155 protein-coding genes, 4 tRNA genes and 1 pseudogene (1 of these 160 cut by a window edge) are annotated in these 176,028 nt (G+C 35.1%); 96 read left to right on the top strand and 64 right to left on the bottom strand.

Going from position 1 to position 176,028, the window contains the following annotated elements:
- Positions 1-399: 399 nt before the first annotated feature.
- Both EOD40_RS08000 and EOD40_RS07995 read right to left on the bottom strand, forming a co-directional pair.
- Positions 400-2,958, bottom strand: a complete 2,559-nt coding sequence (locus EOD40_RS08000; protein WP_128194359.1) for a TonB-dependent receptor — start codon at positions 2,956-2,958, stop codon at positions 400-402.
- Positions 2,959-3,204: 246 nt separating this feature from the next.
- Entirely contained in the window at positions 3,205-3,618 is a 414-nt protein-coding gene (locus EOD40_RS07995; RefSeq protein WP_128194358.1) for an RrF2 family transcriptional regulator, read from the bottom strand.
- Positions 3,619-3,889: 271 nt separating this feature from the next.
- Between EOD40_RS07995 and EOD40_RS07990 the strand changes: the two genes are divergently transcribed.
- Entirely contained in the window at positions 3,890-6,670 is a 2,781-nt protein-coding gene (locus EOD40_RS07990; RefSeq protein WP_128194357.1) for an outer membrane beta-barrel protein, read from the top strand.
- Between the two features lie 53 nt (positions 6,671-6,723).
- Here EOD40_RS07990 and EOD40_RS07985 read toward each other — a convergent pair whose 3' ends face one another.
- The 6 genes from EOD40_RS07985 to EOD40_RS07960 all read right to left on the bottom strand — a co-directional run bounded on the left by EOD40_RS07985 (position 6,724) and on the right by EOD40_RS07960 (position 11,184).
- Entirely contained in the window at positions 6,724-7,500 is a 777-nt protein-coding gene (locus EOD40_RS07985) for a tetratricopeptide repeat protein (protein ID WP_128194356.1), read from the bottom strand.
- A 285-nt stretch (positions 7,501-7,785) separates the two neighbouring features.
- Positions 7,786-8,622, bottom strand: coding sequence for a TPM domain-containing protein (locus EOD40_RS07980; protein WP_128194355.1), 837 nt, complete (start codon positions 8,620-8,622; stop codon positions 7,786-7,788).
- Between the two features lie 3 nt (positions 8,623-8,625).
- On the bottom strand, positions 8,626-9,063 hold the full coding sequence (locus EOD40_RS07975) for a TPM domain-containing protein (RefSeq protein ID WP_128194354.1): 438 nt from the start codon (positions 9,061-9,063) through the stop codon (positions 8,626-8,628).
- Between the two features lie 57 nt (positions 9,064-9,120).
- Entirely contained in the window at positions 9,121-9,714 is a 594-nt protein-coding gene (locus EOD40_RS07970; RefSeq protein WP_128194353.1) for a LemA family protein, read from the bottom strand.
- A gap of 86 nt (positions 9,715-9,800) precedes the next feature.
- Positions 9,801-10,133, bottom strand: a complete 333-nt coding sequence (locus tag EOD40_RS07965) for a MerR family transcriptional regulator (RefSeq protein WP_026713247.1) — start codon at positions 10,131-10,133, stop codon at positions 9,801-9,803.
- Positions 10,134-10,206: 73 nt separating this feature from the next.
- A complete protein-coding gene (locus EOD40_RS07960) occupies positions 10,207-11,184 on the bottom strand; it encodes a M23 family metallopeptidase (protein ID WP_128194352.1) in 978 nt (325 codons plus the stop codon).
- A 217-nt stretch (positions 11,185-11,401) separates the two neighbouring features.
- Between EOD40_RS07960 and alaS the strand changes: the two genes are divergently transcribed.
- Positions 11,402-14,038: an alanine--tRNA ligase gene (gene alaS / locus EOD40_RS07955; protein WP_128194351.1), complete on the top strand. Its 2,637-nt coding sequence runs from the start codon at positions 11,402-11,404 to the stop codon at positions 14,036-14,038.
- 91 nt (positions 14,039-14,129) lie between these two features.
- Here the strand turns inward: alaS and EOD40_RS07950 are convergent, their stop codons facing one another.
- Complete coding sequence (locus EOD40_RS07950; RefSeq protein WP_128194350.1) at positions 14,130-14,516, bottom strand: hypothetical protein; 387 nt, start codon at positions 14,514-14,516, stop codon at positions 14,130-14,132.
- A 426-nt stretch (positions 14,517-14,942) separates the two neighbouring features.
- On the opposite strand from EOD40_RS07950, the gene EOD40_RS07945 reads away from it, so the two are divergent.
- From EOD40_RS07945 to EOD40_RS07930, 4 genes are all read left to right on the top strand, one after another.
- Positions 14,943-15,260 (top strand): cupin domain-containing protein, encoded by a 318-nt coding sequence (locus EOD40_RS07945; RefSeq protein WP_128194349.1) that lies wholly within the window; start codon positions 14,943-14,945, stop codon positions 15,258-15,260.
- 177 nt (positions 15,261-15,437) lie between these two features.
- Positions 15,438-16,208 carry a hypothetical protein gene (locus EOD40_RS07940; protein WP_128194348.1) on the top strand — a complete coding sequence of 257 codons (771 nt, stop codon included), beginning with the start codon at positions 15,438-15,440 and terminating at the stop codon, positions 16,206-16,208.
- 263 nt (positions 16,209-16,471) lie between these two features.
- Positions 16,472-17,437: a GSCFA domain-containing protein gene (locus tag EOD40_RS07935; protein WP_128194347.1), complete on the top strand. Its 966-nt coding sequence runs from the start codon at positions 16,472-16,474 to the stop codon at positions 17,435-17,437.
- A 2-nt stretch (positions 17,438-17,439) separates the two neighbouring features.
- The gene (locus EOD40_RS07930) at positions 17,440-18,060 is read left to right on the top strand and encodes a DUF4230 domain-containing protein (protein ID WP_128194346.1); all 621 of its coding nucleotides are present in this window, start codon (positions 17,440-17,442) and stop codon (positions 18,058-18,060) included.
- Between the two features lie 4 nt (positions 18,061-18,064).
- Here EOD40_RS07930 and EOD40_RS07925 read toward each other — a convergent pair whose 3' ends face one another.
- The 4 genes from EOD40_RS07925 to EOD40_RS07910 all read right to left on the bottom strand — a co-directional run bounded on the left by EOD40_RS07925 (position 18,065) and on the right by EOD40_RS07910 (position 20,756).
- Complete coding sequence (locus EOD40_RS07925) at positions 18,065-18,463, bottom strand: group III truncated hemoglobin (RefSeq protein ID WP_128194345.1); 399 nt, start codon at positions 18,461-18,463, stop codon at positions 18,065-18,067.
- A gap of 48 nt (positions 18,464-18,511) precedes the next feature.
- The gene (ilvA, locus tag EOD40_RS07920) at positions 18,512-19,756 is read right to left on the bottom strand and encodes a threonine ammonia-lyase IlvA (protein WP_128194344.1); all 1,245 of its coding nucleotides are present in this window, start codon (positions 19,754-19,756) and stop codon (positions 18,512-18,514) included.
- Between the two features lie 189 nt (positions 19,757-19,945).
- On the bottom strand, positions 19,946-20,485 hold the full coding sequence (locus EOD40_RS07915; protein ID WP_128194343.1) for a DUF4136 domain-containing protein: 540 nt from the start codon (positions 20,483-20,485) through the stop codon (positions 19,946-19,948).
- 91 nt (positions 20,486-20,576) lie between these two features.
- Positions 20,577-20,756, bottom strand: a complete 180-nt coding sequence (locus tag EOD40_RS07910) for a DUF5522 domain-containing protein (RefSeq protein WP_128194342.1) — start codon at positions 20,754-20,756, stop codon at positions 20,577-20,579.
- A gap of 76 nt (positions 20,757-20,832) precedes the next feature.
- Between EOD40_RS07910 and EOD40_RS07905 the strand changes: the two genes are divergently transcribed.
- From EOD40_RS07905 to hemL, 4 genes are all read left to right on the top strand, one after another.
- The gene (locus EOD40_RS07905; protein WP_128194341.1) at positions 20,833-21,171 is read left to right on the top strand and encodes a hypothetical protein; all 339 of its coding nucleotides are present in this window, start codon (positions 20,833-20,835) and stop codon (positions 21,169-21,171) included.
- 149 nt (positions 21,172-21,320) lie between these two features.
- Positions 21,321-22,217, top strand: a complete 897-nt coding sequence (locus EOD40_RS07900; protein WP_128194340.1) for a 1-aminocyclopropane-1-carboxylate deaminase/D-cysteine desulfhydrase — start codon at positions 21,321-21,323, stop codon at positions 22,215-22,217.
- Positions 22,210-23,040 (top strand): glucosaminidase domain-containing protein, encoded by an 831-nt coding sequence (locus EOD40_RS07895; protein ID WP_128194339.1) that lies wholly within the window; start codon positions 22,210-22,212, stop codon positions 23,038-23,040. Before EOD40_RS07900 ends, EOD40_RS07895 begins: the two co-directional genes overlap by 8 nt.
- 93 nt (positions 23,041-23,133) lie before the next feature.
- On the top strand, positions 23,134-24,420 hold the full coding sequence (gene hemL, locus EOD40_RS07890; RefSeq protein ID WP_128194338.1) for a glutamate-1-semialdehyde 2,1-aminomutase: 1,287 nt from the start codon (positions 23,134-23,136) through the stop codon (positions 24,418-24,420).
- Between the two features lie 47 nt (positions 24,421-24,467).
- Here the strand turns inward: hemL and EOD40_RS07885 are convergent, their stop codons facing one another.
- The 9 genes from EOD40_RS07885 to ric all read right to left on the bottom strand — a co-directional run bounded on the left by EOD40_RS07885 (position 24,468) and on the right by ric (position 33,112).
- Positions 24,468-24,917, bottom strand: a complete 450-nt coding sequence (locus EOD40_RS07885; RefSeq protein WP_128194337.1) for a hypothetical protein — start codon at positions 24,915-24,917, stop codon at positions 24,468-24,470.
- A gap of 139 nt (positions 24,918-25,056) precedes the next feature.
- Entirely contained in the window at positions 25,057-26,607 is a 1,551-nt protein-coding gene (gene nadB / locus EOD40_RS07880) for an L-aspartate oxidase (RefSeq protein WP_128194336.1), read from the bottom strand.
- Positions 26,608-27,552, bottom strand: coding sequence for a quinolinate synthase NadA (gene nadA / locus EOD40_RS07875; protein WP_128194335.1), 945 nt, complete (start codon positions 27,550-27,552; stop codon positions 26,608-26,610).
- 82 nt (positions 27,553-27,634) lie between these two features.
- The gene (locus EOD40_RS07870; protein ID WP_128194334.1) at positions 27,635-28,069 is read right to left on the bottom strand and encodes an RrF2 family transcriptional regulator; all 435 of its coding nucleotides are present in this window, start codon (positions 28,067-28,069) and stop codon (positions 27,635-27,637) included.
- Between the two features lie 53 nt (positions 28,070-28,122).
- Positions 28,123-29,340, bottom strand: coding sequence for a hypothetical protein (locus EOD40_RS07865; RefSeq protein ID WP_128194333.1), 1,218 nt, complete (start codon positions 29,338-29,340; stop codon positions 28,123-28,125).
- Between the two features lie 2 nt (positions 29,341-29,342).
- On the bottom strand, positions 29,343-30,032 hold the full coding sequence (locus EOD40_RS07860; protein WP_128194332.1) for an anaerobic ribonucleoside-triphosphate reductase activating protein: 690 nt from the start codon (positions 30,030-30,032) through the stop codon (positions 29,343-29,345).
- Positions 30,016-30,180 carry an anaerobic ribonucleoside-triphosphate reductase gene (nrdD, locus tag EOD40_RS07855; protein WP_128194331.1) on the bottom strand — a complete coding sequence of 55 codons (165 nt, stop codon included), beginning with the start codon at positions 30,178-30,180 and terminating at the stop codon, positions 30,016-30,018. Before nrdD ends, EOD40_RS07860 begins: the two co-directional genes overlap by 17 nt.
- Positions 30,181-30,255: 75 nt before the next feature.
- Entirely contained in the window at positions 30,256-32,346 is a 2,091-nt protein-coding gene (locus EOD40_RS07850) for a ribonucleoside triphosphate reductase (RefSeq protein ID WP_128194330.1), read from the bottom strand.
- Between the two features lie 37 nt (positions 32,347-32,383).
- Positions 32,384-33,112: an iron-sulfur cluster repair di-iron protein gene (gene ric / locus EOD40_RS07845; protein WP_128194329.1), complete on the bottom strand. Its 729-nt coding sequence runs from the start codon at positions 33,110-33,112 to the stop codon at positions 32,384-32,386.
- Between the two features lie 293 nt (positions 33,113-33,405).
- Between ric and EOD40_RS07840 the strand changes: the two genes are divergently transcribed.
- The 19 genes from EOD40_RS07840 to EOD40_RS07750 all read left to right on the top strand — a co-directional run bounded on the left by EOD40_RS07840 (position 33,406) and on the right by EOD40_RS07750 (position 52,912).
- Positions 33,406-33,840 (top strand): c-type cytochrome, encoded by a 435-nt coding sequence (locus EOD40_RS07840; RefSeq protein WP_128194328.1) that lies wholly within the window; start codon positions 33,406-33,408, stop codon positions 33,838-33,840.
- A gap of 13 nt (positions 33,841-33,853) precedes the next feature.
- Positions 33,854-35,188 (top strand): cbb3-type cytochrome c oxidase subunit I, encoded by a 1,335-nt coding sequence (locus EOD40_RS07835; RefSeq protein ID WP_128194327.1) that lies wholly within the window; start codon positions 33,854-33,856, stop codon positions 35,186-35,188.
- A 110-nt stretch (positions 35,189-35,298) separates the two neighbouring features.
- Positions 35,299-36,090, top strand: a complete 792-nt coding sequence (locus EOD40_RS07830; RefSeq protein WP_128194326.1) for a CbbQ/NirQ/NorQ/GpvN family protein — start codon at positions 35,299-35,301, stop codon at positions 36,088-36,090.
- Positions 36,091-36,204: 114 nt separating this feature from the next.
- Positions 36,205-37,980, top strand: a complete 1,776-nt coding sequence (locus EOD40_RS07825; protein WP_128194325.1) for a nitric oxide reductase activation protein NorD — start codon at positions 36,205-36,207, stop codon at positions 37,978-37,980.
- A 7-nt stretch (positions 37,981-37,987) separates the two neighbouring features.
- Complete coding sequence (locus tag EOD40_RS07820) at positions 37,988-38,953, top strand: DUF438 domain-containing protein (protein WP_128194324.1); 966 nt, start codon at positions 37,988-37,990, stop codon at positions 38,951-38,953.
- A gap of 21 nt (positions 38,954-38,974) precedes the next feature.
- Entirely contained in the window at positions 38,975-39,556 is a 582-nt protein-coding gene (locus EOD40_RS07815; RefSeq protein ID WP_128194323.1) for a cytochrome c oxidase subunit 3, read from the top strand.
- Between the two features lie 3 nt (positions 39,557-39,559).
- Positions 39,560-39,802: a cytochrome C oxidase subunit IV family protein gene (locus tag EOD40_RS07810; protein ID WP_128194322.1), complete on the top strand. Its 243-nt coding sequence runs from the start codon at positions 39,560-39,562 to the stop codon at positions 39,800-39,802.
- A gap of 101 nt (positions 39,803-39,903) precedes the next feature.
- Positions 39,904-41,391, top strand: a complete 1,488-nt coding sequence (gene nirK / locus EOD40_RS07805; RefSeq protein WP_128194321.1) for a copper-containing nitrite reductase — start codon at positions 39,904-39,906, stop codon at positions 41,389-41,391.
- A 43-nt stretch (positions 41,392-41,434) separates the two neighbouring features.
- On the top strand, positions 41,435-41,812 hold the full coding sequence (locus tag EOD40_RS07800) for a c-type cytochrome (protein ID WP_128194320.1): 378 nt from the start codon (positions 41,435-41,437) through the stop codon (positions 41,810-41,812).
- Between the two features lie 29 nt (positions 41,813-41,841).
- The gene (locus tag EOD40_RS07795) at positions 41,842-42,645 is read left to right on the top strand and encodes a formylglycine-generating enzyme family protein (RefSeq protein ID WP_128194319.1); all 804 of its coding nucleotides are present in this window, start codon (positions 41,842-41,844) and stop codon (positions 42,643-42,645) included.
- The gene (locus EOD40_RS07790) at positions 42,645-43,286 is read left to right on the top strand and encodes an SCO family protein (RefSeq protein ID WP_394343666.1); all 642 of its coding nucleotides are present in this window, start codon (positions 42,645-42,647) and stop codon (positions 43,284-43,286) included. Before EOD40_RS07795 ends, EOD40_RS07790 begins: the two co-directional genes overlap by 1 nt.
- Before the next feature lie 2 nt (positions 43,287-43,288).
- Entirely contained in the window at positions 43,289-44,551 is a 1,263-nt protein-coding gene (locus tag EOD40_RS07785) for an alginate export family protein (protein WP_128194318.1), read from the top strand.
- Between the two features lie 197 nt (positions 44,552-44,748).
- A complete protein-coding gene (locus EOD40_RS07780) occupies positions 44,749-46,224 on the top strand; it encodes an MFS transporter (protein WP_128194317.1) in 1,476 nt (491 codons plus the stop codon).
- Between the two features lie 28 nt (positions 46,225-46,252).
- Entirely contained in the window at positions 46,253-47,914 is a 1,662-nt protein-coding gene (locus tag EOD40_RS07775; protein ID WP_231129595.1) for a magnesium transporter MgtE N-terminal domain-containing protein, read from the top strand.
- A 316-nt stretch (positions 47,915-48,230) separates the two neighbouring features.
- Positions 48,231-49,280, top strand: coding sequence for an MFS transporter (locus EOD40_RS07770; protein ID WP_128194316.1), 1,050 nt, complete (start codon positions 48,231-48,233; stop codon positions 49,278-49,280).
- A 23-nt stretch (positions 49,281-49,303) separates the two neighbouring features.
- The gene (locus EOD40_RS07765; protein WP_128194315.1) at positions 49,304-51,520 is read left to right on the top strand and encodes a molybdopterin oxidoreductase family protein; all 2,217 of its coding nucleotides are present in this window, start codon (positions 49,304-49,306) and stop codon (positions 51,518-51,520) included.
- A gap of 21 nt (positions 51,521-51,541) precedes the next feature.
- On the top strand, positions 51,542-52,111 hold the full coding sequence (locus EOD40_RS07760) for a 4Fe-4S dicluster domain-containing protein (protein ID WP_128194314.1): 570 nt from the start codon (positions 51,542-51,544) through the stop codon (positions 52,109-52,111).
- A gap of 11 nt (positions 52,112-52,122) precedes the next feature.
- A complete protein-coding gene (locus EOD40_RS07755) occupies positions 52,123-52,638 on the top strand; it encodes a Rieske (2Fe-2S) protein (protein WP_128194313.1) in 516 nt (171 codons plus the stop codon).
- 19 nt (positions 52,639-52,657) lie between these two features.
- On the top strand, positions 52,658-52,912 hold the full coding sequence (locus tag EOD40_RS07750) for a DUF6755 family protein (protein ID WP_128194312.1): 255 nt from the start codon (positions 52,658-52,660) through the stop codon (positions 52,910-52,912).
- Between the two features lie 74 nt (positions 52,913-52,986).
- On the opposite strand, the gene EOD40_RS07745 is transcribed toward EOD40_RS07750, so the two are convergent.
- The 3 genes from EOD40_RS07745 to lysS all read right to left on the bottom strand — a co-directional run bounded on the left by EOD40_RS07745 (position 52,987) and on the right by lysS (position 58,155).
- The gene (locus EOD40_RS07745) at positions 52,987-53,484 is read right to left on the bottom strand and encodes a hypothetical protein (protein WP_128194311.1); all 498 of its coding nucleotides are present in this window, start codon (positions 53,482-53,484) and stop codon (positions 52,987-52,989) included.
- Positions 53,485-53,613: 129 nt separating this feature from the next.
- On the bottom strand, positions 53,614-56,082 hold the full coding sequence (locus EOD40_RS07740) for a TonB-dependent receptor (RefSeq protein WP_128194310.1): 2,469 nt from the start codon (positions 56,080-56,082) through the stop codon (positions 53,614-53,616).
- Between the two features lie 372 nt (positions 56,083-56,454).
- Complete coding sequence (gene lysS, locus EOD40_RS07735; RefSeq protein ID WP_128194309.1) at positions 56,455-58,155, bottom strand: lysine--tRNA ligase; 1,701 nt, start codon at positions 58,153-58,155, stop codon at positions 56,455-56,457.
- Positions 58,156-58,429: 274 nt separating this feature from the next.
- Between lysS and EOD40_RS07730 the strand changes: the two genes are divergently transcribed.
- Positions 58,430-59,188: a hypothetical protein gene (locus tag EOD40_RS07730; RefSeq protein WP_128194308.1), complete on the top strand. Its 759-nt coding sequence runs from the start codon at positions 58,430-58,432 to the stop codon at positions 59,186-59,188.
- Positions 59,189-59,297: 109 nt separating this feature from the next.
- On the top strand, positions 59,298-59,999 hold the full coding sequence (lipB, locus tag EOD40_RS07725) for a lipoyl(octanoyl) transferase LipB (protein ID WP_128194307.1): 702 nt from the start codon (positions 59,298-59,300) through the stop codon (positions 59,997-59,999).
- A 113-nt stretch (positions 60,000-60,112) separates the two neighbouring features.
- On the opposite strand, the gene EOD40_RS07720 is transcribed toward lipB, so the two are convergent.
- Positions 60,113-60,772 (bottom strand): ribonuclease HII, encoded by a 660-nt coding sequence (locus tag EOD40_RS07720; RefSeq protein ID WP_128194306.1) that lies wholly within the window; start codon positions 60,770-60,772, stop codon positions 60,113-60,115.
- 174 nt (positions 60,773-60,946) lie between these two features.
- Here EOD40_RS07720 and EOD40_RS07715 point away from each other — a divergent pair, with 174 nt between their 5' ends.
- The 3 genes from EOD40_RS07715 (at position 60,947) to EOD40_RS07705 (ending at position 64,741) form a co-directional block, all read left to right on the top strand.
- Positions 60,947-62,899: a putative porin gene (locus EOD40_RS07715; RefSeq protein WP_128194305.1), complete on the top strand. Its 1,953-nt coding sequence runs from the start codon at positions 60,947-60,949 to the stop codon at positions 62,897-62,899.
- 10 nt (positions 62,900-62,909) lie between these two features.
- Positions 62,910-63,392, top strand: a complete 483-nt coding sequence (locus EOD40_RS07710; protein WP_128194304.1) for a 3'-5' exonuclease — start codon at positions 62,910-62,912, stop codon at positions 63,390-63,392.
- Between the two features lie 74 nt (positions 63,393-63,466).
- Positions 63,467-64,741, top strand: coding sequence for a DUF2851 family protein (locus EOD40_RS07705; protein ID WP_128194303.1), 1,275 nt, complete (start codon positions 63,467-63,469; stop codon positions 64,739-64,741).
- A gap of 84 nt (positions 64,742-64,825) precedes the next feature.
- Here the strand turns inward: EOD40_RS07705 and EOD40_RS07700 are convergent, their stop codons facing one another.
- Complete coding sequence (locus tag EOD40_RS07700; protein ID WP_128194302.1) at positions 64,826-66,730, bottom strand: SPFH domain-containing protein; 1,905 nt, start codon at positions 66,728-66,730, stop codon at positions 64,826-64,828.
- 133 nt (positions 66,731-66,863) lie between these two features.
- Here EOD40_RS07700 and EOD40_RS07695 point away from each other — a divergent pair, with 133 nt between their 5' ends.
- Positions 66,864-67,091: a PspC domain-containing protein gene (locus tag EOD40_RS07695; protein ID WP_128194301.1), complete on the top strand. Its 228-nt coding sequence runs from the start codon at positions 66,864-66,866 to the stop codon at positions 67,089-67,091.
- A 57-nt stretch (positions 67,092-67,148) separates the two neighbouring features.
- Here EOD40_RS07695 and EOD40_RS07690 read toward each other — a convergent pair whose 3' ends face one another.
- Positions 67,149-68,630, bottom strand: a complete 1,482-nt coding sequence (locus tag EOD40_RS07690) for an amino acid permease (RefSeq protein WP_128194300.1) — start codon at positions 68,628-68,630, stop codon at positions 67,149-67,151.
- A 186-nt stretch (positions 68,631-68,816) separates the two neighbouring features.
- Between EOD40_RS07690 and EOD40_RS07685 the strand changes: the two genes are divergently transcribed.
- The 20 genes from EOD40_RS07685 to EOD40_RS07590 all read left to right on the top strand — a co-directional run bounded on the left by EOD40_RS07685 (position 68,817) and on the right by EOD40_RS07590 (position 86,928).
- A complete protein-coding gene (locus EOD40_RS07685; protein ID WP_128194299.1) occupies positions 68,817-69,707 on the top strand; it encodes a ComEA family DNA-binding protein in 891 nt (296 codons plus the stop codon).
- 15 nt (positions 69,708-69,722) lie between these two features.
- A complete protein-coding gene (locus EOD40_RS07680; RefSeq protein ID WP_128194375.1) occupies positions 69,723-70,865 on the top strand; it encodes an acyl-CoA dehydrogenase family protein in 1,143 nt (380 codons plus the stop codon).
- Between the two features lie 187 nt (positions 70,866-71,052).
- Positions 71,053-71,247, top strand: coding sequence for a 30S ribosomal protein S21 (gene rpsU, locus EOD40_RS07675; RefSeq protein WP_035659878.1), 195 nt, complete (start codon positions 71,053-71,055; stop codon positions 71,245-71,247).
- A 74-nt stretch (positions 71,248-71,321) separates the two neighbouring features.
- Positions 71,322-72,230: a tyrosine-type recombinase/integrase gene (locus EOD40_RS07670; protein WP_128194298.1), complete on the top strand. Its 909-nt coding sequence runs from the start codon at positions 71,322-71,324 to the stop codon at positions 72,228-72,230.
- A 19-nt stretch (positions 72,231-72,249) separates the two neighbouring features.
- Positions 72,250-72,552 carry a ribosome hibernation-promoting factor, HPF/YfiA family gene (gene hpf / locus EOD40_RS07665; protein ID WP_128194297.1) on the top strand — a complete coding sequence of 101 codons (303 nt, stop codon included), beginning with the start codon at positions 72,250-72,252 and terminating at the stop codon, positions 72,550-72,552.
- A gap of 91 nt (positions 72,553-72,643) precedes the next feature.
- Positions 72,644-72,717: transfer RNA gene (locus tag EOD40_RS07660), tRNA-Thr, on the top strand.
- Positions 72,718-72,777: 60 nt separating this feature from the next.
- Positions 72,778-72,858, top strand: a tRNA-Tyr gene (locus tag EOD40_RS07655).
- Between the two features lie 89 nt (positions 72,859-72,947).
- Positions 72,948-73,019: transfer RNA gene (locus EOD40_RS07650), tRNA-Thr, on the top strand.
- A 54-nt stretch (positions 73,020-73,073) separates the two neighbouring features.
- A complete protein-coding gene (gene tuf, locus EOD40_RS07645; protein ID WP_128194296.1) occupies positions 73,074-74,261 on the top strand; it encodes an elongation factor Tu in 1,188 nt (395 codons plus the stop codon).
- Positions 74,262-74,312: 51 nt separating this feature from the next.
- A tRNA-Trp gene (locus tag EOD40_RS07640) sits at positions 74,313-74,383 on the top strand.
- Between the two features lie 19 nt (positions 74,384-74,402).
- Positions 74,403-74,600, top strand: a complete 198-nt coding sequence (secE, locus tag EOD40_RS07635) for a preprotein translocase subunit SecE (protein ID WP_128194295.1) — start codon at positions 74,403-74,405, stop codon at positions 74,598-74,600.
- An 8-nt stretch (positions 74,601-74,608) separates the two neighbouring features.
- On the top strand, positions 74,609-75,160 hold the full coding sequence (gene nusG, locus EOD40_RS07630) for a transcription termination/antitermination protein NusG (protein WP_128194294.1): 552 nt from the start codon (positions 74,609-74,611) through the stop codon (positions 75,158-75,160).
- A 66-nt stretch (positions 75,161-75,226) separates the two neighbouring features.
- The gene (rplK, locus tag EOD40_RS07625) at positions 75,227-75,664 is read left to right on the top strand and encodes a 50S ribosomal protein L11 (RefSeq protein ID WP_066324992.1); all 438 of its coding nucleotides are present in this window, start codon (positions 75,227-75,229) and stop codon (positions 75,662-75,664) included.
- Positions 75,665-75,677: 13 nt separating this feature from the next.
- Positions 75,678-76,367, top strand: coding sequence for a 50S ribosomal protein L1 (rplA, locus tag EOD40_RS07620; RefSeq protein ID WP_035659888.1), 690 nt, complete (start codon positions 75,678-75,680; stop codon positions 76,365-76,367).
- A 22-nt stretch (positions 76,368-76,389) separates the two neighbouring features.
- Positions 76,390-76,887 (top strand): 50S ribosomal protein L10, encoded by a 498-nt coding sequence (gene rplJ / locus EOD40_RS07615; RefSeq protein ID WP_128194293.1) that lies wholly within the window; start codon positions 76,390-76,392, stop codon positions 76,885-76,887.
- Between the two features lie 87 nt (positions 76,888-76,974).
- Positions 76,975-77,346: a 50S ribosomal protein L7/L12 gene (gene rplL, locus EOD40_RS07610; RefSeq protein WP_128194292.1), complete on the top strand. Its 372-nt coding sequence runs from the start codon at positions 76,975-76,977 to the stop codon at positions 77,344-77,346.
- A gap of 267 nt (positions 77,347-77,613) precedes the next feature.
- On the top strand, positions 77,614-81,426 hold the full coding sequence (gene rpoB / locus EOD40_RS07605; protein ID WP_128194291.1) for a DNA-directed RNA polymerase subunit beta: 3,813 nt from the start codon (positions 77,614-77,616) through the stop codon (positions 81,424-81,426).
- Between the two features lie 237 nt (positions 81,427-81,663).
- Positions 81,664-85,971 carry a DNA-directed RNA polymerase subunit beta' gene (gene rpoC / locus EOD40_RS07600; protein WP_128194290.1) on the top strand — a complete coding sequence of 1,436 codons (4,308 nt, stop codon included), beginning with the start codon at positions 81,664-81,666 and terminating at the stop codon, positions 85,969-85,971.
- Positions 85,972-86,067: 96 nt separating this feature from the next.
- Entirely contained in the window at positions 86,068-86,370 is a 303-nt protein-coding gene (locus EOD40_RS07595; protein WP_128194289.1) for a DUF3467 domain-containing protein, read from the top strand.
- 204 nt (positions 86,371-86,574) lie between these two features.
- Positions 86,575-86,928, top strand: a complete 354-nt coding sequence (locus tag EOD40_RS07590; protein ID WP_128194288.1) for a hypothetical protein — start codon at positions 86,575-86,577, stop codon at positions 86,926-86,928.
- Positions 86,929-87,000: 72 nt separating this feature from the next.
- Here EOD40_RS07590 and EOD40_RS07585 read toward each other — a convergent pair whose 3' ends face one another.
- Positions 87,001-88,590 carry a peptide chain release factor 3 gene (locus EOD40_RS07585; RefSeq protein WP_128194287.1) on the bottom strand — a complete coding sequence of 530 codons (1,590 nt, stop codon included), beginning with the start codon at positions 88,588-88,590 and terminating at the stop codon, positions 87,001-87,003.
- 330 nt (positions 88,591-88,920) lie between these two features.
- Between EOD40_RS07585 and EOD40_RS07580 the strand changes: the two genes are divergently transcribed.
- The 5 genes from EOD40_RS07580 to EOD40_RS07560 all read left to right on the top strand — a co-directional run bounded on the left by EOD40_RS07580 (position 88,921) and on the right by EOD40_RS07560 (position 98,530).
- A complete protein-coding gene (locus EOD40_RS07580; protein ID WP_128194286.1) occupies positions 88,921-90,351 on the top strand; it encodes a peptidylprolyl isomerase in 1,431 nt (476 codons plus the stop codon).
- Positions 90,352-90,429: 78 nt separating this feature from the next.
- A complete protein-coding gene (locus EOD40_RS07575) occupies positions 90,430-91,383 on the top strand; it encodes an AAA family ATPase (protein ID WP_128194285.1) in 954 nt (317 codons plus the stop codon).
- A gap of 311 nt (positions 91,384-91,694) precedes the next feature.
- A complete protein-coding gene (locus EOD40_RS07570; protein WP_128194284.1) occupies positions 91,695-94,466 on the top strand; it encodes a bifunctional aconitate hydratase 2/2-methylisocitrate dehydratase in 2,772 nt (923 codons plus the stop codon).
- A 119-nt stretch (positions 94,467-94,585) separates the two neighbouring features.
- A complete protein-coding gene (locus EOD40_RS07565; protein WP_128194283.1) occupies positions 94,586-96,847 on the top strand; it encodes an aconitate hydratase in 2,262 nt (753 codons plus the stop codon).
- A 222-nt stretch (positions 96,848-97,069) separates the two neighbouring features.
- Positions 97,070-98,530 (top strand): peptidoglycan endopeptidase, encoded by a 1,461-nt coding sequence (locus EOD40_RS07560; RefSeq protein ID WP_128194282.1) that lies wholly within the window; start codon positions 97,070-97,072, stop codon positions 98,528-98,530.
- 64 nt (positions 98,531-98,594) lie between these two features.
- Here EOD40_RS07560 and EOD40_RS07555 read toward each other — a convergent pair whose 3' ends face one another.
- The gene (locus EOD40_RS07555) at positions 98,595-99,713 is read right to left on the bottom strand and encodes a lactonase family protein (protein ID WP_128194281.1); all 1,119 of its coding nucleotides are present in this window, start codon (positions 99,711-99,713) and stop codon (positions 98,595-98,597) included.
- Positions 99,714-99,824: 111 nt separating this feature from the next.
- The gene (locus EOD40_RS07550) at positions 99,825-101,225 is read right to left on the bottom strand and encodes a trypsin-like peptidase domain-containing protein (RefSeq protein ID WP_128194280.1); all 1,401 of its coding nucleotides are present in this window, start codon (positions 101,223-101,225) and stop codon (positions 99,825-99,827) included.
- Positions 101,226-101,360: 135 nt separating this feature from the next.
- On the opposite strand from EOD40_RS07550, the gene dapF reads away from it, so the two are divergent.
- The 5 genes from dapF (at position 101,361) to EOD40_RS07525 (ending at position 105,408) form a co-directional block, all read left to right on the top strand.
- The gene (gene dapF, locus EOD40_RS07545) at positions 101,361-102,143 is read left to right on the top strand and encodes a diaminopimelate epimerase (RefSeq protein ID WP_128194279.1); all 783 of its coding nucleotides are present in this window, start codon (positions 101,361-101,363) and stop codon (positions 102,141-102,143) included.
- A gap of 24 nt (positions 102,144-102,167) precedes the next feature.
- Positions 102,168-102,701, top strand: coding sequence for a GNAT family N-acetyltransferase (locus EOD40_RS07540; protein WP_128194278.1), 534 nt, complete (start codon positions 102,168-102,170; stop codon positions 102,699-102,701).
- Between the two features lie 10 nt (positions 102,702-102,711).
- On the top strand, positions 102,712-103,752 hold the full coding sequence (gene mltG / locus EOD40_RS07535; protein WP_128194277.1) for an endolytic transglycosylase MltG: 1,041 nt from the start codon (positions 102,712-102,714) through the stop codon (positions 103,750-103,752).
- A 44-nt stretch (positions 103,753-103,796) separates the two neighbouring features.
- The gene (locus EOD40_RS07530) at positions 103,797-104,669 is read left to right on the top strand and encodes a DUF2279 domain-containing protein (RefSeq protein WP_128194276.1); all 873 of its coding nucleotides are present in this window, start codon (positions 103,797-103,799) and stop codon (positions 104,667-104,669) included.
- 97 nt (positions 104,670-104,766) lie between these two features.
- On the top strand, positions 104,767-105,408 hold the full coding sequence (locus EOD40_RS07525; protein ID WP_128194275.1) for a peptidoglycan-binding protein LysM: 642 nt from the start codon (positions 104,767-104,769) through the stop codon (positions 105,406-105,408).
- Between the two features lie 65 nt (positions 105,409-105,473).
- Here EOD40_RS07525 and EOD40_RS07520 read toward each other — a convergent pair whose 3' ends face one another.
- The 11 genes from EOD40_RS07520 to dnaA all read right to left on the bottom strand — a co-directional run bounded on the left by EOD40_RS07520 (position 105,474) and on the right by dnaA (position 118,086).
- A complete protein-coding gene (locus EOD40_RS07520; protein WP_128194274.1) occupies positions 105,474-105,992 on the bottom strand; it encodes a hypothetical protein in 519 nt (172 codons plus the stop codon).
- Between the two features lie 412 nt (positions 105,993-106,404).
- Positions 106,405-108,570: a methylmalonyl-CoA mutase gene (gene scpA, locus EOD40_RS07515; RefSeq protein WP_128194273.1), complete on the bottom strand. Its 2,166-nt coding sequence runs from the start codon at positions 108,568-108,570 to the stop codon at positions 106,405-106,407.
- Positions 108,571-108,609: 39 nt separating this feature from the next.
- The gene (locus EOD40_RS07510) at positions 108,610-109,974 is read right to left on the bottom strand and encodes a methylmalonyl-CoA mutase subunit beta (RefSeq protein WP_128194272.1); all 1,365 of its coding nucleotides are present in this window, start codon (positions 109,972-109,974) and stop codon (positions 108,610-108,612) included.
- Positions 109,975-110,002: 28 nt separating this feature from the next.
- Positions 110,003-110,329, bottom strand: a complete 327-nt coding sequence (locus EOD40_RS07505; protein WP_128194271.1) for an FtsB family cell division protein — start codon at positions 110,327-110,329, stop codon at positions 110,003-110,005.
- Between the two features lie 94 nt (positions 110,330-110,423).
- Positions 110,424-111,032: a uridine kinase gene (gene udk, locus EOD40_RS07500; protein WP_071185169.1), complete on the bottom strand. Its 609-nt coding sequence runs from the start codon at positions 111,030-111,032 to the stop codon at positions 110,424-110,426.
- Between the two features lie 299 nt (positions 111,033-111,331).
- Positions 111,332-112,519: an SMI1/KNR4 family protein gene (locus EOD40_RS07495; protein WP_128194270.1), complete on the bottom strand. Its 1,188-nt coding sequence runs from the start codon at positions 112,517-112,519 to the stop codon at positions 111,332-111,334.
- A gap of 346 nt (positions 112,520-112,865) precedes the next feature.
- Positions 112,866-113,747, bottom strand: a complete 882-nt coding sequence (locus tag EOD40_RS07490) for an SDR family oxidoreductase (RefSeq protein WP_164905460.1) — start codon at positions 113,745-113,747, stop codon at positions 112,866-112,868.
- Between the two features lie 371 nt (positions 113,748-114,118).
- Positions 114,119-115,246: a methionine aminotransferase gene (locus EOD40_RS07485; RefSeq protein WP_128194269.1), complete on the bottom strand. Its 1,128-nt coding sequence runs from the start codon at positions 115,244-115,246 to the stop codon at positions 114,119-114,121.
- A 196-nt stretch (positions 115,247-115,442) separates the two neighbouring features.
- Positions 115,443-116,165, bottom strand: a complete 723-nt coding sequence (locus tag EOD40_RS07480) for an SAM-dependent methyltransferase (protein ID WP_128194268.1) — start codon at positions 116,163-116,165, stop codon at positions 115,443-115,445.
- Positions 116,166-116,183: 18 nt separating this feature from the next.
- Positions 116,184-116,651, bottom strand: coding sequence for a low molecular weight protein-tyrosine-phosphatase (locus EOD40_RS07475; RefSeq protein ID WP_128194267.1), 468 nt, complete (start codon positions 116,649-116,651; stop codon positions 116,184-116,186).
- Positions 116,652-116,658: 7 nt separating this feature from the next.
- Entirely contained in the window at positions 116,659-118,086 is a 1,428-nt protein-coding gene (gene dnaA, locus EOD40_RS07470) for a chromosomal replication initiator protein DnaA (RefSeq protein ID WP_128194266.1), read from the bottom strand.
- A 198-nt stretch (positions 118,087-118,284) separates the two neighbouring features.
- Here dnaA and EOD40_RS07465 point away from each other — a divergent pair, with 198 nt between their 5' ends.
- Positions 118,285-118,686 (top strand): acyl-CoA thioesterase, encoded by a 402-nt coding sequence (locus EOD40_RS07465; RefSeq protein ID WP_128194265.1) that lies wholly within the window; start codon positions 118,285-118,287, stop codon positions 118,684-118,686.
- Positions 118,687-118,804: 118 nt separating this feature from the next.
- On the opposite strand, the gene EOD40_RS07460 is transcribed toward EOD40_RS07465, so the two are convergent.
- The 3 genes from EOD40_RS07460 to ribD all read right to left on the bottom strand — a co-directional run bounded on the left by EOD40_RS07460 (position 118,805) and on the right by ribD (position 121,103).
- Positions 118,805-119,410, bottom strand: a complete 606-nt coding sequence (locus tag EOD40_RS07460; RefSeq protein WP_128194264.1) for an IMPACT family protein — start codon at positions 119,408-119,410, stop codon at positions 118,805-118,807.
- 108 nt (positions 119,411-119,518) lie between these two features.
- Entirely contained in the window at positions 119,519-120,121 is a 603-nt protein-coding gene (locus EOD40_RS07455; RefSeq protein ID WP_128194263.1) for an HAD family hydrolase, read from the bottom strand.
- Complete coding sequence (gene ribD, locus EOD40_RS07450) at positions 120,114-121,103, bottom strand: bifunctional diaminohydroxyphosphoribosylaminopyrimidine deaminase/5-amino-6-(5-phosphoribosylamino)uracil reductase RibD (RefSeq protein ID WP_231129596.1); 990 nt, start codon at positions 121,101-121,103, stop codon at positions 120,114-120,116. Before ribD ends, EOD40_RS07455 begins: the two co-directional genes overlap by 8 nt.
- A gap of 161 nt (positions 121,104-121,264) precedes the next feature.
- Here ribD and EOD40_RS07445 point away from each other — a divergent pair, with 161 nt between their 5' ends.
- Both EOD40_RS07445 and prmC read left to right on the top strand, forming a co-directional pair.
- Positions 121,265-121,753, top strand: coding sequence for a GNAT family N-acetyltransferase (locus EOD40_RS07445; protein ID WP_128194261.1), 489 nt, complete (start codon positions 121,265-121,267; stop codon positions 121,751-121,753).
- 38 nt (positions 121,754-121,791) lie between these two features.
- Positions 121,792-122,697: a peptide chain release factor N(5)-glutamine methyltransferase gene (gene prmC, locus EOD40_RS07440; protein WP_128194260.1), complete on the top strand. Its 906-nt coding sequence runs from the start codon at positions 121,792-121,794 to the stop codon at positions 122,695-122,697.
- A gap of 58 nt (positions 122,698-122,755) precedes the next feature.
- On the opposite strand, the gene EOD40_RS07435 is transcribed toward prmC, so the two are convergent.
- On the bottom strand, positions 122,756-123,997 hold the full coding sequence (locus EOD40_RS07435) for an ABC transporter permease (protein ID WP_196781424.1): 1,242 nt from the start codon (positions 123,995-123,997) through the stop codon (positions 122,756-122,758).
- Between the two features lie 192 nt (positions 123,998-124,189).
- On the opposite strand from EOD40_RS07435, the gene hisS reads away from it, so the two are divergent.
- From hisS to EOD40_RS07390, 9 genes are all read left to right on the top strand, one after another.
- On the top strand, positions 124,190-125,560 hold the full coding sequence (gene hisS / locus EOD40_RS07430) for a histidine--tRNA ligase (RefSeq protein ID WP_128194258.1): 1,371 nt from the start codon (positions 124,190-124,192) through the stop codon (positions 125,558-125,560).
- A gap of 368 nt (positions 125,561-125,928) precedes the next feature.
- Positions 125,929-126,471: a nucleotide exchange factor GrpE gene (locus EOD40_RS07425; protein WP_196781423.1), complete on the top strand. Its 543-nt coding sequence runs from the start codon at positions 125,929-125,931 to the stop codon at positions 126,469-126,471.
- 46 nt (positions 126,472-126,517) lie between these two features.
- A complete protein-coding gene (gene dnaJ / locus EOD40_RS07420) occupies positions 126,518-127,630 on the top strand; it encodes a molecular chaperone DnaJ (RefSeq protein ID WP_128194256.1) in 1,113 nt (370 codons plus the stop codon).
- Between the two features lie 161 nt (positions 127,631-127,791).
- Positions 127,792-128,718: an ABC transporter ATP-binding protein gene (locus tag EOD40_RS07415; protein WP_128194255.1), complete on the top strand. Its 927-nt coding sequence runs from the start codon at positions 127,792-127,794 to the stop codon at positions 128,716-128,718.
- Between the two features lie 78 nt (positions 128,719-128,796).
- Positions 128,797-130,113, top strand: coding sequence for an ABC transporter permease (locus EOD40_RS07410; protein ID WP_128194254.1), 1,317 nt, complete (start codon positions 128,797-128,799; stop codon positions 130,111-130,113).
- Positions 130,114-130,212: 99 nt separating this feature from the next.
- Positions 130,213-131,376, top strand: a complete 1,164-nt coding sequence (locus EOD40_RS07405; protein ID WP_128194253.1) for a sigma-54-dependent transcriptional regulator — start codon at positions 130,213-130,215, stop codon at positions 131,374-131,376.
- A gap of 72 nt (positions 131,377-131,448) precedes the next feature.
- Positions 131,449-132,135: a DEAD/DEAH box helicase gene (locus EOD40_RS07400; protein ID WP_128194252.1), complete on the top strand. Its 687-nt coding sequence runs from the start codon at positions 131,449-131,451 to the stop codon at positions 132,133-132,135.
- Between the two features lie 21 nt (positions 132,136-132,156).
- Positions 132,157-132,375, top strand: coding sequence for a putative signal transducing protein (locus tag EOD40_RS07395; RefSeq protein ID WP_128194251.1), 219 nt, complete (start codon positions 132,157-132,159; stop codon positions 132,373-132,375).
- 53 nt (positions 132,376-132,428) lie between these two features.
- Entirely contained in the window at positions 132,429-133,226 is a 798-nt protein-coding gene (locus EOD40_RS07390; protein ID WP_128194250.1) for a Cof-type HAD-IIB family hydrolase, read from the top strand.
- Positions 133,227-133,400: 174 nt separating this feature from the next.
- On the opposite strand, the gene EOD40_RS17935 is transcribed toward EOD40_RS07390, so the two are convergent.
- Positions 133,401-134,327, bottom strand: a complete 927-nt coding sequence (locus EOD40_RS17935; RefSeq protein WP_164905455.1) for a hypothetical protein — start codon at positions 134,325-134,327, stop codon at positions 133,401-133,403.
- Between the two features lie 350 nt (positions 134,328-134,677).
- Here EOD40_RS17935 and mtaB point away from each other — a divergent pair, with 350 nt between their 5' ends.
- Positions 134,678-136,006 carry a tRNA (N(6)-L-threonylcarbamoyladenosine(37)-C(2))-methylthiotransferase MtaB gene (mtaB, locus tag EOD40_RS07380; protein WP_128194248.1) on the top strand — a complete coding sequence of 443 codons (1,329 nt, stop codon included), beginning with the start codon at positions 134,678-134,680 and terminating at the stop codon, positions 136,004-136,006.
- A gap of 157 nt (positions 136,007-136,163) precedes the next feature.
- Here the strand turns inward: mtaB and EOD40_RS07375 are convergent, their stop codons facing one another.
- The 6 genes from EOD40_RS07375 to EOD40_RS07350 all read right to left on the bottom strand — a co-directional run bounded on the left by EOD40_RS07375 (position 136,164) and on the right by EOD40_RS07350 (position 142,207).
- Positions 136,164-138,098 carry a vWA domain-containing protein gene (locus EOD40_RS07375; protein ID WP_128194247.1) on the bottom strand — a complete coding sequence of 645 codons (1,935 nt, stop codon included), beginning with the start codon at positions 138,096-138,098 and terminating at the stop codon, positions 136,164-136,166.
- Positions 138,099-138,137: 39 nt separating this feature from the next.
- Positions 138,138-139,301, bottom strand: coding sequence for a carboxypeptidase-like regulatory domain-containing protein (locus tag EOD40_RS07370; RefSeq protein WP_128194246.1), 1,164 nt, complete (start codon positions 139,299-139,301; stop codon positions 138,138-138,140).
- Between the two features lie 2 nt (positions 139,302-139,303).
- Positions 139,304-139,804, bottom strand: a complete 501-nt coding sequence (locus EOD40_RS07365) for an RNA polymerase sigma factor (protein WP_128194245.1) — start codon at positions 139,802-139,804, stop codon at positions 139,304-139,306.
- 259 nt (positions 139,805-140,063) lie between these two features.
- Positions 140,064-140,579: a hypothetical protein gene (locus tag EOD40_RS07360; protein WP_128194244.1), complete on the bottom strand. Its 516-nt coding sequence runs from the start codon at positions 140,577-140,579 to the stop codon at positions 140,064-140,066.
- A gap of 72 nt (positions 140,580-140,651) precedes the next feature.
- Positions 140,652-141,368, bottom strand: coding sequence for a 3-ketoacyl-ACP reductase (locus tag EOD40_RS07355; protein WP_128194243.1), 717 nt, complete (start codon positions 141,366-141,368; stop codon positions 140,652-140,654).
- 2 nt (positions 141,369-141,370) lie between these two features.
- Complete coding sequence (locus EOD40_RS07350; protein WP_128194242.1) at positions 141,371-142,207, bottom strand: DUF6929 family protein; 837 nt, start codon at positions 142,205-142,207, stop codon at positions 141,371-141,373.
- Between the two features lie 323 nt (positions 142,208-142,530).
- On the opposite strand from EOD40_RS07350, the gene EOD40_RS07345 reads away from it, so the two are divergent.
- On the top strand, positions 142,531-143,412 hold the full coding sequence (locus EOD40_RS07345; RefSeq protein ID WP_128194241.1) for a PPK2 family polyphosphate kinase: 882 nt from the start codon (positions 142,531-142,533) through the stop codon (positions 143,410-143,412).
- 68 nt (positions 143,413-143,480) lie between these two features.
- Here EOD40_RS07345 and EOD40_RS07340 read toward each other — a convergent pair whose 3' ends face one another.
- Positions 143,481-144,023, bottom strand: a complete 543-nt coding sequence (locus EOD40_RS07340) for a hypothetical protein (RefSeq protein ID WP_128194240.1) — start codon at positions 144,021-144,023, stop codon at positions 143,481-143,483.
- A 362-nt stretch (positions 144,024-144,385) separates the two neighbouring features.
- On the opposite strand from EOD40_RS07340, the gene EOD40_RS07335 reads away from it, so the two are divergent.
- The 5 genes from EOD40_RS07335 to EOD40_RS07315 all read left to right on the top strand — a co-directional run bounded on the left by EOD40_RS07335 (position 144,386) and on the right by EOD40_RS07315 (position 150,471).
- Positions 144,386-145,822 carry a PhoX family protein gene (locus EOD40_RS07335; protein ID WP_128194239.1) on the top strand — a complete coding sequence of 479 codons (1,437 nt, stop codon included), beginning with the start codon at positions 144,386-144,388 and terminating at the stop codon, positions 145,820-145,822.
- An 84-nt stretch (positions 145,823-145,906) separates the two neighbouring features.
- The gene (locus EOD40_RS07330; RefSeq protein ID WP_128194238.1) at positions 145,907-147,667 is read left to right on the top strand and encodes a cytochrome c peroxidase; all 1,761 of its coding nucleotides are present in this window, start codon (positions 145,907-145,909) and stop codon (positions 147,665-147,667) included.
- 211 nt (positions 147,668-147,878) lie between these two features.
- On the top strand, positions 147,879-149,255 hold the full coding sequence (locus EOD40_RS07325; protein WP_128194237.1) for an MATE family efflux transporter: 1,377 nt from the start codon (positions 147,879-147,881) through the stop codon (positions 149,253-149,255).
- Between the two features lie 73 nt (positions 149,256-149,328).
- Entirely contained in the window at positions 149,329-149,559 is a 231-nt protein-coding gene (locus EOD40_RS07320) for a hypothetical protein (RefSeq protein WP_128194236.1), read from the top strand.
- Positions 149,560-149,715: 156 nt separating this feature from the next.
- Positions 149,716-150,471 carry a hypothetical protein gene (locus EOD40_RS07315; protein ID WP_128194235.1) on the top strand — a complete coding sequence of 252 codons (756 nt, stop codon included), beginning with the start codon at positions 149,716-149,718 and terminating at the stop codon, positions 150,469-150,471.
- 26 nt (positions 150,472-150,497) lie between these two features.
- On the opposite strand, the gene meaB is transcribed toward EOD40_RS07315, so the two are convergent.
- Positions 150,498-151,577 (bottom strand): methylmalonyl Co-A mutase-associated GTPase MeaB, encoded by a 1,080-nt coding sequence (gene meaB / locus EOD40_RS07310; protein WP_231129594.1) that lies wholly within the window; start codon positions 151,575-151,577, stop codon positions 150,498-150,500.
- A 103-nt stretch (positions 151,578-151,680) separates the two neighbouring features.
- Between meaB and EOD40_RS07305 the strand changes: the two genes are divergently transcribed.
- The 3 genes from EOD40_RS07305 to EOD40_RS07295 all read left to right on the top strand — a co-directional run bounded on the left by EOD40_RS07305 (position 151,681) and on the right by EOD40_RS07295 (position 154,530).
- Positions 151,681-152,592 (top strand): AEC family transporter, encoded by a 912-nt coding sequence (locus tag EOD40_RS07305; RefSeq protein WP_128194234.1) that lies wholly within the window; start codon positions 151,681-151,683, stop codon positions 152,590-152,592.
- Between the two features lie 295 nt (positions 152,593-152,887).
- Positions 152,888-153,748, top strand: a complete 861-nt coding sequence (locus EOD40_RS07300; protein ID WP_128194233.1) for a hypothetical protein — start codon at positions 152,888-152,890, stop codon at positions 153,746-153,748.
- A 143-nt stretch (positions 153,749-153,891) separates the two neighbouring features.
- Positions 153,892-154,530, top strand: a complete 639-nt coding sequence (locus EOD40_RS07295; RefSeq protein WP_128194232.1) for a peroxiredoxin — start codon at positions 153,892-153,894, stop codon at positions 154,528-154,530.
- Between the two features lie 75 nt (positions 154,531-154,605).
- Here EOD40_RS07295 and EOD40_RS18175 read toward each other — a convergent pair.
- The 8 genes and pseudogenes from EOD40_RS18175 to EOD40_RS07255 form a co-directional block, all read right to left on the bottom strand.
- Positions 154,606-154,749, bottom strand: a pseudogene (locus tag EOD40_RS18175) (Txe/YoeB family addiction module toxin); the annotation flags it as partial.
- Positions 154,737-154,967, bottom strand: a complete 231-nt coding sequence (locus tag EOD40_RS18170; RefSeq protein WP_128194231.1) for a type II toxin-antitoxin system Phd/YefM family antitoxin — start codon at positions 154,965-154,967, stop codon at positions 154,737-154,739. The pseudogene EOD40_RS18175 and the gene EOD40_RS18170, both read right to left, overlap by 13 nt.
- 24 nt (positions 154,968-154,991) lie before the next feature.
- A complete protein-coding gene (gene nudK / locus EOD40_RS07280; RefSeq protein WP_071185216.1) occupies positions 154,992-155,573 on the bottom strand; it encodes a GDP-mannose pyrophosphatase NudK in 582 nt (193 codons plus the stop codon).
- 54 nt (positions 155,574-155,627) lie between these two features.
- Positions 155,628-156,899, bottom strand: a complete 1,272-nt coding sequence (locus EOD40_RS07275; protein ID WP_128194230.1) for an adenylosuccinate synthase — start codon at positions 156,897-156,899, stop codon at positions 155,628-155,630.
- A 64-nt stretch (positions 156,900-156,963) separates the two neighbouring features.
- The gene (locus EOD40_RS07270; protein WP_128194229.1) at positions 156,964-157,461 is read right to left on the bottom strand and encodes a Fur family transcriptional regulator; all 498 of its coding nucleotides are present in this window, start codon (positions 157,459-157,461) and stop codon (positions 156,964-156,966) included.
- A 170-nt stretch (positions 157,462-157,631) separates the two neighbouring features.
- The gene (locus tag EOD40_RS07265; RefSeq protein WP_128194228.1) at positions 157,632-159,851 is read right to left on the bottom strand and encodes a RelA/SpoT family protein; all 2,220 of its coding nucleotides are present in this window, start codon (positions 159,849-159,851) and stop codon (positions 157,632-157,634) included.
- Between the two features lie 143 nt (positions 159,852-159,994).
- Positions 159,995-160,780, bottom strand: a complete 786-nt coding sequence (locus tag EOD40_RS07260) for a TrmH family RNA methyltransferase (protein WP_128194227.1) — start codon at positions 160,778-160,780, stop codon at positions 159,995-159,997.
- Between the two features lie 29 nt (positions 160,781-160,809).
- Complete coding sequence (locus EOD40_RS07255; RefSeq protein WP_128194226.1) at positions 160,810-161,493, bottom strand: cell division ATP-binding protein FtsE; 684 nt, start codon at positions 161,491-161,493, stop codon at positions 160,810-160,812.
- A 167-nt stretch (positions 161,494-161,660) separates the two neighbouring features.
- Here EOD40_RS07255 and EOD40_RS07250 point away from each other — a divergent pair, with 167 nt between their 5' ends.
- Together EOD40_RS07250 and EOD40_RS07245 are read left to right on the top strand one after the other, a co-directional pair.
- Positions 161,661-164,672: a tetratricopeptide repeat protein gene (locus EOD40_RS07250; RefSeq protein WP_128194225.1), complete on the top strand. Its 3,012-nt coding sequence runs from the start codon at positions 161,661-161,663 to the stop codon at positions 164,670-164,672.
- A gap of 52 nt (positions 164,673-164,724) precedes the next feature.
- Complete coding sequence (locus EOD40_RS07245; protein WP_128194224.1) at positions 164,725-166,488, top strand: TonB-dependent receptor; 1,764 nt, start codon at positions 164,725-164,727, stop codon at positions 166,486-166,488.
- A gap of 169 nt (positions 166,489-166,657) precedes the next feature.
- Here the strand turns inward: EOD40_RS07245 and EOD40_RS07240 are convergent, their stop codons facing one another.
- Positions 166,658-167,203 carry a DUF2911 domain-containing protein gene (locus tag EOD40_RS07240; protein WP_128194223.1) on the bottom strand — a complete coding sequence of 182 codons (546 nt, stop codon included), beginning with the start codon at positions 167,201-167,203 and terminating at the stop codon, positions 166,658-166,660.
- A gap of 172 nt (positions 167,204-167,375) precedes the next feature.
- Between EOD40_RS07240 and EOD40_RS07235 the strand changes: the two genes are divergently transcribed.
- The 7 genes from EOD40_RS07235 to mdh form a co-directional block, all read left to right on the top strand.
- The gene (locus EOD40_RS07235; protein ID WP_128194222.1) at positions 167,376-167,825 is read left to right on the top strand and encodes a hypothetical protein; all 450 of its coding nucleotides are present in this window, start codon (positions 167,376-167,378) and stop codon (positions 167,823-167,825) included.
- Positions 167,826-167,880: 55 nt separating this feature from the next.
- Complete coding sequence (locus EOD40_RS07230; protein WP_128194221.1) at positions 167,881-168,111, top strand: hypothetical protein; 231 nt, start codon at positions 167,881-167,883, stop codon at positions 168,109-168,111.
- A gap of 237 nt (positions 168,112-168,348) precedes the next feature.
- Positions 168,349-168,618 carry an Asp-tRNA(Asn)/Glu-tRNA(Gln) amidotransferase subunit GatC gene (locus EOD40_RS07225; RefSeq protein ID WP_196781422.1) on the top strand — a complete coding sequence of 90 codons (270 nt, stop codon included), beginning with the start codon at positions 168,349-168,351 and terminating at the stop codon, positions 168,616-168,618.
- 1 nt (position 168,619) lies between these two features.
- On the top strand, positions 168,620-170,017 hold the full coding sequence (locus EOD40_RS07220; RefSeq protein WP_128194220.1) for an amidase: 1,398 nt from the start codon (positions 168,620-168,622) through the stop codon (positions 170,015-170,017).
- Positions 170,017-173,346 carry a bifunctional amidotransferase subunit GatB/aspartate--tRNA ligase AspS gene (gatB/aspS, locus tag EOD40_RS07215; protein WP_128194219.1) on the top strand — a complete coding sequence of 1,110 codons (3,330 nt, stop codon included), beginning with the start codon at positions 170,017-170,019 and terminating at the stop codon, positions 173,344-173,346. Before EOD40_RS07220 ends, gatB/aspS begins: the two co-directional genes overlap by 1 nt.
- Before the next feature lie 275 nt (positions 173,347-173,621).
- The gene (gene gyrB / locus EOD40_RS07210) at positions 173,622-175,562 is read left to right on the top strand and encodes a DNA topoisomerase (ATP-hydrolyzing) subunit B (protein ID WP_128194218.1); all 1,941 of its coding nucleotides are present in this window, start codon (positions 173,622-173,624) and stop codon (positions 175,560-175,562) included.
- Between the two features lie 90 nt (positions 175,563-175,652).
- On the top strand, positions 175,653-176,028 hold the start of the coding sequence (gene mdh / locus EOD40_RS07205) for a malate dehydrogenase (protein WP_128194217.1). It continues 560 nt past the right edge of the window; 376 of the gene's 936 nt are visible here — the first part of the coding sequence; it begins with the start codon at positions 175,653-175,655; its stop codon lies beyond the right edge, outside the window.

The raw sequence follows: 176,028 nt of genomic DNA, 5'->3' as shown, positions 1-176,028 counted from the left end.
TCTAGCGAAAGCATAAGCAAAAGTTTAGTATTTGTTTGAAATTAAGCACTTTAAATATACTAACTTTTGCTTTTTTGTACAATTATTTTTACGTATTTATTACGTGATTATATCGAACTCACGTTAATTATATCGAACAGTTGATTTTCAAGTTCTATGGTATGAAAAACTTACTATATGTGGTTATATGTATTCGTAAGTAATCTAAAGAACATTGATGGGGAGTTTTATTTTGTTAAGATGGTAACTCCTTTAGAATTTAAAGCAAAAAATAAGTTTATAAGTGAGATTTTTCTAACGTAAATTTCGGTAATTTAGTTAAAAAAGCCTATGAGTTTTTCAGAAATTCATCTTTAAACTATAGGCTTTTAATGTTCTAATGAATATTTTCTTTTAATATTATAATGAATATTTCAAAGTAATACCATATGTTCTTTGGTCTCCCAATACTCCGGCATAGTGTCCGGCATTTCCACCAGCAGGTAATAATTGTTCGTAATAATCTTTATTTAAAAGGTTACGTCCCCATACTGAAACAGATAATCCTTCTGCTGCACGGAATCCAAGACGACCATTAAAGATAGCATACCCCTGAACTATTAAGTATTTAGAAGCTGATGGGCTTGAAGAAAATTCAGAACGAGCGTATGAATCAAGTGCTACGAAGAATTTACCTAAGTTACCAAAGAATTTAGCTTCTGTAGTGTATTCACCACCTAAACTTCCAGCCCATTTAGAAACTCCAGGTAAGCTACTTCCTGAAACATCTTTGTAAGCTACCTGAACTCCATTTTCAGTTTTTCCTGTTTCTTCTAATGGAAGTGGTGCGTTAGTAAATTTAATGTATTTTCCATCACTATAAGTTGCAGCTCCATTTACAGTGAAGTGACTGTTGATAACAAAGCTAGCGTCAAGTTCAGCACCTCTTACACGTACTTTATCAGCATTGGCTAAATAACCACGATTTACACCTAATTCAGCAGCCTGAACGTTAGTTTGGTAGTCTTTAATATCAGTATTAAACAAAGTTAAGTTCAATATAGCATTGTTAAAAGGAGATGTTTTTGCACCCACTTCAAAATGGTTTACTTTTTCAGGTTTGATTACCGCAAGATCAAGAGCTGGTTGTCCATTAACGGTAGGAAGTCCTGCTACGTTAACCCCTACAGGTTTGTAACTTTTCGCATAAGTAGCGTAAGCATTGATTTTGTCAGATGCTTTATAAGATACCGTTAAGTTTCCTGAAAAGTCAGTAGCATCAGTATTTTTTGCAAAGCTTTGATCAGTATATACTAATTTTTTTAGAGCGATAAGTTCCGGATCGTTTGTTTGTAATCCTCCGTATGTTGTACGTGCATAATCAGCATCCTTTTTGTCGAAATTGTATCGTACACCAGGTAATATATGTAAACCTTCTGTAATTTCCCAGTCTAATTGACCAAATACAGCAGCACTAACTGAATGGATATTAGCATTAGTTTTTATTCCGTATCCTTCAAAAAGACCTGGAGTTGCCCATTTTGAGCTAGTGGTACTTTGAGAGAAACGCCATTGTGCACTTCCTGATTCTTCTGTACCTTTTGTTTTAACTTCTTGATCAATGAAGAATATTCCTCCAACCCCAGTCAATTTAGAACTGATTTCACCTGCATAACGCACTTCTTGAGTGAATTGTGTATGTCTATTTGGATTTTGTGATTTAGCCAATACTTGTAAACCTGTAAAGTCTCTGTCATTAGAAGGATCCCAAGTTGAAAAACGCCAAGCAGTTGTTGAGGTAAGTGTTCCTTGTCCAATTTTTGTGTCAACATTAAGCGAAACACCTCCTATGTCTTGTCCAGAACGCCATGGTGTGTCATGGTCAATTTTACGGTCAAAGGCATTGGTGCTTGGTAATTGGTATCCTAAATCAGCAATAATAGCATTAAATTGACGGTAAGCAGCTCTTTGAGTAGGAGCTACACCAGCAAGAACCTGAGCATATCCATCCGGACGTTGTGTTGTGATATCAGCTGAAAACAATACGTTAGTGTTTTCTGATGGAGTATAAAGTAATTGTCCTCTAATCCCTTGATTGTTTAAGGTGTTTGTTGCTTTTCCTGTTGCAACATTGTCTATTAGTCCGTCACGTTGTGTACCAGAGAATGAAAGACGACCTGCAACTTTTTTGCCTAATGCTCCTGTAATCGAGGCTTTGGCTTGTAAAAACGAGTAATTTCCGTAACTTACTTCAAAGTCAGCACTTGGAGTAAAACTTGGTCTTCTGGTCGTAATGTTAAAAGCTCCGGAAGTAGTGTTTTTTCCAAATAATGTTCCTTGTGGTCCACGTAAAACCTCTATTTGGCTTACATCAATAAAATCTAAAGTAGTAATCGCAGGACGAGCATAATATACTCCATCAATATAGAAACCAACACCCGGATCGATACCGTCATTAGTAAGTCCAAAAGGAGAACCAAGGCTACGAATGTTAATCCCTGTGTTTCTTGGATTAGATGAATATAGTTGTACAGATGGAATCAATTCTTTGATTCTGTTAACGTTGAAAGCGCCAGCTTGTTCTGCTTGTTTACCGCTCACTACAGAAATTGGAATAGGCACGTTTTGTGCTTTTTCAATTCTACGTCTGGAAGAAATTACTACTTCTGCCAGTTTGTTGTCTTCGATAAGAATAATGTTTAGTGGAGTTGAAGGAAAGGCAGCAACTTGTACGCGTTCTGTTTTGTGTCCTGAGTATTGTACTAGTAACGTTAATGGAAATTTTCCTTGTGAATCGATATCAAAATCTCCGTTCTTGTCGGTTGTAGTATTTATTTTTGTACCGCTTATAATAACATTAGCTGATTCTAATGAAATGTTATCAGTGTTGTTTACGTGTCCTTTAACGATTTGAGCAAATGTGCTTGAAACGCTTAATAATAAGATTGTTGAGAATATGTTTTTTATAGTTGTTTTCATTGTTTATTTATCATGTATGTTATATGTAATTAGTAGAATTTAAAATAAAATTTTTTTACCAACACATACACATCATAGAATAACTATAATCTTTTATAGATTCTAAATTCGTTTCCTGATTCTGTCCTTTTTTGACGAACTTCGTTTGAACTGTTTTCATTTCTTAATAATTAAATTTGTAATCGTAATTCGATTGCAAATATATAATTAATTCTATAAAATTAGTAGGCTTTAGGAAATATTTTTTTATTTTTTTACTAATGAGGCGATAGTAATACCTTGCATAGCTTTTAACGTTTCGTCTCTAATAGCTGTTAAACCGTGTCGCAGCAAGCATTCATCTTCATCTTTGCAATCCGAACAACGCTCATAAAAATTTAATGAAGCACAAGGTAATAGTGCAATAGCACCATCAAATAAGCGGTGAATATCGGCTAATGTGATATCATTTCCTGATTTTAAAAGGTAATAACCACCAAATTTTCCTTGCTTACTACCCACTAAATGACCACGTTTTAAGTCTAATAGAATTTGTTCCAAAAACTTTTTAGGAATATTAGCTTCTTCGGCAATGTCCGTGGTTTTAGAAATATGATTTGCATCTTGTTGCGCTAAATAGAGTAAGGCTTTAAGTGCGTATTTGGTTTTTTGTGATAGCATATTGTATTGTTATCTTATGTGGTTCAGATAAATTTAGGATAAAGATAAATAATTTTAGAGATGAGTCAAGCAATTTTAATATAGATTTCTAATTTCAGCTGTCATGTGTTAAAATAATAAGGAATTTGAATTTTAATTATTCTAATAAATATAAGGCTTCTCAATTTATTAAGAAAAATAATATGTTAAAATTAGTGTAGGAAATAACTTTGATTAGTTAAAAAAACTTAGATTGCGCATTTATTTTTATAATTAACGTAGTCTTTTATTTATGGTAAAATTATACTCGGTATTTTTTTTATTATTTTTTAGTGTTTCATTATTGGCACAAAACAATGTTAGTGTCAAAGGAAAATTGTTAGATAAAAAGTCTCAAGTTCCCATTGAGGCAGCTACTGTTTATCTTTCATTTGCAAATGATTCATCGGTAATTGATTATACAATTACTGATAAAAATGGTTTTTTTAAGTTGGACACTAAAAAAATCATAAAACCTTTTTTCTTGAAAACTTCTTATTTGGGTTATAAATCTTTGAAAAGAGAAATGAACGAGCTTACCGAAAGTAAAGATTTTGGTGTTTTAGATTTGATAGAGAACGAAAATGTTTTGAGTGAGGTAGTAATTAAAGCAGAGGCGCCACCTATTAGAATTAAAAAAGATACTTTAGAATTTAATGCTTCTTCCTTTAAAGTAAGACCGGATGCTAATGTAGAAACCTTATTAAAACAATTGCCTGGAGTTGTTGTTGATGGCGAAGGGAAAATTACCGTTAATGGAAAAGAAGTAAACAAGATTTTAGTGAACGGAAAACCTTTTTTTGATAAAGACGGAAAAATTGCCTTGCAAAGTTTACCAGCTGATATTATTAATAAAGTTCAGGTGAGTGATACTAAAACCAAACAACAGGAATTGAATAAACAAGCAGCTACTTCTAATAATGCAAGTATTAATTTGACTATAGATAAAGATAAAAACAAAGGACTATTTGGTAAAGTCATGGCCGGAATAGGAACGGATAATAGATATGAAAGCAATGGATTGCTCAATTATTTTAAAAATAAAAGAAAGGTAAGTATTTTAACCTCTTCCAATAATATTAATTCTCCTGGGTTTTCGATGAATGAAATTTTTGACAATATGGCGGGAGGCAGAAGTAGGAGTGGGATTTCCTATGGAGGGAATTCTTTTTCGACAAATGGAGTTCGATTTGGTGGAGGAAATGGAATTACGAGATCAAATATGCTGGGTTTAAATTATACAGATGAAATAATTAAAAAAATGGATGCCAGTGGTAGTTATTTCTTTACCAATTCGAATACTGAAAATAGAAGTTCAAATAAGGCAACTACTTTTTTACCAACAGGGAATCTGTATTCCGAATCCAATGGGAATTCCAATAACGAAACTAATGGGCACAATCTAAATCTTGAATTTGAATATAAAATAGATTCTATGACAACAGTTGTAGTTTCTCCAAAGTTTAATAATACAAAAACTAACAATTGGAGTGAATCTTCTGGTAAATCGTTTAATACCAATGGAGATTTAGTGAATGAAAGTGCAAATACTTATTCGAATGATTCGAATAATAATAAGTTTTCGAATTCTGTTTTTTTGAATAAACGATTCAAAGGGAATAAGCAATTTTTAGCAATCCGTTTTGAAAATGAAAACAATAAAGAAGAGTCTTATGGAGTAATAACTGATACCATTTTATTTAAGACTGCTACTGATGATGATGTAAAAAGAAATCAAAATGTGATTAGTAAAAATAAAACGGATAATTACCATGCCAGTTTTGAGTTTTCTAATAAAATAACCGATTCATTAAATATTAATGTTGGATTTGATTTTAGGGCTGATTCTAATTTGACCCAAAGAAAAAATTATGATTTTAATACTACTACAGGAGAATATAGTAATCTTAATGCAACGCAATCCAATTATTTTACTTCCGATAATATCTTTTTGAGACCTCAATCGGGGATTAAAATTCAGAAGAAGAATTTTAATTTCAATTTAGATGCAGGGCCATCTATTATGAGACAAAATGCATATTCCAGCTATCTGGGGCAGGATACTAATTTGAAAAAAAATTATGTAGTTCCTTTTGTTAATTTTAATTTCAGATACACCTTGTCTAAATCAAAATCAATAGGAATGTACTACGATTACAGAGTCGATTTGCCTTCAGCTAATCAAATTTTACCGGTAAAAGATGTTTCAAGGCCATTAAGTACTTTTATAGGGAATGAAGATTTAAATCCCAATAAATCACATTCGCTAAGTATTAATTTTAATAATTATGATTATGCAAATCGTTCCGGTTTTTATTTGTATTTGTCGGGTAATTATTATGATAATCAATCCGTTTATTCGATGATTTATGATAAAATAAATCTTAAAACTTCTAGTACCTATGAAAATGTTTCGGGAAATTATTCAATTAATGGGGGAGCCAGTTGGGATAAAACCATAAAAAAGGAGAGCAATATTTATAAATTTAGTGTAGGTAGTTATGGTGGTTTCAGATTCAATAAAGGATTTGTTGATGGTGAAATCTTTGAATCTAATACGGTGTCATTGTATCCCAGAGCTAGTTTTACTTATGAAATAGATAAGGTTTTTACGCTTACAACTAATTATAATCCTACCTTCAATGTTTCTAAATATACTAATTATACTATTAGTTCAACTTCTAATGCAGTGCATAAAGTAGAATTGCAGACCACAAATTATTGGGGTAAAAATTGGGTTTTTGCAAATGATTTCTCTTATACCTACAACTCTAATATAGCTGATGGTTATAAAAAAGATTTTTATCTATGGAATACCAGTTTGGCTTATAGTTTCTATAAAAATCAATTGACCGCAAAAATAAAGGTGTATGATATTTTAAATCAAAATCAAAGTGCTGTAAGATATATTTCGCCTAATGGTATTTATGATTATGAAAATACGGTTCTAAAGCGTTATATGATGTTTTCATTAGCTTATAAGATTAGTAAGTTTGGCGGAAAAGAAAAGAAATACAAAGAACAACGATTTTAGATAAATAAAGAAAACCACTTCGTAATTGAAGTGGTTTTGTCGGTTGATTTTGTTTATTTTTTACAATACTTAGCCAATAATTCAATCGAAGGGTCGAAGTGAAGGCTAACCGCTTTTTTTAAATCGGAGCAATAATCTCCCTTGATTTTAAAATTAATAAAATAAATGGCCCGATTGTAATAGGCCTCAGGGTCTTCGGGGCTTAAACCTACTACTTGGTCAAAATCGCTTTTGGCGTTTATATTAACCAGAGCTTTCGAAATGGCTCGATTTTGATAAGCTTCAACGAATTTAGGGTTAATTTCGATTACTTTGTCAAAATCCTGAATGGCTTCTTTGTGCAGGTTTAATTTTTGTTTTATAATACCCCTGTTTTGATAGGCCTGCAGGTATTTGGGATTGATTGAAATGCTTTTGGAATAGTCATCTATTGCACCTTTAGCATCGTTAATCATTGTTTTTGAATAAGCTCTGTTGAAGTAGACTTTTTGTAAATTATTGTTTAAGGCGATACATTTTGTATAGCAATCTATCGCTTGTTTGTACTCTTTTAATTTAATGTTTGTATTGCCTTTGCTGTAATAAAATTTATAGTTATTCGGGTTTAACGATATGGCCTTGTCATAATCGGCAATGGCTTTTGGATAATTTTTGATCTGATAATAATAATAGCCTCTTAGGTAGTAGTTATCGCCATTTGGTTCCTTAAGGATTGCGGCATTTATGTTTTCAATTTCTTGCGGAATTTCTTTTAAGTCAATATCATTGAAGTCTTGTGAATATGCCGAAAAGTAAGAACAAAAGAGAAATAGGAAAATATAGGTTTTCATAAATGGATAATTTTGAATTTATTTTTTGGTTTCAAATTTAGCTTAAAATCATTCTTTTTAGCGTATTTATCTTTCATATTTTGAGAAATAATATATGAAATTCCTTATTTTTTAAAAATTATTGGGGGTTGATTTATTTCGTCAGTTTAATATTGTTTGTTTGTGTAAAATGTGGTCAATAGTAAAAAAAAATCCGCGCTAATCTGTGTTATCCGTGAGCCAATTTCAAAGATTCCCAAAAAAAAAGAGAGTTCGACAAGAACTCTCTTTTATAATCTATAGTTTTTACCAGCTTCCGCTTGAGCCACCGCCGGAGAAACCTCCGCCGCCGAAGCCACCACCGAAGCCGCCTCCTCCAAATCCACCGCCAGAAGAACCGCCACCAAAGCTGCCTCCTCCAAAACCGCCACTGTTGCGACCCAAATTACTCAGGATAATGACATCTAATAAACTTGGTCCACCGCCGCCACGATTTCCGGAGTTTCCTCCACCGCCTTTGTTTCTGGATACTAAAATTAAAATAAAAACAATGATGATAATAAAAGGAAAGACTGGAAAATCCTGTTGCTGTTTGCTTTGTTTTCGGGTTCCTTTGTATTTGCCTTTAAAGACGTCAAATAAAGCATCAGTACCTTTGTTGATTCCGTTGTAATAACTACCGGCTTTAAATTCAGGAATGATAATGTTTCTGATAATTTCACCGCCAATTCCAGCTGTTAATCTATCTTCTAAACCATAACCTGGATTAATAGCAATTTTTCGATCGTTTTTAGATACCAGTATGATTACCCCGTTGTCGTCTTTGGCTGTTCCGCCAACTCCCCAGGTTTGTCCCCATTTGGTTGCCAGCAAACTTACGTCTTCGCCTTTTAAACTTTCTATTGTGATAACTACAATTTGTGTTGTAGTGGTGTCAGCATAATGAATGAGTTTTTCTTCTAATTGCGTTTTTTCATTGGCACTAAAAAGATTGGCATAATCATAAACCGAAGTTTGTAAACTGGGTTTTTCAGGAATTGTAAATTGTGAAAAGATGCAATTGCTGGAAAAAAGGACAATCAGTAAGAATGCAAATTGAAAAATTCCTTTGGAATTTGAGTTTTTCTGTGTTGGAATTTTCATTATTTATCCTTTTGATATTTCGTTAGATAATTCGTTGCTGTCGCCTTCCTGCCAAGGAAAATATTTTTTGAGTTGTTCGCCCGCTCTTAAAATTCCGTCAACAAGTCCTTGCTTGAAATTGTTTTGTTTGAATTGAGCAACCATGGCATCTCGAGTACAGTTCCAAAAATCGGTTCCAACAACATCGTTGATTCCTTTGTCTCCGCAAATAACAAAGGTTTTGTCTTTGACAGCTAAATAGATTAAAACACCATTTTGCAATTGGGTTTCGTCCATTTTTAATTCATGGAAAATTTCCATGGCACGATCATAGGCGTCCAGAGAAGTAGTTTTTTCTATATGAACTCTAATCTCGCCAGAAGTGTTTTTTTCGGCTATTCGGATAGCTTCAACAATTTCTTGTTCCTCCTCTTTGGTTAAAAAATCTTCTACTTTTGACATTTGTTTTGTTTTTTAAATACCTATTAAAAAGCCCCTCCTTGGAGGGGTTGGGGAGGATTAGAATTTTACTTCAGGAGCTTTATCTGATCCTGCTACCGCTTCAAAATAAGGTTTTTCTTTAAGTCCATACATTCCCGCTAAAATATTTCTTGGAAAAGTGTTGATATTGTTGTTATATGGTTTTACAGCTTCGTTAAAACGGGTTCTGGCTGTCAAAATTTGATTTTCAGTACTGGCTAACTCATCCTGTAATTTCATAAAACTTGCATCAGCTTTTAGATTTGGATATTGTTCAACGCTTACTAGCAATTTAGATAAAGATGAAGATACTCCAGATTGAGCCGAATTAAATGCAGCCAATTGTTCTGGAGTTACTTTGGTTGGGTCAATAGTAACAGCAGTTGCTTTAGCTCTTGCTTCGATTACTGCTGTTAATGTGCTTTTTTCATGTTCTGCATACCCTTTTACAGTACTAACAATATTTGGTATAAGATCATTTCTTCTTTGGTAGGCTGTATTAACATTTCCCCAACTTTCTTTTACGTTTTGTTCAAGTGTCACAGCGTTATTGTAAATTCCTGATGCCCAGCTGTAACCGCCAATTAGGATAACCGCTAAAATAATCCAAGGTAAAAATCTTTTAAAATCCATGTTTCTATTTAATTTAAAGTTTATTATTTATTGTTTTAATTTATTTCAAAATTGATATTGCTATTGAATTTTGCAATTGATATTATTTAAAGTTCGTTTTTAATATTTGTCAATTGCACTTTGATGGCTTCCAGTTTGCTGATGATTTCAAATTTGTCTAAGGTTTTCTTTTGTCCTTCTTTCAAATGGGTTTTGGCACCTTCAAGCGTAAATCCTCTTTCTTTTACCAAATGATAAATGAGTTGGAGGTTTTTAATGTCTTCAGGAGTAAACATTCTGTTTCCTTTGGCATTCTTTTTAGGTTTGAGAATATCAAATTCACTGTCCCAAAAACGAATCAGAGAAGCATTGACATCAAAGGCTTTCGCTACTTCGCCTATGCTGTAATATCTTTTGCCTGGTTGTAATTCTATGTGCATTTTTATTTCTTTTTAATTATGCTGCTTTTTTTAGTCTAAATTCTGTAATTTCTCATCTAAGATATAAAAATCATTAATCCAATGATTGATTTTCCTGGTTTGCCAATTTTGAAATGGCAACGTATTCCACCGCCGAAATATCGCCATAATAAAAATTAAGCGGATTGACGACTTTACCGTCTTTGTGAACTTCATAATGTAAATGTGGTGCTTCTGATCGTCCTGTACTTCCTACGTACCCAATGACGTCCCCGCGTTTCACTCTTTGGCCAGCCCTGCAATTGTATTTGCTCAAATGACCATATAAAGTTTCGTATCCATAACCATGTCTTATTACAATATGATTTCCGTATCCCGAAGCCGTATTGTCAGCCTTTGCAATTACGCCGTCTCCGGTCGCAAAAATAGGCGTTCCTTTTTTAGCAGTAAAATCCATTCCTTTGTGCATTTTTCTTGCTTTGGTAAATGGATCTGTCCGATAACCAAAACCTGATGCCATGTGTTTTAAGTTTTCGTTTCTAACAGGTTGGATGGCAGGAATGGCAGCCAGAAATTTGTTTTTCTCCTTAGCCAGTTTTACAATATAATCTAAGGATTTCGACTGAATAGCCAGTTCTTTTGTTAATACATCCACTCTTTTGGTAGTTTGTAAAACCAGTTTGCTATTGTCATAACCTTCTAATGCTTTGTAGCGATTGATGTCTGTAAAACCTGCTTTTCTTTCTTCTTCGGGAATAGGAGCGGTGTTAAAATAGGTGCGGTACAAGTTGTTGTCGCGTTCTTCAATGGTTTCAATTACATTGTCCACTTGATCCATTTTTTTATTTAAAACGGCATAATTCAGTTTTAAATTTTCCATTTCCCGAATCAAGAGACGGTCTTTGGGAGTATCAAAATAAGGGGTGTTTAATAAAACCACAAAACAGATAAAACCAAATAAAGCAGAAGCCAGTATAAACAAGGCAGCAAAACCAAATTTCTTTCTTTTTTTGACTTTGATTTTGCGATATGCCAGATTTTCAGAATCGTAATAATATTTTACTTTCGCCATATTTTAAAATACCCTATTTTTGCACCTGCTAAAAAAGCGCATTGCAACAAATTTAATAAATGTTTTAGTTGTTCAGCCCTTTTTTTAGTATTAAATATAATATAAAATTGATTAGAAGATTTAAAAATTCAATGATTTAAAAAATGTTGAATTTAGAAGTTTTACAAAAAAATAAAAACTTTGTTTCTTAGCGCCTTAGTGGCAAAAAAATATAAAAATGAAATCACAAGACATTCGCAAAGCGTATTTACAATTCTTTGAAAGTAAAGGACATTTAATTGTTCCTTCGGCACCTATAGTTCTAAAAGACGACCCAACCCTGATGTTCAACAACTCAGGAATGGCGCAGTTTAAAGAGTATTTCTTAGGAAACGCCACGCCTAAAAGCAATCGTATTACCGATACGCAAAAATGCCTTCGTGTTTCAGGAAAACACAACGACTTGGAAGATGTAGGTTTTGATACTTACCACCACACCATGTTTGAAATGCTTGGAAACTGGTCTTTTGGAGATTATTTCAAAAAAGAGGCTATTCCGTGGGCTTGGGAATTTTTGACCGAAGTGTTGAAATTGGACAAAGACCGTTTGTATGTTTCTGTTTTTGAAGGAAACGAAGCAGAGAATGTGCCTTTTGATCAGGATGCTTTCGATATTTGGAAGCAATTCGTATCCGAAGATCGTATTATCCTTGGAAACAAAAAAGACAATTTCTGGGAAATGGGTGACCAGGGACCTTGTGGACCATGTTCAGAAATTCATATCGATTTGCGCACCGATGCTGAAAGAGCTGAAGTTTCAGGTTTTAGTTTAGTAAATGCCGATCATCCGCAGGTAGTAGAGATTTGGAACAATGTATTTATGGAATTCAACCGTAAAGCCGATGGTTCATTGGAGAAATTACCCGCACAACACGTAGATACCGGAATGGGGTTTGAGCGTTTGTGTATGGCGATGCAAAATGTAACTTCAAACTATGATACCGATGTGTTTACACCGCTTATTGAAAAAGTGGAGCAAATTACAGGATTGAAATACACTTCAAACGAAGTGAAAAACATATCTGAAGAACAGAATAAAATCAATATTGCGATTCGTGTAGTTGTGGATCACGTTCGTGCCGTAGCCTTTGCTATTGCCGACGGACAGTTGCCATCTAACACAGGAGCAGGTTATGTAATTCGTCGTATTTTGCGTCGTGCTATCCGTTACGGTTTTACTTTCTTAGGAACAAAAGAACCTTTTATCAATCAATTGGTGGCTGTTTTAGCAGATCAAATGGGCGAATTTTTTCCTGAAGTCAAAAAGCAACAGACTTTGGTTACCAATGTAATCCGTGAGGAAGAAGCTTCTTTCTTAAGAACTTTAGACCAAGGATTACAATTGTTAGATAACGTAATTGCTACTACCGAAGGAAAAGAAGTGGCAGGAACAAAAGCATTCGAATTGTATGATACTTTTGGTTTTCCAATTGATTTAACCGCTTTGATTCTTAGAGAAAGAGGATTCAGTCTGGACGAAGCAGGTTTTGACAAAGCGATGCAGGAACAAAAATCACGTTCTCGTGCGGCTTCTGAAGTTTCTACGGATGACTGGAAAATCCTGGTTGATGGAAATACAGAATCTTTTGTAGGTTATGACCAGACAGAAAACGAAGTGAAAATCACGCGTATCCGTAAAGTTGATTCTAAAAAAGATGGTATTTTGTACCAAATTGTTTTAGATGCTACGCCATTTTATCCGGAAGGAGGAGGACAGGTAGGAGACAAAGGGACTTTGATTTCGGCTAATGAAACCATTGAGATTATAGATACTAAGAAAGAGAATAATCTAATCCTGCATTTTGCTAAAAAATTGCCGGAAAATGTAAACGCTTCTTTTGTTGCTAAAGTAAATACTGATTTAAGAGCAGCGACTTCTAAAAATCACTCGGCGACACACTTAATGCACCAAGCGTTGAGAAGTATTTTAGGAACGCATGTGGAACAAAAAGGATCTTTGGTAAATCCAAAAAATTTACGTTTTGATTTTTCGCATTTTTCTAAAGTAACTGATGAAGAATTGCAGCAAGTAGAGGATTTTGTAAATGCCAGAATCCAGGAGCAATTGCCATTAATCGAAAGAAGAAGCATCCCTATCCAGCAAGCTTTGGACGAAGGAGCGATGGCTTTATTCGGTGAGAAATATGGGGATAATGTGCGTGCAATTAAATTTGGCGACAGTATGGAATTGTGTGGAGGAATTCATGTGAACAATTCGGCTGATATTTGGTCTTTCAAAATCGTTTCGGAAGGTGCGGTTGCAGCAGGTATTCGTCGTATTGAAGCGATTACCGGGGATGGGGTAAGACAGTTTTTTGCTTCGCAGGAAGAATTGCTGAGCGAAATTAAAACGACATTGAAGAATCCACAGGATACGGTTAAAGCTGTGATTTCTTTACAAGACGAAAATGCTAAGTTGAAAAAACAAGTAGAAGCTTTGTTGAAAGAGAAAGCGAAAAATATGAAATCCGAATTGGCTAGTGAACTTCAGGAAGTAAACGGAGTTCAATTCTTAGCCAAGCAAGTCGATTTGAATCCGGAAGGAGCAAAAGACCTGGCTTATGAATTAGGGAATTTAGGCGATAATCTGTTTTTAGTATTGGCTACAGCCGAAGAAGGAAAACCAATGTTAAGCTGCTATATTTCTAAAGAATTAGTGGCTGAGAAAAGCTTAAATGCTGGTCAGGTAGTTCGTGAGTTAGGGAAGTTTATCCAAGGTGGAGGTGGAGGACAGTCGTTCTTTGCTACTGCAGGAGGTAAGAATGTTGCCGGAATTCCGGAAGCTTTATCCAAAGCAATTGACTTTGTGAAGTAAATTTTAGCTTTTAAAATAAGAAACCCTTTTAATTTGTGCCTCAACAAACTAAAAGGGTTTCTCTCTTTAAATAAACATGAAAAAGTTATTTTTAAGAATGGCTTATCTCAATTCCGTTTTCTTCGAGAATATCTAAGAGATAGTTGTTTTGTATGGGATCGTATTTTTCAATTCCGCTTTGATACCATTTCACCAAAACGCTTATTTGAAAGTGGGTATAACCTTCGGTGTCAATGTTAATGCCCAGTAAGCCGGCCATTAGGAATTCTTCCAGAATCTTTTCGGTTATAATTCTTTTCGGAATTCCGTTAAGAATGTTACCATTTATACTTTCGTAATCAAGTCTACCTGCATTAAATCCGTCATTAAAAGCCGTATTATTAGATGTGTTGTTTTTTACTTTTGAATACGGATTTTGACCATTAGAATATCCTTTTAGATAATCTTGTCTGTAAATTGGGTTGAATATGTTTTTCATAATAATTGTAATGGTATCCTTATCAAAAGTAGATGCAAAAAATTAGTTTACCATTTAAAATCGTTGAAAGGGAAAAATACTCTTTAAACCGCTAGCTGTTGGTTTTTTATCGGTAAAAAGTATAAGTTTAAAGATTACACTAATTAGAGATTTATCAAGAATAGCAGTGTTTAATTATTGTTTTTTAAAGTATTTGTAATAAAAATTTCATTATCCTTTAATTGTATGTTGGATTTGTAGTATGAGGTTAAGTTGTTGTATTGTAGTGTTTTATGGGAATAATTGAATGAAATCGTAATTTTGTTATTATGTTGGTATCTAGTATGTTGTTTAATTTTTAATATCGGAAATTATGAGAAAGAGTTTACTGTTAGTAGTTGAAGGAATTTTATTTTTTTGCTATGTCCATTAAATCTTGAGGCTCAGATGATGAATAATGAAGGTCAGGTTGCGCGTGATTTGGCTAATTCTAAATTGATTCATGCATCAGAAGTTACACTTAAATCAGGGAAAAAAACTAATATGCACACATATCCTGCGCATTTTTATTACGCACTGACCGATGTGAATATAAAAGTACACTATCAAGACGGAAAAGAGGAGGTGTATAAAATGAAAGCAGCTGAATCTGGAGTGAGTGAACCCGAACGCCCACATACAAACCAAAACATAGGTAACAAAACAGCCGAATTTTTGATTGTTGAATTAAAAGAACATCCTTATAAAGCACCAAAAGCAAAATAACACTAAGAGATAAAATGTGATTAAAATAAAAATGAGTCTTTTATAGATTCATTTTTATTTGATAAAAGAGCCATTTAAACGAGTTTTTAGGTAGTTAGACCCGTATAATTGGTTGAGCTCTATTTAATATATAGTTTTGAGAACCCAAATATTAAGTTCAATATAACCTATAATATCATGAAAAAATTAATTAGAATATTTTTTTTCATTTTAATAGTTTCTCTTTTTTTAACGTCTTGTTCAAATGATAAAGACGAGAAGGGCAAGAATTTTATTAAAATAGTTGAATCTACTGAGAATGGTATTTCTGAAAATACAGTTTTTACTTATCATGAAAATCAAATAATAAGCTCTGATAACTCTAAGGAGAAAATTGATTATACTTATGATAATGAACTAATCACAAAAATAGTCAAGTACAATAAACAAACTCAGCTTAGCACTACATTAGAATATACTTATCTTGATGAAAAATTAGTGAAAGCAAAGTCGGTAAATAACTATGTGATTTATTATACTTATAATGTTGATGCTACTGTTTCTTATGAGAAATACAAGATAGATTCCCAAAATCAGGAACGAAAAGTAAGTCATGGAACTTTGTTTTTTAGAAGTAAAAATTTAATTAAAGACGAGCGTTTTTTTGATAATGTCAGCGAAGGCGTAATATCCGGTTCTAAAACAACTTTTGAATACGATACTTACAATAATCCTTATCTTAGTATTTCAGGTTTTGATAAATTATTAGATCGTGCTGCGTTAGTTTCTAAAAACAATGCCCTTATAACCATTGTGGAAACCACAGTTGTAAATGGCGACGAAACGATTACCTCTGCTAATATATACAGAAACACTTTTAAATACGATGCTGATGATTATCCTACTGAACAGGTTTCGGAAGCTAGTATAGGAAATCCAAATTATTCCAAAATCCAATATTTGTATTAATATTATTGGGTTTGCAGGAACTTGTAAACCATATAAGTCATATAAGTTTTGTTGTTTGGTGTATCGATACTTATATGGTCTTAATATATTATAAAACTGCAACTCAAAGTTTATGTAAGTGAGACATAAGATAAGCTAAAACTTATATGGCTTATATGGTTTAAAAAAAAGCTACATTATTTGTGTTTAATTGTTTGCAAAAAAGTTTATATAAGATGCGTTATAATAAATATTATAATACTTATTTTTGAAAAAAAACCAGCATGCAATTTCGTACGCCAATACCCATTCTGGAAAGTATTTTTCCTATTGATTATAATTCTAAAATTATGTCTGTGGGTTCCTGTTTTGCAGTAAACATGGCAGAAAAATGGGATAATTTTAAATTTCAAAATAGCTGCAATCCATTTGGTATTATTTTCAATCCTGTTTCAATTGAAAAATTAGTTGAAAGAATTGTAAATAAAAGAATGTTTACGGAAAGTGATATTTTCTTTCACAACGATTTATGGCATTGTTTTGAGATACATTCGGAACTTTCAAATCCTGATAAAGAAGCTTTTCTACATTCCTTAAATCAGTTAATCCATTCAACAAATCAGCAAATCACTGAGGCAACACATTTTCTATTTACCTATGGAACTGCCTGGGTGTATCGAAATATTGAAAGTAAGCAAATTGTAGCCAATTGCCATAAAGTGCCTCAAAAACAATTTACCAAAGAATTAGTTTCTATTGAAAGAATTCAAACCGCAATTCAAAATACGATTCGTCTAATACAATCTATAAATCCAGCAGCAAAATTTATTTTCACCGTTTCACCAGTGCGACATATCAAAGATGGTTTTGTAGAAAACACCTTGAGTAAGTCGCATTTAATCTCGGCAATTCATTCAACTCATCCCGATAGCTATCGGGACTCACAACTTATAACTTATAACTACTTTCCGAGTTACGAAATCATGATGGACGAACTACGTGATTATCGATTTTATGCCGAAGATATGTTACATCCTAGTCAGGTAGCAATAGACTATATCTGGCAACGATTTAAAGAAACTTCAATTTCAAAAACAGCTTTTGCAATAATGGATGAAGTCGAAGGAATTCAGAAAGGTTTGTCTCATCGTCCTTTTAACCAGCAGTCGGAAAGTCATCAAAAGTTTATCGCTAAACTTCAAATAAGAATTACGAAATTGCATTCGGAATATCCATTTATGAAATTTTAATTATGATAAAAAAGATAGTTATAGGGGCAGCAGCTTTAGTTATTGTTATTTTGCTTTTTAAATTTTGTGAATTTAAAAAAAGTGATGATAGTGCATTAGATTACAATACGAATTTGATTCAACAACAAATAGTAAATGTTGGTAAATTAGTCGTTACCGAAGGACATTTTGCAGAGGTGATTACTTATAAAAACCAACAAAAATATTTGATGAATATGCTTTCATTCGAAAAGAAAGCACTTTTGGTCGTTAATGCCGATGTGACGGTGGCTTATGATTTGCATCAAATGAAATACGATATTGATGAAAAAAACAAAACCATCACGATTATAAGTATTCCAAAAGAAGAAATAAAAATCAGTCCCGACATAAAATTCTATGATGTAGAGCAAAGTAAATTAAATCCGTTTACAGGCGACGATTATAATAAAATCAACAAGCAGGTAAGAGCTAATTTGGCTAAGAAAATTGCTAATTCTTCTTTGAAAAAAAATGCCCAAAACCGATTAATAAGCGAATTGTCGAAGCTTTTTATTCTAACCAATAATTTAGGCTGGACTTTAAAATACGAAGGTAAAGCTATTGAAAATGAAAACGATTTGACTCAAAAAATCAAATTGTAAGTGTTTAACTTTCAAAAAAATTCCGTCCTCCATTTCTGAAATACTCAATTTTATAAAAGAACATTTCGGCCATATTTTGGGCGCGGAGTTTTGCTTCTTCGGCTAGAGCGCCTTTGAATAAATTATTAATAGTTTCGGTAAAAATTTCCATCCAGCGATTGAAATGTTCTTTGGCTACAGGCAAATGTTTGTGTGGAGGAAACGGACTGCCTGAATACGTATGTTCTTCTAATAAAATAGTTTGCCAAAAACGGTACATTCTTTCCAAATGTGACGGCCATTGATTGCCAATTTTTTCATTAAAAACAGGGCCAATCAATTCGTCTTCCCGTACTTTAGTATAAAAAGTATCTACCAGTAATTTTATGTCGTCAAGATTTTTTATGTCGGCTAATTGTGTCATGTTTTTTTGTAAAATAAACGGTGATAAAGGTATAGGATTAGAATAAATTTACCCTATCAATTGGTTGAATAAATCTTGTTTTTCGTTCAGGTATTTGTACTCAAATCCTTTGTTTTCCATTTTTTCTTTTATCGCAATGATGTCGTTTTTGTTTTTGAGTTCCAGACCTACAACGGCCGGCCCCACTTCGCGGCTGTTTTTTTTGGTAAACTGAAAATAGGTAATATCGTCATCAGGGCCTAAAATATCATTTACAAATTCTTTTAAAGCACCGGGACGTTGTGGAAATTGTATCATAAAGTAATGCATCAGTCCTTCATAGAGTAAAGAGCGTTCTTTTATTTCGGCGGTGCGCTCAATATCATTATTACTTCCGCTAACGATGCAAACAACAGTTTTTCCTTTTATTTTTTCTTTATATAAATCTAATGCCGAAATGGTTAATGCACCTGCAGGTTCCACCACCATGGCTTCTTCATTGTACAGACGCAAAATGGTCGTGCACACTTTCCCTTCAGGAACAAGAATAATATCGCTGAGGTTCTTTTTGCAAATGTCAAAAGTTATTTTGCCTACTTGTTTTACGGCAGCTCCGTCTACAAATTTGTCTATGTTTTCTAAAATGGTAACTTTTCCATTGTCAATAGATGTTTTCATAGAAGGTGCACCTTCCGGTTCCACTCCGATGATTTTGGTATTAGGACTTAAATGTTTGAAAACTTCCGAAAGTCCTGAAGCCAGTCCACCGCCACCGATGGGAACAAATACATAATCGATAGGTTTTTTATAGCTTTCCAGAATTTCGAGACCTACGGTTCCCTGACCGGCAATAACTTTTAAATCATCAAAAGGATGGATAAAAGCCATTTTGTTTTTGGTTGCATCATCCATTGCAGCTGCATAGGCATCGTCAAAAGTATCTCCTGTAAGTACAATTTCGACAAAGGAACCGCCAAAGAGATTGACTTGTTTTATCTTTTGTTTCGGAGTGGTTTTTGGCATGTATATTTTGCCTTTTATTTGAAGTAATTTACAGGAATAAGCCACGCCCTGGGCATGATTTCCGGCGCTGGCACATATTACACCCTGTTCTTGTTCTTCTACACTAAGCGTACTGATTTTATTATATGCACCTCTGATTTTATAGGAGCGTACAGTTTGTAAATCTTCTCTTTTTAACAGAATTCGGGCAGCAAATTCATTAGATAAATTTAAATTTTTAGACAAAGGCGTAGCCATAACCACATCTTGTAATTGTTTTTGGGCTTCTTGTATTTGGCTTAGTAGATTCATATTTTACAGCTATAAAAAAACCTCCCGTTGTGGGAGGTTTGATAAATGGTATCTTGATTACTTATTTACATAACTCTCCGTCATTATTATTGAATAATAATGTTAATTGCGATACGTATGTTAATAGTGTTGTTCATCTTTTATGATTGTATTACAAATATACAGATTCTTTAGTTATGGATAAAAGATTTATTTTTTTGTTTCAGTAGGAGGGAATTGTGCTAAAATTTTAGCCACAAACTCATTGATTTGTTTTTCTTTCTCTCTTCTGTTTTCAGTTAGAATTCCCATTCCTTCTCCTTCCCAAATTAACTCTTTTTTCTTAGCGTCGATTAAATCGATATAAAGTGTTCCTTGTGTTGATGAGGTAACATAGGTATTGCCGCCCCAGAAATAAGGATTCCATCCCCATCCCCAACCGTATCCCCAACCCACATTGAATTGGTTTACGTCAATTTGTTCTCTTTCTTTGGTGAAGATATTTACAAGTAAATCAGGATTTTCACTTTTACTCATTCCTTTTTTAGTCAATTCATCATCTATGGCATGTAATATTCTTCTTTTGTCTAATTCAGATACCTGAACCTTGTCAATGCCTTTTTTATGAAAAGCATAGGTTTTGTATTGACTAAAATCAACACGACTATCATAATCAGAGTTAACTCTTATCGAACTACAGGCACTTAATAGAAAAAGAACTAATAGCGGTACTATTTTGATTGTTTTCATGGTTCAATTGTTTGATTGTTAAATATATAAATAAAAATGGGTTCTGTTTTTATATACGATAAACGAAAGAAAAAGATTTAAATCGAATTGTTTATATTTTTTTATTTGTTCCTGTTTTTTTATCATATCCGTAAGGACAATGACGGCAACCACTCTTACAACAATAGCCCCTTTTTAAATGATACTTTTCGGTAAAACATTTGTATCCTTCAGGAGTATAATAGAAATCTTCGCCTTCAATTAATTTATTTTCATTACTTTGTTCAATCATATATAGATTTTATTTTTTGCCTTTGTAATCTTTAAAACAATAGCTAATTCATACAAATTTATAAATTAAAGAGCCAATGTTTTTTGTTGTTAACAAGTATTTAATACCAAAGGGTTTCCGCGGAATGGCGGCTTATCCCTTTGTGTTTCTAAAATATCGTATTGATAAAGAAAATGCTGTTTTTATCAATCACGAACGCATTCATTTACGACAACAATTAGAACTATTGATACTTCCTTTTTTTATTTGGTATTATCTGGAATATCTGGTTCTCTTATTAAAATACAGCAACAAAAATCATGCCTATAGAAACATTTCGTTTGAAAGAGAGGCTTATACGAATGAATCTAATTTGGATTATCTTAAAAAGAGACGTTTTTTTAGTTTTTGTAAGTATTTATCTCAGTCAAAATAAATAGAAAAATAGCTTTATTTTTTTTAACCGCAGAGCGCGCAAAGTTTTTCGCAAAGATTTTAAAGTTCAAAGATTTTAAAAAATCAGTTTCGTCTAGTTCCATTATTTTTATTACTATAAGTTTTACCTTTGTCAAAAAAATAATTGCTTTGAATCAAAAATTGCTAATATCATTTCCGAATTCTATTTCTGTTACCATCAAAAGGGAAGATTTAATTCATACGGTGGTTTCGGGAAATAAGTTTCGAAAGCTAAAGTACAATTTGTTTCAGGCGAAAGCTGAAAATAAAAAGACGCTGCTTACTTTTGGAGGCGCTTTTTCAAATCATATTGCGGCAGTTGCTTTTGCAGCAAAAGAAAATGGTTTTCAGTCTATCGGGATTATTCGTGGCGATGAATTGAAAGATAAAATTGCAGCAAATCCCACCTTGCAATTTGCCCAGGAATGCGGAATGCAATTTGAATTTGTTTCCCGTGAAGCCTATCGTTTGAAAAATGAAGCAGCTTTTTTAGATGAATTAAAATTGAAGTTTGGTGATTTTTTTCTGATTCCTGAAGGCGGAACAAATGCCCTGGCCATAAAAGGCTGTGAAGAGATTTTAACAGAGGAAGACCGCGGCTTTGATTATATTTGTTGTGCGGTAGGAACGGGTGGAACCATTTCGGGAATTATTAACAGCGCATTACCGCATCAAAAAGTTTTAGGATTTCCAGCTTTAAAAGGCGATTTTTTACAAGATGAAATCCGTATTTTTGTGCAAAATGAAAATTGGGAGTTAATAACTGATTATCATTTTGGAGGATATGGCAAGGTAAAGGAAGATTTGATAGGTTTTATAAATCAGTTTTATGCTGATAATCAAATTCCGTTAGATCCTATTTATACCGGGAAAATGGTTTTTGGCGTTATGGATTTGATACAAAAGAATTATTTTCCGGCTCATTCTAATATTTTACTCATTCATACTGGAGGACTTCAGGGAATTCGGGGGATGAATGTTAAATTGAAAAATAAACAATTACCAACAATAGCTATCAATGTTTAAGAAAAGTCTACTTTTATTTATTGCCTTAACTCTTATTAGTTGTCATGCTACAAAATCTCCAATTGTAACAACTAAAAAAGGGGGTGCGAAAAATACCTATTCCCAGAAAAACAAGAAAACCAAAAGTCGAAATGAAGTGATACAATCGACTTCGAGAACGTCGGTTACAAATGATATAGTTAACAATTATGTGTCGCAATACAAAGACATTGCAATGAGTAATATGAAGACGTATGGAATTCCTGCCAGTATTATTTTGGCTCAGGGAATTTTAGAATCGGGAGCAGGAAGGGGAGATTTAGCTGTTAGTGCCAATAATCATTTTGGTATAAAATGCCATTCTGATTGGACTGGAGATACTGTAAACCATGATGACGATAGCAGTCAGGAATGTTTTAGGAAATATAATAAAGTATCCGAATCATATAGAGATCACGCTTTGTTTTTAACGGGAAAGGGCAGATATGCCAGCCTGTTTGAATTGGATAAAGACGATTATAGGGCGTGGGCAAAAGGCTTGAGAAATGCAGGTTATGCTACCGATTCCCAATATCCGGATAAATTGATTTCCTATATCGAACGTTATAATTTGGGGCAATATGATGCCCAGGTTTTAGGGAGGAATTATGTGCCTGTTGAGAATCAAAACAGAAGAATTGTTGCCAGAGATTCCAGAAACGATACTTTTTATGAAGTTCAAAAAGGAGATACTTTGTATTCTATTTCGAAGAAATACAATGTATTAGTAGACGATTTAAAACAAAAGAATAAATTATCAGATAGCAGCACCCTTTTTGTGGGGCAAAAACTGAAAATAAATTAGTCTTATCAATATTAAGTTTCAAAAATATTTTAATGAGTTTATAAGAAATCAAGGTGCAAACTGAATTCTAAACTCGAAATTCTAAAATTAAAAATGTTATACCAAAGAAGTAGTCAGCTATTTGCTGAAGCAGAAAAAGTAATTCCGGGAGGAGTAAATTCGCCAGTTAGAGCATTCAAATCAGTAGGAGGAACGCCTATTTTTGTAAAACAAGCCAAAGGTGCTTATTTGTATGATGAAGATGGAAACCGATTGATTGATTATATTAATTCCTGGGGACCAATGATTCTGGGACATGCTTATGAGCCAGTAGTTCAAGCGGTAACTGAGAAAGCCAAGCTTGGAACTTCTTTTGGAATGCCAACGGAATTAGAAACTAAAATAGCTGCTTTAGCTGTTTCGATGGTTCCTAATATCGATAAAATCCGTTTTGTAAATTCAGGTACAGAAGCTTGTATGAGTGCAGTAAGATTAGCTCGTGGATTTACTAAAAGAGATAAAATTATAAAATTTGCAGGTTGTTATCACGGGCATTCTGATTCTTTCCTGATTCAGGCTGGAAGTGGTGCAATGACTTTTGGAACCCCAAACAGTCCGGGTGTTACAGCGGGAACTGCTAAGGATACTTTGTTAGCTAAATACAATGATTTAGAAAATGTACAAAGTTTAATTGAAGCCAATCCTAACGAAATTGCAGCTATTATAGTAGAACCGGTTGCTGGGAATATGGGGTGTGTGCCACCAACTAAAGGTTTCTTGGAAGGCTTACGCCAATTGTGTTCTGAAAACGGAATCTTACTGATTTTTGATGAGGTAATGACTGGTTTCCGATTAGCCAAAGGTGGTGCTCAGGAATTATTGAACATCAATGCTGATATTGTTTGTTTCGGAAAAGTAATTGGTGGTGGATTGCCGGTAGGGGCATTTGCTGCCCGTGAAGAAATCATGAATTATCTGGCTCCACTTGGTCCTGTTTATCAGGCGGGAACTTTATCAGGAAATCCACTGGCGATGGCTGCTGGATTGTCAATGCTGGAGTCATTAAATAATGATGCGGCTATTTTTCAAAGATTAGAAGAAAAAACCGCTTATTTAGAAGCAGGAATCCATAGGGTATTAAAAGCCAATAACGTTGTTTATACTATCAATAGAGTAGGTTCTATGATTTCGGTACATTTTGATGCCAATCCCGTTGTTGATTTTCAAACTGCTGCTAAGGGAGATAATGAAACTTTCAAGAAATTCTTCCATGGATTATTGCAGGAAGGAATTTACATTGCACCTTCAGCTTATGAAACCTGGTTCATCACCGATGCTTTGAGTTACGAAGATTTGGACTTTACAATCAATGCAATTGATAAAGTTTCCAAAACATTATAATTTTTAAAGAGCAAAAAAAAGCTTCGAGAACTACTCGAAGCTTTTTTTTAGTTTTCCATATTACCGCCACCACCTTGTGGTCTGTCATCTCCCATTCCTCCACCTTGTCTTTCACTCATTCTTTGTTGCATTCTTTGTTGCATTTTTTCTTGATTGCTTTTCCATTTTGCCAATTGCTCAGGAGTTAAGATAGCGGCCATTTTTCCTTCCATGGCTTTTCTTTGTTCAGCCATCATTTCTCTACCTTGACCTTTTTTGTCTTTCATTTCAGCCATTTTAGCTTCTCTGTTTTTAGCTTCGTCAGCGTAAAGTTGTTTTACTTGTTCTTGTTGTTTCGCATCCAGGTTTAGATCTTTAGTCATCCTTGCAACACGTTGTTCTGTACGCTGCTCAGGAGTCATATTTCCCATGTTAGCTCTTTGTGGTCGGTCAGCGTTGTCTTGAGCAAAACTAGATACTCCAACAACTAATAATGCGGCAATAATTAATTTTTTCATTTTTTCTTGATTTATGTTAAAAGTTATGGTTATAAGACAATAAACAGAATAAAAGGTTTAATTATTAACAGAAAAAATATCATTTATTTTTTTAATCCAAATAATTTGAATTTACTAATTTATAAATAAAATAATCAAGTTAGGATTTTTTTTTAGCAAATGAAGGAGCTTTAAATTTTACAAAACCACCACGATTTTCTTGTCTTTCGATTGATTGTGATACAATTAAAGTTCCAATAGTGATCATATTTAATAACTCATAATAAGAAGAACTAATTTGGTGTGTGTTACCAATTTTTTCTATTTCTTCTTTCCATTTCAAAAGCTGTTCTTTGGCATTGAGTAAATCCGTATCATATCTGACGATTCCCGCATTCTGTCTCATTAAATGCTGCAGTTTTGCTTTTAATACATCAAGATAGTTGGAATCAATTTCTGTTTTTTTTGCGGTGTCGCTTTCCAGAATTTCCTTCTTTACTATTTTTATTTTTAAGTTAGGATTGGCTAAATATTCATAAATTCTACTCGAATAGACTAGAGCTTCTAATAATGAATTGGACGCTAATCGGTTAGCTCCATGCAAACCGGTTTGTGTGCATTCGCCACAGGCAAATAAATTAGTAACAGAGGTTTTTCCATTGGTGTCAACCACAATTCCCCCACAAAGATAATGTTGGGCAGGTACTACCGGAATCCAGTCTTTTGAAATATCAATTCCTGATTTTAGACAATGATTGTAAATCATTGGGAAGTGCTTTTTAAAGGCTTCCAAATCAAGGTGAGTACAGTCTAAATACACGCAGTCATCACCTGATTTCTTTAGTTCCAAATCAATACTTTGGGATACAATATCTCTTGAAGCTAATTCTTCCCGAGAATCATAATCAATCATGAAACGATGTCCTTTTTTAGTGCGTAAATAAGCACCAAAACCACGAACCGCTTCTGAAATCAAAAATTTCGAACCTGTAGATGCTTCATAAAAAGCAGTAGGATGGAATTGTATGAATTCCATTTCTTTAATATCGGCATGAGCACGATAGGCCATGGCAATTCCGTCCCCGGTTGCTATTACAGGATTTGTAGTATGTCCGTAAAGATGTCCAATTCCGCCAGTTGCCAGTAGTGTAATATCAGACAGATAAGTACTTATTTGTTTTGTCTTTTCATCCAAAACAATAGCTCCTAAACAGCAGTTTTCAGCTGTGATTAAATCGGTAGCAAAATGATGATCCAGAACAGTAATGTTTTCTTTTTGATAAACTTGCATCAAAATAGCGCGTTCTATTTCATGACCCGTTTGGTCTTTATGATGCACCACACGATTTTCAGAATGCCCTCCTTCTTTACCTAAATTTAAATTACCATCAGAATTTTTATCAAATTTCGCTCCCCATTCGATCAATTCTTTTAATCGCTTTGGACCTTCGGTAACTACCATTTTTACTACTGCTTCATCACACAATCCATCTCCACAAATAAGAGTATCTTCGATGTGTTTTTGGTACGAGTCTTCGTTTTTATCAGTAACAATGGCTATACCGCCCTGGGCGTATTTAGTATTTGATTCGTCAGCATTGGCTTTGGTTACGATGGTTACTTTTTTGTTCGGAAATTGCTCTGCTATTCGAAGAGCAAATGTCAAACCGGCAACACCAGAACCTATAATCAAGTAATTGGTATTTGTCATTTATTTTGATAATTCAAGCATTCTCTCAATTGGAATTAATGCTTTTTGGATAATATCTTCTGCTACGTGAACCTCAGGACTTTCATTTACTAAGCAGTCGTATACTTTTTGTAGGGTATTCATTTTCATGTAACCACATTCGCTGCAAGCACAAGTATTGTCTTCTTTTGCCGGAGCTGGAATTAATATTTTATTAGGTACTTCTTGTTGCATTTTGTGCAAAATACCAAATTCAGTAGCCACAATAAATTTATTGTTAGGATTATTTTTTACATAATCAATCATCCCTGAAGTCGAACCAATATAGCTGGCTGTGGCTAAAATATGGGTTTCAGATTCCGGGTGTGCAATAATTTTTGCGTCAGGATGCTGTTTGTGTAATTCAATTAATTTATCCAATGAAAAGGCTTCGTGAACTACGCAAGAACCATCCCAAAGTAACATATCACGACCTGTTTTGCTCATCACATATTTTCCTAAATTTTTATCAGGAGCAAAGATAATTGGCTTGTCTTTTGGAATTGATTCTACAATTTTTACCGCATTAGCCGAAGTAACTACAATGTCAGTTAAGGCTTTAACCTCAGCAGAGCAATTCACATAAGTAATAACGGTATGGTCAGGATGCTGGTCAATGAATTTTTTAAATAAATCCGGAGGACAAGATTCTGCCAATGAACATCCTGCATTCAAATCAGGAAGGATTACTTTTTTGTTTGGATTTAAAATTTTGGCTGTTTCTGCCATAAAATGGACTCCTGCAAAAAGAATAATATTGGCATCCACTTTCATTGCTTCTTGTGATAATCCCAAGCTGTCCCCTACATAATCAGCGATATCCTGAATGTCATTTTCCTGATAATAGTGCGCTAAAAGAACAGCATTTTTTTCTTTTTTTAATTTTAATATTTGTTCTTTTAGATCTTTTATTTTGTTTGTATCCATTTTAATATTGATAACAAGTGTTTAATTGTAATATGTTGTTGTTTGTTGTTTTGTTTTTGTAAAGCTAATTTAGTTTAAAAAGTTAATACCTTAAAAAAGTATCCCCTGATTTAATTCCCATTGCCAATTCCTCCAAATTAGTGTTTTCTAACATAAAAGCCAATTCATTTCGGATTGATTTGAATTTTTCGTGTACCGGACAAGGGTGTGTTTCAGAGCAATGGCTTAATCCCAAACCACATCCTGTAAAAACAGAATCACCTTCTAATGCGGTTACAATTTGAGACAATTTTAATTGACTCATTTTTTCTTTTGGAATTTCAAATCCACCACCCACACCTTTGATAGAATTGATAATATTGTTTTTAGATAAAATCTGCAAAATTTTGGCAGTAAAAGCCTCTGGAGAATCTATCTTTTTGGCAATATCTTTTAGTCCGACTCTATTGTTTTGATAAGATTCGGATGCAATGAAAATAGTCGCTCGAATCCCATATTCGCAGGTTTTAGAGAACATAATTAGTTTTTTACAAATTTATAGAAAATAAGCGTTATTATTCGACTCAAATTTCAGTATTTATGTGATTTAATTATGCCTTTAAAAAGGCTGAAAATAATCATTAAAATGGCTATTGGTAGGAAAATACTAGTTATAAAAAGATTTTGGTAGTACATGGGAAGTTGTTCTTTGGCTAAAACGAAATAAATACCCTGAAAAAAGAGAGTCAATTCGGTGAGGATAAAACTCATTATAAACAATTTCATTCCATATTTAACCCAGTTGTTTTCTTTGTTTAAGAAAGAATTTTTTAATAGGAAAGCAAACAAAAAACCGGTGATAATTCCCAACATCGTCAAATGGATATAGCCAATGACAAGGTTTCTAATCTGATGTGAGATTTGGGCAAATTCGGGAATTAAAACCACTAATTGAATGATAACTTTTAAGAATAATGATGTCAACGCAAAGCCATAAACCAGTTTTTCAATAGGTCTTAATGTGGAGAAAAAAGTTTGAAAATGAGGCCGGATTATTTGAATACAGATTATAAAAGAAAGCAATTGCAATAGAACTCCGATGCTGTTAATCCAATGAAAAACAGGATTAGGAAGATACCAACTAACAGGCAAAGCCAGGGTTAAAATTGTGGCTGCGACCAATAAATTATAGAACAATCGGAATTGTTTTTCATCAATATTGACTTTTAATTGATGAAAAAATAAGGCTAAAACTGTAAAAAGAAACCAACCGTTGAATTGGAAATGCAGGAAAAATTGAATGGCAATTTGGTAAAAAGCACTCGCTTTACCCAGTAAGCCAACTGCAGGTCCCAAACACCAAACACCAAAAGTCGATAAAATCATGAAAAATAATGCGGTTCGCAATAATAGCTTTTCCGGAAGCGAATCGGTATGGGCGTCTTTCCATACTAATCGGCAGAAATAGTAACTGCAAAAAATATGTAGGGTTGAAAAGACAATCGAAAACAAAGCATATCCTTCAACAGGAAAACGGAACATCATACCGATAACGGCTATTTCGGTTACCCAAAATAATCGGTTGTAAACAGGTTTTTGTTGTTTTTCTTTTGGAATAAAAAAATGAACCATCAGGCTGTAAAGCATCAGGTAAACCCAGCCTAGCATGGCCACATGGGAATGGCCATGCAATAAAAACTGATAATTTACAATTTCAATAGGGAAAACATACAGCAATCGGAGCAGTAATCCCATCAGTGCTGCGATGAAAAAATTGATGAAGCAGGCGATAAGCCAGGATTTTTGCATAATTATCCTCTAAAATGGACGTTGATTTTTGTTGTCGAAAGCATTTGCTGTTCTATCATTCTGTTCGAATATTCCATTTTTCCCAAGGTCTGAACTCCATTTACAAAATGTTGGATGTAATAATTACCAGAATATTTTTTGTTTTCTAAATACGCAATCATTAGCTGAATGTCTTTTTCTCTGATTAATTCAGAATGAACAGTGGTACGAACTTCGAACGGAAGCTGGCTTTCCAGCAATAAATGTAAGGATTTTTCAAAAGGAGAAAAAAGTGTGGATTGGGTTATTTTCTCAAAATACCCGGGCAGAGCCTTAAAATCCAAAGCTACATAATCAATTAATTGGTTTTCAATCAGCGTTTTTAATACTTTGGGTTGGGAACCGTTAGTATCAATTTTGATTAAAAATCCCATTTTTTTGACTTCAACAATTAATTCTATGATGTTTTTATGTAACAAACATTCTCCACCGCTGAAAACCACTCCGTCTAATACTTTTTTTCGGGAGTGAAGAAAGCTAAGTGTTTTTTCGAAAGAAATGCTTCCTTTTCCCAATACAATTTCAGGATTGTAACAGTAGAGACAACGCATATTACAGCCTGCAAACCAAAGGATACAGGCTGATTGATGCGCATAATCTAATAACGTAAAAGGGGTTATGCTATAAATAGGGGTACTAACATTTTTCTTCATTGAAATGGGTGCGTTGTTTGTGCTCGCCTTTTTTACCAATGTTGAAACTCTCTACAGGTCGGTGGTAGCCCATGACGCGGGTGTACACTAAGCATTTGGTTCTCAAATGTTGTTTTTCTTCTAAAATGGGATTAGTGGCTGTTTTCATATTTTGTGGAGTTATGTGTTAAAAGTTATGACTAAAAGAGTTGGTTACTAATTTTCGATAGCTGACGCTTAACTCTTAATTTTTTTCTATTAATAAAAGATCATCACATTTTGGACAATATTCGTGTTCGCCATTCAAATAGCCATGTACCGGACACACACTAAACACGGGCGTTACGGTGATGTAAGGCAATTTGAAATTGCTAATCACTTTCTTGACAAATTTTTTACAGGCTTCCGGAGAGCTGATTCTTTCGCTCATGTACAAGTGCAATACCGTTCCTCCGGTGTATTTGCATTGCAATTCGTCCTGAAGAAACAAGGCTTCAAAAGGATCTTCGGTGTGATTCACCGGAATTTGGGAACTGTTGGTATAATAGATGTTATTTTCCTGTCCTGCCTGATAAATATCGGCAAAGCGTTTCCGGTCTTCCTTGGCAAAACGATAGGTAGTCCCCTCGGCAGGAGTTGCTTCCAGATTGTATAAATTTCCTGTTTGTTCCTGAAATTCTCTCATTCGGTTGCGAATGTGGTCTAATATTTCAGAAGCAAATGCAATTCCGGATGCGGTCGTGATATCGTTTTGGTTTTCGGTAAAATTGATAATCATCTCGTTCATTCCGTTTACTCCAATGGTAGAAAAGTGATTTCTGAAATGGGGCAAATAACGTTTGGTGTACGGGTACAAACCACGGTTATACATTTCCTGAATAAAGATTCTTTTTTTCTCCAGAGTCGATTTGGAAATAGATAATAATCGGTCTAATTGTTTGAACAATTCGGTTTTGTTTCCTTTGTATAAATACCCCAAACGCGCCATGTTGATGGTTACCACTCCAATACTTCCGGTCATTTCGGCACTTCCAAAAAGACCGTTGCCGCGTTTTAAGAGTTCGCGCAAATCCAGTTGCAAACGGCAGCACATAGAACGTACGGCATTGGGTTTATACGCATTTGGATTTTCTTCTTTATTGCCATTTTCATCTAAAACATATTGACTCCCAATGAAATTCTGGAAATAGGAAGATCCAATCTTGGCTGTATTTTCAAAAAGCAATTCGGTATTTTCTCCGTTCCAGTCAAATTCTTCGGTGATATTCACCGTTGGAATCGGGAACGTAAATGGCTGTCCATTCGCATCACCTTCGGTCATTACGGTGTAATAAGCCTTGTTGATGAGGTTCATTTCGGGTTGAAAATGTTCGTAACGCAAATCGGTCAGTTTGTTGACTCCTCTTTCTTTGGCTCTTATTAATAAATCATATTCAAAATTAGCTTCAAAAAAGTGTAGGTCATTTTTCGTCGGAATCTGTGTTTTCAAATCTTCGGGCACGACCCAGTCCAAAGTGATATTGGTAAAAGGCGATTGTCCCCAACGGGCCGGAACATTCAGGTTGTAAACAAAACTGCGAACCGCTTTCAGCACATCATCAAACGATAAATTATCTTTGAAAACATAAGGCGCCAGATAGGTGTCAAACGAACTGAAGGCCTGTGCTCCGGCCCATTCGCTCTGCAAAATTCCAAGAAAATTAGCCATTTGTCCCAAGGCTTCCCTGAAATGAGAAGGGGCTTTGCTTTCTACACGTCCGCGAACGCCATTGAAACCTTCGTTGAGCAATACGCGCAAACTCCAGCCGGCGCAATAGCCCGTCAAGCAGTCTAAGTCGTGAATATGGATGTCGCCATTGCGGTGCGCATAGCCTTCTTCTTTGGTATAAACTTTATCCAGCCAGTAATTGGCAATGATTTTTCCTGCCACATTGTTGACCAAACCGGCATTAGAGTAGGAGGTATTCGCATTGGCATTGATGCGCCAATCGGTTTGTTCTATGTATTCTTCGATAGTTTGGGTGCTGTCGACATAAGTGGTGTCCTCATTTAAACCATCAATATGTTCGCGTTGCAGTTTACGGGTATGTCGAAACAACATAAACGAACGCATGACTTCAAAATATTGTTTCTCGAAAAGCGTTTTCTCAATCAAATCCTGAATTTCCTCTACCGCCCAGGTTTCTTTGCCTTCCAAGCCTTGCAAAATGGTTTTGAAAATATTTTCATCAAATGCTACACTGACACTGTTGAAACTTTTTTTAATGGCATCCTTTATTTTGAAACTCTCAAAGGGTTTGTATTCGCCGTTTCTTTTGATAACATATTTTTCCATAGCATTTGATGATTTTAGTTTTGATGAGTTGATTTTATTATTGTTCTGAGAATTTTTTCTCCAATGCGACTGCTTTGGGAAACAAAATGTTGTTTTCCAGATGGATGTGTTTGTGTAAATCCTGCTCGAATTCCTGAAGCATGGCAAAGGTTACTTTGTATGTGTTACAAGCATCTGCCGGTGGTGTATAATTATTGGTCAATCCGTCAATTTTGCGGAAACGCTCTCCTTCGGCATCGTGCTCGTGCATCATCATGGCAATCGGGTTTTCTACCGTCCCAAAATGCGGTTGCTGAATCAGTTCATCGCTAAGACTGGCTTTGACCAATTTTTTGATGAAAGGAAACAAAATCAGTTCTTCTTTTTTCATGTGTTGCGCCAGTTCTCCCGCACAGCCTATGAAAAGTTCGTTGATTTCGAAAAGTTCGGGATGACTTGCTCCGTGTACCCTGCACAATTTGTCCAGGAAAGGAAGTAAGATTTGGGTTTTGTCTTCCACATAACGGTGATGGGTTTTCTCAATATAGTCCACCAATAAATCCAAAGGCCAGGATTGGAAGTCGATGGTATTGTCGTTTTTTGTGGCCAAAACAGCGTTAATTTCTTCTTGTATTTCATTCGCATCAATGAATTTTTTTTCACAGGCTTGTTCGATAGTTCGGTTGCCTTTGCAACAAAAATCAATTCCGTATTTTGAAAAAATAGCGGCTGTTCTAAAATCTTTTGCTACATATTCTCCAATTGTTTTTTTTTCTAATGTTTCCATAATTGTTGTTTTTTAAGTTTAAAAATTAAATAATCTCTTTTAGAAAAGGACAAAATTATCCTAAATTAATTTTCGTAAATTTTTGTTTTTTAAATAATTTGTAATCAGTGAAATGAGCTTCGATTAGTTGCTCTTATTTGTGAATGTAATTTTAGGGATAATAAAAAATATAGAATATGATTTAAATCATATTCTATATTTCATATCAATCTTTTCTTTGCAGTATTAAATAAAGGATGTTTTTATCTTTTATTTAAAAAATCTCATTTATTAACTAAAAAAACTAATTAAGTATGCTTTCAAAATCACAGGCAAGAGCATTTTTTTTGGGTGGGACATTGGTCACTTTTTTAATCTTTATAGGATTGACCGTTTATTCCTTTATGCCCAGAAACGATCAAACAAACTACACTAAGATTGACAAAAAGGTAGTACGGGGAAAAGAACTTTGGGAAACTAACAACTGTATGGGATGTCATTCGATCATGGGAGAAGGAGGTTATTATGCTCCCGAATTGACAAAAGTAATCGACCGAAGAGGGGAAGGTTATGTCAAAGCAGCTTTAATGTCGCCGGTACCCTGGGCACCAAATGGTCGAAAAATGGTAGCTTACCACATGAACGAAAAAGATGCCGATGCATTGGTTGCCTACTTTAAATGGGTTGGAAAAATAGATTTAAATGGTTTTGACCGTATCGTTTCACCTTTAGCCAAAGAAAATAATTAAAAATTATCCAGATATGAAATATAAATCACAAAAAGTTGCCTATTGGTTTTTTGCATTATGTATGCTTTTGTTCTCATTGCAAATTATCTATGGTTTTATCATGGGCTTCGACCGTATAGGAATACAAGGATTACATGACATTATTCCTTTTAATACGGCTCGTGCCGTACATACCAATTTGTTGGTGGTTTGGTTATTGACCGGTTTTATGGGATCCGCCTATTATATTATTCCCGAAGAGGCCCAACGAGAATTAATCAGCGTCAAATGGGCGTACATTCAGCTCATATCCTTAGCGGTGGTAGGAGTTGTAGCCATTGTTGGCTTTCACTTCAACCATTGGGAAGGTCGAAAATTTTTGGAGATTCCCAGAGAATTAGACTTTCTGGTAGTGATTAATGTATTGCTGTTTCTGGGATTAATTCTGGGAACGTTATTCAAAGGAAAACGCCAGACAACCACAGCCTTGGTTTTATCCATGGGATTGTTGTTTGCCGCCTTGTTGTACCTGCCGGGAATGATTTGGTTCGACAGCCAGGTAATGGATTCATTTTTCCGTTGGTGGGTAGTACACCTTTGGGTTGAAGGAGTTTGGGAATTAATCATGGGAGGTATTCTTTCGTTCCTGTTAATCAAATTAACGGGTGTTGACAGAGAAGTAATCGAGAAATGGTTGTACGTGATTGTTGGTCTGACTTTCCTATCCGGAGTGTTGGGAACAGGACATCACTACTATTTTATCGGGGTGAATAAAATTTGGCTCATAGTAGGTGGAATTTTCTCTGCCTTAGAACCTTTGGCTTTCTTGGCGATGGCATTGTTTGCCGTAAACATGTACCGTAAAGGCGAAAAAAGCCATCCTAACAAAATTGCCTTATTCTGGACTATCGGTTCGTCTATCGTTTCTTTTGTTGGAGCCGGATTATTGGGGTTTGCACACACTTTGCCACAAACCAATTTGTACACACACGGAACTTTGGTTACCGCCATGCACGGCCATTACGCCTTTTGGGGTGCCTATGCGATGATTGTTTTGGCGATGATCAGCTATGCACTGCCAAATGTTACCGGACGTAAACGTTTCGAAAGTACACAGGGGATGATGGCTTTCTGGTTGTCCAATATCGGAATGCTTGGAATGACTGTAGCCTTTGGGGTTGCAGGTGTGGCCCAGGTTTATTTGGAACGCAAAATGAAAATGGAATTTATGGCCGTTCAAAACGAAATCAGTATCCATTTTGTAGTACTGCTTATTTGCGCTACGATGTTTACTCTCGGAATAAGCCTCTTTATTTATGATTTCTTCAAATACGGCTGTCCTTCGGATGAAGCCATAGAACTAAAATAACTAACCAAATCCCTTTTTTTTGACCGGAACGATAACGAGCGTTTTTTAGAACTGCATTTCCAGAAAGACAATGGTTTGACGTTCCGGTTTTTTTCTAAAATTTTAAAAATATGTTAGTAGAAACTTTAATAAATACGCCCTATTATCATGCTGTTGGCAAAGAGATAGATGTTTTTAACCAAGCATATAAAAACAAAATTCCTTTTTTATTAAAAGGGCCAACCGGAACCGGGAAATCCCGATTTGTGGAATTTATGGCGCATCAATTGGACAAGAAAATCATCACTATCAGCTGTCATGAAGAAACCTCTTCTACGGATTTAATAGGTAGGTTTATCATCAAAGGAGCCGAAACCGTCTGGTTGGACGGTCCGTTGACCACTGCCGTAAAAGAAGGAGCAATTATCTATCTGGATGAGATAGCCGAAGCTCGTCCCGATGTGATTGTCACTATTCACTCCCTGACCGATCATAGACGCGAATTGTTTATTGATAAACTGGGAGAAACCATAAAAGCACACGAGGATTTCATGCTGGTGGCTTCTTTCAATCCGGGTTATCAAAGAGGTTTTAAAGAACTGAAACCTTCCACACGTCAACGTTTTATTGCGATGTCGTTTGATTATCCCGAACCCAAAATTGAAACCGAGATTTTGGTTAATGAAACCGATATCGATCAGGATACGGCTAAAAAACTGGTGGCCATTGGAAATAAAATCCGAAACCTGACCGAATTGGGATTGACCGAAACCGTTTCTACACGACTGCTGGTAGATACCGCGAAAATCATCCACAGCGGATTACCGAAACGTTTGTCTGTTCATGTGGCAATTGTAGAACCTCTGACGGATGACTTGCAAACGTTGGAAGCACTCAAAGATTTGTGCAATTTGATGATATAGAAAACAGTGGTCAGATTTTTAGTGTTCAGTTTTTGTTGGGATTAAAATTGACCTATTCACTGCACACTAAAAATTACTGCATACTGATTACTAAAAACTGAACACTAGAAAAATATGGGTTTCGAAATAGATGAATATTTAGTTGGGAAATTCTTTAAACACTTAAAAAAAAGTAGAAAAGTACATCCCGAAATTCTGGTGAGAACTGTTAGGCTTAGTGAAATAAAACCGCGACTGACTATTTTGGCCAGGGCTTTAACAGGCAATCCTATCGAAATTTTTCCAGCCGAACGCGAAGGAGGCTATAAAAACAATAATTTTTTCCTTCCGATTTCCTTTGCCGAATTAGCTACCAAAGAAGAAAATCATACTTTTTATCTTTTTCGGATATTGTTTTTAAGCGTGCAACAACGCTTGAATCTCAATTGGACTTCTGAAGAAAAAGAACCGTCATTGGAGCTTTCACAGCAAAAAGCATTAGAAACTTCTAATGCGATTTTGAAAATTGTATTCGAAGATTATGCTCTTGACGAAAACTTTCATGCCCAGGCCAGAGAACATTTTATTCAGCAAGCGACTGAAAAAAAAGCTCCTGATTTTTCCTGGCTTTACGGTAAATGGATGCAAAATGAGGTAGAACAAAATCCCGAAACGGTGCTCGAAAATTTCTCGGATAAGACCAAAAAAGGAATCGAAAACCAGCCTGTAACTACTTTAAAAGCAACTGCTGTTGAAGAAGTTAAAACGGTGGAATTGGATAAAAAACAGCAGGAGGATTATGTCTTGCTGCATAATTTTGAAAAAGTGGAAACGGCTGAGGAGTTCAACGGAACCTGGCGTGATTTTGATGGTTCAGACGAATTGGAAGACCATCAGGAAGCCTTGGAAGAGCTGAATATGAAATTCACCGTTCGCGTGGATGATACGGCTCATTCGGTTTATCAGGCTGATTTTATCGAGAACACTTCTATCTCCGAAAGTGCCGAAGTGGATGCCAAAGGTTTTCATTTGACCTATAGCGAATGGGATTGCAGCAAAGGGATTTACAAAGAGAATTTTTGTAAAGTCTATCCCAAATCACAGCAAAAAACCGATTCGGATTACTATAAAAAGACAATCACAAAAAATTCTTCGACTTTGATGGGCTTGCGCAAAATGTTGACCAATGTCAATAACAAAATGCAACAGCAAAAACGCCAGACCCAAGGCGACGAATTTGATATTGATGCCATTACCGATTTGTATGTCGATGTGCATTCCCGAAGAACGCCTTCGGACAAAATTTATATTTCGAACCGTAAAAAAGAAAAAGATTTATCTATTCTGATTCTGTTGGATATCAGCCTTTCCAGCGATGGATATGCCGCAGGAAACCGGGTGATTGATGTGGAGAAAGAGGTTTCAATTCTTTTTGGGGAAATCCTGAACGAGTTCAATATCGATTTTTCGATTGACAGTTTTTATTCGAAAACCCGAAATTATTCGACCTATTTGACCATTAAGGATTTTGATGAAAATTGGAATATTGGCAAACATAAAATCGGAGCTGTTGAGCCTAGCGGTTATACCCGAATCGGGGCAGCTCTGCGCCATGCCGGTGCCCGACTTGACAAAAGAAATACCAAAAATAAATGGGTAATCCTGATTTCTGACGGAAAGCCGAATGATTACGACAAATACGAAGGCAACTACGGTATTAACGATGTGAAACAGGCACTTCGCGAACTTAATTCAAAGAATATCAATTCCTATGCGTTGGCCATTGAGGCCGAAGCGAAATATTATTTGCCGCAAATGTTTGGGCAGAATCACTATCAGATTTTAACCACCCCTGTTGAATTATTGCAATCGTTAGTGCGATTGTATGAAAAAATTAAACATCAAAAATAATAGTACAATGAACACTGATTCCAATACCACAAGACTTCCCGAAGGGCACCCTATCAGGGTATATTTTCAGGAAAATGATTTGATTCATTCTCTTTTAGAAGAATTATCAAACACAAATCCTGAAGAAGATTTTCAAAAATACACGAATGTATTTAATGAATTGTACATGATTGAAAAACGGTTTGCCCGAAAAGAAAACCAGCTTTTTCCGTTTTTGGAAAAGAAAAACTGGGTGGGACCATCACAGGGCATGTGGTCTTTTCATGATAATTTGAGAGAACAATTTCGTTTGATTCGCTATTATCTTAAAACTCAAAATCCCGAAAAAATAAGTACAAACACTCCATTTTTGGTTGATGGGATTTATCGCTTGATGCATGTGGAAGAAACGGTTTTGTTTCCCAATGCTTTGGATTTACTTTCCGAAGAAGACTGGATAAAAATGCGTGTCGGTGAGGAAGAAATTGGCTGGATGTTGCCCAATACTCCGGCTCCGTTTCCGGCTATTGAATACGTTCATCCGGCTGAAGATGTTACTCCGAGAGAACTGACCTTTTCTTTGGAAAACACTTCCCATTATGATGAAGGCTATATGACGGTGGAGCAGGTGAATTTGCTTTTTAAAACCATTCCGCTGGATTTGACTTATGTGGATGAAAACGACAGAGTTATTTTTTATAATCGTGGAGAAGAACGCGTTTTTCCCAGAAGTGCCGGAATCATTGGGCGTGAAGTTAAATTTTGTCATCCGCCCAAAAGCGTTGGAACCGTTCTCAGAATCCTGGACGAATTTAGAAAAGGGACTAAAAACGAATCCTCCTTTTGGATTAACTACAAGGAAAGGCTGATTTACATTCGCTATTTCGCTGTTCGTGATGCCAACAAAAACTACAAAGGCGTAATCGAAATGTCACAGGATATTACCGATATCAAGAAAATTGAAGGCGAAAAACGATTACTGGATTGGGAATAGATTATTTAAGACTTATTAAAAATGGAGACACTTAAAATCAATTACAAAAACATCTATTATCCACCGGGAGGTATTTTGATGTGGATTATTATTTTTCTGGAACTCATAACGTTCGGGATGGCGATTGTGGCTTTTGTATATTATGGAAGTGAGCAAGCAGAATTATTTCATCAATCCCGATTGCGATTGAATACCACTTTTGGAGCCATAAACACGGTTTTTTTGTTGACGAGTGGTTTTTGTATGGCCAATGCGGTACAGGAATTTAAAGGAAATAATACAGCAAAATCTTCTTTATATTTTAAATTGACAATGCTGGGCGGATTATTGTTTTTAATCTTAAAAAGCCTGGAATATTATCATAAAATCGAGTCCGGGATTTCATTGGAAACCAATATTTTTTTCACTTTTTATTGGTTGCTAACCGGATTTCATCTGATTCATGTTCTTATTGGTTTGGTCATTTTGGCTTGGACCAATTATGGAATGACAAAAAAGAATTCGGATACTCAAATTGAAGATGTAGAAGCCTGTGCTGCATTCTGGCACATGTGCGATTTGATTTGGCTGCTTTTGTTTCCGGTTTTATACTTAATTTTTTAAAAGATGAAAAAATCACTATTGTTTACTTATGGATTATTGATTGCGCTGACTTTGTTTACGGCATTAATTTCAAAATCTGATTTTCTTTCAAACAGTGTAATCCTTTTAATTATGTTTTTTTCGGCCATTAAATTCCTCTTAGTTGCTTTTCAATTTATGGAATTAAAGAAGGCAAATCCTTTTTGGAGACTTAGTTTAAGCTTTGTTTTAGGCTTATTGGTTTTAGTAATTGTTTTGATAAAATAAATTAGAATAAAAAGCATAAACATGACAAATATCATAATAAAGGATGTTTTTGTCTTTTATTTTTGTAATACAAATCAAGATGAATTTAACACCAAATAATTATGAAACCTAAACTAAATTTAAAGAAACAAAGCTTGAGAATTGCTGTGGCAATTGCTGTGGCTTTTGGCTTGTTTTCTTGTGCCAAAAAGGAAGATAAAGATGCTCAATATTATCAGAGCATTAAAACAGAAGGACAAAAAGAAGCGGAACTTACCGCGCCACCATTGGTTCCCAAACCTGTTGGAGATCGTGCCGCGATGAAATTGGTAGTCAACATGGAAATTAAGGAACAGGAAGGAGAAATGGCTGATGGGGTAAAATATACCTATTGGACTTTTGGAGGTTCTGTTCCGGGTAGTTTTATCAGAACCAGAGTGGGTGATGAAGTCGAATTTCACTTAAGAAACCATCCGGATAACAAAATGCCGCACAACATCGATTTGCATTCAGTGACTGGGCCGGGAGGAGGGGCGACCTCTTCATTGGTGGCACCGGGACATGAAAAAGTATTTAATTTCAAAACATTAAATCCGGGTCTGTATGTTTATCACTGTGCCACAGCACCTGTGGGGATGCATATTGCCAACGGAATGTATGGTTTGATTTTGGTGGAACCCGAAGGAGGATTGCCGCCAGTAGATAAAGAATACTATGTGATGCAAGGGGATTTTTATACCAAGGGAAGTTATGGAGAACAGGGTAACCAACCTTTTGATATGAACAAAGCAATTAAAGAAAATCCGGACTATGTGGTATTCAACGGAAAGGTTGGCTCTATTGCGGGAGATAAAGCAATCACTGCCAAAGTGGGGGAAACCGTGCGTATTTTTATGGGTAATGGCGGGCCAAATCTGGTTTCTTCATTCCATGTTATCGGGGAAATTTTTGATAAAGTACACATAGAAGGTGGAGACATGATTAACAAAAATGTCCAAACTACTTTGATTCCTGCTGGAGGTTCAGCCATAGTCGAGTTCAAAGTGGATGTTCCGGGAACTTTTATTCTGGTGGATCACTCTATTTTCAGGGCGTTCAACAAAGGAGCCTTAGGGATGTTAAAAGTAGAAGGGGATGAGACTAAAAAAGTGTACTCAGGAACAACACAAGAAGGGATTTATTTGCCTGAAGGCGGAACCATACAAAACATGCCTAAAGAAAATGGTGCTGCAAAAAGTACCGTGGCGAAAACAGTTCCGGAGCAAATTAAATCAGGTAAAGAATTATACGGAAGAACCTGTTTTGCCTGTCACCAACCAAGTGGACAGGGAATTCCGAATGCTTTCCCTCCATTGGTGAAATCTGATTTCATGAATGCTAATCCTGACCGTGCTATTAATGCGGTACTGCACGGATTAAGCGGAGAAATTACGGTAAACGGTAAGAAATTCAATAACGTAATGACGAGTCAAAATCTGACCGACGACGAAGTAGCCGATGTGTTGACTTATGTGTATAACAGTTGGGGCAATAATAAAACAGTGGTGAGTCCAGCTAAAGTAAAAGCAATCAGGGCAAAACCGGCTCCAAAAGCTGTGGCAGCTCATTAATTGGAAATAGAATTTAAAAGTTTAAAATTTAAAAATAATAGTAATGAAAAAGTATGTTTTTGCAATAGCAATGATGGGATTTGGTTTATATGGCTTCGGCCAAAATGCAGCCAAAGGAAAAGGAGTTTATGATAAGGTTTGTATCACTTGTCATCAGGCTACAGGTCTTGGAATTCCGGGGGCTTTTCCTCCTTTGGCCAAATCAGATTTCTTGAATAAAGATGTAAATCGGGCTATAAAAGGAGTGGTGAAAGGATTATCCGGTCCCATTACCGTGAACGGTAAAAAATTCAGCGGAGCGATGCCAGCACAGTCCTTGAGCGATCAGCAACTGGCGGATACTTTTACTTATGTGTACAGCAGTTGGGGTAACAATAAAACGGTGGTTACTCCGGCAATGGTGAAAGCCCAAAGAAAATAATAATATATTCATTTTAAAAGCAGTGAGCCATGTTACAAAGAAAAGTAGTCCTATTCTCATTTCTGTTGGGAATTGGAACATCACTGTGGGCGCAACAGACTCCGATGGTTTCTATAAAAAGGGGGACTTATGTTCCCCTTTATGGAACCACAGACAGGAAGCCGGTTGCGATTGCTGTTTTTGAAATGGATGTTTATCCGGTTACCAATGCCCAATATCTGGCATTTTTGAAAAAATACCCCGAATACAGTCGTTCGAAAATGAAAGGCATTTTTGCCGATAAAAGTTATTTGTCCCATTGGGAAAGTGATTTTAATTACGGAAAAAATAATTTAGATAATGCACCGGTTACCAATGTTTCCTGGTTTGCTGCCAAAAAATATTGTGAATGTCAGGGGAAACGTTTGCCTACGATGGATGAATGGGAATATGTGGCGATGGCCGATGAAAAACGAATCGATGCCAGAACCAAAGAAGCCTTCAATAGATACATTATGTCCTGGTACGAAAAACCGAAAACCTTTGCCAATCCGATAGGGCAAACCTTCAAAAATTATTGGGGTGTTTATGACATGCATGGACTGGTTTGGGAATGGACGGCTGATTTCAACAGTATTTTTCTTTCCGGTGAATCCAGAAAAGACAAGGATACCGATAAGAATCTGTTTTGCGGCAGCGGTTCAGTTAATGCCACTGATTTGATGAATTATGCCGCCTTTATGCGCTATGCGTTTAGAGGTAGTTTAAAAGCAAAATACACTACGAGAAATCTTGGATTTCGCTGTGCTAAAGATAAAGTTGCTCTAGTGAAACCCATTCAAAATTTAAGATGATGAAATCAAAAATAGAATGCCGGAAAATAAAAAAAGGAATCGTTAGCCTGCTTTTTTTAGGTGTGTTTGTGGTGGCAATGGCATTGGCATTGCAATCCTGTAACCAAAAAGCAAAAGCAGCGGTAAAAGACAAGCCAATTTCAGATTTGTCGATTTATAATCTTCCTTCCAAATGGACGAATCAAAACGGACAAAGTATCGAAATGAAAGACCTGAAAGGAAAAGTCCTGGTCATGGTGATGATTTACACTTCCTGTAAAGCAGCCTGCCCTAGATTAGTGGCCGATATGCGCAATATCGAACAGCGTTTGCCCGAAAATATCAAAGATGATGTGCAACTGGTTTTAGTAAGTATTGCCCCGGAGGTAGACACACCAAAACGATTGAAAACTTTTGCTGTCGAAAATAAAATGGATAGTAATCAATGGTTTTTTCTGCGTTCTACTGAAGAAAATACCAGAGAGTTTGCAGCGGTTTTGGCGGTGAATTATAAAAAAATAGCTCCTTTAGAATTCTCCCATTCCAATATCATCAGTGTGTTCAATGCCGATGGGGAGTTGGTTTACCAACAAGAAGGTTTAGGAGTGAATTCAGATCCAACCATAGCTAAAATTACCGAGGAAGCTCAAAAATTAAATTAAAGATGAAAACACTACAAACAATTGGTTTATCATTGATAGCAATGATAAGTCTGGGAACTTATGCACAGGAATTGGATGCAAATTTACAATTCAGACCTCGTTTCGAATACCGAAACGGTTTTAAAAGTCCGATGGTAAATGGAGAAAATCCCACCTCTTTTGTCTCCCAACGTTCCCGACTGAATGTCAATTTCAGGCAGGAAAAATTGAAAGCCAAACTAACATTACAGAATATCCGAACTTGGGGAGATGTGGCTACTACAGCCACTGTCGATAAAAATGGTATCGCTTTATTTGAGGCTTGGGCTCAATACGAATTCAGTTCCAATTGGAGTGCACGTCTGGGACGTCAGGTGATTTCCTATGACAATCAGCGTATTTTGGGCGAAATCGATTGGTTACAACAAGGACAAAGCCATGATGCTGCTCTGTTTTCTTTTCATCCGAAAAACCATCAGCTGGATTTAGGATTTGCGTTAAATGCCAATGCGGAAAATTTGGTTGCTCCTAAAACGCCTTATACCACTAATTATAAATCGTTGCAATATGCCTGGTACCATACCCAATTTAGTAAAATAAATGCGAGTGTGTTATTGTTGAATACAGCTTATGAATTCGAAAAATCGCTAGGCAATTTAGAAGTCGATTACAAGCAAACTTTTGGAAGCTATCTTACTTTCAAGAATAAAAAATGGGATGGCAATTTAGGTTTGTACGGACAAACAGGAAAAAGTGCTGATGAAAATGTCAGTGCCTGGTATGCGGGAGCTTTTGCAGGCTATGCTTTTTCAGATGGATTTAAAGTCGGTGTGGGCTATGAATTTCTTTCGGGAAAAGATCAAAATGATAGCAGTTTAGCTATTAAATCTTTCAGTCCGATTTTTGGAACCAATCATGCTTTTAATGGTTTTATGGATTATTTCTACGTGGGAAACCATCAAAACAGTGTGGGATTACAAGATGCCTATTTGAAATTAAATTATACGTCCCACAAATGGCAATTTATCTTGATGCCACATATTTTCAATGCGCCCAATACGGTTGTGGATGCAGCCAATAAAAAAATGAATAGTTATTTGGGCACAGAAATCGATTTTACGGCTACTTATACCATTCAAAAAGATATTGTAGCTACAGCGGGATATTCACAGATGTTCGCTTCTGGAACTTTAGAAAGACTCAAAAATGTGACCGATGCTGCTGCTACCAATAATTGGACTTGGATTATGGTTTCTATTAATCCAAAAATCTTTTCATTAAAATAAATTGTATTAATTCTGTTTTAGTAAACCTCTATTTAAAAGCTATCGTAGTTTTTAAATAGAGGTTTTTTGCACTATTAATAAAGCTTACTTAAATGCTTTTTTGAAAGTAATAAGAATATAAGGCTTGCTGATATTTATCATGTTTATAGATAAAGGACTATTTTATCTTTGTTTAAGGAAATTATAATAGTTGCTTTATGGGTAATTTATCACAGTCTCATCGTATTTTATTTTTAAATACACTGGCATTCACAATCAGTTTTGCCTGTTGGACTTTAAACGGTGTTTTGGTTACTTTTTTGGTAGATCGCGGAATCTTCAATTGGTCAGTTGTTGAGGTAGGATGGTTGTTAGGACTTCCTATTTTATCGGGAGCTATTTTTCGTTTGCCAATTGGGATTTTAACTGATAAATATGGCGGGAAAAAAGTATTCTCAGCTTTATTATTACTTTGTTCTATTCCTCTTTTTATATTGCCACTTGCCAGTTCGTTTTGGGAATTTGCTGTATTGAGTTTTTTGTTTGGATTGGTAGGAACCAGTTTTGCTGTTGGAGTAGGATATACTTCGGTTTGGTATCCTAAAGAATGGCAGGGAAGAGCCTTAGGGATTTTCGGAATGGGGAATGCCGGTGCTGCCGTAACCACTTTTTTTGCACCAACCTTATTAAACGTTTTGTCAAAAACAGATACTGAAAACGGCTGGAAAATGCTTCCTGTAATTTATGGAGTTGTACTGGTCTTAATTGGATTGTTGTTTGTGTTTTTTACCAAAAATAAAAAAGCAGAAACAGTAGCCAGATCAACATCCGAATTATTAGCTCCTTTGAAAAATGTACGTGTTTGGCGATTTGGAGCTTATTATTTCTTAGTCTTTGGATGTTTTGTGGCTTACTCACAGTGGTTGTTGCCCAATTTTATGAATGTGTATCACACCACTCTAGTTATGGGAGGGATATTTGCAACTATGTTTAGTTTACCATCAGGAATCATCAGGGCTTTTGGAGGTTATTTGTCGGATAAATTCGGAGCCAGAACGATAATGTATTGGGTTTTGGGTTCTTCAATTGCAATTAGTTTTTTATTGATATTTCCTAAAATGGAAGTTTTTACAACTGGCCCGGGAGTTTTAGCAACTAATAATGGTTTGGTTACTAAAGTTTCAGCTTCTGAAATTAAAGTTGGTGAAAAAACATATACTGTTAACCCAAAATCAGCAATTGCTTCATCAGATGCAGACATTTTACCTGTTCGAAATTCATGGCAGGAAATTGTAGTAAAACAAAATCAGGAAGTCAAAAAGAAAGAACTTTTGGCCGAAGGGATTACCCGGATAAAATTTAATGCCAATATGTGGATTTATCTTGTACTGGTAGTTTTAATCGGGATTTCTTGGGGAATTGGTAAGGCAGCCGTTTTCAAACACATCCCGGAATATTTCCCTAATGAAGTGGGGGTTGTAGGAGGGATGGTTGGTTTGATAGGTGGTTTAGGCGGATTTATAGGCCCAATATTATTTGGCTATTTATTGAATTCAACGGGTTTATGGACGAGTTCCTGGATATTCATTTTCCTGATTTCTGTGGGCTGTTTATTATGGATGCACCGTACAATTATCAATATAATGCGAGAAAAGATGCCTCAGTTTACAAAAGGAATCGAACGCAATCAATAAAGTATTTTTTAATTTAAAGAATAACACTATGGATACTTACTTAGAAAAATTAGGATCAGAGCGTGAAAATGTATCTAACGGGACACAAAATACGCCGGCAAAAACATGGTTGAACGAATGGGAGCCTGAAAATGAAAAATTCTGGAAAGAAACAGGAAGCAAAATAGCCTGGAAAACCTTAATAATTACAACACTTACACTGGTTTTGTCTTTTGCATCATGGTTTATCATGAGTGTTGTAGTAGTAAAATTACCTGGTTTAGGTTTTACGTTTTCTAAAGATCAACTTTTTTGGTTGGCGGCAATTCCGGGATTAGCAGCGGGGATTTTACGTATTATACATACTTTTATATTACCCATATTTGGAACCCGAGATGTAGTAAGCTTTGCTACTTTTATCAAATTGATTCCAGTGTTAGGTATTGGAATAGCGGTTATGAATACCGAAACACCATTTTGGGTTTTTATGATATTGGCATTTACAACAGGTTTTGGAGGAGGAGATTTCTCTTCTTATATGCCAAGTACGAGTTTGTTTTTCCCAAAAAGATTAAAAGGAACAGCTTTGGGAATTCAGGCAGGAATAGGGAATTTTGGAGTTTCTTTAGCGCAGTTTGTAACGCCTGTGGTGTTGAGTGTAGCAATTTATGGAGCTCCCTCAGTTTTTACAAAAATTGATTTCAATGGAACCCAAGCTGTTTTAGAGCAAACCAGCATCGAAAAACAAGGCGTTGTTTTCGCTTCATTAGAAGACAGTAAACAAACTGCCATTTTAGCTACTGTGAAGAAAAATGTTATGGATTCAGTTACGGCTGCAGTTCATTCTACCGATAAAAAAGTTGTTTTTACTTCACTTCCTTTAAAAGTTAGAGCTAAAATAATTGCGGATGCTAATCCTAAATTGGTAGAAAAATTTTTGAATCAATTAGACAAAAAAAATAAAGCAGTAATCAATAAACCGATGTATATTCAATCTGCTGCTTTATGGTACATTCCGTTTTTATTGATTATGACTTTGGTAAGCTGGTTTTATTTAAGAAGTATTCCTATTCAGGCTTCTATTAAAGAGCAATTGGATATTTTTAGTAATAAACACACCTGGTATTGCACCATAACTTATATGATGACTTTTGGGACCTTTGCCGGTTTGGCAGCTGCTTTTCCGTTGATGATAAAATTTTTATATGGTGATTTCCCAAATGCTCCCGATCCTTTAGCGTATGCTTTTTACGGGCCATTAATTGGCTCATCAAGCCGAATTTTATTTGGTTTTATTGCAGATAAAGTAGGAGGCGCAGTATTAACCACTATTACAGGATTAGGAATTTTAGCAGGAGCTGTAATTTTAGTAACTCAAGGCTTGGTAGTACCTACAAGTATGGAGCAGTTTCCGTTATTTGTTGGAGTAATTTTGACTATGTTCTTTTTTACAGGTATTGGTAATGCGGGAACATTTAGGCAGTTTCCTATTATCTTTTCAGAAAATCAAAGACAAGCCGCCGGTGTTATTGGTTGGACAGCAGCTATTGCAGCCTTTGGTCCTTTTCTTTTTTCTATATTAATTGGTAGCGATATTTCTTCTAATGGAGGGGCAAATTATTTTTTTATAGGATTGATTCTTTTTACAGTATTGGCTACAGTAATTAATTGGTGGTTTTACAATCGAAAAGGATGTGAAAGACCAAGCTAAATGAATGCTACTTATATTTATAAATTTTAAGTATATCTAAGTAAATAATTCAATTAAGTAATTCATATATCGATAAAAGGATATTAAAATTAAATGATTTAATCATCCTAAATGACTTTTATTATTGTAAATTAGTGATTTGGATGAAATATTATAACATATTTAAGTGTTTTTGTGTTTGAGAAAAATACTTAAGTAGTTTCACTTAGTTTTTCTTTTGTTTAATTTTACTCCCGAAGAAAAGCCTCTGGATTTTTAATTAAAATGGATTAAAAAATAGATTTATAATTGCAAGCGTGTATTAATATAAACTAAGATGAAAAACAGAACATATAATATAAAAGCATTACTCATCGCTACATTACTTTCGGTAATAATGATTGTGTTAGTGTTTTATGGTTCAAGAGAATTACAAAATTTTGATGCAGCTCTAATTACCTACTTGTTTGGAACTGTATTTGCTTTTTTTGGGATTATTTATCGTTATACGGTATGGTTGCAAAGACCGCCTACTTGGATTTATTTTAAAAGAGGAATCTGTTTCTTGTTTACAGGAAAAGTGTTTTCTCATTTTTGGTTTGCTTCTAAAGAAACTATAGAAAATATTGCTTTTCAAAAATTCATTTATCCAAGGGGAAAATACCGTTGGGTAGCGCATTTTATGATTGCAGTGGGCTGTACCTCTGCTTTTTTAATTACAATTCCATTGACTTTTGGTTGGATTCATTTTACGATGGCTCCTAATTCGATTTCGGTTTATGAAGCCCATTTTTTCGGATTTAAAGTGATGGATTTTGAGCTGGATTCTATCATGGCATTCCTGACTTTTCACGCACTAAACTGGTCATCTTATCTGGTTATTTTTGGTTCAGTGTATTATTTAAGAAGACGATTGACTAATCCGGGATTGATTGCTACACAATCTTTTGAAGGTGATTTGTTACCGCTTATTTTGTTAATCGCTATTTCGGTTACAGGATTGGGGTTGACTTATTCTTACCAATTTATGAAAGGTTTTGCTTTCGACTTTTTAGCGGTATTGCATGCCGTTACGGTAATCATGTTTTTGATTTGGATTCCGTTTGGGAAGTTTTTTCACATTATTCAGCGTCCGGCACAAATTGGTGCACATATATATAATAAGGAAGGAAGAAGAAAAGGAATGGCTGTTTGTCCACACACCGGAGAAGAATTTGCAACCAAATTACATATTGACGATCTTAAGTTAGTGACTAAACAATTAGGCTTTGATTTTTCGATGGAAGATGGAGGTTCGCATCTGGATTTAAGTCCTGAAGGAAAAAGATCCCGATTGGCACAAGCACACCTGAGAGCAAGACAGGCTGGCGGAAATTTATTTGGATAATTTAAAGATAAAAGTATATAAACATGGCAAAATTACCTGTTTCAGAAGAGCATATTGTTGCACAATTTGGACCACATAAGAATTATAGTCCAAAGGAAGGCTATGAGGGAAGAGATGAACCAGATGAGTTGGTCAAAACTCATTGTTGTTTTTGTGGAATGCAATGTGGAATTCAATTATCTGTAAAAGAAAATAAAGTAGTAGGATTTGAGCCTTGGATGGAATTTCCTTTCAATGAAGGAAGATTGTGTCCAAAAGGAGTGCAACGCTATTTACAAAACAATCATCCCGACCGATTGATGTCGCCTTTGAAAAGTGTTCCGGGGCAGGGATTTGTACCTACTTCTTGGGATGAGGCATTGACAAAAACTGTTTCGGAAATCAAAAGAATTCAAGAGAAATACGGTAATGATGCCTTTTCGATGTTGTCAGGTGTTTCATTGACCAATGAAAAAAGTTATTTGGTGGGAAAATTTGCCCGTGTTGCTTTAAAAACAAAAAACCTGGATTATAACGGTCGTTTGTGCATGGTAAGTGCCGGTGCCGGAAATAAAAAAGCATTTGGATTAGACAGAGGTTCGAATAACTATTCTGATTTAGAATATGCCGAAGTAATTATTGTAGCAGGAGCCAATATAAGTGAAACTTTTCCAACATTAACACATTGGATTTGGAAAGCTCGTGATCGTGGTGCCAAAATTATAGTGATTGATCCAAGGATGATTCCATTGGCACGAACAGCTGATATTCATTTGGATGTACGTCCAGGAACCGATTCTGCTTTGTACGGTGCAATACTGAAATACTTGGTAGATCATGATATGTTAGATCACGATTTTATTGATAATCATACTTCTGGTTTTCAGGAAACTATAGATGCTGTAAAAGATTATACGCTAGAATGGGCGGAAGAAGTTACAGGAATTAAGAAAGAAAAAATTCAGCAAACAGCCGAATTATGGGGTAAGGCCAAGACGAGTTTTCTGCTTCATGCCCGCGGAATCGAACACCATTCGAAAGGGGTAGATAACGTTTTAGGCTGTATCAATTTAGTTTTGGCAACAGGAAGAATTGGTAAGCCTTATTGCGGTTATGCAACTATTACGGGACAAGGAAATGGACAAGGAGGTAGAGAGCACGGTCATAAATGTGATCAATTACCAGGAAACAGAGATATAGAAAATCCGGAACATCGTAAGTATATTTCGGAAGTTTGGGGAATCGATGAGAAAGATTTGCCTGGAAAAGGTTTGTCTGCTTATGAAATCATCGAAGCCATTCATCGAGGAGAAATCAAAGGTTTGTTGTCTATTTGTTTCAATCCGTTAGTTTCTTTACCAAATAGTAATTATGTTAGAGAAGCTTTGGAAAAGTTAGAATACTATGTGTGTATTGACTTTTTCCTGAACGAAACAGCGCGTCATGCTGATATTGTTTTAGCAGGTTCTTTGCAGGAAGAAGAAGAAGGAACAACTACTTCTGCGGAAGGACGTGTAATCCGTATTCGTCAGGCGGTTACACCTCCAGGAAATGCTCATACTGATACTGCTATATTGTTAGAATTAGCAAGACGTTTGGGTGTGAAAGATAAATTTACCTATGAGAATAGCGAAGCCATTTTCAACGAATTACGTGTGGCTTCCAAAGGAGGAACTGCCGATTATTATGGGATTACCTACCAAAGAATTGAAGACGAAATGGGCGTTTTCTGGCCATGTCCAACAATAGGACATCCAGGAACTCCAAGATTATGGGAAGACAGAAAGTTTAAAACACCTGATGGAAAAGCACATTTTAATCCAGCGCCTTACAAACTTCCGGGTGAAGTAACCTGTGTTGATTATCCTGTGATTTTAACTACTGGGCGTGTGGTTTCTCAGTATTTGAGCGGAACGCAAACCCGTAGAATCGGGAAATTAGTAGATCAGTTTCCAGAGCCTTTATTGGAAATTCATCCTAAATTGGCACAACAATATGGTATTAAACAAAGAGAATTAATTCGGGTTTCAACTCGAAGAGGAGAAGGAATTTTTCCGGCTAATATTGTGGAAACCATTCGGGAAGATACTGTTTTTATTCCGTACCACTGGTCCGGAAAAAAATCAGCAAACCAATTGACACCGGGGACATTAGATCCAATTTCTAAAATACCTGAATTTAAAGTTTGTGCCTGTCATTTGGAACCGCTTAAGGAAATAGCTCCACCTTCAAGTGAATCAACGGCTTACGCTAGTATTTAATCTATAAAGAATTGATATAAAATGAACTATACCAGTTTCAATAAAAATGAAGAGTTTTTTGTAGATATGCAACGTTGCATTGGCTGCAAAGCCTGCGAATTAGCTTGTGCAGAATGCGAGACAAACGGTCAGGAATCGATGATACATGTTAATTATGTAGATCGTGCTGCTACTGTACAAACAACCGTTCAGGTGTGCATGCACTGTGATGATCCTGTTTGTGCTAATGTTTGTCCTGCCGATGCGATTTCAAAAGACGAATTCGGAATTGTTCACACCGCTAATACCGAAAGATGTATTGGATGTTCTAACTGTGTGATGGCTTGTCCTTTTGGTGTGCCAAAGAAAGAAGAAAATTACGATTTGATGATGAAGTGTACCATGTGTTACGACAGAACCAGCGTGGGCAAAAAGCCAATGTGTGCTACTGTTTGTCCAAGTGGTGCTTTGTTTTATGGTACCAGAGATGAAATTCAAGAAATGCGTCCTAACAGTACTCCTGTAAATAGTTTCATATTTGGAAAAGAAGTAGTGAATACAAAGGTCAATATTATGATGCCTAAGGGAAGCACAGAATTGGTAATATATTAAAGAATACGCTCATGTCTAAAGAAGATAATTTAAATAAAAATTGGAAAAAAGATTTTCCAATTGAAAAACAACAGGCTACTAATGTAAGTCGTCGTGACTTTGCCAAATTCCTTACGCTGGTTTCAGGAGGATTGATGGTAGGAAGTGGTTTAGTTGCTGCCAAGGCTTATATGTATCCAAAAGAAGAAGTCCAAGGCGAACATTTTGTATGTAATAAAGAAGAAGTTCCAATAGGAGGAACCCGTGCTTTTGTAATCGAAGGAAGCACGATTCCATATATATTAATTCATTTGGAAACTGGCGAGTTTAAAGCCTATGAACAGAAATGTACCCACCTTTCTTGTTCTGTTTTTTACAAGCCAGGTACCGGAATTATTCATTGTCCATGTCATGAAGGTTCATTTGATGCCAAAACGGGAGACGTTTTAGGAGGGCCGCCGCCAAGAGCTTTGCCTAAATTGGATGTTTTCTTTAAAGACAATGCTGTTTATGTAAGAGCAGCAACTGATGAAGAGCAATTAGGATAAATCATTAAAATAAATCAGTATGAGTAATTTTAGAAGAAGTCAGAATCAAGCCAATCCTAATAAATTGAATGCTATTCTTTCGACCTTAATTTTTATATTAATTCTTAATGTAAGTATTCAAATATGGTTATTGTATGCTTCGTTAAACAATGCTTTGGATAATAACAAAGAGATACTTATACCAGCATTTGTAGCTTCTTTAATCTTGTTTTTGATAGGTTTTAGCTGGCTTTATTATTTGCCAACAGGAAATAATGGCCATGCTAAAAAATAAACAAGTTTATATAATACATAAAAAAGGGATTAACTTAAATTAGAAGTTAATCCCTTTTTGTTTTTTAGAAATAGTTACTTTTTTACGTTAGTACTATCTTTGTGCATCATACCTTTTTTCATTCCACGATGGTCATGTGGTTTCATTCCCTCATGGTGATTTTTTCTCATGCCTTCACGATGGTGTTGTTTTATTTCATCCCATTTTTTAAATTGTTCAGGAGAAAGGATTTTTTTCATTTTACCATTCATCGCAATTTGTTCATCAAGCATTTTGCTTTTCATTTCAAAAATTTCGTCTGAAGTTGGTTTTGTTGTTTTAGCCTTTTTGTCTTTCAAATGAGCTTCTCTTTTTGCGCTTTGCTCAGCAATTATTTTGCCCACTTCTTTTTGTTGGGAAGCGTTCAAATCAAGGTCTAATGTCATTTTTTTCAACATTAGTTGACTGCGTTGTTCCGGAGTGAATTTCTCCATCGGATTTCCTTCGGGTCTTCTTTTTCTTTCTTTTCTTTCTTGTGCATAAGATGATACGCCCATAACAGCTATCAATGCAATAGTGATTATTTTTTTCATAATAAATTGGTTTTATTTTTAAATAAGACTTGAAACAATGTATAAAGTTTAATCATTAAGAAGAAATTATGACTTTTTGTTTGTTTGAATAATTGATTATGAGGGTAATTTATGGTTGATAATAAGCATTTACGGTTGATTTAAAATAGGTTTATTTTTTATTTGATAACTGCTTTTTACAACTATAGGAATCCCATTATTTGTTATTCCTTCTAAATTGATATTTATAGTTGTATCTACTTCATTGTTATAATATGAAATTGTTGCATTTCCTTTTTCATCAGGCTGAATGTAAGGATTCCAATATAAGGTGTTTCGAATATCGGCTTTGTCCTTTTCTAATGGATTTGGCTTGCTGTAATCGGGAGAATAGAAAAATCGGGTATTTTGATATCCATTGACAGGCATGGCTATAGAGTGGAACACTTTTCTGCCAGTGGTACTTCCTTTTCCTAGTTTGGTATAGATAAGTATGGCTCCATTTGCACCTTGTGAACCAAAAACAGCAGCTCCAGGTCCTTTTATAGCTTCAATTTTAGCGATATCATCGGTAGAAATAAAAGACAAAAGATCCATATCGGTTTCTATTCCATCAACTAAAATAATCGGTGGTCCACTATAACGGTTAAAACGAACTGAATTAGCAGAAGCTGTTACATTAGGAATGGCAATTTGGAGAAGCATAAAAATATTAGAAAAGCGAGGTCCTTTTTCTTCAGGAATATAAGTAAAGTCGGCAAAACCATATCGGCTTTGCGTTATGTCTTCTTTTTTCTTTTTAGCAGTAATAATTACATCTTTCAATTGGTTTTCTTCGGGGATGTTAAAGAGAATGTTTTTATTACGAATGTATGTTTTGATTTGAGTTATTTTATTTTCTTCATAATTTAAAGGATTATAGCCCTTGAAATCGACTGCTATGGGTGGATTGTATATTGAGTCCAGCACAAATTCGCCACTATTTTTTCCTTTTTGATTTTTTGTATTGAGTAGCATAGTAGCGGTGCCTTTGAAAACAATATTATTAAATTCAAATTTTCCATTCACATCAGTAGTATCATTTAGCATTGCGGTAGCTTTGTTATTTAAAAGTAGCATTTGTACCTGATTATTTTCTTTGGCAGTAGTACCAATTAAATTTTCTACTTTTCCAGTAATTGAAATTCCTTTTTCTACTTTAAAGTTTTTATTTACGTTGAGGTTTGGGAATTTTTTCCATACAAAATCACGCCATCCCTGGGTTAGTAAAAGTAGATCTAAATGATTTAATCTTGCAGGATTCGAATTGTTGAAATAGTAATTTGGGTTGTGTACTTTTCCTTTAATGTCCGAAGCCATCAGGAAATAGGAACAAATATTTACTGTGTCATCAAAATTTTCGTTTATGCCATTTGTATCCGTTGCTGCTATCGAAAAGTTGGCTATCAAAGGATTCCCTTGTTTGTCTTTTGCCGAAAAGTTAAGGTTTACTTTTTCTTTTGGGATATATTGTTTTTTGTCAGTTGTTAAAGATACAGTAATGTCATTATTTTTTTCAATATAGATTAATCGTTCACTTTGAGGTCGAGAGAGTTTATCATAAAGTGTGATTTGTGCAATACCTTCCGGGAAATTTTCCTCGGGTAATATAAAAGAAAGTTTAGTGTCTTTTAAAGTTTGAGTTCCTTCAAAATAAGTAATGCCTCTTGTGGAGCAAATAAGTGTTAAATCACTATCTGGATTTTGATTTAAAGTGGCTGCGTTGGTTTTAATAGTGACTACTTTTTTCTCATCAACCTTATTGATGCTAAGTGTGTAGCCTGTTTTTTGGGTTTCTGGAAGAGTTATTTTTACCTCTTCATTGTTGGGAGTAATCACTTTGGCATAATACTTTTGATTTTTTTCGGGTTGTAATATGAATTTCCCCATGCCGTCATGACTGCTTTTGAATAAATTGATTTGTTTGTCATTAGTATCAAAAATCGTCCCTTTTATTTCAATTGGATTCCCGTAGGAATCCGTCGCTTTGAAAGCTACATTGCTAATAACATCTTCCACTAGGGAACCGCCTTCGGGGAAAAAATCGACTAGTACTGTTGCTGTATTTTCAAGTTTTGGATTGTCTTTTTTATTTTTTGAAACTGTTTTTGTATCATCTTTTGCTTGGATTGTGTTTTCTTTATTGGGAGTTATAATTTGAATTTCTTTTTTGAAAACAAAATCATCTCCATAATTCCGCATCCAATTTGTGTAAGCTCTCAATTGGTAGGTTCCGGGTTTGATACCAAGGGAGTCAGCCAATACAAAATCGCCATGCCCAAGACCTCCCTCAAGGTTGGTTATATTGCGACTGATTATTTTAGATTCTGGCGAAATGAGTTCTACATAGAGTATTTTACTATGATCAAAAAGTTGATTGGTATAAGCATAGACGGAATAGGCTTTGTACCATAATGATTCTTCAACCGTGTAATAATTATTGTCAGTATGGAGGTATACTTTTTCAATCTCTGGTGGAGTAGTTTTTGTTTTTGCAACGGAATCGGTTGACTGTTGAGCAAAATTGATTGCGGGTATGCTGAAAAAAAATACAAGTAGGTAAATTATTTTTTTTGTCATAATGGTTATTCTTTGGTTCGGTTGTAATAGGGTATGCTTTTGGGTTTTAAAAATATAAATGTAATCTATTTATTATATAGATGTGTTTTTTTATAATTGGTTTAATATGCTGCTCAAGATTTATTTACTAATTTGAAAACACTTTAAAATCAAAGGAATTCTTTAAAAATAGCTCATGAAAAATCCCGTTTTACCATTGAAACCAAAAGTTTTTTTAACCCAAGTCTACGACAAAGCTTTCTTTGAAAAGATAATATAGAATCATTTCTGACTCAAAACGATATCGATAATAAGGTAGCGTTGTTGGTTTAAAATAAAAAACCCGACAGCTTTTTAAAAGCTGTCGGGTTTGAATATTATTCGAATAAAAAATTATCCCACTAATTCCACCACTTTACTTTCGCCTTCTACAGCTACTTTAGTCAAACCGTGTTTAGATAAGTTTTTCATAGACGCATCCCATTTTTTACCGCTTAAATTCGCAGAAATTTTTAATTGCGTTAGATCCATTTTATTTTCACTTTTTTTCAACAAATCTACTATGAATTTTTCTTCATCAGATAATTCAATAGTTTGTTTTTTCTCCGGTCTCATTTGTGGGAACAACAATACTTCCTGAATAGAAGCATTATTGGTCAAGAACATCATCAAACGATCCATTCCAATTCCTAAACCAGATGTTGGAGGCATACCGTATTCTAAAGCTCTTAAGAAATCTTCATCGATAATTCCGTTTGCTTCATCATCACCTTTGGCAGCCAGACGCATTTGGTCTTCAAAACGCTCTCTTTGGTCAATTGGGTCATTTAGTTCAGAGTAGGCATTTGCTACTTCTTTACCGCAAACCATTAATTCAAAACGTTCCGTCAATTCAGGATTGTCACGGTGTTCTTTACACAATGGCGACATTTCTTTTGGATAATCAGTAATGAACGTTGGCTGAATATAATTTCCTTCACATTTTGCTCCAAAAATCTCATCAATCAATTTTCCTTTACCCATGGTTTCGTCAACCTCAATTCCCATGCCTTTAGCAGCTTCATATAATTCAGCTTCGCTTTTACCGGAAATATCAAAACCAGTAAAATGTTTGATAGAATCGGTCATCGTTACACGGGCATAAGGTGCTTTGAAGCTAATTTGGTGTTCGCCAAAAGTAGCTTCGCTGGTACCATTCACTCCAATTGCACAATGCTCTAACAGTTTCTCAGTAAATTCCATCATCCAGTTGTAGTCTTTGTAGGCTACATATATTTCCATGGCAGTAAATTCAGGGTTGTGGGTTCTGTCCATTCCTTCGTTACGGAAGTTTTTCGAAAACTCATATACACCATCAAATCCACCAACAATCAATCTTTTTAAATACAATTCATTCGCAATACGCATGTACAACGGAATGTCAAGCGAGTTATGATGCGTAATAAACGGACGCGCTGCAGCACCACCCGGAATCGCTTGCAAAACAGGAGTTTCTACTTCAAGATAGCCAGCATCGTTAAAGAAACCACGCATGGCGTTGAACAATTTAGTACGTTTGATAAAAGTATCTTTTACGTTTTGGTTCACCGTTAAATCCACATAACGCATACGGTAACGCAATTCGGCATCGTTAAAAGCATCGTGAACTTTTCCATCTTCATCTACTTTTGGCAAAGGAAGCGGACGCAAAGTTTTACTCAGGAAAGTAAATCCGCTCACACGAATACATTTCGCACCAACTTGCGTAGTAAACAATTCGCCTTCAATACCAATAAAATCGCCTAAATCGGTCAGTTTTTTGAATACCTGGTTGTATAAAGTTTTATCATCACCTTCACACAAAACATCGCGATTCACGTACAATTGAATACGTCCTTCGCTATCCTGTAATTCGGCAAAACAAGCTTTTCCCTGATCTCTCACACTCATCAAACGCCCGGCAACAATCACTTTCTTTCCTTCTTCAAATGATTCCTTAATCTGCTTCGAAGTATGATTTACAGGAAAAAGATTAGCAGGATAAGGGTTGATTCCCAAGTTGCGTAAAGATTGAAGTTTTTCTCTTCGGATGATTTCTTGTTCTGATAATGCCATTATAGTCTGATTTTTAAGACCGCAAAGATAGCAAATTGATTGCAGATTTTAGATTGCCAATTTCAGAATTTTTAGGAGCTGAAAATCTGCGTTTTCTATGAGGATTTCTCCCGCTATCCGCTATATCTTTTTATTTTGTTACCTTCGACAAGCTCAGGTAACAAAATAAAAAGGATGCCGCTACTATCGGGGCTATACTGGAAATTTTTCTTTCAAAATTACGAATGAAAGAATTGAAACAGTCTTTGTATCTTTGGAAAAAATAAAAAGCACGATGAAATCAAAATTTTTACTACTTCTTACTTTCTTATTGGTATTAACGAGCTGTAATTTCACCGAAAACATTGAAGTTCATCCTGATGGAACAGGAACTTTTGCATTAGAAATGGATGGTGCTGGTTTGATGGCGATGGCTGGGGATAAAATAGGAAGCGAATTGGCAACAAAAAAAGATACCAAGGTTATTGATTCTACGTTTTCGTTCAAACAGATTTTTGAAGCTAAAAAAGACAGTATTACTAAATTGTCAGCAGAGCAGCAAGCGGCTCTGAAAAAGTTGGAAAACTTTGTAATGAAAATAAAAATGAATCCCGAAGCAAAACAATTGCTGTTTTCTATGAACACTCCGTTTAAAAGTGTAAATGAATTAGATGGTTTGATGGAAAATATGAGTGCTTTAAAAGATTTGAAGGGGAAATCGAATCAAAAAGACAATCCTGCAGCCATGATGAGTGGTCTGGGGGACAATAATTCTAAATTAAGTTTTAGTTATAACGGCAAAAATTTTACCCGAAAAGCTGTAGTTTTAAAAGACCAAATAAAAAAAATAGCGGCTGATTCACTTGGGATGGCTAAAATGATTTTTGCTTCGTCTAAATATACTTTGAAATACCATTTTCCTAAAGCCATAAAATCAGTTTCTAATCCCGATGCTTTATTTAGTGCTGATAGAAAAACAATTACCGTAGAATATCCTTTTACAGATTACTCGGAAAATCCGGAAAAATTAAATTTGAATGTAATCTTTGAATAAAATAACAAAGTTGGCGACTTTGTGACTCTTAGGTAAAAGAAAATAATTAATTGTATTTTTGCATTTCACCAATAAGGAATGATAGAAACTTCTTTCCTTGCCATGACAGATGAATAAAAAAATCCAACTTCAAGATTTAGGTACGAAAGATTACAAATCGACTTGGGAATATCAGGAAGAATTGTTCAAGGGTATTGTTGACTTGAAAATCCAAAACCGTAGAGAAGAAACTAATCTGCCAACGCCGAATTATTTACTTTTTGTAGAGCATCCTCATGTGTACACCTTAGGGAAAAGTGGTGATTTTGAAAATTTACTGTTGTCTGAAAAGCAATTGGAAGCCAAAGGAGCTACTTTCTACAAAATCAATCGTGGAGGTGATATTACCTATCATGGTCCGGGACAAATTGTAGGATATCCTATTCTGGACTTAGAAAATTTCTTTACTGATATTCATAAATACCTGCGTTTTCTGGAAGAAGCCATTATTCTGACTTTAGCTGAATACGGAATCGAATCTGGACGAAGCGATGGAGAAACTGGGGTTTGGCTGGGTGTAGGAACGCCGTTTGCCCGCAAGATTTGCGCAATGGGTGTACGCGCTTCACGCTGGGTAACCATGCACGGATTTGCCTTAAACGTCAATGCCGATTTGGGTTATTTTGATAATATTATTCCTTGTGGCATTCGCGGAAAAGCAGTGACTACTTTGAACGTAGAACTCGGTGTTGAAAAAGTAGATGAAGCTGAAGTGAAAGCAAAAATCCTGAAACATTTTACCAATTTATTTGAGGTGGAGTTTCAAGTTTAACCGCAAAGTAAACACTAAGTTCACAAAACTTAAATGAACTTTTAAGATATGTTTTCCGTAAAACAGAAAGTTTATAGGCTTTAAAAAACTTATATGACTTATATGGTAAAATATTACAAATCTAAGGTCAACTGCTCTGGTAACAATCTAAAACTCATTCTGTGGTATTTTGTTGTTCCATGTTTTTTAATGGCTTCGCGATGTTCTGTTGTTGGATAACCTTTGTTTTTTTTCCAGTTGTACATCGGGAATTCTTCGTGGATTTTATCCATGTATTCGTCGCGATAAGTTTTTGCCAAAATAGAAGCCGCAGCGATACTTAAATATTTCGAATCTCCTTTTACAATACTTTGATTCGGAATCGATTTTAATAATTCTATTTCTGAGGTTGTGAATTGTTTTCCTGTGGTGTTTTTTAGACCTAATTTGGCATTCAAACTTCTGTTGCCATCCACAATAATAAATTCGGGTACAACATTTAATTTTAAAACCGATTCCTGCATGCCTTTCATCGAAGCATTCAGAATGTTGATTTCGTCAATTTCATTTGGAAACAAATGGGTAACGGCAAAAGTAACGGCTTGTTCCTCGATAATAGGTTTTAATTTTTCGCGTACTTTCTCAGAAAGTTGCTTACTGTCATTCAGGATAGTATTTGCAAAATCCAAAGGAAGGATAACGGCAGCAGCAGTAACGGGCCCGGCAAGGCAACCACGACCCGCTTCATCGGTTCCTGCTTCAAGAATTAGTTGAGAAAAAGTAGTGGCAAGCATATTGAAAAGTTTTTGGAATAGCAAAGATTATAAAATTTTTAAGATAATTGTTCGTTATTCTAACGTTTCCTTAGAAAGAAGGCTGAATTAAGTTGTTTTTTTATATGTTTTTATCGTTTACCTTTGCTTCGTTATTAGTTTTGAAATAAAAGCCCAATCATATATCTGTTTCGAATGAGAATTCTCTTTTTTTTATATTTTTTAGCATTGCCTACATTGTTGTTTTCTCAAGTAAAATCAAGAGAAGAAGCACCTAAAAGAAGCTTTTCGGAAAGGTTGAAAGGAACAAATGAAAAAGGAAAAGATACTGCCAAAGTTGCTACTATGGATATGTATCGTTTTATTACTTTAGAAAGAGATACGACCTATTTAGATACTGCGCTGACTATTCAAAGAGAATATTCGATGAATTATCTTCGAAGAGATATTTTTGGACTATTGCCTTTTCCGAACGAAGGTCAACCGTACAATACACTTCAGTACAGTTTGATTGATTATACTCCTTATCCGGAAATGGGTTTTAAGGCAAAACATTTTAATTTTTTAGAGGCAAACCAAATTAGGTATAGTTCTGTTGCAACTCCTGTAACCGAGTTGTTTTTTAAATCGACTTTGACAAAAGGGCAATCGGTAGATTCATTTTTTGCCGTGAATCTTTTACCAAATTTTAATTTATCTATTGCTTACAAAGGATTGCGTTCAGAAGGGAAATACATCAACCAATTGGCTACTACGGGTAGTTTTAGATTTACTGCCAGTTATAATACAGCCAGTAAGCGTTATTTTTTGAACGCTCATTTTACGGGTCAGGATGCCTTGAATGAGGAAAATGGAGGAATCACAACTGTAGGAGATTTTGAAAGTGAAGATTCAAAATACACTAATAGACAACGTTTACAGGTGTATCTAACCGATGCAGAATCTTTTTTGAAGGCGAAACGTATTTTTGCGGACCATAGTTTTAGAATTAATCCCACTCACGGAGCTAATAATTTGTATGTGACGCATCAGTTGAATTACGAAAATAAATTCTTTGAATATTTTCAGCCTACCATACTTTCAGCGATAGGAACACGATCGGTGTCTAGATTTGGCGATGCTATTGTGACTTCTAATCTTAAAGATCAGACTCATTATAATAAAATGTACAACAAAGCGGCTGTGATGTATGAGAATACTACGCTTGGGAAGTTTCAGTTTTTTATAGATGATTTCCGCAGTAATTTTTATTACAATCGAATATTAATTCAGGATAATGGTGTGATTCCATCTACTTTATCACGAAATGTGAATAGTGTAGGAGGTCAATATGAATATCAAAAAAACAAATGGCACGGAAAATTTTTGCTTTCTAAATCAGTTACAAAGCAGACCTTGTCTAATTTAGATGCAAAACTGAATTATGATTTAAATGACGATTTCCAATTTGTTTTTGGGTACCAAAATTTAAATAAATTGCCTAACGATAATTATAATTTGTACCAAAGTAATTATGTAGGTTATAATTGGTCGAATAATTTTAAAAACGAAAAAGTTAATATTCTTAGCGGAAGTGCCACAACACCTTGGTTTGAAGCTTCGTTACAGTTGTCTACTCTTACTGATCATTTGTATTTTGAAAACACAGCAACTGATGAATCACAGCAAATAGCAACACCAAATCAATATGGCGGAACTATTAAGTATGTTTCTCTTAAATTAAATAAGGAGATTACTTTTGGGAAATTTGCGTTGAATAATACAATATTGTATCAAAAAGTAGATCAGAATGATGCTATTTTAAATGTGCCTGATTTAGTTACACGTAATACCATTTATTATTCTAATTATTTCTTTAGTAGAGCATTATTTCTTCAAACAGGAATCACTCTAAATTATTTTACAAACTACTTTGCAAACGAGTATAACCCGGTTATTGGAGAATTTTTTATTCAAAATAAAAAAGAAATTGGAAACTACCCTAACCTTGATTTCTTTATCAATGCTAAAATTCAGCGAACAAGAGTTTATTTAAAAACCGAACATTTTAATGCGGCTTACACAGGGAATAATTATTATTCGTCACCTAGTAATCCGTATCGAGATATGACGATTCGTTTTGGTTTAATATGGAATTTCTTTAATTAGTTTTTTAATAATGACCTTCACCGCTATAGATTTTGAAACCGCAACTGCTTTTCATCCCTGTTCTGTTGGGATTGTTACTGTAGAAAATGGAATTGTTGTAGATGAGTTTGTGACTTTGATACAGCCGCCTAATAATTTGTACAATCCTTATACTATACAAGTTCATGGTATTTATCCGAGAGATACAGCCAGGGCTAAAAATTTCCTTCAAGTATTCCCTGAAATTCAAAAACGTATTCAAAACAGAGTGGTTGTAGCGCATAACGAGAGTTTTGACCGTAATGTTCTGGCCAAATCAATGGTGTATTACGGCCTAGATTATGCCGATTTGAATATTGCTTCAAAATGGGAATGTACCGTGAAAATTTATAAAGCAAAAGGCTTGAAACCTACCAAACTTAGTGATTGCTGTAGAGCAATGAATATTAAATTACAACATCACGAAGCATTGTCTGATGCCAGGGCTTGTGCTCAATTATTTCTTAAACAATAAATATATTTTCTTTCGAAAGTTATCTGTGTAGGTTTTTTCATTAAATTAGTGTGTTAACTTTTTAAGTAATCAAGATGAAAGAAGATTTTTTACACTACCTCTGGAGATTCAAGAAATTTGATACACTACATTTAAAAACTTCTAACGGACAAGAAATTACCATCATCAATGTTGGTCAATATTTAGAACAAGCCGGGCCTGATTTTTTTAATGCTCAAATTATTATAGAAAATCAAAAATGGGCGGGTAATGTCGAAATTCATCTCAAATCTTCCGATTGGTATGTGCATCACCATGAAAAAGATGCAGCTTACGAAAATGTGATTCTTCATGTGGTTTGGGAACACGATACCGAAGTTTTTAGGAAAAACAATTCTGAGATCCCTGTTTTAGAACTTAAAGGCTATGTGGATAAGGAAGTTTTAACTAATTATCAAAGATTAGTGACTCCAAAATCATGGGTTTTTTGCGAAAAACAATTGGGCGATTTAGATGATTTTGTTTTGAAAAATTGGCAGGAACGCTTGTTTTTTGAACGCTTGGAACGAAAGTCTAAAGCTATTTATGAGTTGTTAGAACAAACAAATAGGGATTGGGAAGCGGTGTTGTTTTGCATGCTGGCTAAAAACTTTGGATTGAATACAAACGGTGAAACTTTTTTGAAAATTGCAAAAGCAATTCCTTTTTCAATCATAAGAAAAGAAAGTTTTGAAGTAGAGAATTTAGAGGCGCTTTTGTTTGGTAAATCAGCCTTATTGGATTTAGAGAAAGAAGATGCTTATTTCAAAGATTTAAAATTCAGGTATTTTTATTTGTTGCATAAATACCAATTAGAGCCGGATAATGAAGGACAGCTTCAGTTTTTTAAGCATCGTCCTGATAATTTCCCGACAATCCGTCTTTCGCAATTGGCACATTTGTATCATTTGCATCAAAATTTATTTTCGAAAATCAATAGTATTTCTTCGATAACAGCCATTTATCAATTGTTTCAAGTAAGTACTTCGGCTTATTGGGAAACACATTATCAATTTGACAAAGTGAGTCCGAAGAAGTCGAAGAAATTATCGAAGTCTTTTGTGGATTTGTTGTTGATTAATACGATTATCCCCATTCAGTTTGCCTATGCCAAAAGTCTGGGAAAGGAAGTAGCTGAGGATTTGATGGCAATGTTAGTGGAGGTGGCTCCCGAGAAAAATGCAATTATTGATAAGTTTGATTCCTTTGGTATAAAATCTGGAAATTCGTTTGAAACCCAATCTTTGTTACAGTTAAAGAATGAATATTGTGCAGGAGGAAGATGTTTAGATTGTGCCATTGGAATAGAATTGTTGAAGAAGAGTAATTAAGTGTTTTTGAATCTTTTTAACTCAGCTATAATTAAAAAAAAATCCGCCGTGAAGCGGATTTTTAATACGTCAATTCAATAAAAATTAATTTTTGTTAGGTTCATCTTTTTTCGTGTCCATCATTTCCATTAATTTCATACCTAGAAGACCACTAATTCCACCATCAGAACCTGAATTTCCAGAAATTAATACATCAGGAATGACTTTAATTTGTCCTTTACCTATTTCTTCGGTGATTTTATATTTGGTAAAGTTGTCACCTCCCATAGCAGAAACCTGTAATTGGTAGGCTTCTGCAGTAGATTTTCCTATTGCCATAATCTTTTCGGCTTCTGCTAAACCGGTTTTAGAAATTCTTTCAGCCTCAGCACTTGCTGTCAGTTTTGTAGCTTCTGCTTGTGCTCCGGCTCTTGCTTTTGTAGCTTCCGCTTCGGCATTGGCACGCATTTTTGTAGCTTCCGCTTCGGCATTTACATTCAGTTTTAAACTGGTGGCATCTCCTTCGGCTTTTTTAACGGTGGCATCGGCAGTTCTTTGGGCAATTTCAACACTTTGAGATGCTTTTACAATTTCCTTTTGCATATCGGCAATGGCGGTTTCTTTTTCGACACCCTGGCGTTGTTCTTGCGCCATTTTTTGAGTCTGATAAGTTTTTTGCTCTTCCTCGGCAATTTTTCTGTCAGTCAGGGTTTTCATCAATGATTCCGGTGGAACGATATCTCCTATTAAGGTATCAACGGCATTGACATTGTATTCGTCCAAAACTACTTTAATATGATTTTTAGCCGATTCCTGACGTTCTTTTCGGGTAGAAAGAAACGAAATCACATCACTTTCCTGAGCCGAGTTTCTAAAATAATTTCCAATGGTTGGTTCCAAAACCTGCGAAACAAGATTGTTCATGCTTCCAAATCGGGCAATTACTTTTGGCGCTTCGTTAGCGGGAACGTGGATAATCTGGGAAACATCCAGATTGAAAGGAAAACCATCTTTGGAACGAACGGTTATGGTAGAAAGGTTTTGGTCTAAGTTATGAGATTCGCTTCTGGCATCAGCCCAGTTCAGTACTAAGTTGGTTGTAGGGACAGGTTCCAACTTTGTAGTGTATTTATTAAGTGCATATTTTCCCGGTCCAAAAGGCTCCATCCAAACCCCGCGTTGTCCTTTAGAAACTATATTTCCGTGTTTGAAAGTATCTCCCGTTACATCCTGTCCATCCTCACCAATATAAGAAATGACAACCCCAACATATCCTATTGGCACATCGGTCATAGGAGTTTGCTCTATTTGAATTGCCCAGGAATTGATGTAATAAGAACCGGCAAGCATTACTTGTGGCTGTAATCCACGGTTTCCACCATTTTTTAAAAATTGGTCAAAATCCTGAAAGTTATTGTGGTTGTCTACAAATTTACCGGCAATCTGTCCAATTGGAATGGGTTCTCCGTCCATTGCGGTTACGATTCCAACCATGTTTTCCGAAATGACTATTTGTGGAGAGACCACAACTTCAAACAAAAAAGTATTGATACGGTAAGATCCCGTTGTTATAAATGCCGATTGACGTCCTTTTTGTCCGCCGTTGTCCAAAAATAAAGTTGCATCTTGAAAATTGTCGGAACTTACTTTTTGGGCAAGAATTCGACCCGTTGGTATTTCGGCACCATCTTTACTCAACAGCAATCCGATGTTTCCTTCCGGGATAATGGTAAACGGAGTCATGTTTACGGTATATTGCCAAGGCCACATTCCCCAATACAATCCCGGGGCTAGGGTTTTGGCTTGAAAACCGGCTTCTCCTTTTGTGGCTATAATTCTGCCATCGGGTAATGATTTTTGAGCTCCAAAGAGAACGAATTTTTTAGTCACCAAACCAATTTTGTCTTCCGGGACGATTACCATTCCGAAGAAAACCCTTAGTACGAATTTGTAAAGAAAAATGCATAGAAATAGTAATAATAGCCACCAGTAATCTGTAATTGTAGTCATATTTTTTTGAAAGTTAGTTATTTCAAAAATAGATTATTTTTCTCACTTTTAGAATTAAAAGCAGATTATTTATTACTTAATAATTTTGATGGTATAATTTTGTAATTTTACCCAATACCAAAACGAATACAAAATGTCTGCAATAATAAAACTTAAATTTTTTCTCGAAAAACATGGGTTTCATGTTTCCTCTCGTCTGGCAGATAAGTTGGGGATGCGAGCCAACAGCGTACGATTGTTTTTTATTTACATTTCGTTTGTGACCGTAGGACTTGGTTTTGGAATCTATTTAATTCTGGCTTTTTGGATTCGATTGAAGGATTTGATTAGAGCCAAACGGACATCTGTTTTTGATTTATAAAAAAAAAGCCCTCTGAAATTAAAATTTTCAGAGGGCTTTTTTAAGAAGATTTATGGATTATTTTGTTTCTTCAGGATTGTTTAAAACGCTGTTTTTTCGGCTAAATGAAAAATAAACAACTATTCCTATTGCCATCCAGATAAAAAGTCGCATCCAGTTTATCCATCCCAGTCCGTACATCATTGCTAAACAGACAAAAGCGCCTAATATTGGTACAAATGGTACAAATGGAGTTTTGAATTCGCGAACCATATCCGGTTCTTTTTTTCTTAGAATAATTACCGAGATACAAACTAAAACAAATGCAAATAAAGTTCCTATACTGGTCATATCTCCTACAATATCTCCAGGAATGAATGCTGCAAATCCGCCAACAATTACAAGAATTGCAAGATTAGCTTTGTATGGAGTTTTAAATTTTGGATGTACATCGCTAAACATTTTAGGTAATAATCCATCTCTACCCATGGCATAAAAGACTCTTGATTGTCCTAAAAGCAATACCAGAATCACGGAAGAGAATCCTGCAAGAATAGCTATAGTAACAAATTCTCCAAGCCATTCATATCCTATCATGTATTTGTTTATTGCAAATGCTACTGAAGCCTCTTTTCCTCCTGTTCTAAAATCTTCTACTGTAGCAACGCCCGTAAGAACATGCGCAAAAAGAATGTATAGTACAGTACAAATTGCTAATGAACCTAAAATTCCAATAGGCATTGCTGTTTTTGGATTTTTTGTTTCCTGGGCTGCAGTACTTACCGCATCAAAACCAATGAAAGCGAAGAAAACGGTTCCGGCTGCTCCCAGAATTCCCATTATTCCTCCATAAGAATGATCAATTCCGTGTTCATCGGTAAAAATAGAACTTTGTGGTATATAAGGGGTGTGATTAACAGGATTGATGAATTTCCATCCTATATATATAATAAGGATTACAATGGTTGTCTTTAGAATAACAATTAAACCGTTAACAAAAGCCGATTCCTGAATCCCTTTAATCAATAATAAGCTAATAATTGTAACTATAAATAAAGCCGGTAAATTAATGATTCCGTGGACACCTTCCGGAGAAGTTTGGAATGGAGAGTGTGAGAATTCAAATGGAATTGGGCTGGTATGTATGACATTCACTAATAAATCATTCAGATATTCACTCCAGGCAATCCCTACTGTGGCTCCTCCTACGGCATATTCTAAAATTAAATCCCAGCCAATTATCCAGGCAAGAAATTCACCCATAGTTGCATAGGTATATGTGTAGGCACTTCCCGAAATAGGTATTGAAGAAGATAATTCGGCGTAGCAAAGTCCTGCCAAAGCACAACCTATGGCTGCCACAATGAAGGCTAAAGTTACTGATGGTCCGGCACTTTGTGCTGCTGCTGTAGCGGTTCTTACAAATAATCCGGCGCCAATAATTGCTCCAATTCCTAAAGCAATTAAAGACCAGGCTGTAAGAGTCCGTTTTAATCCTTTTTCAGAATCTTCTGCTTCGGCTAAGAGTTTAATTAGTGGTTTCTTGTTCCAAATAGACATGGTTTTGAGGTTTGTTATTGTTAAGTGTCAAAAGTATTATTTTTTATGAAAAAAACAATGACTTTGGGTTTAAGTTGTAGTATTAATGTTAAACTGGTTTTTGGCTTGGGTTTTCTTTATAATTTGTTAGGTTTATGTATTTATTTTCTATATTTAGTTAGAAAAAAACTCATTTAGTAGCTACCGATGAAATTTAAAGCAATTAGGAATTATTTTAATTTTTCAAAAGACCAGCAAAAGGGAATCCTTTCGTTGTTTTTTGTAATTATTGCGTTGCAATTGGTTTATTATTTTGTGGATTTTACTTCGCCTTCAAAAGTAAATCCGGAAAAACAAAAATGGCTTTCACTGGAATCTCAAATAGATTCGATGGAAAACAGCTCAGGGAAAGAAGTTCCTAAAATTTATCCTTTTAATCCCAATTTCATAACAGATTACAAAGGCTATAAATTAGGGATGTCGGTAGTGGAGTTGGATAGATTACATGCTTTTAGAAAAGAAAATAAGTATGTGAATTCGGCGAAAGAGTTTCAGGTGGTAACCGGAGTTTCTGATTCTTTTTTAAAAGTGATCTCGCCTTATTTTAAATTTCCTGATTGGGTAAAGAATAAACCAATGTTTAAATTGGTTGCGTTTTCAAATACGAATACTGAGGTCTTTTCGAAAAAAGAGAAAATAGTTGTTAAGGATATCAATCAGGCTACTCAGGAAGATTTGATTAAAATTAATGGGATAGGAGAGGCAATTTCAATGCGAATTTTAAAATTTAAAGAAAGCTTGGGAGGATTTGTTTCGATGGAACAGATGAAAGATGTTTGGGGTTTGTCGCCTGAAGTGGTTCAGTGTTTGAATGCTGGTTTTAAGGTTGGAAGTCTTTCGAATATCAAAAAAATAGATATTAATAATGCTTCTGTAAAGGAATTAGCGCAGTTTCCGTATTTCAAATACAATTTGGCAAGAGAGATTGTAATCTATAGAAGTATGAACGGAGATATTAAAAATGCTGCTGATTTAACAAAAATTAAAGGGATGTCTGTTGAAAATGCAAATATTATAGCCTTATATTTGGACTTTTAAAAATAAGCCATAATGATGCATTTTGATTACAGCGAGACGCAAAACATGATTGCCCAATCTATAAGGGATTTTGCGGAAAAAAACATAAAACCTTATATAATGGAGTGGGATGAGGCGCAAATTTTTCCAGTTCCTTTATTTAAACAATTAGGAGAAATGGGCTTTATGGGGATTTTAGTCCCTGAAGCATTAGGCGGTTCTGGATTAGGTTACCATGAATACATTACTATTATTGAAGAAATTTCTAAAGTAGATCCATCTATAGGATTGTCAGTTGCGGCACATAATTCTTTGTGTACTAACCATATTTTGACCTTTGGTAACGAAGAGCAAAAAAAGAAATGGATTCCTAAATTAGCATCGGGAGAACATATTGGAGCCTGGGGATTGACAGAACACAATACGGGTTCGGATGCTGCGGGTATGAATACTACGGCTAAAAAAGACGGAGATTATTGGATTGTTAATGGAGCTAAGAATTTTATCACCCATGCAATATCGGGCGATATTTCGGTAGTAATTGTTAGAACTGGAAAAAAAGGAGATTCCAGAGGAATGACTGCTTTTGTTTTTGAAAAAGGAATGGAAGGGTTTTCTTCGGGGAAAAAAGAAAATAAATTAGGAATGCGCGCTAGTGAAACCGCTGAATTAATTTTTGATAATTGTCGAATTCCGGACGCCAATAGATTAGGTGAAGTAGGAGAAGGTTTTATTCAAGCGATGAAAATATTGGATGGTGGAAGAATTTCTATTGGAGCACTGTCATTAGGAATTGCAAAAGGAGCTTATGAAGCGGCTTTGAAATATTCGAAAGAAAGACAGCAGTTTGGGAAAGCTATTTCGGAATTTCAAGGAGTTTCATTTAAATTAGTAGATATGGCTACTGAAATTGAAGCTTCGGAGTTGTTATTGCATAAGGCGGCTTTCTTGAAACAACAACATCGTCCTGTGACTACTGCAGGTGCAATGGCTAAGATGTATGCATCAGAAGTCTGTGTGAAGGTAGCAAATGAAGCGGTACAGATTCACGGAGGTTATGGTTATACAAAGGATTATCCTGTAGAGAAATTTTATAGAGATGCTAAGTTGTGTACTATTGGTGAAGGAACTACCGAGATTCAAAAGGTTGTTATTTCGAGAAATTTGTTGAAAGGATAACTGGATTAAGAGGTCAGAAAGCAGAATTTGGAAGGCAGAATTTAGAAGTTTACAGAATTTAAATTCTGCTTTCTGTTTTCTAAAATCTAAAGCTGGAAGTCTTTTTGAAAATAATATTGTAATTTATAATTGTATTTCAGAATTAATTTTTACTTTTGCAGCCTTAACGAGAGGAGGTGTCAAAATTATGTTAATTATACCAATTAAAGACGGAGAAAATATCGATAGAGCATTAAAGCGCTATAAAAGAAAATTTGATAAAACTGGAACAGTTCGTCAATTAAGAGCTCGTACAGCTTTCATTAAGCCGTCAGTTAAAAATAGAATGAAATTCCAAAAAGCAGCTTACATCCAAGGTTTGAAAGATAGCTTAGAGAGTTAGTAGTTTCTTTTTGAAACAAAATAATACCGTTAGTGGTCAGATTTTTTATAAATTTGAAGTTAACGGTTTTTTTTATGGCTACAAATTTAGAAGCATTTGCGGATTATCTTCAAAAGGAGAAAAAGTATTCTCCTCACACGGTGTGTGCTTATGTAAAAGATGTGTCTGATTTTCAAGGATATAATTTGGTTAATTTTGAGCAGGAAAATGTTGATTGTGTTGAGTATGCTCAAATCCGGTCCTGGATTGTGTTTTTGGTTGAAGCTGATCTTTCTGCTATTTCAGTAAATAGAAAAATAGCTTCCCTGAAAGCGTTTTATAAATTCCTTTTAAAAATAAAGCAAATTAAAGTTAGTCCTCTGTTGAAACACAGGTCGTTGAAAGTGTCTAAAAAAGTTCAGATTCCTTTTTCGGAAAAAGAGTTGATAGGTGTTTTGGAGAATATTGAATCGGAAGAAGGTTTTGAGGCGGTTAGAGATCGGTTGTTGGTGGAATTATTGTATTCTACTGGTATAAGAAGGTCTGAATTGATTCATCTTAAGGTAGGTGCGGTTGATTTTTCTAATTCGACTATTAAGGTTTTGGGAAAAAGAAATAAAGAGCGGTTGATTCCGGTATTGGCTGTGGTGTTAAAACAGATGCGATTGTATCTTAAGGAGAGGGGTGATTTGGAGCTTGTTAAGGATGCGGAGTTTTTTTTTCTAACAAAAAAAGGGTTAAAATTAAGTGAATCGTTTGTGTATCGCTTAATAAATTCATACTTTAGTAAAGTCTCTGAAAAAGTAAAAAGAAGTCCGCATATGTTGAGACATACGTTTGCTACTCATTTATTGAATAACGGGGCTGATTTGAATTCTGTTAAAGAATTATTAGGCCATTCTAGTTTAGCTTCGACACAGGTTTATACTCATAATAGTTTATTAGAGTTGAAAAAAGTCTATGCGGTAGCTCATCCTAGAGGTGGTGATGATTCTAAAGTTTAACCATAAAAAAATATTGATTATGAAGGTAAATGTTCATGCCGTTAACTTTAATGTTGATGGGAAACTAGTAGATTTTGTTCAAGAGAGAATGAATAAATTGGAAAAATACTATGACAGGGTGGTTTCTTCAGATGTCTATTTGAAAGTAGAGAAGACAAGTGAGAAAGAAAATAAAATTGTTGAGGTAAAAATTAATGTGCCTGGGGATGATTTCTTGGTAAAAAAACAATGTAAAACTTTTGAAGAAGCAGTAGAGTTGTCAGCGGAATCATTAGAACGTTTGCTGGTAAAAAGGAAAGAAAAAATAAGAACTCACATATAATTGAAATTTTTTTTAAAAAATGTTTTGATTGAGAGATAAAATCTATACATTTGCAGTCCGTTAGAAATAGCGGACTTTTTTTATTGAAAATGCCGATGTAGCTCAGCTGGCTAGAGCAGCTGATTTGTAATCAGCAGGTCGTGGGTTCGAGTCCCTCTATCGGCTCAAAATATTCCAAATGCGATTTGGAATTGATTCTTTAAAATATTGGAATTTTAAAATTTAGGGGAGATACTCAAGCGGCCAACGAGGGCAGACTGTAAATCTGCTGTGTGAACTTCGCAGGTTCGAATCCTGCTCTCCCCACAAAAAAAGAAGTTAAGATTTCGGATTTTAGATTTCAGATTTATAAAAATCTGAAATTTGAATTCAAAAGTCTAAAATCAGAACTCTCTGCCGGTGTAGCTCAGGGGTAGAGTGCTTCCTTGGTAAGGAAGAGGTCTCGGGTTCAAATCCCGACATTGGCTCAAGTAAGTAGGAAATTGAAATTAATATATAACTAAGATTAAAAATTAAGTAAAATGGCAAAAGAAAGTTTTAATCGTTCGAAACCACACTTAAATATTGGTACTATCGGACACGTAGATCACGGAAAGACTACTTTGACTGCTGCAATCACTAAAGTATTATCTGATGCAGGATACTGTCAAGCTAAGTCTTTTGATCAAATTGACAACGCTCCGGAAGAGAAAGAAAGAGGTATTACTATTAATACATCTCACGTAGAGTATGAAACAGCTAACCGTCACTACGCTCACGTAGACTGTCCAGGTCACGCGGATTACGTTAAGAACATGGTTACTGGAGCTGCTCAAATGGATGGTGCTATCTTGGTAGTTGCTGCAACTGATGGTCCAATGCCACAAACTCGTGAGCACATCCTTTTAGGACGTCAGGTAGGTATTCCTCGTATCGTTGTTTTCATGAACAAAGTGGATATGGTTGATGATGCTGAGTTGTTAGAGCTTGTTGAAATGGAAATCAGAGATTTATTATCTTTCTACGAGTATGATGGAGATAACTGTCCAGTAATTCAAGGTTCTGCTTTAGGAGGATTGAATAATGATGCTGCTTGGGTTCCTAAAATTCTTGAATTGATGGATGCTGTTGATAACTGGATCGAAGAGCCAGTACGTGACGTAGCAAAACCATTCTTGATGCCAGTTGAGGACGTATTTACAATTACAGGTCGTGGAACTGTTGCTACAGGTCGTATCGAAACTGGAGTTGCTAACACTGGAGATCCTGTTGAAATCATTGGTATGGGAGCTGAAAAATTAACTTCTACTATTACAGGAGTTGAGATGTTCCGTAAAATCCTTGATAGAGGTGAAGCTGGAGATAACGTAGGTTTATTGTTAAGAGGTATTGATAAAGCTGATATCAAAAGAGGTATGGTTATTATTAAGCCAGGTTCAGTAAAACCACACGCTACTTTCAAAGCTGAGGTGTATATCTTGAAAAAAGAAGAAGGTGGACGTCACACTCCATTCCACAATAACTACCGTCCACAGTTCTACGTACGTACAACTGACGTAACAGGAGTTATTACTTTACCAGAAGGTGTAGAGATGGTTATGCCAGGGGATAACTTGACAATCAACGTTTCTTTATTGAGTCCAATTGCTATGAACGTAGGTTTACGTTTTGCTATCCGTGAAGGTGGTAGAACTGTAGGTGCTGGTCAGGTAACTGAAATCGTAGAGTAATCTATATTAAATAAATTTTATCAGTGCCGTTTTTAAACGGCACTGATTTATACGGGCGTAGTTCAAGGGTAGAATAGCGGTCTCCAAAACCGTTGATGGGGGTTCGAATCCCTCCGCCCGTGCAATAAAAAATATATCATAATGGCAAAAATTGTTAATTACATATCAGAAGCATTTGAGGAATTGAAGTCAAATGTAACTTGGCCAGAGTGGGCTGAGGTACAAAAACTAACAATTGTTGTAGCTATTTTTTCGGTACTATTTGCTTTGGCTACTTGGGGAGTTGATGAGTTTTTTGCAAAAACATTAGAAGGTTTTTTTAACTGGTTAAAAGCTTAGTTTTTATTATGGCAGATAATAATGTTAAAAAATGGTATGTTGTTCGAGCAGTAAGTGGGCAAGAGAATAAAGTAAAGGCATACATAGAAACAGAAATTTCTAGATTAGGAATGGCTGATTATGTCTCTCAAGTACTTGTTCCTACTGAGAAAGTAGTATCTGTAAAGGATGGAAAGAAATTAGTTAAGGAAAAAGTATATTTTCCTGGCTATGTTATGATAGAGGCAAATTTAGTTGGGGAGATTCCTCATATTATTAAATCAATAACCAGTGTTATTGGTTTTTTAGGTGAAACTAAAGGAGGGGAACCAGTTCCGCTTAGGCTTTCAGAAGTAAACAGAATGCTTGGTAAGGTTGATGAGTTAGCTGTTAATACAGATACAAAATCAATTCCATTCAACTTGGGCGAAACAGTTAAGGTTATTGATGGACCTTTTAATGGTTTCAATGGTTCAGTTGAAAAAATCAATGAAGAAAAGCGTAAACTTGAAGTTATGGTTAAGATTTTCGGTAGAAAAACACCATTGGAGTTAAGTTTTATGCAAGTAGAAAAAGTATAATTTTCGTTACACTATAATAATCACTTCAATTGCTTCCGTAAATTGTTGTGTTAAATTTTTTAAAAAATGGCTAAAGAAATTAGTAAGGTAGTTAAACTACAAGTTAAGGGAGGTGCTGCGAATCCGTCGCCACCGGTTGGACCTGCTTTAGGAGCTGCTGGGGTTAATATCATGGAGTTCTGTAAGCAATTTAATGCTAGAACACAAGATAAACCTGGCAAAATATGCCCAGTACAAATTACTGTGTATAAAGACAAATCATTCGATTTTGTTGTTAAGACTCCTCCTGCAGCAGTTCAGTTATTGGAAGCTGCAAAGCTAAAATCTGGTTCAGGTGAGCCTAATCGTAAAAAAGTAGCTAGTGTTACTTGGGAACAAATTAGAGCTATTGCTGAAGACAAAATGCCGGACTTAAACGCTTTCACAATTGAGAAAGCTATGAGTATGGTTGCTGGAACAGCTAGATCTATGGGTATAACTGTATCAGGAGACGCTCCTTTTTAATTAAGAGAAAGACATGGCAAAATTGACAAAAAAGCAAAAAGAGGCTGCTTCAAAAATTGAAAAGAACAAATTATACTCTTTAAAAGATGCAGCTGCATTAATTAAAGTTGTTGCTTCTGCAAAATTTGATGAGTCTGTTGATATCGCAGTACGTTTGGGTGTTGATCCAAGAAAAGCGAATCAAATGGTGAGAGGTGTGGTTACATTACCTCATGGAACTGGTAAAGATGTAAAAGTATTAGCATTAGTTACTCCAGATAAGGAAGCTGAAGCTAAAGAAGCTGGAGCTGATTATGTAGGTCTTGATGACTATTTACAAAAAATTAAAGACGGTTGGACAGATGTTGATGTAATCATCACTGTACCTGCTGTTATGGGTAAATTAGGTCCATTAGGTCGTATTTTAGGACCTAGAGGTTTAATGCCTAACCCTAAAACAGGAACAGTAACTATGGATGTTGCTAAAGCTGTTGCAGAGGTAAAAGCTGGTAAAATTGACTTTAAAGTTGACAAAACTGGTATCGTACATGCAGGAATTGGTAAAGTTTCTTTTGGAGCTGAGCAAATTTATGACAATGCACACGAAATTATTCAAACATTAATCAAACTTAAGCCAACTGCTGCTAAAGGTACCTATATTAAAGGTATTCACCTTACAAGCACAATGAGTCCTGCGATTGCATTAGACCCAAAAGCAGTATAATTGGTAGTTAAAAATTTTTAGTATGACTAGAGAAGAAAAATCAATCGCGATTGAAGATTTAACTGCACAGTTAGCTGGTACAAATATTATTTATGTATCTGATATTTCTGGACTTGATGCAGAAGCGACTTCAAACTTAAGAAGAGCTTGTTTTAAAGCAGGGATTAAATTAGAAGTTGTTAAAAATACATTGCTTGCAAAAGCTATGGAAGCTTCTGATAATGATTATGGTGATTTACCTTCGGTATTGACTGGTAACAGTGCTATCTTCATTTCAGATGTTGCAAATGCACCTGGAAAAGTAATTAAAGATTTCAGAAAAAAAGCTGCTAAGCCTCTTTTGAAAGGAGCTTACATCAACTCTGAAATTTATATTGGTGATGATCAATTAGATGCATTAGCTACTATTAAATCTAAAGAAGAGCTTATTGGAGAACTTATTGGATTATTACAATCTCCAGCTCAAAGAATTATTTCTGCACTTCAAAACCAGTTTTCTGGAGAAGAAACAGAAGCATAATAAAATGGAGCTAACGCTCTGTTTTATTTAAGTGTGCGCACAATAAATAAATTATAATTTCACAAATCATTTTAAAAGATAGAAAAAATGGCAGATTTGAAACAATTCGCAGAACAATTAGTTAACTTGACAGTTAAAGAAGTTAACGAATTAGCAACAATATTAAAAGATGAGTACGGTATCGAACCAGCTGCTGCAGCTGTAGTAGTTGCCGCAGGAGGAGACGGTGGTGCTGCTGTTGAAGAGCAAACTGAATTTACAGTTGTATTGAAAGAGGCTGGTGCTTCTAAATTAGCAGTTGTAAAATTAGTTAAAGAATTAACTGGTTTAGGTTTGAAAGAAGCTAAAGACGTAGTTGACGGTGCTCCATCAAACGTTAAAGAAGGTGTTTCTAAAGAAGAGGCTGAAGGTCTTAAAAAATCTTTAGAAGAAGCTGGAGCTGTAGTTGAGCTTAAATAAGTTTAAACAGTTTTAAAAACTAGGTTTAGGTCTTGAGTTAATCACTCAAAGCCTAAACCATTTTTCGTATAATAAAATAGTTCAAATTTTATTATCAAATAGTTTAAAATACGAAAAAGTTTTTGATCAGTACGAAGAAAGAAAATTGAACCGGGTTTATCGGTTTATTTTTAAAGATGTATTGATTATAAAAAGAAAGTATAAATTAAACAATGTGTTTTTGCACAAAAAATAACTACTTTTTTTTAATCAAAATTTTGTCCATTGATGATAACAAATCAGACTGAAAGATTGAATTTTGCCTCTACAAAAAATATACCTCAGTATCCGGATTTTCTGGATGTTCAGGTTAAATCTTTTCAAGATTTTTTTCAATTAGAAACTAAATCAGACGAAAGAGGCAACGAAGGCCTATACAACACCTTCATGGAAAACTTTCCAATTACAGATACAAGAAATAACTTTGTATTGGAATTCCTGGATTATTTTGTTGACCCACCACGTTATACAATTCAAGAATGTATAGAAAGAGGTCTAACACATAGTGTACCTTTAAAAGCAAGGTTAAAACTATATTGTACTGACCCAGAACACGAAGATTTTGAGACTATTGTTCAGGATGTTTATCTTGGTACAATACCTTACATGACTCCAAGTGGAACTTTTGTTATTAACGGTGCTGAACGTGTAGTTGTTTCCCAGCTTCACAGATCTCCAGGTGTTTTCTTCGGACAATCATTCCACGCAAATGGAACAAAATTATATTCTGCCAGAGTAATTCCTTTTAAAGGATCTTGGATAGAATTTTCTACTGATATCAATAGCGTAATGTACGCTTATATCGATAGAAAGAAAAAATTACCTGTAACTACTTTATTCCGTGCTATCGGTTTCGAAAGAGATAAGGATATCCTTGAAATTTTCGACCTTGCTGAAGAAATTAAAGTATCTAAAACAGGACTTAAGAAATATATCGGTAGAAAATTAGCTGCCCGTGTATTGAATACATGGCATGAAGATTTCGTAGATGAGGATACTGGTGAGGTAGTTTCTATCGAACGTAACGAGATTATCCTTGATCGTGATACAATTATCGATAAAGATAATGTTGAAGAAATCATCGATTCTAACGTTAAATCTATTTTGTTGCATAAAGAAGACGCTAATCAGGCTGATTACGCTATCATTCACAATACGTTACAAAAAGATCCAACAAACTCTGAAAAAGAAGCTGTTGAGCATATCTACAGACAATTGCGTAACGCAGAACCGCCTGATGAAGAAACTGCTCGTGGTATTATAGATAAATTGTTCTTCTCTGACCAACGTTACAACTTAGGTGAAGTAGGTCGTTACAGAATGAACAAGAAATTAAGTCTTGATATTCCTATGGACAAACAAGTTTTGACCAAAGAAGATATCATTACTATCGTGAAGTATTTAATTGAGTTGATAAACGCTAAGGCAGATATCGATGATATTGACCACTTATCAAACCGTCGTGTTAGAACAGTTGGAGAACAATTGTCTCAACAATTCGGTGTTGGTTTAGCACGTATGGCTAGAACTATTCGTGAGAGAATGAACGTTAGAGATAACGAGGTGTTTACACCAATTGATTTGATTAATGCTAAAACATTATCGTCAGTTATCAACTCTTTCTTTGGAACTAACCAGTTATCTCAATTTATGGATCAAACGAATCCATTAGCTGAGATTACACACAAAAGAAGATTATCTGCACTTGGACCAGGTGGACTTTCGAGAGAGAGAGCCGGATTTGAGGTTCGTGACGTTCACTATACGCACTATGGACGTTTATGTCCTATTGAAACACCAGAGGGACCAAACATTGGTTTGATTTCTTCTCTTGGAGTTTATGCTAAAGTAAACGGAATGGGATTCATTGAGACTCCTTACCGTAAAGTTACTGATGGTGTGGTTGATTTAGTTTCTGAGCCAACTTACTTAAGTGCTGAAGAAGAAGAAGGAATGTTGATTGCGCAAGCCAACATTGAAATGGAAGATTCTGGAAAAATTACTGCTGAAAACGTAATTGCGCGTGAAGAAGGAGATTTCCCGGTTATCGATCCTTCTAAAGTACATTATACTGACGTTGCTCCTAACCAAATCGCTTCGATTTCTGCATCTTTGATTCCTTTCTTGGAGCATGATGATGCGAACCGTGCGTTGATGGGATCTAACATGATGCGTCAGGCCGTTCCATTGATACGTCCTGAAGCTCCAATTGTAGGTACTGGTTTAGAGCGTCAAGTAGCTTCTGACTCTAGAGTATTGATTAATGCTGAAGGGCATGGTACTGTAGAATATGTAGATGCTAATATCATTACTATCAAATACGATCGTTCTGAGGAAGAAAGAATGGTAAGTTTTGATGCTGATGAAAAGACATATAACTTAATTAAATTCAGAAAAACGAACCAAGGAACAAGTATTAACTTGAAACCTATCGTAAGAAAAGGTGATAGAGTTGTTCCTGGACAAGTATTGTCAGAAGGTTATGCTACTGAAAATGGAGAACTTGCTTTAGGTAGAAACTTAAAAGTAGCGTTCATGCCATGGAAAGGGTACAACTTCGAGGATGCAATTGTAATTTCTGAGAAAGTTGTTCGTGATGATATCTTTACTTCAATCCACGTAGACGATTACTCATTAGAGGTAAGAGATACTAAATTAGGTAACGAAGAGTTAACGAATGATATTCCTAACGTTTCTGAAGAGGCTACTAAAGACTTAGATGAAAACGGTATGATTAGAATTGGTGCCGAGGTTAAACCTGGTGATATTCTTATCGGAAAAATTACACCAAAAGGAGAATCTGATCCAACTCCGGAAGAGAAATTGCTTCGTGCAATCTTCGGGGATAAAGCTGGTGATGTAAAAGATGCTTCATTAAAAGCTTCTCCATCTTTACACGGTGTTGTTTTAGACAAAAAATTATTTGCAAGAGCAGTAAAAGATAAACGTAAACGTACTCAGGACAAAGATGCTTTAGGAGCACTTGAAATGGAGTTTGAAGTTAAATTTACTGAACTAAAAGATAGATTAATTGAAAAACTTTTCTTAATCGTAAACGGAAAAACATCACAAGGTGTAATGAACGATTTGGGTGAAGAAGTTTTGCCAAAAGGTAAAAAATATACCCAAAAAATGCTTTACGCAGTTGAAGATTTTGCTCACTTAAGCAAAGGTCAATGGGTAGCTGATGATGCAACTAATAAGTTAGTTAATGATTTGATTCATAACTATAAAATTAAGTTGAACGATTTACAAGGAGCTTTAAGAAGAGAGAAATTCACTATCACTGTTGGAGATGAATTGCCATCAGGAATTTTGAAATTAGCTAAGGTTTATATCGCTAAGAAACGTAAGTTAAAAGTAGGGGATAAGATGGCGGGACGTCACGGTAACAAAGGTATTGTTGCTCGTATTGTTCGTCATGAAGATATGCCTTTCCTTGAAGACGGAACACCGGTTGATATCGTGTTGAACCCACTTGGGGTACCTTCTCGTATGAACATTGGTCAAATTTATGAAACTGTTCTTGGATGGGCTGGACAAAAATTAGGTAGAAAATATGCTACTCCAATTTTTGACGGTGCTTCTCTTGACCAAATCAATGAATTGACTGACGAAGCTGGAATTCCACGTTTTGGACATACTCATCTTTATGATGGTGGTACAGGAGAGCGTTTCCATCAGGCAGCAACTGTGGGTGTAATTTACATGTTGAAATTAGGACACATGGTTGACGATAAGATGCACGCACGTTCTATTGGTCCATACTCGTTGATTACTCAACAACCACTTGGAGGTAAAGCTCAATTTGGAGGTCAGCGTTTTGGAGAGATGGAGGTTTGGGCACTTGAGGCTTATGGTGCTTCTAGTACACTTCGTGAAATCTTGACTGTTAAATCTGATGACGTAATTGGTAGAGCTAAAACTTACGAAGCTATCGTAAAAGGTGAAACTATGCCAGAACCAGGATTACCTGAATCATTCAATGTATTAATGCACGAATTGAAAGGTCTTGGATTAGATATTAGATTAGAAGAGTAATATACATTTAGAGTTAATCAGTCTCATTTTCATGGGGCTGATTACTCATTTTAAAGTTTTTAGGATTTATACCCGTAAACCGTTCCGATTTTTTATACAAACCAAAGAGGTTTTATAACTAGCACTTCAAAATAGTCGTTTGAAGTTTAGAGAAGTAATTCGAGGTAGTGTTGGAGTTGTTAATTCGACTTTAACAAAAATCAATTTTTAATTGCAAATAAATCAATAGTAAAAACTATGATGAATAATAGAAATAATAAAGAGAAAAACCAGGTAAAAAGGTTTGACAAAATTTCGATAGGACTAGCTTCTCCTGAATCAATCTTGAAAGAATCAAGAGGTGAAGTTTTAAAGCCAGAAACTATCAACTATAGAACACACAAACCAGAGCGTGACGGACTTTTCTGCGAAAGAATCTTCGGACCTGTAAAAGATTTCGAATGTGCTTGTGGTAAATACAAAAGAATCCGTTACAAAGGAATCATTTGCGACCGTTGTGGTGTTGAAGTTACTGAGAAAAAAGTACGTAGAGATAGAGTTGGTCACATCAACTTAGTTGTGCCTATTGCCCACATTTGGTATTTCCGTTCTCTTCCTAATAAAATAGGTTATATCCTTGGTCTTCCATCTAAGAAATTAGATATGATCATTTACTACGAAAGATACGTAGTAATCCAGGCAGGTATCGCTAAAAATGCAGATGGAGAATCATTACAAAGATTAGATTTCTTAACTGAAGAAGAGTACTTAAATATTTTAGATACACTTCCACAGGATAACCAATATTTAGATGATTTTGATCCTAATAAATTTGTTGCCAAAATGGGAGCAGAATGTATTATGGATTTATTAGCTCGTATTGATTTAGATCAATTGTCTTACCAATTAAGACACTCAGCTAATAACGAAACGTCTAAACAACGTAAAACAGAAGCATTAAAAAGATTACAAGTAGTTGAATCTTTCCGTGAGTCTAACCTGAACCGTGAGAACCGTCCTGAGTGGATGATTATGAAAGTAGTTCCTGTTATTCCACCAGAATTACGTCCGCTTGTGCCACTTGATGGAGGTCGTTTTGCAACTTCAGATTTGAATGACTTATATCGTCGTGTAATTATCCGTAACAACCGTTTGAAAAGATTAATGGAGATTAAAGCTCCAGAAGTAATCTTAAGAAACGAAAAACGTATGTTGCAAGAATCAGTAGATTCATTATTTGATAACACTCGTAAAGCTTCTGCTGTTAAAACAGAATCAAACAGACCATTAAAATCATTATCTGATTCCTTAAAAGGTAAGCAAGGACGTTTCCGTCAAAACTTACTTGGAAAACGTGTAGATTATTCTGCCCGTTCGGTAATTGTTGTTGGACCTGAATTGAAATTATTCGAATGTGGATTGCCAAAAGATATGGCAGCTGAATTATACAAACCTTTTGTTATCCGTAAATTGATAGAAAGAGGAATTGTAAAAACAGTTAAATCTGCTAAGAAAATTATAGATAAAAAAGAACCTGTAGTTTGGGATATTCTAGAGAACGTAATTAAAGGACACCCGGTATTACTGAACCGTGCTCCTACTTTGCACCGTTTAGGTATTCAGGCTTTCCAACCAAAATTAATTGAAGGAAAAGCAATCCAATTACACCCATTAGTATGTACGGCTTTCAACGCGGATTTTGATGGTGACCAGATGGCAGTTCACTTGCCATTAGGACCAGAAGCAATCCTTGAAGCTCAATTATTAATGTTAGCTTCTCACAATATCTTGAACCCTGCTAATGGTGCTCCTATTACGGTACCTTCTCAGGACATGGTTTTGGGTCTTTATTATATGACCAAAGAGCGTTTGTCTACTCCGGAAAAGAAAATTTTAGGAGAAGGACTTACTTTTTACTCTGCTGAAGAAGTAAATATTGCATTAAACGAAGGAAGATTAGAATTGAATGCTCGTGTGAGAATTAGAGCAAAAGATTTTAATGATGAAGGAGAATTAGTATACAAAATTATCCAAACAACAGCTGGTCGTGTATTATTTAATGAAGTAGTACCAGAAGCTGCAGGATATATCAATGATGTATTGACTAAGAAAAACTTAAGAGATATTATCGGTCACGTATTAAATTCAACAAGTGTACCTGAAACGGCTGCCTTCTTGGATAACATGAAAGATATGGGGTATAAATTCGCTTTCCGCGGAGGATTATCATTCTCATTAGGTGATATTAGAATTCCTGAGCAAAAAACACAATTGATTGCTGACGCCAGAGAGCAAGTAGAAGGAATTTCTGCTAACTATAACATGGGTCTTATTACAAATAACGAGCGTTACAACCAGGTTATTGACGTATGGACTTCTGCGAATGCACAATTGACAGAATTAGCAATGAAAAACATTAGAGAAGACCAACAAGGTTTCAACTCTGTGTATATGATGCTTGACTCTGGAGCTCGTGGATCTAAAGAGCAAATTCGTCAGTTAACCGGTATGCGTGGTTTGATGGCTAAGCCTAAAAAATCGACTGCTGGTGGTGGTGAGATTATTGAAAACCCGATTCTTTCTAACTTTAAGGAAGGTCTTTCTATTCTTGAGTACTTTATCTCTACTCACGGTGCTCGTAAAGGTCTTGCGGATACGGCTCTTAAAACAGCCGATGCTGGATACTTGACTCGTAGATTACATGACGTTTCTCAAGACGTTATTGTTAATATCGAAGATTGTGGAACTCTTAGAGGTGTTGAAGTTTCAGCATTGAAAAAGAATGAAGAAATCGTTGAATCATTAGGAGAAAGAATTTTAGGACGTGTTGCATTACAAGATGTAATTAATCCTCTTACTAATGAAGTATTGGTAGCTTCAGGGCAACAAATTACCGAGACAATTGTGAAGGCAATTGAAGCTTCTCCTTTAGAAAAAGTAGAAGTACGTTCTCCATTAACTTGTGAGGCTTTAAAAGGTATTTGTACTAAATGTTACGGACGTAACCTTGCAACAGGAAAAATGACTCAAAGAGGTGAGGCGGTAGGAGTAATTGCTGCTCAGTCTATTGGAGAGCCAGGTACACAGTTAACACTTCGTACATTCCACGTTGGAGGGGTTGCAGGAGGTATCTCTGAGGAGTCTAGCATCATTGCTAAATTCCCTGGAAAACTTGAAGTTGAAGATTTGAAAACTGTAAAAGGTGAGGATAACGAAGGAAACGAAGTGGATATCGTTGTGTCTCGTTCTACAGAATTGAAATTAGTTGACGAAAAAACAGGTATTGTATTAAATACTCACAATATTCCTTACGGATCTAGTATTTATGTAAAAGACGGTATGTCAATTGCAAAAGGAGATGTAATCTGTAAATGGGATCCATATAACGGGGTTATTGTTTCTGAGTTTACAGGTAAAATTGCTTACGAAGATTTAGAACAAGGACAAACGTTCATGGTTGAAATCGATGAGCAAACCGGATTCCAGGAAAAAGTAATTTCTGAAGCCAGAAATAAAAAATTAATTCCTACTTTATTAGTTTATGGTAAAGATGGTGAATTGATTCGTTCTTACAACTTACCAGTTGGAGCTCACTTGATGGTTGAAGATGGAGAGAAAATTAAAGCAGGTAAAGTATTGGTTAAAATCCCACGTCGTTCTTCTAAATCAGGAGATATCACGGGAGGTTTACCAAGAATTACTGAGCTTTTAGAGGCTCGTAACCCTTCTAACCCAGCTGTAGTTTCTGAAATTGACGGTGTTGTTTCTTTTGGAAAAATCAAGAGAGGTAACCGTGAGATTATCATCGAATCTAAATTTGGTGAGGTTAAGAAATACTTAGTGAAATTATCTAGTCAAATTCTTGTTCAGGAAAATGACTTCGTAAGAGCGGGTGTTCCTTTGTCTGATGGAGCTATTACTCCGGATGATATCTTGAGAATTCAAGGTCCAGCGGCTGTTCAACAGTATTTGGTTAACGAAATTCAAGAGGTTTACCGTTTACAAGGGGTAAAAATTAATGACAAGCACTTTGAGGTAGTTATTCGTCAAATGATGCGTAAAGTTCAGGTTCAGGATCCGGGAGATACATTATTCTTGGAAGATCAATTGATCCATACTAAAGACTTTATTGTTGAAAACGATAAGTTGTATGGTATGAAAGTGGTTGAGGATGCAGGAGATTCTTCTAACTTAAAAGAAGGTCAAATTGTAACTCCTCGTCAATTGAGAGATGAGAATTCATTGTTGAAACGTTCTGATAAAAACCTGGTAGTTGCCCGTGATGTTGTTACTGCAACAGCAACTCCAATATTACAAGGTATTACAAGAGCTTCGCTTCAAACGAAATCATTTATTTCTGCTGCTTCTTTCCAGGAAACAACAAAAGTATTAAACGAAGCTGCTGTAGCTGGTAAAGTGGATCTTTTAGAAGGATTGAAAGAGAATGTTATTGTAGGACACAGAATCCCTGCTGGTACAGGTATGAGAGAATACGATAACGCTATTGTAGGTTCTAAAGAAGATTACAACGATATGATGGCAAACAAAGAAGAATATATTTATTAATAAATAATATGTTTTTAAATTAAATAAAATAGAAAGATTACCTCGTGTATTCTTTCTATTTTTAATTTTAAACAGTTTTGTTTTAAAACTTTTGATATGAAAGAACAACAAGAACAAATCAATATTGAATTAGACGAGAAAACCGCAGAAGGTATTTACTCTAATTTGGCTATAATTAATCATTCTTCTTCGGAGTTTGTTTTGGATTTTGTAAGTATCATGCCTGGTGTTCCTAAAGCTAAGGTGAAGTCAAGAATTGTTTTGACACCGCAACACGCCAAGCGATTATTGAAGGCTATAGGTGAAAATATTCATCGTTTTGAAGTCGCTCACGGCGAAATCAAAGATACCGAACAGGCACCAATTCCGCTTAATTTTGGTCCTGCCGGACAAGCATAAAACTCATAAAGGCTTTCATTTACTGAAAGCCTTTTTTTATGGTATTACTTTTTTAGGAGGTATTTGCTTTGCAATTTTAAGAATCAATTCCCCTTTTTTAGTAGCTAAACGAGTATTAGAGTAGTTTATCGGAAATTTTTTTTCTTGTTTTTATATTGCAATAGCTTTGGTTCATAATAAAATTAGAACTGAAGAATAGAAGCCATGAACAACTTAAAAACAAATAACACTGACTCTAAATTGATACAATCAATATTTGTATTTGTATTGTTTTTTATGTTTTCTTTTTCAGGATTTAGTCAGTCTCGATCTACTGCCAGTGTTGATTTTAATGGAAAAACAGAATCAACTAACGTAAAATTAGAAAGTTCAAGAGCTGCTTCTAACATGGAATTTGCACTTTGGTTTATGGGAACAAAACAAGATCCAAATTCTACATTATCTACTGAAGAAACTAATACTAAAAAAATGATTATGACTTCTGGAATTGCTCCTAATCGTTTGTTGATTAAAGCTTTTTTGAAAAAAGTAGTAAACTATGAAAACTCATTATCTTAAGCTTAAAATATAAAATCATAAAAAAACGGTCTCATTTAATGAGACCGTTTTTTTGTGGAATTAAGTGTCGTTTTAATCTAATTCAGAAGTAAAGAACAATTTAACACTTGGGTATTTGTTTTGTGTCATTTGGATTGTAAAGTCTGAATCAGCCAGGAAAACCAATTGATCGTATTTGTCTTTAGCAAGGAATTTTTGTTTGATTCGTTTGAATTCTTTGAACTCCTCATTTTTAGCATCATCTGGTTTTACCCAACAAGCTTTGTGTACCGGGAAATTTTCATAAGTACATTTAGCGCCATATTCGTGCTCTAAACGGTATTGAATTACTTCATATTGAAGTGCTCCTACAGTACCAATCACTTTTCGATTGTTCATTTCTAAAGTAAACAACTGCGCTACACCTTCGTCCATTAATTGGTCAACCCCTTTGTCTAGCTGTTTTGCCTTCATTGGGTCGGCATTATTGATGTATCTAAAATGTTCTGGAGAGAAACTTGGAATTCCTTTGAAATTCATGATTTCACCTTCGGTTAAGGTGTCTCCAATTTTGAAATTTCCGGTATCGTGAAGCCCTACAATATCTCCGGGATAAGAGATGTCAACAATTTCTTTTTTCTCTGCGAAAAAGGCATTCGGGCTGGAGAATTTTAGATTTTTCTTTTGACGAACGTGATAATACGGTTTGTTTCTTTCAAAAGTTCCGGAAACAATTTTTATAAAAGCCAAACGGTCACGGTGCTTCGGATCCATATTGGCATGGATTTTAAAAACAAATCCGGATAGTTTTTCTTCTTTTGGATTAACTAATCTGGTTTCTGATTCTTTCGGTCTAGGAGAAGGAGCAATTGTAACAAAACAGTCTAGTAATTCTCTAACACCAAAATTGTTCAACGCAGAACCAAAAAACACAGGCTGCAGTTTTCCGTCTAAATAATCCTGTTGATTGAATTTTGGATAAACTTCGTCAATTAATTCTAATTCTTCACGTAATCTATCGGCTGGTTTTTGACCGATTATCTTTTCTAGTTCAGGACTTTGTACGTCTGAAAAAGCGATTGTTTCTTCAATGTTTTTACGGCTGTCTCCGCTAAATAAATTGATGTTTTGTTCCCAAAGATTATAAATTCCTTGAAAGTCATAACCCATTCCAATAGGAAAACTCAATGGAGTAACGGTAAGACCTAATTTTTGTTCTACTTCGTCCATCAAATCGAAAGCATCATGTCCTTCACGATCTAATTTGTTGATGAAAACAATAATTGGAATTTTTCGCATTCTACAAACAGCAACTAATTTTTCAGTTTGTTCCTCAACTCCTTTTGCTACGTCAATTACCACAATAACACTGTCAACAGCGGTTAAGGTTCTAAAAGTATCTTCGGCAAAATCCTTGTGTCCGGGAGTATCAAGAATATTGATTTTTTTGTCTTTGTAGTTGAATGCTAAAACAGAAGTAGATACCGAGATTCCTCTTTGACGTTCAATTTCCATGAAGTCACTGGTAGCTCCTTTTTTTATTTTGTTGTTTTTTACAGCTCCTGCTTCCTGGATTGCGCCCCCAAAAAGAAGGAGTTTTTCAGTAAGAGTTGTTTTTCCGGCATCGGGATGCGAGATAATTCCAAAGGTTCTTCTACGTTGTATTTCTTTTAAAAAGCTCATGTGTAAATATAAATAGTTTGCAAAAGTACTATTTATATATGCGATTTGAAAATAAATAAGTCGTCTCTTGATTTGCTGTACTTTAGTGCTAGATTACTCTTTTCGGGTTTGCGCTACGCACTTGAGAAAAGTCTTTACTAAAGTAGCTGATTTTTTTGAGTATAATTTTTTGTTAATAGTAAGGTGGATAGTTGTATAATGTAATTGAATTGTTATTTTTGTTCGTTTTTACTATAACAAATTATAAATAATGTGCTTTTAAGTTGTTGTTTTACCAATTGATAAATCACGTTTAGATAACAACTAAAAAAAATAAAATTTCAAAAGCAAATGCCTTTAAAATCCTTAAGAATGAAATCCATAAATATTAAAAATGTACTTCTGTTTTTTGCCATGTTATTTTTAAATACTGTAGTGAATGCTCAGGAAATTATAAAAGATAGCGCTGTTGTTGCAGAGAAAAAAGTGACTCCGGGTCAAAGACAAAAAGTAGATGGTGTTATAGCTACCGTAGGAGATTATATAATTTTGGATTCTGATATTGATAAGGCTTATTTAGAGATTTCGAGCCAGGGAGGTTCTGTAAAGGATATTTCCAGATGTCAAATGTTGGGAAAATTGCTTGAGGATAAATTATATGCGCATCAAGCAGTTCAGGATAGTGTTAAGGTAACGGATGCTGAAGTAAAATCGATGATGGAAGAGCGTTTGAATTATATGGTTCAACAACTTGGGTCGATTGAAAAAGTGGTGAAATATTATAAGAAGGATTCTGAGGAAGAATTTAGAAGTTATTTCTTTGATATTTTGAAAGAGAATAAGTTGACATCTGAAATGCAAAAGAAGATAGTTGACGGTGTTGAGATTACTCCTGAAGAAGTTCGTAATTTCTTCAAGAAATTACCTAAAGATGAATTGCCTGTTTTTGGTGCAGAAATGGAAGTGGCGCAAATCATTGTTGAGCCTAAGATAACTGCAGCTGAAAAACAAAAAGTAATTGACCGATTGAATGGTTTTAAAAAGGACATTCAGGAAGGTTCCAGTTTTGCTACAAAAGCAGTTTTGTATTCGCAGGATCCGGGATCAAGATCCAGTGGTGGATTTTATAAAATGACAAGAAAAACGCCGTTTGTAAAAGAGTTTAAAGATGTTGCTTTCAGTCTTAGTGAAGGAGAAATATCAGCGCCATTTGAAACAGAATATGGTTATCATATTATTTACCTGGAGAAAATTAAAGGACAGGAATTAGAATTGCGTCATATTTTGTTAAGTCCTACAGTGACTAAAGAAGCTTTGGATGAAGCTAAAGAGAAAGCAACATTGATTAGAAAACGAATCATGGATAAAGAAATTTCTTTTGCTGATGCGGCGAGAACAATGTCAGATCAAAAAGAAACAAGAGCTAATGGTGGGGTTTTGATTAATCCAAATACACAGGATACCCGTTTTGAATTGACTAAAATGGATCCTACTTTGTATTCTCAGGTTTCAAATTTAAAAGATAATGATATTTCGGCACCTATTTTAGACGAGACTCCATCAGGAAAAAAACAGTACAAATTGATTACTGTTACTAATCGAATTAATGAGCATACGGCTGATTACGCTAAAGATTATGTTAAGATTAAAGAATTAGCATTGAAGGAAAAACAAATCAAAGCAATTGCAAAATGGTTTGATGAGAAAATTAAAGAGACTTATATCAAAATTATTGGCGAATACAGAGATTGTAATTTTACAAATAATTGGTTGAAAAAATAATTTGGTCAAGATAACTAAAAAGAGTTAGCTTTATGAATTCATAGAGTTAGCTCTTTTTTAATTTAAAATAGTTTTAAAATGTCTGATGTAGCGGCAATACATAATTTGGTTCAGAAAAGAGCTGAGTTGAAAAAAGAAATAGCAAAAATCATTGTAGGTCAGGAAGCAGTGATAGATCAAATATTATTGTGTGTTTTTTCAGGAGGGCATGCGCTTTTGGTTGGTGTTCCCGGTTTGGCTAAAACATTGATGGTAAATACTATTTCGGAAGCATTAGGGCTTCATTTTAAAAGAATCCAGTTTACGCCTGATTTAATGCCTTCGGATATTTTAGGAAGTGAAATTCTGGATGAAAACCGCCAGTTTAAATTTGTAAAAGGCCCTGTTTTTTCGAATATTATTTTAGCGGATGAGATTAACAGAACGCCGCCTAAAACACAGGCAGCTTTATTGGAAGCTATGCAGGAACGCTCGGTGACAATTGCAGGGATAAATCATAAATTAGACTTGCCCTATTTTGTTTTGGCGACTCAAAATCCAATTGAGCAAGAAGGAACTTATCCTTTGCCGGAGGCGCAGTTAGATCGTTTTATGTTTGCTGTTAAACTCGAATATCCTTCGTTTGAAGAAGAGGTTCAGGTGGTGAAAAGAACTACTTCAGATGTGGTTCATCAAATTAATCCCTTATTTACAGCTCAGGAAATTATAGATTTTCAACATTTAATTCGGAGGATTCCTGTGGCTGATAATGTGGTGGAATATGCGGTAACTTTAGTGGGTAAAACGCGTCCTGATAGTAAATTTGCAACTGATTATGTTAAGAATTATTTAGATTGGGGAGCAGGACCAAGAGCTTCTCAAAACTTGATTTTAGCGGCTAAGGCTCATGCTGCTTTTAATGGGAAATTTTCTCCCGATATTGAGGATGTAGTAGCTGTGGCTAACTCGGTATTAAGACATCGAATTATAAAAAACTACAAAGCTGATGCCGAAGGGATTACCGAAGAGATGATAATTGCTAAATTACTTTAGTCTCTTAGCTGTTGCTATAGAAAAATACCCCTTTCAATGTAACAACATTTTTTAAGTTTGTTAGAAATTAGTTTGCCTATTTATTGATTGTTTATAAAATAAGGGAAAAATTGCTTTTATCTCTTAATTTGTGGGCTTTAAGGGTGGTTTTTTTAATAATAAATCTTTTGTGAATTGAGGAGGATTAAATTTTTTTTAAATCTCAGCTTAAATAACTAAATTTGCATCACAAATAAAAAAAATCTAAAATTTTGGCATTTGATTTTGAATAGTTCAAGGGAATTTGCCATTAACTTTGAAAATACTCTATTATGAATACTTATAAGGATTATATCCAAGAGATTGAAGAGCGAAAAGGTCAGGGTCTTCACCCAAAACCGATTGATGGTGCTGAATTATTAAGCGAAATCATTACGCAAATTAAAGATTTAAATAACGAATATAGAGCAGATTCTCTTAACTTCTTTATTTATAATGTTGTTCCTGGAACTACTCCTGCTGCTACTGTAAAAGCTAATTTTTTAAAAGAGATTGTTCTAGGTCAATCAGTAGTTGCTGAAATTACGCCTGCTTTTGCTTTAGAGTTATTGTCGCATATGAAAGGTGGAACTTCTATAAAGGTTTTACTTGATTTAGCTTTAGGTAATGATGTTGCTATTGCAAAAGATGCTGCGGAAGTTTTAAAAACACAAGTTTTTCTTTATGAGGCCGATACAGATCGTTTAGCTGAGGCTTTCAAAAGCGGTAACGAAATTGCTAAAGATATTTTAGAGAGCTATGCTAAGGCTGAGTTCTTTACTAAATTACCTGAGATTGCTGAAGAAATTAAGGTCGTTACTTTTATTGCTGGTGAAGGAGATATTTCAACTGATTTACTTTCTCCAGGAAACCAGGCTCACTCTCGTTCAGATCGTGAACTTCATGGGAAATGTTTAATTTCTCCTGAAGCACAAGCTGAAATTAAAGCATTAGCAGAAGCGAATCCTGATAAGAGCGTGATGTTAATCGCTGAAAAAGGAACTATGGGTGTAGGTTCTTCAAGAATGTCAGGTGTAAACAACGTGGCACTTTGGACTGGAAAACAAGCAAGTCCTTATGTTCCATTTATTAATATTGCTCCAATCGTTGCAGGAACAAACGGTATTTCTCCAATTTTCTTAACAACTGTTGATGTTACTGGAGGTATTGGTTTGGATCTTAAAAACTGGGTTAAAAAATTAGACGAAAATGGAAAACCTCTTCTTAATGAAAGCGGTGATCCTATTCTAGAGGAGGTTTACTCTGTAGCTACAGGTACTGTTCTTACAATCAATACAAAGACAAAGAAACTTTATAACGGCGATAAAGAATTAATAGATATTTCTAAGGCATTCACGCCTCAGAAAATTGAATTTATAAAAGCTGGTGGGTCTTACGCAATTGTATTTGGGAAAAAATTACAAACATTTGCTTCAAAAACTCTTGGTATTGATATTGTTCCTGTATATGCTCCTTCAAAAGAGGTTTCTGTTGAAGGACAAGGTCTTACAGCTGTAGAGAAAATATTTAATAAAAACGCGGTTGGAACAACTCCGGGTAAAGTTTTACATGCTGGTTCAGATGTTCGTGTTACCGTAAATATTGTTGGTTCGCAAGATACAACTGGTTTAATGACTTCTCAGGAATTAGAGTCTATGGCTGCTACTGTGATTTCTCCAATCGTTGACGGTGCTTACCAATCAGGTTGTCATACTGCTTCAGTTTGGGATAATAAATCTAAGGCAAATATTCCTAGATTAATGAAATTCATGAACGATTTCGGATTGATCACAGCTCGTGACCCTAAAGGCGTTTATCACTCAATGACAGATGTAATTCACAAAGTACTTAATGATATTACTGTAAACGAGTGGGCTATCATCATCGGTGGTGACTCTCATACAAGAATGTCTAAAGGTGTTGCTTTTGGTGCTGACTCAGGGACTGTTGCTCTTGCATTGGCTACTGGTGAGGCTTCAATGCCAATTCCGGAATCTGTGAAGGTAACTTTCAAAGGAGATATGAAAGGGTATATGGATTTCCGTGATGTAGTTCATGCTACTCAAGCTCAAATGTTGAAACAATTTGGTGGAGAGAACGTATTCCAAGGTAGAATCATTGAGGTTCATATTGGAACTCTTAATGCGGATCAGGCATTTACTTTTACGGATTGGACTGCAGAAATGAAAGCAAAAGCTTCTATCTGTATTTCTGAAGATTATACCTTGATTGAATCTCTTGAGATGGCTAAAGGTAGAATCCAGATCATGATCGACAAAGGAATGGATAATAAAAATCAAGTTCTTAAAGGATTGATTGCTATTGCTGATAAGAGAATTGCTGAGATTATTTCAGGTGAGAAACCAGCCTTAAGACCAGATGCAAATGCTAAGTATTACGCTGAAGTTGTTGTAGATCTTGATCAAATTGCTGAGCCAATGATTGCAGATCCGGACGTAAATAATGCTGATGTTTCTAAAAGATATACTCACGATACTATCAGACCTCTATCATTCTATGGTGGAGTTAAACAAGTAGATCTTGGATTTATCGGATCTTGTATGGTTCACAAGGGCGATATGAAAATCCTTGCTCATATGCTTAAAAATATTGATGAGCAAGAAGGTAAAGTTGAGTTCAAAGCACCACTAGTTGTAGCTCCTCCTACTTATAATATTGTTGATGAATTAAAAGCAGAAGGTGACTGGGAAATTTTACAAAAATATTCTGGTTTTGAATTCGACGATAATGCTCCGAAAGCAGCAGCACGTACTTCATACGAAAAAATGCTATACTTAGAGCGTCCGGGTTGTAATCTTTGTATGGGTAACCAGGAAAAAGCGGCTAAAGGAGATACGGTTATGGCAACATCTACTCGTCTTTTCCAAGGAAGAGTCGTAGAAGATACGGAAGGTAAAAAAGGAGAGTCTTTACTTTCTTCTACACCGGTTGTGGTATTATCTACAATCCTTGGTAGAACTCCAACTATAGAAGAATATAAAGCTGCAGTAGAAGGGATCAACCTGACTAAGTTTGCGCCTTCTCATAAGTTGCTAGTTAAATAATCATAAGATTAGTTAATCATAATTCAAAAGCCCGAGTGATAAACTCGGGCTTTTTTTATAGCTAATTTTTTTGTATCTTGTATGTTTGAAAATTTTAATAACACACAATATATAATCTTATGGCATTTGATATTGAAATGATTAAAAAAGTGTATGACAACATGGTAAGCCGTGTTGATGCTGCACGTGAGATTGTTGGTCGTCCACTTTCTTTGACTGAGAAGATTTTGTACAGTCACCTTTGGGATGGTATTGCTAAACAGGCATACGGAAGAGGGGTGGATTATGTTGATTTTGCTCCCGATAGAGTGGCATGTCAGGATGCAACTGCGCAAATGGCATTGTTACAATTTATGCACGCTGGAAAATCAAAAGTGGCAGTGCCTACAACAGTACATTGTGATCACTTGATTCAGGCTAAAGTAGGAGCTTCTACTGATTTAGCTGTGGCAAATACTCAGTCTAAAGAAGTTTTTGATTTCTTGTCATCAGTTTCTAATAAATATGGTATTGGTTTCTGGAAACCGGGATCAGGGATTATTCACCAAATCGTTCTTGAAAATTATGCATTCCCAGGAGGAATGATGATTGGTACCGATTCTCACACTGTAAATGCAGGTGGGTTAGGTATGTTGGCAATTGGTGTTGGTGGTGCTGATGCTGTGGATGTAATGTCAGGAATGTCCTGGGAGTTGAAATTCCCTAAATTAATCGGGGTAAAATTAACCGGGAAATTATCTGGTTGGACTGCTCCAAAAGATGTAATCTTAAAAGTAGCTGATATTCTTACTGTAAAAGGTGGAACTGGTGCTATTGTTGAATATTTTGGTGAAGGTGCTACTAATATGTCTTGTACCGGTAAAGGTACAATCTGTAATATGGGTGCTGAAATTGGTGCTACAACTTCTACTTTCGGCTATGATGATTCCATGAGAAGGTATTTAGCTGCAACTGACCGTCAGGATGTAGTGGACGCTGCTGATAAAGTAGCGGCTTATTTGACTGGAGATCCTGAAGTGTATGCTAATCCGGAACAATATTTTGATCAGTTAATTGAGATTAATCTTTCAGAATTAGAACCGCATATCAATGGTCCTTTTACTCCGGATAGAGGTACTCCGGTTTCACAAATGAAAGCTGAAGCTGCTGCAAATGGATGGCCATTGAAGGTAGAGTGGGGATTAATTGGTTCTTGTACCAACTCTTCTTATGAAGATATGTCTCGTGCTGCTTCAATTGTAGAGCAGGCGGTTGCACATGGCATTACACCTAAGGCTGAATTCGGGATCAATCCAGGATCTGAGCAAATTCGTTATACTATCGAAAGAGACGGAATTATCGCAACTTTCGAAAAAATGGGAACTAAAGTGTTTACCAATGCTTGTGGACCTTGTATCGGGCAATGGGATAGGGCTGGTGCTGATAAAGGAGAGAAAAACACTATTGTACACTCGTTTAACCGAAACTTCTCAAAAAGAGCTGATGGTAACCCAAATACCCATGCTTTTGTAACATCTCCGGAAATGGTGGCTGCACTGGCAATTTCAGGAAGATTGGATTTTAATCCTATTACCGACACCCTAATCAATGATAATGGAGAAGAAGTGAAATTAATTGCTCCTGAAGGTGATGAATTGCCAAAAAGAGGATTTGATGTTGAGGATGCCGGTTTTCAGGCGCCAGCTGCTGATGGTTCAGCTGTGAAAATTGCGGTAAGCGAAACTTCAGATCGTTTGCAATTGTTAGCTCCATTTGATGCCTGGGACGGTAAAAATATTACGGGTGCTAAATTGCTTATCAAGGCTTTTGGAAAATGTACTACCGATCATATTTCTATGGCTGGTCCATGGTTGCGTTTCCGAGGGCATTTAGATAATATTTCTAACAATATGTTGATTGGTGCAGTTAATGCTTATAATCAAAATACAAATTCAGTTAAGAATCAATTGACTGGTGCTTATGATGCGGTTCCTGCTGTAGCCCGTGCTTACAAAGCGGCCGGAATTCCTTCGATTGTTGTTGGGGATCAAAACTATGGGGAAGGTTCTTCCCGTGAGCATGCTGCAATGGAACCACGTTTCTTAGGAGTAAAAGCGGTATTGGTGAAATCTTTTGCCCGTATCCATGAAACTAACCTTAAAAAACAAGGTATGTTGGCTTTGACATTTGCTAATGAGGCTGATTATGATAAAATACAGGAGGATGATACAATTAACTTTGTAGATTTAGTTGATTTTGCTCCGGGAAAACCATTAACATTAGAATTTGTTCATGCTGATGGTTCTAAGGATGTTGTCTTGGCTAATCATACGTATAATGCAAGTCAAATTGGTTGGTTTGTTGCGGGATCAGCATTAAATTTAATTGCTGCTGAAGCATAATTTATTTTTTATTATAAAAAAATGCGTTCTGTGTAAACAGAGTGCATTTTTTTTGAATATCTGCTAAAAAATAGCTTAAAGTGCTGTTCGTATTGGGTTTATTGGTATTAAAATGTTAAATTCGCTTTTGTCAATTTTTTGATATTAGAAATATGATTTTTAAATATTGTTTCTTTAATAAATTGAAAATAAATAAGTTGTGTTTTTGCTTAAAAAGTTTTTATGAGGTGTAAGTTTTGGATTTTATTATTGGTTCTGTTTAGCGCGTTTAATGGTTTTTCTCAGGAAAAATTCATTCAACATTCGGTTGCTAAAGGTGAAACAATATCCAAAATTGCAGAACAATACCATGTAAAACCAGCGGCTATTTATGAAATCAATCCCGATGCTAAGAAAGGAATAAAATTTAAAGAAATTTTGTTGGTGCCTGTTGGTTCTTCTACAGATAAAAAATCGGTGGTTGATGCTTCTAAATCAAATGTTGCTCAAAAAGAACATTTAGTTTTGGCTAAAGAAACTTTATACGGGATTGCTAAGCAATACGGAGTTAAAGTTGCTGATTTGTATAGTTTAAATCCTCTGTTGGAAAAAAGAGGTTTGCGAGTTGGAAATTCTATTAATGTTCCTGATGTTGAATCGAAGGATTTGGTTGTAGAAAATACTCCTAAAAAGGAAGTTTCGAAAACAGAAATTAAGATTGAGGAGCCTAAAAAAGAAGTTGTTCAGTTAAATTCAGTAAAGAAAGATACTTTAGCTGTTGTTGACAATAGTTTTAAAGGAAATATTCTTAAGGAGGTATTAGCAAAAGAAACACTTTATGGTATTGCTAAAGAATATGGGGTTTCAGTAGTTGATATTGAAAAAGCCAATCCAATATTAGAAAAGCAATCGTTGAGAATTGGCCAGAAAATTGTAATTCCAACTACTAATAAGCAATTATTTGAAACAAATAGTGATGTTGCTATTATTAAGAAAGAGGAAGTAAAGCTTGAACCTAAAAATGAAACAGCTGTAGTTGTAGAAAGAGAAACTAAGGTTGTAAATGATTTTCAGGTAGAACTGAGTCATGAAGTTTTGGCTAAAGAAACGAAATACGGAATAGCAAAACAATATGGGCTTACGGTAAAAGAATTGGAAGCTCAGAACCCTAAGATTGTAAATAAGCTTTTAGTAGGAGAGAAATTAACGATTCGTACTTCAAAATCGAATGTTAAAACAGCGACAAAATACGATTTTAGTGATGATACTTTAGTTGATGATGGAGTAGGAGTTAATTACAATATGAAATCATTCCAAGGGACTGATTTAATAGATCAGTTGATTTCTACGGCTTCTGAAAATATTGGAGTGCGCTATAGAACAGGAGGTACTACTAAAGATGGTTTTGATTGTTCGGGATTGATGTGTACTACTTTTGGAGCATTTGATATTCAATTGCCTAGAACATCTTTTGAGCAATCTCAATTTGGGATGAAAATTGATGCTGAAAATGCTCAAAAAGGAGATTTAATATTTTTTAAGACCAATGGAAGAAGCCAAATTAATCATGTAGGAATGGTTGTTGAAGTTTGTGATGGAGATATTAAATTTATTCACGCTTCAGTGGGGGGAGGAGTTATTATTTCGTCAATAAAAGAAAAATATTATAGTAAGAGAGTAACTCAAATCAATAGGGTTTTATAGATTCGAATTGAAATTTTAAACACAAAAAAAGCGCTATTCTAGCGCTTTTTTTGTGTTTAAAATTTTACATGGTTTTTATTTTAACACATGAAATGTTTTTTAGTTTTAGTTTGCTGACTTTTTTTAGCAAGCCTGTTTGTTGATTTCTTTTAAAGACTATTATGCTTTGGCTGTTCATATTGGCTACAATTAAAAATTTTCCACTAGGGTCAATAGCAAAATTCCGTGGATGATTTCCTAAGCTGGATTGTGTGCTAACATTTTTTAGGGAACCGTCTTTTTCTATGCTGTAAATGGAAATGTTGTTTTCTATTCCTCTATTCGAGACATATAAAAATTTTCCATCCGGAGAAATGAGAATTTCAGCACTACCAAAATCTTTTGTCTCTTTTTTAGATTGAATTTTGATTCTGTCAATAAGGTTTAGCTGTCCTTTTTCAAAGCTGTAGGCGCTTATGGCTCCGGCAATTTCTTCAATAGAATAGCTCCATTTTTTATTGGGATGAAACGCAAAATGTCTAGGGCCACTTCCTGGGATACTTTTTACAAAACTACTGTTGCTGGTATCTAAAGGTTCTTTTTTGTAGCTGTCAAAAGGGAAGATTCTGATTTTATCTGCTCCTAAGTCAGGAGAAATAATGTAGTTGTTGTCAGGAGAAAAAAACACAGAATGTACATGAGAGCTTTTTTGTCTTTCGGGATTGATGCTTCCTTCGGTAAAAGGGATGTATTGTACAATTGGATCTATTTTTCCGTCTTCAGCAATAGGAAAAACGGAGATGCTGCTTCCTGTATAATTGGCGTCGACAAGCCATTTTCCGGTGTGATCTATTGAGAGATAGGCTGGGTTTTCTCCATTTGTTTTTTGACTGTTTAAAAATGTCAGACTTTTGTTTTGAGGGTCAAATTTAAAACTGCTAACACTGCCTGCATTTGGGGTTCTGCTTTCGGTACAGGCGTATAAAAACTTTCCGTCATTTGATAAGCTAAGATAAGAAGGATTTGAAATGTTATTGATACTGGTTATTTTGGTTAATTTTCCTTTGATAGTATCTAATTGGTAAACATAGATTCCTTCTGCATTTTTGTCAGGGGTATAAGAACCAAAAAAGACATAGCTGTTTTGAGAATAAGTAGTGTAAAAGCTAATTAAAGCGAGTAATAATAGTATCGTTTTTTTCAAGGTTTTTGTTTTAGATGGTGAAGTTCAAAAGTATTCCTTTTTTCGAATAAAATATAAAAATACAAAAGCCAGTAAGATTACTGGCTTCTGTTTAATTAGATATTAAAGTTTTTAAATGATAATACGAATGAGTTCTCCGTTTTTGTTAATCATTTCAAGGCGGACACTTTGTTGTTCATCTTTACCGTTTAAAAGTTTTGAAACGGTTTCGATGTCTTTTGCTTTTACGTTGTCAATGCTTAAGATGATGCTTCCTTTTAATTCTTCAGCATATTGACTTAAATTTTCGTTGTTGATTGATTTGATTTTTACACCATAATCTACGTGGAATTTCTTTTTGTCGGCTGCCGAAATACTTTCTAATTCAATTCCTTTAAATTCAGTATTAAACAATTCGTTTTTACTTAAGGTTACCGGAATGGTTCTAGTTTCGTCATTTCTTACGATAGTGACATTAACTTTGTCATTTGGACGTTTTGTATTAATATATCCTGTAAGGTCAGCGTATGTGTTAATTTCCTTATTGTCAATTTTTACGATAACATCACCTTTTTTCAAGCCGGCTTTGTCAGCACCTGTGCTTTTTCCAACATTATCAATGTAGAAGCCTTCGGTTTGTTTTGTCCCAAGTTCTTTAGATACTTTTGCGTTCAATTCACCTCCCACAACTCCTAAAATTCCACGTTGTACATTTCCATATTCCATGATGTCTTCAATTATTTTACGTGCAATATTGGAAGGAACGGCAAAAGAATAACCTACATAAGAACCAGTCATAGAAGTAATCATGGTGTTGATTCCAATTAAATCACCACGGGTGTTTACTAATGCACCGCCACTGTTTCCCGGGTTTACTGCAGCATCGGTTTGAATGAAAGATTGGATTCCGTCAGTGCCCAGGTTTCTGGCTTTGGCCGAAACAATTCCTGCAGTTACTGTGGAAGTTAGATTGTATGGATTCCCAACAGCAAGTACCCATTCGCCCACTTTTACATCATCTGAATTTCCAAATGTGCTATAAGGGAGTTTTTCATCGGCATCAATTTTTAATAGTGCAATATCCATTTTAGAATCGGTACCAATAAGTTTTGCTTTGTATGATTTTTTGTTGTTTAAGGTAATTTCAATTTCCGAAGCATCCTTAACCACGTGATTATTGGTTACAATATAACCATCTTCTGAAATGATTACTCCCGAACCGGTACCAACTTGTTCTTGGGATTGACCTCCTCTGTAGCCGTAGAAAAATTCGAGCATTGGGTCGCTTACTTTTTGGTAAGAAACATTTTTTACGTGAACTACAGTATGGATTGTTTTATCTGCCGCTTCAGTAAAATCTAATACATCTGAAGATAAGCCGACTCTCTTTGTATAAGCATCGGGTGCCAGAGTTGTTAGTGTCTTTCTGTTATTCGAAAAATAACCATCATTGTCAAATAATAATTTATAAGCCCCCAGTGTTGTGGCTCCGCTTAAAAGAGATACTAAAAATAGATTTGAGAATCGTTTCATAATAGTAAGCATTTTGTGTTATTTGTAGAGTAAATTTAAAATGAAATTTGAATGTTAAAAAACACTTTAACGCTGTTTAACAATGATTAACATTTCATTAATAGTTTGTACTTTTGTAAAACATAATTAGAAATAATGCAAATACAATTTTATAAATATCAAGGTACAGGTAACGATTTTGTGATTATCGATAATCGTACCAATTTTTTTCCAAAAGAAGATACAAAACTGATTGAACGTCTTTGTGACAGACGATTTGGAATAGGAGCTGACGGATTGATGTTGCTTGAAAATGATCCTGAAACTGATTTTAAAATGGTTTATTATAATTCGGACGGAAATCAGAGTACCATGTGTGGTAATGGAGGAAGATGTTTAGTGGCTTTTGCTAAACAACTGGATGTAATTGGAGATACAACTTCATTTAATGCCGTTGATGGTTTGCACCATGCTTCGGTAGATAAAGACGGAATCGTTTCTTTGCAAATGATTGATGTTGATGGTGTGAAAATAACGGCTGAATATAGTTTTTTAAATACAGGTTCGCCACATCATGTACAATTAGTCGATGATTTAGAACATTATAATGTAAAAGAAAACGGTGCAGCCATTCGTTATGGTGAATTGTATGGCAAAGCAGGAAGCAATATTAATTTTGTAAAAAAAATAGACAATTCAACTTTTGCACTTCGTACCTATGAGCGTGGAGTGGAAGACGAAACTCTGGCTTGTGGAACTGGAGCTACGGCTGCTGCTATTGCCATGAACGCTATTGGAGAAACTGATTTGACCGCTATCAATATGAATGTTGAAGGAGGGAAATTATCTGTTTCTTTCGAAAAAGAAGGGAATAAATATGTTAATGTATTCCTGAACGGTCCGGCAAAATTTGTTTTTGAAGGAACTATCGAAATTTAATCATAAAAAGGACTCACTTCAAAAATGATTAATCTAAAAGGAGACACGATCTATATTCGGGCATTAGAACCCAATGATTTGGAATTTATTTATGCCGTAGAAAACGATCAAAGCATTTGGGAAGTGAGTAATACTCAAACGCCTTATAGCCGGTTTTTAATACGCCAATACCTTGAAAATGCCCATCAGGATATTTATGAGGCTAAGCAATTGCGATTAGCTATTTGTAAGGATCAGGATTTTCCAGCTCTGGGGTTGATTGATTTGTTTGATTTTGATCCAAAGAATAACAGGGCAGGTGTAGGGATTATGATATTAAGTGATGTCGATAGAAATCTAAAGATAGGTTCAGAAGCTTTGGATTTATTGATTCGCTATTCATTCTATCATCTTAATTTACATCAATTGTATGCAAATATTGGTGTACAAAATGAAGCAAGTAAAGCACTTTTTACTAAATTTGGCTTTCAATGTATAGGTGTTAAAAAGGATTGGAATCTTATCAATGGAACGTACCAAGACGAAGTCATCTATCAGTTAATTAATCAACAATTTTAAAATTTTAGCTTTGACTCCAAAAAAAATTATTTCAATCGTTTCTATTGCGGTTATTTCAGTATTGATTATTTATGGTTTTGTTTTAATTAGCCAAATATTTTCTAATAATACAAAATTTACTGAGAACGAAATTTATGTTCATATTCCAACTGATGCCACTTACGAACAGGTAAAAGATTCATTATCGAATTATGTTACTAATTTGGATCGTTTTGAAATGGTCGCTAATAGAATGAGTTATCCTGAAAATGTAAAATCAGGACGTTTCTTGTTGACTAAAGGCATGAATAGTTACGAATTGGTTAAGGCGATGAGAAATAATATTCCTGTAAAATTAGCTTTCAATAATCAGGAGAGAATCGAGAACTTGGCAGGTCGTGTGGGTTCTCAAATTGAAGCTGATAGTTTGGCATTGCTTAATTCTTTTAAAGATTCTATTTTTCTAAAAGAAAATGGTTTTACTGAGGAAAATGTTTTGTCTATGTTTATTCCAAATACTTATGAAGTTTATTGGAATACTTCGGCTGAGAAGTTTAGAGACAAAATGATTAAGGAGTACCGTAATTTTTGGGATAAAGATCGTGTTGCTAAAGCTAAAAAACAAGGCTTGACTCCTACAGAAGCTACTATATTAGCTTCTATTGTACATAAAGAATCAGTTAAAAAAGACGAAAGACCTAGAATTGCAGGTGTTTATTTAAATAGATTAAGAGCAGGAATGCCACTTCAGGCCGATCCAACAGTGATTTTTGCCAAAAAGAAAAAGGATAACGATTTTAATCAGGTTATAAAACGGGTTTTTTATAACGATTTGTTTTTGAATTCACCATACAACACTTATAAAGTGGTTGGGCTTCCTCCAGGACCTATTGCTATGCCTGATATTACGGCATTAGAAGCGGTTTTAAATCCAGAAAAAAATAATTTCATCTATTTCTGCGCTAGTGTGGATCGTTTTGGATACCATGAATTTGCAGCTACTTTGGCTGAGCATAATGTAAATGCTAAAAAATATGCTGATTGGGTTAATGCTCAGGGAATTAAAAGATAGTTTTGAGGGATAAACGCATTTTTTTCTTTTTATTGGTACTTGCAATGTCAAATTGCGTGGCTCAAAGCGGAGTACAAAACTTTTTAAAGCCTTCGGATACTTTAAATTCGAAAAGAAAGAATACTGTTTTTATTTCAGAATCTGTTGTATCAGCCACTGCTTTAGTGGGTTTAAATCAGTTGTGGTATGCTGATTATCCAAGGTCGGATTTTCATTTTATTAATGACAACCAGGAATGGTTGCAAATGGATAAGGTGGGACATGTTTTTTCCTCGTACCATATTGGCCGATTTGGCAGTGAAATGTTGCAATGGAGCGGTGTTAGTCCTAAAAAGCAATTGGTTTATGGTGCAGGCTTAGGATTTGCATTTTTAACCGCTGTGGAGGTTATGGATGGATTTTCTTCTCAATGGGGAGCGTCAGCAGGAGATGTGGTTGCTAATGCTACAGGAACGGCTTTGTATGTTTCTCAGGAATTACTTTGGAAAGAACAGCGCATTACTCCTAAATTTTCTTTCCATACCACTCGATTTGCAAAGTACCGTCCTGAAGTTTTAGGAAGCAGTTTTAGTGAACAAATTCTGAAAGATTACAATGGTCAGACCTATTGGTTGTCGGCCAATTTAAAATCCTTTTTTAAGGACTCAAAAATCCCTAAAATTTTGAATGTTGCAATTGGTTATGGAGCCGATGGAATGTTAACTGGAAAAGGAGAAAATTCTGCTTTTATTCCGGATGAAAATCTGTCGGAATCACGACAATTTTACTTGAGTTTAGACCTGGATTTGACAAAAATTGAGACGAAATCTCATTTTTTAAAGACATTTTTTTCCGTTTTTTCTGTTTTAAAAATTCCGGCGCCTACTCTCGAATACTCGGCTAACGAGGGCTTTAGGGCTCACGTTTTGTATTTTTAGAAAATTTTAATAGATTGATTTTCAGCTTTATGTAAAAAAGATGTATCTTTGCATGCAGTAATTTCTAAATGTGACAGGTTTAGAAGAAAAACAATTTATGATAAAAAAATGGTATTTTTACTTTAGTCTGACTGTAATTATTGTCTTTTTAAGTTACAGTTTCAAACCTCTTAAATTGGATACAAATGAGTGGTTTTTTACGAAAAATGATGATGGAATTCATTACTTATTTCCATCAGTTGAAAAAGAAGAAAACAACAGTTTAAACATCATTCCTTTTACCGGGAATTTCTTCATCGCTTTTAAAGAAGCAATTGGATTTAGAGAATCCGAAAACAAATACAAAAAAGTAAATTCATTAGGGTATTTAGGAAAATACCAGTTCGGAAATGAAACTTTAAGATCCATAGGAATTCATGATACTCAAAAATTCCTAAAAAGTCCTAAACTACAGGAAAAAGCGTTTGTCGCTTTATTATCTAAAAACAAATCAATTTTAAAGGATGTTATTGAAAAATACGACGGAAAGGTCGTAAACGGCATTTTGGTAACAGAATCGGGTATTTTAGCAGCTGCTCACCTTGGTGGGGCTGGTTCAGTAAAAAAATACTTTAGAAGTAACGGTAGGAGGTATATTAAAGATGCTTATGGTACTTCGATACGAAGTTATTTAAAAGCTTTTGGAGGATATGATACCTCATTTATTGAGCCTAATGTTAATGCAGTAGTTACTCTTTAAAGAGTTTAATATATAAAAAGGAAAGCCAATTTGCATAAACAAATTGGCTTTCCTTTTTATATTATTTAGGGTTTCATGATTGTGCCATCAGGATGAACTTTCAATTTCAATATTTCTTTTCCTTTTTGGATTTTTAAATCATATTGTTTTTTAATTACATTTCCTTCCACTTGTGTGTATAAAAACTTGTCATTTACAATATTCCATTCGGGATAGGTTTTATAAACAGAATAAATAACTTCATTGGGTAGTTTTACTTTTTCATAATTTTCAACAACGCGGGTTAATTTCCCTTTTTCATCATAGGTGGCTACCAAAGAATTCTTGTCGTGATTCATTATTACAAGATAAGTTTCATTTCCTTCTAAGTTTCTACCAACATCATAAGCAACAAATTTTTCTTGTAATATTCTAACATTTATATCAGGATTTTGATCTGGTATATAAGTTGAAAAATCTCTTCCAATTCTTTTGATTACAACTGTAGGTAATCCTTTAATCTCCATAGGACCTTCATTTTTCTCTTGGGAGTAGGATGAAAGAGCCAAACCTAAAAATAATAAAGTAGTAATAAATGTCTTCATAAGCTTTAGTTTTAAATTAATATTGGTTTAATATGTCAATCGGTAATGTTTTTAAAGGTGTTTTACCTTATTTTATTCTGATTAATGAATGTTTTAAACTTAATTTAATTCAAGATGTTGATTTCAGTATTATACTTAGTAGGAATAATTAATTTTTTAAAATAGCTTATATCGAGAGTTTCTGTCTTTTTTATTTAAATACGAATGCTACATTTAGTCTTTTGAGACTTTTTCTAAGATGAGGTGAAAATTAGGCTATTAAAGATACTGTTTTTTGACATTAGTTTTTTATTTTTTTGTCAAAAAAATCAGGAAGATTAAGTAAGAATATTTAAAGGAGCTGGTTGCCTAATTAAAAAAGGGAACACTATAAAAAAATAGATGTTCCCTTTATTATTGATTTTTTAAGATTTTATTCTTTGTTTAAAAAGATATTTAAGATTTTAATAGCAATCTTACTAATATTTGTTCCCGGACCAAAAACAGCAGCAGCACCGGCATCAAACAGAAATTGGTAATCCTGTGTTGGGATTACTCCGCCTACAACAACCATAATGTCTTCACGGCCTAGTTTTTTTAGTTCTTCTATGACTTGTGGGACTAATGTTTTGTGAGCCGCAGCAAGAGAAGATATACCCAGAATATGGACGTCATTTTCCATGGCTTGTTTGGCAGTTTCGACAGGTGTTTGAAAAAGTGGTCCAATGTCAACATCAAAACCAATGTCGGCAAATGCTGTGGCGACTACTTTAGCACCTCTGTCGTGTCCGTCTTGTCCCATTTTTGCAATCATGATTCTTGGGCGACGACCTTCTTTTTTGGCAAAAATATCTGCCAGTTGTTTCGCTTTTTCAAAGCTTTTGTTCTGTTTTATCTCTTTACTATACACACCGCTAAAAGATTTAATTTGCGCCTTATGTCTTCCAAATACTATTTCTAATGCCTGGCTAATTTCGCCTAATGTTGCTCTTTCCCTGGCAGCATCGATGGCTAATTCCAGTAAATTTCCAGCTCCAGTTTGAGCACAAAGAGTAATTTTTTCTAAAGCTTCTTTTACTTTTAAAGTATTTCGGCTTGTCTTTACCTGATGGAGACGTTCGAGTTGTTGTTGTCGAACTTTTTCAATGTCAATATCCAGGGTATTTAAAGGCGTTTCTCTTTTTAATTGGAATTTATTAACGCCTACAATTATATCCTGTTCACTGTCTATGCGAGCTTGTTTTCTGGCAGCGGCTTCTTCAATTCGCAGTTTTGGAATTCCGGTTGCCAGTGCTTTGGTCATGCCGCCAAGTGCTTCAATTTCTTCAATTAGTTTCCAGGCTTTTTCAGCAATTTTATTGGTTAAACTTTCCACATAATAACTGCCGGCCCAAGGATCAACAGTTTTGCTTACTTTCGTTTCTTCCAATAAAAACAATTGGGTGTTTCGAGCTATTCTTGCCGAAAAATCGCTAGGCAAAGCCATAGCTTCGTCTAAGGCATTGGTGTGAAGCGATTGTGTTCCGCCAAAAACTGCCGCCGAAGCTTCAATACAGGTACGGGCTACATTGTTAAACGGATCCTGAGCCGTTAAACTCCAACCGCTGGTTTGGCAATGGGTGCGCAAGGTGAGGGATTTGCTGTTTTTGGGATTAAAAGTTTTTATTAGTTTGGTCCAAATCATTCTTGCGGCTCTCATTTTGGCAATTTCCATAAAATGATTCATGCCAATTCCCCAAAAGAAAGACAATCTCGGGGCAAATTCATCGATTTTCATTCCTGTCGAAAGCCCGGTTCTGACATACTCTAATCCATCCGCAAGAGTGTAGGCAAGTTCAATATCGGCCGTGGCTCCCGCTTCCTGCATGTGATAACCTGATATGGATATCGAATGGAATTTTGGCATTTTTTTGCTGACGTATTCAAAAATAGCAGCCGTTATTTTCATCGAAGCTTCTGGTGGATAAATGTAGGTATTACGCACCATGAACTCTTTCAGAATGTCATTTTGTATGGTTCCCGAAAGTTGGTTTGGTCGAACCCCTTGTTCTTCGGCAGCGACAATATAAAAAGCCATAATGGGTAAAACAGCTCCATTCATAGTCATGGAAACCGACATCTTATCTAGTGGAATTTGGTCAAATAATATCTTGAAATCTTCTACGGTATCAATGGCAACTCCTGCTTTTCCAACATCACCAGCTACACGTTCGTGATCCGAATCATAACCACGATGGGTGGCTAAATCAAAAGCAATGGAAAGTCCTTCCTGTCCTGCGTGGATGTTTTTTCTGTAAAAAGCATTGCTTTCCTCGGCAGTTGAAAAACCCGAATATTGACGGATAGTCCAGGGTTTTTGAACATACATCGTTGTATGTGGACCGCGTAAATAAGGCGGAAATCCGGCAGCAAAATCTAAATGTTCGAGATCTTCAACATCTTTTTCTGAATAATTTTGTTTGAGTTCGATTTCTTCTGCTGTAACAAAATTATTTTGAGTAGCTTCGGTTTTTTCTTTTGCAAAAGTAGCCTCAAAGCTGTAATCAGCTTCAGATTTTTGATTGTCGAGTTGAATATGTTTGAGGTCTTTTCGAATCATTTTGGATGCTTTTTGCAAATTTATTTATTGAATGCTGAATTATTCTGAAGCCAGTCGCTCTTGTTCTAATTTTTCTGCTAATCTTTTTTCTATAATTGGCGTAATCAGGGTTTTTCGGGGTTTTATTTTTACAAAAGGATACAATTCGATTTGCTCTTTCATTTTGTCTTTTTGGTTCAAATATTTATTGGTTCCAATAAGAATCTCTTTGCCGGAATCAAAAAGTAGTTGTTCTTTATCAGCGCTTTCCTGAATTTTTCTTTTGATAATTCCGTCGTTCAATTGTTTTAAAAAACCGCCATTGGCTTCTATTTCTTTAAACAAAGTCAAGGCTTTTTCGGCCAGTTGCTGGGTTAGAGTTTCGATATAATAACTTCCGTCAGCAGGATTATTTACCTTGTCAAAATAACTTTCATCTTTAAGAATCAGTAATTGATTGCGGGCTATTCGGTCGCCAAATTCATTGTTTTTATGGTAAATGGCATCGTAAGGCAAATTGGCAATGGTATCCGCTCCGCCTAGTATTGCCGACATACATTCGGTTGTGGTGCGCAACATATTGATGTTGTAATCATACAAGGTTTTGTTGCGTTTTGTGGGTGTTACCATGAGATGGCAATCGCTGTCGTGATAATATTCTTTTGCAATTAGTTGAAATAATAAGCGTAGCGCACGCAATTTGGCTATTTCAAAAAAGTAATTGCTCCCTACTGCAACTTCAAAAACTATGGCTTGGTGAATTGTTGGAATTCGGTTCAAATATTCATTGGCGTGAGCCAGACTATAAGCAATTTGTTGTACAATATTCGCTCCTGCATTTTGATATAAAGCAGAATTAATACTGATTAAAGAACTGTCTCTGGTTGTTTTAGACAATAAACGAAGCGTTTCAAAATTGTCTTTTTCTTTGGTCGAAAACCAATTTCCTTCTTTGGCTAATTGTCCAATAGGATCCAAACTGAAAAATACAGTGGCGTTTTTTTGTTCTACAATGGTGTTTATTTTCGAAATAAAGTCAACCGATAAAAACTTTAAGTCAAAGTAAATCGCCGTGTTTTCCAGCGGTAGTTTTTCGAGCAGTTTTTGAATGTCAACCGATTCATTTTCGATGGTAAATCGTAAACTTTCGGCTCCTCTTTTTAAAGAATCCAAGGCTCTTTCTACCGATTTTTCTACATCAAAAACAAAAATGTTTTGGCAGATTTTGAACTGTGTTGCGTTTGTGGCAGCCGTAGTGGTTTTACTAAAATCATCCCTATGGTAAAAAGGTTTTACTTTAATGTCTTCTGGCGAATTCCAAACCAAGCTTTCGTTATAATCGGCTCCCTCAAGCTCAAACTGGATTTTTTGTTTCCATTGCTTTGATGAAACAGGGTCGAAATCTTCGAATAGATTAGTAGCCATTTTTAGTTTGATTTTAATAATTCAGGATTTATTGTTTCTTTTCGATAGTGTCGCCTTCAAATTCTATCAGGTAAATGTCCTCACTATCTTTTTTCATATAGTATTTCTCGCGGGCATATTTTTCTACCTGTTGCGGATTTTTAAGCTGCTTAATTTGGGCTTCATCCTTTTTAATTTCTTCCTGATAATAGGTTTTATTGTCTTCCAGCTCTTCAATTTGATTGTCTAAAACACGATGGTCAAAATAAGAGTAGTTGTCTAAAAATATCATCCAAGCGGCAAAAAATGATAAGGACCAAATGTATTTGTTACTTAAAAATTTAAACCAGGCTTTGTCTTTATATGGATTCTTCATTAGTTTTTTTATGTCAGGTTAAACTAAAATCAGCTTTTGATAAAAGTAAAACGGCATTAGTGTTTTAGTGTGTTATTATAAAATTACAATAAAATTATAGAATTTTTTGATTTATTACTGTGCGAAGCATGTCTATAGCTACGGTGTTGTATTTGTTGTTGGGGATAATAATATCGGCAAATGCTTTTGTAGGCTCTATAAACTGTTCGTGCATTGGTTTTAAGGTTTGTTGATAACGGTTTAAAACTTCATCCATATCACGACCACGCTCGGCAATGTCTCTTTTTAGTCGGCGGATGAGTCTTTCATCGGCGTCGGCATGAACGTAGATTTTGATGTCAAATAAATCCCTTAATTGGGCATGTGCCAAAATTAAAATTCCTTCCACAATCATTACTTTTCTGGGATGCGTGCTGATGCTGTCTTCGGTTCGGTTGTGGGTCACAAAAGAATATACGGGCTGCTGAATGGTTTTGCCTTCTTTGAGTTCCTGTAAATGAGTGACTAATAAGTCGAAATCGATGGCTCTGGGATGGTCAAAATTGATTAGAGCGCGTTCGTCATAACTTAGATTGGTCGTTTTTTTATAATATGAATCCTGAGAAATAACGCCTACTTCGGCATCAGGCAATTGCTTCATGATTTGGTGTACGACCGTTGTTTTTCCACTTCCTGTTCCGCCTGCAATTCCTATAATGAGCATAAAATGGTTTGTTGTTGTTTGTAAAACAAAAATAGGAATTTAATTGGGAGTATATTTTGGTTTTGGGATGAAATGTTGGCGGGTTTTCAACAGTTTTTTGTACTCTGACTCCTCAAAGTCTCCGACTTTGAGGAAGCTTTAATCTGTCTGTGACAGCTGTAGAATTAAATCATTAAATATAGGTTGCAAACCGATAATCGCTACCGCAAAGTTGCAAACTTTGCGGAGCTGACAAAATAAATGTCAAACGGTAAGTTGACGCCAAACCGCTATTATATTATAGGTTATTTTTATTTCGTTTAATTGTCAAGTTTGTTTAATAGTTCTTTGTTTAATAATGGTAATAAAGATTCGCAAAGAAATGGATCAAATGGTCTGTACTCAAAAGCGACCTTAAAATACCTTTTCAATGCTGTCTTTGAATTTTCGATTTGATTGAGGGTTGAATAAACAATGGCAGCTTTGAAATGAGTGGTTAAGAATAAATTTGTATGATTTTCTTCATACAGATTGACGAAATCTTCGGGAGAACCATATTCAAATAAGAAGTAAAGTTGATAGTCCAATTTGGCAACTTTGTTTTTTTCTTTTAGCAAATCCTTTCTCACTTCTTTTATTTGCACTTCTATATCTTCAAGACTTATTGGATTTGTCTTAATAGTAAATTTGTCCAATTGAAAATCTGCAACAAATAATTTTTTTTCCTGAGCAGCTTCACTATATTTATTTAGTAGGTGTTCGTTTTCTTTTTTAAATTTCAAATTCAGAATCAGTTTTTCTAATTCTTGGAAACGATTTGTCTTACCTGAGGCAATAAGTATTAATGCAAGTAGGTCGCTAATGCCATTATAATAACCGTATAGCTTACCCTCGGCAATGTAATTGCTGGATAAGAAATAAACAGTTTCCCAATCAAGATTAAAAACAGCCTTTCTTAAACTGAAGTCAGTAACGAATTTTGGCTTGGCAGTCTTTAGGTTTTTGGTTTGTTCTTTTAAAAATGAGAGATCAGATTCAAAATATTTTTTTAGTGAGGTGAATTCTTCTTCACCAGGAATCCAACTTGCAAATTTCCAGTAACGCCATTTGCTCACTTTTTTACTTGGTGGGATAATTAAAAATTGTTGTTCTTCATTTAGACCTCCAATTAAGATGCTGGATGTAAGTGCTTCACCAACTTCTTTCAGGTCCTCATTTTTAGACCATATTTCTACAAGGTCTTCATCTAATGTCTTGAGGTAGTTGATTTTGTCAATTGGTAAGAAGGAACAACCTATGGAAGACGTTTGCGGAAAACCATTGCTGATTTTTAAGAATTCAAGGTAGTCGCCTGGAAGTTTTATTTCTAACCTTTTCTCTGTGTCGCATATTTCTTTGTCTTCCGCTACCAATGTACCAAGCCATTTAGTTTTTACTTGTTCGTCACTAAAGTCAAAGTCGTTGAGCAGCAATGTTTTTTTTGATATTTCTTTTAATGTCTTTAACATTTCTGTCTGTCTAAAAATTACCTATAACTTATAAATATGCGTAATATAGTTGCGACAATCTACCTGATTTGGCAGTGTTGTCGCTTTTTTTGCGATTTCTATTTTTCAAATATATCAATAAATATTTACAAATGTAAGCTTGTATTTTTTAAATTTAATTGAGTTTGAAAAGCTTAATGAGATTGCTTCGCTGCGCTCGCAATGACAAATTCTGGGGTTTTGGTTCGCGTTAAGGATGGAAGCGGTATCCTTTTGTGGAGCGTAGCGGAACAAAAGATATAGCGTACAGCCTGACCCCGCCGTAACGGAGTGGAGGCGGGGTAACGCCCAAAAAAATGAAAAGGTTTTATTTATTCTTCTTGGCTTTAATCATCATTTCGAGTTGGTCCCAAAGTTCTTCGGGAATGGCTTCTAAAATATTAAATTGTCCGGCGCCTTTAAGCCATTCGCCACCGTCAATTACCACGACTTCGCCGTTGATGTAAGCGGAGAAATCAGAAACCAGATAAGCAGCTAAATTGGCTAATTCCTGATGATCGCCCACGCGTTTGAGCGGGACTTTTTTAGCCATATCGAATTTTTCGGAAAGATTTCCGGGAAGCAATCTGTCCCAGGCGCCTTTGGTAGGAAATGGTCCCGGCGCAATGGCATTAGTTCGGATGCCGTATTTAGCCCATTCCACGGCAAGACTTCGGGTCATGGCGAGAACGCCAGCCTTAGCAGTGGCACTGGGCACCACATAAGCCGAACCCGTCCAGGCATAAGTGGTCACAATATTTAAAACGGTAGCCGAAGTTTGCTTGCTGTCAATCCAGTGTTTTCCAAAAGCCAGGGTACAGTTTTTGGTTCCTTTTAGAACAATGTCAATAATGGTGTCGAAGGCATTAGCCGATAAGCGTTCGGTAGGAGAGATGAAGTTGCCCGCAGCGTTGTTGAGTAAAATATCGACTTTGTCAAAAGCTTTCAAGACTTGTTGCAACATGTTTTCGACTTCTTCATAATGTCGCACATCACATTGCACAGGTAAACAAATTCCTCCAGTTTCCGATTCTAATTCGGCAGCGGTATTTTTAAGTTTGTCTAAATCGCGGGAAGTGATGGCTACTTTAGCACCCAGTTCCAGGAAATATTTGGTCATGGCTTTTCCCAGTCCGCTACCGCCACCGGTAACAACAATTACTTTTCCTTTTAAGGCGTCTTCCCGTAACATTTTTTGGCTAAAGTTCATTTTGATTTGGTTTTATTGTAAATATACGAAATCGAGGATTTGTGGTTGTTAAAATTGTTTATATCGAGTGATTTTTTTGTAGTAAAATGGAATAAAACTGTATAGAGAATATTATTTCCTAGCTTTCTTTTTTGTTTGATCAAAAAAGAAACAAAAAAATATTCATGCGTTCTTATTGTTTTTTGGTATTCATGAATCTTCGATTTCAAGTCTTGCGCTTCCTCGTCGGTCAAATTAGTTTTCGAATACTGAAAGAAAAGAACTCGCTGCGCTCAAACAGCTTTTCTTTCTACGTATTCTTCAAACATTTGACACTCGCCTGCGGAAGCTAAGGACAGGATTATCGTGAATAAAGTAATTTTGTAGTCTAATTAAATTTGACAAAGTCTTCTGGCGGCTTCTTCTAAGGTGGCGTTGTCTTTGGCAAAACAAAAGCGGATTAAATGTAAATCTTTGCCGTTTTCGTAGAAATTGGATATTGGGATGGCAGCTACACCGTGTTCAGTAATGAGGCGTTTGCAAAAATCCACATCATTTTCGTTTGAAATAGCTTCGTAGGATACGACCTGAAAATAAGTGCCTTCACAAGGCATTAATTTGAACCTGCTCTTTGAAAGTAATTGCCTGAAATAATCTCTTTTTTGCTGATAGAAACTGCCAATTTCGTCAACAGAAACAATGTCTAAATATTCACTTATGGCAGCTTGTGAAAGACTGTTTACACTGAAAACCAGAAACTGATGTACTTTTTTAATTTCTGTCATCAAAGGTTCGGGAGCAACAAGATAGCCTACTTTCCAACCCGTAATGTGAAAACTTTTTCCAAAAGAGGAAGCTACTACAGCCCGATTACGGAGTAATTCGCGTGTGTGAACCGAAATGTGTTTTTCTTCAAAAGTGATGTATTCATAGACTTCGTCAGACAACAAAATCATTTTAGGAAATTTTTCGAGTAAGTTTTCTAAAGCTTTTATATCTGATTCTGTTAAAATTTTTCCTGTTGGATTGTGCGGATTGTTGATGATAATCATTTTGGTTTTTGAAGAACAAGCGGCTTCAATGGTTGTCCAATTGGGAGTGTAATCATCATTTAATGCCACGCGAACGGGCTTTGCATTGCACAATAAAATTGGAGCCTCGTAAGAATCGTAACTTGGGTCTAAGATAATTACTTCGTCTTCACTTTCTACCAAGGCTTGAATGGTCGTAAAAATACCCTGGGTTGCTCCGGTTGTAACCAAAATTTCGGTTTCTGCCTGAATAATTCTTTGGTACGAATGCTTAACAAGCGAAGCGATTTTTGATAACAACGGCGGATAGCCTGCCATCGGAGTGTATTGGTGAATGTCTTCGGTAGCCAATTTTGCAACAATTGCTGTCAGTTTTTCGTCAACTGGGAAGTTTGGAAAACCTTGAGATAAATTAATAGCATTGTGTTCTGCTGCCATTTTTGACATGACTGTAAAAATGCTGGTGCTAATGTTGGGAAGTTTAGACATACTTTACTTTTTGAAAGGCTAAAAGTAAGGAAATGACCTGAGTTTGTGAAAAGAATAAAGAATAAAGAGAAAAGAATAAAGAGTGAATTATTTCTTTATTCAACTTATGTGATCTATTTGTAAAAATAATAGTTGAAAATTTTATTCAAAAAATAAGAGAAACTTATATGACTTATATGGTGAAAAAAATAAAAAACTACATTTTATGAATAATAAAAATAGTAGGGCGCTTATGTAAATCGATAGTTTCTTTTTTCCAGGCCGAAATTTTCTTTGTTTTGATGTATTCCGTTGGTAAAGTGATGTCAGTAGCAATGCACAAATAAGTTTCAGGATGCAGTGTTTGGATTAAATCTTCCAGTAATTTATTGTTACGATAAGGGGTTTCGATAAAAATTTGGGATTGATTTTTTTCGAATGAGATTCTTTCTAAGCTTTTGAAACTTGCTCTTTTTTCGTCTTTTTCAATAGGTAAATAACCGTGAAAAGTAAAACTTTGGCCGTTCATTCCTGAAGCCATCATGGCTAATAAAATAGATGAAGGACCCACTAATGGAATCACCTGAATTCCTCTGTCGTGAGCCAGTTTTACGATAACAGCACCAGGATCGGCAACACCGGGACAACCCGCTTCGCTCATTAAACCTACATTTTTTCCTTCCAATAAAGGTTTGATGAAATCCAGATGTTCTTTGGTTTCAGTATGTTTGTTTAATGCAAAAAGCACTAAATCAGCTTGTTTTTTTTCAGGATGCACCGCTTTGATGGATTTTCGGGCGGTTTTTTCGTTTTCAACAATATAATGGTCAATAAAATCAATAGTTCTTTTTACGGTTTGCGGTAAAACATCCATCGGGTCACATTCTCCCATTGTGGTAGGGATTAAATAGAGTTTTCCTAAAAGAGCGTTTGATTTCATTGTGATTTTTTTTTAGAGTTAGCCGTGATTGGCTTTTAGTTTCGATGCAATGATTTCGCAGGCTTCATCAAGCATTTGGAAAACCATTTCAAATCCATTATCGATGCCATAATAAGGATCGGGAACATCTACATTTTCGTCAGGATATAATTCGTTCAGAATGATTTCAACTTTTTCTTTTTGCTCATCATTTTTTGCTAAACGGATCACGTCTCTAAAGTTGGATTTATCCATCACATAGATGTAATCAAAAGTTTCGAAATCCTCTACTTTGAATAGTCGGGCTCTTTGAGTGGAAATGTCTAATTGGTGTTTTTTGGCAACAGCAATAGAACGTGCGTCGGGTTGATTTCCTGAGTGCCAAGCGCCTGTGCCTGCAGAATCTACAATAAATTTGTCTTTAGGTAATTTAGAGGCAAGAATTCCTTCGGCTAAAGGAGACCGACAAATATTGCCTAAACATACCATTAAAATCTTTACAGACATAATGCTTTTATAGCGTTAGTTTTTTGTGGATGTCTTCGACAAATTTTTTAAATTGTTTGTCGGTTGCTACCAAATTATCGACAGTTTTACAAGCGTGTAGTACTGTTGCGTGATCACGATCACCAATTTGAGAACCAATATTTGCCAAAGACGATTTAGTGAATTTTTTAGCGAAAAACATCGCTAACTGCCTCGCTTGAACCACGTGCCTTTTCCTCGTTTTTGATTGTAAAGTTTCTACATCCAATTGGAAATAATCGGAAACAATTTTTTGAATATAATCAATAGAAATTTCGCGTTTTACATTCTTGACAAATTTCTCAACTACGCTCTTCGCCAGTTCGATAGTGACTTCTTTTTTGTTGAAAGAAGATTGTGCAATCAACGAAATAATAGCTCCTTCGAGTTCACGAACATTAGATTTAATGTTGCGGGCTACATATTCGATAATTTCTTCAGGCATTTCCACACCATCGCGGTACAAGATGTTTTTTAGAATCGAAATTCTGGTCTCGTAATCCGGTTGGTGCAATTCGGCTGATAATCCCCATTTGAAACGGGATAGTAAGCGTTGCTCAATATCTTGCATATCAACAGGTGCCTTGTCAGAAGTCAGGATAACCTGCTTTCCGTTTTGGTGCAAATAATTGAAAATATGGAAAAATACATCTTGTGTTCCTGATTTTCCAGATAGGAATTGAACATCGTCAATGATTAATACATCAATTAATTGGTAGAAATGAATAAAGTCATTTCGGTTATTTTTCTTTACAGAATCAATATACTGTTGCGTGAAGATTTCAGCAGAAATATACAAAACTGTTTTTTCAGGATATTTGTCTTTAATTTCAACTCCAATAGCATGCGCTAAATGCGTTTTTCCTAATCCAACACCTCCAAAAATCAACAATGGATTAAATGAAGTTCCGCCAGGTTTATTGGCTACAGCCATACCGGCAGAACGAGCCAGACGGTTAGAATCTCCTTCAAGGAAATTGTCAAAACTGTAATTGGCGTTTAGTTGCGATTCGATTTTTAAATTTCTAATTCCAGGAATCACAAAAGGATTTTTTAATTCCGGATCCAGGTTTTTCAATGGAGCGTCCACATTTTGTGGTTTCATTGGAGAGCGGTTAGCACTTGGCAATTGTTCCGTAAACGGTTGTTTGTTGCCATAAGTGTTTTCCATTTTGATTTTATAAAGTAACTTTGCGTTTTTACCAAGTTCTTTAGTCAGGGCAACTTTCAATAATTTAACATAGTGTTCTTCTAACCATTCGTAGAAAAATTTACTAGGAACCTGAATATATAATGCGTTATCGGTAAGTTCAACTGACTTGATTGGCTCAAACCAAGTTTTGTAAGCTTGGTCTTGAATATTGTCTTTTATAAAAGACAAACAGTTATCCCATACTGATTGAGCAGTTTTGTTCATAAATTCTGTTAAATTATTATATTTTTTATTCTATTTTTTGAAGTAAATAATATCGAAAAAGATGTTATTTCTTGGGGTAACAAATATGTGAACAATTTTCGTTAAAAAAAAATAAATAGAGGTTGATTTTGAAGAAATATTGTTGTAAGTAAGAAGAAAAAGATTTCAAATTAATATATAAAATAATAGAATTTATAGATGAAAACATACGAGTTTAATGTTAGGGTAAGGTATTCTGAAACAGATCAAATGGGAGTGGTTTATCATGGGAATTATGCACAGTATTTTGAGATGGGACGCGTGGAATGGCTTAGAAACATTGGAATTTCTTATAGATGGATGGAAGAAAACGGAGTGATGCTTCCAGTGGTTTCTTTGAATATGAATTACAAAAAACCGGCCCGATATGACGATTTGTTGAGGGTAAAAACGATTTTCAAAAGTCAGACTTCAGCGAAGATTGAATTCGATTATGAGATTTATAATGAACAAAATGAGTTATTAACAATTGGGAACTCAATTTTGGTGTTTGTAAACATGAAAACGGGTCGTCCGATGGCTGCTCCAGACTATGTGAAAACGCAGCTTTTACGAATATAAAAATCTAAGGATTTTATATTTGTTTTTCTTTAAAATTGAGAAGGAATTTGAATGTTAAATTTGATAATCTCGGAATTTTTTAGGAGTGATTTTTAAGGGTTTTATTTTACCTTGAAAATTATTCCTTTGCTTTGATCTCAATTTCGAATAAAGAATTAAAAATGTCGAATACTTGTTCGGCATTTTTTTTTCGGGTTTTGATTTCAATTTCGCAGCTCATTTCCATTTTTTGATTCACAATGTCTAAATTTTTTTCTTTGATGATACGCATTACTTTATTCATGTTTTTGTAATCAAAAGAAATAAGATAATGAATATCGATGGTTTTTTCTATAATGGAGCAATTTTCAAGCGCGATTTGTGCAGCTGTTTTGTAAGCAGTAATTAATCCGCCAACGCCAAGTTTTGTTCCGCCAAAGATGCGAACAATAACCACAAGTGTATTAGTTACTGAAAAAGACTGGATTTGCCCGTAAATGGGCATTCCGGCACTATTGCTTGGTTCGCCATCATCATTGGCTCTGTAGCTGATTTTTTCAGAGCCTATTTGGTAGGCATAGCAATAATGGCAAGCGGTAGGATGTTTTTTTCTTAAAGCCTCAATTATAGGTTTGACTTCCTCTTCTGATGTTATTGGAAAAGCATAACCAAAGAATTTACTTCCTTTTTCTTTAAAAAGAATTTCTTCGGATGGAAATGCAATGGTATTGTAGGTGTCTTTCATTATTCAATAGCAATATCAATATCAAAAATCAATAACAATTTCAATATGAAAATTCAATGTCAAAATATAAGCTTGTTATTGTTTATTGATATTGTCATTGCCATTGATTTAAAGAATGTCTTTGTTGAATAAATCGACTACATCTTCTTTTCCTACCTGAAGATTCCAAACGTGAATGCCTAAAGCCTGAGCTGCATCGGTGTTTTCTTTTTTGTCGTCAATAAACAAAGTGCGTTTGGCTTGCAGTTCGTGTTTGTTTAAAACCGAAAGGTAAATTTCGGCATCGGGTTTACGCATTCCCATTTCGAATGAAAAATAGACTTTTTCAAAGCATTGGTAAAAATCGCTGTAAAAAGAAGTTCCCACTCTTTGCTCGAATGTTTCAATATGAATCGAGTCGGTGTTGCTCAATAAAAACAAACGGTATTTTTTAGAAAGCATTTGTAGAAACTCCAATCGATACAAAGGAAAGTCGGCTAAAATAGCATTCCAAGCCTCCAGAATTTCTTCGATGCTGGCATTAGGCATGTGTTTTTGAAATCCGGCTAAGAATTCCTCTCTTTTAATATTTCCTTTTTCAAATTGAATATTCAAACGATCTAAATCTTCATTCCATTCTTTTAAACCTAGATTTTTAAGTCCGTCAATAGTGGCTTTTTTGTCTAAATTGATGAAGATATCTCCAAAATCAAAAATAATAGTATTAATCATGGTTGGTAGAAATTATTAGTTCATCTTCTAAAATGAACTGTTTTTGGTTTGTTTTTGGTTGTATAGTTGGTGCTTTTGTTCCGTTTTTAAAGATAGCTTTTCCTTTAAAAATACGTGCTTCGTCCCAAAGGTTTTCGTCAATAAAAGTCTGTAAGGTTTGACGCCCACCTTCAATTATTACCGATTGAATTTGATGTTCAAATAAGATTTTTAAGATTTGGGGAGCTATATTTTGTTCAAAATCAATTCTTTCAAAGATAAGGTTTTCTTGGTTTACATCGATATTTGTTTGGCAAAAAACAATCGTTTTGATTTGATTGTTTAATAAAAAACTTTCTTTTGGAATCCGATTGTTTTTGTCTAAAACCACTCTTACAGGATTTTTTCCTGTCCAATCTCTAATATCGAGTTTTGGATTGTCGTCTATGGCGGTTTGCGTCCCCACAAGAATAGCCTGTTCTTCACTTCGCCATTTATGGACAAATTGTCTCGAATATTGATTGGTAATCCAAACGGGTTTTTGTTCGTTTCTTTCACTTGGCGCAATAAACCCATCCTTACTTTCTGCCCATTTCAAGATAACATAAGGTCGTTTTTGTTGGTGAAAAGTAAAAAAACGTTTATTGAGTGCGTTGCATTCGTCTTCCAGAACGCCCACAGTAACGTTAATTCCTGCTTCGATTAGTTTTTTGATTCCGTTTCCGGCTACTTTCTCGTTAGGATCTACTGTTCCTATAACCACATTTGGGATTTTATTTCGAATGATTAAATCGCAACAAGGTGGTGTTTTTCCAAAATGGCTGCAAGGTTCCAAGCTGACATAAATAGTCGCTTTTTGCAATAAAGATTGGTCTTTAACCGAATTTACGGCATTCACTTCGGCATGAGGTTCTCCAGCTTTTTTATGCCAGCCCTCGCCAATAATTTGGTCATTATAAACAATAACGCTGCCCACCATCGGGTTAGGATAGGTCGTTCCCATGCCATTTTTGGCTAGTTCAATGCAGCGCGCCAGGTATTTTTCATGTATCTTCTTCACGGCGCAAAAGTAGTTATTTTTGAGTTTATGATTTAGTTTTGAAACGGCTAAAAATAACAATAAACTATTTCTATTTTTGTAGCATAAATCAATATTTCAAGAAAATGGAAAATTGGGTTCTCAGAAAAATAGAAAAGAAAGACAATCAATCGATTGCTCAATTGATACGGACGGTTTTCGATGAATTAGATATTCCGAAAGTGGGAACTGCTTATGCTGATCCGTGTTTGGATTTAATGTTTGAGGAATATACCAAACCGAAATCTGCTTATTTTGTGGTCGAAAATAATGGAAAAATCATTGGCGGAGCAGGATTAGCACCACTTGAAAATGAAGCCGAAACCATCTGTGAATTGCAAAAGTTTTTTTTCCTTCCCGAAGCTCGCGGTTTGGGAGTTGGAAGCAGAATGATGGGAATTTGTATGCAGGCGGCTAAAGATTTTGGTTTCGAAAAATGTTATCTCGAAACAATGCCTTTTATGCATGATGCCCAAAAACTGTATAAGAAATTTGGCTTTGAGTATATTTGCGCGCCCATGGGAAGTACAGGTCACGATTCTTGTCCGGTATGGATGTTGAAAGATTTACATTAAAAGCTTGTTAAAAGACAAATTCTAAACGAATAATATCAATGAAAATAAAGGCTTACAGAACTCAATTTATTCAAGTACTTTCGACTATTTTCGACGAAGGCGAAGCTGAAAGTTTTTTTTATTTGATATTAGAAGAGAAAAAGCAATTGAAACGAATTGACTTGGCTTTGCAGCCTGATTTGGAGTTTTCTGATGCCGATTTCCAGATTTGGAATGCCATTTTAGAACAATTAAAATTAGAAATTCCTGTTCAGTACCTACTTGGGAAAACCCATTTTTACGGATTGGAATTTGAAGTAAACGAAAATGTATTAATTCCCAGACCGGAAACCGAAGAGTTGGTACAGTGGATCGTTGAAAGTCAGAAGTTAGAAGTCCCGATAGCTATCGGGAGAAGTGAGAAGTCAGAAAGTAAAAAACTGAAAATTTTGGATATTGGTACAGGGAGCGGTTGTATTGCTATTTCATTGGCAAAAAATCTTCCTGAAGCACAGGTTTTTGCTATTGATGTTTCCGAAAAAGCTTTGGCTACAGCCAAAAAAAATGCTGCAAATAATAATGTAAACGTCACTTTTATTCACAAAAATATTCTGGAAGTTGTCAGCCTGAGCGAATACGATGGCTTAGAACAGGAATTTGATATAATTGTTTCAAATCCGCCTTATGTTCGAAATCTGGAAAAACAGGAAATCAAGAAAAATGTTTTGGATAACGAACCCCATTTGGCTCTTTTTGTAGAAGATGACAATGCCTTGATTTTTTATCGAAAAATAGCTGAATTAGCAAAGCAAAACTTGACTCAAAACGGACAATTATTCTTCGAAATCAATCAATATCTGGGAAAAGAAATGATCGCATTACTCGAAAATATGAATTTCAAGAATGTTGAGTTGAGAAAGGATATTTATGGGAATGACAGGATGACGAGGAGTAGTGTTCAGTGAACAGTTATTTACTAATGCGAATAACTTACTGATCACTCAAGAACTGTTCACTGACCACTTATTCATAGCGCAGCGCCTCAATAGGATCTAGTTTTGCGGCTTTAATGGCGGGATATAAACCAGATACGATAGCTACAACAAAGCTGGTTAAGAAAGCAGCCATGATAGCTTCCCACGGAATAACAAAAACAAAACTTAGGGCAGTGGCAATTCCGTAGCCAATTAAGATTCCGAAAATAATTCCGGCTAAACCGCCTATTTGCCCAATAAGTAAGGTTTCTATAAAAAACTGAACGGCAACCGTAGAACGTTTAGCGCCCAATGCTTTTCGAACACCGATTTCGCGAGTGCGTTCAGTAACCGAAACAATCATAATATTCATCAAAGCAATCGAAGATCCAAGGATTGTAATGATACCGATAACCCAGGATGCCCATCCTAAATATTGTGTAATGCTAAGGATTCGATTGATTAAATCGTCACTTCGGACTACGCCAAAATTATTGTCTTTTACGGGACTCAGTTTTCGGATGCTGCGCATCGAACTAATGGCATTGTCGGTGGCCTGGTCAAGAAATTCTTTGTTATTTACCATGACACTCAGGCTATAATTGATATTGGGAGCTGTAAAAAGCGAGCGTGCCACCTGAATAGGAATTAAAACTCTTAAATCCTGGCTGTTGCCAAAAGTGGAGCCTTTCTCTTTTAAAATACCAATCACTTTAAATCGGGCGCCACGGATAGAAATGGTTTTATTAATAGGATTGACATCTTTTAGTAGTCCTTTTTCAAAATCGGATCCTACAACACAAACATAATTATTGTTGCTGATGTCGAAATTGTTGAAATTGCGTCCCTGACTGGTTTCTAATCCTGAATTAGTCATGAAATATTCGTCGACACCGAGAACTGAAATTTCAGGATCCGTTTTTTCTGAATCAAATTTTACTTCGGCTGTTGAAGTAGCTTTAAAAGAAAGTGAAGTTTGCGAAAGCGGGAAACTGTATTTGTTCTTAAAAGCTACGGCTTCAGGATAAGAAATAATGGGATTGATGATTTCCCGTTCTTCGCCACCATGTTTCTTAATGGTGTTTTCGTAGCGATTGATGTTGAAAGTATTGGCGCCCATTGAAGCAAAATCAGAAGAAATAGTGTTTTCTAATGCCGAAACCACAGTCAGAATTCCCACCAGAGCCGTAATACCAATAGCGATAATTAATATGGTAAGTGTTGTTCGGAGGATTTGGGTTTTGATAGAACCAAAAGCTATTTTTATATTTTCCTTTAATAGATTGCGCATCACAGTAGTTTGATACGAAAATACAATTTTTGAGAGAAGTTTGTTTTCAAGGCAAGTTATTTATTTTAAAAATAAGATATTTGCAGTCGAAATTTAAGATTTAAGAATTTAGATTTTAGATTTTCTGAATTAAATATGATTTTGGGTTTACAAATCTAAAATCTGCAATCTAAAATCTGCAATTAAACAAAAATGGCATCAAAACCAAGTATTCCTAAAGGAACAAGAGATTTTTCACCTGCTGAGGTGGTTAAACGTCAATATATTATCCAGACTATAAAAAGTAATTTTGAGAAATTTGGTTTCCAACCGATAGAAACACCTTCGTTTGAAAATTCAGAAACCTTGATGGGGAAATATGGAGAAGAAGGAGATCGATTGATTTTTAAAATTTTGAATTCTGGAGATTATTTGGCGAAAGCCAATGCTGCTCATTTAGAAAGTAAGGACAGCGTGAAGTTGACTTCAAGCATTTCTGAAAAAGCCTTGCGTTATGATTTGACCGTTCCTTTTGCAAGATATGTGGTGCAACACCAAAATGAAATTGAATTTCCTTTTAAAAGATACCAAATCCAACCCGTTTGGCGTGCCGACAGACCTCAAAAAGGACGTTTTAGAGAGTTTTTTCAATGTGATGCCGACGTGGTAGGTTCGAAATCGCTGTGGCAGGAAGTAGAATTGGTACAATTATATGATACTGTTTTTACCACTTTAGGTTTAAACGGAGTGACGGTTAAAATCAATAACCGAAAAATATTATCAGGAATTGCCGAAGTGATTGGTGCTTCGGATAAATTGATTGATTTTACAGTAGCTTTAGATAAGTTAGACAAAATTGGCGAAGACGGTGTAAAAAAGGAAATGATTGAAAAGGGAATTTCTGAAGAGGCAATTGTGAAAGTACAGCCTTTATTTAATTTCACTGGAAGCATTTCGGAGAAAATCGAAAAATTATCACAGCTTTTAACCGCTTCGGAAGAAGGAATGAAAGGGGTGGAGGAGTTGCGTTTTATTTGTGACAACGTGACTAAATTAGGCTTGACAACTGCCATTTTAGATTTGGATGTAACTTTGGCACGTGGTTTAAATTATTATACAGGAGCTATTTTTGAAGTAGCTGCGCCAAAAGGAGTCGCTATGGGTTCTATTGGTGGCGGTGGTAGATACGATGATTTGACCGGGATTTTTGGTTTGAAAAACATGAGTGGTGTAGGGATCTCTTTTGGTTTGGATCGTATTTATTTGGTAATTGAAGAATTGGGATTGTTTCCGGAAACCGTTACGGCAAGTTCAAAAGCCCTGTTTGTTAATTATGGAGATGCTGAAGCTTTTTATGCTTTGCAAGCCATTAAAAATTTACGAGCTTCAGGTATAAAAGTAGAATTGTATCCTGATAAAGCTAAGGTGGCCAAACAATTTCAGCATGCTGACAAACGCAATATTCCTTTTGCAGTAATTGTTGGAGGGGAAGAGATGAGTTCGAATACTTATTCACTTAAGAATTTAGTTTCTGGAGAACAATTAACATTGGATTTTGAAGGGTTAAAGGATGCTTTGATATAATTCAAAAGTGTATAAAAACAAAAAAAGCTTTGTCTGTTGACAAAGCTTTTTTTAGTATGAGTAATCGCGAATTAATAATTGTTTTGGAATCAACTGTAATTTTCGGTCTTGTTTCGAATCGAAAATCAGAGATTGATTAGAACCTGTAACAAACATATAGAATCTATTTGAATTATGTCTTAAAAATTTATTAAAATTTTAATTTTAACTAGAAAAAAAATTAAATCAAGAAAAAACAGGGTATAAAAATAGCTATTAGGGAAAAGGGTGACAATTTGGCATTTAGTTAGCTTTGGCAGTACTTTTGCTATCCAAAGGAAAGTGTAAAAATGAAGAAGTTGAAAAATATATTTAAAAATAAGGGAAATATGAGTACTGAGAATACAGAGATCGATAAAGAAATGGATGAGGTAACAATGGAAAACACGGCAAGCCAAGAGCCGGCAGTTACTGAAGAGCTAAGTGTTGAAGAGCAGTTGTCTAAAGACTTAGCAGATGAAAAAGACAAACATTTACGATTATTTGCTGAATTTGAAAACTATAAAAGAAGAACTTCAAAAGAGCGTATTGAATTATTTAAAACAGCTAATCAAGAAGTTTTATTGGCAATGTTGCCTGTTTTAGACGATTTTGACAGAGCTTTAGTTGAAATAACTAAATCAGAAGATGAAACTTTAACAAAAGGAGTAGAGTTGATTCATGAGAAATTAAAAAGTACCTTGTCTTCTAAGGGATTAGAGTTAGTTGATGTGAAAGTTGGGGATGCTTTTAATGCAGATTTTGCAGAAGCAATTACACAAATTCCTGCTCCATCACCTAAATTAAAAGGTAAAATAGTTGATGTTCTTGAAAAAGGATACAAACTGGGAGATAAAATTATTCGTTACCCAAAAGTTGTTATTGGGCAGTAAATTTGGGTAGAAATGCATTGCAATGCGTTTTAAAAAATAAATACAAATGAAAAAAGATTTTTACGACATATTAGGTGTTTCTAAAAATGCAGATGCTGCGGCGATAAAGAAAGCCTACAGAAAAAAAGCTATTGAGTTTCACCCTGACAAAAATCCTGGAGACAAATCGGCAGAAGAAAAGTTCAAAGAAGCGGCAGAAGCTTATGAAGTTTTAGGCGATCCTGACAAAAAAGCAAAGTATGACCAATTTGGACACCAAGCTTTTGATGGTTCTGGTGGTTTTGGCGGAGGTCATCACATGAACATGGATGATATCTTCAGTCAGTTTGGTGATATCTTTGGAGGTGGTTTCGGTGGATTTGGCGGAGGCGGAAGCCGAGGCGGTGTTCGTCGTGCTAAAGGAAGTAATTTGCGTATCAAAGTAAAATTGACTTTGGAAGAAATTGCTAATGGTGTTGAGAAAAAAGTAAAGGTAAAACGTAAAGTTCAGGCTCCTGGAGTTACTTACAAAACTTGTTCGACTTGTAATGGTCAAGGACAGGTAATGCGAGTGACTAATACTATTTTAGGTAGAATGCAATCAGCGACAACTTGTCCTGCTTGTGGTGGATCTGGTCAAATTTTAGATAAAAAACCATCTAACGCTGATGCACAAGGAATGATTGTAGAAGACGAAACCGTTTCTATTAAAATTCCTGCGGGTGTTGTTGATGGTATGCAATTAAAAGTTTCTAACAAAGGAAATGACGCGCCAGGAAACAGCATTCCCGGAGATTTAATTGTCGCTATCGAAGAGTTAGAACACGAATTCTTAAAGCGTGAAGGAGAGAATTTACATTACGATTTGTATGTAAGTTTCCCTGAGGCTGTACTTGGAATTTCTAAAGATATTGAAGCCATTAATGGTAAAGTAAGAATTAAACTGGAAGAAGGAATCCAATCAGGAAAAATTCTTCGATTAAAAGGTAAAGGTATCCCGAGTATCAACGGATATGGAAGCGGAGATTTGTTAGTTCATGTTAATGTTTGGACTCCTAAAACATTGAACAAAGAGCAAAAACAATTCTTCGAGAAATATTTAGAAGATGATAACTTTTCACCAAATCCTGAAAAATCAGATAAGTCATTTTTTGAAAAAGTAAAAGATATGTTTTCTTAAGCTTTTCAGATGAATCGAAATACAGTAAAGAACCCATCCGCATGAAAATGAAGATGGGTTTTTTTATGATACAATTATAATCTATTTAGATAGTATTATTTACTTTTACAGCCGCAAGACCAAAAAAGGTCAAACCGAAGAAGAAAATTCAAAAAATCAGCATGAATACCTTATTAGAAGTCAATAAAGTAGTTAAGCAATATGGAGATTACGTAGCGCTTAATGAAGTTTCTTTGTCTGTGCCACAAGGCAGTATTTATGGACTTTTAGGTCCTAATGGTGCCGGAAAAACTTCCCTTATTCGAATCATTAATCAAATTACCATGCCGGATAGTGGTCAAATTATCCTGGATGGCGAAAAATTGCAACCCAAACACGTACAATATATAGGTTATCTTCCTGAGGAAAGAGGTTTGTACCAAAGTATGAAAGTGGGCGAGCAATGTTTGTATTTGGCACAAATGAAAGGTTTGTCTAAGGCTGAAGCCAAAAAGCAATTGGAATATTGGTTTGACCGATTGGGAATTCAAGGTTGGTGGAACAAGAAAATTCAGGAGCTTTCTAAAGGTATGGCACAGAAAATCCAGTTTGTAGTTTGTGTATTGCACAAACCTAAATTATTGATTTTTGACGAACCTTTCTCCGGTTTTGATCCTGTAAATGCCAATGTGATCAAAGACGAAATTCTGGCATTGCGTGATGAAGGTGCCACCATCATATTTTCGACTCACAGAATGGAAAGTGTGGAAGAATTGTGCGATCATATTGCTTTGATTCATAAATCGAATAAATTAATCGAAGGAAAATTAGAAGATGTTAAAAGACTGCATAAAACGAATAGTTTTGAAGTGGGTGTTTTAACAGAGAATGTAGAAGGTTTGATGTATGATATTACCCAGAAATTCACTGTTGGTCCGGCTAATTTTAAATCCTTAAATAAAGAATTAAAACTTGAAATTCAAATAGGGAGCAGTCTTCCAAATGAATTATTGAATCTCTTAACTCAGCGTGGACAAGTCACTCATTTTGTAGAAAAAATTCCGAGTGTACACGATATTTTTATTCAAACGGTAACTGAAAAAGCTTAGATTTCAGATTTTAGATTTTAGAGTGAAAACCTAGGATCTAAAATCTAAAGTCAACAATCTAAAATCTAAAATCAAGAAATGAGTATCATATCACTAATTATAAAAAGAGAATTTTTTGCCAAGGTACGCAACAAATCTTTTATTGTAATGACTTTTTTAAGTCCGTTATTATTTGTGGGAATAGCAGTATTTGTGAGTTATTTAAGTTCGATGAAAGCCGATGTAAAACAAGTGGCTATTCATGATGAAACGGGTTTATTTGCCAAAGAATTTATTGCTCAAAATACTGAGGAAAACCAATACAAATATCTGGATTTATCACAAATTGACAGCCAATACTTGAAAGACAGTATTGCCAGTAATGGTTATGAAGGCGTATTGGTTATTCCAAAAACTGCAGCTGTAACCGATTTAGAAAACAAAATTGAGTTTATTTCTGATGGAAGTCCAAGTATTTCGTTTATCGAAAATGCACAGGATATTATTGCCAGAAAACTCACGAAAATCAATCTGGAAAATGCTCATTTAGATACTTTGGCTATTAAAAAAGCACAGGCGAGTGTCAATATTACTATTGCAAAAACTTCGGGAGAAGAAGGTTTAAAAGGATTGAACGAAGCTAAAATTGCTATTGGAGGTGCTTTTGGTTACCTAATTATGATGTTTATTATTATTTATGGAAATATGGTGATGCGTAGCGTGATTGAGGAAAAAACAAACCGTATTGTAGAGATTATTATTTCCTCGGTAAAGCCTTTCCAGTTGATGATTGGAAAAATTATTGGTACTTCGTTAGCCGGAATTTTACAGTTTACTATTTGGGTAATTATTGGACTTTCGTTGCTGTTTGCTGCTTCGGTATTTTTTGGAGTAAACGTTGGTCCGGCAGCTAATGTATCTCCTGCTTTGATGGAGCATTCGCAAACTGAATTTGCCGAAACAGCCCAGTTGTTTATCAAAGAATTATGGAATTTGCCTATTGCCACTATCTTAATTGGTTTTGTGGTTTATTTCATAGGAGGTTATTTTTTATATAGTTCTTTCTACGCCGCTATTGGTGCAGCTGTCGATAATCAAACCGATTCGCAGCAATTTCTTTTGCCGGTAATTATGCCTTTGATGTTAAGCGTTTATGTTGGTTTTTTTAGTGTAGTTAATGATCCTAATAGTACGATGGCAGTTGCTTTTTCTATGATTCCACTTACTTCGCCCATTGTGATGTTGATGCGAATTCCTTTTGGAGTTCCATGGTGGCAGCTGGCTATTTCAGTAACATTATTGTTTGGAACATTTTTATTGGTGGTTTGGTTTGCCGCTAAAATATACCGCATAGGGATTTTGATGTATGGGAAAAAACCAAGTTGGAAAGAATTATACCGTTGGTTAAAATATTAATTTGAAGCAACTAAAGTTCTAAGTTGTTAAGGTTTTTTAAATGTTTAGAAAAAGAACTTAGAATCTTAGTAACTTAGAACCTCAGAATCTAAAAAATATATGAGTAAAATACTAATTATCGAAGACGAAGCCGCTATTAGAAGAGTGCTTACTAAAATTCTTTCGGAAGAAAATGATACCTATCAGGTAGAAGAAGCTGAAGATGGTGTTTCGGCTTACGAAAAAATAAAAAATAACGATTACGACTTGGTTCTATGCGACATCAAAATGCCAAAAATGGATGGTGTCGAATTATTAGAAGAAGTCAAAAAGATAAAGCCTGAAATCCCAATGGTAATGATTTCGGGTCATGGCGATATGGAAACGGCAATTAATGCGATGCGTTTAGGTGCCTTTGATTACATTTCAAAACCACCTGATTTGAATCGTTTGTTGAATACGGTTCGCAATGCTTTAGACAGAAAGCAACTGGTAGTTGAGAACAAAATTCTAAAGAAAAAAGTCAGCAAAAACTACGAAATGATTGGCGAAAGTGAAGCTATTAATCATATCAAACTGATGATTGATAAGGTCGCCCAAACCGAAGCCCGTGTGCTGGTTACTGGGCCTAACGGAACAGGAAAGGAATTGGTTGCACATCAATTGCATGAAAAAAGTGAGCGTGCTGCTTTTCCTTTAATCGAAGTGAACTGTGCTGCGATTCCGTCAGAATTGATAGAAAGCGAATTGTTTGGTCACGTGAAAGGAGCTTTTACCTCGGCGGTGAAAGACCGTGCAGGAAAGTTTGAAGCGGCTGATAAAGGAACTATTTTTCTGGATGAAATTGGCGATATGAGTCTTTCGGCTCAAGCCAAAGTATTACGTGCTTTACAGGAAAATATCATTACCAGAGTAGGAGCAGACAAGGACATAAAAGTCGATGTACGTGTAGTGGCGGCAACGAATAAAGATTTGAAAAAAGAAATCGAAGAAGGACGTTTCCGCGAGGATTTGTATCATCGATTGGCAGTAATTTTAATTAAAGTACCTTCGCTGAATGACAGACGTGAAGATATTCCGTTATTGGTGACTCATTTTGCCGAAAAAATTGCTTCGGAACAAGGAAATGCAGTGAAGAAATTTTCGGATGATGCGATCAAGTTATTACAAGAATACGACTGGACGGGAAATATCCGCGAATTACGCAATGTGGTGGAGCGCTTGATTATCCTTGGCGGAAGCCAGATATCTGAAAATGATGTGAAGCTGTTTGCAAGTAAATAAAAAATAGTTATGGGTTATGAGTTATGAGGTTAAACGCATAACTCATAACGTATAACTCATAACTAAAAAAATATGAAACTAAAAAAAATAAACGAAAAGTTACAGCAGGGATTAATTGAAAACGGATTAACCGAGGCAAATGATATCCAACAAGAAACTTTTTCGACTATAAAAAGTGGCGTCGATTGTATTATTATCGCGCCAGATGGAGAAGGAAAAACTACTACAATTGTGTTAAACGTAATTCAGCGATTGATTGGTTCTGTTGAAGAATCGCCAAGAGCTTTGATTATTGTGGAGGACAAAGAGAAAGTTTTAGAAATGGAAGCGCTTTTTGAAAAGTACGGAAAGTACAGTGAACTGGAAGTTTATGGTGTTCATGACAAAGGCGATATGGATTATGATAAAAATTATGTTTCAACTGGAATCGATGTTTTAATTGGTACTCCAAATAAATTGAATGATATGTTTTCTACGGCGGGTTACAATGTAAACCGTTTGAAAATGTTCATATTGGACGATGCAAATCCAATTTTGAAATTACGCCACGAAACTAAAATCATGCGTATTTCTAACAGTATTGCTAAAACACAGCGTATTATTTTTGGAGATCAATTTTCAGAAAGAATAGAAATTTTGGCCGATAAAATGATGGAAGAGCCTGAAATCTTTGATTTTGAAGATGTGGAGTATGATGAAGAGGATTTTGAAGAAGAAGAACTTGGCGAAGATTTAGAAAACGACGGAGAAGAAGAATAAAAAATAAAAAAATAGGGTACCATGGGATTAATGAAAGTGTTTTCGGGGAGTGAAGTATTAGCTTTGGCTTTGAAAGAAAAAATAGAAGCTGCCGGTGTTGATACGGTGATAAAAGACAATATTCAATCGGCTAGATTAGCAGGGTTTGGAAGTTCAGGTTCGGCAGTGGAATTGTTTATTCAGGAAACTGATTTCGCTAAAGCAAATCCTGTTATTGAGGAGTTTAGGCTGAATATTTAAATACTGCTCCACAAAGTTTTCAACTTTGAGGAACAATAAAAAAATAATAAAGGATGAAATACAAAATGTTGGTTCTTGACATGGATGATACCTTGTTGAATGATGACCATATCATTTCGGATGAAAATAGAGCGATGCTTTCTAAAGCAAAGGAAAAAGGCGTACATGTTATTTTGGCTTCCGGGCGACCAACGCCTGCGATGATTGAATATGCTAAGGATTTGGGATTAATGGATTCGTATATGATTTCGTTTAACGGAGCCGTAATTACCGATTTGAAAAATGATGAAGTAATTTTTGAACAAAGTTTGACTCAGGAGCAAATTCATACCTTGTATGATTACAGCAAGGAAAAGAAAACGCATATTATCACTTATTTGGATGGAAAGGTGGTGAGCGAAACCCATTCAGAGTATATTGATGTTGAGGTGAATATTACGGGCTTGGAACACGAAGTAGTGCCTAATTTTAAAGAGCGCGTGCAATCGGCGGCAATAAAATGTATTTTGCTGGAAGAACCAGGTTATTTAAAAGAAGTAGAAGCCGATTTGAGAACTGCTATGCCGCATTTGAGCGTGTGTATGTCTAAACCTTTTTTCCTAGAAGCGGCTCAAACCGGAATTGATAAGGGAGCCAGTGTGAAATTCCTGGCAGATAAATTAAACATCTTACAATCGGAAGTGATTGCAGTGGGGAATGCAGGCAACGATTTATCGATGATTGAATATGCAGGTCTTGGTGTTTGGGTTGATAATGTGGATGCTCATTTAAGAGACAAAGGCGATGTGGTGGTTGCTTCTAATAACAATCACGGTGTTGCTGAAGTAATCCAAAGATTTATTTTGGCTTAAGATTTTCAAATTATAATTTAAACCATTAAGAAATTAAGGTAATTTAAGATCAGTTCTTAATAAACTTAATTTCTTAATGGTTTTTTTGTTTTGGAAAGTACATGTGTTTTAAACGCTTTATTTTGTTTACAAAAGTAAGTTGGCACTCGATGCAATCGAGTACCAGACATGTGATTATTTTGTGATAACATTTTTGTATATATCAGATGTTAATATATCTCTAATAGACATTTTTTGAGGATATGTCATTTCAAAATTATTATTATTTTTATCTCCAATGATTTGTATGTCAACTTTTTCTGCTTGATCTATTTTTTTTAACTCTTCATACGTTAGAACAAAAAAATTAGCTTCATCAATAAAATCATAATTTAATACCCTTTTACCTATTGAGGTTAATTCTTTTTTTATTGTTTCTCCATCGTTTAAAATAAAATTTATGTATCTTAATTCGTAAGCTTTGTCTGTATATAAATTCATAATTCCATATACATTTGATTCTCCAGTATTAAATCTAAAATTGAAATATATATTTTCTTTTATGTTTAATCCTAAATAACAATGTCGTAAAGTGATGTAAATTGTTTGTTTGTTTGTTTGTTTGTTTGTTTGTTTGTTTGTTTGTTTGTTTGTTTGTTTGTTTGTTTGTTTGTTTGCTTTGTCGTAGATTTTATCAATTTTTGATTTTAATAATTTATGAGATAATATGCTAATATTACCTATAAAATTAGGATCATATCCAGGGTTATACTTAATGGTATATTCGATGTCATTTGTTTTATCAATATAGCATTCAGTAAATGATTTTTCCCAATTCATATGTGAAACTTTAATTAAATTTTGATTAGATTTAAAAAAACTTTCAACGTTGTCGAATGCTTTGGTGTTGTATATGTTGAAATTTAAGCTATTTATGATATTATCATCTGTAGCATTATAAAATGTTAAGCTAAAATTTTTTGTTTTAATGTCTTTCGGTTCAATGAATATTTTTAAATCTATTTTATCACCTATAAAAAATGGTAATTTTTTAAAAATATCCTCTTGCGAAAAACAATAATTGGTGATTAAAAGTATTATTAAAGCTAAATGTTTCTTCATATTGTTTATTTATTAAAGCAAACTTTTTATGAATTAATTTTTATTACTTCAAATATATCTATAAAATACTACATGGTGTTAAGTTTAAATCATATTTTTCTCACTAAATATAACCCCGTAAGGGATGGAAGCGGAATTCTTTTTATTTTGTACTTCGACAGGTTCAGTATGACAAAATAAAAAGATACAGCGACAGCCCGACCTCGTCTCGTCTTTATTTTTGACGAGACGAGGGCACGCCCAAATCCTGAATTAGAATAAAATAAAAATCCTTGTACAGTTACCTTATTTGTTTGTAAATTTGCGCACTCTATTTTTTTGACAACGATTTCATTAGATAGAGCTTACTTATGGAAAACAGAAAAAAAGTGGCCTTTTATACTCTGGGCTGTAAACTGAACTTTTCGGAAACATCGACGATTGCCCGAAACTTACAAGACGAAGGTTTTGATCGTGTCGATTTTGAGGAAGTGGCTGATATGTATGTCATCAATACCTGTTCGGTGACTGAAAATGCCGATAAACAATTCAAACAAGTGGTGCGTAAAGCGATGAAGCTGAATGATAAAGCTTTTGTTGCTGCTGTAGGCTGTTATGCCCAATTGAAACCCGAAGAACTGGCTAGTGTAGATGGCGTGGATTTGGTTTTAGGTGCTACTGAAAAATTCAAATTAGCCGATTATATCAACGATTTGTCTAAAAATGACATGGGCGAAGTGCATTCCTGCGAGATTGCCGAAGCCGATTTTTATGTGGGCAGTTATTCCATTGGCGATCGAACCCGTGCTTTCCTGAAAGTACAAGACGGTTGCGATTATAAATGTACTTATTGTACGATTCCACTAGCTCGTGGGATTTCCCGTAGTGACGAATTGCAGAACGTATTGAAAAATGCCTATGAAATTTCGAAGCAAAACATCAAAGAAATTGTGCTTACTGGAGTGAATATTGGAGATTACGGAAAAGGGGAATTCGGAAATAAAAAACACGAACATACCTTCCTGGAATTGGTTCAGGCTTTGGATGAGGTGGAAGGAATAGAGCGTTTGCGTATTTCGTCTATCGAGCCTAATTTATTGAAAAATGAAACAATTGAATTTGTTTCGAAAAGCAGAACCTTTGTACCGCATTTTCATATTCCGTTGCAATCGGGAAGCAATGATATCCTGAAGTTGATGAAACGCCGTTATTTGCGTGAAGTTTATACTGAAAGAGTAAATAAAATTCGCGAAGTGATGCCGCATGCTTGCATTGGTGTGGATGTGATTGTTGGCTTTCCCGGGGAAACCGACGAGCATTTCTTAGAAACCTATCATTTTCTGAATGATTTGGATATTTCGTATTTACACGTTTTCACCTATTCAGAGCGTGATAATACCGAAGCTGTCGAAATGCCAGGAGTGGTTCCGTCGAATGTGCGTGCGAAGCGCAGCAAAATGCTACGCGGATTATCGGTTAAAAAACGTCGTGCTTTTTACGAAAGCCAGTTAGGAACCAGCAGAACTGTTTTGTTTGAAGGAGAAAATAAAGAAGGCTATATTCACGGTTTTACCGAGAATTACGTAAAAGTAAAAACTCCCTGGAATCCTGAATTGGTCAATACTTTACACCAAATTAATTTGACTAAAATTGATGAAGACGGAAGCGTGAGAATGGAGTTTGCTTCTGCTTTGGTTTAGGTTTAAACATATAAGTTATATAAGTTTTTAAACTATTAAGAGATTAAGTTTCATTAAGTTTTACGCTTAATTTTCTTAATCTCTTAATGGTTTTTATTTTTTTACCACATACCTGTCTGCCGACAGGCAGGAGTCACATAAGTTTTTAAGAGAGTAATTATTGTACAGCTTCTACTAATCGAACAAACTCAGTACGATAACCTTCTTTGTCATTGCTTAGTCCTTGTTGGGCAAGTTTTAAAATTGATTTTGATTCTTTGTCGGTTACGAGTTTGGAATCTCTTAGTTTTAATCCAAACCAGGCTACAGCTGAACTGAATTTAAAATCGTTTGAAGTAGTGGCGAGTTGAGCAGAATGGTTGGCAATGGTTTGAATCATTTCGATACTTTTGTCACCATCGGGTTTTTTATATCTGAATTTTATGGTGGCTAATTCATTACTATAGGACTCTTTGTTTATAGTCGTGTTTGTATATTTTAAATCGGCAACGCTATAATCACTGTCAATTCCTGTCGGGATGATTTCGTATAAAGCGGTAACGGTATGTCCGCTGCCTAATTCGCCTGCATCAATGGCATCATTTTTAAAATCTTCAGGACGAAGTTTGCGGTTTTCGTAACCAATTAAGCGGTAGGCTTGGACATGTTTTGGGTTGAATTCAATTTGGATTTTAACATCTTTGGCAATGGCAAACATCGAACCTTTGAATTCTTTTCCTAAAAAGCGATTGGCTTCCTGAATGTTGTCAATGTAGGCATAGTTTCCGTTGCCTTTGTTGGCTAATATTTCCATTTTGCTGTCTTTGTAATTTCCCATTCCGTAACCCAAACAAGTCAGGAAAACACCTGATTTTCGTTTTTCTTCAATTAAGGTTTCCATATCCTTGTTTGATGAAGTGCCTACATTAAAATCGCCGTCAGTAGCCAGAATGACACGGTTATTTCCTCCTTTGATAAAGTTAGCAATAGCAGTTTTGTATGCCAATTCAATTCCGGCACCTCCTGCGGTACTACCTCCCGCATTCAGATTGTCCAAAGCATCAATAATTGTTTGTTTTTGATCTCCAGAGGTTGGTGGCAAAACCATTCCTGCAGCTCCTGCATAAACTACCATGGAAACTTTGTCTTCTTTTCTTAATTCGTTTACCAAAATTTTCATCGATTGTTTGAGCAATGGTAGTTTATTGGGATCGTTCATAGAACCTGAAACATCAATCAGGAAAACCAAATTGGAAGCCGGTAAATTTTCGGTTGGAATGTTTTTACCCTGCAATCCTATTTTTAATAATTGGTGTTTGCTGTTCCAGGGACAATCGCTGTATTCAGTATTAATAGAAAAAGGATGATTTTCTTTAGGTTGTGGGTAATTGTATTTGAAAAAGTTCATCATTTCTTCAATTCGAACGGCATCTTTAGGAACGGCTTGTCCGTTATTGATAAAGCGACGAATGTTAGTATAAGAAGCATTATCCACATCGATAGAAAAGGTAGATAAAGGTGCGTTTTTAGGAGTTTCAAACTGGTTTTCTACAAAAGTTTCGTAATCTTCCTGATTGGGCGTGTTTCGCAATGGAGGATTGATGTTTATGGGATTTGTATTTCCATAAATTTGAAGAGGTTCAGTAATGGATTCTGCTTTTGCCTTTGTAGGCATTACCATTGCCGTAGCTCTCGTTTGTTGATTCGGAACATTCCTATTTAAATTCTTTTTTTCATAAGCAACAGCCTCAGCAGAGTAAAGCTTGTCTTTATGGCTGTTTCCATATCCCACAACGACAATTTCTTCTAGAGATGAAACATTATTTTTTAGGCTAATGTTGATCACTTTGGAATTTCCAATTTTTACCTCTTTGGTTTGATAACCGATGTAGTTACAAACTAATATTTTTCCTTTTTGAGCCTGAATGGAATAATTTCCGTTAAAATCAGTCAGAGTAGTTGTTTTTGTTCCTTTAATTGTAACGGAAACAGCAGGAAGAACTGAACCATCAGTCTGGTCAGTTACTGTTCCGGTAATGGTGATTTCCTGTCCAAAAGTTAGGATAGAAAAGAGCATAGCAAGGGCTGATGAAATAAGTTTTAGACTTTTCATGACAATAATTTTTAAAATGTTTGACAGTATTTTTGCGAATTAACGCTTCAGTGGAATTCCGTTTTCAGTGGTAATAATTATAACTCCGTTATTGCTTTTATTTCCATATAGAGTAGTAGCTTCTTCGTTTTGCAAAATTTTGAACGTTACTATTTTTTGCTTATTCAAAGGAGCATAAGGACTTGTGGGATTAGGACCAAATAAGGATGCTTCACTGTATTCAACTCCGTTGATGATGTACAAGGCATCTTTAATATGGGGAACAGATTTTTCTTTTTCTGATTTGTAAAATTTGGTTGTCCCATATTTAGCTATCGGAGCAGTATTTTTTGGCTGATTTTTTTTGGATTTTCCATAACCGACTACCACTACTTCGTTTAATGCATCACTAGTCGGTGAAAGTTTAGTATTCATCTTATTTGAGTTACCAACTATAGCTTCGTGACTATTGTATCCTATTGTATTAAAAATAAGTATCTCACCTTTTTCGGCATCAATCGTATATTTCCCATCAAAATCGGTTACAACACCAGTATTTTTGCCTTTAATTTGGACAATTGCACCCGGTATGGGTAAGTTGTCTTTTTCGTCTGTAATAACACCTGTAATTGTTTTATCAGAGTTGGTTTTTGCCATAATCATAGCTGCTTTTTCTTTATATTCATTGGCAACTGGAGCAAGGCTTTTTGCCGCTACAGGAGCTGACGGAGCTACACTTAAAATACTATTCGATTCCTGACTGATGATTTCGTCTGCCTGAATATTGGATTCTTCAGCCTTTTTATCAGAAACAATTATTTTGGCGTCATTTTTTGGAGTAGGATTTTCAACTACTGCAACCGGATTTTGTTTCTCTAATTGCTTTTGCAAAATTTCTGGAGCTTCGGTTTTGATGTTTTTAGAAGGAACGATGCTGTCGTTAATGATTTCGTTTTTTTGAATTACTACCTTGTTTTCATTGGTTTTAGTTGGTACAACTATTTTTAAATCTGTTTTTAGAAATTGGTAACCCAAAGAAACAAACAATAATAGTGAGGCAGCTATGGCTAATTTTTTCCAAAGTTTGGTTTTGGTTTCCAGTACTTTTTGATCGAGTTTGTCTTCTACACGCGCCCAAACTTTATCCATTTCCGGAAAATCCTGATGTTCTGCCTTGTGGGCAGCACTTTTGATTTTGTTAATTATTTTATCTTGATTGTCCATGACTAATTCGATTTTTGGTAATACAGATTATTTACTAATTCCTTCAATTTTGTTTTTGAAGCATTCAATTGTGATTTTGAAGTGCCTTCAGAAATGTTGAGCATGCTGGCTATTTCTTTGTGGCTGTAGCCTTCAATGACAAAAAGGTTAAAAATAGTCTTGCATCCCACAGGAATATGATTGAGTAAATCAAGTAAATCTTCTTCTTCAAGATTCGTCATCTCATCAGTAAAAGCTTGTGATAATGTTTTTACATCATCGAGATACATATTGAAGTTGGTTTTCTTTTTGATAGTTGCCAGACATTGATTGACCGCTATTTTTCGAGCCCAGGCTTCAAAAGCACCAATTTCTTTTAATTGGTCTAGTTTCGTAAAAATGATATAAAAAGCATCTGCCAAGGCTTCTTCAATTTCTTCTTCCTGTTTCAAATAGCGCTTGCAACTTGCGTAGAGTTTGGGTGCCAAAAACTCATACACTTGATGCTGGGCATCGCGTTGCATTTTTTTGCAGGCTATTATTAGATTTTCGTTTATCACAATATGGTCTTTAATAATAAAGAGCGTTAAAAAAGGAAAAAGGTTGGGAGAGAAGCCATTTTTTTTTCAAATAAAATAATCAAACAGAGTTATTTATTTGATTATGAGGGTGTTTTTTGCGAAGTAAGGGATATAAGTTTTTTTAAACCATTAAGAGATTTAAGGAAATTAAGGAGTAAAATCTTAATGGAACTTAAATCTCTGAATGGTTTTTTTAGCGTATTTAGTGCTTGTTTTGATTTTCCTGAGCTACCAGTTTCAACGAATTGATATAATCGGTGTCAAATTCAATGACTCTTATTTTTTCAGGATTAAAGCTTAATTCGCCTCCAAATTGACCTTTTGTGTCTAAAAAATCAATTATAAGTTCCTCATCATTCAGCTTAATAAGTTTTCCTAAATAAGCGGATGTAGCTGACTTTTTTGCAATTTGAAAAATGCCGTACTTTTTATCCAAAAAGTTAACAATAGATGTCAAATCTTTGATAGGAATGATCTCTTTAGCATTTGTTTTTAATCCTTTCAATCGGATTACTTTTTCAGTAAACTCATGATTACTGTCTCTGTACATACGCTCAATGTTTTTGTTTTTGAGAATCACAAAACCATCAATGATAAAATCAACGGGATTGTTTCGTAATAAAATCCAATCATCAGAGTAGTCAATAAGAAATCCGGTATAAATTTCTTTTTTATCCAGAAATTCTATTGAAACCAGTTGTCTTAAATAGTTTTCCATTTGTTTAGTTTTTTAATAAATATAAAATTCCAATACTTAAATTCCAAATTCTAATTATTGGAATTTTATATTTTAGGGATTTGTTGACCAAATGCTGCTATTTTTGATAAATACGCGTCGGTTGAGTTTAAGTTGAGCGATGATTAATTCTGCTATGTCTTCAGATTGCATTACTTTCTCCGGATTTCCGTCGGTTAGGTTTAATTCTTTTGCCATATCAGTGGCAACGGTGCTTGGTGTTAAAGCCGTAACCCGAATGTTGTGTTTGCGAACTTCTTGCATAAGCGAATCTGTCAATCCTAAAACCGCAAATTTAGATGCGCTGTAAGCACTAGTTAAAGCATTTCCTGCTAATCCCGCAGTCGAAGAAATATTGATAATATCGCCCGTTTGTCTTTCTATCATATTAGGTAAAACGGCGCGTGTTGTATAGTAGGTTCCCATTAGGTTAACCTGAATGATGCGTTCCCAGGCGGCAGGTTCCAGTTCCAGGAATTTTCCAAAAGCGGCAATTCCGGCATTATTGATTAAAATATCAATGGTTCCGAATTCGGCTAAGGCTTTTTCAACAGCTGCGTTTATGGAATTAATATCGGAAACATCGGCAGTTATAGCCAATACTTTTACTCTTAAAGATTTTATTTTTAGTGCAACGCTGTCAATGTCCTCTTGCGTTCGGGCTACTAAAATGATGTTTACACCTTCTTTTGCCAGAGCAATTGCAACTGCTTTGCCAATTCCTTTTCCTGCGCCCGTAATCAGGGCATTTTTATTTTTTAAGTCGGTCATGATTACTTAAGATTTAGAGATAATTTATAAATAGCTGTTTCAAGAATTTCGGTATCCTTGTCTTCGCAAAGTAAGAATTCAATTTTATTATTGTCTTTTTTGAAAAGGGTCAGCCCTTCAAATTTATGGCTGTCACTGATTTTTTGGGTGAAATTAATTTTCATGGTTTCCAGGTCAATGCGACCAATAAGACTTCCCAGTACTTCGCCATCGTCATAAGTGGATTGGGTATCTTCGGCTGTGGCCAAAAAATAAATGCTGTTATCAACTTTAACGGCATCGGTAAAACTGCTGCGGACTCCTTTTATTTTAGGGAGTTTGTAGTCATTGGAGAGCATGGTGAATTCCTGATTCAGTTTTTTGGTACGAAGACTAAAAAGAGTGTTTTTGTTTGAAATTCCATTGCCCCGATTCAAGAAATACCAGTTTTCGCCATCGTGAATAGCGCCTTCGATATTGAAATCTTCAGCTTTTATGGAAGCAAAATTTTGCATCATAGCATATAATTCGGTCAGATTGTTGGTAGCGATTTTCTTTTTTTGTGCCAAATCAAATTCGACCATAGAATTCCTTTTTGCTGTAGAGCCGGAGCCGAAAGCATAAATAGTATCTTGAAAATAACTTAGGGCTTCAAAATCGGGTTTGTCTTTTTTGATGATGTTTTCGGTGGGATTTTCTATCAACGGATGACGTTTTAAATCTTTAGAATCAAGATGGTATTCGTATAGAAAACCGCTGTTGTCACCAACGATGAACAGGGAATTGTCTTTGTAAAGCAGTCCTGAGGCAGAACCAATTCCGATGATGTGAAATAATAATTCGAGTGTAAATTTTTCCATGTATTTTATTTTGAAAGCAGAGATGTATTAGCCCGGGTAGAAGCGGCATCCTTTAGCTACTTTCTTTAAGTAGCTAAAGATATAGCGAATAACCGGAAACAGCTCCTGACATTGAAGCTTAAAAGGCTAAAATTATAGTATTTATTCCTTATATTTGAGAGTATAAAGTTAAAATATTCCTTATGAAATCGCCATTAACAAGCAGTTTGTGTAAACAAATGAAATTCGCTGAACACCTATGAGAAATATTAACTCAGTGAAGCAAACACCGATAAATAAAAGGCGATACCATATATGACCGCTAAAAAATAAATTTTACATATATGAAATCGATTAATCCAGATGATTTTAAAGTAACTAAAAAAATTGATTTGTCTAAAACGCCTACAAATTTATTTAATAAAGCCAGTGAGGATGATAAGGAGGAAAAGTTAGATAAGGTTCAGGCAAAATTGAGCGAATTGCAGGATGTGATGTATGCGCACAACCGCTACGGGGTTTTAATTTGTTTGCAAGGCATGGATACTTCGGGGAAAGACAGTTTGATTCGGGAGGTTTTTAAGGAATTTAATCCGCGTGGGGTAGTGGTGCATAGTTTTAAAACGCCTAATTCGACCGAACTGGAACACGATTATTTATGGAGACATTATTTGGCCTTGCCCGAAAAAGGGAAGTTTGCAGTTTTTAATCGCACGCATTATGAAAATGTTTTGGTTACCCGTGTGCATCCCGAATATATTTTGGGTGAAAATTTGCCTGGAATTGAGAATGTGGATGATATTATGCCTCAGTTTTGGGAGAATCGCTTTGAACAGATTAATAATTTCGAAAAACATATTACACAAAACGGGACAATTGTATTGAAGTTTTATTTTCACATGAGTAAGGAAGAGCAACGCAAACGCCTATTGCGACGATTAGAAGAGGAAGAGCATCATTGGAAATTTTCTCCCGGAGATTTAAAAGAACGCGAGCATTGGGACGATTATATGAGGTATTATGAAGAGGCAATTAATAAAACAACTACTGAAAATGCGCCTTGGTTTGTAGTTCCTGCCGATGACAAAGAAATGTGTCGTTATATTGTTGCTAAGATTATTTGGGAGGAAATGCAGAAATATACTGATATCAAAGAACCCGAATTAGACGATAAGATAAAAGTTAATTTTGCGATGTATAAAGAACAGTTGAGTAAAGAAAAGTGATAAGACATAAAAAAACACCTGACAGGTTTCTAAAACCTGTCAGGTGTTTTTTTAAGAAATATAATTTGTTACAATTTAAAACCGTAAGCCAGTCTAAGTGATACCTGACCAGCACCTTGTCCGGCAGTTCCATCGCTGTTGATAGTAGGAAAGTCAGAATAGTGTTCATAACGTGCCGAAATATCAATATATTTATTAGCATAACCAATACCTGGAGATACTAAAAAAGAGATTTGGTTGTATTTATTAGTAACAGGAAAGGCAGCACCGGCCTCGCCAGTTAAATAAAATTGGTCATTCCATACGAAAGCTTTTAATCCTGCTTTTGCAGGAACAAAACCTAAATCTTTCCCTTCATTTTCGCTCACAAAAAGGTTGGTGAAACCTGTAGTTAGCGTGATAGAGTATCTTTTTGTCAGGTCATATTGCAATCTGGCATCAGCACCTAAGGCTAATTTGTATGGTTTTTCGGTGGCATAACCGGCATTTAAACCAAATCCTAGTCGGAAACCTTGGTCGTAATTTTGTGTTTCTTGTGCTTTGGCTCCATTAAACGAGAATAAGGCCAGGACAAACAGAACGGTGGCGGTAATTTTCTTTGTAGTTTTCATGATTTGAGGGGTTTTAATAATTAATGTTTAATTTTTTCCGAACTTAAAAAAGAGGTTCTAGTGCTAAAAAACGGCAATTGTATTCAAATGTTGTGGGCATTGTTGAATTTTTGCTTCATGAAAAATGGAATTATTGATATTCAACAAAGTAGAAATCGGTAATAAAACTTGATTTTTTAAAAAGTAGGGGTTTAGCTAATGTTAGAGTAATCTTCGGACAATGTTTAGGTAAAATTGAGCTGTATTTTTTTTGGTTTTTATTTGAAAAGAGGAATAATTCTTTAAGGTTTGGTAATGTTTAGTTCATCCCGTTTTAAAATCCCTGGGCTTTCTTTGCTTCGAAAAATTAAAAACATACCAAGATGAAAAAAATTATTTTAGGGTTACTTTTAAGTACGGCTTTTTTCTCGTGTGAGAACGATAAAAACGGATCAGATGTAGTTTTAGCAGATCAATCTGTTACTCCAGTATTATTGAAGAAAAAAGAAGGTTTTGAAAAATTAGAGTTATTCTCTTTATTAACTTCTGATGATGTGTTACCACAGACTCCTAATTTTGTTTTTGGTGGTTCGGCAGATGGTAGCGGATTATTAAAAAATACAGATGGTACTTTTACTTTTTTGGTAAACAATGAAGATAATTTTGCTGTTTCCAGAATTACATTAGATAAAACTTTTAAACCAGTAGCAGGAGAATATTTATTGAATTCTAATGGTGGAACTTGGAGATTATGTGGAGCTACAATGGCTACTCCAGCAATTAATGGTTTTGGACCATTGTATTTGACTTGTGGTGAATCAGGTGAAGAATCCCGTACACATGGTGTGAATCCTTATGGAGATGTAGAATCAAATAGTGTTTCTAAAGAATTACCTGGATTTGGTCGTTTAAGCGCTGAGAATGCATTGCCATTAAAAGCATCGGCTTTTCCTGGGAAAACAGTTGTTGTAATTGGTGATGACGATTCAGGAACTTACGGAGGACAAATATTTATGTATGTTTCTAATACAGTAGGTGATTTGACTAGTGGTTCTTTGTATATGATGAAAAGAAACAGTGAGAATCAAAGAGAAAAAGACATGATTGTTGGCCAAAACTACCCGGTTACCTTTGTTAAAATTGACAATCATACTACTTTGACAGGTGCTCAAATTAATGCTTCTGTGAATACTTTAAAAGCGATTAAATTCGGTAGAGTTGAGGATTTGGATTACAGAAAAGGAGAAAAAGCAGCTGATAGAGAAGTTTATTTCAATGTAACTGGTCAAAACACAACAGGTGTTAATGCTGATGCTTCCAGAACTAAATATGGTAGAGTATACCAATTGAATTTAGACGAAAACAATCCATTGTCAGGAACTTTAAGAGTGATTTTAGATGGAGATGATCGTAACGGAATTGCTAAAACTTTCCAAAATCCAGATAACATTTGTGTAACTAAGAACTATGTATATGTTCAGGAAGATCCTAACGGTTATGGAGATGAAACGCACGATGGTTACATTTATCAATATGATATTGCTAACAAAACAATGAAAGTTGTGGTTGAATTAGACCACCGTCGTACTGAAACGGATGCTGCTAAATATAACGTAGGTGGAACTTCTAAATTTGGAGATTGGGAATATGGTGCTTTGATAGATGTTTCTGAGCAATTAGGAATCGATGATACTTTCTTGTTAAGCGTTCAGCCTCATACATGGACTGGAGCTAAATACAAAGGAGTTGATGGAGGAACAGGTCGTCCTAATGAGCAACAAGCTAGCCAAATTGTATTGATCAAAGGATTAGCGAGATAATAAAATTTAAAAATACTTTAAAAAGTCCACGGTTTCTTAATAGGGAACCGTGGCTTTTGTTTTCCAATTAGGTTTCTATTTATTATGAAAAAAACATTCTTTTTTTTGCTGCTGTTGGTTGTAGTTTCCTGTCAGGAAGTTTCTAAAACCGAACAAGTAAAACAATTATTTCAAGCGGATATCACGCTTTTAGTGCAATCAGTTACGGAGTTAGAGACTTTAATAAAGTCAGATGCAAGTCAGGATAAACTTCAAAAACAATTTTTAGCAGCACACCAAAATTATAAAAGAATAGAAGTTTTTAGCGAATATTATTTCCCGGAAGTTTCTAAGGCCATTAATGGACCAGCCCTTCCCGAGTTTGAGGAAAATGATGGATTAGTATTAGCACCTCAAGGATTTCAGGTGGTTGAAGAGTTTTTGTTTCCAGCGTATGATAAGAAATCAAAAGCAGAATTATTGAAAGAAATAGGAATTCTTTCGGCTAATTTAAAGCGTTTGAATCGAATAGCAGAGACCAATGAATTAACCGATGCTCATGTTTTTGACGCCTTGCGACTGGAAGTTTTTAGAATAATAAGTATGGGAATTACAGGTTTTGATTCGCCTGTAGCACAAAAATCAATTTCAGAAACAGTGGTTTCATTGGAAGGAATACAGCAATATTATCAACTGTATGCTACAAACGATTCGGATGCCGGTTTAAAAATCATCAGTCAGGCAATTCGCTATTTAAAAGCCAATCCTGATTTCAATCGTTTTGACAGAGCGACTTTTATTCAAAATTATGCCAATCCGTTGAGTCGAAAATTATATCAAAGTCAGAAAGATTTGAAAATTCCGTTTTTTAATGAAATGCGAGGATTGAAAACCAATGCGGAAACCTTATTTGATAAAGAAGTTTTTGACGAAGAAGCCTTTTCTGGATTCCCGGATTATAAAACAACTAAAGAAAAAGCTACTTTAGGAAAATTACTCTTTAAGGATCCTATTTTATCGGGGGATAATAGTCGTTCTTGTGCTTCCTGTCATCATGCCGATAAGGCTTTTACCGATGGTTTAGAAAAAGCCCTTTCTTTTGATGGTAAATCTTTTGTAAAAAGAAATACACCTACACTCACTAATATTGCTTTCCAACGCGTTTTTTTCTCTGATTCGAGAGTGAATTATTTAGAAGATCAGGCGGTAGCAGTAATTACAAATGCCGATGAGATGCATGGTTCTTTAGAAGCTGCCGCTGAGAAACTAAAAAAGAATCAAAATTATATTCAAAAGTTTGAGAAAGCCTTTCCACAAAAAGGGATTACTGCTTTTGAAATTAAGAATGCCTTGGCTTCTTATATTCGAACACTAAGTAAATTCGACTCTAAATTTGATGCCTATATGCGCGATGAGGTTGCTTTTACAGCCAATGAAAAAGCAGGTTTTAATCTTTTTGCAGGCAAAGCCAAATGTGCCACTTGTCATTTTATTCCGTTAACCAATGGAACGGTGCCACCTAATTTTATGAAATCCGAAAGTGAAGTTTTGGGAGTTCCTGATGTTAAAGGAAAATTAGATGCCGATTTAGGGAAATACAATTTGACCAAAGCGATTATTCATCAACATTCGTTTAAAACACCAACGATTAGAAATGCTGCATTAACAGCGCCTTATATGCACAATGGTGTTTTTAAAACCTTGGAAGAAGTAGTCAATTTTTATAATGAAGGCGGAGGGAAAGGATTGGGTTTTTCGTTAGAAAACCAAACCTTGCCTGAAGATAAATTGAACTTGACCGATTTAGAGAAAAAACAATTGGTTGATTTTATGAAAACCCTGACCGATAAAAAATATTTGAAATAAGTTAGATAATACAGCCACGAATTGCTTCGCCTGTTCGTTATCGCTTGGGTCACGAATGATTTTTTGAATTGAAAATAAAATTTGTGAATTCGTGGCTATTTCTAATTATCTGGTTTGCTAATAAAGTTAATTCTTCTGGGGAAATATTATTAGCAACAAACCTTAATATCGATTCGCTTCTGCTTACCTTTGTCGCCTTAAAAAAAATAAAGTGACTTTAACTACTTATACCAAAGAGTTCTCCTATAATTTACGATTGGCATATCCTATTATTTTGGGAATGCTTGGGCATACTGTGGTAGGACTTGTAGATAATGTGATGGTGGGGAAATTAGGCCCTACTGAATTAGCAGCAGTTTCTTTGGCTAATAGTTTTGTATTTGTAGCCATGTCGTTAGGAATTGGTTTTTCGACTGCCATAACACCTTTGGCTGCCGAAGCAGATGGTGAACAAAACATTGAAAAGGGTAGAAGCGTGTTTCATCATGGTTTGTATTTGTGTACTTTTTTAGGCTTTTTTCTGTTTGTATTGATCATTTTTGCCAAACAGTTACTGGGTTTTATGGGGCAACCTGAAAATGTAGTTGCATTAGCTAAACCCTATCTCGATATTGTGGCTTTTTCGTTAATTCCATTGATTATTTTTCAAGGATACAAACAATTTGCCGATGGAATGAGTGAAACTAAATATTCGATGTGGGCTACTATCTTAGCGAATGTTATCCACGTAATTTTAAATTACATATTCATTTACGGAATTTGGATTTTTCCTGAATTGGGAATGCTTGGCGCAGCCATTGGAACTCTTGTTTCTCGTTTTATAATGTTGGGATACATGCATTATAAGATGAAGAAAAATGCAAAGTTTCATCCCTTTTTTGATGGCTTTTCACTTAAAAAAATACAACGAAAAATCAATCTAAAAATCATTCGCTTAGGAGCCCCTTCTTCAATGCAAATGTTTTTTGAAGTAGCATTGTTTACAGCAGCGGTTTGGCTTTCAGGACGATTGGGAATTGCCAATCAGGCAGCGAACCAAATTGCGCTGAGTCTGGCTTCATTTACTTTTATGTTTGCCATGGGATTGAGCGTTGCAGCAACCATTAGGGTGGGGAATCAAAAAGGTTTAGGCGATTATAAGAAAATGAAAATAGTGGCTTTCTCGATCTTTCTATTGGCGGTTTTATTAGAAGTTTTCTTTGCGTTGTTTTTTGTTTTGTTTCATAAACAAATGCCGGCTTTGTTTGTAGATATGGGTAATTTGAAAGATTTAGTAGCCAATACCGAAGTGATAACCATAGCGGCTCAATTGTTATTAGTAGCAGCTGTTTTTCAAATTTCTGATGGAATTCAGGCGGTAGTTTTAGGAGCATTAAGAGGTTTACAAGATGCCAAAGTTCCGATGTATATTACCTTTGTGGCCTACTGGGTTGTGGGATTTCCGATATCTATTTATTTAGGATTTTATACCAGTTTACAAGCAGTTGGAATTTGGATTGGACTTTTGGCAGGATTAACAACAGCAGCTTTATTTTTGTATATTCGCTTCATTAGATTAACAAAGCAGTTGATTTTAGAAAAACATTAAAAATACGAAGTAGTGCTTTGTTTTTTCGAATGAAAATACAGCAACTAAAAAAAATAATCAAATTAATTACAGAATGGAATTACCAAAATTTGTACTCGGCGACAATACCGATTTTCCTGATGATATTTTTATCATCCATTTAGATTATCCAAGATTTATCATTAACCTAAAAGATGATGAAGTGGAATTTATGGAAGAAGCAGAAGATCTTGACGAAGCCGAATTGAATGCCGAAATGGAAGGTTTAATTGAAGAGGCGAATGCTTTTTATGATAGAGAAATGGAACGCTACGAGAAAGAATAGTTTTTGTTTTAATATTTGTAAATTAACAGTTTAGTGGCTGTAAAATGATTAAATTTAATCGTTTTACAGCCATTTTTTTTCTTTCAATATTTTTAAAAAATAAGGGTAACAAAATCAAATACTAATTGATATATAATAAACTTAAAAAATACAAAAATGAAAAATTTAAAAAAAATAACTGTTGTTTTAGCTTTAGGTTGGTATTGTTTAGCAAATGCTCAAATCAATACCACAAGTAGTACTAAAGTGAGTCTGGGTAAAGAAAATACCGCTGTTGAATCCAGTCAAAAGGGAATCAATGGGATCAATAATAATGGGATGCCAAATAGGATTTCGATGAATGTTACTGTTGCAAAGCAGACACAAGGGGCAACCTTTGGAGAAAAGGTAAATTCAGGAAAGATAAATATTAGGCTGATTGAAAATGGCTGTGTCGTTTTATTTCCTCTCAATTCTGGATATAAAATTAATGTAAAGGATAATAGTATTAATGACTTGACAGCAACTGAGCGTTCTACTTTTGGCGAAAAAGTAAATCAGGGCTTACATGCAGCTGGTGGCTCATTATCGCAAGGAGCATCATTATTGGGTGGTGCTTTACCGGGAGGTGCTATTATCTCGGCTGCAGTTTCCAGTGTGGGTAATTTAGCAGGTGGCGCTGGTGGAGGTGCTGCAGCTGCATCATACGCTAAAAGTGCAAAGAAAGTATATACAATTCAGGATGAAGATACTGATACCGTAATGGAGTTGCCAGATGGAGAATTTGAATTGGTATTTGTGATTTCGCAAAAAGCCAAATCAGGATTAAAAGATACCTTAAAGACTCAGGTTCGTATTGGTTTTACAGTAGAAAACGGAGTCTTGAAAACCAAACATGATACGGCTAAGAATTCGGTAGGCAATATTAGATAAAAAGATATTTATTAGAATTATGCTATCTAAGGCTTATTTTTAAAATAAGTTTCCAATAATAATTGAGCGGCTGCAAAGGGTGAGTATTCATTGTTTTGTACCGCTTTTTTAGTTTTTTCTAATAAATCCTGGATTTCAGAATTTGTATAAAAATCTTGTTGTAATTGATTGTGAATTGTTTCTAATAGCCAGAATTCGTTTTGTTCTACTCTTTTAGTGTCGAAATAACCATTGCTTTTTGTCAGTTCGATGTATTTTGAAATTATTTGTTCTATTTCAGCAATTCCGTCATGGGTTTTGGCACTACAAGTTGTGGCCAGTGGAATCCATCCTGATTTTTTTGAAGGGAAAAGATGCAATGCACGACTTAATTCGGTTTTTGCTTGTGTGGTTTTTGGGATGTTATCCCCATCTGATTTGTTGATTACAATAGCGTCTGCCATTTCCATAATGCCTCTTTTGATGCCTTGTAATTCATCACCGGCTCCTGCAATTTGCAATAATAAAAAGAAATCAACCATGCTGTGAACAGCGGTTTCACTCTGTCCTACGCCTACGGTTTCAATGATAATGGTATCAAATCCGGCGGCTTCACATAGAATTATGGTTTCTCTTGTTTTGCGTGCTACTCCGCCCAGTGTTTCTCCTGATGCCGAAGGCCGTACATAAGCATTAGGATCTTTAGCTAATTCTTCCATTCGTGTTTTGTCCCCCAGAATGCTTCCATGCGAAATAGAACTACTAGGGTCAATTGTGAGCACAGCTATTTTTTTGCCTTGGCTGCTTAAGTGTTTTCCAAAAGCTTCAATAAAAGTACTTTTCCCTACTCCGGGAACTCCGGTGATTCCTATTCGAATGGATTTATTAGCATGTGGCAAACAGGCATTGATAATTTCATTGGCTTTCGCAAAATGATTGGGATTGCTGCTTTCAATTAAAGTAATGGCTCTACTGAGCGCACTAATTTCTCCAGCCAATACGCGGGTAATGAGTTCTTCGGTGCTAGGTTGCGCCATTCGGGCTTGCTGAATTTTCTTCAACACAGCAGTATTGAAAATTTCAGGGCTGTCTTCGTTCTTGGCTGAGGTGGGCTTATCTTTTTTCAAAATAGAGAATGCTTTAAGTAAAAATAATACATTAAAAGGAAATAATTTGATATTCCTGATAAGTTTATGATACTTGTAAATTAGTGAATATCTTTGCAGCACTATGAGCAATATAATTCTAATTTTTGTCTATTTACTTCTAGGTGTTGCTTTGCAATACGTCAAATGGTTTCCAACCAATAGTTATAAACTAATTAATAAGTTTGTTATTAATGTCTGTCTTCCGGCTTTGGCTTTGTATTATATTCCAAAAATACAATGGGATAATAAGTTGCTTTACCTTATTGGGGTAACTTGGATTGGTTTTGCTATATCTTTCTTTTTATTTCGCTTTTTAGGAAAAAAATACGGTTGGTCTAAAAAATTAATTGGCTGTCTTATTATTACAGCAGGTTTAGGAAATACCTCGTTTTTAGGTTTTCCTATCGTCAATGCACTTTATGGTTCCGAAGGTTTGAAAATGGCTATTTTAGTCGATCAGCCAGGGACTTTTGTGGTGGTTTCTACTCTTGCTGTAGTTGTGGCTACGATGTATTCTAAAGATGCAACAAGCGGAGGGACAATAGTCAGGAAAGTAATGTTGTTTCCTCCTTTTATTTGCTTTTTAGTATCTTGTATTGCTAATGTTTTAGGTTTGGATTTTCATGATTATGTCCAATTTGGATTGACAAAGTTAGGTAGCTTGCTTACGCCTTTAGCTATTATTTCGGTAGGTTTGCAATTGCATTTTGATAGTCGAAGCCAGCATTGGAAATTTCTTTGGATAGGATTAGCCTATAAGTTGTTCATTACTCCGGCAATATTGTTTGTATTGTATGTTGTTATCTTAAAACAACATGGATTAATGATTCAAGTAGCTTTGATGGAAGCCGCAATGGCACCAATGATTATGGCTAGTATTGTGGCTACTTCTCATGGTCTCAAACCCCGATTAAGTAGTATGATGATTGGTTTTGGGATTCCTATTTCTTTTATAACATTGGCTTTTTGGTATCTTATTTTGCAATACATTTAAAGGAAGTATTTCTTTTTAGGAGCAGAACGATACATTTCCAAAACAACTTTTGCTCCTGCTGTTCATTACAATCTCCCGATGAAAAATCGGGAGGATTTTCATTGCCATCAGGGCTAGAGAGTACGTTTTTATTTTCAAAACAACTTTTATTTTTTGTAAATAATTATTTATATATTTGGAAAAGTGTGATGCAGAATCAAGCTGTGTTTCTTTACTCTTAATAGGGGGATAAATACTTTTTTGTAGCGTGTATATCTAGTTAGGTACAATATATAATAAAAACTATATCTAAAAAATGACTCCAGAATATAGAATAGAAGTAGAAAAGAATATTAAAGAATATTTTAAGTCATTTGATGATATAAAAGAAATTGTAAACATCAAATGCGAGGAAACTTTTACTGACTTAGGTATTGTCGTAAATGTTTGGAATGTGAAAACTGAAGACGAAGCATTTTGGGTTGTTGAAGGTGATGATGCTCCAATGAATTTATATACTCAGAATGCTAATTACCTTTCTGCTGATGAAGCATATTCTTTTCATATGGGATTGACGCAAAGATTAGAAAAGAGACATAAAAATGAATTCAAACATATTATAGAGGAAATTCCTTTAGATATTGGACATCTAAAATCAATTAATAGAAAGCTAAATATGGCTTCTGAAAAATTATCAATAGATTTAGAGCCAGAAGAATTTCAGTCTATTGGGTTATTATGTAGAGAAAGCCTAATTGATTTATCTAAGGAACTCTGCAATAGAAATCCTGAATTAGTAAGTGAGAAAGGATTAAAGAAGTCGGACTTTAAAGGTGTTGCAAATGCTTTTATTGAATATTATATTCCCGGAAGTGAAAACTCTGATTTGAGAAATTATTCGAGAAAACTAGTTGATAGTGCTTGGAGCTATAATTCGATGTTAGTTCATTCGCAGAATAAAAAGTATCCAGATGCCAAAATTGCATTATTATTTACTTGTACTACTATTAGTTTAATTGAGAACTTATTTTTTAAATATCTAGGTTTTGACCAAGAATTGGCTTGCTCAAAATGTGGAAGTTTGCAAATAGAATTCATTGAATACGAAAAAGACAAAATTAAACAAGTTTGCAAAAAATGTGATAATGAAGAATTAATAACTTTTGCAGAAGAATAACTTTACTTTTGTAATATAACTACAAACAAGAAATTTTCAAAAATCAAATATTCAGTATTCTCTCTTTAACAAATTTTTATTCTTATTAAAACGGCTGTCAGTGTTTTTTGATTAACTTTATTGGGAATTAAAAATAGATAAAAATGGCAACAATACGTTTAGGAGATACGGCTCCGGATTTCAAAGCAGAAACTACGCAGGGTACTGTACAATTTCATGAATGGTTAGGTGATTCTTGGGGTGTTTTATTTTCGCATCCATCTGATTTTACACCAGTTTGTACAACAGAATTAGGTACTGTAGCTAATTATTTTCCTGAATTCCAAAAAAGAAATACTAAGGTTATCGCATTAAGTGTGGATGGATTAGAGTCGCATTTAAACTGGATTAAAGACATCGAAGAAACTCAAAATGTAACTTTACAATACCCAATTATCGCTGATGAGAACAAAGAAGTAGCTAATTTGTATGATATGATTCATCCAAATGCGAATGACACTTTCACGGTTCGTTCAGTATTTATTATTGGAGCTGATAAAAAAGTAAAATTAATCTTGACTTATCCGGCTTCTACAGGAAGAAACTTTGACGAATTGCTACGTGTAATTGATAGTTTACAGTTAACAGCTAATTATAGCGTGGCTACACCAGCCAACTGGAAAGACGGTCAGGATGTGGTTATTTCTCCATCAATTCCAGATGAAGATATTCCGGCTAAATTCCCAAAAGGATTCAATCGCATTAAATATTACTTAAGAATGACACCACAGCCTAATAAGTAATTTCGTAGGTTCTGGTTACAAAAAAAGTACAATGAGAAAATTTCTTATTGTACTTTTTTTGTTTTAGGCGGAGTCTTAGTCGTAATGGTGTCGGCATTTTACAATTTGTATTTCATCTTCCAAATACCTGTAAATTAATCGATGTTCATCATCAATTCGGCGTGACCAAAACCCGGCATATTTATGTTTTAGAGGTTCGGGTTTTCCTATACCTTCAAATGTTTTAATTTTTCTATGGCAGTATCAAGACGTTTTTCATTTAATCGTGATGACAATTCGTGATTTGTTGCCATCAATGAATTGTATTCTTCAAGCGATATCACTACAATCCCTGAATCTTTTCCTCGGTTAATAATTAGAGTCTCAAAATTCTTCGCTACTGCATCAAAGTAAGATTTAATATCTTTTCTGAAATCGGAAATATTTGTAACTATCATAATGTGTATTTGGTTAGTGTTAAATTACATTAACCCATTTATCTTCGCATACTGCAACAACATAATGGTTTTAGCATCTTTTAATTCTCCTGTTTCAATCATTGCATAAGCCTGGTCAAAAGACATTTCTAAGACTTCGATGTTTTCTTGTTCATGGTCCAGTCCGCCGCCTTCGCTGACTTTCATTGAAGCGTCATATTCGCCAATAAATAAATATAGAATTTCGGTTATGGCACCCGGTGACATATAGGTTTCCATGATTTTTTTAACCTTAGAAATTCTATAACCGGTTTCTTCTTCTGTTTCTCTGATTATGCATTGTTCGGGTTCGTCCTGATCTAATAAGCCGGCGCAAACTTCGATCATCATTCCGCTTTTATTTCCGTTTAAGTAGGTTGGTAAACGAAACTGGCGGGTTAAAATAATGGTTTTATCTGTTTTGTTATAAAGTAAAATGGCCGCTCCATTTCCACGATCGTAGACTTCTCTTTTTTGAGTAATCACGCTGTTGTCAGGTTTTTGATAATCAAAAGTTACTTTGTTCAGAATGTACCAGTTGTCCGAAAGTAGTTTGGTTTTTTGGATGGTTATTTTTGGGTCGTTCATGTGTTGTGATTTTGGATATAAAAAAACGCCCTGAAAAATCAGAGCGTTAATTGTTTATTTCATAATAGTTTGTTTTCTGTCCGGACCTACAGAAACAATTTTGATAGGCACTTCAAGTTCTTTTTCAATGAACTCGATGTACTCTTTTAATTCAACCGGTAATTCCTCGTAAGTTGTCATTCCTGTTAAATCTTGTTTCCATCCTTTGAATTCTTTGTAAATCGGAGAAACATTTTCTTCTTCCACATTGTAAGGGAAGTGAGCGATGTTTTTTCCTTTGTAATTGTATTCAGTACATATTTTCAAAGTGTCAAAACCTGAAAGTACGTCACCTTTCATCATCATCAGTTGAGTTACTCCGTTTACTTGTACTGCGTATTTCAATGCTACTAAGTCTAACCATCCACAACGTCTTGCTCTTCCTGTAACCGAACCAAATTCGTTGCCTACTTTTGCCATTGTAGCACCAACTTCGTCAAAAAGTTCAGTAGGGAAAGGACCGCTACCTACACGAGTAGTGTAAGCTTTGAAAATTCCGTAAACTTCTTTGATTTTGTTTGGAGCAATTCCTAAACCTGTACAAGCTCCGGCAGCTGTAGTGTTAGAAGAAGTTACGAATGGGTAAGTACCAAAATCAACGTCTAGTAAAGAACCTTGAGCTCCTTCACATAAAATTGATTTACCAGCTTTTTGAGCTTGGTACATGTATTCTTCACTATCAATAAAGTCTAATTTTTTGATTTCTTCGATTGCTTCAAAGAACTCAGCTTCAAGTTCAGCTAAGTTGTATTGTAATTCCACTCCGTAGAATGCAATCATTGCTTCGTGCTTGTCAGCTAGAGAACGGTATCTTTTTTTAAAATCTTCTAATTCAATATCTCCTACACGTAGACCATTTCTACCTGTTTTGTCCATGTAAGTTGGTCCAATACCTTTAAGTGTAGAACCAATTTTAGCTTTCCCTTTAGAAGCTTCAGAAGCAGCATCTAATAAACGGTGTGTAGGTAAGATTAAGTGTGCTTTTCTGGAAATGATTAATTTCTTTTTGATATCAATGTTGAATTTTGCCAATCCTTCGATTTCTTTTTGAAATACAACAGGATCGATTACAACACCATTTCCAATAACATTTACCGCTGATTTATGGAAAATTCCAGAAGGAATGGTTCTAAGTACGTGTTTAATTCCGTCAAATTCTAAAGTATGCCCTGCATTAGGTCCTCCTTGAAAACGAGCAATAATATCGTAATTTGAGGTAAGAACGTCAACAATTTTTCCTTTTCCTTCATCTCCCCATTGTAATCCTAGTAATAAATCTACGGTCATTTTAATTTCTTTATTTTATCGTTAATTCGTTTTGGTGGTAAATTGTTTACCGCCCTTTTTTAAACTAAATGTTATCGTTATTGGTTTCTTCTTTCTCTTCGTCTGTTTTTGCCACTCTTTTTGTACCATAAAAATACAAGGAATGATTTGTGATGTCTACATCAAAAATTTCTTCGATGGTCTTTTTGATAGATTGAATTCTTGGGTCACAAAATTCTACTACATCACCACTATCTGTCATGATAAGATGGTCATGTTGTTTGTCAAAATAGGATTTTTCATAGTGTGCCTGATTTTGACCAAACTGGTGTTTGCGTACCAAAGCACAGTCAAGTAGTAATTCTATAGTGTTGTATAGCGTAGCTCTACTGACACGGTAGTTTTTGTTTTTCATTTTGATATATAGATTTTCTATATCAAAATGTTCTTCGCTTTCATAGATTTCCTGAAGTATAGAGTAACGTTCAGGCGTTTTTCTATGCCCGTTTTTCTCAAGATACATTGTAAAAACGTTTTTTACAATCTCCTGATTTTTGTTGTTATTTGTGGAAATGAGTGTCATATTCGGCAAAGATAAATTTTTATTTTAATAGTTTTCAAGTTTAAGTACTTATAAGATGATAATTTTGTTTTTTTTCAATAAAATCAAATTATAGTTTAAGCCTCTTTTTTTATTTAAAAACGGTTTTAAATACTTAAAAAGTATTTGGAATAAAGCATATTATGAAAAAACTAATTTTTGTAGACTCTGGTTACCCGGTCGATTCCGTCGATTTTTTTGATGTTTTCGATTAGTTTTTTCAAAATGGTGATATTTTGTACAATCACCGTAAGCTGTCCTTTGAAAAGTCCTGCGTCACCACTCAATGAAATACTTTGAATATTTACGTTCATATTATTCGAAATTACCTTTGTCAACTCGTTAGTTAAACCAATAGTGTCCATTCCTGTGATGTTCAAAATGGCTTTGAACTCTTGTTGAGAAGAGTCGATCCATTTGGCAGGCATAATACGATATGCATAATTGGATTGTAAAGAAATAGCGTTAGGGCAATCTTTTTTATGCACTTTTATTCCTTCATTGATGGTAACGAAACCAAAAACCTGATCTCCGGGTATTGGATTACAACAGGTAGAAAGTTTATAATCTAATTTGTCCTGCTCCTTACCAAAAACCAACATGTCATAGTTGTTGTTTAAAACAGGTCTGTGGATATCGGTGTCAGCGGTATTACCGCCACGCTTAATTTTGCTTTTGAAGAAATTGATTAAAGTATTGCTTTTTTGTGCGGCAAAATCCTTTAATTGTTGGTTGTCGATGGTGCCAATTCCCACTCTGTAAAATAAGTCTAAACTGGTTTTAAGGTGAAAAAAGTTAACTAATTCATTAGTCACCGCTTCGTTTAAGGTGACTTTAAGGTGTTTTAGTTTACGGGTAAGTACTTCTTTTCCTTCTTCAGCAATCTTTTTAGTGTTTTCGTTAAGAACGTTTCTAATCTTATTTTTTGCTCTCGAAGTAGTTACATAATCTAACCAGTTGGCAGTAGGTTTTTGATTTGGAGAAGTAATAATCTCTACCTGGTCACCACTTTTTAATTCGTAATTTAAAGGAACTAATTTTCCGTTGACTCTAGTTCCGCGGGTTTTAATTCCAATTTCGGAGTGGATACTAAATGCAAAATCAAGTGATGTTGCTCCTTTAGGCAAGGATTTGATATCACCTTTAGGGGTAAAAATGTAGATTTCTTTTGAATACAAATTCATTTTGAAATCTTCCACAAAGTCAATAGCGTTGGTTTCCGGGTTTTCTAATGCTTCTCTTAATAAGTTGAGCCAAACATCCAAACCGCCTTCTTCGGTAGCTCCATTTTTGTATTTGTAATGTGCAGCATAGCCTTTTTCGGCAATTTCATCCATTCGTTCACTACGTACCTGAACTTCGACCCAACGTCCTTTAGGTCCCATTACCGTAATGTGAAGCGCTTCATAACCTGTTGATTTAGGTGATGAAATCCAGTCTCTTAATCGGCTTGGGCTGGGTCTGTAATGATCTGTAACGATAGAATAAATTTTCCAGGCAATAAATTTTTCGTCGTGTGGATCTGATTTATAGACAATTCGAAGCGCAAATTTATCGTATACTTCGTCAAAGCTTACATTTTGGGCTTTCATCTTTCTACGGATGGAGTAGATGGATTTTGGACGTCCTTTTATGATGTAATCAATTCCTTCGGCATCTAAAGAGGCTTTAAGTACATCCGAGATGTCTTTGATATAAGCATCTTGTTGTTCCTTGGTCTCTTTTATTTTGCTGACAATGTCATTGTATATGGCAGGTTCGGTATATTTTAAACCTAAATCTTCCAGTTTTGTTTTAATGTTATATAAGCCTAATCTATGGGCAAGTGGCGCATAGATGTATAAGGTTTCTGAGGCAATTTTGACCTGTTTATGGTCATCCATAGATTCCATAGTTTGCATATTGTGCAATCTGTCGGCTATTTTTATCAGGATTACGCGCACATCATCATACAGAGTCAACAACATTTTTCGGAAGTTTTCGGCCTGCATAGACACATTCATGTCTTTTTGTACGATGGATATTTTAGTCAAACCTTCCACAAGTTGTGCTACCTTAGGATTGAACATTCGCTCAATATCTTTAACGGTAGTTGGTGTGTCTTCTACAACATCATGTAATAAAGCGGCAGCAATTGAAGTGGCTCCAAGACCTATTTCGGAGGCGACAATTTTGGCAACAGCAATGGGGTGAAAAATATAAGCTTCTCCTGATTTTCTTCTTTGGTCTTTATGAGCTTCAACAGCCACGTCAAAAGCTTTGCGTATCAGTTTTTTATCCTCAGTAGTTAAGGTCTGGTAACTAATACGAAGTAATTCTTTGTATTCTTGAGCAATTGCTTTATTCTCTTTTTCGATATCTATTTCTGTCATAAGTGCAGGGTTCATTTTCTAAAAATAACGATAAGTTCGCATATATGCAAGAGTTTGAATTGTTGATTTCAAATTTAGTGCTTGAGTTTTTAGTCCCTAGTCCTTAGTTCGAAGTCGGTATTGTAAAATCTGAAATCTACAATCTAAAACCCTCTCTGTCTTTTAGCTTCGAATATTAATATGGCTGCGGCAACCGAAACATTCATGCTGTCGATTTCTCCCTGCATAGGAATAATGATGTTTTGTGTAGCGGCGTCTCGCCATTCCTGGGTAAGTCCGGTAGCTTCGGTTCCTACTACTAAGGCTGTAGGTTTTGTATAATCCTGAGTGTGGTAACTTGTTGAATTTTGTAAGGTCGCGCAGTAAAAATTGATGTTTTTTTCTTTTAAAAAAGAAATGATTTCAGCGGTGCTTGCAGTTGCAATTTGGTTCGTAAATAAACAACCTACGCTGGAACGAACAATATTAGGATTGTATAAATCGCTTTTGGGGTTGGCAATAATTACAGCGTCTAGATTAGCGGCATCGGCGGTTCTTAAAAGAGCGCCTATATTTCCTGGCTTTTCAGGAGCTTCGGCAACCAGAATTAAGGGTGTGGCTGAGAGCTTTAAATCCGAAAGTTGTAATGATTTTGATTTGGCCACAGCCAATACACCTTCGGTGGTTTCGCGGTAGCTTAGTTTTTGAAATACGTCTTTATTGATTTCGATTAATTCAGCTGATTTGGCTAATTTTTTTGCTTCAATTTCGCTGCAAATTTCAGGATAAAACAATACGGTTTCAATTTCATAATTTCCTTTTACGGCTAACGAAATTTCGCGTACTCCTTCAATTAAAAAAGTTCCTGTTTGTCTTCTGTTTTTGGCTTTTTCCTGTAATAATACTAAAGATTTTATGAATGGATTTTGAATGGATGTAATTTGTTTCAAGAGATTCTAAATTTTAGTATTGTGAAAAATTAAACAGTTCTTTGGACTACTTCAAAAATTTTAGCATCCTCACATTTTAATGTTTTCGAAGGGAATTTCATTAATAAAGCATAGTCGTGAGTTGCCATGATGATGGTTTTTCCGTTAGCATTAATTTTTTTCAAAACATCTAAAACTTCAATGCTGGTTTGAGGATCTAAGTTTCCTGTAGGTTCATCGGCAAGGATAAGTTCAGGATCGTTAAGTAAGGCTCTTGCTATGGCTACACGTTGTTGCTCACCACCAGAGATTTGGTGTGGCATTTTTTGCGCATAGTTTTTCATGCCTACTTTATCCAGTACTTCTTCTATTTTTCGATTCATTTCATTTTGATCCGTCCATCCTGTTGCTTTAAGTACAAAAAGCATGTTGTCCTGGATAGAACGATCCGGTAACAATTTGAAATCCTGAAAAACAATTCCTATTTTACGTCTTAAAAACGGAATATCATCTTCTTTCATTGTTTCTAAATCAAAGTCTACAATGTGTCCATTTCCTTCTGTCAATGGTAAATCGGCATAGAGCGTTTTCATTAAACTACTTTTACCTGAACCCGTTTTTCCAATGATATATAGAAATTCACCATGGTTTACTTCCAAGTTAACATTCGATAAGATTACTTTATCTTCTTGATAGATAGTTGCATTTTTTAATGACAGTACGGCTTGAGACATAATGTAGGATTTGTTTATGGCGTAAAAGTAATTATCAATTATGAAATAGCAATAGTCAAATACTAGTTTTTTGTGGTCTGTTAAAATATTTGTTCATAATAAAACCAATTAAGGGTTCGTTATAAAATTTATTATATGATATATTTGAATATTAAAATAAAATAAAAATGCGTAAACTTTCCTGGCTCTTCTTTTTGTTGGTTTTTGTTCAAACCACTACGCTTTTAGCACAAAAATCATCGATATATACTAATGATTTAAAAGATTATAATAGAGCAGTTTCTTTGTATAAAGACAATCAATATGCTTCGGCCCAGTTTCTTTTCGAAAAAGTAAAAGAAGTAACTAAGGATGATGAAGTTAAGTCAGATTGTGCTTATTATGATGCCAGCTGTGCTGTTCGATTAGGGCATGCCAATGCTGATGCTTTGATGGAAAACTTCCTTGAAGGATACCCAACTAGTTCTAAAAGCAATCAGGCTTATGTTGAGGTCGCACATTATTACTTTAATCAGGGGAATTATGCTGAAGCTTTAAAAAGATTTGAAAAAGTCGATGAAAGTCAGCTAAGTGCTAAGGATAAAGACCGATTTAATTTCCAAAAAGGGTACAGCTTATTTAGTTCTAATAATAAAAAAGAAGCAAAAACGTATTTCAATAAGGTTTTGAAATCAGATGTTTATGGTTCTCAGGCTAAATATTATTTAGGTTTCATGGCTTATGAAGGCGATAATTATCAGGAAGCCAATAAATATTTTGATCAGGTTTCGGGAGATGAAAAATATGCCGAAAAACTATCGTATTATCAGGCCGATATGAGTTTTAAATCGGGGAATTTTGAGAAAGCGATTGCTTTAGGACAAAAAGCAATGGGCAAATCGAATGCCCAGGAAAAATCAGAATTGAATAAAATTATTGGCGAAAGCTATTTTAATTTAAAAAAATACAACGAAGCCATTCCGTATTTGGTTGCTTATAAAGGCAAAAGAGGGAAATGGAATAATACCGATTATTACCAATTGGGTTATGCTTATTACAAACAAAATGATTTTGAAAATGCCATTGCCCAATTCAATAAAATTATTGGAGGAAAAGATGGAGTAGCTCAAAATGCCTATTATCATTTAGGGGAAAGTTACCTTAAATTAGATAAAAAACAACAGGCGTTGAATGCTTTTAAAAATGCTTCCGAAATGTCGTTTGATGCAGCAATTCAGGAAGATGCTCATTTAAATTACGCTAAGTTGAGTTATGAATTAGGAAATTCATACCAAAGTGTGCCTTCAGTTTTATTGGGTTTTATCAATAAATATCCAAATAATTCCAGTCGTCCGGTAGTGGAGAAATTATTGATTGATTCTTATATTTCTTCTAAAAATTATAAAGCAGCCTTGGCTTTATTGGAAAAAAATAAAACTCCTGAGAATAAATTGGCTTATCAAAAAGTGACATTCTACAACGGTTTAGAATTGTACACCGATAGAAATTATAGCGGAGCTTTACAGATGTTCCAGAAATCTTTAGCCAATTCAATTGATGCCGAATTTACGGCAAGAGCCACTTTCTGGAAAGGAGAAACTGAGTATGTTTTGGATGATTACAATAAGTCATTGTTGAGTTTCAAGCAGTTTGCCGGGATGTCGGCTGCAGCAGCAACACCAGAATATAAAAACAGCAATTACAATATTGCTTATGCTTATTTTAAGTTGAAAGAATACGATTCGGCTGGAGATGCTTTTCAGAAGTTTATCGATAAAGTAAAAGATGATAAAACAAGAGTAACCGATGCTTATTTGCGATTAGCCGATTGTCGTTTTGTAACTACTAAATACTGGCCGGCTATGGATGCCTACAATAAAGTAATCGAACTTAAAAGTGTAGATGCTGATTATGCCTATTATCAAAAAGCAATTTGTAATGGTTTTGTTGGCAAAAATGACAAAAAAATCGAAGAGTTGAATTCGTTTTTACAAGCTTATCTTAAATCGAGCTATCGCGATGACGCTTTGTTCGAATTGGCAAATACTTATGTTGCGACTAATAAACAGGATTCTGCCTTAAAAACTTACGACCGATTAATCAGCGAATATAAAAACAGTGCTTTTACTTCAAGAGCTATTTTGCGTCAGGGATTAGTTTATTATAATTCAGACAGAAATACTGAGGCTTTAGTGAAATTCAAAAAAGTTGCGGCCGAATATCCTAAAACTCCAGAAGCTTTAGAAGCGGTGGCTACAGCAAGATTGATATATGTAGATAGTGGAAAAGTGGGCGAGTACGCCAGCTGGGTTAGAACATTGGATTTTGTTGCTGTTACCGATGCTGATTTGGATAATGATACTTATGAATCGGCGGTAAAACAATATGAGCAAAATTATATTGCTCAGGCTATTTCCGGTTTCAGAGCTTATCTTTCGAGTTTTCCAAATGGAATTCACGCTTTGAAGGCTAATTATTATTTGGCGCAAGCCTATTATGGTGAAGGTCAAAAAGACAATGCACTTCCATATTATCAGTATGTTGTTAATGAACCTAGAAACGAATTTACTGAGCAGTCTTTAGCTAGATTAGGGCAGATATTATTAGATAGTGGTGCGAAAGAAAAAGCAATTCCGGTATTGGCGCGTTTAGAAAATGAAGCTGATTTATCTCAAAACAAAGTCTTTTCACAGGCTAATTTGATGAAATCTTATTATGAGAAGAAAGATTATGCAAATGCGGTTGTTTATGCTGAAAAAGTGTTGAATAATCCAAAAATAGATGATAATATAAAAAGTGATGCACAAATAATCATTGCGCGTTCAGCTATGCAAACAGGAGATGGGGCTAAGGCTAAAGCGGCTTATGCCAAAGTGCTTGTGATAGCTAAAGGAGAACTTGCTGCCGAATCCCTGTATTATGACGCTTATTTTAAGAACAAAGAAAATAAGTTTGAAGCATCGAATACTGTTGTTCAAAAATTAGCAAAAAGCTACGCTACTTACCGTTATTATGGAGCAAAAGGATTGGTATTAATGGCTAAAAACTTTTATGGTTTAAAAGACAGTTTTCAGGCAACCTACATTTTGGAAAGTGTAATTCAAAATTTTGCTGATTTCCCGGATGTTGTTTCAGAAGCTCAAACGGAGTTAAATGCTATCAAGGGTGAAGAAGCCAAAACCAATTCGTCAATTAAATAAATAATAAAGAACGTAGTTTTTAGTTTGAACTGCTTTTTAAAAAATAAGAAATATGAAGTTTAATTTCTCAAAAAAAATAATCCTGTTCCTTTTTCTAATGGCTTTGCAATTTTCTTTTGCTCAAAAGAAAAAAGAGGAGAACATTGGTTCGGAAGTGGTAAACGTAGTGAAACCTTATACACCAACAATTTCAGACGCATCTAAAATTCAGGAATCTCCTGTTCTTGATGATGAGGGCAATGCTAAAAAAGAAACCATAAAATATTCTATTTTTTCTTTTCCTGTAGCTTCGACTTTTACACCGGCAAAAGGAAAAGCCGAAGGTGTGGATAAGGAAGCTAAAGAAAAGTTCTTTAATAATTATGCTACTTTGGCAATTGGGAATTATGGAACGCTTAATGCTGAGTTGTTTGTGAATCAGGAATTAGCTAATAATGATTATGTAGGCGGAATGTTTCGTCATTTTTCTTCTCAGGGTGGTATCAATAATTTGGAGCTGGATGATTGGTTTTATGACACCGCTTTGGATGTGACTTATGGTGCTAATTACGATAAAATGTCATGGAATATAGATTTGGGATACCAAAATCAAGCTTATAATTGGTATGGTTTGCCAATGGATTTCGGGAGTGCATTGACTCCTGGGGATAGAAATAATCTGATTGCAGGTATCGATTCAAAACATTCGTATAATGGAATTTCTTTAGGAGGAAAACTTAATTTTACTGAAGGTGCTTTTAAAGATGCATCGATGAAATTTAGTCATTTTTCAGATAGTTTTGGATCTTCTGAAAATAGATTTTACGTTAAACCGGCTTTGCAATTTGATGTAGCAGATCAATTGGTGAAAACCGATATTATTGTAGATTATGTGGGAGGTTCTTTCGATAAAAATTATGAAGATACCAATACAGCCAAGGTTAAATACGGTTTTACTAATTTAGGAATTTCTCCTAGTTTTAATATTAACGAAAACGGTTGGAATGTAAAATTGGGAGCTTCATTGTTTTATAGCATCGATAAAATGGGAGCTGACAATAAATTTTTAATATACCCAAATGTGAGCGTTTCTTATCCTGTGGTTGAGGATTTGATGATTTTTTATGCAGGAGCCGAAGGAAGTTTAGAGCAAAATTCTTATATGGATTTTGTGAAAGAAAACCAGTTTTTATCGCCTACTTTAGCAATTGTACCAACAGACAAGCAGTACCAAATTAGTGCAGGATTAAAAGGAAAATTAGCTTCCAGTGTGAGTTATAACATTCAGGGTTCTTATAATAATGAGAGAAACAAAGCTTTGTTTAGAAGTCATGACTACACTGAAAACAATGCTAATGAAGATTATGCTTATGGTAATTCGTTTCAGGTGGTTTATGACGATGTAAGAACGTTTCGTTTTTCAGGTAATTTGAAAGCTGATTTTTCTGAAAATGTAAGCTTTGCTCTTGGAGGGACTTTTAGCAGTTACAAAAATAGTGTGGAGCAGGAAGCCTGGAATTTACCTGCTGTAGAAGTTAATTCTTCCATTGATTTTAATATTACACCAAAATGGTATGCCGGAGCAAAATTGTTTTATGTGGGAGAAAGAAAAGATTTTCAATTGAATACCGATATTGTTTACGTAACACAACCTGAGCCAATGACTTTAAAAAGTTATGTTGATTTGAATTCGCATGTTGGTTACAAATACAATTCTCAGCTTACCGCTTTTTTGAAGTTGAATAATATGACGAATAAGTCTTATCAAAAATGGATGAATTATCCTGTACAAGGTTTTCAGGTGATGATAGGGGGTAATTATAAATTTGATTTTTAGGGGAGTTAGGTTTTTAAGTCGTCTTTAGTTTAACCACAAAGAGCACTAAGGTTTTCGCTAAGTTCACAAAGTTTTAATTCTTTGTTTTTGCTTTCGAAATCTTAGTGCTCTTTGCGTTTAATAACTTTGTGTCCCGATAGCTATCGGGATTTGCGGTTAAATAAATGTTTTATTCTGTAAAAGGAATCGCAACACGGGTTTTGTCCCAACCCAGGTTCAGAATCATTCCGTTATCGGCTTTGGTGAAAACCATAGAAAAGGCTTCAAGCGATTCTTCAGCCTGAGTAGCAGGAACAACTAATCGGGCAACATCATTCGCTTCTTTATACGAATAAGCACCCCAAATATTAATGTCTTTGTTTAAAATGATGGTCCATTCTTTTTCTCCAGGAATGGTGTATAAAGAATAACTCCCCGCTTTGATTTTTGTTTTTCCAAGATTAACATCTTTGTAGAAAGTGATTTCGGTAGCTTCGTTGGCACCGGTTCTCCATACTTTTCCGGCAGGAGTCAGTTCGCTTAAAGCGCGTCCTTTAAGTTGTGGGCGGCTATAGATAACTTTTGCTGTTTTTGTTGGGATTTTGTTATCAGCAGGGAATAAGGCTTGATCCATTGGGCTTTTGTCTAAACCAGGAAATTTTTGAGCTTGTGTATTTGTCGCTAATAATAGTAGAAAGCCAAAAGCGACTGCGGAAATGAATTTGAATGTTTTCATAATTGATTTAAAAAAGAATAAGATTAGTAATGATTCTTTTACGAAGTTAAATAAAAATTGTTTTACGATTGGTTAAGAATTTCAAATACACCTAAAATAGTGTGAGATTGGGATAATAAAGTAAATTTGCTTTTTTATTCCTGAAAAAAGAATCTCTTAGTATCTTAATGAAATGACTTTCAAACAAAAAATATATGATTATTATTGCCGATTAGTAGAAGATCGAATCGATGCTTTTCGGGATATGATTTCGGCTTTGACCGAGGATTCTAAAAATGATGCAAAAGGCTCGGCTGGAGATAAACACGAAACAGCTTTAGCGATGATGCATTTGGAACAGGAAAAATTCAATACTAAACTAAGGGAAGTTCTAGAGCAAAAAGCAGTTTTGGACAAAATCGATGCTTCGGTAATTGCAAAAACAATCGTTTTGGGGAGTTTGGTAAAAGCCAATGGAATTTATTTGTATCTGTCTTTGGCTTTGCCAAAAATAACTATTGACGGAATAAATGTGATTGCCTTATCGCCACAATCGCCATTGGGAAGTAAGTTAATGGGGAATTCGGTTGGTTTTACTTTTGAAATTAATGGAACAAAGTATTTGATTGAGAGTGTTGAGTAGTTCTCTGTCATTACAGGAATTAAGTGTTAATTTTGGTGTTTGAAAATTAATAGAAATGAGAGAAATAATTTTAACATTAGTAATCTTAATTTTAGTTGGGAGCTTTATTTATTTTTTTCGATATAGAAATAAAGAGAAACCAAAAGTTGGAGTTAAGAGAAAAGATTCCGCAGAATATTTTAAAGACTATATGGAATTAAAATTATATTGGGGTTCTATATCTTTAATTGTTATTGGTATTATTGGTTTGCTTGCAATTGGAATTATAGAAATGACTATTATATAATTTTATTCAAAAAATAAGTCTAAGCAGAAAGAAGCTGTAAATTATACAAGCACCAAAACGATTCTGTTTGTATAAAGCAAAGAATAAGCGATAATTTACATAAAAACCAAAGTCTGTTTTTTTGAGATGGACTTTGGTTTTTATGCATTTGAAATCATTTAAAAAAATGGGATTCCCTAAAAAAAACTTTCGTAAATTCGCCAGCTTAAAAGTTTGACTTTAAAACGAATTAAAATTATGAGTAAAATAATGACAGTCGACATCTTGTCGAGTATTAAAGGAGCACAGCCTTCCGAGAGCGTGAACAAATTATTTGATGTAATCAAGAATGCACATCCATCAAATAATAATTCCTTGAATAATGTCAATCATAATTGTGTGTCAGTGAGTGATTTAAGAGAGGATGTTGTGGTAGAGAGTTCGGCTATTGAGAAACAACTTATTTTAGAAAATTTCCCGAACAAAAAAAATGGTTTTTTAGTTGTTGCTAAAGTTATAGAAGGATAAAATGGATTCTAAAATAAAAGAAATACACCAACAATTGGTGTCAAAACAAATTACTTGTACGGCTTTAGTACAGGAAAAATTAGACTTACTTAAACAAAATACATACAACTCTGTAAATTCTTTATTAGATACTTTGGCGCTTGAATTAGCTGCTAAAGTAGATGCAAAAATAGCAAACGGAGAAACCATCGGTTTGCTGGAAGGAATTCCTTTTGGAATTAAAGATGTGTATATGTTGCAGGGAACTTACACTACGGCAAGTTCTGATTTGTTGAAAAATTATAAATCACCTTACACAGCTACTGCTATTCAAAAATTATTGGATGCGGGTGCTATTCCATTGGTAAAAGAAAACTGTGATAGTTTTGGTCACGGTTCTTCAAGTGAAAACACCATTTTTGGAGCGGTAAAAAATGCAATTGATCCAACATTAGTTGCCGGAGGTTCAAGTGGAGGTTCTGCAGTGAATGTTGCCAAAGACTATACTGTGTTTTCTATTGGTGGAGATACGGGAGGTTCGATTCGTCAGCCTGCCGGTTACAATCATATTTACGGTTTCAAACCAACTTACGGAAGAATTTCCAGATACGGATTGATGGCTTACGCATCTTCTACGGATTGCGTTGGTCCATTGGCAAAATCAATTGAAGATATCCGAATTGTGTTGAATGTAATGAGTGGAAAAGATCCTAAAGATCAAACTTCTGTTGCTTCAACTGAAATTAGTGAAGAGGCAATTGCAACTTCCGCTGTAAAAACAGTAGGTTATTTTAAAAACTTTATTGAAAGTGATGCTATCGATGCTCAAATAAAAGCTGATTTTTTAGCTAGCATCGAAAAAATAAAAGCTAAAGGAATTGAAGTTAAAGAATTGGATTTCTTTGAATCGGATATTTTGGTTTCTACATACTATACATTGGCAATGGCTGAAACGGCTTCTAATTTATCCCGTTTAGACGGAACCAATTATGGAAACCGAATTGAAGCGGAGAATTTAATTGAAACTTATGCTGTGACACGTTCTGAAAACTTTTCAGAAGAAACAAAACGCAGAATTGTAGGTGGAAATCAGGTGTTGTCACAAGGTTTTTCAGATGAAATATATTTAAAAGGATTGGCTTTAAGAGATCAGATTTCTGAAAATTTCAGTAAAGATTTTTTAGCCGTGGATATTGTTTTGTCTCCAGTTACACCTAGTACACCACCTAAAATTGGAGACAGTTTAAAAGCTCCTTTAGCAATGTATTTGTCTGATGTTTATACGGTTGGTTTTAGTTTAGGGCAATTGCCAACTTTAACTGTGCCACAAGGAACAAGTACTGGACTGCAAATTACTGCAGCAAAAAATAATGATGAATTAGTGTTGAAGTTTGCTAACTTCTTAAAAGATACGATATAATGGAATTGGAGCAATTAACTGCGGCTTTAAAAGCCCACGATTTAGAATTGGTAATCGGACTGGAAACACACGTTCGATTGAATACCAAAACCAAGTTGTTTTGTTCTTGTCCAAATCAAGAAATAGAAACAGCTAACCAAAATATATGTTCGGTTTGTACCGGGCAAATGGGTGTTTTGCCTGCTTTAAACAGAGAAGCAATTACCAAAGCGATTTATTTTGGAAAAGCGGTCAATTCGACATTTAGTAATGAAGTGATTTCTTGGGATAGAAAGCATTACGAATATCCTGATAATCCAAAAAATATCCAAATAACGCAATTTCATAATCCAATAATTCCTGACGGACAGGTTTCTTGTTACCGAAACGACGGTTCTCAATTTACCGTGAATTTAACGCAGGTTCATATTGAAGAAGATGCGGCAAAATTGATGCACGAAAAGAAGATTTCGTTAGTTGATTTTAACAAAGCGGGTGTTCCGTTGATTGAAATTGTTACCGAACCTTGTGTTCGTAATATTGAAGATGCTTCGACTTACGCTCAATATATTCAGCGTATAGTTCAGAATTTAGGAATCTCTGAAGCGAATTTGGAAAAAGGAGAATTCAAATCGGATGTTTCAGTTTCTTTGCGTAAAATAAATTCGGAGGTTTTAAACCCAAGAACGGAAATCAAAAACTTGAACTCTTTTAAGTTTATGGTCGAAGCTTTGAAAGAAGAAGTAGAGAAACAATTCAATTATTTTATCGAAAATAAAGAGTTTAGACCTGATCAAACGACTGTGTTGTGGGATGCTGATTTAAAGCAAACCAAAACCATGCGTAAAAAAGAATTTGAAGCGGATTACCGTTTTATTTCGGAGCCAGATTTACCTTTTGTAAATATTAAGGCTGAAATTGAAGCGATTAAAGTAGATACAAGTGCTTTGCCTTACGCTGTTGAATCTATTTTGATTAACGGTGGTGTTTTGCCACAAGATGCTAAGTTTTTTACAGCAGATGCTTTGCGTTCAAGAACATTTGTGACTTTAAATAACGAAATTAAAGATCCTTCGTTTGTTGCTAAAACTTTGGCTAATAATGTCAAGGCTGAAGATTATGCTAAAATCCATAATATTGAGCATTTAATAACCATTTTTGTGTTATTTAAAGCCGAAAAAATCACGGCGGTTTTAGTTCAAAATGCGATTTCAGGATATTTAAAAGATCAAAATTTTGACTATAATAAATATTTTGAAGAGAATACCATTTCGGAAGAAAAAGTTCAAGAAGTAATTTCGACTGTAATTTCAGAAAATGAAGCGGTTGCTAATGATATTAAAGCCGGCGACCAAGGAAAAGCCGGTATTTTAGTTGGTAAGGTTTTAGGTGTTATTGGAAAAGGGGCAAATGGAAAAGTAATTCGTCAAATTATTTTAGATAAATTAGGAGCTGCTGCTGTTTTGGAAAAAGAGCAAGCTTCTGAAAAAGTTTCTAAAGAAACAGTTACAGGGCAAAAGGAAAGTCATGAAGAATCACTTCCTGAAATCCCAATTGTTATAAAAGATACGTACAGAACACATAAAATTTCGCAATTATCAGAAGAAAATATCAAAGAAGAAGTGATGTTGTCTGGTTGGGTTGCGAGTGTCCGTGACCACGGTGAATTAATGTTTATTGATTTGCGTGATTCAAGTTATGAGATTTTCCAAATTCGTATTAGTAGAGAGTCATTTCCTAATATTGATGAGTTAGTGAAATTGAAACCGGAATCGGTAATTTCGGTGAAAGGTATCGTGGTAGGACGTAATGAAGATGATTATAATGCAGGACTGCGTACAGGTAAAATAGAATTAGAAACTTCAGTTTTAGAAATTTTAAATTTATCTAAAACATTGCCTTTCGAAATTAAAAGAGCGGCTAAAACAAACGAAGCAATCCGTTTTCAATACAAGTTTTTGGATCACAGAAACGAAGAAGTAAGGAGAGCAATCGTTAATCGTCATAAAGTAATTAAGTTAATTCGTGACATTTTAGATACTGAGGAGTTCTTGGAAATTGAAACGCCAATTTTAAGTGCCGGAACTGATGAAGGAGCACGTGAATTTATTGTTCCTACACGTAAACAAGCTGGTTTGTTTTACACCTTGCCACAAGCGCCACAGCAATTCAAACAAATGTTGATGGTGAGTGGTTATGAGAAATATTTCCAGGTAGCGCGTTGTTTCAGGGATGAGGATTCCCGTGGAGATCGTCAACCGGAATTTACGCAATTGGATATGGAAATGGCTTACGCCAGTATGCAGCAAATTATCGATTTGAATACTAAAATATTTAATGAAGTAGTTAAGAAAGTATATGGTAATAAGTGGATTTTGCGTCCGTTTGAAGTGATTACATACAAGGATTCGATGGATTTCTATGGTTGTGACCGACCTGATTTACGTTACGGATTGAAAATGCAGGACATTACAGCTATCGTAAAAGATACTACTTTCCAGGTTTTTTCTAAACCAATTGAAGAAGGCGGAATTGTAAAATGTATCAAGGTTTCGGCTCAGGAGCAAGGAAACAAACGTATGTCTAAAGGTCAAATCGAAGCATTAACTGCTATTGCTCAACAGCACGGTTTAGGCGGATTGGCTTATATTATTGTTAATGAAGAAGAATTGCAATCGCCAATTATTAAGTTCTTGGGTGAAGAAATTGCAGCAGGAATCATAAAAGCTACTGATGCGCAGGTTGGGGATATTGTATTCTTTTCAGCGGCAGATTACGCTACGGCTAATAAAGCTTTAGATGCTGTTCGTCAGGAATTGGGTAGAATGTTGCACTTGATTAATCCGAAGGAATTACGTCCGGCTTGGGTGGTTGATTTTCCAATGTTCGAAAAAACAGATGAAGGAAGATGGACATTTACACACAATCCGTTCTCGATGCCAGCTATTTATGATTTGGAAAAACACATGAATGGTAAGGAAGAGGAAATTGGTTCTATCATTGCACAACAATACGATATTATTTTGAACGGTTACGAAATTGGTGGAGGATCAGTTCGTGCACATAAATCGGAGATTTTAGAAGCAACTTATAGAAATATGGGTTACAACAAAGAAGAGATGATTAAAAGTGTGGGAACTATGTATAAAGCTTTCCAATATGGAGCACCGCCACACGGAGGAATTGCTTGGGGAATTGATCGTTTAATGATGATTTTGGAGAAAAAAGCATCTATTAGAGAAGTAATGGCTTTCCCGAAAACAGGAACCAGTGAAGATTTATTGTTTGGAGCACCATCTCTTTTGTCTGATAAAAAGGTAGAAGAAATGAATGTTAGAATAATTAAATAGCAATATCAAAAATCAATTTCAATAGCAAATTGAAAAATAATAAATTTCCAAAACGACATTTTAAATGGTTGTTTTGGAAATTTTGTTTTTAATGAGTTATGTTTTTATTGAATTTGAATATTGCCATTGGTTTTTGAAATTGATATTGAATTTTGTTGTCGAAATTGACATTTTTTGTTGATAACTTAAAGGCTTAAAAGGTTATTTTTAACGCTATATAGTTTGCGTTTTTATATATTTGCTTGTTAGACAAAATTACATTTAGAATAAAACATATGAGCGAAGAAATCAAGAACAATTATTCAGCAGATAGTATTCAGGCGTTAGAAGGAATGGAGCATGTAAGGATGCGTCCTTCCATGTATATTGGAGATGTAGGAGTTCGAGGACTGCATCACTTGGTTTATGAGGTTGTTGATAACTCCATTGATGAAGCAATGGGTGGTCATTGTGATACCATAAGTGTAGCGATAAATGAAGATGGTTCTATTACAGTTGAAGATAATGGGCGTGGTATTCCGGTAGGAATTCATAAAAAAGAAGGAGTTTCGGCACTTGAGGTTGTAATGACTAAAATTGGAGCCGGAGGTAAATTTGATAAAGATTCGTATAAGGTTTCCGGAGGATTGCACGGTGTTGGAGTTTCTTGTGTGAACGCTTTGTCGAATCACTTAATTGCTACGGTTCATAGTAGTGATGGAAAAGTATACCAACAAGAGTATGAAAGAGGAAAAGCGCTTTATCCTGTAAAGCAAATTGGGGATACTAATAAAAGAGGTACAATTGTTACTTTTTATCCTGATCCAACTATTTTTCAGCAAACTATCGAGTTTTCTTATGATACTTTGTCAGCGCGTATGCGTGAGTTGGCTTTTCTGAATAAAGGAATTACCATTAATTTTTGTGATAAAAGAGAATTAGATAAAGAAGGGAATCCTGTGGGTGAAGTGTTTCATTCACAAGAAGGACTTAAAGAATATATTCGTTATTTAGATGGAAATCGTGAGCCTATTATTGCACATGTTATTTCTATGGACAACGAAAAAGGAGAGATTCCTGTTGAGGTGGCTTTGATTTATAATACAAGCTATTCTGAGAATATTTTTTCTTATGTAAATAATATTAATACTCACGAAGGGGGTACGCATTTGCAAGGTTTTAGAACTGGTCTTACAAGATCATTGAAGAAATATGCCGATGCTTCCGGAATGTTAGATAAACTGAAGTTTGATATCTCTGGGGATGATTTCCGCGAAGGATTAACTGCAATTATTTCGGTAAAAGTAGCTGAACCACAGTTTGAAGGACAAACTAAAACCAAACTTGGAAACAGAGAGGTTGTTTCTCCTGTGAGTCAGGCGGTAAGTGAGATGGTGGAGAATTATTTGGAAGAGAACCCAAATGATGCTAAAATCATTGTTCAAAAAGTAATTCTTGCGGCTCAGGCCCGTCATGCGGCTAAAAAAGCGCGTGAAATGGTTCAACGTAAAACCGTAATGGGTGGTGGTGGATTGCCAGGAAAATTATCAGATTGTTCTGAGCAGGATCCAGCAAAATGTGAGGTATATCTTGTCGAGGGAGACTCGGCGGGTGGAACTGCTAAACAAGGTCGTGATAGAAATTTCCAGGCTATTTTGCCGTTGCGTGGTAAGATTTTGAACGTTGAAAAAGCAATGCATCACAAGGTTTTTGAAAACGAAGAGATTCGAAATATATTTACTGCGCTTGGAGTAACTATTGGAACTGAAGAAGATAGTAAAGCTTTGAATATTTCGAAACTGCGTTACCATAAAGTAATCATCATGTGTGATGCTGATGTCGATGGTAGTCACATTTCTACTTTGATTTTGACATTCTTCTTCCGTTTTATGAAAGAATTAATCGAAGAAGGTCACGTATATATTGCAGCTCCGCCTTTGTATTTGGTTAAAAAAGGAAACAAAAAAGAATATGCCTGGAATGACGTACAACGTGATCAGGCCAATGAAAGAATGGGTGGAAGTGCAGCTATTCAACGTTATAAAGGTCTTGGAGAGATGAATGCGGAGCAGTTGTGGGAAACTACTATGGATCCGAATTTCAGAACTTTACGTCAGGTAACTATTGAGAGTTTAGCCGAAGCCGATAGAGTTTTCTCTATGTTGATGGGTGATGAAGTTCCGCCACGTAGAGAATTTATCGAGAAAAATGCTGTTTACGCTAATATTGATGCGTAAAAAATAGTTTATTCGGTGGTTATTTTGGTCAATAAATTGTAGATTAGCAGTACTAACCAATTTTTTACTTAACCGAATAAACATTAAAATATGAAAGTTACTATTGTAGGAGCAGGAAACGTAGGAGCAACCTGTGCAGATGTTATTTCTTATAGAGGAATTGCCAGTGAAGTAGTGTTGTTAGATATCAAAGAAGGTTTTGCCGAAGGGAAAGCTTTAGATATTATGCAATGTGCTACCGATACAGGATTCAATACCCGAGTGATAGGAGTTACCAATGATTATTCAAAAACTGCCAATAGTGATGTGGTGGTGGTTACTTCTGGAATTCCCAGAAAACCGGGGATGACTCGTGAGGAACTTATAGGAATTAATGCAGGGATAGTAAAATTGGTTGTTGAAAATATTTTAAAATATTCTCCTGATACAATTATTGTTATGGTTTCGAATCCAATGGATACGATGA

It is taken from the genome of Flavobacterium sufflavum, assembly GCF_004016525.1.
GTDB lineage: Bacteria > Bacteroidota > Bacteroidia > Flavobacteriales > Flavobacteriaceae > Flavobacterium > Flavobacterium sufflavum.
This window is presented reverse-complemented; position numbering and strand designations above follow the sequence as displayed.

Excerpts from the sequence above, each read along its gene's own strand:
- EOD40_RS08000 (WP_128194359.1), bottom strand. The coding sequence starts at position 2,958 with ATGAAAACAACTATAAAAAACATATTCTCAACAATCTTATTATTAAGC.
- EOD40_RS07995 (WP_128194358.1), bottom strand. The coding sequence starts at position 3,618 with ATGCTATCACAAAAAACCAAATACGCACTTAAAGCCTTACTCTATTTA.
- EOD40_RS07990 (WP_128194357.1), top strand. The coding sequence starts at position 3,890 with ATGGTAAAATTATACTCGGTATTTTTTTTATTATTTTTTAGTGTTTCA.
- EOD40_RS07985 (WP_128194356.1), bottom strand. The coding sequence starts at position 7,500 with ATGAAAACCTATATTTTCCTATTTCTCTTTTGTTCTTACTTTTCGGCA.
- EOD40_RS07980 (WP_128194355.1), bottom strand. The coding sequence starts at position 8,622 with ATGAAAATTCCAACACAGAAAAACTCAAATTCCAAAGGAATTTTTCAA.
- EOD40_RS07975 (WP_128194354.1), bottom strand. The coding sequence starts at position 9,063 with ATGTCAAAAGTAGAAGATTTTTTAACCAAAGAGGAGGAACAAGAAATT.
- EOD40_RS07970 (WP_128194353.1), bottom strand. The coding sequence starts at position 9,714 with ATGGATTTTAAAAGATTTTTACCTTGGATTATTTTAGCGGTTATCCTA.
- EOD40_RS07965 (WP_026713247.1), bottom strand. The coding sequence starts at position 10,133 with ATGCACATAGAATTACAACCAGGCAAAAGATATTACAGCATAGGCGAA.
- EOD40_RS07960 (WP_128194352.1), bottom strand. The coding sequence starts at position 11,184 with ATGGCGAAAGTAAAATATTATTACGATTCTGAAAATCTGGCATATCGC.
- alaS (WP_128194351.1), top strand. The coding sequence starts at position 11,402 with ATGAAATCACAAGACATTCGCAAAGCGTATTTACAATTCTTTGAAAGT.
- EOD40_RS07950 (WP_128194350.1), bottom strand. The coding sequence starts at position 14,516 with ATGAAAAACATATTCAACCCAATTTACAGACAAGATTATCTAAAAGGA.
- EOD40_RS07945 (WP_128194349.1), top strand. The coding sequence starts at position 14,943 with ATGATGAATAATGAAGGTCAGGTTGCGCGTGATTTGGCTAATTCTAAA.
- EOD40_RS07940 (WP_128194348.1), top strand. The coding sequence starts at position 15,438 with ATGAAAAAATTAATTAGAATATTTTTTTTCATTTTAATAGTTTCTCTT.
- EOD40_RS07935 (WP_128194347.1), top strand. The coding sequence starts at position 16,472 with ATGCAATTTCGTACGCCAATACCCATTCTGGAAAGTATTTTTCCTATT.
- EOD40_RS07930 (WP_128194346.1), top strand. The coding sequence starts at position 17,440 with ATGATAAAAAAGATAGTTATAGGGGCAGCAGCTTTAGTTATTGTTATT.
- EOD40_RS07925 (WP_128194345.1), bottom strand. The coding sequence starts at position 18,463 with ATGACACAATTAGCCGACATAAAAAATCTTGACGACATAAAATTACTG.
- ilvA (WP_128194344.1), bottom strand. The coding sequence starts at position 19,756 with ATGAATCTACTAAGCCAAATACAAGAAGCCCAAAAACAATTACAAGAT.
- EOD40_RS07915 (WP_128194343.1), bottom strand. The coding sequence starts at position 20,485 with ATGAAAACAATCAAAATAGTACCGCTATTAGTTCTTTTTCTATTAAGT.
- EOD40_RS07910 (WP_128194342.1), bottom strand. The coding sequence starts at position 20,756 with ATGATTGAACAAAGTAATGAAAATAAATTAATTGAAGGCGAAGATTTC.
- EOD40_RS07905 (WP_128194341.1), top strand. The coding sequence starts at position 20,833 with ATGTTTTTTGTTGTTAACAAGTATTTAATACCAAAGGGTTTCCGCGGA.
- EOD40_RS07895 (WP_128194339.1), top strand. The coding sequence starts at position 22,210 with ATGTTTAAGAAAAGTCTACTTTTATTTATTGCCTTAACTCTTATTAGT.
- hemL (WP_128194338.1), top strand. The coding sequence starts at position 23,134 with ATGTTATACCAAAGAAGTAGTCAGCTATTTGCTGAAGCAGAAAAAGTA.
- EOD40_RS07885 (WP_128194337.1), bottom strand. The coding sequence starts at position 24,917 with ATGAAAAAATTAATTATTGCCGCATTATTAGTTGTTGGAGTATCTAGT.
- nadB (WP_128194336.1), bottom strand. The coding sequence starts at position 26,607 with ATGACAAATACCAATTACTTGATTATAGGTTCTGGTGTTGCCGGTTTG.
- nadA (WP_128194335.1), bottom strand. The coding sequence starts at position 27,552 with ATGGATACAAACAAAATAAAAGATCTAAAAGAACAAATATTAAAATTA.
- EOD40_RS07870 (WP_128194334.1), bottom strand. The coding sequence starts at position 28,069 with ATGTTCTCTAAAACCTGCGAATATGGGATTCGAGCGACTATTTTCATT.
- EOD40_RS07865 (WP_128194333.1), bottom strand. The coding sequence starts at position 29,340 with ATGCAAAAATCCTGGCTTATCGCCTGCTTCATCAATTTTTTCATCGCA.
- EOD40_RS07860 (WP_128194332.1), bottom strand. The coding sequence starts at position 30,032 with ATGAAGAAAAATGTTAGTACCCCTATTTATAGCATAACCCCTTTTACG.
- nrdD (WP_128194331.1), bottom strand. The coding sequence starts at position 30,180 with ATGAAAACAGCCACTAATCCCATTTTAGAAGAAAAACAACATTTGAGA.
- EOD40_RS07850 (WP_128194330.1), bottom strand. The coding sequence starts at position 32,346 with ATGGAAAAATATGTTATCAAAAGAAACGGCGAATACAAACCCTTTGAG.
- ric (WP_128194329.1), bottom strand. The coding sequence starts at position 33,112 with ATGGAAACATTAGAAAAAAAAACAATTGGAGAATATGTAGCAAAAGAT.
- EOD40_RS07840 (WP_128194328.1), top strand. The coding sequence starts at position 33,406 with ATGCTTTCAAAATCACAGGCAAGAGCATTTTTTTTGGGTGGGACATTG.
- EOD40_RS07835 (WP_128194327.1), top strand. The coding sequence starts at position 33,854 with ATGAAATATAAATCACAAAAAGTTGCCTATTGGTTTTTTGCATTATGT.
- EOD40_RS07830 (WP_128194326.1), top strand. The coding sequence starts at position 35,299 with ATGTTAGTAGAAACTTTAATAAATACGCCCTATTATCATGCTGTTGGC.
- EOD40_RS07825 (WP_128194325.1), top strand. The coding sequence starts at position 36,205 with ATGGGTTTCGAAATAGATGAATATTTAGTTGGGAAATTCTTTAAACAC.
- EOD40_RS07820 (WP_128194324.1), top strand. The coding sequence starts at position 37,988 with ATGAACACTGATTCCAATACCACAAGACTTCCCGAAGGGCACCCTATC.
- EOD40_RS07815 (WP_128194323.1), top strand. The coding sequence starts at position 38,975 with ATGGAGACACTTAAAATCAATTACAAAAACATCTATTATCCACCGGGA.
- EOD40_RS07810 (WP_128194322.1), top strand. The coding sequence starts at position 39,560 with ATGAAAAAATCACTATTGTTTACTTATGGATTATTGATTGCGCTGACT.
- nirK (WP_128194321.1), top strand. The coding sequence starts at position 39,904 with ATGAAACCTAAACTAAATTTAAAGAAACAAAGCTTGAGAATTGCTGTG.
- EOD40_RS07800 (WP_128194320.1), top strand. The coding sequence starts at position 41,435 with ATGAAAAAGTATGTTTTTGCAATAGCAATGATGGGATTTGGTTTATAT.
- EOD40_RS07795 (WP_128194319.1), top strand. The coding sequence starts at position 41,842 with ATGTTACAAAGAAAAGTAGTCCTATTCTCATTTCTGTTGGGAATTGGA.
- EOD40_RS07790 (WP_394343666.1), top strand. The coding sequence starts at position 42,645 with ATGAAATCAAAAATAGAATGCCGGAAAATAAAAAAAGGAATCGTTAGC.
- EOD40_RS07785 (WP_128194318.1), top strand. The coding sequence starts at position 43,289 with ATGAAAACACTACAAACAATTGGTTTATCATTGATAGCAATGATAAGT.
- EOD40_RS07780 (WP_128194317.1), top strand. The coding sequence starts at position 44,749 with ATGGGTAATTTATCACAGTCTCATCGTATTTTATTTTTAAATACACTG.
- EOD40_RS07775 (WP_231129595.1), top strand. The coding sequence starts at position 46,253 with ATGGATACTTACTTAGAAAAATTAGGATCAGAGCGTGAAAATGTATCT.
- EOD40_RS07770 (WP_128194316.1), top strand. The coding sequence starts at position 48,231 with ATGAAAAACAGAACATATAATATAAAAGCATTACTCATCGCTACATTA.
- EOD40_RS07765 (WP_128194315.1), top strand. The coding sequence starts at position 49,304 with ATGGCAAAATTACCTGTTTCAGAAGAGCATATTGTTGCACAATTTGGA.
- EOD40_RS07760 (WP_128194314.1), top strand. The coding sequence starts at position 51,542 with ATGAACTATACCAGTTTCAATAAAAATGAAGAGTTTTTTGTAGATATG.
- EOD40_RS07755 (WP_128194313.1), top strand. The coding sequence starts at position 52,123 with ATGTCTAAAGAAGATAATTTAAATAAAAATTGGAAAAAAGATTTTCCA.
- EOD40_RS07750 (WP_128194312.1), top strand. The coding sequence starts at position 52,658 with ATGAGTAATTTTAGAAGAAGTCAGAATCAAGCCAATCCTAATAAATTG.
- EOD40_RS07745 (WP_128194311.1), bottom strand. The coding sequence starts at position 53,484 with ATGAAAAAAATAATCACTATTGCATTGATAGCTGTTATGGGCGTATCA.
- EOD40_RS07740 (WP_128194310.1), bottom strand. The coding sequence starts at position 56,082 with ATGACAAAAAAAATAATTTACCTACTTGTATTTTTTTTCAGCATACCC.
- lysS (WP_128194309.1), bottom strand. The coding sequence starts at position 58,155 with ATGGCATTATCAGAACAAGAAATCATCCGAAGAGAAAAACTTCAATCT.
- EOD40_RS07730 (WP_128194308.1), top strand. The coding sequence starts at position 58,430 with ATGAAATCAAAATTTTTACTACTTCTTACTTTCTTATTGGTATTAACG.
- lipB (WP_128194307.1), top strand. The coding sequence starts at position 59,298 with ATGAATAAAAAAATCCAACTTCAAGATTTAGGTACGAAAGATTACAAA.
- EOD40_RS07720 (WP_128194306.1), bottom strand. The coding sequence starts at position 60,772 with ATGCTTGCCACTACTTTTTCTCAACTAATTCTTGAAGCAGGAACCGAT.
- EOD40_RS07715 (WP_128194305.1), top strand. The coding sequence starts at position 60,947 with ATGAGAATTCTCTTTTTTTTATATTTTTTAGCATTGCCTACATTGTTG.
- EOD40_RS07710 (WP_128194304.1), top strand. The coding sequence starts at position 62,910 with ATGACCTTCACCGCTATAGATTTTGAAACCGCAACTGCTTTTCATCCC.
- EOD40_RS07705 (WP_128194303.1), top strand. The coding sequence starts at position 63,467 with ATGAAAGAAGATTTTTTACACTACCTCTGGAGATTCAAGAAATTTGAT.
- EOD40_RS07700 (WP_128194302.1), bottom strand. The coding sequence starts at position 66,730 with ATGACTACAATTACAGATTACTGGTGGCTATTATTACTATTTCTATGC.
- EOD40_RS07695 (WP_128194301.1), top strand. The coding sequence starts at position 66,864 with ATGTCTGCAATAATAAAACTTAAATTTTTTCTCGAAAAACATGGGTTT.
- EOD40_RS07690 (WP_128194300.1), bottom strand. The coding sequence starts at position 68,630 with ATGTCTATTTGGAACAAGAAACCACTAATTAAACTCTTAGCCGAAGCA.
- EOD40_RS07685 (WP_128194299.1), top strand. The coding sequence starts at position 68,817 with ATGAAATTTAAAGCAATTAGGAATTATTTTAATTTTTCAAAAGACCAG.
- EOD40_RS07680 (WP_128194375.1), top strand. The coding sequence starts at position 69,723 with ATGCATTTTGATTACAGCGAGACGCAAAACATGATTGCCCAATCTATA.
- rpsU (WP_035659878.1), top strand. The coding sequence starts at position 71,053 with ATGTTAATTATACCAATTAAAGACGGAGAAAATATCGATAGAGCATTA.
- EOD40_RS07670 (WP_128194298.1), top strand. The coding sequence starts at position 71,322 with ATGGCTACAAATTTAGAAGCATTTGCGGATTATCTTCAAAAGGAGAAA.
- hpf (WP_128194297.1), top strand. The coding sequence starts at position 72,250 with ATGAAGGTAAATGTTCATGCCGTTAACTTTAATGTTGATGGGAAACTA.
- tuf (WP_128194296.1), top strand. The coding sequence starts at position 73,074 with ATGGCAAAAGAAAGTTTTAATCGTTCGAAACCACACTTAAATATTGGT.
- secE (WP_128194295.1), top strand. The coding sequence starts at position 74,403 with ATGGCAAAAATTGTTAATTACATATCAGAAGCATTTGAGGAATTGAAG.
- nusG (WP_128194294.1), top strand. The coding sequence starts at position 74,609 with ATGGCAGATAATAATGTTAAAAAATGGTATGTTGTTCGAGCAGTAAGT.
- rplK (WP_066324992.1), top strand. The coding sequence starts at position 75,227 with ATGGCTAAAGAAATTAGTAAGGTAGTTAAACTACAAGTTAAGGGAGGT.
- rplA (WP_035659888.1), top strand. The coding sequence starts at position 75,678 with ATGGCAAAATTGACAAAAAAGCAAAAAGAGGCTGCTTCAAAAATTGAA.
- rplJ (WP_128194293.1), top strand. The coding sequence starts at position 76,390 with ATGACTAGAGAAGAAAAATCAATCGCGATTGAAGATTTAACTGCACAG.
- rplL (WP_128194292.1), top strand. The coding sequence starts at position 76,975 with ATGGCAGATTTGAAACAATTCGCAGAACAATTAGTTAACTTGACAGTT.
- rpoB (WP_128194291.1), top strand. The coding sequence starts at position 77,614 with ATGATAACAAATCAGACTGAAAGATTGAATTTTGCCTCTACAAAAAAT.
- rpoC (WP_128194290.1), top strand. The coding sequence starts at position 81,664 with ATGATGAATAATAGAAATAATAAAGAGAAAAACCAGGTAAAAAGGTTT.
- EOD40_RS07595 (WP_128194289.1), top strand. The coding sequence starts at position 86,068 with ATGAAAGAACAACAAGAACAAATCAATATTGAATTAGACGAGAAAACC.
- EOD40_RS07590 (WP_128194288.1), top strand. The coding sequence starts at position 86,575 with ATGAACAACTTAAAAACAAATAACACTGACTCTAAATTGATACAATCA.
- EOD40_RS07585 (WP_128194287.1), bottom strand. The coding sequence starts at position 88,590 with ATGAGCTTTTTAAAAGAAATACAACGTAGAAGAACCTTTGGAATTATC.
- EOD40_RS07580 (WP_128194286.1), top strand. The coding sequence starts at position 88,921 with ATGCCTTTAAAATCCTTAAGAATGAAATCCATAAATATTAAAAATGTA.
- EOD40_RS07575 (WP_128194285.1), top strand. The coding sequence starts at position 90,430 with ATGTCTGATGTAGCGGCAATACATAATTTGGTTCAGAAAAGAGCTGAG.
- EOD40_RS07570 (WP_128194284.1), top strand. The coding sequence starts at position 91,695 with ATGAATACTTATAAGGATTATATCCAAGAGATTGAAGAGCGAAAAGGT.
- EOD40_RS07565 (WP_128194283.1), top strand. The coding sequence starts at position 94,586 with ATGGCATTTGATATTGAAATGATTAAAAAAGTGTATGACAACATGGTA.
- EOD40_RS07560 (WP_128194282.1), top strand. The coding sequence starts at position 97,070 with ATGAGGTGTAAGTTTTGGATTTTATTATTGGTTCTGTTTAGCGCGTTT.
- EOD40_RS07550 (WP_128194280.1), bottom strand. The coding sequence starts at position 101,225 with ATGAAACGATTCTCAAATCTATTTTTAGTATCTCTTTTAAGCGGAGCC.
- dapF (WP_128194279.1), top strand. The coding sequence starts at position 101,361 with ATGCAAATACAATTTTATAAATATCAAGGTACAGGTAACGATTTTGTG.
- EOD40_RS07540 (WP_128194278.1), top strand. The coding sequence starts at position 102,168 with ATGATTAATCTAAAAGGAGACACGATCTATATTCGGGCATTAGAACCC.
- EOD40_RS07530 (WP_128194276.1), top strand. The coding sequence starts at position 103,797 with ATGTCAAATTGCGTGGCTCAAAGCGGAGTACAAAACTTTTTAAAGCCT.
- EOD40_RS07525 (WP_128194275.1), top strand. The coding sequence starts at position 104,767 with ATGATAAAAAAATGGTATTTTTACTTTAGTCTGACTGTAATTATTGTC.
- EOD40_RS07520 (WP_128194274.1), bottom strand. The coding sequence starts at position 105,992 with ATGAAGACATTTATTACTACTTTATTATTTTTAGGTTTGGCTCTTTCA.
- scpA (WP_128194273.1), bottom strand. The coding sequence starts at position 108,570 with ATGATTCGAAAAGACCTCAAACATATTCAACTCGACAATCAAAAATCT.
- EOD40_RS07510 (WP_128194272.1), bottom strand. The coding sequence starts at position 109,974 with ATGGCTACTAATCTATTCGAAGATTTCGACCCTGTTTCATCAAAGCAA.
- EOD40_RS07505 (WP_128194271.1), bottom strand. The coding sequence starts at position 110,329 with ATGAAGAATCCATATAAAGACAAAGCCTGGTTTAAATTTTTAAGTAAC.
- udk (WP_071185169.1), bottom strand. The coding sequence starts at position 111,032 with ATGCTCATTATAGGAATTGCAGGCGGAACAGGAAGTGGAAAAACAACG.
- EOD40_RS07495 (WP_128194270.1), bottom strand. The coding sequence starts at position 112,519 with ATGTTAAAGACATTAAAAGAAATATCAAAAAAAACATTGCTGCTCAAC.
- EOD40_RS07490 (WP_164905460.1), bottom strand. The coding sequence starts at position 113,747 with ATGAACTTTAGCCAAAAAATGTTACGGGAAGACGCCTTAAAAGGAAAA.
- EOD40_RS07485 (WP_128194269.1), bottom strand. The coding sequence starts at position 115,246 with ATGTCTAAACTTCCCAACATTAGCACCAGCATTTTTACAGTCATGTCA.
- EOD40_RS07480 (WP_128194268.1), bottom strand. The coding sequence starts at position 116,165 with ATGAAATCAAACGCTCTTTTAGGAAAACTCTATTTAATCCCTACCACA.
- EOD40_RS07475 (WP_128194267.1), bottom strand. The coding sequence starts at position 116,651 with ATGTCTGTAAAGATTTTAATGGTATGTTTAGGCAATATTTGTCGGTCT.
- dnaA (WP_128194266.1), bottom strand. The coding sequence starts at position 118,086 with ATGAACAAAACTGCTCAATCAGTATGGGATAACTGTTTGTCTTTTATA.
- EOD40_RS07465 (WP_128194265.1), top strand. The coding sequence starts at position 118,285 with ATGAAAACATACGAGTTTAATGTTAGGGTAAGGTATTCTGAAACAGAT.
- EOD40_RS07460 (WP_128194264.1), bottom strand. The coding sequence starts at position 119,410 with ATGAAAGACACCTACAATACCATTGCATTTCCATCCGAAGAAATTCTT.
- EOD40_RS07455 (WP_128194263.1), bottom strand. The coding sequence starts at position 120,121 with ATGATTAATACTATTATTTTTGATTTTGGAGATATCTTCATCAATTTA.
- ribD (WP_231129596.1), bottom strand. The coding sequence starts at position 121,103 with ATGGGAACGACCTATCCTAACCCGATGGTGGGCAGCGTTATTGTTTAT.
- EOD40_RS07445 (WP_128194261.1), top strand. The coding sequence starts at position 121,265 with ATGGAAAATTGGGTTCTCAGAAAAATAGAAAAGAAAGACAATCAATCG.
- prmC (WP_128194260.1), top strand. The coding sequence starts at position 121,792 with ATGAAAATAAAGGCTTACAGAACTCAATTTATTCAAGTACTTTCGACT.
- EOD40_RS07435 (WP_196781424.1), bottom strand. The coding sequence starts at position 123,997 with ATGCGCAATCTATTAAAGGAAAATATAAAAATAGCTTTTGGTTCTATC.
- hisS (WP_128194258.1), top strand. The coding sequence starts at position 124,190 with ATGGCATCAAAACCAAGTATTCCTAAAGGAACAAGAGATTTTTCACCT.
- EOD40_RS07425 (WP_196781423.1), top strand. The coding sequence starts at position 125,929 with ATGAGTACTGAGAATACAGAGATCGATAAAGAAATGGATGAGGTAACA.
- dnaJ (WP_128194256.1), top strand. The coding sequence starts at position 126,518 with ATGAAAAAAGATTTTTACGACATATTAGGTGTTTCTAAAAATGCAGAT.
- EOD40_RS07415 (WP_128194255.1), top strand. The coding sequence starts at position 127,792 with ATGAATACCTTATTAGAAGTCAATAAAGTAGTTAAGCAATATGGAGAT.
- EOD40_RS07410 (WP_128194254.1), top strand. The coding sequence starts at position 128,797 with ATGAGTATCATATCACTAATTATAAAAAGAGAATTTTTTGCCAAGGTA.
- EOD40_RS07405 (WP_128194253.1), top strand. The coding sequence starts at position 130,213 with ATGAGTAAAATACTAATTATCGAAGACGAAGCCGCTATTAGAAGAGTG.
- EOD40_RS07400 (WP_128194252.1), top strand. The coding sequence starts at position 131,449 with ATGAAACTAAAAAAAATAAACGAAAAGTTACAGCAGGGATTAATTGAA.
- EOD40_RS07395 (WP_128194251.1), top strand. The coding sequence starts at position 132,157 with ATGGGATTAATGAAAGTGTTTTCGGGGAGTGAAGTATTAGCTTTGGCT.
- EOD40_RS07390 (WP_128194250.1), top strand. The coding sequence starts at position 132,429 with ATGAAATACAAAATGTTGGTTCTTGACATGGATGATACCTTGTTGAAT.
- EOD40_RS17935 (WP_164905455.1), bottom strand. The coding sequence starts at position 134,327 with ATGAAGAAACATTTAGCTTTAATAATACTTTTAATCACCAATTATTGT.
- mtaB (WP_128194248.1), top strand. The coding sequence starts at position 134,678 with ATGGAAAACAGAAAAAAAGTGGCCTTTTATACTCTGGGCTGTAAACTG.
- EOD40_RS07375 (WP_128194247.1), bottom strand. The coding sequence starts at position 138,098 with ATGAAAAGTCTAAAACTTATTTCATCAGCCCTTGCTATGCTCTTTTCT.
- EOD40_RS07370 (WP_128194246.1), bottom strand. The coding sequence starts at position 139,301 with ATGGACAATCAAGATAAAATAATTAACAAAATCAAAAGTGCTGCCCAC.
- EOD40_RS07365 (WP_128194245.1), bottom strand. The coding sequence starts at position 139,804 with ATGCAACGCGATGCCCAGCATCAAGTGTATGAGTTTTTGGCACCCAAA.
- EOD40_RS07360 (WP_128194244.1), bottom strand. The coding sequence starts at position 140,579 with ATGGAAAACTATTTAAGACAACTGGTTTCAATAGAATTTCTGGATAAA.
- EOD40_RS07355 (WP_128194243.1), bottom strand. The coding sequence starts at position 141,368 with ATGACCGACTTAAAAAATAAAAATGCCCTGATTACGGGCGCAGGAAAA.
- EOD40_RS07350 (WP_128194242.1), bottom strand. The coding sequence starts at position 142,207 with ATGGAAAAATTTACACTCGAATTATTATTTCACATCATCGGAATTGGT.
- EOD40_RS07345 (WP_128194241.1), top strand. The coding sequence starts at position 142,531 with ATGAAATCGATTAATCCAGATGATTTTAAAGTAACTAAAAAAATTGAT.
- EOD40_RS07340 (WP_128194240.1), bottom strand. The coding sequence starts at position 144,023 with ATGAAAACTACAAAGAAAATTACCGCCACCGTTCTGTTTGTCCTGGCC.
- EOD40_RS07335 (WP_128194239.1), top strand. The coding sequence starts at position 144,386 with ATGAAAAAAATTATTTTAGGGTTACTTTTAAGTACGGCTTTTTTCTCG.
- EOD40_RS07330 (WP_128194238.1), top strand. The coding sequence starts at position 145,907 with ATGAAAAAAACATTCTTTTTTTTGCTGCTGTTGGTTGTAGTTTCCTGT.
- EOD40_RS07320 (WP_128194236.1), top strand. The coding sequence starts at position 149,329 with ATGGAATTACCAAAATTTGTACTCGGCGACAATACCGATTTTCCTGAT.
- EOD40_RS07315 (WP_128194235.1), top strand. The coding sequence starts at position 149,716 with ATGAAAAATTTAAAAAAAATAACTGTTGTTTTAGCTTTAGGTTGGTAT.
- EOD40_RS07305 (WP_128194234.1), top strand. The coding sequence starts at position 151,681 with ATGAGCAATATAATTCTAATTTTTGTCTATTTACTTCTAGGTGTTGCT.
- EOD40_RS07300 (WP_128194233.1), top strand. The coding sequence starts at position 152,888 with ATGACTCCAGAATATAGAATAGAAGTAGAAAAGAATATTAAAGAATAT.
- EOD40_RS07295 (WP_128194232.1), top strand. The coding sequence starts at position 153,892 with ATGGCAACAATACGTTTAGGAGATACGGCTCCGGATTTCAAAGCAGAA.
- EOD40_RS18170 (WP_128194231.1), bottom strand. The coding sequence starts at position 154,967 with ATGATAGTTACAAATATTTCCGATTTCAGAAAAGATATTAAATCTTAC.
- nudK (WP_071185216.1), bottom strand. The coding sequence starts at position 155,573 with ATGAACGACCCAAAAATAACCATCCAAAAAACCAAACTACTTTCGGAC.
- EOD40_RS07275 (WP_128194230.1), bottom strand. The coding sequence starts at position 156,899 with ATGACCGTAGATTTATTACTAGGATTACAATGGGGAGATGAAGGAAAA.
- EOD40_RS07270 (WP_128194229.1), bottom strand. The coding sequence starts at position 157,461 with ATGACACTCATTTCCACAAATAACAACAAAAATCAGGAGATTGTAAAA.
- EOD40_RS07265 (WP_128194228.1), bottom strand. The coding sequence starts at position 159,851 with ATGACAGAAATAGATATCGAAAAAGAGAATAAAGCAATTGCTCAAGAA.
- EOD40_RS07255 (WP_128194226.1), bottom strand. The coding sequence starts at position 161,493 with ATGTCTCAAGCCGTACTGTCATTAAAAAATGCAACTATCTATCAAGAA.
- EOD40_RS07250 (WP_128194225.1), top strand. The coding sequence starts at position 161,661 with ATGCGTAAACTTTCCTGGCTCTTCTTTTTGTTGGTTTTTGTTCAAACC.
- EOD40_RS07245 (WP_128194224.1), top strand. The coding sequence starts at position 164,725 with ATGAAGTTTAATTTCTCAAAAAAAATAATCCTGTTCCTTTTTCTAATG.
- EOD40_RS07240 (WP_128194223.1), bottom strand. The coding sequence starts at position 167,203 with ATGAAAACATTCAAATTCATTTCCGCAGTCGCTTTTGGCTTTCTACTA.
- EOD40_RS07235 (WP_128194222.1), top strand. The coding sequence starts at position 167,376 with ATGACTTTCAAACAAAAAATATATGATTATTATTGCCGATTAGTAGAA.
- EOD40_RS07230 (WP_128194221.1), top strand. The coding sequence starts at position 167,881 with ATGAGAGAAATAATTTTAACATTAGTAATCTTAATTTTAGTTGGGAGC.
- EOD40_RS07225 (WP_196781422.1), top strand. The coding sequence starts at position 168,349 with ATGAGTAAAATAATGACAGTCGACATCTTGTCGAGTATTAAAGGAGCA.
- EOD40_RS07220 (WP_128194220.1), top strand. The coding sequence starts at position 168,620 with ATGGATTCTAAAATAAAAGAAATACACCAACAATTGGTGTCAAAACAA.
- gatB/aspS (WP_128194219.1), top strand. The coding sequence starts at position 170,017 with ATGGAATTGGAGCAATTAACTGCGGCTTTAAAAGCCCACGATTTAGAA.
- gyrB (WP_128194218.1), top strand. The coding sequence starts at position 173,622 with ATGAGCGAAGAAATCAAGAACAATTATTCAGCAGATAGTATTCAGGCG.